General features: G+C 72.2%; 164 protein-coding genes, 1 tRNA gene and 6 pseudogenes (1 of these 171 cut by a window edge). 110 read left to right on the top strand and 61 right to left on the bottom strand.

From position 1 onward, the window contains the following. The 5 genes from ACH4DX_RS19555 to ACH4DX_RS19575 all read left to right on the top strand — a co-directional run. Positions 1–27: the final stretch of a response regulator transcription factor gene (locus ACH4DX_RS19555; RefSeq protein ID WP_398156224.1), read on the top strand. 807 nt of this gene lie to the left of the window's left edge; 27 of the gene's 834 nt are visible here — the last part of the coding sequence; the start codon falls outside the window, past its left edge; the stop codon is at positions 25–27. 1 nt (position 28) lies between these two features. Then, positions 29–1,264, top strand: coding sequence for an ATP-binding protein (locus ACH4DX_RS19560; RefSeq protein WP_398122380.1), 1,236 nt, complete (start codon positions 29–31; stop codon positions 1,262–1,264). A gap of 491 nt (positions 1,265–1,755) precedes the next feature. After that, positions 1,756–2,478: a D-alanyl-D-alanine carboxypeptidase family protein gene (locus ACH4DX_RS19565; protein ID WP_398156024.1), complete on the top strand. Its 723-nt coding sequence runs from the start codon at positions 1,756–1,758 to the stop codon at positions 2,476–2,478. Positions 2,479–2,711: 233 nt separating this feature from the next. Beyond that, positions 2,712–3,572: an endonuclease/exonuclease/phosphatase family protein gene (locus ACH4DX_RS19570; RefSeq protein WP_398156225.1), complete on the top strand. Its 861-nt coding sequence runs from the start codon at positions 2,712–2,714 to the stop codon at positions 3,570–3,572. A 267-nt stretch (positions 3,573–3,839) separates the two neighbouring features. Next, a complete protein-coding gene (locus tag ACH4DX_RS19575; protein ID WP_398122377.1) occupies positions 3,840–4,037 on the top strand; it encodes a CsbD family protein in 198 nt (65 codons plus the stop codon). A 137-nt stretch (positions 4,038–4,174) separates the two neighbouring features. Here the strand turns inward: ACH4DX_RS19575 and ACH4DX_RS19580 are convergent, their stop codons facing one another. Next, positions 4,175–5,350, bottom strand: coding sequence for an FAD-dependent oxidoreductase (locus ACH4DX_RS19580; RefSeq protein WP_398156025.1), 1,176 nt, complete (start codon positions 5,348–5,350; stop codon positions 4,175–4,177). Between the two features lie 580 nt (positions 5,351–5,930). Between ACH4DX_RS19580 and ACH4DX_RS19585 the strand changes: the two genes are divergently transcribed. The 8 genes from ACH4DX_RS19585 (at position 5,931) to ACH4DX_RS19620 (ending at position 16,940) form a co-directional block, all read left to right on the top strand. Continuing rightward, positions 5,931–7,421, top strand: coding sequence for an MFS transporter (locus tag ACH4DX_RS19585; protein WP_398156026.1), 1,491 nt, complete (start codon positions 5,931–5,933; stop codon positions 7,419–7,421). A 139-nt stretch (positions 7,422–7,560) separates the two neighbouring features. Further along, positions 7,561–8,331, top strand: a complete 771-nt coding sequence (locus ACH4DX_RS19590) for a phytanoyl-CoA dioxygenase family protein (RefSeq protein ID WP_398156027.1) — start codon at positions 7,561–7,563, stop codon at positions 8,329–8,331. Between the two features lie 15 nt (positions 8,332–8,346). Continuing rightward, entirely contained in the window at positions 8,347–8,931 is a 585-nt protein-coding gene (locus tag ACH4DX_RS19595) for a DUF6309 family protein (protein WP_398122373.1), read from the top strand. After that, on the top strand, positions 8,928–13,166 hold the full coding sequence (locus ACH4DX_RS19600; protein ID WP_398156028.1) for an AMP-binding protein: 4,239 nt from the start codon (positions 8,928–8,930) through the stop codon (positions 13,164–13,166). Before ACH4DX_RS19595 ends, ACH4DX_RS19600 begins: the two co-directional genes overlap by 4 nt. A gap of 101 nt (positions 13,167–13,267) precedes the next feature. Further along, positions 13,268–14,524 (top strand): aspartate aminotransferase family protein, encoded by a 1,257-nt coding sequence (locus ACH4DX_RS19605; RefSeq protein WP_398156029.1) that lies wholly within the window; start codon positions 13,268–13,270, stop codon positions 14,522–14,524. Between the two features lie 58 nt (positions 14,525–14,582). After that, positions 14,583–15,422 (top strand): TauD/TfdA family dioxygenase, encoded by an 840-nt coding sequence (locus ACH4DX_RS19610; RefSeq protein WP_398122370.1) that lies wholly within the window; start codon positions 14,583–14,585, stop codon positions 15,420–15,422. Beyond that, entirely contained in the window at positions 15,419–16,177 is a 759-nt protein-coding gene (locus tag ACH4DX_RS19615) for an SDR family oxidoreductase (protein ID WP_398156030.1), read from the top strand. Before ACH4DX_RS19610 ends, ACH4DX_RS19615 begins: the two co-directional genes overlap by 4 nt. Positions 16,178–16,181: 4 nt before the next feature. Further along, positions 16,182–16,940, top strand: coding sequence for a methyltransferase domain-containing protein (locus ACH4DX_RS19620; protein ID WP_398156031.1), 759 nt, complete (start codon positions 16,182–16,184; stop codon positions 16,938–16,940). Here ACH4DX_RS19620 and ACH4DX_RS19625 read toward each other — a convergent pair. Beyond that, the gene (locus ACH4DX_RS19625; protein WP_398156032.1) at positions 16,927–18,636 is read right to left on the bottom strand and encodes a dihydroxyacetone kinase subunit DhaK; all 1,710 of its coding nucleotides are present in this window, start codon (positions 18,634–18,636) and stop codon (positions 16,927–16,929) included. The genes ACH4DX_RS19620 and ACH4DX_RS19625 overlap by 14 nt on opposite strands. 263 nt (positions 18,637–18,899) lie before the next feature. On the opposite strand from ACH4DX_RS19625, the gene ACH4DX_RS19630 reads away from it, so the two are divergent. From ACH4DX_RS19630 to ACH4DX_RS19640, 3 genes are all read left to right on the top strand, one after another. After that, entirely contained in the window at positions 18,900–19,688 is a 789-nt protein-coding gene (locus ACH4DX_RS19630; protein ID WP_398156033.1) for a helix-turn-helix domain-containing protein, read from the top strand. 248 nt (positions 19,689–19,936) lie between these two features. Next, positions 19,937–20,653: a hypothetical protein gene (locus tag ACH4DX_RS19635; RefSeq protein WP_398156034.1), complete on the top strand. Its 717-nt coding sequence runs from the start codon at positions 19,937–19,939 to the stop codon at positions 20,651–20,653. Beyond that, entirely contained in the window at positions 20,650–21,066 is a 417-nt protein-coding gene (locus ACH4DX_RS19640) for a hypothetical protein (RefSeq protein WP_398156035.1), read from the top strand. The genes ACH4DX_RS19635 and ACH4DX_RS19640 overlap by 4 nt, the downstream gene beginning before the upstream one ends. 138 nt (positions 21,067–21,204) lie before the next feature. On the opposite strand, the gene ACH4DX_RS19645 is transcribed toward ACH4DX_RS19640, so the two are convergent. Beyond that, positions 21,205–22,320: a B12-binding domain-containing protein gene (locus ACH4DX_RS19645; protein ID WP_398156036.1), complete on the bottom strand. Its 1,116-nt coding sequence runs from the start codon at positions 22,318–22,320 to the stop codon at positions 21,205–21,207. Further along, a pseudogene (locus ACH4DX_RS19650) lies at positions 22,317–23,932 on the bottom strand (PP2C family protein-serine/threonine phosphatase). Before ACH4DX_RS19650 ends, ACH4DX_RS19645 begins: the two are co-directional and overlap by 4 nt. 326 nt (positions 23,933–24,258) lie before the next feature. Here ACH4DX_RS19650 and ACH4DX_RS19655 point away from each other — a divergent pair. The 8 genes from ACH4DX_RS19655 to ACH4DX_RS19690 all read left to right on the top strand — a co-directional run bounded on the left by ACH4DX_RS19655 (position 24,259) and on the right by ACH4DX_RS19690 (position 31,373). Beyond that, entirely contained in the window at positions 24,259–24,525 is a 267-nt protein-coding gene (locus tag ACH4DX_RS19655; protein WP_398156037.1) for a hypothetical protein, read from the top strand. A 6-nt stretch (positions 24,526–24,531) separates the two neighbouring features. Next, positions 24,532–24,768 (top strand): darcynin family protein, encoded by a 237-nt coding sequence (locus ACH4DX_RS19660; RefSeq protein ID WP_398156038.1) that lies wholly within the window; start codon positions 24,532–24,534, stop codon positions 24,766–24,768. A 77-nt stretch (positions 24,769–24,845) separates the two neighbouring features. Then, positions 24,846–25,037 carry a hypothetical protein gene (locus ACH4DX_RS19665; protein ID WP_398122361.1) on the top strand — a complete coding sequence of 64 codons (192 nt, stop codon included), beginning with the start codon at positions 24,846–24,848 and terminating at the stop codon, positions 25,035–25,037. Positions 25,038–25,330: 293 nt separating this feature from the next. Next, entirely contained in the window at positions 25,331–25,561 is a 231-nt protein-coding gene (locus ACH4DX_RS19670; protein WP_398122360.1) for a hypothetical protein, read from the top strand. A 294-nt stretch (positions 25,562–25,855) separates the two neighbouring features. Then, entirely contained in the window at positions 25,856–27,322 is a 1,467-nt protein-coding gene (locus ACH4DX_RS19675; protein ID WP_398156039.1) for an aldehyde dehydrogenase family protein, read from the top strand. A gap of 72 nt (positions 27,323–27,394) precedes the next feature. Continuing rightward, a complete protein-coding gene (locus ACH4DX_RS19680; RefSeq protein ID WP_398156040.1) occupies positions 27,395–28,963 on the top strand; it encodes a GMC family oxidoreductase in 1,569 nt (522 codons plus the stop codon). Between the two features lie 71 nt (positions 28,964–29,034). After that, positions 29,035–30,420 carry an APC family permease gene (locus tag ACH4DX_RS19685; protein ID WP_398156226.1) on the top strand — a complete coding sequence of 462 codons (1,386 nt, stop codon included), beginning with the start codon at positions 29,035–29,037 and terminating at the stop codon, positions 30,418–30,420. Positions 30,421–30,455: 35 nt separating this feature from the next. Then, positions 30,456–31,373 carry a methyltransferase domain-containing protein gene (locus tag ACH4DX_RS19690; protein ID WP_398156041.1) on the top strand — a complete coding sequence of 306 codons (918 nt, stop codon included), beginning with the start codon at positions 30,456–30,458 and terminating at the stop codon, positions 31,371–31,373. Positions 31,374–31,483: 110 nt separating this feature from the next. On the opposite strand, the gene ACH4DX_RS19695 is transcribed toward ACH4DX_RS19690, so the two are convergent. Beyond that, positions 31,484–33,127 (bottom strand): FG-GAP-like repeat-containing protein, encoded by a 1,644-nt coding sequence (locus ACH4DX_RS19695; RefSeq protein WP_398156042.1) that lies wholly within the window; start codon positions 33,125–33,127, stop codon positions 31,484–31,486. 471 nt (positions 33,128–33,598) lie between these two features. On the opposite strand from ACH4DX_RS19695, the gene ACH4DX_RS19700 reads away from it, so the two are divergent. Then, positions 33,599–34,957 carry an FG-GAP-like repeat-containing protein gene (locus tag ACH4DX_RS19700; protein ID WP_398156043.1) on the top strand — a complete coding sequence of 453 codons (1,359 nt, stop codon included), beginning with the start codon at positions 33,599–33,601 and terminating at the stop codon, positions 34,955–34,957. Between the two features lie 116 nt (positions 34,958–35,073). Here ACH4DX_RS19700 and ACH4DX_RS19705 read toward each other — a convergent pair whose 3' ends face one another. Next, on the bottom strand, positions 35,074–35,808 hold the full coding sequence (locus ACH4DX_RS19705; protein ID WP_398156044.1) for a DUF6292 family protein: 735 nt from the start codon (positions 35,806–35,808) through the stop codon (positions 35,074–35,076). Between the two features lie 79 nt (positions 35,809–35,887). Then, positions 35,888–36,295 carry a hypothetical protein gene (locus tag ACH4DX_RS19710; protein WP_398156045.1) on the bottom strand — a complete coding sequence of 136 codons (408 nt, stop codon included), beginning with the start codon at positions 36,293–36,295 and terminating at the stop codon, positions 35,888–35,890. A gap of 404 nt (positions 36,296–36,699) precedes the next feature. Here ACH4DX_RS19710 and ACH4DX_RS19715 point away from each other — a divergent pair, with 404 nt between their 5' ends. Next, complete coding sequence (locus tag ACH4DX_RS19715) at positions 36,700–37,287, top strand: DUF2975 domain-containing protein (protein ID WP_398156046.1); 588 nt, start codon at positions 36,700–36,702, stop codon at positions 37,285–37,287. Further along, a complete protein-coding gene (locus tag ACH4DX_RS19720) occupies positions 37,287–37,520 on the top strand; it encodes a helix-turn-helix domain-containing protein (RefSeq protein ID WP_398156047.1) in 234 nt (77 codons plus the stop codon). The genes ACH4DX_RS19715 and ACH4DX_RS19720 overlap by 1 nt, the downstream gene beginning before the upstream one ends. A gap of 44 nt (positions 37,521–37,564) precedes the next feature. Here the strand turns inward: ACH4DX_RS19720 and ACH4DX_RS19725 are convergent, their stop codons facing one another. Further along, a complete protein-coding gene (locus tag ACH4DX_RS19725) occupies positions 37,565–38,701 on the bottom strand; it encodes a PQQ-dependent sugar dehydrogenase (RefSeq protein ID WP_398156048.1) in 1,137 nt (378 codons plus the stop codon). A 332-nt stretch (positions 38,702–39,033) separates the two neighbouring features. Here ACH4DX_RS19725 and ACH4DX_RS19730 point away from each other — a divergent pair, with 332 nt between their 5' ends. The 3 genes from ACH4DX_RS19730 (at position 39,034) to ACH4DX_RS19740 (ending at position 41,318) form a co-directional block, all read left to right on the top strand. Next, complete coding sequence (locus ACH4DX_RS19730; protein WP_398156049.1) at positions 39,034–39,588, top strand: two-component system response regulator; 555 nt, start codon at positions 39,034–39,036, stop codon at positions 39,586–39,588. 515 nt (positions 39,589–40,103) lie between these two features. Continuing rightward, positions 40,104–40,826, top strand: coding sequence for a hypothetical protein (locus ACH4DX_RS19735; RefSeq protein WP_398156050.1), 723 nt, complete (start codon positions 40,104–40,106; stop codon positions 40,824–40,826). 60 nt (positions 40,827–40,886) lie between these two features. Further along, the gene (locus ACH4DX_RS19740; protein WP_398156051.1) at positions 40,887–41,318 is read left to right on the top strand and encodes a PPOX class F420-dependent oxidoreductase; all 432 of its coding nucleotides are present in this window, start codon (positions 40,887–40,889) and stop codon (positions 41,316–41,318) included. A 111-nt stretch (positions 41,319–41,429) separates the two neighbouring features. Here ACH4DX_RS19740 and ACH4DX_RS19745 read toward each other — a convergent pair whose 3' ends face one another. Both ACH4DX_RS19745 and ACH4DX_RS19750 read right to left on the bottom strand, forming a co-directional pair. Next, on the bottom strand, positions 41,430–42,596 hold the full coding sequence (locus tag ACH4DX_RS19745) for an alpha/beta hydrolase (protein WP_398156052.1): 1,167 nt from the start codon (positions 42,594–42,596) through the stop codon (positions 41,430–41,432). A gap of 133 nt (positions 42,597–42,729) precedes the next feature. Beyond that, positions 42,730–43,905, bottom strand: a complete 1,176-nt coding sequence (locus ACH4DX_RS19750; protein ID WP_398156053.1) for an ABC transporter permease — start codon at positions 43,903–43,905, stop codon at positions 42,730–42,732. A 193-nt stretch (positions 43,906–44,098) separates the two neighbouring features. Here ACH4DX_RS19750 and ACH4DX_RS19755 point away from each other — a divergent pair, with 193 nt between their 5' ends. From ACH4DX_RS19755 to htpG, 8 genes and pseudogenes are all read left to right on the top strand, one after another. Then, positions 44,099–44,431: a CU044_2847 family protein gene (locus ACH4DX_RS19755; RefSeq protein WP_398122344.1), complete on the top strand. Its 333-nt coding sequence runs from the start codon at positions 44,099–44,101 to the stop codon at positions 44,429–44,431. A gap of 4 nt (positions 44,432–44,435) precedes the next feature. Further along, positions 44,436–46,214: pseudogene (locus tag ACH4DX_RS19760) on the top strand (AAA family ATPase); the annotation flags it as partial. A gap of 126 nt (positions 46,215–46,340) precedes the next feature. Next, positions 46,341–47,882, top strand: a pseudogene (locus tag ACH4DX_RS19765) (hybrid sensor histidine kinase/response regulator); the annotation flags it as partial. Positions 47,883–47,986: 104 nt separating this feature from the next. Continuing rightward, positions 47,987–48,667, top strand: coding sequence for a response regulator (locus tag ACH4DX_RS19770; RefSeq protein WP_398156227.1), 681 nt, complete (start codon positions 47,987–47,989; stop codon positions 48,665–48,667). After that, positions 48,664–49,764: a sensor histidine kinase gene (locus tag ACH4DX_RS19775; RefSeq protein ID WP_398156054.1), complete on the top strand. Its 1,101-nt coding sequence runs from the start codon at positions 48,664–48,666 to the stop codon at positions 49,762–49,764. Before ACH4DX_RS19770 ends, ACH4DX_RS19775 begins: the two co-directional genes overlap by 4 nt. Before the next feature lie 119 nt (positions 49,765–49,883). Next, a complete protein-coding gene (locus ACH4DX_RS19780; RefSeq protein WP_398156055.1) occupies positions 49,884–50,507 on the top strand; it encodes a hypothetical protein in 624 nt (207 codons plus the stop codon). A gap of 38 nt (positions 50,508–50,545) precedes the next feature. Then, entirely contained in the window at positions 50,546–50,899 is a 354-nt protein-coding gene (locus ACH4DX_RS19785) for a hypothetical protein (protein WP_398156056.1), read from the top strand. A 264-nt stretch (positions 50,900–51,163) separates the two neighbouring features. Continuing rightward, positions 51,164–53,122 carry a molecular chaperone HtpG gene (htpG, locus tag ACH4DX_RS19790; protein ID WP_398122340.1) on the top strand — a complete coding sequence of 653 codons (1,959 nt, stop codon included), beginning with the start codon at positions 51,164–51,166 and terminating at the stop codon, positions 53,120–53,122. A 93-nt stretch (positions 53,123–53,215) separates the two neighbouring features. Here the strand turns inward: htpG and ACH4DX_RS19795 are convergent, their stop codons facing one another. Then, entirely contained in the window at positions 53,216–53,674 is a 459-nt protein-coding gene (locus tag ACH4DX_RS19795; RefSeq protein ID WP_398156057.1) for a 2'-5' RNA ligase family protein, read from the bottom strand. A 208-nt stretch (positions 53,675–53,882) separates the two neighbouring features. Here ACH4DX_RS19795 and ACH4DX_RS19800 point away from each other — a divergent pair, with 208 nt between their 5' ends. Further along, positions 53,883–55,673: a thiamine pyrophosphate-requiring protein gene (locus ACH4DX_RS19800; RefSeq protein WP_398122338.1), complete on the top strand. Its 1,791-nt coding sequence runs from the start codon at positions 53,883–53,885 to the stop codon at positions 55,671–55,673. Here the strand turns inward: ACH4DX_RS19800 and ACH4DX_RS19805 are convergent. The 8 genes from ACH4DX_RS19805 to ACH4DX_RS19840 all read right to left on the bottom strand — a co-directional run bounded on the left by ACH4DX_RS19805 (position 55,630) and on the right by ACH4DX_RS19840 (position 62,804). Then, positions 55,630–56,574 carry a cytochrome c oxidase assembly protein gene (locus ACH4DX_RS19805; RefSeq protein ID WP_398156058.1) on the bottom strand — a complete coding sequence of 315 codons (945 nt, stop codon included), beginning with the start codon at positions 56,572–56,574 and terminating at the stop codon, positions 55,630–55,632. The genes ACH4DX_RS19800 and ACH4DX_RS19805 overlap by 44 nt on opposite strands. Next, on the bottom strand, positions 56,571–56,975 hold the full coding sequence (locus tag ACH4DX_RS19810; protein WP_398122429.1) for a DUF2243 domain-containing protein: 405 nt from the start codon (positions 56,973–56,975) through the stop codon (positions 56,571–56,573). The genes ACH4DX_RS19805 and ACH4DX_RS19810 overlap by 4 nt, the downstream gene beginning before the upstream one ends. 276 nt (positions 56,976–57,251) lie before the next feature. Further along, the gene (locus ACH4DX_RS19815; protein ID WP_398122336.1) at positions 57,252–57,485 is read right to left on the bottom strand and encodes a hypothetical protein; all 234 of its coding nucleotides are present in this window, start codon (positions 57,483–57,485) and stop codon (positions 57,252–57,254) included. A gap of 257 nt (positions 57,486–57,742) precedes the next feature. Then, a complete protein-coding gene (locus ACH4DX_RS19820; protein WP_398156059.1) occupies positions 57,743–59,155 on the bottom strand; it encodes a condensation domain-containing protein in 1,413 nt (470 codons plus the stop codon). Between the two features lie 314 nt (positions 59,156–59,469). After that, positions 59,470–60,000: a DoxX family protein gene (locus tag ACH4DX_RS19825; protein ID WP_398156060.1), complete on the bottom strand. Its 531-nt coding sequence runs from the start codon at positions 59,998–60,000 to the stop codon at positions 59,470–59,472. Positions 60,001–60,182: 182 nt separating this feature from the next. Continuing rightward, on the bottom strand, positions 60,183–60,764 hold the full coding sequence (locus tag ACH4DX_RS19830) for a snapalysin family zinc-dependent metalloprotease (RefSeq protein ID WP_398122333.1): 582 nt from the start codon (positions 60,762–60,764) through the stop codon (positions 60,183–60,185). Between the two features lie 88 nt (positions 60,765–60,852). After that, positions 60,853–61,653: an SAM-dependent methyltransferase gene (locus tag ACH4DX_RS19835; protein ID WP_398122332.1), complete on the bottom strand. Its 801-nt coding sequence runs from the start codon at positions 61,651–61,653 to the stop codon at positions 60,853–60,855. A gap of 233 nt (positions 61,654–61,886) precedes the next feature. After that, on the bottom strand, positions 61,887–62,804 hold the full coding sequence (locus ACH4DX_RS19840; RefSeq protein ID WP_398122428.1) for a glycoside hydrolase family 19 protein: 918 nt from the start codon (positions 62,802–62,804) through the stop codon (positions 61,887–61,889). A gap of 356 nt (positions 62,805–63,160) precedes the next feature. Here ACH4DX_RS19840 and ACH4DX_RS19845 point away from each other — a divergent pair, with 356 nt between their 5' ends. Then, positions 63,161–63,868, top strand: a complete 708-nt coding sequence (locus tag ACH4DX_RS19845; protein ID WP_398122331.1) for a ribonuclease H — start codon at positions 63,161–63,163, stop codon at positions 63,866–63,868. A gap of 119 nt (positions 63,869–63,987) precedes the next feature. Here ACH4DX_RS19845 and ACH4DX_RS19850 read toward each other — a convergent pair whose 3' ends face one another. Next, positions 63,988–64,971, bottom strand: coding sequence for a GlxA family transcriptional regulator (locus ACH4DX_RS19850; protein WP_398156061.1), 984 nt, complete (start codon positions 64,969–64,971; stop codon positions 63,988–63,990). A gap of 98 nt (positions 64,972–65,069) precedes the next feature. On the opposite strand from ACH4DX_RS19850, the gene ACH4DX_RS19855 reads away from it, so the two are divergent. Together ACH4DX_RS19855 and ACH4DX_RS19860 are read left to right on the top strand one after the other, a co-directional pair. Further along, positions 65,070–65,984 (top strand): dienelactone hydrolase family protein, encoded by a 915-nt coding sequence (locus ACH4DX_RS19855; protein WP_398156062.1) that lies wholly within the window; start codon positions 65,070–65,072, stop codon positions 65,982–65,984. A 188-nt stretch (positions 65,985–66,172) separates the two neighbouring features. Continuing rightward, a complete protein-coding gene (locus ACH4DX_RS19860; RefSeq protein ID WP_398156063.1) occupies positions 66,173–67,234 on the top strand; it encodes a S1 family peptidase in 1,062 nt (353 codons plus the stop codon). Positions 67,235–67,320: 86 nt separating this feature from the next. On the opposite strand, the gene ACH4DX_RS19865 is transcribed toward ACH4DX_RS19860, so the two are convergent. From ACH4DX_RS19865 to ACH4DX_RS19895, 7 genes are all read right to left on the bottom strand, one after another. Beyond that, positions 67,321–69,048 (bottom strand): acyl-CoA dehydrogenase family protein, encoded by a 1,728-nt coding sequence (locus ACH4DX_RS19865; RefSeq protein ID WP_398156064.1) that lies wholly within the window; start codon positions 69,046–69,048, stop codon positions 67,321–67,323. A gap of 127 nt (positions 69,049–69,175) precedes the next feature. After that, positions 69,176–69,733 (bottom strand): PadR family transcriptional regulator, encoded by a 558-nt coding sequence (locus ACH4DX_RS19870; RefSeq protein ID WP_398156065.1) that lies wholly within the window; start codon positions 69,731–69,733, stop codon positions 69,176–69,178. A 268-nt stretch (positions 69,734–70,001) separates the two neighbouring features. After that, entirely contained in the window at positions 70,002–70,253 is a 252-nt protein-coding gene (locus ACH4DX_RS19875; RefSeq protein ID WP_398156066.1) for a chaplin, read from the bottom strand. 195 nt (positions 70,254–70,448) lie between these two features. Beyond that, complete coding sequence (locus ACH4DX_RS19880) at positions 70,449–71,570, bottom strand: hypothetical protein (RefSeq protein WP_398156067.1); 1,122 nt, start codon at positions 71,568–71,570, stop codon at positions 70,449–70,451. A gap of 102 nt (positions 71,571–71,672) precedes the next feature. Continuing rightward, positions 71,673–72,854: an ATP-binding protein gene (locus ACH4DX_RS19885; RefSeq protein WP_398156068.1), complete on the bottom strand. Its 1,182-nt coding sequence runs from the start codon at positions 72,852–72,854 to the stop codon at positions 71,673–71,675. Beyond that, complete coding sequence (locus ACH4DX_RS19890; protein WP_398156069.1) at positions 72,851–73,522, bottom strand: response regulator transcription factor; 672 nt, start codon at positions 73,520–73,522, stop codon at positions 72,851–72,853. Before ACH4DX_RS19890 ends, ACH4DX_RS19885 begins: the two co-directional genes overlap by 4 nt. Positions 73,523–73,537: 15 nt before the next feature. Beyond that, positions 73,538–75,280, bottom strand: coding sequence for a serine hydrolase domain-containing protein (locus tag ACH4DX_RS19895; protein WP_398156070.1), 1,743 nt, complete (start codon positions 75,278–75,280; stop codon positions 73,538–73,540). Positions 75,281–75,498: 218 nt separating this feature from the next. On the opposite strand from ACH4DX_RS19895, the gene ACH4DX_RS19900 reads away from it, so the two are divergent. After that, positions 75,499–76,134 (top strand): hypothetical protein, encoded by a 636-nt coding sequence (locus tag ACH4DX_RS19900; RefSeq protein ID WP_398156071.1) that lies wholly within the window; start codon positions 75,499–75,501, stop codon positions 76,132–76,134. 48 nt (positions 76,135–76,182) lie between these two features. On the opposite strand, the gene ACH4DX_RS19905 is transcribed toward ACH4DX_RS19900, so the two are convergent. The 3 genes from ACH4DX_RS19905 to ACH4DX_RS19915 all read right to left on the bottom strand — a co-directional run bounded on the left by ACH4DX_RS19905 (position 76,183) and on the right by ACH4DX_RS19915 (position 78,953). Then, positions 76,183–76,329: a hypothetical protein gene (locus ACH4DX_RS19905; RefSeq protein ID WP_398156072.1), complete on the bottom strand. Its 147-nt coding sequence runs from the start codon at positions 76,327–76,329 to the stop codon at positions 76,183–76,185. 180 nt (positions 76,330–76,509) lie between these two features. Next, complete coding sequence (locus ACH4DX_RS19910) at positions 76,510–78,135, bottom strand: amidohydrolase (protein ID WP_398156073.1); 1,626 nt, start codon at positions 78,133–78,135, stop codon at positions 76,510–76,512. 134 nt (positions 78,136–78,269) lie between these two features. Further along, positions 78,270–78,953, bottom strand: coding sequence for a TetR/AcrR family transcriptional regulator (locus ACH4DX_RS19915; RefSeq protein WP_398156074.1), 684 nt, complete (start codon positions 78,951–78,953; stop codon positions 78,270–78,272). Positions 78,954–79,021: 68 nt separating this feature from the next. Here ACH4DX_RS19915 and ACH4DX_RS19920 point away from each other — a divergent pair, with 68 nt between their 5' ends. Beyond that, a complete protein-coding gene (locus tag ACH4DX_RS19920) occupies positions 79,022–80,464 on the top strand; it encodes a purine-cytosine permease family protein (RefSeq protein ID WP_398156075.1) in 1,443 nt (480 codons plus the stop codon). On the opposite strand, the gene ACH4DX_RS19925 is transcribed toward ACH4DX_RS19920, so the two are convergent. Then, positions 80,461–82,731 (bottom strand): catalase, encoded by a 2,271-nt coding sequence (locus ACH4DX_RS19925; RefSeq protein WP_398156076.1) that lies wholly within the window; start codon positions 82,729–82,731, stop codon positions 80,461–80,463. The genes ACH4DX_RS19920 and ACH4DX_RS19925 overlap by 4 nt on opposite strands. A gap of 353 nt (positions 82,732–83,084) precedes the next feature. Between ACH4DX_RS19925 and ACH4DX_RS19930 the strand changes: the two genes are divergently transcribed. The 3 genes from ACH4DX_RS19930 (at position 83,085) to ACH4DX_RS19940 (ending at position 85,071) form a co-directional block, all read left to right on the top strand. Then, positions 83,085–83,438 carry a DUF6479 family protein gene (locus tag ACH4DX_RS19930; RefSeq protein ID WP_398122315.1) on the top strand — a complete coding sequence of 118 codons (354 nt, stop codon included), beginning with the start codon at positions 83,085–83,087 and terminating at the stop codon, positions 83,436–83,438. Between the two features lie 16 nt (positions 83,439–83,454). Beyond that, entirely contained in the window at positions 83,455–83,868 is a 414-nt protein-coding gene (locus tag ACH4DX_RS19935; protein ID WP_398122314.1) for an SRPBCC family protein, read from the top strand. A 171-nt stretch (positions 83,869–84,039) separates the two neighbouring features. Next, positions 84,040–85,071, top strand: a complete 1,032-nt coding sequence (locus tag ACH4DX_RS19940) for a DNA topoisomerase IB (RefSeq protein WP_398156077.1) — start codon at positions 84,040–84,042, stop codon at positions 85,069–85,071. Positions 85,072–85,111: 40 nt separating this feature from the next. Here ACH4DX_RS19940 and ACH4DX_RS19945 read toward each other — a convergent pair whose 3' ends face one another. Next, on the bottom strand, positions 85,112–85,528 hold the full coding sequence (locus ACH4DX_RS19945) for a hypothetical protein (RefSeq protein ID WP_398122312.1): 417 nt from the start codon (positions 85,526–85,528) through the stop codon (positions 85,112–85,114). 162 nt (positions 85,529–85,690) lie between these two features. Here ACH4DX_RS19945 and ACH4DX_RS19950 point away from each other — a divergent pair, with 162 nt between their 5' ends. Then, positions 85,691–85,861: a hypothetical protein gene (locus ACH4DX_RS19950; RefSeq protein WP_398156078.1), complete on the top strand. Its 171-nt coding sequence runs from the start codon at positions 85,691–85,693 to the stop codon at positions 85,859–85,861. A gap of 245 nt (positions 85,862–86,106) precedes the next feature. Here ACH4DX_RS19950 and ACH4DX_RS19955 read toward each other — a convergent pair whose 3' ends face one another. After that, the gene (locus ACH4DX_RS19955) at positions 86,107–87,144 is read right to left on the bottom strand and encodes a YihY/virulence factor BrkB family protein (protein WP_398156079.1); all 1,038 of its coding nucleotides are present in this window, start codon (positions 87,142–87,144) and stop codon (positions 86,107–86,109) included. A 166-nt stretch (positions 87,145–87,310) separates the two neighbouring features. Here ACH4DX_RS19955 and ACH4DX_RS19960 point away from each other — a divergent pair, with 166 nt between their 5' ends. Genes ACH4DX_RS19960 through ACH4DX_RS19990 form a run of 7 tightly spaced genes read left to right on the top strand, consistent with a single transcriptional unit; the run spans position 87,311 to position 94,578 of the window. Beyond that, positions 87,311–88,429: a glycosyltransferase gene (locus tag ACH4DX_RS19960; RefSeq protein WP_398156080.1), complete on the top strand. Its 1,119-nt coding sequence runs from the start codon at positions 87,311–87,313 to the stop codon at positions 88,427–88,429. Further along, positions 88,426–89,499 (top strand): glycosyltransferase, encoded by a 1,074-nt coding sequence (locus tag ACH4DX_RS19965; RefSeq protein ID WP_398156081.1) that lies wholly within the window; start codon positions 88,426–88,428, stop codon positions 89,497–89,499. Before ACH4DX_RS19960 ends, ACH4DX_RS19965 begins: the two co-directional genes overlap by 4 nt. Then, positions 89,496–90,599, top strand: a complete 1,104-nt coding sequence (locus ACH4DX_RS19970; RefSeq protein ID WP_398156082.1) for a glycosyltransferase — start codon at positions 89,496–89,498, stop codon at positions 90,597–90,599. Before ACH4DX_RS19965 ends, ACH4DX_RS19970 begins: the two co-directional genes overlap by 4 nt. Beyond that, complete coding sequence (locus ACH4DX_RS19975) at positions 90,584–91,516, top strand: glycosyltransferase family 2 protein (RefSeq protein ID WP_398156083.1); 933 nt, start codon at positions 90,584–90,586, stop codon at positions 91,514–91,516. Before ACH4DX_RS19970 ends, ACH4DX_RS19975 begins: the two co-directional genes overlap by 16 nt. Before the next feature lie 2 nt (positions 91,517–91,518). Beyond that, entirely contained in the window at positions 91,519–92,028 is a 510-nt protein-coding gene (locus tag ACH4DX_RS19980) for an SRPBCC family protein (RefSeq protein WP_398122305.1), read from the top strand. Then, the gene (locus ACH4DX_RS19985; RefSeq protein WP_398122304.1) at positions 92,021–93,640 is read left to right on the top strand and encodes a phytoene desaturase family protein; all 1,620 of its coding nucleotides are present in this window, start codon (positions 92,021–92,023) and stop codon (positions 93,638–93,640) included. The genes ACH4DX_RS19980 and ACH4DX_RS19985 overlap by 8 nt, the downstream gene beginning before the upstream one ends. 53 nt (positions 93,641–93,693) lie before the next feature. After that, positions 93,694–94,578, top strand: coding sequence for an SDR family oxidoreductase (locus ACH4DX_RS19990; protein ID WP_398156228.1), 885 nt, complete (start codon positions 93,694–93,696; stop codon positions 94,576–94,578). A 241-nt stretch (positions 94,579–94,819) separates the two neighbouring features. Here ACH4DX_RS19990 and ACH4DX_RS19995 read toward each other — a convergent pair whose 3' ends face one another. Both ACH4DX_RS19995 and ACH4DX_RS20000 read right to left on the bottom strand, forming a co-directional pair. Next, on the bottom strand, positions 94,820–95,884 hold the full coding sequence (locus ACH4DX_RS19995) for a Ku protein (protein WP_398156084.1): 1,065 nt from the start codon (positions 95,882–95,884) through the stop codon (positions 94,820–94,822). Between the two features lie 123 nt (positions 95,885–96,007). After that, on the bottom strand, positions 96,008–97,276 hold the full coding sequence (locus ACH4DX_RS20000) for a phosphatase PAP2 family protein (protein ID WP_398122302.1): 1,269 nt from the start codon (positions 97,274–97,276) through the stop codon (positions 96,008–96,010). Between the two features lie 275 nt (positions 97,277–97,551). Here ACH4DX_RS20000 and ACH4DX_RS20005 point away from each other — a divergent pair, with 275 nt between their 5' ends. After that, a complete protein-coding gene (locus ACH4DX_RS20005; protein ID WP_398122301.1) occupies positions 97,552–97,746 on the top strand; it encodes a hypothetical protein in 195 nt (64 codons plus the stop codon). A 21-nt stretch (positions 97,747–97,767) separates the two neighbouring features. Here ACH4DX_RS20005 and ACH4DX_RS20010 read toward each other — a convergent pair whose 3' ends face one another. Further along, entirely contained in the window at positions 97,768–99,264 is a 1,497-nt protein-coding gene (locus tag ACH4DX_RS20010) for an MFS transporter (protein WP_398156085.1), read from the bottom strand. A 491-nt stretch (positions 99,265–99,755) separates the two neighbouring features. After that, positions 99,756–99,842: transfer RNA gene (locus tag ACH4DX_RS20015), tRNA-OTHER, on the bottom strand. 257 nt (positions 99,843–100,099) lie between these two features. Here ACH4DX_RS20015 and ACH4DX_RS20020 point away from each other — a divergent pair. The 10 genes from ACH4DX_RS20020 (at position 100,100) to ACH4DX_RS20065 (ending at position 111,020) form a co-directional block, all read left to right on the top strand. Continuing rightward, positions 100,100–100,642 carry an MOSC domain-containing protein gene (locus ACH4DX_RS20020; RefSeq protein WP_398156086.1) on the top strand — a complete coding sequence of 181 codons (543 nt, stop codon included), beginning with the start codon at positions 100,100–100,102 and terminating at the stop codon, positions 100,640–100,642. Positions 100,643–100,817: 175 nt separating this feature from the next. Continuing rightward, positions 100,818–101,246 (top strand): DUF4440 domain-containing protein, encoded by a 429-nt coding sequence (locus ACH4DX_RS20025; RefSeq protein WP_398122298.1) that lies wholly within the window; start codon positions 100,818–100,820, stop codon positions 101,244–101,246. 121 nt (positions 101,247–101,367) lie between these two features. Further along, entirely contained in the window at positions 101,368–101,835 is a 468-nt protein-coding gene (locus ACH4DX_RS20030; RefSeq protein WP_398122297.1) for a DUF5709 domain-containing protein, read from the top strand. A 672-nt stretch (positions 101,836–102,507) separates the two neighbouring features. After that, positions 102,508–103,233 carry a hypothetical protein gene (locus tag ACH4DX_RS20035; RefSeq protein ID WP_398156087.1) on the top strand — a complete coding sequence of 242 codons (726 nt, stop codon included), beginning with the start codon at positions 102,508–102,510 and terminating at the stop codon, positions 103,231–103,233. Next, on the top strand, positions 103,230–103,481 hold the full coding sequence (locus ACH4DX_RS20040) for a hypothetical protein (RefSeq protein WP_398122295.1): 252 nt from the start codon (positions 103,230–103,232) through the stop codon (positions 103,479–103,481). The genes ACH4DX_RS20035 and ACH4DX_RS20040 overlap by 4 nt, the downstream gene beginning before the upstream one ends. Then, complete coding sequence (locus ACH4DX_RS20045; protein WP_398156088.1) at positions 103,478–104,245, top strand: metallophosphoesterase; 768 nt, start codon at positions 103,478–103,480, stop codon at positions 104,243–104,245. Before ACH4DX_RS20040 ends, ACH4DX_RS20045 begins: the two co-directional genes overlap by 4 nt. Positions 104,246–104,328: 83 nt before the next feature. After that, complete coding sequence (locus ACH4DX_RS20050; protein ID WP_398156089.1) at positions 104,329–105,633, top strand: acetyl-CoA carboxylase biotin carboxylase subunit family protein; 1,305 nt, start codon at positions 104,329–104,331, stop codon at positions 105,631–105,633. 48 nt (positions 105,634–105,681) lie between these two features. Further along, complete coding sequence (locus ACH4DX_RS20055; protein ID WP_398156090.1) at positions 105,682–107,808, top strand: CocE/NonD family hydrolase; 2,127 nt, start codon at positions 105,682–105,684, stop codon at positions 107,806–107,808. Positions 107,809–107,907: 99 nt separating this feature from the next. Then, positions 107,908–108,678, top strand: coding sequence for an HAD family hydrolase (locus ACH4DX_RS20060; RefSeq protein WP_398156091.1), 771 nt, complete (start codon positions 107,908–107,910; stop codon positions 108,676–108,678). Next, a complete protein-coding gene (locus ACH4DX_RS20065) occupies positions 108,675–111,020 on the top strand; it encodes a glycoside hydrolase family 65 protein (protein ID WP_398156092.1) in 2,346 nt (781 codons plus the stop codon). Before ACH4DX_RS20060 ends, ACH4DX_RS20065 begins: the two co-directional genes overlap by 4 nt. Before the next feature lie 78 nt (positions 111,021–111,098). Here the strand turns inward: ACH4DX_RS20065 and ACH4DX_RS20070 are convergent, their stop codons facing one another. The 4 genes from ACH4DX_RS20070 to ACH4DX_RS20085 form a co-directional block, all read right to left on the bottom strand. Then, on the bottom strand, positions 111,099–111,428 hold the full coding sequence (locus ACH4DX_RS20070) for an STAS domain-containing protein (RefSeq protein ID WP_398122289.1): 330 nt from the start codon (positions 111,426–111,428) through the stop codon (positions 111,099–111,101). After that, the gene (locus ACH4DX_RS20075) at positions 111,425–112,765 is read right to left on the bottom strand and encodes a PP2C family protein-serine/threonine phosphatase (RefSeq protein WP_398156093.1); all 1,341 of its coding nucleotides are present in this window, start codon (positions 112,763–112,765) and stop codon (positions 111,425–111,427) included. Before ACH4DX_RS20075 ends, ACH4DX_RS20070 begins: the two co-directional genes overlap by 4 nt. Continuing rightward, a complete protein-coding gene (locus ACH4DX_RS20080; RefSeq protein ID WP_398156094.1) occupies positions 112,765–113,568 on the bottom strand; it encodes an alpha/beta fold hydrolase in 804 nt (267 codons plus the stop codon). Before ACH4DX_RS20080 ends, ACH4DX_RS20075 begins: the two co-directional genes overlap by 1 nt. A 110-nt stretch (positions 113,569–113,678) precedes the next feature. Continuing rightward, positions 113,679–114,860 carry a GDSL-type esterase/lipase family protein gene (locus tag ACH4DX_RS20085; protein ID WP_398156229.1) on the bottom strand — a complete coding sequence of 394 codons (1,182 nt, stop codon included), beginning with the start codon at positions 114,858–114,860 and terminating at the stop codon, positions 113,679–113,681. 186 nt (positions 114,861–115,046) lie between these two features. Between ACH4DX_RS20085 and ACH4DX_RS20090 the strand changes: the two genes are divergently transcribed. Next, entirely contained in the window at positions 115,047–115,541 is a 495-nt protein-coding gene (locus ACH4DX_RS20090; protein WP_398122286.1) for a peptidylprolyl isomerase, read from the top strand. Positions 115,542–116,056: 515 nt separating this feature from the next. Then, the gene (locus ACH4DX_RS20095; protein ID WP_398156095.1) at positions 116,057–116,857 is read left to right on the top strand and encodes a VOC family protein; all 801 of its coding nucleotides are present in this window, start codon (positions 116,057–116,059) and stop codon (positions 116,855–116,857) included. 105 nt (positions 116,858–116,962) lie between these two features. On the opposite strand, the gene ACH4DX_RS20100 is transcribed toward ACH4DX_RS20095, so the two are convergent. Then, positions 116,963–117,154, bottom strand: coding sequence for a CsbD family protein (locus ACH4DX_RS20100; protein ID WP_398156096.1), 192 nt, complete (start codon positions 117,152–117,154; stop codon positions 116,963–116,965). Between the two features lie 152 nt (positions 117,155–117,306). Here ACH4DX_RS20100 and ACH4DX_RS20105 point away from each other — a divergent pair, with 152 nt between their 5' ends. Next, positions 117,307–118,860, top strand: a complete 1,554-nt coding sequence (locus ACH4DX_RS20105; RefSeq protein WP_398156097.1) for an FAD-dependent oxidoreductase — start codon at positions 117,307–117,309, stop codon at positions 118,858–118,860. Positions 118,861–118,879: 19 nt separating this feature from the next. On the opposite strand, the gene ACH4DX_RS20110 is transcribed toward ACH4DX_RS20105, so the two are convergent. The 3 genes from ACH4DX_RS20110 to ACH4DX_RS20120 form a co-directional block, all read right to left on the bottom strand. Next, positions 118,880–119,527 carry an endonuclease gene (locus ACH4DX_RS20110; protein ID WP_398122282.1) on the bottom strand — a complete coding sequence of 216 codons (648 nt, stop codon included), beginning with the start codon at positions 119,525–119,527 and terminating at the stop codon, positions 118,880–118,882. Continuing rightward, positions 119,524–121,641 carry a glycogen debranching protein GlgX gene (gene glgX, locus ACH4DX_RS20115; RefSeq protein WP_398122281.1) on the bottom strand — a complete coding sequence of 706 codons (2,118 nt, stop codon included), beginning with the start codon at positions 121,639–121,641 and terminating at the stop codon, positions 119,524–119,526. The genes ACH4DX_RS20110 and glgX overlap by 4 nt, the downstream gene beginning before the upstream one ends. Before the next feature lie 79 nt (positions 121,642–121,720). Beyond that, entirely contained in the window at positions 121,721–122,206 is a 486-nt protein-coding gene (locus ACH4DX_RS20120) for a pep a2 (RefSeq protein WP_398156098.1), read from the bottom strand. 325 nt (positions 122,207–122,531) lie between these two features. Between ACH4DX_RS20120 and ACH4DX_RS20125 the strand changes: the two genes are divergently transcribed. The 8 genes from ACH4DX_RS20125 (at position 122,532) to ACH4DX_RS20160 (ending at position 132,331) form a co-directional block, all read left to right on the top strand. Next, positions 122,532–122,771 carry a DUF5133 domain-containing protein gene (locus ACH4DX_RS20125; protein WP_398156099.1) on the top strand — a complete coding sequence of 80 codons (240 nt, stop codon included), beginning with the start codon at positions 122,532–122,534 and terminating at the stop codon, positions 122,769–122,771. 82 nt (positions 122,772–122,853) lie between these two features. Then, complete coding sequence (locus ACH4DX_RS20130) at positions 122,854–124,929, top strand: alpha-1,4-glucan--maltose-1-phosphate maltosyltransferase (protein ID WP_398156100.1); 2,076 nt, start codon at positions 122,854–122,856, stop codon at positions 124,927–124,929. Beyond that, on the top strand, positions 124,926–126,659 hold the full coding sequence (treS, locus tag ACH4DX_RS20135; RefSeq protein WP_398156101.1) for a maltose alpha-D-glucosyltransferase: 1,734 nt from the start codon (positions 124,926–124,928) through the stop codon (positions 126,657–126,659). The genes ACH4DX_RS20130 and treS overlap by 4 nt, the downstream gene beginning before the upstream one ends. A 17-nt stretch (positions 126,660–126,676) precedes the next feature. Then, positions 126,677–128,023, top strand: a complete 1,347-nt coding sequence (locus tag ACH4DX_RS20140; protein WP_398156102.1) for a maltokinase — start codon at positions 126,677–126,679, stop codon at positions 128,021–128,023. 224 nt (positions 128,024–128,247) lie between these two features. Further along, complete coding sequence (glgB, locus tag ACH4DX_RS20145; protein WP_398156103.1) at positions 128,248–130,539, top strand: 1,4-alpha-glucan branching enzyme; 2,292 nt, start codon at positions 128,248–128,250, stop codon at positions 130,537–130,539. Between the two features lie 85 nt (positions 130,540–130,624). Continuing rightward, positions 130,625–130,846 carry a hypothetical protein gene (locus ACH4DX_RS20150; protein ID WP_398156104.1) on the top strand — a complete coding sequence of 74 codons (222 nt, stop codon included), beginning with the start codon at positions 130,625–130,627 and terminating at the stop codon, positions 130,844–130,846. A gap of 251 nt (positions 130,847–131,097) precedes the next feature. Further along, positions 131,098–131,898: a SigB/SigF/SigG family RNA polymerase sigma factor gene (locus tag ACH4DX_RS20155; protein WP_398122897.1), complete on the top strand. Its 801-nt coding sequence runs from the start codon at positions 131,098–131,100 to the stop codon at positions 131,896–131,898. Positions 131,899–132,004: 106 nt separating this feature from the next. Continuing rightward, positions 132,005–132,331 carry a plasmid stabilization protein gene (locus tag ACH4DX_RS20160; protein ID WP_398122898.1) on the top strand — a complete coding sequence of 109 codons (327 nt, stop codon included), beginning with the start codon at positions 132,005–132,007 and terminating at the stop codon, positions 132,329–132,331. Between the two features lie 243 nt (positions 132,332–132,574). On the opposite strand, the gene ACH4DX_RS20165 is transcribed toward ACH4DX_RS20160, so the two are convergent. Genes ACH4DX_RS20165 through ACH4DX_RS20175 form a run of 3 tightly spaced genes read right to left on the bottom strand, consistent with a single transcriptional unit; the run spans position 132,575 to position 134,770 of the window. After that, positions 132,575–133,633: an iron-containing redox enzyme family protein gene (locus tag ACH4DX_RS20165; protein WP_398122899.1), complete on the bottom strand. Its 1,059-nt coding sequence runs from the start codon at positions 133,631–133,633 to the stop codon at positions 132,575–132,577. After that, positions 133,630–134,034, bottom strand: a complete 405-nt coding sequence (locus tag ACH4DX_RS20170; RefSeq protein WP_398156105.1) for a CDGSH iron-sulfur domain-containing protein — start codon at positions 134,032–134,034, stop codon at positions 133,630–133,632. The genes ACH4DX_RS20165 and ACH4DX_RS20170 overlap by 4 nt, the downstream gene beginning before the upstream one ends. Continuing rightward, positions 134,018–134,770 carry a HemK2/MTQ2 family protein methyltransferase gene (locus tag ACH4DX_RS20175; RefSeq protein WP_398156106.1) on the bottom strand — a complete coding sequence of 251 codons (753 nt, stop codon included), beginning with the start codon at positions 134,768–134,770 and terminating at the stop codon, positions 134,018–134,020. The genes ACH4DX_RS20170 and ACH4DX_RS20175 overlap by 17 nt, the downstream gene beginning before the upstream one ends. A 284-nt stretch (positions 134,771–135,054) precedes the next feature. Between ACH4DX_RS20175 and ACH4DX_RS20180 the strand changes: the two are divergent. The 4 genes and pseudogenes from ACH4DX_RS20180 to ACH4DX_RS20195 form a co-directional block, all read left to right on the top strand. Beyond that, a pseudogene (locus ACH4DX_RS20180) lies at positions 135,055–135,382 on the top strand (dihydrodipicolinate reductase); the annotation flags it as partial. Positions 135,383–135,446: 64 nt separating this feature from the next. Next, a pseudogene (locus tag ACH4DX_RS20185) lies at positions 135,447–135,847 on the top strand (carboxymuconolactone decarboxylase family protein). Positions 135,848–136,054: 207 nt separating this feature from the next. Then, entirely contained in the window at positions 136,055–136,714 is a 660-nt protein-coding gene (locus tag ACH4DX_RS20190) for a hypothetical protein (RefSeq protein ID WP_398156107.1), read from the top strand. Positions 136,715–136,976: 262 nt separating this feature from the next. Continuing rightward, positions 136,977–137,351: a VOC family protein gene (locus tag ACH4DX_RS20195; RefSeq protein WP_398122903.1), complete on the top strand. Its 375-nt coding sequence runs from the start codon at positions 136,977–136,979 to the stop codon at positions 137,349–137,351. Between the two features lie 190 nt (positions 137,352–137,541). On the opposite strand, the gene ACH4DX_RS20200 is transcribed toward ACH4DX_RS20195, so the two are convergent. The 3 genes from ACH4DX_RS20200 to ACH4DX_RS20210 all read right to left on the bottom strand — a co-directional run bounded on the left by ACH4DX_RS20200 (position 137,542) and on the right by ACH4DX_RS20210 (position 140,273). Beyond that, positions 137,542–137,805, bottom strand: a complete 264-nt coding sequence (locus ACH4DX_RS20200; RefSeq protein WP_398122904.1) for a GlsB/YeaQ/YmgE family stress response membrane protein — start codon at positions 137,803–137,805, stop codon at positions 137,542–137,544. Positions 137,806–137,946: 141 nt separating this feature from the next. Continuing rightward, positions 137,947–139,113: a hypothetical protein gene (locus ACH4DX_RS20205; RefSeq protein WP_398156108.1), complete on the bottom strand. Its 1,167-nt coding sequence runs from the start codon at positions 139,111–139,113 to the stop codon at positions 137,947–137,949. Positions 139,114–139,181: 68 nt separating this feature from the next. Further along, a complete protein-coding gene (locus ACH4DX_RS20210; protein ID WP_398156109.1) occupies positions 139,182–140,273 on the bottom strand; it encodes a GNAT family N-acetyltransferase in 1,092 nt (363 codons plus the stop codon). Positions 140,274–140,465: 192 nt separating this feature from the next. Here ACH4DX_RS20210 and ACH4DX_RS20215 point away from each other — a divergent pair, with 192 nt between their 5' ends. From ACH4DX_RS20215 to ACH4DX_RS20245, 7 genes are all read left to right on the top strand, one after another. Continuing rightward, on the top strand, positions 140,466–141,044 hold the full coding sequence (locus ACH4DX_RS20215) for a 2Fe-2S iron-sulfur cluster-binding protein (protein WP_398122907.1): 579 nt from the start codon (positions 140,466–140,468) through the stop codon (positions 141,042–141,044). Further along, entirely contained in the window at positions 141,041–142,033 is a 993-nt protein-coding gene (locus ACH4DX_RS20220) for an FAD binding domain-containing protein (RefSeq protein ID WP_398156110.1), read from the top strand. The genes ACH4DX_RS20215 and ACH4DX_RS20220 overlap by 4 nt, the downstream gene beginning before the upstream one ends. 120 nt (positions 142,034–142,153) lie before the next feature. After that, positions 142,154–144,268 (top strand): xanthine dehydrogenase family protein molybdopterin-binding subunit, encoded by a 2,115-nt coding sequence (locus tag ACH4DX_RS20225; protein WP_398156111.1) that lies wholly within the window; start codon positions 142,154–142,156, stop codon positions 144,266–144,268. A 121-nt stretch (positions 144,269–144,389) separates the two neighbouring features. Next, complete coding sequence (locus ACH4DX_RS20230) at positions 144,390–144,974, top strand: sigma-70 family RNA polymerase sigma factor (RefSeq protein WP_398156112.1); 585 nt, start codon at positions 144,390–144,392, stop codon at positions 144,972–144,974. Continuing rightward, a complete protein-coding gene (locus tag ACH4DX_RS20235) occupies positions 144,971–145,741 on the top strand; it encodes an anti-sigma factor domain-containing protein (RefSeq protein ID WP_398122911.1) in 771 nt (256 codons plus the stop codon). The genes ACH4DX_RS20230 and ACH4DX_RS20235 overlap by 4 nt, the downstream gene beginning before the upstream one ends. Positions 145,742–145,894: 153 nt before the next feature. Further along, entirely contained in the window at positions 145,895–147,520 is a 1,626-nt protein-coding gene (locus tag ACH4DX_RS20240; protein WP_398156230.1) for a molybdopterin-dependent oxidoreductase, read from the top strand. Between the two features lie 151 nt (positions 147,521–147,671). Next, complete coding sequence (locus ACH4DX_RS20245) at positions 147,672–148,340, top strand: fasciclin domain-containing protein (RefSeq protein ID WP_398156113.1); 669 nt, start codon at positions 147,672–147,674, stop codon at positions 148,338–148,340. Positions 148,341–148,421: 81 nt separating this feature from the next. On the opposite strand, the gene ACH4DX_RS20250 is transcribed toward ACH4DX_RS20245, so the two are convergent. Further along, positions 148,422–148,832: a Fur family transcriptional regulator gene (locus ACH4DX_RS20250; protein ID WP_398122913.1), complete on the bottom strand. Its 411-nt coding sequence runs from the start codon at positions 148,830–148,832 to the stop codon at positions 148,422–148,424. Positions 148,833–149,016: 184 nt separating this feature from the next. Between ACH4DX_RS20250 and katG the strand changes: the two genes are divergently transcribed. The 12 genes from katG (at position 149,017) to ACH4DX_RS20310 (ending at position 163,411) form a co-directional block, all read left to right on the top strand. Beyond that, positions 149,017–151,245, top strand: a complete 2,229-nt coding sequence (gene katG, locus ACH4DX_RS20255; RefSeq protein ID WP_398156114.1) for a catalase/peroxidase HPI — start codon at positions 149,017–149,019, stop codon at positions 151,243–151,245. A gap of 202 nt (positions 151,246–151,447) precedes the next feature. Continuing rightward, on the top strand, positions 151,448–151,927 hold the full coding sequence (locus tag ACH4DX_RS20260) for an SsgA family sporulation/cell division regulator (protein ID WP_398156115.1): 480 nt from the start codon (positions 151,448–151,450) through the stop codon (positions 151,925–151,927). A gap of 178 nt (positions 151,928–152,105) precedes the next feature. Then, positions 152,106–152,816, top strand: coding sequence for a site-2 protease family protein (locus tag ACH4DX_RS20265; protein ID WP_398156116.1), 711 nt, complete (start codon positions 152,106–152,108; stop codon positions 152,814–152,816). A 132-nt stretch (positions 152,817–152,948) separates the two neighbouring features. Further along, complete coding sequence (locus ACH4DX_RS20270) at positions 152,949–154,058, top strand: amidinotransferase (protein ID WP_398156117.1); 1,110 nt, start codon at positions 152,949–152,951, stop codon at positions 154,056–154,058. Positions 154,059–154,154: 96 nt separating this feature from the next. Continuing rightward, positions 154,155–154,391, top strand: a complete 237-nt coding sequence (locus ACH4DX_RS20275; protein WP_398122918.1) for a DUF6480 family protein — start codon at positions 154,155–154,157, stop codon at positions 154,389–154,391. A gap of 231 nt (positions 154,392–154,622) precedes the next feature. Next, entirely contained in the window at positions 154,623–158,282 is a 3,660-nt protein-coding gene (locus tag ACH4DX_RS20280) for a nitrate reductase subunit alpha (RefSeq protein ID WP_398156118.1), read from the top strand. Further along, positions 158,282–159,922, top strand: a complete 1,641-nt coding sequence (gene narH / locus ACH4DX_RS20285; protein ID WP_398156119.1) for a nitrate reductase subunit beta — start codon at positions 158,282–158,284, stop codon at positions 159,920–159,922. The genes ACH4DX_RS20280 and narH overlap by 1 nt, the downstream gene beginning before the upstream one ends. Then, on the top strand, positions 159,919–160,617 hold the full coding sequence (gene narJ / locus ACH4DX_RS20290) for a nitrate reductase molybdenum cofactor assembly chaperone (protein WP_398156120.1): 699 nt from the start codon (positions 159,919–159,921) through the stop codon (positions 160,615–160,617). Before narH ends, narJ begins: the two co-directional genes overlap by 4 nt. After that, positions 160,614–161,381, top strand: a complete 768-nt coding sequence (gene narI, locus ACH4DX_RS20295) for a respiratory nitrate reductase subunit gamma (protein ID WP_398156121.1) — start codon at positions 160,614–160,616, stop codon at positions 161,379–161,381. Before narJ ends, narI begins: the two co-directional genes overlap by 4 nt. Positions 161,382–161,400: 19 nt before the next feature. Further along, a complete protein-coding gene (locus ACH4DX_RS20300; protein WP_398156122.1) occupies positions 161,401–162,426 on the top strand; it encodes a tellurite resistance/C4-dicarboxylate transporter family protein in 1,026 nt (341 codons plus the stop codon). A gap of 45 nt (positions 162,427–162,471) precedes the next feature. After that, a complete protein-coding gene (locus ACH4DX_RS20305) occupies positions 162,472–163,092 on the top strand; it encodes an L-threonylcarbamoyladenylate synthase (RefSeq protein WP_398122924.1) in 621 nt (206 codons plus the stop codon). A gap of 118 nt (positions 163,093–163,210) precedes the next feature. Next, positions 163,211–163,411, top strand: coding sequence for a hypothetical protein (locus tag ACH4DX_RS20310; RefSeq protein WP_398156123.1), 201 nt, complete (start codon positions 163,211–163,213; stop codon positions 163,409–163,411). 109 nt (positions 163,412–163,520) lie between these two features. On the opposite strand, the gene ACH4DX_RS20315 is transcribed toward ACH4DX_RS20310, so the two are convergent. Further along, on the bottom strand, positions 163,521–165,032 hold the full coding sequence (locus ACH4DX_RS20315; protein ID WP_398156124.1) for a glycerophosphodiester phosphodiesterase family protein: 1,512 nt from the start codon (positions 165,030–165,032) through the stop codon (positions 163,521–163,523). A 292-nt stretch (positions 165,033–165,324) separates the two neighbouring features. Between ACH4DX_RS20315 and ACH4DX_RS20320 the strand changes: the two genes are divergently transcribed. Then, complete coding sequence (locus tag ACH4DX_RS20320) at positions 165,325–166,290, top strand: glutaminase (RefSeq protein ID WP_398156125.1); 966 nt, start codon at positions 165,325–165,327, stop codon at positions 166,288–166,290. Positions 166,291–166,308: 18 nt separating this feature from the next. On the opposite strand, the gene ACH4DX_RS20325 is transcribed toward ACH4DX_RS20320, so the two are convergent. From ACH4DX_RS20325 to ACH4DX_RS20340, 4 genes are all read right to left on the bottom strand, one after another. Continuing rightward, a complete protein-coding gene (locus ACH4DX_RS20325) occupies positions 166,309–167,940 on the bottom strand; it encodes an amidase (protein ID WP_398156126.1) in 1,632 nt (543 codons plus the stop codon). 91 nt (positions 167,941–168,031) lie between these two features. Next, complete coding sequence (locus ACH4DX_RS20330; RefSeq protein WP_398156127.1) at positions 168,032–169,018, bottom strand: helix-turn-helix transcriptional regulator; 987 nt, start codon at positions 169,016–169,018, stop codon at positions 168,032–168,034. A gap of 139 nt (positions 169,019–169,157) precedes the next feature. Further along, a complete protein-coding gene (locus ACH4DX_RS20335; protein ID WP_398156128.1) occupies positions 169,158–170,891 on the bottom strand; it encodes an FAD-binding oxidoreductase in 1,734 nt (577 codons plus the stop codon). Between the two features lie 222 nt (positions 170,892–171,113). Next, complete coding sequence (locus ACH4DX_RS20340) at positions 171,114–172,208, bottom strand: M20 family metallopeptidase (protein WP_398156231.1); 1,095 nt, start codon at positions 172,206–172,208, stop codon at positions 171,114–171,116. Positions 172,209–172,441: 233 nt separating this feature from the next. Here ACH4DX_RS20340 and ACH4DX_RS20345 point away from each other — a divergent pair, with 233 nt between their 5' ends. The 4 genes and pseudogenes from ACH4DX_RS20345 (at position 172,442) to ACH4DX_RS20360 (ending at position 174,790) form a co-directional block, all read left to right on the top strand. Continuing rightward, positions 172,442–173,578, top strand: coding sequence for a PhlD (locus ACH4DX_RS20345; RefSeq protein ID WP_398122931.1), 1,137 nt, complete (start codon positions 172,442–172,444; stop codon positions 173,576–173,578). A 66-nt stretch (positions 173,579–173,644) separates the two neighbouring features. Beyond that, positions 173,645–173,770: pseudogene (locus ACH4DX_RS20350) on the top strand (phosphopantetheine-binding protein); the annotation flags it as partial. Positions 173,771–173,912: 142 nt separating this feature from the next. Continuing rightward, positions 173,913–174,302: a metalloregulator ArsR/SmtB family transcription factor gene (locus tag ACH4DX_RS20355; protein WP_398156129.1), complete on the top strand. Its 390-nt coding sequence runs from the start codon at positions 173,913–173,915 to the stop codon at positions 174,300–174,302. Next, entirely contained in the window at positions 174,299–174,790 is a 492-nt protein-coding gene (locus ACH4DX_RS20360) for an SRPBCC family protein (RefSeq protein ID WP_398122934.1), read from the top strand. The genes ACH4DX_RS20355 and ACH4DX_RS20360 overlap by 4 nt, the downstream gene beginning before the upstream one ends. A gap of 131 nt (positions 174,791–174,921) precedes the next feature. Here the strand turns inward: ACH4DX_RS20360 and ACH4DX_RS20365 are convergent, their stop codons facing one another. Then, positions 174,922–175,638 (bottom strand): hypothetical protein, encoded by a 717-nt coding sequence (locus ACH4DX_RS20365; RefSeq protein WP_398156130.1) that lies wholly within the window; start codon positions 175,636–175,638, stop codon positions 174,922–174,924. Between the two features lie 188 nt (positions 175,639–175,826). Beyond that, entirely contained in the window at positions 175,827–176,234 is a 408-nt protein-coding gene (locus ACH4DX_RS20370; RefSeq protein ID WP_398122936.1) for a RidA family protein, read from the bottom strand. A 102-nt stretch (positions 176,235–176,336) separates the two neighbouring features. On the opposite strand from ACH4DX_RS20370, the gene ACH4DX_RS20375 reads away from it, so the two are divergent. Then, the gene (locus ACH4DX_RS20375; RefSeq protein WP_398122937.1) at positions 176,337–176,726 is read left to right on the top strand and encodes a winged helix-turn-helix transcriptional regulator; all 390 of its coding nucleotides are present in this window, start codon (positions 176,337–176,339) and stop codon (positions 176,724–176,726) included. A gap of 31 nt (positions 176,727–176,757) precedes the next feature. Here the strand turns inward: ACH4DX_RS20375 and ACH4DX_RS20380 are convergent, their stop codons facing one another. Then, the gene (locus ACH4DX_RS20380) at positions 176,758–177,948 is read right to left on the bottom strand and encodes a glutamate--cysteine ligase (RefSeq protein ID WP_398156131.1); all 1,191 of its coding nucleotides are present in this window, start codon (positions 177,946–177,948) and stop codon (positions 176,758–176,760) included. Positions 177,949–178,282: 334 nt separating this feature from the next. Between ACH4DX_RS20380 and ACH4DX_RS20385 the strand changes: the two genes are divergently transcribed. Then, on the top strand, positions 178,283–179,425 hold the full coding sequence (locus ACH4DX_RS20385) for a glutamate--cysteine ligase (protein WP_398156132.1): 1,143 nt from the start codon (positions 178,283–178,285) through the stop codon (positions 179,423–179,425). 227 nt (positions 179,426–179,652) lie between these two features. Continuing rightward, the gene (locus ACH4DX_RS20390; protein WP_398156133.1) at positions 179,653–180,462 is read left to right on the top strand and encodes an acyl carrier protein; all 810 of its coding nucleotides are present in this window, start codon (positions 179,653–179,655) and stop codon (positions 180,460–180,462) included. A 27-nt stretch (positions 180,463–180,489) separates the two neighbouring features. Here the strand turns inward: ACH4DX_RS20390 and ACH4DX_RS20395 are convergent, their stop codons facing one another. Further along, positions 180,490–181,332: a DUF1206 domain-containing protein gene (locus tag ACH4DX_RS20395; protein WP_398156134.1), complete on the bottom strand. Its 843-nt coding sequence runs from the start codon at positions 181,330–181,332 to the stop codon at positions 180,490–180,492. Positions 181,333–181,502: 170 nt separating this feature from the next. Here ACH4DX_RS20395 and ACH4DX_RS20400 point away from each other — a divergent pair, with 170 nt between their 5' ends. Continuing rightward, on the top strand, positions 181,503–181,934 hold the full coding sequence (locus ACH4DX_RS20400; protein WP_398122941.1) for an ATP-binding protein: 432 nt from the start codon (positions 181,503–181,505) through the stop codon (positions 181,932–181,934). Positions 181,935–182,223: 289 nt separating this feature from the next. Continuing rightward, positions 182,224–183,372, top strand: coding sequence for a S1 family peptidase (locus tag ACH4DX_RS20405; protein WP_398156135.1), 1,149 nt, complete (start codon positions 182,224–182,226; stop codon positions 183,370–183,372). The last annotated feature ends 149 nt before the right edge of the window (positions 183,373–183,521 follow it).

Genomic DNA, 183,521 nt, shown 5'->3' on the forward strand with positions numbered 1-183,521 from the left:
GGCTTCGGCTACAAGCTGCGCCGCTGACGTGGCATCCGTACGAGGTCTGCTCCACTGGCGTTCGCTGCGCTGGCGGATCGCCCTGCTCGTCGCCGTCGCGTGCGGCGCCATCGCGCTGACCGTAGGTCTCCTGGTGCACCGCAGCACGTACGAGCGGTCCGTGAACGACGGCGCGGCCAAGGCGTACTCCGCCCTGGAGACCGCCCTCGCCCCGACCGGCCCCGACGACGTGAGCGGCCTCGCCCACACCCCCGAGGAGATGCCGCCGGACCTGGTGCGGGAGCTGCGCGCCCGCGGGGAGGCCCATGTCTTCGACGAGAGCAACCACTATCGGCCGAGGATGTGGGCCGGGCGGAAGCTGCCCGACGGTCGCCTTGTGGCGGTGTCCGTCGACATGACTCCCGACCAGCTCAGCCGCGCCGCCCTCGACCGGCACATGTGGAAGTACTCCCTGCTCGTCCTCGCCTTCGTCGTACCCCTGTCGGCCCTGGCCGCCGAACTGCCCAACCGGCGGCTGCGGCGCGTGGCACGCACCGCCCGGCGCATCGAGGCGGGCGACCTGGCCGCCAGGACGGGGATGCGCGGCCGGGCGGGCGACGAGATCGCCGAGATCTCGCGCACCGTGGACTCGATGGCCGACAGCCTGCGGGACCGCCTCGTGAACGAACAGCGGTTCACCGCCGATGTCGCGCACGAGCTGCGCACGCCGCTCATGGGCCTGGTGACCTCCGCCGAACTGCTCCCGGAGAGCGAGGCCACCGACCTGGTCAGGGACCGGGTGCGGGTCCTTCGTACCCTCGTCGAGGACCTCCTCGAGATCTCCCGCCTCGACGCGGGCGTGGAACACGCGGAGCTGCGGCCCGTGCCCCTCGCGGACTTCGTCGCGGAGTCGGTCGCCCGTACCGGTCTGGAAGCACGGCTGACGGTCCGCGGCGCGCCCGTCGACGTCGACACCGACCCGCGCCGGCTCGACCGGATCCTCGCCAACCTCGTCGTCAACGCCCATCGGCACGGCCGCCCTCCGGTCGACGTCGGCGTCGACGGCACGACGGTCGTCGTACGCGACCACGGCCCCGGCTTCCCGGACAGCCTCCTGACGGACGGGCCGCAGCGCTTCCGCACGGGTTCGGCCGAGCGCGGCCACGGCCACGGCCTGGGGCTCACCGTCGCCGCGGGGCAGGCGCGCGTCATCGGCGCGTCGCTGAGCTTCGCCAACGCCACGGACGGCGGCGCCGTCGCCACGCTCCGGTTGCGTTCGGGCTGAGGGCAGCGGCTCGCGGCTCGCGGCTCGCGGCTCGCGTCGAAGGCTGCCCTTCAGCCGGTGGCTGCCCTCGAACCGACGGCCGCCCTCGAACCGACGGCCGCCCTCGAACCGATACACGGCGGATGACGGCCCGAGCGGTGCCTGACCCACGGCGACGGGCTCGCGGAGATCTTTCCCGGCCAAGGTGGTCGACGTACGAACGCCGCACGTCGACCACCTTGGAAGTGCCGCCCCATGTGCCTTGTCCGTGTTCCTGGCTCGCGTGGTCCCCGCCACATGAGACCAGCCCTCCTCGCCGCCTGCGCCATGGTCGTGATCCTCGTGGCCGTCCTCGGCGCCTCTCTCGTGCCCGGAGGCGAGGGCTCGACGACCGCCCGCTCGGTGCACTCTTCCGCCCGGTCGCTGCCCTGGCCGCGACACGGCCAGACCAGCGTCCTGGTCGAAGCCTCGGCGCCCGTGGTGACCTGGGTACGAGGGGCGCGCAGACGCCGGTGCCCATCGCCAGCGTCACCAAGGTGATGACGGCGTACGTCATCCTGCGCGGCCACCCCCTGCGGGCGGGCGAGCACGGCCCCGACATCACCGTCGACCAGCAGGCGGCCGACGAGTCCGTGTCGGGCGTGGAGTCGAGTGTGCCCGTCAGGGAGGGGCAGCGGCTGAGCGAGCGGCGGTTGCTCGAACTCCTGCTGATCCCTTCGGGGAACAACATCGCCCGCCTGCTGGCCCGCTGGGACGCGGGCTCGCAGGAAGCGTTCGCCGACAAGATGAACCGGGCCGCCCGCTCCCTCGGCATGCGCCGCACCACGTACACCGGCGCGAGCGGCCTGGAACCCACGACCACCAGCACGTCCGCCGACCAGCTCACATTGGCACGGCAGGTCATGCGGGACCCGACGTTCCGCTCCATCGTCGCGATGCCGGACACCGTCGCTCCCGACCGGTCCGGCCGTATCCCCAACTCCAACGCGCTCCTGGGCACGGACGGCGTCATCGGTGTCAAGACCGGCTCCAGCACCCCCGCGGGCGGCAACCTGATGTGGGCGGCCACCGCGCCCGACGGCGGCGGACGTGACCGTCTTGTCCTCGGCGTCGTGCTCCGCCAGGAGCCGGACACCAGCCCCCGACAGGGCCTCGAAGCCGCCTTCACCCACAGCAGCGCGCTGATCAAGGGCGTGCGGCAATGGCTGGGGGCCACCGGGCCCGGGGGGCGGTGAACACGATGGCGACGACGCTCGGTACTCCTCCCGTGCCACCGCCGCACTCCTCTGCACCGGGGCTCGTACCCGTAGCCGAGCCAGGGGCCGGTCCTGAGGACGAGCCCGGCAGCGGCACTGGTACCACTGGCTCCGGCGACGGCAGCGGCAGCGGCGCCGGCGCCGGTCCCGGCAGGGGCGTCTGGCGACGCGGCCGGATCGTCGCCGCTCTCGCGCTGTCCGCCGCCTCGGTGATGTGGGCGCACCCCCACATCCCCAACCGGGCAGGTCACCTAGGCAGCCTCGTCGAGACCTTCCTGCCCTGGACGGGTCTCGCCGTGCCGCTCCTGCTGCTGTGCGCGCTGCTCCGACGGTCGGCGACGGCCGCCGTGGCCGTCCTGCTGCCCGCGGTCACCTGGTGCGCACTGTTCGGCGGGACGCTCGTCGACAAGCGGACCGGCGGCGGGGACCTCACCGTCGTGACGCACAACGTCAACGAGCACAACGCGCGCCCGGCGCACACGGCGCGCGCCCTCGCCGTCTCCGGTGCCGACGTGGTGGCGCTCGAGGAGCTGGGCGACACGGCGATACCGGAGTACGTCAGGACGCTGACCCGCACCCACCCCCACCACTCGGTGCAGGGCACGGTCGGCGTGTGGAGCAAGTACCCGATCGCCGACGCCCGACCGGTCGACATATCGCCCTGGGTGCGCGCCATGCGCACCACCGTCCGCACCCCGAAGGGTCCGGTCGCCGTTCTCGTCGCGCACCTGATGTCGGTCCGCTTCACCGTCGCGTCCGGTTTCACCACGGACGCCCGTGACGCGGCGGCGCGTCGCCTCGGCGCCGCGCTGAGTGCCGAGACGCTTCCCCGCACCGTGCTCATGGGGGACTTCAACGGCGTCTTCGAGGACCGGGCGCTGTCCGCCGTCACCTCGCGGCTGCGCTCGGCCCAGGCCGAGGCGGGCGCCGGGTTCGGCTTCACCTGGCCCGCGTCGTTCCCCGTAGCGAGGATCGACCAGATCCTGGTGCGCGGCGTGGACCCGCGCTCGTCCTGGACGCTGCCCGCCACCGACAGCGACCACCTGCCGGTGGCGGCCAGGCTGAAGCTGTGAATCCACGGGGCCGCCGGGTCCGAGGACGCCGAACGGAATCCGTACGCGGACGCAAATGCCACGTTTGACAGCGGATGTCGGGGCAAGCCGTACCGAAGAGAGCGCTGAACGGAATCGCTGAACGGTCGGAGCGACCGGAGGGGAGTGGAGCGTGGGGCATCGAGGGTCCGGGCCGCCCCCGGGCGGGCACGGCAGCACCCGAGATGCGCCCCGAGCGCACCACCCCTAGCGTGACAAACAGCTGTAAACCGCATCAAAGGAGTTACCGTGGGCGACAACGCTATGGACAAGGCCAAGGGCAAGGCCAAGGAGATGGTCGGCAAGGCCACCGGGAACGACCGGATGAAGACCGAGGGCAAGACGGACCAGGCCAAGGGCAAGGTGCGCGACGCCACCGACAACGCGCGCGCAAAGGCGGAAGGCGTCCGCGACTCCCTGAGTGACCGCGACGACGACAACCGCTGACGTACGCCACAGGTGCCGCTCCACCCGACGCGGGTGGGGCGGCACCTGCGTGCGCACCGGCGCCGTAGCGGCGCCCGTCCCGCTCCGGCGCCGCGCCCGCTCAGTGACTGAGCAAAGACCCCCTGTCCGCGTCCGCTTCAGCGCCCCGCGGCCACCGCAGCGGCGAGCCTCGGCGCCGCGAACCGGGTGCCGGCGGTGAACCGCATCAGGGGGCCGAAGGTCGCGGCCGCCGTGACACCGATGAAGTACAGCCCGGGCACCGACGACTGGAAGCCCTCGTCCAGCTCGGGGTAGCCACCGACGCGGGCCAGGACCGCCCGCAGATGAGGGGCCAGGAAGTCCAGCGCGTCGACCCGGACGCGGTAGCCGGTGGCCGCCATGACGTGTCCGGCCGTCAGAGTCCGGGTCTCCCCGGCGGTGTCCCTGAGCGTGAGGACCAGGCTCCCGCCGTCCTGCCTGGCGGCCGTCACGCGTTGGCCGAGGAAGACCGGGACCGCGCGTTCGAGGCGCTGTTGGAGCCACCAGGCGCCGAAGGGGCCGACGGCACGCCTCGCCAGGTGAAGCCGGGCCGCCGCCGGCAGCAGGCGGAAGGCGGCGGCGTGCCGCGGCAGCGCGTAGAGACCCCACGAGCGCCCCAGCGGACCTGTCGGCCGCCAGTGCGGCGGAGGCGACGGGGCCCGGCCGAAGACGAGGTGGGGCGCTCGCACCAGGAGCCGGACCCGCGCACCCGCCTCGTGCAGCAGCACGGCGCCTTCCTGCCCTGACTGGCCGCCGCCGACGACGACCACGTCCTGCCCGGCGAACTTCGCCGGGTCGGCATGGCGCGAACTGTGCGACACGAGCCCCTCGCCCACCCATGACGCGAGCGGCGCGGGCACGTACGCGAACCCGTGCGTCCCGGCGGCGACCACCACGGCGTCGGCCGACACCTCCTCCTGCGAGCTGAGCCCCAGGCGGTAGCCCCCGGGCCGCCGGTCCACCCGCAGGACCCGCACGTTCTCGACCCCGGGCACCGCTTCCTCCGCGAACCAGCGCCCGTACCGCACGAACACCTCGACGGGCACGCGGTCGTCACCGTCGAGGCGGGTCTCCCCCGCCTCGCGGCAGTAGTCGGACAGGGTGAAGCCGGGTTCCGGAGCGGAGAGCACCGACGCGCCCGGCGGGGATTTCAGCAGCATGCCCGCAGGCATGTTCTCGACCCAGCTCGCCATCGGCGAGCCGAAGATCCTGACGTGCAGACCATGCCCCCTGAGGTGTGCGGCGGTCGACAGGCCGTAAGGGCCCGCCCCGATCACAGCGACGGTCTTGGTCATGCGCCCCTCCCCCGTCAGTCTCACGCCTGCCGCGCCGGGACGGCCGCCGCTTCCCCGTGGATATGGGACGGTCATGACGGATTCATGGGAGAGGCATGACCACGGCGGGCGCCGCGGAGCCGAGAGCCGTACGGCTCGCGGAGCCGAGAACCGTACGGCTCGACGGCCTCGGGCGAAGCTCATGGAGGGCCGTTCCTGACCCCGCGGTAAAACCCGCGAGTAATGTTCGGGGCACACCGGCATTCGCACGCTCGGACGGGCAGCACTTCGCGGCACATTCCCCGTGGAAGTGCTTTGGACCGTACTCCTCGTTCGGTGCACGGTCAACATCTTGCCTACCTTTCGGGGCGAGAGTAGATTCCCCCGCCAAGCACCAACCGGAATACCCGTCGTTGCACATGCTGAAATGCCTCCGTTGCGCATGGCGAAATCTCGGCGTTGCACATGATGAAATCGTCTCAGATGGCAGGACGAGGATGGCGAGCAGCTGGCCGTCTGTGCTTCTCTGAGCCGAGCCGAAGCAAGGATTCCGCTACGGTTTTCTAGCGGTTTCTTTGTGTTTCCTTGCAAGGGAGGACATGTGATTGCCGTTCGCAGGAACGGGCGACATTTATGCATCACGCGCTCCTCCCGCGCCGCCTGTGCGAAGTGTCGGCAATCCGCATCGGAGCTTGATGTCCGACGCCGGGACGAGAGGCTGTTACGGGCGGCGTTCATCATTTCGAGCAGTGGGGACTGGATATTCCGGTTCGCGTTACCCGTCCTCGTTCTCCAGCTGACCGGCTCGGCCGCGTCGGCCGCTTTGACCTATGCGGTCGAGTTCGTGCCGTTCGTGGTCATCGGCCTGTTCAGCGGAGTCGTCGCCGACCGGGCCGACCGGCGGAAGCTGATGATGGCGTGCGATGTGGTCTCCGCGGCGATCGTCGCCGGGATCGGCGTGCTGTGCCTCGTCGATCCGCCCGCGGTCCTGGTGATGGTGGCCGCTTTCCTGCTGGGGTGTGTGCGGCCGTTCTCGTTCCCCGCGTTCCAGGGGTTCATCACCGAGCGCGTCGCCAAGGAGCGGCGGGCCGCGATGAACGCCTGGGTGCAGGGCGCGGACGGCACCCTCGGCATGCTGGGCCCGGTCGCCGGTGTCGCGGTCGTCACGCTCCTCGGGCCGACCGCGGCGAGCTTCGTGAACGCGGCGTCGTTCACCGTGTCCGCCCTGCTCATCGGGGCCACCGCCGTCCTCGGGGCGGGGCCGCGGCTGCTCGCGTCGATCCGCGCCGCGTGCCGCTCCCTCCTCCCGGACTCCGTCGCGGCGCTGCGCATGGTGCGGGCCGAGCGCGCCCTGTGGTGGGCCACGGTCCTGCTGACCCTGGCCAACTTCACCTTTCCCGCCGCGGCGGCCAATCTCGTCTACATCGTGGCCGGGCCCGACGGGCACGTTCCGGCCTCGCTCGCGGTCATAGCCGCCGCCCAGGGACTCGGCGCGGCGCTCGGCGCCGCCGTCTCGCCCGTGCTGTTGCGGAGGTTCGCCCCGGGCACACTGATGGTGGCGGCCATGGGCGTGAAGGCGCTGGCCCTCACGCTGCCCGCGCTCCGGCCTGGCGTCGGATCGCTGACCCTGTGCTGGTTCGTCGTCGGGGTGACGACCTCCACGTTCATCGTGCCCTGGCGGACCTATCGGCAGGGAGCGGTCGATCCGGAATTCCTCGGCCGGGTGGTGGGCTTGCAGCGCGCCATCCCTTTTTCAGCCGTTCCGGTGAGTTCTCTGCTCGGCAGCTGGCTGGTCGTCGAATTCGGGGTCACCGCGCTGTTCACGGCCATCGCGGCCGTCCAGGCGCTCGTCTGGCTCGGCACCCGCCTCTCACCGCTGGGGAGAGCCGACGACGCCGCCACATCCGGATACGGAGCAGCGGGATCCAGAGCCACGGGTTCCGGTGTGCCGGAGGGGGCGCCGGAATCCGGGACGGTCGAATCCGCCGCGATCGAGTCCCACGCGGGGGAATCCGGCGCGGCGCGATCCAGGGCACCGGGTTCCGGTGCGGCCCGGCCACCGGAAACGCCGACTGCGCAGCATGTCGCATAAGCAGCCCTGAGGTCCGGTCCGCACTCCGTACGGGCGGCTCGCGCCGATATCATGGGCACGTCAAGTCCGCCATTGTTCGCCGTTATCGGTCACGGAAAGGTGTGAGTTGATGCCATTATTTTTCGAGGGAAGCGGAACGGTGTCCGCACAGCGGGAGCACTTCGCGGAGGCCGGCTATCTCGTCCTGCCGGGTCTGCTCCCCGCAGCACTGCTCGACCGGCTCGTGCCGGAGGTGGACCTGTGGGTGGACGACGGACTGCGGTCCCGGTCGATCGCCGCCTGCCTGGAGCCCGGCCCCGACGACGACCCGCCCCCCGTGATGGAGCTCGAGCTGCCCGCACACGGCGAACTCCTCACCCACGAACCGCTGCTCCAGGTCATCGCGGACCTCATGGACGCCCCCTTCGTCTTCCACCACCTGCACAGCGACCGGCACAACCCCGGAGCCCCCGGCAAGCCGTGGCACCACGACCACGAGCCCAACGACCGCGACGACCCCGGCCTGGTGATGGTGCACGCCCTGCACTACCTCGGCGGTCTGGACGGCACCATCGGCAGCCTCACCGTGGTGCCGGGCTCCCACCGCAGCCCCTGGAGCAAGTCCGCGCTCGCCCACCTCGACACCTGCGAACTGCCCGGCGAAGTGGTCATCGACGCGCTGCCGCCCGGCTCCACGGTGCTCATCAACTCCGCGCTGCTGCACGCCCGCAGACCCACCACGAGCCCGCCGGGCGCCCAGCCGCGCTACTTCGTCGACGCGTCGTACTGCCAGACGGGGGCACGCTGGCGGCCCGTGAAACCGTACTGGCGGCACATGCTCGCCGCCGCCCGCGACCGCGACCTCGACGGCGGGCGCTGGCCCGAGCTCTTCGCGGAACGGCACTTCACCGAGTACGCCCGGCCGGCGTGAGAAAGGACAGCGCGCATGCAGATCATCGGACCCGTCACCTTCGACGAGGTACAAGCCCACTTCCACCGGGACCACCCCGTCGCACGCGAGCACGACGTCAACACCAACGCGGACGCGGACAGCGCGCTGCTCCTGGCCGACACCACCTTCCGTACCTGGTCGGCGGTACGGCTGTCCCGCGACGACGTCCGCTCGGTGCTGCTGCCCTGGCACATCGGCTGCGGCGGCGGACGCGAACTCGTGCCGCCCACCGGCCTCACGGTCGGTGAGACGGCGGGCCTGCTGCGCGCGCACGAAACCGAGTTCGCGGCGGCCAACCCGGTGTGCACGGCCAAGCTCACCCTGTTCCGCACCCACCCGCTCTCCTCCATCTACCTCACCACCCGTCCCATCCCCCACGACCACTACGCGGGCCTGCCCACCGACGAAGGCCTGGTCCACCTCGACGGCCTGCACCGCCTGCTCGCCTGGGAGCTGGCCGGACGCCTGTCGCCACGCGAGGAACTCACCGCCTACATCGCCGGCGACCTCACCCGCCTCGCCCCGGCCACCACGAGTGACAGCGCACCGAACGCCACCACCGGAGGTCCACGCCCATGACGCGAGCGATGCGCTCCACCGCCTCGCCGTCCGACACCCCGCTGCCGGGACCCCTTTGGGCCACACCTCCCGGACAACCCCTGACCACCCTGCCCGACCTGCTCGCGCGCAACGCCCGCGACCACCCGGACCGGCCCGCCGTCGGCGACGGGACCCGCACCCTCGACCACCGCGGGCTCGACGGCGCCGCCACGCACATCGCGGCCCGCCTCGCCCGCCTCGGCGCCGCGCGCGGCGACCGGGTGGCGCTGCTCGGCCCCCGGGACGCCCGCATGTGCGCGCTGCTGCACGGCGTGCTCCGCGCGGGAGCCACCGCCGTCCTGGTCGACCCGGAGTGGAGCCCGCGCGATGTGCACCGGCGCCTGGACGCCGTCAAGGTGCGCCACGTCCTCAGCACCGCCGTGCACCTGCGGGCCCCCGAGCCGTACGGCACCGAGTACGTGGACGTCGACGCGCTGCCCGCGAGCGCCGAGGACGAAGCGGCCCCCGCGCACCCCTGCGCACCGGACGACCTCGCGTATCTGTCCTTCACCTCCGGGTCGAGCGGGGAGCCCAAGGCCGTCGCGGTCACCCACGCCAACGCGGTGCACTACGCGCTCGCCCTGCGCGGGCGGCTCGGCCTCACCGACGCCGACGCGCCGTGCGTCGCCCACGTCACCACCCTGGCCGCCGACCTCGGGCACACCGCGTGGCTGCTCGCCCTCGCGACCGCGGGCTCGGTGCACGTCGTGCCCGACGCGCGCACGCGCGACCCCGAGGCGTTCTGGGCGTCGCTGCGCGACGCCGGGGTCGACGTGCTGAAGACGACGCCCTCACATCTGACGGCCCTGCTCGCGGGACGGCCGTCGGACGCGCCCGCCCTGCACACCGTCCTGCTCGGCGGGGAGGCGCTGCCCCGGTCGCTGGCCGCGGGTCTGCTCACGGACGGGGTGGCCGCCCGGGTCGCCAACCACTACGGGCCGACGGAGACCACCGTCGGCGCCACCTGCTTCCTCGCCGCCACCGTCGCGGAGCTGCCCGCCGACGAGCCCACCGTGCCCATCGGAACCGCGATCGGCGACGTCGAACTGCGGCTCGTGCCCGACGCCGGTGAGGGCGAGCTGTACATCGGCGGCCAGGGCGTCAGCGCCGGGTACTACGGCCGCCCGTACGAGACCGCGCGCCGCTTCGTCGCCCACGAGGGGCGGCGGATGTACCGCACGGGTGACGTGTGCCGGCGCAGGCCCGACGGCAGCCTCGTGTTCGTCGGCCGCTCGGACCGCCAGGTCAAGGTCCGGGGCTTCCGCGTCGACCCCGCCGAGATCGAGCGGGCCATCGAGGAGTTCCCCGGCGTCGGCCAGGGCGCGGTGATCGTGCGCTCCACCCCGGCGGGCAGCCAGCTCCTGGCCGCCGTGCGCCTCGCCGCCGGGTGCGAGGAGCAGGAGACGCTGGCCGCGCTCCGCACCCATCTGCACGACCGGTTACCCGGTTACTCGGTGCCCCAGCCGGTCCTCGCCCTAGCGGAGTTCCCCTTCGGCGCCAACGGCAAGCTCGACCGCGTGCGCCTGAGCGGCATCGTGTCCGGTCTCATCGAGTCCAGGGCCCGCACCGCGCGGCGCGAGCCGTCCACACCGCTCTCGCCCGCCGACCGCACCGCCGCCTCCCTCGCGCACGCCGTGTGCGAGCTGTGGGCGGACGCCCTCGGACTGCCCGTGGTGGACCCGCACGCCGACGTGCTGAGCCTCGGCGGCGACTCGATCCTCGCCATGCGCACCGTCGCCTTCCTGCGCCGCCGCGGTCACCGTGTCGCGTTCGAGGACTTCTACGAGCATCCGACGCCCACGCGCCTCGCGGCGGTCGCCGCGTCGTCCGGGCGGCGCCCCCAGCCGCGCACGGGAACGACGGCCGCCGCACCGCACCATCCGGCCCCCGCCCAGCGGTGGTTGTTCCGGCAGCCCGTCGACGAGCCGCGGCACTGGAACCAGTCGGTGCTCCTCCGGTGCCGTGCGCGCGTGGACGCCGGTGCCCTGGCACGGGCGGTCGAGGCCGTGCTGCACCGGCACACCGCGCTGCGCAGACCGGTCGGTCCCGGCGGTCTCGGTCCGCTGCGGGCCGCGGGCGACCTGGACGCGGTGAGCCACTCGCGGGTGCGTGCGCAGGAGCCGCCGTCCGAGGCGGTCGGCGCGGTCTGTACCGAGCTGCACCGCTCCCTGGACCCGGAGGCCGGGCGGCTGCTGCGGGTGCACCTGTTCGCGGGCGGGCCGGGTGTCGACGACCGGATCGCGCTGATCGCCCATCACCTCGTGGTGGACGGGTTGTCCTGGCGCATCCTTCTCGACGACCTCGCCGCCGCCTACCGCGCCGAGTCGGCGGGGCGGCGGGCCGAACTCCCGCCGACCGCCGACTTCTACGCCTGGGCCGCGACCGCGCCCCGGTCCGGCGCCGCGCAGTCCGCGGTCGCGCCCCGGCTCCCGGTGGACGACGCCACGTCGGGCACCGAACCCGCCACCCTCGTCTGGAGCCTCGACGAACGGGCCACGAGCCGCCTCACCGAGCGCCACGGCCGCGCACAGGGCCTGGAGGCCCTGCTGCTCGGCGCGTTCGCCGACGCCACCCTCGCCTGGAGCGGCGGACGCGGCCTCGGCGTGGAGGTGGAGACCCACGGCCGCGGGACCGACGGCGCGGACGGGCAGTACCTGGACACGGTGGGCTGGTTCACCGCCGTCAAGTGGCTGGCCGTCCCGGCCGCCGACGGCAGCCGGGACGTGGCGGCCGTCGAGGACCTCGTACGCCGTGCCCCGCAGTTGCCCATGGACGTCGAAGGGGCGCGCCCCGAAGCGGCGTTCAACTTCCTGGGCACCTTCCGGCTGCCCGACGAGCCGTCCCTGGACTGGACGGTGGCCGACGAGCAGGCGGGGGCGGCCCGCTGCCACACCGGTGACTCCCTCTACCGGCTGCGGCTGACCGCCCGGATCGTCGAGGGCCGCCTCGTGACCGACCTGGTGTACGCCTGGCCCCGGCTCTCGCACGACAGCGCGGAGCGGATCGTCGGCGCGTTCTCCCGCGCGGTCGCCGCCGCCGCGGACGCCGAACCGGCCCCGTACGTTCGGGTGCCGGTGTCCACGTCGGGGCAGTTGCTGCACACCGGAGCCACGCCCTCGCGGGGCCGCTGGAGCGTGGTGCGCGAGCCGGTCTCGGTGCTCCTGACCGGGGCGACCGGCTACCTGGGCGGGCATGTGCTCGACGCACTGGCCGGGCGGGGCGCGCACGTGACGTGCCTGGTGCGCGGGTCCGGTGACGCCGAGGCCGCCCGGCGCATCGGGGGCGCGGACGCGGTGGCCGGAGACATCACCGCGGAGGGCCTCGGCCTGACCCCCGAGGGGCTCGCCCGGGCCCGCGGGGCGCAGGTCGTCGTGCACGCCGCCGCCGACGTACGCCTCGTCGCCTCGCCCGCCGAACTGGAGGACACCAACCACACCGCGGTGCGGCGGCTGCTCCACTGGGTCGACACCCACACCCCAGGCGCCCGCTTCCACCACATCTCCACGCTGGCCGTGTCGGGGGAGGTGGAGGGGCCCGCGCGCCGCTTCAGCGAGGCCGACCTGCGCATCGGACAGGGCTTCCGCACCCCGTACGAGAGGGCGAAGTTCCACGCCGAGGAGACCGTGCGCGCCTGGGCCGCCGCGGGACGGCACGCCTGTGTGCACCGCAGCGGCCACATCGCGGCGCACAGCCTGACCGGGGCGTTCCAGCGCAACGTAGCGGACAACCGGATCTACCAGACCGTGCGCGGCTACGTCCTCGCCGGGGCCGCGCCGAGCCGGCCCTCGACCACGTTCGAGTTCTCCCACGTCGACACGGTGGCGGCGGGGATCGCGGCGCTCGCGGTCCATCCGTACGCGGCGCCGGGCGTCTACCACGTCGAGTCGCCGCACACCGTCGCCCACGACGATCTCGTGGCGTGGATGGTCCGGCACGGCTACCCGGTCCGGCTCACGGACGACGCCACGTTCGCCGCGGCCCTCGCCCGCGCGGAGCGGCACCATCCGACCGTGGCCCGGCTCGCCTCGACCTGGTCGCAGCTCGGCGACCGCAATGTCGTCGTCGACAGCGCGTGGACCCAGTCGGTGCTCGACCGGCTCGGGGTGCGGTTCGCCGAACCGACCGCCGAGTGGTGGTCGGCCGCGCTGTCCTGGGCCGCCGACCAGGGCTTCCTGCCGCACAGATGCCCGGTGCCCGCCGACCCCGCCCTGTGACCGCTCCCCCGGCCCGCGGTGTCCGCCGACCCGGACGCCACCCGTTCAGACCCGGCCCCGCCCCCGCGCGGACAGCCGACGACTCCCTAGGAAGTGACGCGATGCCCCAGCTTTCCCCGGTGCTCAAGCAGGCCACACCCGTGGTCGCCACCCGCGGCGAGGGGATGTACCTGTACGACGCCGACGACCGGCGCTACCTCGACTTCACCGCCGGCGTCGGCGTGACCAACACCGGCCACTGCCATCCCCGGGTGGTCGAGGCGGTGCGGCAGCAGGCGGGGCAGCTGATCCACGGCCAGTACACGACCGTGCTGCACGACCGGCTGCTCACCCTCACCGAGCGCCTGGGCGAGGTGCTTCCGGAGAACCTCGACGCGCTGTTCTACCTCAACTCCGGCAGCGAGGCGGTGGAGGCCGCCCTGCGGCTCGCCCGGCAGGCCACCGGACGGCAGAACGTCATCGTCTTCGACGGCTCCTTCCACGGGCGCACCATGGGAGCGGCGGCGCTGAGCACGGCGGGCATCCGGTTCCGCGCCGGGATCGGCCCGCTGATGCCGGGCGTCGCGGTGGCGCCGTTCCCGCACGCCTTCGCTCTCGGGCTGAGCGAGGAGGCGGCCGTCGAGCACGCGCTGCGCGGGCTCGACCACGTCCTCGCCACAGTGAGCGCGCCCGCCGAGACCGCGGCGATGTTCGTCGAACCCGTCCTGGGCGAGGGCGGTTACGTGCCCGCGCCGCCAGGGTTCCTCGCGGGGCTGCGGGAGCGCGCGGACCGGCACGGCATCCTCCTCGTGCTCGACGAGATCCAGACCGGCTTCGGCCGCACCGGGCGGTTCTGGGCCCACCAGCACTCCCCCGGTGTCGCACCGGACGTGCTGATCACCGCCAAGGGCCTGGCCAGCGGCTTCCCGCTGTCGGCGATCGCCGCGCCCACCGAGCTGATGGGCCGCGCCTGGCCGGGCTCGCAGGGCGGGACCTACGGCGGCAACGCCGTGGCGTGCGCCGCGGCCCTCGCCACCCTCGACGTCATCCGGGACGAGGGCCTGGTGGACAACGCCGCCGAGCAGGGCCGCCGCCTCGCGGACGGCCTGCGCAAGACCGCCGCCGACGTCCCGGCCGTCGCCGACGTACGCGGTACGGGCCTGATGCTGGCCTGCGAGTTCCGCAGCCCCGACGGCTCCCCGGACGCCGAACTCGCCCGGGAGGCGCAGCGCGCCGCAGCCGAGCGGGGACTGCTGCTCCTGACCTGCGGGGTGCACGGCAACGTCGTGCGGATGATCCCGGCGCTCGTCGTCACCGCCGAGCAGATCGACGAGGCCCTCTCGCTGTGGTCCGCCGCCCTCGCCTCGGCGGTCCGGTGAGGGAGTCGCGCGGGACCGCCCCCATCTCCGTACGCCTTCAGAAGGGACCGAACACGCCATGACGGGAACCACGATCGACGACATCGGCTGGACCAGCGAGTACCTGGAGTCCGCGCGCGACGTCTGGTCGCTGTCGGTCGCCGACGACGACCGGCGGCTGCTGTGGACGGACGCCCTCGCCGGGCGGTGGGGCGCGGGCGGGGCCGCGTACACGGCCGTGCGCTCCTTCATCGGTGACAGCCTCGACGCCGTCGGGTTCGTGAACGTACGCAACGTCATGTCCCCCGACGCCTCCGACGCCGACCTCATCACCGGTCTTTCCTTCGTCCTCGACGAGATCGGCGGTGCCATCCCGCAGAACGCGCAGGGCGACCTGTGGACCATCCTGCGCGACCGCGACGGCGACGGCGCGACCGAGCTCGGCTTCCACTGCGACACCTGTGACCTGCTCGTCCTGCTGTGTCTGCGGCCCGCGGCCGACGGCGGCGGCATGACCAAGCTGGCCAGCGCGCGGCACGTGCACGACATCATCGAACGGGAACGCCCGGACGTCCTCGCCCTGTTGCAGGAGGAGTGGCGGTTCGACCGCACCGGCCGCGCGGGCCAGCAGATCGTCACCACCCCCATCCTGTTCACCCAGGACGACGGGACGGTCGGCTGCTACTACCAGACCCGTACGGTACGGGCGTCCGCGCAGCTCGACGCGCGGCGCCTCGACGCCCTCGACTACCTGGACGAGGTCCTCTACCGGCCGGAGATCGCCTTCGGGCTCCAGCTCGGCGCCGGGGATCTGCTGATGATCCGCAACAGCCGTGTGCTGCACGGGCGCTCCCCCTACGTGGACGTGCCCGGGCCGGGGGCCCGCCGGATCCTGCGCGCCTGGATGAACGAGCGGTGAGCGCCGACCACGGCAGGATCGGCGTCGTCACCGGTGGGGGCAGCGGCCTCGGCCGCGCCGCCGCGCTCGCCCTGCTCGACCGGGGCTGGTCGCTCGCGCTCGCCGGGCGGCGCAAGCAGACGCTGGAGGAGACCGCGGCGCTCTCGGGCGCCGCCGCGGACCGGGTGATCGCGGTGCCTACCGACATCGGCGACCCCGACCAGGTCGCGGCGCTGTTCCGCGCGGTCGGCGACCACTTCGGCCGGCTCGACCTCCTGTTCAACAACGCGGGCGCGGCCGTCCCGCGCAGACCGGTCCCCGACGTGGCCCTCGAGGACTGGAACCGCATCATCGCCACCACCGTCACCGGGACGTTCCTCTGCTCCCGGGAGGCGTTCCGCATGATGCGCGACCAGTCCCCGCGGGGCGGGCGCATCATCAACAACGGCGCGCCGTCCGCCCACGCGCCCCGTCCCCACGCCATCGCCTACACCGCGGCCAAGCACGCCGTGCTCGGCATCACGCGGGGCCTGTCCCTGGACGGCCGCCCCTACGACATCGCCTGCGGACAGATCGACGTGGGCAACGTGACCCCGCTGGACGGAAGCCCGCAGCCGCCCTCGATGCAGGGCGACGGCACGAGCGCCGTCGAGGCGACCATCCCGGTGGAGCGCTTCACCGACGCCCTGTTGCTGATGGCGTCGATGCCGCCGGGCACCAACGTGCAGTCCCTGACGGTGCTCCCCACGACCATGCCCTACATCGGAAGGGGGTGAGGCGATGCTGGTCAGCTCCCGGTCCTTCGACGAGTACCGGGCCATGTTCGCGCTCTCGGACGACGACCTCGCACAGCGTGTCCTCGACTGCCCCGGCGGGGCCGCGAGCTTCGTGGCACAGGCCGGGGCCCGGGGCGTCGACGCGGTCGCCGTCGACCCGCTGTACGGTCAGGAACGAGACGTGCTCGGCGCCCTCGCCCAGCGCGAGATCGAGCACAAGCACGCGGACGTGGCCGCCGGCGCGCGGGACTTCGTCTGGGACTGGTTCGGCACCCCCGAGCGCTACACCCGGCTGCGGGCGGAGTCGGCGCGCGCCTTCACCGCCGACATCGCGGCCCGCCCGGACCGCTATGTCGCGGGCGCGCTGCCGCACCTGCCCTTCCCCGACCGCTCCTTCGACCTCGTCCTCAGCTCGCACCTGCTGTTCTCCTACGGGGCGCAGCTCGGCGAGGACTTCCATCTGAGCGCACTGATCGAGCTGGTGCGGGTGGCACGCCGTGAGGTGCGGCTCTTCCCGGTCGTGCTGCACACGAGCGATGAGCGCTATCCGGCCCTGGACCGGCTGCGCAACGCGCTGGACGCCCTGGGCGTGCCGTCGCGTCTGGACCGGGTCGGCTACGCGTTCCAGCCCGGCGGCGACGAGGTCCTCGTCCTCGACACCGCCGCCCCCGGGCCGCTGCCCGCCACACGACCGGGCGCGGACGCGCGTGATCCGGTGCGGTGGCGGCATCTGCGGGCGCCGTCCGGGTTCAGTGCGCGGTGATGTGCCCGGGTGCCGGAAGCCGCGTGGCCGTGGCCGGTTCGTGGACGTCGGCCAGCACGGTGTAGAGAAGCGCCACCGCCAGGGCGCCGGGGTCGGGGACGCCGACGGCGTGGTCTCCGACGTAGCTCGCCCGGCCCCGGCGGGCCCGCAGCGTGGCGGTGGCCAGGGCACCGCGGACGGCGGCCTCCGCGGCGCAGGTGAGGGGCGCGTCGGCGGCCTCCGGCGGCGGGGACGCGAGGGTGTCGGCGGCGGAGGCGAGGGCGTCGACGAGGGTGCAGTCGCCGGGGGCGGCGCCACCGACCCGGCGGATCGCGGCGAGCGCGGCGGAGGTCGCGTCGGCGAGGGCGGGCAGGGCCGGCGCCCGGCCGTCGGCGGGCGAGACGGCCGCCAGGTGCTGGAAGAGCAGCCCGAACAGCGGCCCGCTGGTGCCGCCCACCTCGTCGAGGAAGACATGGGCGAGCGCGGCCGTCCCCTCGACGCCGGTCTCGTCGGCGCGACGGACGGCGCGGCGCACACCGCCCGCGAGGTTGTCGCCGAAGTCGCCGTCCCCGACGAGCTGGTCGAGCCTGGTGAGGTTGTCGCGGACCTGCGTGACGATCAGCGCGTACCGGTCGAGCACCGCACGGCTGCCGTGCCCCTGCTCGGCGGCGGCCGGGGCGGCGGTCGGCGGCTGCACGGCGGGGCCGGGGTCCGCGGCGCCGACGCACTTGGGGAAGGTGAGGGGGGTGCCCGTGTCGGCGTCCCACAGATCCGTCCAGCCCTCTTCGAGCCGCGTCAGGGTGAGCGAGAAGCCGGCCATGTCCAGGGCGGAGGTGTAGGTGCCGGGGACCACGAGGGCGGTCCGTACACCGCGTTCGGCGAGCAGGTCCACAAGGAGGGCGCTGACGGAGTGCAGCTCCAGGCCGGTGGTGGCGCCCAGGCCGTTGACGAGGGCGAGCACCTCGTCGCGACCGGGCGGGAGCGCGGCGAGGAGTTCGTCCGTCATCTGGCGTACGAGGGTGTCGACGGGCGGGCGGGCCATGGTGCGGACACCGCGTTCGCCGTGGATGCCGACGCCGTACTCGAGGATGCCGGCGGGCAGGTCGAAGGCGGGTACGCCGGTGGTCGGGGAGGTCTGTGCGCGGGCGGCGACGGCCAGGCTGCGTGAGCGGGACACGATCCGGGAACCGAGCGCGGCGAGTTCCTCCAGGGCGGCGCCGCGGTCCGCGGCGGCACCGAGCAGCTTCTCCACCACCACGGTGGCGGCGGTGCCGCGGCGGCCGGTCGCGCTGTCCGCGATGTCGGTGGCCAGGTCGTCGTCGACCAGGACCGATGCCACGGGGATGCCGTCGTGACGCAGGCGTTCCGCCGCGATCCGGAAGTTGATGACGTCGCCGGTGTAGTTCTTCACGATGAGCAGGACGCCGTCCCGCTTCGCCATCGCCCGGCTCGCCTCGTAGATCTGCCGGTTGTGCGGGGAGGCGAAGACCTGTCCCGGGCACACCGCGTCGAGGCCGCCACGCCCGAGCAGGCCGGTGTGCAGCGGCTCGTGACCCGACCCGCCGCCCGACACCAGGGCCACGCGCCGGTCGGGGTGGGGCGAGCGCGCGGTGAGGTGGAGCGGAGCGTCGTGCACCGCGATCGTGTCCGGGTGGGTCAGGGCGAGGCCGCGGGCCGCGGTCGACACCGCGTCCGTCTCCGGCAGGAAGTACGTCATGGCAGGAACCTCCAAGGGCGTGCGGGCAGGCACATGCGGTGCGCCCGGGCGGTGGGGTGACCGCTCGGCCCGGCACCGCTGCGGCCCCACCATGACCGCCGACGACGGGCCGCCACCGGAACCCTACAGTTCCGGTACTCTCCAGTTCCGGTTGTACCGCGTCGGTTCACCGGCGCCACCCGTGTGCTTTCCACGCCCGCGACCAGCACACTCCTCCGCTCCTCCGCCCGGGCGCACCGCTGAATTTACTGGAGTTTTGCCTTATGGACGCCCGTCGTCAGGATCTCGGACGGATGGTGCGCGCCTGGCGTGCGGCCCGGCCACCGGAGGCGGTCACGGGCCTGGTGCCGGGCCGCGGCCGGCGCGCCCGCCTCACGCAGCTCGATGTGGCGCTGCTCCTGGGCGTCTCGGAGCGCTGGTACCGCGCCCTGGAGAGCGGCGAGGACCGGCCCTACAGCCGGGAGTTCATCGACGGTGTCGTACGCGTCCTGGGACTCGGCCCCGCTCAGGCCGCCGCGCTGCACCGGGGCACCGGCCACTCGCCGCCGCGGCCGGGGCCCACGCGTCCGGCGCCCGGGCTGCTCGACCTGGTGCGCAGGCAGCACTGCATCAGCTTTCTGTGCGACGCGGCCTGGGACGTCGTCCACGCGAACGACATCGCGGCCCGCCACTGTCCCTGGCTCGTGCGACCGGGGGCCAACGTCATGGTCTGGGCGTTCTCCGACGCGTCCCGCTACCAGCTCCGCGAGTGGCAGAGCCACTGGGCGGGGCCACTCCTCGGGCAGCTCCGCCTCTCCTGGCAGGGCGGCGGCCCGAACCCCCGCCTGGACGAGGTCGTCCGCACCGTCCGCCGGGCACCGGACACCGAACGCCTGTGGCAGTCCCACACCCCCACGGGCACCTTCCCCCTCGGGACCCCGCACCCCATGTACCTCCCCCTGTTCTCGCCGCGCCCGACGGAGGTGCGCGTCGCCGCCTGCGTCCCGTGCGACGCACCGGACACCCGCTGGATCATGCTCACTCCGGCGGACGGCACGGCCGCCTTCCCGTGACACGGGAGTCGGAGCGGGGCCGGGGCCCGGGCCAGGCCGTCCCCGAACAGCTGGAGAAGGACCACGGCGTCGCCAACACGGTGCCGCACGACGCCCGCCGGGTCCCTCGGCCTCACATCCTCCTGACAACTCACGGGACAACCGGGCGATGCGCCGTTCCGTCCTCCCGGGCGCGGCGGGAGACGCCCCGCCGCGGCGTCCGCAAACACGACGGCCGTCGAGCGGCGGCCGAGGACTGGAGAGCCAGGATGAGACGACGGGTACACCCGCACACGAGAGCCCGGGGCACCGCGGCCGGAGCACTGCTCGCCGCGCTGCTGCTGGTCGCGAGCCCGACGGGCACGCACGGGGCGGCTGCCACGGCCGGAGACGTCGACGGGGGTGCGGCCGGTACCCGTGCCGCGGGGCGGACCGGGGTCGTGACGGAGTCCTACGACCTGGGGGACACCGCGTTCACCCACCCCGCGAGCGGGACGGTCAGTGAGATCCGCGCGGTGGTGCACCGCCCGAGCCGGGTGCGCGGCAAACTGCCCCTGGTGGTGCTCTCGCACGGCGCCTGGTACGCGTGCACCGACCCCGAGGCGCAGGCGTGGCCGTGCGACCGGGGCCGCCCGTACCCCAGTCACCGGGGCTACGACTACCTCGGCCGGGCCCTCGCGGCGCGTGGGTTCGCCGTCGTCTCGCTCAGCGCCGACGGCATCAACATGACGTCCTTCGACTACGGGGACCGCGCCGGACTCGTCAACGAGCACCTGCGGCTCCTGAGCCAACTCTCCTCCGGGGGCGGTGTGCTGGCCCGGCGACTGCCCGCGCTGCGCGGGCACCTGGACATGCGGCGCGTCGGGACCGTCGGACACTCCCGGGGCGGCAAGGGTGTGATGTGGCAGGCGTCGGACAAGCACCGGGCCGAGGCTCCCGACGGTGTCAGGGTGCTCGAAAGGCCGTCCTCGCCCTCGCACCGGTGAAGTTCGACTGGCCCGACGGCGACAACAGCGACGCCCTCGTCACGCGGTCGTCCGTGGCCGTCGTGACCTCCGGCTGTGACGGGGCCGTGGAGGAGGCGGGCCAGGAGTACCTGGACGACGTGGAGGGGCGCACCCGGGAGCCCGCGTACTCGGTGTCGCTGCGCGACGGCAACCACAACTTCTACAACACGCAGTGGACGCCTCCCGCCCAGCTCGGTGAGGACGACAGCACCTGTCCCGACCGCGGCCTCCGCCCCGCCCCGCAGCAGAACGCCCTGACGGCCTACGCCACCGCCTTCTTCGACAAGCAGCTCAAGGGCGACGCCACGAACGAGGGGCTGCTGACGGGTGAGCGTGCCCTGCCCGGGGTGACCTCGAAGACCCGCACGGTCCGCACGGTGGACGGCCACTGACGTAACGGGCGTCGGGCGCGCACGCGCGCGTCGCACGCGCAGCGGGAGTTGCGGTGACCCCGGGCCGGGATGCAGGTGGCTCGCCACTGCCCCGAGGTGTCGCGGCCCCGAAGGTGCCGCTGCCCCGAGGTGCCGCGGTCAGGGGCAGGAGGCCAGTGCGGCGCGTCCGGCGTCCAGGAGGCGGCGGGCGCGCGGGAAGTCGCGCAGCTGCTCCTCCAGCAGGTCGAGGCCCGAGAGCAGGAAGCGGGCCGGGACGGCGCGTGCGGTGAGGACTTCGGCGGTCCAGGTGAGGAACGCGGTGAAGACGTCGTCGGAGTCGACATACAGGGCCGCGGTCAGGAAGTCGACGATGTGGGCGAGGTCCTCCGCGGTGCGCTCACGCTGCTCGTCGGTGTAGTCCTGCATGGCGGGGAAGCGCTGCTCCATGCTCCGGAAGCTGTCGCGCACCAGACGCGTCGTGGACTTGGCGACCATGGTGTACTCCTGGTCGGCCAGGTGCCGCAGGTCGTCGGCCTTCTGGTGGGCGGGCGTCGGCTGGGGCAGCGGTCCCGCGGCGAGCCGGTCGGCGGCGGCGCGCGCGTCGGGCGCCCAGGCGTCGGCGCCCAGCATGCGGGCGTAGCGGCCGTCGGCGCCGAAGGCGAGGCCACCGACCATGACCGGGGTGCCCGCGGCCTGGACGGCGGTGATCGCGGTGTGGGCCAGGGGCAGCCGGGTGGGCAGCGAGCTGGAGAGGCACGCCGCGTCGGGGCCGGTGCGGTGGATGTGGCTGATCAGGTGGGCGGTGGGGACCTGCGCGCCGAGGTAGTCCACGCGCCAGCCGCGCAGCCGCAGCGTCTCGGCGACCAGGCGTGCGGGCAGGGCGTGCCACTCCTGGTCCACGCAGGCGACCGTGATCCGGCCGCGGTCGGCCGCGGGGCTGGGTCTGGGCAGGGTGGCGATGACGCGGTCGTTGATGGCGGTGGCTGCGTGTTCGTCGGACACGCTGATGCGGTTGGCGGCCCACTCGACGCCGACCTTGCGCTGCACGGCACCGATGACGTCGAGGAGTACCGCTTCGGGCGCGAGGCCCGTGTCCAGCGCGGCCGTGACGGTGTCGACGGCCGCGTACTCGTCTCCCGCCCGTACCGCGGTCCACAGCCTGTCCGCCCAGGGGCCGGCCGTGCCGTCGTCGCGCCGCGGGGCGGTGCGGGTGCCGGTGGCGCGGCGGTCCGGCGCCGCGTGGTCGTCGGTGTCATCGATGAGGGGTCCGGTCATCCCGTACACCTGCCCCGGGTCGGCCCGTTCACGACGCCGGGTGGGGACCGCGGGGCGCGGTGATGGCCATGACGGCGATGTCGTCGTGGTGTCCGTCGCCGATCCACTGCGAGGTGACCATCTGTACGCGCTCCACGACGGCCTCGGCGGGCAGGCCGACGCACTCGGCTGCGGCGCGCTTGAGGCGCTGCTCACCGAACATGGTGTCGCCCAGCGGGCCGCCCTTGGCCTCGGTGACGCCGTCGGTGAACAGCAGGCACGTCTCCCCCGGTGCGAGCCGTACCTGCGTGGTCCTGGAGGTGACGGCGGGCAGGACGCCGAGCAGGGAGCCGTGGGTGTCGGCCTCCTCGACGGTGCCGTCCGCGCGCACGATCAGCGGGGCGGGGTGCCCGGCGCACGTCAGCCGTAGCAGCACGTCGCGTTCCGCGCGGCGGACGGAGGCGAGGACGAGCGTCGCGAAGCGCGTGTGGCGGCTGCCGCGCATGGCGTTGTTCAGCAGGCGCAGCATCTTGGCGTGGTCGTCGGCCATGGGCAGCAGGGCGTGCAGCGTGGTGCGGATCCTGCCGGTGAGGACCGCGGCTTCCAGGCCCTTGCCCGCCACGTCACCGAGGACGGCGAGGGTCTCGGGGCAGTCCTCGCCGGGCGGGTGGACGTCGTAGAAGTCGCCGCCGACGCGTTCCGTGTCCGCGCTCGCCCGGTACCCGCCCGCGAACTCGACCCCTTCCACCTGCCGCAGGGTGGGCGGCAGGAGCTCACGCATCAGGGTGTCGGAGATGGTGTTCTGCTCCGCGTACAGGCGGGCCGCGGACATGGCCGCCCCGGCCCGGGCGGCGAAGAGGCCGGCCAGTGACTCCTCCGCCTCGCTGAAGGCGGCCTGCTGGGCCCGGCGCAGCAGGATCAGTGCCCCCGCGGGGACGCCGTGGCCAGGGAGCGGTGTGATCGCCAGCGAGCCGACCTCGCCGAACCCGGCCGGGACCAGCCAGTCCGGAGCCGATGCGGGGTCTATCCACCGCGAGGGCACCGGCGGGAAGCCCCGGAGGGCTTCCGCCAGACCCGGCACGGCGTCCGGTGCCTCGAAGGCCTCGCCGCGGGTGATGACGCCCTGGTGGTCGCAGCCCACCATCGGCAGACTCCTGGCCGCGGTGGGCGCGATGACCACGGCGGCGTCGGCCAGGTGTTCCGTGGCCAGACGCGCGGTGACCTCCATGCACCGGTCCAGGTTCAGCGAGGCGAGCAGGGCGCTGGAGGCCTCGGTGAGGAATCGGGTGCGCCCGCGCTCGGCCTCCAGGTCGGCGACCGCCGCGTGGTAGGCGGTCTCCTCCGTCAGCCACCACGCTGTGCCGCCGTCCCCCAGGGCCACCGGACACGCCGAGAACACCCGGTCCCCCACGGCGCCGCGCACCGGCGCCGGGTGCGTGCCGTCCGCGTCCGCGAGCCAGGCGGGCGTCGTCAGGAACTGTCCGATGCGGGCGGCCGGAAGGAGGGCACCGGCGGCGTCGTTGAGTTCCACGACACGGCCGTCCGCCTCCGTGACCAGCACCGGGTACGGGGCGGAGGTGACGCTCACCGTGCGCACGGCTTTGGTGCGGGGCCCGGCCGGGGTAGAAGTCATGTAAGGGGCCCCTACGCGTGGACCCACACCTCACTCAGCGAAGACAGCAGAGAACCGATCTTCGAGTACGGTCCCGCATGCCGGGTGTGTCGTGCAACCACCGAATCGACCGACGGCTCCGGACATAACGCACGGAACGGGTTTCTTCCCTGGAACTAGGGAGCCTTTCCCGCCTCCGTGGCCATGAAACCGAGGGACATCTCACACTCCCGACCGCGCGATGCCAGGGACCCGTCCACACGGTGCCTTGCCTTGGGTCCTGCCTGGAGTTCGACGACGATCGTCGACTTGTGCGTCGAGGGACTGCGCACCCGGGAGGCGGGGTGATGGCCGGGGCCGTCCAGGGGGTGGACGAGCGACCGATCGGGCCGGGGGCGCGACCCGCCGAGCGGTTGGCCGGGTACGCGACCGCCGTGCTCGGCGGTGTCCTCGCCGGGGCGGGAGCGGTCGGCGCGGGCTGGTCCGCGCTCGGGGTGGACGCCTTCGACCTGTTCGGCGGGGCCGCGGTGAACGCCACCTCCGCTGCCAAGCGTCCTTTGCATCCTGCTGGCACTGGAGGCGGCGGTAGAGCCCCGCGAGCGTACGGTTCCTGACTGCCGGTGAAATGTGCGGGCGGGCGGCGGCGCGGGGGACGCTCCCCGCTCCTCATCGGCGCGCCGCGCGAAACCCCGTTCCGGGACCGCCACTTGCCGGTCGTCGACCCCCTCGTCGGCACCGAGAACGGCTGCGCCCGCGCCTACGGCAGCGAGCCGTCACCACCATCCCCACCCGACCGCCACCGCGCACGGCGCCCGCGCGTTCGCACCGTCGGAGCAGCGGTCGCACCGTCGGAGTAGCCGTGGATGCGGAGTGCGGACAGCTGGGGTGCAATCGGTGGTGACCAGCCGTACTCACTCCACCTGGGAGAAACTCCATGCGTATTCGCACGCTGACCGCGGCCGCCGCCCTCGCCTGTGTCGCCATCCTCGGCGGCGCCACCAGCGCCTCCGCCGCCCCGACTTCCGCACCCGTGGACGTGGACGACGAGCAGCTCTCGCACTACGGCCTCGTCGGCAGCAACGGGTCGGGGATGGGCGCGACCGTCGCGGACAACTTCCACCTCTGACCGATCCGCGTCGGAGCGAGGACCCGCGTCCACGAACGGGTTCCAAGAGAAACGGCCCCTCGCCCGAGGGGCCGTTTCTCGTTGCGTTCCCCACCGTGCCCGCGTCGCGGTGAGCCGCGAAGACGGGGCCGCGGGGACAAGCGGAACCCGCTGCGCTCCGCGGCGGCATCCGCTCATAGAGCTGTCGTCTGCGTCTGTTCGAGTGGAGAGCGCGCGCTGTCACGTTACGCGGCCCGGCTGTCGCGGCAGGTGATACAGCGACAGTAGCTGCATATTCCAGGAGGAATATCCTCATGCGTGTTCGTTCCACCATCCTCGCCGCCGCTCTCACCGTGTCCGTCCTGGCTGTCGGGGCCGGCGCGGCCGTCGCCGACGACCACGACCGCTACAACCCGCCCGTCGGGCAGAGCTACCACCACCAGGGAGTCGACCGCACCTACGACAGCGTGGGCGGTCAGCTCGGCATCGTCTGGTCGACGCTCAAGGGTCACGACAAGAAGGGCCACGGTCACCAGCCCCGCTGACGACCGCGCTCGCAGAGCAGGCAGCACCACGCCCCGAGCGGGCGTGGACACGCAGTCCCCTCCCGGGGCAGGGCCGGCGCAAGGGTCCCTGCCCCGGGAGGTGCAGTTCTGGGGCACTGCGGCTTCACCGCCTCGCGGAACTCCCTAGCCCAACCAGGTCACATCGGCGCCCAACCCTCCCCCGGCCGGTGCGTCCCCTTGGCCGGTGCTTGCCGTCCGGACGATGTTGGTGCCCGGTGTGCGTGCCGGTGGGTGACCTCGGCAGGCACAGGTACGAGAGCGAGGGAGCCCGCGATGCCGGAACTGTTCGTCGACGGCGAGTGGACCGGGGCCGTCCACGCTGCGCGGCGGGATGTGGTCAACCCGTTCGACGCGTCGGTGGTCCAGCAGGTCGACGACGCCGACGAGGCGGACGTCGACCTCGCGGTCAGGGCCGCGCGGCGCGCCTTCGACCGCGGCGACTGGTCGTCGGCGCCCACCCGGGAACGGGCCGATGTCCTGCTCAGGGTGGCGCGTTTCCTGCTGCGGGACCAGGAGGAGATCGCCCACGTCGAAACGCTCGACACGGGCAAGACGCTCGCCGAGGCCCGGATCGACGTCGAGGACGTCTCGAACGCGTTCCGCTACTTCGGTGAGATCGCCGACAAGGACGGCGGCCGGGTCGTGGACGTCGGCCCCGATGTGCTCAGCCGGGTCACCTACCACCCCATCGGTGTCTGCGCGCTCATCGCGCCGTGGAACTACCCGTTGCTCCAGGCCTCCTGGAAGGTCGCACCGGCGCTGGCAGCGGGCAACGCCTTCGTGCTGAAGCCCAGTGAGACGACGCCGCTGTCCACGGTCCACATGATGCGGCTGATCGCCGAGGCTGGCGCTCCCGCCGGGGTGGCGAACCTGGTGCTCGGCCCGGGTGCGACCGTCGGCGCCGCCATGGCGTCCCACCCCGAGGTGGACCTGGTCTCCTTCACCGGCGGTCTGGCCACCGGGCGTCGGATCATGGAGGCGTGCGCGCCGGGTGTGAAGAACCTCGCCCTCGAACTCGGCGGCAAGAACCCCAACGTGGTCTTCGCCGACTGCGACTTCGACGCCGCGGTCGACCACGCCCTCGAAGCGTCGTTCCTACACTCGGGTCAGGTCTGCTCGGCCGGGTCCCGGCTCCTGGTGGAGGACTCGCTGCACGACCGGTTCGTGGAGCGGCTCGCCGCCCGCGCGGGAGCGATCCGGCTCGGCGACGGGCTCGACCCGCGGACCGAGAGCGGGCCGCTCAGCTCGGCGGAGCACCGGGAGAAGGTCGAGGGCTATCTGGAGATCGCCCGTGGCGACGGCGCCCGCCTGGTGTGCGGCGGCCGGCGCCCGGACGACCCCGAACTGTCGCGCGGCTTCTTCCTGCTTCCCACCGTCTACGCCGACTGCGACCGCTCCATGCGCATCGTGCAGGAGGAGGTGTTCGGGCCCGTGGTGACGGTGGAGCGGTTCCGCTCCGAGGACGAGGCCGTGGAACTGGCCAACGACACCCGCTACGGCCTGGCGGGCGGCGTCTGGACGAACGACGCGAGCCGCGCCCAGCGGGTCGCCGCCCGGCTGCGGCACGGCACCGTCTGGATCAACGACTTCCACCCCTATGTGCCGCAGGCGGAGTGGGGCGGCTTCGGCCGTTCCGGCTTCGGCCGCGAACTGGGGCCCACGGGCCTGCGCGAGTACCAGGAGGCCAAGCACATCTACCAGAACCTGCGGCCGGCCCCCGGCGGCTGGTTCAAGGGCTGACGGAACAGGCCGACGGGACAGGGCCGACAGGACAAGGGCTGACAGGGCCGGGTGCGAGGCGAGGGCGACAGCATGGACGACGAGACGACGACCTACGACTACCTGATCATCGGCGGTGGTACGGCGGGCTCCGTACTGGCCGCGCGGCTCAGCGAGGATCCCGCCTGCCGGGTGTGCGTGGTGGAGGGCGGGCCGAGCGACGTCGGTGACGAGCGCATCCTGAAGCTCCGCAACTGGATCAATCTGCTCGGCTCCGAGTTCGACTACGGCTACACCACCGAGGAGCAGGCGCGCGGCAACTCCCACATCCTGCACTCCCGGGCCCGGGTGCTCGGCGGCTGCTCCTCGCACAACACCCTGATCAGCTTCCTGCCCTTCCCGCAGGACCTGGACGAGTGGGTGCGCAGCGGCTGCGAGGGCTGGGGTCCCGAGACGATCCTGCCGTACCGGTCGAGGCTCCAGAACACGATCGTGCCCGTCGGCGCGGCCGACCGCAACGCCATCGCGCAGGACTTCGTCACGGCGGCGAGCACCGGGCTCGGCGTGCCCGTCGTCGAGGACTTCAACGCCCGCCCGTTCACCGACGGCGCCGGGTTCTTCTCCCTCGCCTACGACCCGGCGACCAACAACCGTTCCTCCGCCTCGGTCGCGTATCTGCATCCCGTCATGGACCGCCCGAATCTGACGCTGCGTCTGGAGACGTGGGCCTACCGGCTCCTGCGCGACAGCGAGGGCCGCTTCACCCGCGTACAGGTCCGCAACCCCGACGGCTCGGTGTCGACGCTCGAGGCCGAGGCGGAGGTGCTGCTGTGCGCCGGTGCCATCGACACTCCCCGGCTGCTGCTGCTCTCCGGCATCGGGCCCGCCGACCAGCTGCGCGACCTGGGCATCGAGGTCCGCGCGGACCTGCCGGGGGTCGGGGAGAACCTCCTGGACCACCCCGAGTCGGTGATGGTGTGGGAGACCCGCGGGCCGCTGCCGCCCAACTCGGCGATGGACTCCGACGCCGGTCTCTTCCTGCGCCGCGACGCGGCGGGCGACCCGCGTCCCGACCTGATGTTCCACTTCTACCAGGTGCCGTTCACCACCAACACCGAACGCCTCGGCTACCCCGTTCCCGAGCACGGCGTCTGCATGACCCCCAATGTGCCCCGCGCCCGCTCCGTGGGCCGCATGTGGCTGCGCAGCGCGGACCCGACTGTCAAACCCGCCCTGGACTTCCGCTACTTCACCGATCCGGAGGGGTACGACGAGCGCACGATCGTCGACGGCCTGCGCATCGCCCGCGAGGTGGCGTCCACCGCGCCGCTCAGCGACTGGCTGCTGCGCGAGGTGGCGCCGGGCCCCGACGTGCGTTCGGACGCGGACCTGTCCGAGTACGGGCGCCGGGCCGCGCACACCGTCTACCACCCGGCGGGGACCTGCCGGATGGGCGCGGAGGACGACCCCCTCGCGGTGGTCGATCCCCAGCTGCGGCTGCGCGGGCACGACGGCCTTCGCATCGTGGACGCGTCCGTCTTCCCCACCATGCCGACCATCAACCCCATGGTCACCGTGCTGCTCGCCGCCGAGCGCGCCGCGGACCTCATCAGCGCCAGGCCCGCTCCCGTGCCGCTGGGCACGGAGGGAACGGGCCGGTGACCGCTTCCGGGACACCGGACGACACCGCGGCCGCGGCCCCCGGGGAGGAGAAGTCGGAGTTCCGCAAGGAGATGGGTCCGTGGGCGAACTTCGCCCTCGGATTCACCTACCTCTCGCCGGTGGTGAGCACCTACACCCTCTTCGGCACGGCCCTCGCCGACGGCGGCCCGCCCATGATCTGGGCCTTCGTCATGGCGGGCTGCGGACAGTTCCTCGTCGCGCTCGTCTTCGGCGAGGTCGTCGCGCAGTACCCGGTCGCGGGCGGGGTCTATCCGTGGGCGCGGCGGCTGTGGGGCAAGCGCTGGGCGTGGATGACCGGGTGGGTCTACATGTGGGCGCTGCTCGTCACGATCACCAGCGTCGCGTACGGCGCGGGGCCCTACATCGCGATCCTGCTCGGCTTCCGCCCCACCGTGCACACCACCGTCCTGTGCACGGTCGCGTTGATCCTCATCTCCGTACTCATCAACTACGCGGGTACGAAGGCCCTGTCGACGGCGGCGCTCATCGGGTTCAGCGCGGAGCTGCTCGGCGCGCTCGTCGTCGGAGTCATCCTCCTGACCACCCACCGCTTCCACGGCCTCGGCGTCCTCTTCGACGACTTCGGCGCCGCCGGTGACGGTTCCTATCTGCCCGTCTTCCTCGGCGCGGCGATCATCGGCTTCTACCAGTACTACGGTTTCGAGGCCTGCGGGGACGTCGCCGAGGAGGTCAAGGACCCCGGCAAGGTGATCCCCAAGGCGATGCGCCGCACCATCTACGTCGGCGGGGCGGCGGCGACGTTCACCTGCCTGACGCTGCTGCTCGCCGTCGTCGACTACCGGGCGGTGATCTCGGGCAAGGACAGCGACCCGGTGGTCGGGGTCCTCTTCGACGCCCTCGGCGAGGCGGGCGCACGGACCGTGATGGCCGTGGTCCTCATCTCCTTCCTGTCCTGCACGATCAGTCTGCAAGCCGCGGCCGGGCGGCTGATCTACTCCTACGCCCGCGACGAGATGATCATCGGGCACCGGCTGCTGCGGAAGTTCTCCGCGGCGCGCGCGGTCCCCCCGTACGCCCTGCTCATCGCGGCGGTCGTGCCCGCGCTCATCGCCGTCGGCTCGCTGATCTCCACAGACGCCCTGACCAAGATCGTGTCGTTTGCGATCCTCGGCATCTACGCCGCCTTCCAGATGGTCGTTCTCGCGGCGCTGCGGGCCCGCCTCAAGGGCTGGAAGCCGAGCGGCGCGTACCGGCTCGGCCGCTGGGGCATCCTGGTCAACGTCGGGGCACTCGCGTACGGGGTCTTCGCCGTCGTCAACATCGCCTGGCCCCGCACCCCCGAAGCCCCCTGGTACGACAATTGGATCGTGCTGCTCAGCGGCGGCGTCGTGGTGTTCGCGGGACTGGTGTACATGTTCACCACGCACCACTACGGACGCGGTGACGCTCCCTCGGGGAACGCCGTGCCCGACTAGGGCCGGGACTGGGGCTTGGGGAAAGGGCGGTGGAGATGGAGGAGGACAGGCTGGCGGCCTCCTACAGTGACGCCAACGCGTTCTTCCGGTTGTTCCGGCACTTGGGCTGGGGCGACCTGGTGAACCTCGGGTACTACACCCTTCCGACCCTGCCCGCGCTCATCGGCGGCCTCGCCTTCTTCCAGCGCCGCCTGGAGACGCACAGCCTGGCGCTCCTCGGAGCCAGGCCGGGGCACCGGGTCCTCGACGCCTGCTGCGGCCGCGGGCACACCACCGCCCGGCTGGGTGCGGCGGGCTGTGAGGCGGTCGGCGTGGACATCAGCGACCGGCAGATCGCCCAGGCCCGCGCCCGCTACGCACACGCCGCGAACACCGATTTCGCCGTGGCCGACGTCACCCGCCTCCCCCGGCGGGCCGACGGGGACGCGGTGGCGGAGACGCCGTTCGACCGGGTGCACTGCCTGGAGGCGGCCTTCCACCTGTCCCCCGAAGGGCGCCGGGCTCTGCACACCGAGGCCTACCGGGTGCTGCGGCCCGGTGGCCGTCTCGTCCTGGTCGACTTCACCTGGGCCACCGCGGACCCGGAGGAGATCCGGCGGCTCGATCCGCGGGGCCTTGCACGCGCCTCCTGGCAGATCGAGGGGTTCGAGCCCCTGGAGCGCCACCTGACGAACGCCGCCCGTGCCGGGTTCCTCGTCCGGCGTTCGCTGGACTGGACCCGGCCGGTCGTCGAACGTTCGCTGCGCCTGGGCACCGTCCTCACCCACCTCGCGGGCTCCCGCACCGGGCGCGGGCTGCTGTGCTTGGCCCGGCCCGGTCTGCGGGAGTTCACCGCGGCGGACTGGAGTCACACCGTCGACGTCCTGGCCGCCCACCGGTCCGTGGGACGGAGCGTGCGCTACTCCGCCCTGGTGCTCGACAAGCCGGGCGGCGCCGGAACCGGCACGCCGTAGCCTCGTCACCCCCGGTCGCAGGAGCCGCCGCCAGCGCCCCGTCAGGAACCGGGGATCAGGAACGGGGATCAGGAACGGGGGGTCAGGGACCCGAAGTCAGCAACCGGGAGTCAGGAACCGGGGAACTTCACGTGGTCGCCGTACCAGGAACCCGGAGGCCGTTCCCAGGACTTCAACGGGTTCCCGAAGCCGCCCTCGGCCTTGCCGTGGAGTGTGAGCAGGGCCGCCACCCCGTCGTTCTCCCCCTTGAAGAGGCCGATGTCCTGCCGCCCGTCGCCGTCGTAGTCGCCGGAGACGATGTGGCTGTGCCGGAAGGTCCAGGTGCCGGCGGGTGCCTTCCAGACCACGGCCGGGACCTCGAAGCCGCCCTGCGCGTTCGCCGCGAAGCGCCACAGGGACACCGACCCGTCCCCGTAGCCGTAGAAGGCGACGACCTCGTCACGCCCGTCGCCGTCGTAGTCCCCCGCCGTCAGCTTCGCCTCGTGGCCCCACCAGTTGCCCGGCGGCCTGGACCAGGAGGTGTGCGGCGCCGAGAAGCCGCTGCCGTCCGTGCCGAGGAGGGTGGAGAAGGTCACCGAGCCGTCCCGTGTGCCCTTGAAGAGCAGGACGTCCTGCCGTCCGTCGGCGTTGTAGTCGCCCGAGACGAAGTGGCTCTCGTCGAAGTGCCAGGTGTTCTTCGGCGCGCTCCACTGGACGGTGGGCGACAGGAAGCCGCCCTGCGCCGTGGTCTCGAAGCGCCACAGGGACACCGACCCGTCGGAGTAGCCGTAGAACGCGGCCAGTTCGTCGCGCCCGTCCCCGTCGTAGTCCCCTGCCGTCAGCTTCGTCTGGCTGCCCCACCAGTTGCCCGGCGGACGCTCCCACGTCTTGACCGGCGCCGCGTACCCGCCGTCCTTCTGCCCGAGCAGGGTGAGCAGCGCGGCCGAGCCGTCCGCGGCGCCCTTGAACAGGGCGGTGTCGCGGTAGCCGTCACCGTTGAAGTCACCCGTGGTGAGGCCGCTCTCCCGCAGGTCCCAGGTACCGGTGGGCGAGAGGTACGGGGTGCCCGACACCTCGAAGCCGCCCGCCTGGTTCGCCGCGAACCTGAAGAGCGTCACGGCGCCGTCGTCGTATCCGTACAGCGCGTTCAGGTCGTCCTGCCGGACCTCGTTGCCGGCGCGGTCCGGACGCTGCCGGAAGGCGATGCCCTTCTGCTCCTCGCAGGCGGCGAGGACGATCGGGGCACCGCTGCGGGTGGCGGCGTTCTCCACCTCCAGGCAGGGGGCGGCCGCCAGCGGCAGGGTGGTCCGGATCCACGCGTGCTCCTCCCTGCTGTCCAGCAGGAAGTTCACCCCGGGGTGGCCCGCGCAGCCCCACTGCTCGACCCGTGGACCCGCGGGCCTGCCCGGCACCGTCCGCGTCTCCACCGCCAGGCACTTGCCGCTGTGGGCGTTCACCAGCAGGACCGCGCCGCCGCCCGCGGACGAGGGCCGGATGAGCCAGCGCGCTCCGGGGTGACCCGCGCAGTCGCCCTGCTGGGCGGGTGCTCCGTCGACCGTCGAGGATGCCGCGACCTCCACGCACCTGCCGCTGCCCACGTTGAGGATGTTGATCGGGGTGTCCACGCCGCGCGGGCCGGCCGCCGAGGTGCGGAGGGCGGCGGCTCCCGCCGAGGCGGCCCTCGTGGACGCGGCTCCCAGGGGCGCGGTCCTCGTGGACGCGGTCCTCGCGGACGCGGTCCCTGTGGCGGCGGTCCCCGTGACGGCAGTCCCCATGGCCGCGGTCCCCGTAGTCGCGGTCCCCCTGGCCGCACCCCCTCCGGCCGTAACGCCTGTGCCCGGGGCGGCCGGTGCCGGAACCGCGGCCAACATCGGCAGCACGCCCAGCGCCAGGACCACACACCAGCGCCCCGGGGCCTTCCCTCCGTAGGCACGCCCGGCTCCCGTTGCCGACCCTCTTCGACCACCGACCCTCATGACGACCAGCCCCCTCTTCCCCGCTCCGGCTGCACAGCGAGGGCCGACCCTGGCACTCGTCACTGATACGCGGCTGACACGTCGGGCTGCCCCCTGGTTCCCGGTGATGCTCCCGGCGTCGAGCGACGTACCCATCTGGCGGCTCCGGCTCGCCGGAGGGGCACTCGAAGCCGTCCTGAGGCCGGGCGCCGTCCACCTCGTGGGGTGCTTCAATTCCCCCGGCCCCGCCAGCAGGGGCGGGGTTGGTTCGGGTGGCTTCGGAGGTGCTTCATGGCGGTGTGCGGGCCGTTACGGCGGTACGGGAGATGGCTGGGGCTGCTGGCGGCCTCGGCGGTGGGGGTGGGCGTGGTGGCGGTGGCGCCGGTGGGCCGGGCGGTGGCCGCGGCGCCCTCCGCCATCAACATCATCGCCGTGCACAGCGGCAAGTGCGTGGCGGTCGACGGCTCGTCGCAGCTTCCCGGTGCCCCGGTCGTCCAGGCCGAGTGTGCCGGGCAGGCGGGCGCCCTGTGGACGTTGCGCCCTGCCGCTTCGGGCGGCGGGGCCGTGAACGTGGTGAACGCGCTGAGCGGCCTGTGCCTGGAGCTGGGGGACGTTTCCGGGGTGGTGCGGGCGCGGCAGGCCGAGTGCGGCGGGCAGGAGGGCGCGGACTTCCGCTTCGAGGACCGGGGCACGTACGCGTGGGTCCAGCCGTCGGTGGGTACGCCTGCCAAGTGCCTGGAGGTGGCCGGGGCTTCGCACGCGCACGGGGCGCCGCTCGGGCTGACCGACTGCCACGGCCGCACGGGCACCGCCTTCCGCCAGCGTCAGCCGCAGACGGGCAACGATCCGGCGGAGGGCCCGCGGGCGCCGGTGGTGACGGCTGCCGATGTCGACGGCGACGCCAGGGCCGACCTCGTCGTCCTGGGGACCGAGGGCGTCGTCTCCGTCCAGCGGAATCTCGGCAGCCGTTTCGACAGCGGGACGCCGTGGAGCAGGAGTTGGTCCAACTACCTCGGCATGCCGGGGCAGGGGCGCCTGTACTTCGCCGACGTGACCGGCGACGGCAGGGCCGACCTCATCGTCCACGGCACCGACGGCGAAGTCAGCGTCCGCACCAACAAGGGCAACCACTTCGACGGCGGAACACCCTGGAGCAGGAGCTGGTCCAACTACCTCGGCCACCCAGGACAAGGACGCCTCTACTTCGCCGACATGAACGGCGACGCCAAAGCCGACCTCATCGTCCACGGCACCGACGGCGAAGTCAGCGTCCGCACCAACAAAGGCAACCACTTCGACGGCGGAACACCGTGGAGCAGGAGCTGGTCCAACTACCTCGGCCACCCAGGACAAGGACGCCTCTACTTCGCCGACATGAACGGCGACGCCAAAGCCGACCTCATCGTCCACGGCACCGACGGCGAAGTCAGCGTCCGCACCAACAAAGGCAACCACTTCGACGGCGGAACACCCTGGAGCAACAACTGGTCCGACTACCTCGGCATGCCGGGGCAAGGACGGCTGCACTTCGCCCAGGTGCTGGGGGACGTGAAGGCCGACCTCGTCGTCCAGGGCGCCGACGGCGCGATCAGCGGCCGCACGAACCTGGGCGACCGCTTCGACGGCGGGACCCCGATGGGCACCATCTGACCGAGCCCGCGGCACGGGACGGGAGGGGGAGCCCGAGCAGATCGCGGCACTGCGTGACCGGCTGGCACCGCGCGCCCTCGGCCTGCTCGTCGTCGACGCCGCCGCGGCCGTCCCGCTCAGCCGAACCGGCCCGCGGAGCTCGGGTGCAGGGTCCTGGGCTGCCGGGAACCCCGTCTGCGGTCGGTGAGGGCGGCGAGCAGTTCGGCGGGGTCGGGGCGCCGGTCCTCGCTGAGGTAGCGGATGCCGTCGCCCGTCGGCGGGGTGCCGGTCTCCGCGCCGATCGGATGCCGCTCGCTGACGGCCGTCCGCCATCCGTAGCGTTCGTCCCACACCAGGGCGGGCGTGCCGGAGCCGTCCAGGAGGACGGCCGCGGCGAGCACGTCGCCGTCCAGGCGCTGTACGCGGATGTCCTGTTCCACGGCGAGGCCGGCGTCCACCAGGACGTCGGTGACGCGCCGCAGGTACGGCCGGATCCGCCGGGTGCGCACCTCGGTCGCCGCGCTGACCAGGGCCGTGCGCCGCGCCGCCGCCGGGTAGCCGAGGCGCGTGGCCGCCTCCTGCGGGCTCAGGGTGGGTTCCGTCTGGAGCAGGTCGGCGATGTGCTCGCCGCGCAGCCGCGCCAGGACCCTTGCGGCAGCGTCGCGGGAGACGCCGATGCGCTCCCGGACCGCCTCGGGTGTCACCGCCGGATCGTCGTCGAGCAGTGCGGCCACCTGTACGGGCCCGTCCCAAGGGCGGCTGTCACGGCAGGCGTCGGCGTCCGCGCCGATAACAGTGTCCTCGCCGGTGTCCGTGGCGGGGGTCGGCTCGTCGCTGTTCCTGGTGTGCTTGCGGCGTTCGGCGCAGATCATCCCTTGCTCCCGGTCGGTGGTGGGTGCGGCCCGGGGCCGCGCCGGGCGCCGCCGGTGGTCCTGCGGCGCCCGGCCGTGATCAGGAGCAGGGCTTGTAGAAGTGCTTCCACCCGCTGGTGGGCATCGACGGCGGCTGGGCGGGGGTGCCGCTCGCGCCGTACCGCTGCTGCACCTCGTAGCTGTACTTCCCGGAGCCGCTGCCCGGCTCGGTCGGGCGCACGGCCCGTTCCCACACGCCGTCACCGTCGTTGTTGAGGATCGCGAGGTCGGGGTTCGTGATCTTGTCCGGGCGGCCGTCACCGTCGAGGTCGCCGACCAGCGTGGTCGCACCGGCCAGGCACGGGGTCACCGCGGCTGCCTTGCCGAACCGCTCCCCGCCGTCCGCGGCCGGCGAGCCGGACGCGCTTGCCTGGTATCCGGCGGCGGTCAGGGGCAGGGCGACGGCCGCGACCGGCGCCGCGATCAGACGTGAACGCTTGCGAAGCATCTGCGAACTCCTTGTCTCCTTGCTGCTCGGCCGTGCTTCAAGTCCGGCCCTCTCGCCGCGCCGCATCAAGTGGCGTTCTGGGTACGGGGCGTGGGGATCTCTCGGACGAGCACGGTTCCAGCCTGCGGCGCGCCCCCTCCCAGCCGCCAAGAAAGCCGGGCAGTTCGGGACGCTGGAACGACAAGGCACCACTTGAGCAGGGGAAATGGCAGCAATCTGGAACGACCGGGTGGAACGCGGCAGCACCCAGGAAGCACCCAGAAACCAGCCGACAGGGCCGGGAACCCGTGCGGTCGCGCCACCGGACACCTTCCGCGACGGCCGCGCCGACAGCTGCGGAATTGTCGATTATCGATAGGGCGCACTACGCTCGGACATATCGAAAAACGATAGGAAGGCGCGCGGTGAACACACGTCTCATACGGATCCTGGCCTCGGTCACCTTTGCATTGGCGATGGTCTGTGGCCTCGCGTTCCTCGGCAAGGGGGCCATGCGTGTGCTCGACGACGGGGCGATCTGCGCGCGGACGGGCTTCTGGGCGAACGCCGCACTGGCCCCCGACAGCCTGCCGGTCGCCGCGGGCGTGCAGGCATCGAGCAGCACCACCCGCCTCTGCCGGGACGATCCCTCGATGGGGCAGCGGGCAGCCGACCTCGGCGGCGAACTGCCCTGGCTCCTCTTCGCCTGCCTCGCCCTGCTGCTGTTCTCCCGGCTGCTCGACACCGTCCTGCTGCGGGGTCCGTTCACCGACGCGGTGTCTCAGCGGCTGACGGTGCTCGGCTGGTTCGTCGCCGTGGGCACCCCGCTGGCCGGCCTCGCGGCCGGCTGGTCGCACTCCTGGCTCGTCGACAGCATGGCGCCCACCGTGGGGTCCGGGCCGACGTTCACCGGGCCGCAGGTGCTCATCCTCGCCGGTCTCGCCGCCGTGGTCATGGGGAAGATCATGCGTCAGGGCGTACGCATGCGAGAGGACCTCGAAGGGACCATCTGATGCCCGACGAGGAACTCCACTCGATCCGGATCCACCTCGACCGGGTCCTCGCGGAGCGCGGCATGACGCTCACCGAACTGTCCGAGCGGGTGGGCATCACCGTGGTCAACCTGTCCGTGCTGAAGAACGGGCGAGCCAGGGCCATCCGGTTCTCCACCCTGTCGAGGATCTGTGACGTCCTCCGGTGCCAGCCGGGAGACCTCATCACCCACGACCCCGCCGACCCCGCCTGACCGGCCGGTCCGGCGGGGCGGCGGGCCGCGTCAGCCGACCGGCGTCACGCCGGGTCGATGCGGTGGACGCTGCCGCCTATGTCGAGGACGTACAGCTCGTTCCGCGGGCCCTGGATGAACGAGACGACCTCGCCGCCGTTGACCTGGAGGTCGCTGACGCCCGTCACCTTGCCGTCCTTCATCCGCAGGGCGCGGACGGTGCCGTCGCAGTAGTCGCTGTACACGTACTGGCCCCGCAGGGCCGGGACGGCCTTGCCCCGGTAGACGTATCCGCCGGTCACCGAGCAGCCGAGGCCGTTGCGGTCGTACTCGTACACCGGCGGCACATGGTTCGCGGGTTCCGTGCCGCCACGGAAGGGATGGGTGCCCTCCATCTGGGACCAGCCGTAGTTCTCACCGCCCTTGCTCCTGGCCGGGGCCCAGTCGATCTCCTCCCACGCGCTCTGGCCGACGTCCCCGAGCAGCAGGTCGCCGGTGCCCGCGTCGAACGAGAACCGCCACGGATTGCGCAGCCCGTACGACCAGATCTCGTCCCTGGCCTTCGGGTCGCCCACGAACGGGTTGTCCTTCGGGATCGCGTACGGCTTGCCGCCCCTCGGGTCGATCCGCAGCAGTTTGCCCAGCAGCGTGTCGAGGTTCTGCCCATAGCCGTGCGGGTCACCGCCCGCGCCGCCGTCGCCGAACGCGATGTAGAGGTAGCCGTCGGGGCCGAACTTGATGTCGCCGCCGTTGTGGTTCGAGTAGGGCTGCGTCTGGGTGAGCACGGTGCGCCGGCTCTCCGGCCGGATTCTGCCGTGCCGTACGGCGAACTCGTCGATGGTGCTGGTGCCCTCGAGGTCGGTGAAGGAGAGGTACACGTGCGCGAACTTCTTGTCGAACGCGAGGCCCAGCAGGCCGCGCTCGCCGTCGGTGGTGGTCTCGGCGGAGATGTCGATGACGGGATCACTGAGGCCGCGCGGGCTCAACACGCGTACGGTGCCCGCGCGTTCGGCGATCCAGACGGTGCCGCCGGGGCCCGCGGTGCCCGCGATGGGGTTCTTGGCCGTGGCCACCTTCGTCAGCTGGACCTTCGGAGTCTGCCGTGGGGCGGCGGACTCGTCGGCCGACGCCGTGGTCAGGGCGAGGGAAGCAGTGAGGCACAGGGCGCCTATGATCGCCGAGCTTCTGGTGCGAACGTTCACCGTGATCCTCCTGGAGGCGGCGAAGGGGAAGGTCACCCGGCTGCTCGGGACAGAGGTGAAGGGGGTGTCGTCCGTGCCGGCACGCAACCTGGGTGGGGGGACGGTGTGCTACTGGCTGCGGATGAGAATACTGGGACACACATGCCTGGTATAGACCATGACTTCAACCAACCACCCGGGCAGGTACGCCCCGTGCGGGCACTTCCAGCCACCGGATGCCCTTCGGCACCCGCGCCTCCCGGCCACTCTGTCGTGGCGCGTCGGTGACCGATAGACTGGACGCGCACGGTCAGGCAGGCGGCCGCAGTGAACCATCGAGTCCGAGGGGTTCCATGAGTGAGCCGCTGAACGTCGCCTGGCCCGCCGAACCGCCCTCCGCGCGGGTGCTACCGGCAGCGCGCCCCGCGTCCCCGCCCGAACCCGTCGCACCGGGCGCCGACGGGGACTACGGCCTGCTGCTCGTGGACGACCACGAGGACAACCTGTTCGCCCTGGAGCAGGCCCTGACCCCGCTGGGGCGGCGGATGTTCCGGGCGGGCAGCGGCGAGCAGGCACTGCGCTGCGTGCTGCGCGAGAAGATCGCCGTGGTGGTGATGGACCTGCTCCTGCCCGGCATGGACGGGCTGGAGACCGTGACGTATCTGCGCCGCCTCGAGCACACGCGGCTGCTGCCCGTGGTCCTGGTCACCGGAGTCGGGCGTGACGACGCCGTGGCCGAGCGGGCCTACCGCCTCGGCGTGGGCGGGTTCCTCCTCAAGCCCATAGACCCGTGGTCACTGCGCACCCATGTCCGCGCTCTGGCCGAGCTCTACGTCCACGCCCGCCACTCCGGCACCGCGGGCCCCTCCGGCGCCGGAGCCCTGCCGGGTGGTCAGGGTCGCGGTTGAGTGCTCCCCGGTGCCTGCCGCGAAGGGCTGCCCGGGGATTGTGCTCCCACGGGGTTTTCCTGTGAAGGTCTTCCGTGCGGGCGTGAAGGCAGCGAGTCATAGTCACCTTCCGTCTTTGCGCCCAATGCCTCTCCACCATGAGGCGGTTCGCCGTGAACGGGGCCGAAGTTCACTCTCGTGAGTGCTCCTCGGTCTCAAGAACCTTTCCCTCCTGACGAGTTCACACCTCCGCTTCCCACGACGTCGGGGTCGGCATTCGACGGTCTCCGGTGACTCCCGCACATCACTCACCTGTGCCAAGGTGGGTACTTCCATGAGTGCAGCCGCTGTTGCCGACCGTCTGGCTCACCGTCCGGGCAAGGCCACCTCATACGGTCAATCGGTACGCCAGGGTGTTGAGCAAGAGCTATTCTCGGCCACACGTACCAGTTATGCGAAACATGAACATGGTGCGTCGCGGGCGTTCCCCCTGTCCGCCGCCAAGGCCGAAGAAGAACCGAGAAAGGGCCGACCTTATGACTGAATCCACGACCACCGCCACGGCACTGGCATCACAGTACGCCGCGCAGGTCACCAGCGACCTCGAACGCAACATCAAGGAGCAGGAACGTATCCGTACGGAGATCGACACGCTCCAGGAGCAGCTGAGCGCCCTGCTGCACGACCACACGGTGCTGACCAACATCGGCCAGGCGCTGGACACCCCGTCCGCGCCCGCCGGGTCGGAGCAGGCACCTCAGGACGCCGTGATCCCCGCCCCCCGCGGCAAGGGATCCACCACGTCCGGCAAGGCCAAGAAGCAGCCCGCGGCCAAGAAGACACCGGCCGCGCGGCGCCCGGCGGGCAAGAAGCAGACCCGCAAGACCGCGCCCGCCAAGACGGCCCCAGCCGACGCCGCGCCCGCCAAGGCCGCTGCCAAGCCCGCCACCGCCAAGGCCGCGCCCGCCAAGGCCGCCGAGCCCACCCTGGTGGACCTCGTGCGCGGTCACCTCGCCGCGCAGTCCGAACCGCGCTCCGCGGCCGAGGTCGCCACCGACCTCGGCAAGGCGCACCCCGAGCGTGGCATCAAGACCACGGTCGTGCGCACCACGCTCGAGAACCTGGTGGCCAAGAACCGGGCCCAGCGCACCAAGCAGGGCACGTCGGTCTTCTACACGGCACCGGACGAGGCCGCCGCCCCCGAGGCCAAGGACAAGGACAAGGTCCAGCCCAAGTCCGAGGCCGGCCAGGGCGAGTGACGTCCCGCCGAGGGTGACACCTGCGGAATAGGGGGCGTCCGTCGAGCATTGGCTTCAGACATGACTGACACACCCTTCGACCCACGCGCCCTGCTCGCCGAAAGCCGGCTCGGTGTGCTCGCGACGATCAAGGCGGACGGCCGCCCCCAGCTCTCCCCCGTCACCCCCTTCTACGACCGCGGGGCCGATGTCATCCAGGTGTCGATGACCGAGGGGCGGGCCAAGACGGTGAACCTCCGCCGGGACCCGCGGGCCACCCTCGAAGTCACCAGGCCCGACGGCTGGGCCTGGGCCACGGCCGAGGGCACGGCGACCCTCACCGGCCCCGGCAGCGACCCGCACGGCCCCGAGGTCGAGGCCCTGGTGCGCTACTACCGCGCCGCCGCCGGGGAGCACCCCGACTGGGACGAGTACCGCGCGGTGATGGTCGCCGACCGCAGGGTGCTCATGACGATGGCGGTCACCCACGTATACGGCGGCAAGGTCCGCTGACCCAGCCCGTATGTGTGTACGGGTACGCGGTGCGAGACATGTACGGGTAGGCGTGTGAGACATGTACGGGTACGCGTACGGCGCATGCGGGGAGGGCCGGAGCCCGTGGGTTCAGCTGCCGGCCCTCCACCCGATGGTGACCTCGGGGTAGGCGGCGTCCGCGGTGTCGAGCGACGGTGACGTCGTGGTGCGGCCGCGCAGCCAGTGGTCGAAGAAGGCGCGCACGTAGTCACCCGTGACCGCGTGCGCGCGTCGCCCCTCGGCCGTGCCGAAGAACTTGGCGAAGCGCTCCGCGGTCCACACCTCGTCGAGCCTCAGCTCGACGCCGAGGGTCGCCAGGTCGTTGAAGCTGTAGTGCCGTGCGCCCGCCAGGACCATACGGCGCCCCCAGGCCGTGTGGTGGGTCATGAAGTCGGTCCACGTCGGCAGTTCCATGGGCTCGGTGAACAGCAGGAAGGGCTGCCGCAGGCCGCTGAGCACCGCGTCCGTCTGTAGCGCGCCGTCCAGACACACGCCCGCGGTGAACCGGGCATCGGTGCGCAGCGCCTCGGCGGCCGCGGAACCGCCGAGCGAGTGGCCGAACACTCCGGCACCACCACGCCGTACCGACCTCATGATGTCCGCGGGAAGCCGCGTCGCGCGCTTCCCCGTCAGTACGTCGAGCACGAAGCTGAGGTCCGCGGCACGCACGTCGGAGTACTTGCGGAGCACCGCCGGATCGCCGGTGCCGGGGTTCTGCGGGACGACCCGCCCGTCGGGGAACTCGGTCGGGCCGTCATAGGTGTGGTTCACGGCGACGACGACGTAGCCGTGGCTCGCGAGGTCCTGGGCGAAGGTCGTGCCGGTGGCCGCCGGGTCCTGGCGGCCCGGGCCGAAGAACACCACGGGCGCCGCACGCAGGCGGGGGTGCACCGGGGCGTCCCGCCAGGCGTCGGTGCGCACCCGGCCGAGGGAGCCCGGGGGCAGTTCGAAGCGCTGCTCGACGACCGGTTCGAGGCCGGGCGTGAGGTACGGGGCGCGCTCACCGCGGGGCGCGGCGGTCGCGTACCAGACCTGGACCATCAGTTCGCGCGGTGTCCTGGTGGGCGCGAACGGGTCGTCACGGCGGTCGTCGACGAGGTGGCAGGCCCGGGTGCCGACCGCGTACGGGCCCGTGGGCGCGGGCAGCGCCACGGGGGCTTTGGCGGGCGCGGCGGGGGCACCTGCGGGGGAAGCGGCGGCCGGTGCGGCCCCGGTCCCCGCGGTGACACCGGCGGCGACCGCCGTCGCCCCGACCACGGATGCGCGAAGTATGGAACGGCGCGGGAGCCTTCCCGACGGCTGGTCAGTCATGTGCTGTGCTCTCCTCGACGGCTCGGGCACGGGCGGGTCGCCCGGTGGGTCACCTGCCTCGTGACCCTATGCCGGTCCGTCAGGTCGCCGCGTGGGCAGGGCGGCTCGGGCGGCTCTCCCGCCCTCCCGGGTGGCGGTGGCGCCACACCCAGAACACCGTGCTCGCCACCAGGGCCCAGCCGCCGAGCACGAGGTAGGGGAAGAGGTGCTGGTGGCCGTTGAAGTACACGGCCGTGTGCTGGGCGTTGACCGAGGCTCCCGGAGGCAGCCAGCGGCCGATGTGTCCGAGCGCGGACGGCAGCAGCGGCCAGGACACGGCGCCGCCCGACGACGGGTTGCCAAGGAGCACCATCAGGCCCCATGTCGGGATCATCGACCAGCGCCCGACCAGGGTGTTGAACATGGTGAAGACCATGCCGGAGGTGAACAGGGTGAGGGCCAGGACGAGCCAGGACTGGACGAACGGCAGATCGAGGGCGCCCAGCCACCAGTCGACCACGGCCGCGATGGCGAAGGCCCCGAGGAGGGCGTAGGCGAGGGTGAACGCGATGCGCTCGGCGGGGTTGAGCCCGCGGGCGTGCACACTGAGCTGGATGGCGCCCACGAAGCCGATGATCACCGCGGCCAGTGAGATGTAGAAGATCGCCAGGCCCCGCGGGTCCCCGGGTTGCAGGGGGTTGAGGTCGGTGACGGTCACCGGGACCTTCAGGGTCCGGCCCACCTTCGCCGCGGTCTCGGCGAGCAGGTCGGCCACCGAGGCGCCGGAAGCGGCGGAGACGTCGAAGCGGATGCGTTCGCCCTCGCGGGCGTCGAGGATCGCGAAGACCTCCTGCTGCTCGACGGCCTCGCGTGCGGCGCCCACCGTGTCGTAGCGGTGGACCTCCACCGAGGCGTCGAGCGCCTTCTCCATGCCGGTCAGGAAGGCCTCGCCCCGCGTGCCGTGCCCCGCTCCGACGACCGCTGTGGGCACCTGGCGCGGGGTGGGGTTGGCCATGGCGTACGTATAGGAGCCCGCGAAGAGACCGGCGGCCGCGGCCAGGATGAACAGCAGCACGGTGGCCGGCAGGAACGGTGACTCCTTGAAGGCCGCCCAGCGCTGGGGCCAGCCGGGCTTCCGGCCGTGTTCTCCGTGCGGGGGTCGTTCTCCGTGCGGGGGCCGCGGGTGGGCCCCGCCGGACGACGCGCCGGGTGGCACATCCGGCGCCGCGCCGGACGAAGCGTCAGACGAGGGCGAACTTCCGGGAATATCAGACATAACGCAACGCTAGATCATCCCGGTGCGGGAACCGCCGGGGCAGGCGTCGGTGGCCAGGTGATTCTTCCCCGCGATTCCTCCGCCGCCACGGTGGATCCCTCCATGTGGCTGCGGGGCGCGGGCACGTTCCCCGAGGATGGACGGCGTCGGCAGTCGTCGTTCGGGCGTACGGCCCTGGGTGGGGGGATGAGCTGTGCCACAGCAGTTGACCATGCGGCTCGGTGACGGCACGGAGGAGGTCGCCGTGTTCGAGGTCGACGTCGACGGCGGTGTCGACACCGGCGCCACCGACCTCGATCTGGCGGCCGGTGGCGGGGTGGTCGCGCGGGCACGCGTGTCGCTGGAGGAGGCTCTCGGCCGGATCGAGCCGACGCTGGCCAAGGTCGCCGGCACCCTGCGCGAGCTGGGACCCGACTCCGCGGAGCTGGAGTTCGGTCTGAAGATGGGCGGTGAGACGGGTGTGATCATCGCCAAGGGGACGGCCGAAGTGAACTTCTCCGTCCGGCTGACGTGGAACCGCCCCTGACCCGATGGGAGCGCAGCGCGAGGGATTCGTCGTCAAGGTCCGCGACACGGCGACGGGTGCGCCGGTCGGCGTCGGTTTCGTCGTCGGTGACAAGGAGATCGTGACCTGCGCCCATGTGGTCAATGTGGCCATCGGGCGACAGAAGGGCTGCGTGGAGCGGCCTGCGGGCGACGCCCGGGTGCAGGTGGAGTTCGTGCTGCTCGGCGACGCGGAGGGAGCACCGCTGCGGCACTGCCGCATCGGCTCCTGGGACCCGCCGCCCGGCGACGGCGCCCTGGGCAGGGACGTGGCGGGGCTCGTGCTCGTCGGCGGTGACACGCTGCCCGTCAGCGCGGGCGCGGCCCGGCTCATCGACGCCCGCACGGGCCTGGTCGGCGACACCCGGGTCAAGGCCTTCGGCTACCCGGGCAATCCCCCCAGGAAGGCCAACGGTGCCTGGAGCACCTGTGTGCTGCGCGGCGCGGTCGGCGGTGGCCTCGTGCAGCTCGACGCGGAGAGCGAGTCCGCGCTGCGGGCCCAGCCGGGGTACAGCGGATCGCCCGTGATCATCACGGACCGGTGGGGTGACGCCGTCGTCGGCATGCTCGCTCTCGCCAGCCGTGAGGGCGCCGCCCATGACGCGTACGCCGTACCGCTGTCGGAGGTCTCCGCCGCCTGGCCCGAGGCCCTGGGGCGGGGTGTGCTGCCGCCGTGCCCCTACCGGGGGTTGCAGGCGTTCAGCGCCGAGGACGCGCTCGCGGGGGTGTTCGTCGGCCGGGAGCGCGAGGTGGAGCGGCTGCGGACGATGGTCAAGACCCAGCCGCTCGTGATGGTGACGGGGCCCTCGGGGGTGGGCAAGTCGTCCCTCGTGGCCGCGGGCCTGCAACCCCAGCTCGCGACGGAGGGGTGGGCGGTCGCCTCGTTCCGGCCCGGGATGTCCCCCTTCGACGCCGTGGCCCGCGCCCTCCTCGAACTGGAGCACCCGCGGCGGACCCCCAGCCTGGAGGAGCTGGAGCACCGGGCCCGCGCCCTGCGGGAGGAGGGTTTCTGGACGGTCGCCTCCCGGCTGCGGGTGCTCACGGGGCGCCGCCTCGCGCTGATCGCCGACCAGTTCGAGGAGGTCCTGAGCGGCAGCGCCGACCGGGCGCAGCAGCTGGAGTTCCTGGAGCGGCTGCTCCCGCCGGCGGACGTCGCACAGGACCCCGGGGTCCGCCTCGTCGCGACCCTGCGGGCGGACTTCCTGCCCGACCTGCTCGAACTGCCGGACATCGGGCCCCGCCTCCAGGACCGGCAGCTGAACGTGTCCCCGCTGGACGAGGCGGCCCTCATCCGGGTGATCGTCGAACCGGCGTCGGTGGCCGGGGTCACCTTCACGCCCGGGCTCGCCGAGGCCATTGCCGCCGAGGCGAGCAGGGCCGCGGGCAGCCTGCCGCTCCTGGAGTTCACCTTGACGGAGCTGTGGGCCCTCCAGCACGACCGGCGGCTCAGCTTCGACAGCTACCAAAGCCTCGGCGGTGTCTCGGGAGCGCTGAACCAGCACGCGGAGAAGGCCTACAGCCTGCTGGCGCAGCACCTGGACGAGCCCCGGATCCGCCGGGTCCTGCTGTCCATGGTCCGTGCCCGCGGCGGAGCCACCAGCGCCGTCCGTGTCACCGTCCACCGCGCGCACCTCGGCAAGGACTGGTACATCGCACAGCTCCTCGCCGATCCCGAACAGCGCCTCGTGGTCCTCGGCAGCGGCGGGCCCGACACCGCTGAGATCGCGCACGAGGCGCTGATCCGGGAGTGGGCGAGGCTCGCCGCCTGGGTGGAGGAGGACGCCGACTTCCAGCAGTGGCTCGCCGTGGTCGAGGAGCGCGCGACGGAGGCGGACCTGCTGTCCGCGACGCGCCTGGCGGAGGCCGACCGCTGGCTGGGCGAGCGCGCGGCCGACATCCCCGAAGCCGTCGTCCGCCTCATCGAGTTCAGCCGCGACGAGATCACCGCGCAGCAGCGTACGGAGCAGATGCTGAGCGCGTCCCAGGAGCTGACCGCTCAACTCCAGCAGCGTTCGGCCGAACTGGAGGCCTCGCAGCAGGCGCTACAGGCGTCCAACACCGAGCTGGAGCACAAGGCGGAGCTGCTCGCGCGGCAGAACCGCGACATCGAGATCAAGAACACCGAGATCGAGGAGGCCCGGCAGGTCCTTGAGGAACGCGCCGAGCAGCTGGTGGTCTCGATGCGCTACAAGTCCGAGTTCTTCGGGAACATGTCGTACGAGTTGCGTTCGCCCCTGAACTCGCTGCTGATCCTCGCCAAGCTCCTCGCCGACAACGCCGAGGGCAATCTGACGCCCCGGCAGGTGGAGTTCGCCGAGACGATCCACGGCGCGGGCTCGGACCTGCTCCAGCTCATCAGTGACATCCTCGATCTGTCGCGGGTCGAGGCGGGCAAGATGGACGTCAGCGCCACCCGGATCGCGCTCGTGCGACTCGTGGACTACGTGGAGGCCACCTTCCGGCCGCTGACCGAGGAGAAGGGGCTCGGCTTCTCCGTACGCCTGTCCTCGGAGCTGCCCGCCACGCTGCACACCGACGAGAGCCGGGTGTTGCAGGTGCTGCGCAACCTCCTGTCCAACGCGGTGAAGTTCACCGACAGCGGGGCGGTGCGGCTCTCCGTCCTGCCCGGCGGGGCCGATGTGCCCGACGCGATCCGGGAGCAGCTGCGGGAGGCCGGTTCGCTGCACTCCCCGCAGGACGGCCTGATCGCGTTCTCGGTGTCCGACAGCGGCATCGGCATCCCCGCCGACAAGATGCGGTCGATCTTCGAGGCGTTCCAGCAGCTGGACGGCACGACGAGCCGCAAGTACGGCGGTACGGGCCTCGGGCTCGCGATCAGCCGGGAGGTCGCGCGCGTGCTCGGCGGCGAGATCCACGCGGTGAGCGAACCAGGGCACGGCTCCACGTTCACGCTGTATCTGCCGCTGCACTCGCTCGATCAGCCGCCGCACGTGTCGGTGCCGTCGTTCGACGGTCCTTCGGAGTTCCTTCCCCCGCTGTCCGCGGCGCCCGCGGCGACGGCCCGCGCGGGGCGGACGCCGCCCCGCTTCGACGGGGAGAAGGTACTGATCGTCGACGACGACATCCGCACCGTCTTCGCCCTGACGGTGAGCCTGGAACAGCACGGCCTCACGGTGCTCTACGGGGAGAACGGTCAGGAGGGCCTCGAGATCCTCGGCAGGCACGAGGATGTCGCGATCGTCCTCATGGAGATCATGATTCCGGAGATGGACGGCTACGCGACCATGTCGGCGATCCGCGCGATGCCGCAGTACGCGCGGCTGCCCATCATCGCCCTGACCGCCAAGGCTCTGAAGGGCGACCGGGAGAAGGCGATGACCGCGGGAGCCTCGGACTACGTCACGAAACCGGTCGACCCCGACCATCTGCTGGCGCGGATCAAGTACTGGACCGGGATGCCGAAGGACACCTGACCCGGCGGCCACCCTAAAATCCGCGTAAAAACGTACCGTTATGCTGGGGTTTCTTGTACGTGAACAAGGGGGCCGAGCAAGTGCAGCGAGCAGTCGTGCGGGTGATGGTGGTGGACGACGAGAACCTGGTCCGGGAGGGGCTGCGGCGCATTTTGCAGACCTTCGACGGCGTCGAGGCGGTCGCCGGCTGCTCGGGGGCGGCGGCCGCGGACCAGGCTCTGCTGCACCGCCCCGACGTGGTGCTGCTCGACCTGCGGATGCCGGACCGGGACGGCCTGACGGTCCTCGCCGACCTGCGGGCGCTGCCCACGCCGCCCGCCGTCGCCCTCCTGACCACCTTCGACGCCGAGGAGCACCTGTCCGCCGCCCTGCGCGGCGGGGCGGCGGGCTTCCTGCTCAAGGACACTCCCCCGGCGCAACTGGATTACGCGATCAAGGAGTTGGCGCGGGGCGGCAGCGTGCTCGCGCCCCGCCTCGCCCGCACGGTCGTACGCCACTACGCGGGCACCGGCGCACCGGGCCCGGCGACGGCCGCGTCCCGAGCGGGCTCCCCCGCTCCCGAGCTGACCGGCCGTGAGCAGGACGTGCTCGAACTGCTCACCGCCGGCCTCTCCAACGCGGAGATCGGGCACCGCCTCTTCATCGGCACCACCACCGTCAAGGACCACGTCAGTGCCCTCCTGGTGAAACTGGGGGTCAGCAACCGCGTGCAGGCCGCCGTGCACGCCCACCGCCTCGGGCTTGTGCCTGCGGACCCGCTCGCCGGGGACGCCGCCGACCGATGAGGTTCGACCGCCGCACCGCCGAACGTGGCGTGGCACTGCTCGCCTGTGCCGAGCTCCTGACCGTCGCCGGGACCTTCGGTCCCCTCGGCCTCGCCGTCTGCTCGGTCGCTCTGCTCGCCCTACCCCTGCGCCGCCGCTTCCCGCTGAGCACCCTCGCGGCGACGCTGCCCGCCACCGTCACCGAATACCTGTGGCTCCCCGCCATGCTCGCCATGTTCGTGGTGGCCTGCCGGGCGTCGCACCGGGTGATCGCGGGCTGCGGGGCGCTGCTGTTCGTCGCCGCGCTCGTTCCGTGGCCGCCGGCCGCGCTCCTCGACCACTCACGGCCCGAGGTCCTCACCATGATCGAGGGCGCGGGGCTGCTGAGCCTCGGACCGATCGTCCTCGGCCGCCTCCTGGCCACGCGCGACGAGCTCAAGGACCGCCTGGCGGACCTGGCGGCCTCCCAGGACAGGGAGCGGCGTCTTGAGGCCCAGCGGGCGGTGGCACGGGAGCGATCCCGCCTGGCGCGCGACATGCACGACACCGTCTCGCACCACGTCGGCATCATCGCCGTGCAGTCCGGGGTGCTCAGCGCCACCGAGTCCGACGCGGAGCGACGGGCGGACATCGAGGTGGTGCGCGAGCACAGCGTGCGGGCCCTGGAGGAACTCCGGGACATGGTGGGCGTCCTGCGCGGCGCCGATCCCGCGGCGGCGGCCGCGGCAGGCCGGACCCGCCTCACCGACCTGCACGGGCTCACCGCCGAGAGCCTGCTCGACGTCAGCGTGCACATCGCCGTGGCGCCCGGGTCCGGCTGGGACCCCGCCCTGGAGGCGTGTGCCTTCCGCGTCGTGCAGGAAGCCCTCAACAACGTACGCAAGCACGCGCCCGGGGCACCGGTGCAGGTCTCCGTCCTCGCGCCGGAAGGGGAGCGCGCGCTCGTCGTCGAGGTCAGCAACGGGCCGCCGACCGCCGACCGGTCCGCGCCCGCCCTGCCCGCCGGGGGCCACGGCCTCGCCGGACTGCACGAACGCGTGGCCCTGGTGGGCGGCAGCGTCACCGCACGCCCGACCGCGGACGGCGGCTTCTCGGTACGGGCGGTGCTGCCGCGGTGAGGCCCGGTCCGGCGCCGGAGACGCCCGGGGCCCTCCACCCGGAGGGGGCCGGTGGACGGTTACGGGCAGGGGGGCGTCCCGGCCAGCATGGTTCCCGGCCACGACGCCAGGACCAGGCGGTGGCCGCCGCCGGCGAGCACATCCCGCCCGCCGTGACGACCGTGACGACGCCGCCCGTACCGACGGTGCGGCAGGGGGAGACCCAAGTGATGACGACACAGCAGCGCCACCCCGCGATCCGCCGTGCCTCGCTGGTGGGCGTGGCCGCACTCACCGCCAGTGCCCTGTTCGCGGGCGCCGCCCCGGCCCTGGCCGCCCACGCCGCCGAGTCCCGCGCCGCGAGGACGGTGGCCTCGGCCGCCGAGGGGATGCCCGAGCTGACCGCGGAGCAGCGGCGCTTCATCGAGGACGGCATGGGTCCCGAGGCGATGGCCGAGCTGACCCGCGCCATGAACGAGGGCGGCGCCGACGGCGAGATCCGACCGCGGGCCTTCCCGATCGCCGCCGTGGCCATCGGCGCCGCCGCCTGGTGCGCCAAGGGCGCCGTGGCGAGCATTCCCACCTCGGTGCTCAGCGACGTCGCCGACGGCAAGTTCTCCGGCAGGGGCACCTACGTCAAGAACGCCATCATCGGCTGCCTGGGCGGCGAGATCGGCGGTGTGGTCTGGAAGTTCCTGCCGGGCTGGGTCAAGAACAAGGCCGTCGCCATGGTGGCCGCGTTCATCATCAAGTACATCCGCTAGGCGTCGCACGCACATCGACATCCGGGGTCCGCGCTCTCATGGCTTATGTCTTCATCATCTGCTGCTTCGTCCTCCTCTCGGTGGTCACCCTGCTCGCCGCCCGCGTCGGCCGTCGCGGTCAGGTCTGCGACCGCAGCATCGGGTACGACGTACCGGACGAGGTCAAGCGCGACCCCGCGCTGCGGGCGAGGGCCAACCAGCTCGTCGCGCACTGGTGCACCGGCGCGGCGATCCTCAGCCTCGCGCCGCTGGTGCCGATCGTCAGGGTCCTGCTCGCCGACGGCGACCGGGCGATCGGCACCGCCGAGCTGCTCGTCGTCGCGGCGTACGGTCTGGTCGTGGTGGTCGTGGCCGGTTATCCGTTCGAGAAGATCAAGCACCTGGCGCGCTGAGCGCACGGCCGCCGCCTCCGGCCGACCGGATCCGTCCGGTCGGCCGGAGGCATGTCGGTCTTCCGGACGGCGCTTCCGTCGGCCGGAGGCCTTTCGGTCTCCCGTCGCGGCCGGAGCGGCCGAGGGCGTCGGCGGTGTCAGCGGTGTCGGCGGGCTGCGCGGGGCGGTGACATCGTCCAGTGCCTTCCCCACAGCCCGACCAGCTCATCTAAAGTTTCTTCGAGTAGTTGCCGCCATTGGTGATCTGAGAAGGATTCACGGACTATGCCGACTGAGACGACCGAGACGTTCGAGTTTCAGGTGGAGGCCCGCCAGCTTCTGCACTTGATGATTCACTCGATCTACTCGAACAAGGACGTCTTCCTCCGCGAGCTCATCTCCAATGCCTCCGACGCACTGGACAAGATCCGGCTCGCGGCCCTCCGCGACAGCTCCCTCGACGCGGACATCTCCGACCTGCACATCGACATCGAGGCCGACAGCGCGGCCCGCACGCTGACCGTGCGCGACAACGGCATCGGCATGTCGCGCGAGGAGGTGGTCCAGCTCATCGGGACCATCGCCAACTCCGGTACGGCGCAGTTCCTGAAGGAACTCAAGGAGGCCGAGGACGCCTCGTCGGCCGAAGGGCTCATCGGCCAGTTCGGCGTCGGGTTCTACGCGAGCTTCATGGTCGCCGACGAGGTCACGCTGGTGACCCGGCGCGCGGGCGAGAGCCAGGGCACCCGCTGGACCTCCACCGGCGAGGGCACGTACACCATCGAGACGGTCGACGACGCGCCGCAGGGCACCGCGGTCACCCTGCACCTCAAGCCGGAGGACGCCGAGGACCGGCTCTACGACTACGCCGCGCCCTGGAAGATCAGGGAGATCGTCAAGCGGTACTCGGACTTCATCACCTGGCCCGTCCGCATGGCCCCCGAGCCCCGCGCCGACGCGGACACCGACGGCACCGGCGAGGAGGGCACCACCGCCGAGGAGGCGGAGGCTCCCGCCGCCCCCGAGACCCTCAACTCGATGAAGGCGCTGTGGGCGCGGTCGCGCGACGAGGTGACCGACGAGGAGTACCACGAGCTGTACAAGCACATCAGCCACGACTGGCACGACCCCCTGGAGACCATCCGCCTCCAGGCCGAAGGCACCTTCGAGTACCAGGCGCTGCTCTTCCTGCCCTCCCACGCTCCGCACGACCTGTTCAACCAGGGCTACAAGCGCGGCGTACAGCTGTATGTGAAGCGGGTCTTCATCATGGAGGACTGCGACGCGCTGATGCCGTCCTACCTCCGCTTCGTCAAGGGCGTCGTGGACGCCCAGGACCTGTCGCTCAACGTGTCCCGCGAGATGCTCCAGCAGGACCGGCAGATCCAGCTGATGAACCGCCGCCTGGCGAAAAAGGTCCTGGCCACCGTCAAGGACCTGCGGACCAAGGACCCGGAGCGGTACGCCACCTTCTGGCGGGAGTTCGGCGCCGTCGTCAAGGAAGGTCTGATCGGCGACTACGAGAACCGCGACACACTCCTTGAGGTGTCGTCCTTCGCCACCACGCACGACGAGGACGCGCCCACCACGCTGCGCCAGTACGTGGAGCGCATGCCGGAGGGGCAGGAGCACATCTTCTACCTCACCGGTGAGTCGCGGCAGGCCCTGGAGAACTCTCCGCACATGGAGACGTTCCGGGCCAAGGGCATCGAGGTGCTGCTGCTCACCGACCCCGTCGACGAGGTGTGGGTGGACTCCGTGCCCGCGTACGACGGCAAGCAGCTGCGCTCCGTCGCCAAGGGCGAGGTGGACCTCGGCACGGAGGAGGAGAAGCAGGAGGCGGAGAAGGAGCGCAAGCAGCACCAGGAGCAGTTCGCGGACCTGTTGACCTGGATGACGGAGCACCTGAAGGAGAACGTCAAGGAGGTGCGCCTGTCCTCGCGCCTCACGGTGTCCCCCGCCTGCCTGGTCTCCGACACCCATGACGTGACGCCTGCCCTGGAGAGCATGTACCGCGCCATGGGCCAGTCCTTGCCGCACACCAAGCGCATCCTGGAACTCAACCCGTCGCACGCTCTGGTCGGCGGGCTCAACACGGCACGCGCCGAGCGCCCCGACGACGACGGCCTCGCGGAGACCGCCGAACTCCTCTACGACATGGCCCTGCTCGCCGAGGGCGGCACGCCGGGCGACCCCGCCCGGTTCGTGAAGCTCATGGCCGACCGCATCGAACGCACCTTGTGACCGGGTGACCTGCCCGGTGGAGCGGGTACGCGGTCCGCTCCTGCCACCGCGTACCGTCCCGGGCGACGAGGTGGACCGCATCCACCGGGCAGGTCAGCGGCAGCAGGGGGGGGCGAGTTCGGCCTCGAGGGCGTCGTACGCGGCGTCCTGGGTCGTGGGGCCCTCGCTGTTCGCGACCGTCACATGGGGGTCGAGTCCCGCGCCGAAGATCCCCCGGTAGGGCAGCGCGTCGGGCCAGCGCCGCGCGAGGTCCTTCTGGAGGGCCTTGACCGGATCGTGCGGCCACGGGTCCAGGTACAGCACGCCGGGATAGCGGCCGAACGCGCCGAGCGTGAGCGTGAAGGCGTCGTGGCCGCCGAACAGGTCGGTGAGCTCACGGTGGACGCCGTCGTCGATACGGCTCTCGTGCAGGAAGGGGTAGAGCACGGTCACATGGGCGGGAGACCCGGCACGGACCAGCGGGTCGGCCTCCGGGAGCCTGATGGTGAGCGCCGTGTCACCGGACACGTCCGGCCAGCCGTCCTCGTCCACGGTCAGCGTGTCCTTTGACATGTGGCTACTTTACGTAACCCCTTAGCCAGCACTTGCGCGGGCTCCGGCTCCCCCGCCCCACCGCCGGGCCCTGGCCCCCGTACCCCGAACGCCAGGTACCGGGCACCGGGTCCCCCGAAAGGAGCCCCCTTGGACGCCACGAGCACGGGTACTCGGGTGGCCGGGCCCCCGACCGACGGCCCGCGTACGACCCGAAGGAGCTCAGCACATGTCGATGAAGGTCTCCGACCACGTCCTTGAACGTCTGCGCGCGTGGGAGGTGGAGTACGTCTTCGCCTATCCCGGTGACGGCATCAACGGACTGCTCGCCGCGTGGGGCCGGGCCGACAACAAGCCGCGGTTCGTCCAGTCCCGGCACGAGGAGATGTCCGCCTTCGAGGCCGTGGGCTACGCCAAGTTCTCCGGGAAGGTCGGCGTGTGCGCGGCCACATCGGGCCCGGGGGCCATCCATCTCCTGAACGGCCTGTACGACGCGAAGCTCGACCACGTGCCGGTCGTCGCCATCGTCGGGCAGACCGCCCGCAGCGCCATGGGCGGCTCGTACCAGCAGGAGGTCGACCTGGTGAGCCTGTACAAGGACGTCGCGTCCGACTTCTGCGAGATGGTCACGGTCCCCGAGCAACTGCCGAACGTGCTCGACCGGGCCATGCGCACCGCCATGGCCCGCCGCACGGTGACGGCCGTGATCATCCCCGGTGATGTGCAGGAACTCGACTACTCCGCCCCCGAGCACGCGTTCAAGATGGTCCCGTCCAGCCTGGGCATGTCCCGGTACGCGCCGGTGCCGGCCGACCCCGACATCGAGCGCGCCGCCGACCTCCTCAACTCCGGTGAGAAGGTGGCCGTCCTCGTCGGGCAGGGGGCGCGCGGTGCCCGTGCGGAAGTCATGGAGCTCGCCGAGCTGCTCGGCGCGGGTGTGGCCAAGGCACTGCTCGGCAAGGACGTGCTCGACGACGACCTGCCCTATGTCACCGGGTCCATCGGCCTCCTCGGCACCCGGCCGTCGTACGAGCTGATGCGGGACTGCGACACCCTGCTGGTGGTCGGGTCCAGCTTCCCGTACACCCAGTTCCTGCCCGAGTTCGACCAGGCGCGTGCGGTGCAGATCGACATCGATCCGCACATGGTGGGGCTGCGCTACCCCTTCGAGATCAATCTGGTCGGCGACGCGCGCGAGACGCTGCGTCGGCTGCTGCCGCAGCTGCGTCCGGCCAAGGACGACAGCTGGCGCAGGACGATCGAGAAGAACACGGCCCGCTGGTGGCAGGTCATGGAGCGGCGTGCCGCCGTGGACGCCGACCCGGTCAACCCCGAGCACGTCGTCCACGCCCTGAACGACCTGCTCCCCGACGATGTGATCCTGGCCGCGGACTCCGGTTCGGCCGCCAACTGGTACGCGCGCCATCTGCGGTTGCGGGGTGCGATGCGCGGCTCGCTCTCCGGCACGCTCGCCACCATGGGGCCGGGTGTGCCGTACGTGATCGGCGCCAAGTTCGCGCACGGCGACCGTCCGGCCATCGCACTCGTCGGTGACGGCGCGATGCAGATGAACGGCATGGCCGAACTGATCACGGTGGCGAAGTACTGGAAGGAGTGGGCCGATCCGCGTCTGGTGGTGGCGGTCCTCAACAACCAGGACCTCAACCAGGTCACCTGGGAGATGCGCGCGATGTCGGGCGCCCCGCAGTTCCTGCCCTCGCAGGCGCTGCCGGACGTGGCCTACGCGGAGTTCGCGCGCTCGCTCGGCCTGGATGGCATGCGGGTGGAGACACCGGAGGCCGTCCGGGGCGCCTGGGAGGCGGCGCTGACCGCCGACCGGCCCTTCGTCCTCGACTTCCGCACCGACCCGGCCGTGCCGCCCATTCCCCCGCACGCCTCACTCGACCAGATCGAGGCCGCGGCGGCAGCCGTCCTCAAGGGCGACAGCGACCGCGCGGCCATGGTGCGCCAGGGCATCAAGGCCAAGGTCCAGGAGTTCCTTCCGGGGCACGGTCGGTGAACCCAGCGGGCCGCGGGCCCGATCCCGCGGGGCGGCCCCCGTGCGTGGCCGGTACGCGGGCGAGCGCGGAGGGGTCGCGCTCGCCCGCACCTCGTCGGTCGTGGCCACCTGGCACGGCGCGGGGTCGCCCCGCCGGGCGGCTTCCCGCGACGTACCAGCGCACGGCCAGGGTGACGGCGAGGCCGACCTCCACGAGGTCGCCGCCGTAGTACATGAGTTGGGCGCCGGTGCGCAGGTCGGCCGTGGTGAAGGCGGTGCCGGGCGGCGGGGTGGCGTACAGGCCCTTGGCGAGGACGGCGTGGGCGGCACCCGCGGCGAGCAGGGTCGCTCCGCGCAGGGCCGTTCCCCACCTGTGGCGCACGGGGTCGAGCTGACACACGGCGAAGGTGAACAGGAGACCGGCGGCCAGGGTGTGCACCTGCACCAACGCGTGCGTCACGGGCCTGTCGGCCGCGGCGAACAGCGGTGTGCGGTACAGCGCCCACAGGCCTCCGACGTCGAGGAGCGCCGCGAGCGGAGGGAACAGCAGCCATCGCGCGGGCCGTACGTGCAGCACCGTGAGCAGGGCTCTCCGCGCCCGGCCCGGCGGCAGGGCGCGCAGGGCCAGGGTCAGGGGGCGGGCGAGGACCAGCAGGAGGGGCGCGGCCATGGCGACGGTCAGATGCCGTGCGCTGTGCACGGTGAACGGCCCGCCCGGCAGGGCTCCGAGCACGGCCCACAGGATCGCCGCGCTCCCGGCGGCGAAGGACACGTCCCGCGGCCAGGGCCAGCGGTCCCCCCGGCGCCGCAGCCGGGACGCGGCCAGCAGATAGGCGGCGGCCACGAGGAGCACGGCCACGGTGACGACCGGGCCCGCCGTGCCCGCGCCGGCGGGCGCGGGATGGATGTGCGCCGACGTCACGGGGTCCGCCGCGGTCGCCCCCGGGTACGGCGGTGCGCCCGGAGTGCCAGGACGGTGCCGGTCGCGAGCAGGAGCGCTCCGGCCGCGTTCCATGCCAGGTCGTAGGGGGTGACGTCCACGCCGTAGCGGATCTGGTGCAGGCGGAGGAGCTTGTGGTCCACGAGGCCGTCGAAGAGCTGGAAGGCGCCGAGGCCCAGGAAGAACCCGGCCCACGCGTGCGCGGTGGACAGGGCGCGGCGGCGGCGCAGATCCGCGAGGAGGAAGAAGCCCGCGACGAGGCCGAGGAGTTCGGCGGTGTGCAACAGGCCGTCGGAGAGCAGGCTCACGTCGTTGCTGGAACGGTCGTAGAAGTGGTGCCAGTGCAGGATCTGGTGGAAGACGATCTCGTCGACCGCCGCCATTCCGGCCGCTCCGAGCAGTGCGCACACGAGCAGCGACCTGCGCGTCCGCGGTTGTGGCCGCACTGATTCACCGGGGTCGCGGGCGTCGCCCGACGGTGCGGACCGCGCCCGCCCTGCGGGTCGGCTCATGGTGGATGTGCCCTTCTACGGGGCTGTCGCGGTGGTTGCCGGGGGCCTCTCACGACGTCGGTGCGTCGGTGTCGCGTCGACATCGGGCATCGGCGTCGGCGTCGGCATCGGCGTCGTGAGGGCCTCCGGCTGTCGAGCGTCGACCGGTCAGTCGCTCAGCCGGGCACGCAGCAGCTTCTTGCCCAGGTCGGCGCCCTTGCGGCTGTCGGCTTGCGCCTTGCGGAACAGCTCGACGAGCTCGGTGTCCTTCTCGCGCTCCGCGTCCTGGATGTAGCTCTCCAGTCGCAGCACGTTGCTGAGGCACGACTCGACGTACCAGACCAGGTTGTAGTCCTTGTCCTGCGTACCGGTGACGTCACCGGTTTCGGCATGGGCTGCCATGACCATGTCCTCTCTGTCGCGGTTCTCGCCGAGGGCGTGCCCCGAGTACTCAGGGCGTGCCCCCGTCACTGAAGGGCGTGCCCCGAGTACCCGGCGCGACCCGAGGCACTCTCGCGCGGCCCGCACAATCCCCCGGGGGCCCGCCAGTCGGGCGATCGCCCTTCGGGCCTGGCCTGGAGACCGGCTGCGCTTCCGCGGGGACCTCCGAGCCGACAGCGCCGCGAACGGGCCTCGAACGGACCCCGGACGGAGCAACCTCAGACGGACGACTGCACCGGCACTTTGGCGGCTCCGGCCCGCGCCACCGAGACGATGGTCTCCCGCAGCTGTTCGACGTACAGCCGCATGTTCTTGTACGCGACGTCGGTGTCCGGGTAGCGGCACCCCAGTTGCAGGCCCGCGTGCAGCCGGTTGACCCATACGCACACCTGGTCGCCGTACGACACCCTGATCAGGCCGTACGCCTTCAGTTCGTCCCAGCGTTCGGATCCCACGATGCCGCGGGTGTCGACGTACGAGACGATCGAGCACGGATCCGGTGAGGTCGGACGGAAGTCCGCGCCGAGCAGGCGCAGGACGCGTGCGATGGGCATGCGGGCCAGTGGCCTGTTGGCGCGCAGGGCGGCGCGCACCATCTCCAGGACGCTCTGGAAGTCGGGCGACTGCGCCGTGGGGATCTCGACCGGCGCGCCGCCGACGTACCACCCCACGGAGTCCTGCCACTGCGATTTCGCCCGGGTGTGGAACGGCACGACCGTGCGGTAGACGGGCTGCCCGCCGATCTCGTGGACGATGAGGCTCGTCGCGGCCAGGATGCCGGTCATGCTGCCGCCGTAGGGGCGGCAGTAGGCCTCGAACGCCGCGGCGTCCTCGGCGTCCACGAGCCGTTCCTGCATGAGCTTCTGCGGAGGAAGCTTTCCGCCGGGCTCCAGGCCGAGGTCGACGGGGAACGGCGGCAGCCTGCCGTCGCATCGCCGGATGAATTCCCGCCAGCGGGAGATGATCGCGTGTGTGCCGTCGACCTGGTCGGCGCTCTCCCTCTCGATCTCGCAGAAGTCGATGTAACTGCTGATCGGGGCCTGCTCGACGACGCGGGCCTCGATGCCCGCCGCGTACAGCTCGTGGATCTCCGCGGGGATGCGCAGGATCGAGTACGAGTCGACGTTGCTGTGGTCGAAAGCCATGTACACGCTCGTGCAGTCGTCCCGGACGACCGCGGCGTAGATGAAGTTGGGCCAGGTCAACGCGTCCGCCGCGGCGTCGAAGCGGTCCTGGAGGTACCGCACGAGCGTTTCCGCGTCGGTGAAGTCGCCGATCACCTCGCGCCACAGGGCCACCGCGTCGGCTTCGAGGGTGAACCGGCGGATGTCCTCACCGGCCCAGCGGAAGCCGCTGCGCAGCGTCTCGTGGCGCAGGGTCCAGCTCCGCAGGGCCCCTTGCAGCACGTCGAGGTCGACGAGGCCGGGGATGTCGAACGAGGTTCCGAGCCACGTGGGCACGAACTGGCCGCTCTCGCGTACGGACCGGGCGGTCCTGATGTGCGACTCCTGCAAATACGCGGGTGGTCGGGGATCGTCGGGCAGGTCGGCCGCGGCCTCGACGGTCGCCGGGTGGAGTGTCCACTCGACGAGCAGGCCGGGCCGCACCTCGCAACGCTGGATGTCGGTCATGTGCACAGCGACGTCTCCGTTCGTCTTCCGGGGGCTCCCCTGATCAGCTCAACGAGCCTGGGCGGGGGCGAGCAACGCCACATGTGAACGGCAGGTACCTGCTGGTACCTCACCGCTCCCCCTCCGCACCGCGATATATGACGCATACATGTCAATTTTGCGGACGGTTTTCGCTCCGTGTCCGGCTGCGCACACCGTAGCGACTGGGGCGCGTGGCCGCTTCGGAACCGCCGTCCTCGCGCCGCCACCACCGAAGACGCCGATGGCCCGGCGCGCATGTCGCGCGCCGGGCCACGTGCCGTCGGGTGGTGGGGTCAGGTGGTGGGGAGGTGGTCGCGCACCGACGCGGCCGTCGTGCGGACCGCGGCGGCGGAATCGTGGGCCCGGTGACGGGTGGCGCGGCTCGCGTCGCGGGCGGCGTGCCGGGTGCGGTAGGCAAGGGAGGGCTTGCCGTGCGTGTCGGCCGCGGCGATGAGCAGGCCGCCGACGAGGGAGAGGTTCTTCATGAAGTGGATGCGCTGCGCGGCCCGCTTCTCCTCGTCCTCCTCCTTCCACCACGCGTGCCCGGCCAGCGTGGTCGGTACGAGGGAGCCCGCGAGGGCCAGCGCCGACAGGCGCGGAAAGCGCCCGATGGACAGCAGCAGCCCCGCTCCCACCTGCACCATCGCGTTGATCCGCACCAGCTCCGTGGGATCCTCGGGCAATCCGGGCACCCGTTTGGCCAGCGGCACCGCGACGGACTCGGCGGCGGGCGCGACATGCTCCGGTGCCCGCAGGTGGTTGACACCGCTGGTGACGAATACGGAGGCCAGCATCGGCCGGGCGAATTTCCTGAGAATCGGCATACGGGCCGTGTTCCCCCTGCTCCGCACCGAAACACGGCTCCGTAGGCCACACGGACGCCCGTTCGGGCGCGAGCCACCCCACCGGCTCAGCGCCGCCCGCCTTTCACGCCCCGCGGGCGGGCGTGTGGGTGCCTGACCGCGCGTCACGGTCAGGCACCGTCGCACAGCGGTCGCCCGGCGGACTAGCGGGCGTCCACCAGCACGCGGCCGTCGGCGGGCGTGCGGGACGCGGCGCCACCCGCGTAGGCGCGCTCGACCCGGGCCTGCTCGGCCGCGTTCGGCACCGCGTTCTTGCAGCTGGTGCCGGCGCTCGAACCCGACATCAGCTGGGAGCACGGTCCCGGCTTGGTGTCCGGCAGGCCCAGGTTGTGGCCGATCTCATGGGCGGCGATGCGGGTCTTGTCATGGCCCTGGGTGACCGCCTGGCTGCCGAGTTCGACCCTGGCCTGGCCGCCCGGGCGGACCGGGCCGATCGTGGCCTGCGGCCAGCCGCTGGTGGCCACGATCTGGATCTCGGCGCGGGTACCGGGAGCGGCCTCGACGAGTTTGACGTTGTCGACGTTGTTGTTCCACGAGGCGACACCGGCCGCGATCGCGGACTCCCAGCCGGCGGCCCGGCTGTCGTCGTAGCGGAGCGTCACGGCGGCGGAGGTCTTCTTCTCCACGGCCGACTGCGACGCGGACACGGCGTTCGCCGCAGGTGCCGCGGTCAGGGCGACGGCTACCGCGGTGCCGGCTATTCCCAGCCGTATGTAGTGCACCATTGCTGTCCCTTCACTTGTGGGGGGTCCCCGCTCCGTCCGGAGCGGGGAGTGCGGGGAGGGATGGGGCCTGCCGGGGCGGACGGCGGTGTCAGGGCTTGCGCGCCACCGCCCCGTACATGGCGATGTCCCGGTCGGCGGTCCGGCGCTGGGCCGCGCCGGGCCGCCACTTGTGGACCTGGGTGACGCCGGGCTCGACGAGTTCCAGGCCGTCGAAGAACGAGGTGGTGGTCGGCAGGTCGCGCAGGGCCATCGGCATGTTCTGCCGCGCGTACTCCTGCGCCACCCGTCCGACCTCCTCGGGGGCGAAGTCCGCGGTGCCGATGGTCATCGCGAGATGGCTGCCCGCGGGGAGCGGGTCGAGGAGGCGCTGGACGAGAAGCCGGTCGTCGGGCGGCAGGATGAAGTGCAGAACGCCGATGATCATCAGGCCCACGGGCTCGCCCACGTCGAGGAGCGCTGCGAACTCGGGGCTGTTCAGGATGGCGTCGGGGTCGTGCATGTCGGCGTCCACATAGGCGGTGGCGCCCTGGGGTGTGCTCTGCAACAACGCGCGGGCGTGGGTGAGGACGATGGGGTCGTTGTCGACGTACACCACGCGCGACTCCGGTGCCACCTCCTGCACCACCTCGTGCAGATTGGGGGCGGTGGGCAGACCGGTGCCGATGTCGAGGAACTGCCGGATCCCCCTCTCCTCGGCGAGGAAGCGCCCGGCACGGTGCATGAAGCGCCGGTTCTCCCGCATGTGCACGGGCAGCGAGGGCCAGTGCCTGCACATGGCGTCGCCCGCCTCGACGTCGACGAGGTAGTGGTCCTTGCCGCCCAGGATGTAGTCGTACACCCGCGCGGAGTGCGCCTTCGTCGTGTCGACCCGGTCCAGGGGGCTGGTCATCGCGTCGCTCCATTCCTCGCCGCCGACGGCTCACCGACCGCTGCCCCGTCGGCGGACGTGCCGGGCGGTGCGGTCGTGCCAGACGGTACAGCGATGGACCAGTGCCCGAACAGCTGCCCTACGGCCATGAGTTGTCGGGAGTTCGCCGGTCACCGGGGGTACGGGTCGTGACAGAACGGCCGGGACCGGGGTTTCCCCCGGGCCCGGCCGCCCCCCGTCGCTCGTGCCGGACGTCAGCAGCTCAGCTTGTCGCCCGGCGTGGTGCCGAGTATCTGCACGAACTGCTGGAAGCGGTTGATCCGGCTCTGCACCTGTGCCGGGTTGCCGCCGTTGCACTCCAGGGTGCCGTTGATGCTGCGGATCGACTCGCCGAACCCGTGGCCGTCGACGATCGCCTGGTGGCCCGTCACGGTGCCCGGGCCCTTCTGGGTGTTCCAGTACCAGAGGCCGGTCTGCCAGGCCACGGACGGATCCCGCTCGACCAGCCAGGGGTTGTTCAGGAGGTCGATGCCGAGCGCCTCACCGGCGGCCTTGTAGTTGAAGTTCCAACTCAGCTGGATCGGGCCGCGGCCGTAGTAGGCGGCGTTCCCGGCCGGGCAGCCGTACGGCTGGTTCTTGTCGCAGTAGTGCGGGTAGTTGGCCTGGTTCTGTTCCACGACGTGGACGAGTCCGCCCGTCTCGTGGCTGACGTTGGCGAGGAAGGCGGCGGCCTCGCGCTTGCGCACCTCCTCGGTGCCGGTCTTGGTGAAGCCCGGGTAGGCCTTCAGCGCGTCGACCAGACCCTCGTAGGTGTAGAAGGGCTGCCTGTTCGGGAACATCTGCTCGAACTGCGCCTTGCTCACCACGAAGCCCGAGGGGTCGGGGTTGCCGCTCCCGGTGCCGCACTCGCCCTTGTCGGCCCAGACGCCCCACTGCCCGGTGGAGCCGGGCGTCTCGCCCTTCGTCCACCACTTGGCCTGCCAGTTGTGGTTGCCGTGCGACACGGTGGCGTCCTTGGTGTAGACGGCACCGGAGTTCCAGGCCGTCGCGCAGGCCGGAGCCGCGGACTTGGGCGCGGCGGCGGGCGCGGCACCGGCGGGCGCCGCGGGGACGGCGGCGAAGAGCAGCGCCGCGACTCCCGCGAGCGCGGCTGACGAGAACAACGGCCGCAGGCGTCTGACACCTCGGCGCAGGCGCTGTGCACCGGAGCGCCTCGCCTCCGCGGCGGGAGGCGTGGACGCGTGGTGGACGTCGTGGCGTGGGGAGTACACCGGACGGGCGTGCTTGCGCTCGTTCACTCTCTTCACTCCTCGATGCGGCGGCGAGCCACTTGGGGCGAGTGGGATTGCGCGCAGTCAACCCTCTTGGTCTATACCAGTCAAGGGTGTAGACCAGTTTGCTGATTCTGGGTTCAACAGCCGCGCCGCGCACGCAGACTGAGAGGTCGCCCACGATCCGCCCCCCCCCGGCGATCCTGCCGCCCTGCGCCGGTGACGTACCGCGGAGCGACCGCCTCCGGTCACCTGGCATGATCGGGGACATGACGAAGCAGTTGATCGCGGCATGTGACGGAGCGTCCAAGGGCAACCCCGGCCCCGCGGCCTGGGCCTGGGTCCTTGCCGACACCGACGGCGTCCCCGTGCGCTGGGAGGCCGGACCGCTCGGCGTGGCCACGAACAACGTCGCCGAGCTCACCGCGCTCCACCAGCTCCTCGACGCCGTCGAGCCGGGCGTGCCGGTCCAGGTGCGCATGGACTCGCAGTACGCGATGAAGGCGGTCACCGAATGGCTGCCCGGGTGGAAGCGCAAGGGCTGGAAGACCGCCGCCGGCAAGCCCGTGGCCAACCGGGAGCTCGTCGAGGCCATTGACGAACGGCTCCAGGGCCGCAGCGTCGAATTCGTGTACGTCCCCGCCCACCAGGTCGACGGCGACCCCCTGAACGCGATCGCGGACCACGCCGCGAGCCAGGCCGCGCAGTCCCAGGAACCGGACGGCACGGCCCACGGCGCGAGCGACGTCCCCGAGGTGCCCGCGCAGTCGGCGACCGGGTCCGGCGCGCCGCGGCAGAGCCGCCCCGCCACCCGTTCCGGCCCGGCTCGCGCCCGGTCCGGTTCCCGGACGATCTCCGCGAAGTTCAAGGGCACGTGCGGCGGCTGCGGGCGCACCTACGCGGCCGGTACCAAGATCGCGAAGAACGCCCAGGGCTGGGGCCATCCGGAGTGCGCGAGCGCGTAGCCGAGCCGCAGGCGCTGTCCGTACGCAGCCACGCCGGCCCGGCGCTCCTTTCCGTGCGCGGTGAGGCCCTCAGTGGCTGAGCGCGGTGCGGTCGGAAGCGGGTCGTGCGGAGGGTGGGCTCACCGGTCGTCGGCGGGGCGGAACGCCGCGCGGTACTCGCCCGGCCTGCGGCCGGTGTGCCTGGTGAAGATGCCGCTGAACGTCCCGGCGTCGCGGTACCCGACGTCCGCGGCGATGCTCGCCACGGTCCTGTCGGTCGTCTCCAGCAGACGTCTGGCCCGCCGCACCCGCGCGCCCTGGAGATAGGCGAGCGGTGTCTCGCCCGCCTCGTCCCCGAAGCGGCGGAGCATGGTTCTCGTACTCACCCGGAACTCCCGGGCCAGGGCGGGCAGGTCGTAGCGGTCCCCCAGGTTCTGGTCGAGCCGGCGCTTGACGCCGAGTGAGAACCCCCGGCCCACCGCGGGCAGCAGCCGCGTGTCGACATAGGGTGCCTGGGTGGAGCGCGCGTCGTCCACCAGCGCGATGCGCGCGGTGCTGCGGGCGACGTCGGGGCCGTCGTGCTCACGGACCAGGCGCAGGGCGAAGTCGTACATCGCGCTGAACGCCGCCGTGGTCGTCACGCCGCCGTCGGTCACGACCAGGCTGTCGGCGCGCAGGCGCACATCGGTGTACCTGCGGGCGAACCGGTCCGCGAACAGCCAGGACGTCGTGGCCTCCCGTCCCCCGAGCAGCCCGGCCTCGGCCACGAGGAAGGCTCCCACACAGATCGACACGACGGCTGCCCCGGCGGCGGCCTGCGAGCGGATCACCGCACGTTCCTGCGCGAGGCCCGCGAGTGCCGCGTCCAGGTCCAGTGCGGGGGAGAGTTCGAAGCCCGGCACGATCAGCACGTCCGCCGGGCGGACCGCGCGGACGTCGACGCGGGAGCCGCCGGACGCGGCCACCCGTCGGCGGGGCGAGACGACCGACACCTCGTACGACGGCTGGGGGGAGCCCTGCGCCGCGGTCACGTGCGTGGCCATGGTAAGGAGGTCGGGCACGCCGAACACCTCCGACGCGAAGCAGCCGGGATGGGCGAGGACACTGACGCGCAACGGACTCATACGGCTCCCCCGCCCTGTGGAAGGCTGGCGATATTACCGCCCTACGTGGCGATGTCGACCCTCTTCGGAGGCACTGTCCGGACGTCATCCTCTCGGTCATGACCACCACACGAGAGCCGCGGGACCATCTGCCGGAAGAGCGGGACGACCGGGACGGCCGGGACAATCAGGACGACCGGGACGGCAGGGACGGCCGGGACGACCGGGACGATCCCTTGGACGACTTCGTACGGAGGGTCGTCGACATCGGCGGTGTCACCAAGACCGTGTACGTCGCCGGTTCGGGCCCCGCCGTCGTCCTCATGCCCGAGATGCCCGGGATCAGCCCCGACGTCGCGCGGTTCGGACGCTGGCTGCGCGGAGCGGGGCTCTGCGTCTATCTGCCGTCCCTCTTCGGTGTCGACGGCGCGTACCCCGGCGCCGACGCGGGTGAGCGGGTCGCCCGGCGTGCCTGCGTCAGCGCGGAGTTCCGGGCCTTCGCCGGGGGCGGCACGAGCCCCGTCGTCTCCTGGCTGCGCGGCCTCGCCCGGCTGGCGCACACCGAGTGCGGCGGGCCCGGCGTCGGCGCCGTCGGGCTCTGCTTCACCGGCAACTTCGCCCTGACCATGGCCCTTGAGCCCGCCGTCGTCGCTCCCGTGGTCAACCATCCCTCCCTCCCCCTCGACGACCCCGCCGGTCTGGAGATCGGCGCCGACGACGCCGCGGCCGTGGCCGGACGCGTTGAGCGCGACGGGCTGAAGGTGCTCGCCTACCGCTTCGAGAACGACACCTGGTGCACGGGGCGGCGGTTCGCGGCCTACCGGGCGCTGCTCGGCGACGCCTTCGACGGCCGCGTCCTGGCGGCCGGGACGGCGAACACCGACCCGCCGCCCTTCTTCCGCGACGTCGTCGGCTGCGCCCACAGCGTGGTCACGGCCCATCTCGTCGACCGGGAGGGACATCCCACCGTGCGGGCCCGCGACGAGATCATCGCCTTCCTGACCGAGCGCCTGGGAGTGGAGGCGCCGGGCTGAGCCCCTCCCCCTGCCCTTCCCCCTCCTCAACGAGCGACCCCTGAGGGCGGTTCCCGACCGGAAGATCCCGCGAGAGGAGCCCCGGACCCTTGCGTGATTGTCGCGAGCATGCCACTTTCCTTGCTCGGTACGTCCCCCACGTACCGCGGTACGTCCCACATCACGTCACCGTCAAAGGAGCCCCCCACATGAGACGCACTTTCTGTACGCGTCTGGGTCTTTCCGCCCTGCTCGTCACCGGATCCCTCGCCCTGGGCACCGCCCCCGCCGGGGCGCAGGCCGAACCGACGCCCGCCCCCTCCGCCGCCGATGCCCCCAACGCCCTCGACGCGCGGGTCGAGCGGCAGCTGGGCGACGACAGCGCGGGCACCTACCTCGACCGCAGAACCGGGAAGCTGGTCGTCACCGTCACCAGCGAGTCCGCCGCCGAGCGCGTCCGCGCCGCCGGGGCGACGCCCGAGCGGGTGTCGCGCAGCGCCGCCCAGCTCGCCGCCGCCATGGACACGCTGGAGTCCCGCGCGAAGATAACCGGCACGTCCTGGGGCGTCGACCCGCGCACCAACCAGATAGCCGTGCAGGCCGACCGGTCGGTGTCGGCCCGTGACCTCGCCCGGCTGCACCGCGTCGTCGACTCCCTCGACGGCGCGGCGCGCGTCAGCCGTGTGCCCGGCACCTTCAAGCGCGAGGTGGCGGGCGGCGACGCCATCTACGGCGGCGGTTCACGCTGCTCGGCCGCCTTCAACGTCTCCAAGGGCACCACCCGGTACTTCGTGACGGCCGGGCACTGCACCAACCTCAGCGCCAACTGGTCCGCCACCTCCGGCGGCGCGGCCGTCGGGGTGCGCGAGGGCACCAGCTTCCCCACCAACGACTACGGCATCGTCCGCTACACCAACGGCTCCTCGCCCGCGGGCAACGTCAACCTCTACAACGGCAGCTACCAGGAGATCTCCTCCGCCGCCAACGCCGTCGTGGGCCAGGCGATCAAGAAGAGCGGCTCCACCACCAAGGTGACGAGCGGCTCGGTGACCGCCGTCAACGTCACGGTCAACTACGGTGACGGGCCCGTCCACGGCATGGTCCGCACCACCGCCTGCTCCGCCGGTGGCGACAGCGGCGGCGCCCACTTCGCGGGCACGGTCGCCCTCGGCATCCACTCCGGCAGCTCGGGCTGCACGGGCACCAACGGCTCCGCGATCCACCAGCCGGTGCGCGAGGCCCTGACCGCGTACGGCGTGAACGTGTACTGACCCACCGGCCGGGAGGCCGCCGTGCCCTGACGGTACGGCGGCCTCCCGGCCGGACTCCGGGGCACGGCCCGGGAATCGGGGCGTCGCTACGGAGCCATCTCGTACGTACCGGACAGCGCCTCCACGCGCTCCCAGACACGTGCCGAGCGGGCGTCGTCGACAACCGGGCGGCGGACCGCTCCCAGGGCCCAGCTCTGCTGGTCGGCGGTGGCGGAGTCCTTGCCGTGCAGCTCGACGGCGTGCGCGGAGAAGTCCCGTACGAGGACGGCGAAGAGCTCGTCGAGCACGTCCGCGTCGAGGTCCGTCAGCCGGGCCTGCTCCAGGATCAGCTGGCCGTGCACGACGAGCGCGAACAGCTGGCCGACGGCGAGGAGCAGGTCCAGGTCGCGGCTCTGCTTCTCGTCGGGGGCGGCCGTGGTGACCAGCGTGCACAGCGCGTCGGCCTGTTCGCGGAAGCGCGCCACGTTGGGCACGTCGGCGTACGCGTCGAAGGCGGTGCGCCAGTCGTGGAAGCGGATGGCGCCGAGCCCGCGGGCCGGTCCCTGCCGGAAGAGGAAGTCGTCGTCGGCCGCGTCGAGGCGGGTGGGAACCGGCGCGTACTCGGCCGGGTTCAGGAGGTGGTTGCCCATGAACTTCAGGATCAGGGCGAGGTTGACGTGGACCGTGCCCTCCAGCTTGGGCAGGCCGCGGATCTCGGTGGCGGCCTGGGCGAAGTAGGTGTCCTTCTCGAAGCCCTTGGCCGCGATGACGTCCCACATCAGGTCGATGACCTTCTCGCCCTCCGTGGTCACCTTCATCTTCGTCATCGGGTTGAAGAGGAGGTAGCGGCGGTCGTCGGGGCCCGCCGAGCGGAAGTAGTCCACGGCGCGGTCGCTGAACAGCTTCATCCCGACGAGCCGCACATAGGCGTCGGTCAGCTCCCGGCGCACGTGCGGGAAGGCGGTGACGGGGCGGCCGTAGAGTATGCGGTTGTGGGCGTGGGTGACGGCCTCGTACATCGCGTGCTCGCAGATGCCGATCGAGGCGGTGCAGAGGTTGAACTTGCCGACGTTGACGGTGTTCAGGGCGGCGTCGAACGCGGCACGGCCGGTGTGCAGGACGTCCTCGGACCGGACCGGGTAGTTCTCCAGGCGGAACTCACTGACGTACTTCGACGAGTCGACGACGTTCTTGACCAGGTGGTACGACGCGTGGCGGCTGTCGGCGGCGAAGAAGACATAGCCGTCGGGGCCCTCGACGTCGGTGCGGCGGCCGAAGACGGAGACGAGCCCGGCGGCGTTGCCGTTGCCGATGTAGTACTTGGAGCCCGTGGCCAGGAAGCCGCCGTCGCCGTCGGGCTCGAGGAGCATGTCGGTGGAGTAGATGTCGGCGCCGTGACTCTTCTCGGAGAGGCCGAAGGCGAACACCTCCCCCTGTGCGAGGAGCTCGGCGGCGCGGGCGCGGGCGGCGGCGTTGTCGCTCTGCCACACCGGGCCGAGACCGAGGATCGTGACCTGCCAGGCGTACCAGTAGTCGAGCCCGTAGAAGCCGAAGATCTCGTTGAGGGCGGCGATGCGGGCGGTGTCCCAGCGCTTGTCCGCGCCGCCTTCGCCACCGGTCTCCGCGGACGGGGTGAGGAAGGTCGCGAACAGTCCCTCTTCGGCGGAGAACGCGAGGAAGTCCGCGAGCCAGGCACGCGAACGGTAGTCCTCGATCAGCTTGCGCTTGCCGCGCGCCTCGAACCAGTCCACGGTCGCGCGCAGCAGCCTGCGGGTCTCGGGGTCGAAGTGCGTCGGGTCGTAGGTGGTGGGGTTGAACAGCAACGGGTCGGCCATGGCGATTCGCCTTTCCGGCTCGGGTTCGGGAGGAAGGGAAGTAAGAAAAGAGAGGGAAGAGAGGGAAGAGAGGGGAGGAGAGCGGGGAAGCGAAGGGGAGGGCCGCTCACGGCCGGGCACGGCTTCGTCAGCGCTCGGGGCCAAGGCGCCGGAGGGTGGCGATCACGTCGTCGAGCCAGGCGAGCGTCATGCGCTCGTACGCGATGCCGCCGCGCAGTACGACGTGCTGGAGCTCCTGCCCGGCGTCCAGGGGTGCGGGAGCCTCGGGTCCCGAGAAGTCGCGCAGCTCACCGGCCAGGTAGTGCGCGAGCCGGTCGGCGTGCGTCCGGCGGTGGCGCTCGACCTCCTGGATCAGCGCGGCCGGATCGTCGAAGGCCGCCCCGCGGATCTTCACGGCCAGCTCGTGCCGGACGCTCTCGGGTTCGATCGGCTCGTGCAGCCACTGGGACAGCGCGGCTCTGCCGAGGGGCCCGACGGAGTACTCCTTCTTGTCGGGCCGGTCCTGCTGCACCACCGTGCGGGCGCCTATCAGGCCGTCGCTCTCCATGCGCTTGAGAACGCGGTAGATCTGCTGGTGGGTGGCGGCCCAGAAGTAGCCGATGGACCGGTCGAACCGCCGGGCCAGCTCGTAGCCGGAGCCCGGCTGCTCCAGCAGGGAGACGAGAATCGCGTGCTCAAGCGCCATACCCGAATCCTTCTATGCAACGAGTTGCATAGACAAGCGGCGCCGGGCAGGTGAGACGCGGCTCACCCGACAGCTCCCCCGCGTGCGCGGACCTCGCCTCGGGAGGGGCGGAACTCGTCCGGTGGGCGGCACGCCCGGTCGTGGCTCGAACCCGCCGGCCGGGCGTGGACGCGATGTGCCTCGCCTCCGCGGCTGCGCGCAGGCGAGGCACATGATGTGCGTCAGGCGGTGGGGCGTGGCCTGACGGTGGACGCCGGAGCGGTGGTGATCACTTGTTCTTGCACTTGTTGCCGGCCGCGGGGTTGAGCAGACCGATGACGTCGATGGTGTTGCCGCAGACGTTGAGACCGACGTTGACGGGGACCTGGACGGCGTTGCCGCTCAGGACTCCGGGAGAGTTCGCCACCTTGGCAACCGCACTCGCGCCACCCGGGCCGGGGGTGGCCACGGCCGCGCTGGTGCCGCCTGCGACGGTGACGGCCGCGAGGGCGGCTGCGGCGAGGATCGTGTGCTTACGCATGGGCTTGCCTCCAGAGGAGCAGAAGTCGACCGATGAGGGGAAGTCGTCCGTCCGAGCCTCACCGCGTGACCGCACCGGGGAAACAGCACATGATCTGTTTGGCCTACCGCTCCCCCTCGTACAGGTGGCCGCTCGGGCCGAAGAAGCTTTCGGCGGGGCCTGTCTGACGGGGCTTCAGCTCACTGCGCCGGGCGGTCAGCCGCTGGGGGCCGGGGCGATCCTCGCGAGGCGGCGCCGCACGTCCTCGCGGGCGCCGTTCTTGCCCGCGACCTGCGAACGCAGGGCCGCCAGCTCCGCGCCCAGGTCGTGCACCGTGCGCGGGTCGGTGACGCGGTGCCAGCAGTGGTGGGCGCGGTCGACGGCGGCTGCCACGTCGGGGTGTGCGGGGCTCTGGCCGGATGTCAGGCGCAGGACGGCGGACCGCATCCACAGCTGGCTCGCCCGAGCCGGGTCCTCGGCCTGGCGTGCCAGTTCGGCCTGCACCTCGATCCAGTGGACGGTCTGGGGCGAGGCCGGGCCGTGGGCGCGCAGCGCCTGCTGTTCGTGGGCCGCGGCCAGACCGGCCGCCTCGGTGTGCCGTCCGGCGGCCGCCGCGGCGAACACCTCGGTGTGCGGGTCACCTGCGGGCACCGGGGCCGTAGGGCCCGGCACGTACCCCGTGGTGTCGAGCGCCCGCGCGGGCCCGAGAACCAGGGCGGCGCTCGTGTCCACCTGCTGCAACGCCTCCTGGTGGAGCCGCTCGGGGGCGAGCCGCAGACCGCTGCGCAGGATCTGCGCCAGGGCGAGCGTGTAGGCGGGCTGTACGGTCCTGCGCGGTTTCGGCGGGGCGGCGACGAGTCCGTACGTGCGCGTGCCCCGGCCCGGGTCCAGGGGCGTGGTGTGCAGGTGCTGCCAGGTCTCGGCGTCGGCCACCAGGTCCGCGTACACGGTGGTCGTCCCCGGTCGGCGCTGCTGGAGTTCGTGCACGAACCAGGCCCAGGGCAGCGCGGTGTAGCGGACGGTCGCCGGAGTGGTCCTGGCGAGGGCGAGGTGGATGTGGTGCTGGCGGCGGTCTCTGTGCAACTGCCCGGAGAGGACGACGGTGAGCGGGCCGGGGGTGGCCGCCACACCTCTGACGCGGGTCAGTACCGTCTGCGGGTCCACGGGGTCGGCGAGTTCGACCAGGCTCGCCGCCGCGGTGCCCGTCCAGGCACCGGGCGCCACGGCGGCCAGCACGTTGGTCACGTTGCCCGTGTCCACCAGGCAGTTCCTGCCCGTGGGCGCGGCCGTCACCAGCAGCACGGTTCCCGGCGCCGCGTCCTCCCCTGTGATCTCCACAGCAGCACCGTAGCCGCTGATCACGGCTTTGCGGGAGTCAAGTGCTGCTGCCGACGCCGTACTCGGCGCCCCCCGCGTCCGCGCGCTCCCCGGAACGGCAGTTCAGCGGCGTACCGTGAAGCGGAATTCGCAGCCGTCGCCCGCGGGGCCGGGAGAGGTCAGGGTGAGGGCGCCGCCGTGGGCCGCGGCGACCTGGCGGGCGATGGCCAGGCCGAGGCCGGTGCCGGGGGCCTCGGAGCGCCCGCGCCAGAAGCGTTGGAAGACGCGGGCCTGGTCGTCGGCGGGGATGCCGGGGCCGTGATCGGTCACCACGACCGCCGCTTCGGGTCCGGTGGTCTCCACGCGGACGTGCACCGCGGTGCCTCCCGGCGCGTGCCGGACGGCGTTGTCGACGAGGTTGCCGATCGCCCGGCGCACGGTGGGCTCGTCGACCGGGCAGACGGCGGCCTGCGGCCCGGACACCGAGAGCCGGGTCCCCTTCGCCGCCGCGTGCACGTCGGTGTCCTCGACCACGGCGGTGACGACAGCCATCAGGTCGACCGGTCGCCGGTCGAGCGTGCGGGCCCGCCCGCGGGCGTCGACGAGGAGTTCGTCCATGACCGCTCGGAGCCGTACGGCCGCCGACCGGGAGCGCTCCAGGCCCTGCCGGTAGACGTCGAGGGTGGGCTCGGGGTGCGCGAGGAGCACCTCCGCGTTGGTCACCAGGACGGCCAGGGGCATGCGCAGTTCGTGGCTGGTCTCCTCGACGAGGCGTCGCTGGGTCTCGGCGGCCTGCTCCAGGCGGTCGAGCATCCCGTCGAAGCTCGCCGCGAGGGTGACGACCTCGGTCGGGCCGTGCCGCAGGGCGATGCGGCGGCCGAGGTCGGCGCCCTGGATGTCGTCGGCGACCGCGCGCACCCGGTCGATCGGCCGCACGGCACGGCCCGCCCACCACCAGGCGAGCCCGCCCGCGACGGGGGCGAGCGCGACGACGGTCCAGATCGCGGCGGCGGACCGGTGGGTGCCGGTGTCCGTCGTAGTGCCCGTGGCGGTGTCCGTCGCGGTGCCCGTGGCGGTGTCCGTGACCGTCCGTTCCACGGCCGGAGCACCCGTCGGCTCGTCCCTCGTCGTCTCGGTGTCGGTGGCGAGGACCACCCCGAACAGCAGCAGCGCCGGGGTGTAGCTGGCGAGGAATCCGAGCAGGGCGAGGCGCACGCGCAGCGAACCCCACCGCGGAGCGGTCCGCGCCCGCGCGCCCCACGGCGGCGCCCCACGGAAGGGCGCCACGCCCGACGTGCGCCTCATGGCCGCTCCTTGAGCTGGTAGCCGACGTTGGTGATCGTCACGATGAGGGGTGGCTCGCCGAGCTTCCTGCGGAGTCGGCTGAGGATGACCCGTACCGAGGCGGTAAAGGGGTTGGCGTGCGCGTCCCAGACGTGTTCGAGCAGGTCCTCGGCGGAGAGGACTGCTCCCGGGTGGTGCATGAAGTACCGCAGGAGCGAGAATTCCCGGGCGGTGAGCCGGAGTTCGGTGTCTCCGCGCCGGGCCGTGTGCGCCACGAGGTCGAGGGTCAGCTCACCGACGCGCAGCGTCGAGCCGTGCTCCTCGCCGCGTCGGCCGAGGGCCCGCACCCTGGCCACGAGTTCGGCGAAGTGGAACGGCTTGACCAGGTAGTCGTCGGCTCCGGCGTCGAGCCCGGCGACCCGGTCCGCCACGGCGTCGCGGGCGGTCAGCACCAGGGACCGGCGCGGCCTGCGCAGCTCCGGTTCCCGTGCGAGGCGGCGGATGAGCTCCAGGCCGTCGCCGTCGGGCAGCCCCAGGTCGAAACAGGCGACGTCGTACGTGGTGAGACGCAGGAGTTCCTCGGCGTGGGCGCAGGTGGGGGCGACGTCGACGGCGTAGGACTCGTTGCGCAGGCCGAGCGCGACGACGTCGGCGAGGTCGGGGTCGTCCTCGGTCAGCAGGATCCGCATGATCCCAGTCAACCCTCAGTCGGCGCGGGCCGCGACGGTCGTCCCGCGCGGACCCGTGACGCTCATGCGTCCCGCGCGGAACGTGACGCTCACCCCGGGCCCCGTGCCCGCCGGGTCGTCCGGGCGGTACCGGTCCTGGCCCGCGGGGACGAGGGCCAGGGAGAGCGGCTTGGTGGGGACTTCGGCCGCTGCGATGCCGCCGACGGCGTCCAGCGAGTACCAGCCGGTGATCGTCCGAGTCCGGGTCGTCAGGGTGACATAGGTGCGGATGTCTCCCCCGTGGAACAGGGTGGCGCCCAGTTCGAAGCCGCGCAGGGGGCCGAAGTCGCTTTCAAGGGCGGCGCGTTCCGTGCGGCCCTCGCGGCTCTTCCCGTCGAGCAGGTCCCGGACGCGCCGCTCGTTCGCCCGGAAGTCGGCGGCCGTGGCACCGGCGCTGCCGCCCGGTTCCTTTCCCGTACCCGCCTTCGGCTCGGGCTTCGGCGGGAAGAGTGCGGTGAGGGCGTCGGTGCCGGTGGCGGAGACCGTGATCCCGCCCCGGGCGGACCTCACGTCGAAGGAACCGCCGGAGCGCAGCTCGTACTTCCCGACGGCGGCGGCGGACCCGGGGTCGGGGGCCTTCGGCGCCCTGGGGGTGGGAAGCGGTCTCCCTGCGATCAGCGCGGGGCCCACCTTCTTCAGCAGGTCCTCGGCTGACATCTTGGGCTTGTTGGAGGTGATCGCGATCGCCCGCCGGTCCTCGGGGATCCACAGGACGACGGCGTCGTGCCCCACCTGGCCGCCGCCCCCGGAGCTGGCGAGGAACGGCTTGCCGTACACGGACGCGTCGAAAGCGACCCAGCCGGGTGTCTCCGCGCGGCCGTCCCCCAGGTCGTGCCCCGGCTTGCTGATGACCTTCACCGACTCGGCCGAGACCACTTTGGCGGTGAACAGCGCCCGGGCCCAGGCCGCCAGGTCACCGGCGGTCATCGCCAGGCTGCCGTTGCCCTCGAGCGCCCAGTGCGGGCCTGCGAAGTCGCCCCGTTCGCCGGTACGCCCGCCCTCCAGGTACCCGGTGGCCCGGGGCCCGGCCGGGGCCGGCTTCCCGTCCCAGAAGCCCCCCGCGACGCGTCCGCCCGGCAGCCGCAGCGTCTTCGACGCCGTGTGCTCGCGGTACGTCGTACCGGACACCTTCTCGATGATCAGCGCGAGCAGGGTGTACCCGGCGTTGGAGTACGCGTACCCGTTGCCCGGCCGGAACGCCACCTCCAGACGGCTGATCGCCTTCAGCGCCGCCTCGCGGCCCAGCGGTTCGTGGTCCTCGCCGTGCGATCCCTTCAGGCCACCGGTGTGCAACAGGAGCTGCCGCACCGTGACCTCGGCCACCGGTCCCGTCAGCCGCCCCGGCAGCAGGTCGCCCGCCCGGTCGTCGAGCCGCAGCCTGCCGTCGTCGACGAGGCCGAGGACGGTCGCGGCGGTGACGGCCTTGGTGACCGAACCGATGCTGAACACGGTGTCCGTGGTGTTCGGTGTCCTGGCGGCGTCGTCCGCCGAGCCGTACGCCGCCAGGCAGTCGACCCGCCCCCCGGTCGTCACCGCGATCGAGCCGCTGAACCCGGCCCGCTCCCACCGCTCGAACGCCGCGTCCATCCGGGGGTCGCACGTGGCCCGCGCACTGCCGCCGCCCGCTTGCGGTGCCGGTGCGTCGGCGCTCTTGGTACAGGAGGCCAGCGCGGCCACCGCCGCCATCGCGGCTGCCACCGCCAGGTACTTGTTGGTCATGTGCGGCACCGTACGAAGAGGGGTGCGAACCGGATGTGAACGAGCTTCCCCCTCTCGGGGCCCCGAGTTCCGCCGGGGGCGGGCGAGTTCGGTGCCGGAGGGACGCACGCCCCACCCCCCGGATGTTCTACATTGCTGTAGATTCTGATGCTCGGGGCTGTGCCCAGCGCGTCTCGGGCGCCGGACCACTGTGACAACTGCGATCAACGGAGACGGGTGTGACCGCGCGACTGCGTCCGGAGGACCGGGCCGACTTCGAGTGGGTGCTGACGCTGGCACTGGACGTCACGGACATCCGTACCGCCCTGGACCGGGGCCCGGTCGCCTCCCGCACGGCCGCCCTGCGGGCCCGGGCGCTGGCCGACGCCGACGCGATCGCCGCTCCGGCAGCCGAGGAGTACCGGGCCTATCTGCGGGCCCGTGCCGCCGTGCTGCCCGTGTCCGGGCCCTCGGCTCCGTCCCGCGGGGCGCCGAGTACCGGCCCGGTGGCCGAGTCCCTCCTCCCCGCTCTCGGGGTGCTCGCACCGGTCGTCTCCGCCGTCGCGGCCACCGTCTTCCTGCTGTTCGGGTACGGGATCCGGCTCGCCACACCCGAGAGCGGCATGGCGTCCGCCCTCGTCACCGCCGGGTGGACAAGCTCCCTGGTGACGGCGGTCAGCACCGGCGTCGGCCTCGGCGCGCTCCTGGTCACGGCGGCACGCCCGCACGCCTCGCGCCGTCCCGCCCACCGCCTCACCGTGCACCACCCGGAAGCCGAACAGGCCCGCGCCGCCTGGCACCAGGCACTCCTCGACCGCGGCCTCCTGCCCTACCTGCGCGGCCGTCTCACCGTCGCCCCGCCCTCGGCCGACTGACGCTCCGGGCGCCTCCCGGGTCAGCTGCTCCGGAGCCGCGGGCCCTCGTCACCGCCAGGCCTCGGCACCACCAAGGCTCCCGAGTCGGCTTCTCCCGAGCCGCAGGCTTTCCGCACCGGCAGGCCTCGGCACCACCAGCACATCCACCACGTACGCCTCCTCCACCGTCCCGTCCAGGAAGAGTTCCCCGAGCACCTCCCGCTCCTCTGCCAGGAACTCCGCCGTCCTCGCGGCGTCGAGGACGAGGAAGGGAGAGTGGCTGGTGATGTTGGCGAGGTGGGTGTCGAGCGGGACGGTGCGGTCCCACCGGAGTTTCCGGCGGGTGAACGGGAGGTCGCCGAGGCCCGCGGCGCGGCCTGCCCACCGGCCGCCCGCTCACAGACCCGGGTCCCGGTGGACGGGTTCGCCGTCGACGACGGTGAGCAGGACGGGGAGGTCCGGGAGTTCCGTGGCCGCGGTGGTGAGCGGGTTGTCGCCGAGGGCGGTCAGGTCGGCGCGGTGGCCGACGGCGATGCGGCCCGCCTCGTGCTCCTCGCCCGCCGCGTACGCGGCGTTGACGGTCATCCCCTGGAGGGCTTCCAGGGGAGTGAGCGCCTGCTGCGGGCCGTGCGGCGGGAGGGTGAGGTCACGGCTCGGCCGGCGGTGGCGGGCTCCCGCCATGACGCCGAGCGGCGGGTGGGGTGCGATGGGCCAGTCGGAGCCGAGGACGACGACGGCACCGGAGTCGTGCAGGTCGCGGCAGCGCCACGCGCGGGAGGCCCGCTCCTCGCCGAGGCGGCGCGACCAGTTGTCGGTGTGGTCGGCCCGGGTGAAGTCGCAGCAGTGGGTCGGCTGCATGGAGGCGACGACACCCAACTCGGCGAACCGGCGCAGGGTGTCGTCGGGGACGGTCTCGATGTGCTCGACCCGGTGCCGCACCGGCCTGCTGTCCTCGGCCCTGGCCCTCTGGACGGCGTCGAGGACGTGGCGTACGGCCGCGTCCCCGATGGCGTGGGTGGCGGAGGGCACCCCGGCGCGGTGGAGTTCACCGATGACGCGGGTGTACTCCTTCGGGTCGGGCCAGAAGGCGTGCCGGGACTCACCGTGGCAGTCCGGGTGTTCGAGCCACGCCGTGCCGTTGTCGATGGTGCCGTCCATGAAGATCTTCACGCCACGGGTCTCCCACAGCCTGCCGCCCGTGCCCTGTTGCCCAATGAGCGCGCGCACGCCGTCCACGCCGGTGCCGGGCTGGCACCAGGGGGCCACCCGCAGCCGCAGGGACAGTCGCCCGGTGTCGTCCAGCTCCCCGTAGAAGGCGAGGCTGTCGCCGTTCGCGTCCATGACGTGGCCGCCGGTGAGGCCCGAGGCGGCCATGGCACGCAGTGCGGCGGCGAGGCGCTCGCGGCGCTCCTCGCGGGTGGGCTGCGGGGCGGCGCGCTCCACGAGCGCGCAGGCGGCGTCCTCAAGGAGCAGGCCGGTGGGGCGGCCGCGGGCGTCGCACACCACCTCGGCGGTGGCCTGGTCGAAGGTGCGCGGCCCGGTGACTCCGGCCAGTTCGAGGGCGCGGCGGCTCGCCAGCATGGAGTGCGCGTCGAAGAGCAGCAGCAGGGCGGGCACGCCGTCGAGGACGGCGTCGAAGGGGGCGGTCTCGATGGGGCCCCCGGCGAAGACGTTGGGGTCGAGGCCCCACCCCTGGAGCCAGGCGCCGGGAGCGAGGTCGCGCACCGCGCGGGCGAGTGCCGAGCGCACCTGCTCCACGTCGGCGCAGGCCGTCAGGTCGAGGCCGTGTGTCAGCTCGGCGCCGGACACGGGGTGGATGTGGCCGTCGACCAGGCCCGGGGTCACCACCGCACCGCCCAGGTCGAGCACCGTGGTCGACGTGTCCGCGAGCGCGCGGACCTCCGCGTCGTCGCCGAGAGCGGTGATGCGTCCGTCGGCAGCAGCGAGGGCGGTGTGGGGCAGCAGCTCGCCGGTGACCGGGTCGAGCAGGCGGGCCGAGAGGAGGACGAGGGAGGTGCGCACGGGGGCTCCTTTGGGCGGCTCGGTGCGGGGTGGGTGCCGAGATGGGGCGGTTCGACGGGGCGGGGCGGTGTCGGGGCCCCGGGGCCGTGGGGTCAGTCGTCGACCGTTGGTCGGCCGACGCGCTCGGGGGGCTTTCAGCCGGTGCGGCTCCCGGACGGCGACCGCTCCTCGGCCAGGACAGTGGCCGGGGCGGCGTCCAACGTACCGGCGGCGAGCCCCAGTTCGCGCTCCGCCGTGGCGACGGGCAACCGCCGCACCGCCGGCGGGTCCTCCTCCCTGGCGGTGCCGTTGACGAGCATGCCGAGTCCGTCGATGACGACGAGGATCTGTACGGCCGTCACCAACGGGTCGCCGGTGCGGAACTCACCGGCGTCGACGCCGTCGCGGATGAGCGCTTCGAGGCGGTCGCGCCAGGCGTTCTCCTGGATGCCGACGCGTTCGCGCAGAGCGGGGCGGTAGCGGCTGAGGTGCCGCGCGTTGAGCCACAGGCGGCTGATGTCGTCGTACGCCTCCCCCGTCGCGCGGGCGAAGAACCGCGCCAGATGCCGGGTGGGCGAGGCGCCGGACCGGTCGGCCGGGAGGAGTTCGTCGAGTTCGGAGGCGACGGCGTCGCCGTAGGCCTCGGCCACGAGGTCGTCGGCGGCGGGGAAGTAGTGGCTGATGAGCCCCGGGCGGACGCCGAGCTCGTCGGCGACGCGTCGCAGGGTGATGCACTCAAGCCCCTCGGTCAGCGCGACGGAAGCGGCAGCGGCAACGATTTCCGCACGTCTGGTGGCCGGAGATTTACGGATTCGCTTGTTCGGAGCGCTTGACGGCATGGAATCAATGCTATTGAGTGTGCGACCAATAAGCAAGCAGGTGGCTTACGAGCATCCGGAGGGGCCGCATGGCGTCCACGATTCCCGATCCGCACCAGGGCACCTGCACCGACGGCCGGGGAGCCCCGGCCACAGGACGGGCGGGGCGCGTCGAGGCCCACGGCATCGACCACATCCCCGAACAGGAACGCCACGGCCACCCGCGGCAGTTGTTCGCCGTCTGGGCGGCGGCGAACGTGAACTATCTGAACCTCGTGGTCGGCGGCACCCTCGTCCTCATGGGCCTGACCCTGGCGCAGGCCTTCGCGGTGATCGTGGCGGGCAACCTGTTCTGGATCCTCACGGGCCTGCTGGCCGTGCCCGGCCCCGCGGCGGGCGCACCCAGCGAAGTGATCACCCGCGCGATCTACGGAATCCGCGGCAACCGCGTGAACAACGCGGTCGTCGGCTGGATGATCTCCGTCTGCTACTTCGCCCTGAACCTGGCCGCTGCCGCGACCGCCGCCTTCTCCCTCGTCGAGAAGGCCGGTCTCTCCGCGAGCACCGGCGTCAAGGTCGTCGTCGTACTGGTCATCGCCGCGCTCACCCTCACCATCGGCGTCTACGGCCACGGCATGATCATGAAGTTGTATCTGCCGATCACTCTGACCCTCACCGCCGTGTTCGCCGTCGTCGCGTTCGGCGTGCTGCGGCACACCGACTTCGCGTACGCGCCCGCCACCGCGCCGACCGGCGCCGAGCTGTGGACGGTGCTCCTGGCCGGAGTCACCCTCATGGGTGCCGGGCCGCTCTCGTACACCACCAGCGCGGACTTCGCCCGCTACCTGCCGCACACCGCGTCCCCGCGGGCGGTCATGGGCTGGACGGCGCTCGGCGGCTTCGTGCCCAGTGTCGTGGTGGGCGCACTGGGGGCCTGCGCCGCGACCGCGGTCGACATGACGGACCCGCAGTCGGGGCTCCAAGGGATCCTGCCGGGCTGGTTCGGACCGGTCTTCCTGCTCGGCCTGGTCCTCGGCACCGTCGCCCTCAACGCCCTGACCGCCTACAGCGCGGGGCTCGCCCTCCAGGCCGTGGGCATCCGCGTCCGCCGTTCCCTGAGCGTGCTCGCCGACGGGACCGCGGCCGTCTCCCTGACTCTGTACGGGCTCCTCGTCTCCGACTTCCTCGACACCGTGAGCAACGTCCTGAGCCTCACGGTCGTCCTGCTCGGCCCCGCCACGGCCGTGTACGCCACGGACATCCTGCTGCGCCGCAACCGCTACGACGGGCCCGCCCTGGTGGACGAGACACCCGGCGGGCCCTGCTGGTACACCGCCGGTGTCAACATGGCGGGCGCGCTCGCCCTCACCGGCGGTGTCACCGTCTCCGCCCTGTGCGTCGACACCCTCTACACCGGGCCGATCGCCCACGCCCTGGGCGGCACCGACCTCGCCCTGCCCGCCGGCATCGTCGTCTCATCGGGCCTCTACGCCCTTCTGACGCGCGCGGCGGGCGGGCTTCGGCGGCTCTAGGACAGCGGCGCGAACCGCTCCCACACCCGGTGCTCCCCGAGCATCCCGGTGACCTGGTCCAGGGCCTCGGTCGCGGCGGCGGTGACCACCACGCCGGGGTCGTCCACGGGCACACCGGCGGCGGCGAGGGCGGCCTCGGCGTCGCCCCAGCCGCCGATCGCCTTGCCGTGCCGGTAGGCCTCACCGATCATCAGGAGCACCCGCGGGTCCACCACGCCCGTCGCGTCCGGCTCCCCCGCCTTGGCGTCCCTGGCTCCGTACGCGTCACTGCCCGGGCCGGGCGCGCCCGCCAGGAGCACGGCGTCGAACTCGACCGAGCGCGCGGTCGTGTAGCTCCGCTGCACGGTGACCGGGTCGCCGCCCTCGTCGAGCTTGCCGCCCGTGGGGGCGACCACGAGCGGCACGAGGCCCGCCGCCGACAGGGCGTCACGAGCGGCCCGCACGCCGTCCAGGTCGCCGACGCCGTCGGTGACGATGGCGACCACACGGCCCTCCGTCGGCCAGACCCGGCCCAGCTGGGAGAGCGCGGGACTGGTACCGACGGACTCGATCGCCACCGTGGGTTCCGGAGCGGGCAGGCCGAGGCCGGCCGCGACCGGGCGGCACAGCTCCGGGTCGATGTTGGCCAGGATCTGAAGGCCCCGTTCCTTGATGGCCTGCTCGTAGCACTTGCCCAGCTCGAAGGTGTAGGCGGCGATGATGTGCTCGCGCTCCACCGCGCTCATGCTCTGCCAGAAGAGCCGCGGCTGGCTGAAGTGGTCGGAGAAGGACTCGGGGGCCTTGCGGACCTTCGTGGCCTCGGGCACCGTCACCGGCGTCTCGATGTAGGCGCCCGTGTCCGCGCCGGCGAGGAACGGGCAGCCGCCGTCGAGGGAGTTGGGGCGGTAGGGGGCGACGCCCGAGTGCACGGCCGTCTGGTGCATGCCGTCACGCAGCATGTCGTTCACGGGCGCGTGCGGGCGGTTGATCGGGAGCTGGCCGAAGTTCGGGCCGCCGAGCCTGCTGATCTGGGTGTCCAGATAGGAGAAGAGGCGTCCGGCGAGGAGCGGGTCGTCGGTGACGTCGATGCCGGGGACGAGGTGGCCCGGGTGGAACGCGACCTGCTCGGTCTCGGCGAAGTAGTTGGTGGGGTTGGCGTTCAGCGTCATCAGCCCGATGGGCTGCACCGGTGCCAGCTCCTCCGGGACGATGTTGGTGGGGTCGAGCAGGTCGATGCCCTCGAAGGTCTGCTCGGGGTTGTCGGGGAACGTCTGGATGCCGAGCTCCCACTGCGGGTAGGCACCGGACTCGATGGCGTCGGCCAGGTCGCGCCGGTGGAAGTCGGGGTCGATGCCGTTGACGAGCTGCGCCTCCTCCCACACCAGCGAGTGGACGCCGAGCTTCGGCTTCCAGTGGAACTTCACCAGGGTGGTGGCTCCCTCGGCGTTCACCAGGCGGAAGGTGTGGACGCCGAAGCCCTCCATCATGCGGTACGAGCGGGGGATGCCCCGGTCGGACATGTTCCACAGGGTGTGGTGGGTGGCCTCGCTGTGCAGCGTGACGAAGTCCCAGAAGGTGTCGTGGGCGCTCTGCGCCTGCGGGATCTCCCGGTCCGGGTGCGGCTTCCCGGCGTGGATGATGTCCGGGAACTTGATCGAGTCCTGGATGAAGAAGACCGGGATGTTGTTGCCCACCAGGTCGAAGGTGCCTTCGCCGGTGTAGAACTTCGTCGCGAAACCACGGGTGTCACGCACCGTGTCGGACGAACCGCGGGAACCGAGGACCGTGGAGAAGCGGACGAAGACCGGGGTCTCCACGTCCTTGGCGAGGAAGGCCGCCTTGCTCACGGAGGCGGCGGTGCCATAGCCCTGGAAGATTCCGTGGGCGGCCGCGCCCCGGGCGTGGACGACGCGCTCCGGGATCCGTTCGTGGTCGAAGTGGGTGATCTTCTCCCGCAGGTGGTGGTCCTGGAGCAGCACGGGGCCCCGCGGCCCGGCCTTCAGGGAGTGGTCCGTCTCGTAGAGGCGGTTGCCCTGGGCGGTCGTCAGGCGTTCCCCGCCCTGTGCCCGGACGTGCTCGTCGGCGCCGGTGGGGCGACCCGTGGGGCTCACCGGTGCGGGGGCGCGCTGGTCGGGCTTCGGCGGCAGGGGTTCCCTCGGCTCGACCGGTTCGGCGAAGGGTGCCGGTTCCGGTCCGGGCCTGCCGGGGATGTCGGGTGGTGCCTGCCTCCCGGCCAAGGCGTCCGTGGCCTTCTGCGCCACCTTCTCGATCGGGTTCTTCTCGCTCATCACTTTCCCAACGGTCGAGTGTGGCGTGGGGCCGCGGCCCCCGCCTCTGCGTCGCATGAGTACCCGAACATCTGTCGGTAAACCTGGGGAACACCTGGTGGGAGTAAAAGCTGTCCCAGGACGACGAGGACGACCGCCCACGGTGCGGTTCCGCCTGTTTGCCCGGACAGTGGAAGGGCACGCGTCCGCACAAGCACGCAGGCGCTGCACAGCACACGGCACAGCACACAGCTGTACAGCACACAGACGCTGGAGCCGAATGGCGCCGAATTCCCTCCGGTGGGATATCTGGATGAACTCGGGAGGCGTACATGACCGGCTATCTTTCGACCGGAGGCGGGTACACCAGTCCTATGAACACCATGGAAATCGCAGCCTCGTCAGGGACGCATCTGCTGATGTGGATTGCCGGTCTCGCTGTGGTCGGCGTTCTTCTCGGTGCATTCTTCTGGGGCCGCCGCGCGCAGGCCAGGGAAACCAGTAAGCCGCGACCGGAGGACCAGCCCCACATGCCGGAGGGCGGTCCCGTGCGGGAAGAGCGGGAGTATCGCGACCCGGACGAGATGCCGCAGGACGGCCGTCGCCGCCTGCCGCACGAACTCCACGGGGGGTACGGCAGTTCCCGTACGCACCCCAGCCCCTCGCAGGACCCCGACGACCACAAGAAGGGCCGCGGCGGCAGTTTCGGGAGCGGCGGCCTCGGATGACGGAGGACGGAGCCCGATGACCGAGTACGAACGTTCGCGCACCATGCCCGCGCAGCCCGAGCACGTCTTCGACCAGGCCGCCAACGTCGACCAGCTGGAGACCTGGCTGCCGGAGGCCCTGCACGTGCGGCCCGGCGACCTGCCCGCGGTCACGGTGCACGAGGACCGGACCGACGAGGACCTGTCCGCCGTGCTGCGCGCCCGACCCGAGCAGATGCGGCTCGAATGGGGCACCCGCGACCAGGGCAACTACACCGGCTGGCTCCAGGTCGCGGGGACGGACGGCGGCGTCAGCGAGGTGACCGTGCACCTGTCGTTCTTCGACGACAGCCACGACCCGGGCGAGAAGGCCGTGCACGACGCCCTGGACACGAGTCTCCAGCGCCTCGAGGAGCAGGTGCGGCTACGCGTCGACAACGCGGCCGGCTGAAGCACCGGCCGCGGGGCTCCGTCGGCTGCGCGTCGACAGCGCGGCCGGCCGAGCACCGGCCGCGGGGCCCAGCACACCGGTCCGGTGTGCTGGGCTCCATTCCGGGTACTGGGCACCACCACGTGCGTCACACACCGGCACACGCACCGATCCGCGCCCCAGGGGGTCCGCTTGCGCCTCTATCACAGCCGCCCCACCGAGCCGGGATATCTGCGCAAGCGGCACGGGCGCGGCTTCCGCTACTTCGACCCGCACGGCCGTCCCCTGCGCGACCCCGACGAGCTGGAGCGCGTCAGGGCGCTGGTGATCCCGCCCGCCTGGCAGGAGGTCTGGATCTGCCGCAGGGCGAACGGCCATCTCCAGGCCGTCGGCACCGACGACGCGGGCCGCCGCCAGTACCTGTACCACCCGCAGTTCCGCGCCGAGCAGGAGCAGGCCAAGCACGAGCACGTCCTGGACGTGGCGGAACGCCTGCCCCAGGTGCGCACGGCGGTGGAGGCCCACCTGGGTGAGCGCGGACTCACCAGGCAACGGGTGCTCGCGACCGCCGTCCGCCTCCTGGACCTGGGGTTCTTCCGGGTCGGCAGCGACCGCTACGCCGATCTCAACAACACCTACGGCCTCACCACCCTGCTGCGTGAGCACACCCGCTGCCAGGGCGACGAGGTGGTGTTCTCCTATCCCGCCAAAGGCGGCATCGACCGGGTCCAGGCGACCGTCGACGCCCCGACGTGCCGCAACATCACCGCGCTTCTGCGGCGCCGCAACGAGGGCGACCGGCTGTTCGCCTACTGGGAGCGCAGGGAGTGGCACGAGCTGGGCAGCGCGGACGTCAACGCCTATCTGCAAGAGCTCGCCGGACTCCGGATCACCGCCAAGGACTTCCGTACCTGGCACGCCACGGTCATGGCCGCCGTGGCACTCGCCGTGTCGCAGGGCGCCGGGCACAGCAAGACGTCCCGGCGCCGCGCCGTCGGCCGCGCGGTCCGCGAGGTCGCCTCCTACCTCGGCAACACTCCCCCGGTCTGCCGCGCCTCGTACATCAACCCCAAGGTCATCGAGCTGTACGACGAGGGCGTCACCGTGGCGGCGGTCCTGCCGCGCCTCGGCACCGAGGGAACGTATGGCACCCCGGCGACGCAGGGGCCCGCCGAGGAGGCGGTTCTGCACATGCTGCGTACGGGGCGGGCGCCGACGGAGTAGGTGGACTGCCCGACCGCGCCGTCCGGGCCGTCCCCGCGGCCTACTTGCCGATCGGTGAGATCGCGATGCAACCCGCGACGACATTCTCGCCGGAGGCCTCCTTGATGACCTTGCCCTTGTGGATCACCTTGCAGGTGAGGTCGGCGCCGGTGGGGTCCGTCGAGATCGGGACGACGGTGGGCGGCATGATGCCGCGCAGCGTCACCGTCTTCTTCCACGGCAGCTTCGGGTCGGTCTCCCGCTCCAGCTTCGGCTCGGTCGCGGACCCCTCGCCGGCGGAGAACTCGATCTCGTCGACATTCTTGCCGGAGACCTCGTAGGTCACCTCGTACTTCTCGTTGACGGCCTTGTCGACCGCGTCGACAGCCTTCTTCTCGGCCTCGGAGCACGCGCCGAGGGTCAGCGCGAGTCCGGCGGCGGCGAGGGTGCACACGGCGGTGCGGATGCGTCTGTTCATGGCGGCAGACAACAGTAAAGGTCACGTAAAGTCAATTTGCCGCGTGCCATCGTCGCAGATCAGAGGGGCGTCAAGGGGGCGTATCGACAGGGTCGTTGACCGCCGGGACTGCGCCCGGTCGATCCGCGGGTGCCGCGAGGCGCCCCTTGCCGTACTCCTTTCATGGCGAGCGGTGTGGAGCGGGCCGTCAGCGGGATCGAAGGAGTGGGCGGCGAGGCCGTCGACGTGGGGGAGCTGGGGCGTGAGCTCTCCCGCGCGCTGAGCGGACTGGTGCCGCACGACGGCTTCATGCTCTCCGGACTCGACCCCTCTCCCGGGTCTGCTGCTTCCTGAGCGGCGAACACACCTACAGCTACCCGTTGTTGCGCCATGTCCTGCTCGGCGAGTGCGAGGTGAGCGAACGGCACTCGTTCAGGGATCTGTGGCGCGGCGCCTCGCAAGTGGGGGTGCTCGGCTCCGGCGTACGGGAGGAGCGGGACAGTCTGCGGCTCAACGAGGTCATGGTGCCGCAGGGCTTCGGCAGCGAGATGCGGCTCGCGCTGGTCGGCGGCGGGCTGATGTGTGCGGGGGCGTGGAACTCAACCGGTCTCTTCCTGGGGCCAGGTGCGGGTGTCGCGCGGCTCCACGTAGGGCTCCTCCCCCTCGGGCAGGCCGCCCTCGATGGACCGTTCGCGGGCCAGCTCGGCGTCGAACTCCAGGCCGAGGAGGATCGACAGGTTCGACACCCACAGCCAGACCAGGAAGACGATGGCACCCGCCAGGGCGCCGTACGTCTTGTTGTACGAGGCGAAGTTCGCCACGTACAGCGCGAACCCCGCCGACGCGACCAGCCACAGCAGCACCGCGAGGACACTCCCGGGACTCACCCAGCGAAAGCCACGGCCGCGCACGTTCGGGGCGGCCCAGAACAGCAGGGCGATCATCAGGATGACCAGGAGCACGAGCACCGGCCACTTGGCGACGGCCCACACGGTCAGTGCCGCGTCGCCCACGCCAAGGACGTCGCCCGCCCGTTTCGCCACCGGCCCGGTGAACACCACGATCACCGCGCTGGCCGCCACGAGCAGCATCAGCACGACGGTCAGGCCGAGCCGCAGCGGGGTCAGCTTCCACACCGGCCGCCCCTCGCGGAGGTCGTACACGGCGTTGGCGCTGCGGGTGAACGCGGCGACGTACCCCGAAGCGGACCACAGCGCCCCGACGAGGCCGACGACGGCGAGCACTCCGCCGGTGGTGCTGTTGCGCTGGAGCTGTGTCACCGAGTCCTTGATGATGTCGCGCACGGCGCCGGGGGCGAGTTGCTGGAGGTTGTCCACGATGGAGCGGGTCGCCTCCTGCCCGGCCACCCCGAGGAGCGAGACCAGGACGAGGAGGGCGGGGAAGAGGGAGAGCACCCCGTAGTACGTCAGTGCCGCCGCCCGGTCGGGGAGATCGTCCTCGAGGAACTCCTTGCCGGTGCGCCGCAGCACCTGCCCCCAGGCGCGGGCGGGCACATGCGTGGGGCCCTTCGGCGCGTTCCGCTCCACCTCGGACCCCGGCCCGACGGCCGTCTCCGGCTCCCCGCGGGACGTCTGCGACTCTTCGGAAGCGTGTTCCTGCTTGTCTGTGCTCGCCATACCCAGCGAGTAGCCCGTGTGGGCGTACCCAACCCCTCGGATCTCCGCCATGCGAGTTCACGATTAGGAACACATACTCGGGGTGACACGGGAGGGGCCAGAGAGGCGCCGTCAGGTCAGGAGCGGCACCTGTAGCCACGCGCAGCGACACGGGAGCACCACGGCCATGGATGATCCGACGACCCTGTCAACACCGCTGCCCCGGGCCGCGCCCGCCTCCGTCGTGCCCCTGCGGGTCGCGTCCGTCCCCGCCGGACACGTCTACGTACGGCACTGCGCCGACGAGCAGCAGGCGGACGGCGTCGTCCGGCTGGCGGACCCCCGCCCGAACGGGGCGCCGAGCACCTCCCAGCGGTGGTGGCCGCCGGTCATGCTCGACCCCGGCTGGGTGCACGCGCACCACCAGGACTTCGACGTGTTCCATCTGCACTTCGGCTTCGACGCCCAGTCGCCCGAGGAACTGTCGTCGCTGGTGGCCGCCCTGCGGCGGTACGGCAAACCGTTCGTCCAGACCGTGCACGACCTCCGCAACCCCCACCAGCCCGACCCCCGGCCCCACGCCGCCGCCCTGGACGTGCTGATACCGGCGGCCGACCACCTCATCACGCTCACCCCCGGCGCCGCCCGGGAGATCCTGCGGCGCTGGAACCGCACGGCCACGGTCCTGCCCCACCCCCACGTCGTCGACCTTCCCCGCCTCTCGCGGCCCCGCCCCGGACGCACGGCCTTCCGCGTCGGCGTGCACGCCAAGAGCCTGCGGCCCAACATGTCCCTGCTGCCGGTGGTGCGCACCCTCGCCGGGACCACCGCGGAACTCCCGGACGCGGAGCTGCACGTGAACATCCACCACGAGGTGGGCGACCCGCAGGCGCACGCCTACGCCCCGGACGTCCTCAGCGAGCTGCGGTCCCTCGCCGACAGCGGCGCGCTGCGGCTGCACGAGCACGACTACTTCGACGACGACCAGCTGTGGGACTACCTCACCGGGCTCGACCTGTCCGTCCTGCCGTACACCTTCGGCACGCACTCCGGCTGGCTGGAGGCGTGCCACGACCTCGGCACCGCCGTCGCGGCACCGTCGTGCGGCTTCTACGCCGAGCAGCGCCCGTGCCTGTCGTACGGCCACACCGAGCAGGACGGCCTCGACGAGGCGTCCCTGGCATCGGCCGTGCGGGAGGCGTACCGCACCCGCCCGCACTGGCGCGCGTCCGCCGCCGAGCGCACCGCCGAACGCGCCCGCGTGGCCGCGGCGCACCGGGCTGTCTACCGCGGGCTCCTCGCATGAGCGCGCCCCTGCGCATCGCGCTCATCGCCTCCGCCCGCTTCCCGGTCAGGGAGCCGTTCACCGGCGGCCTGGAGGCGCACACCTGGTCGCTCGCCCGCGCGCTGCGGGCGCGGGGCCATCACGTGGAGCTCTTCGCGGCCCCGGGTTCCGACCCCGCCCTCGACGTCGTGGAGCTGCCGGTTCACCGGGCGTCGCTGAGCGGGGCCGCCCGGTCGGACGTCAGCATGCCGCTGGACGCGGCCTGGATGCAGGAGCACCACGCGTACCTGCGGCTCATGCTCGACCTGTCGGGCAAGGACGGGAACCGCTTCGACGTGGTCCACAACAACAGCCTGCACTACCTGCCGATCGCCATGGCCCCGGCCGTCCGCGCGCCGGTCGTGACGACCCTGCACACGCCTCCCACCCCCTGGCTGGAGTCGGCCATCCAGACCGGCGAGCGCTGCCCGGTGACGTTCACCGCCGTCAGTGCGCACACCGCGGCCGCCTGGCGTCCCCTCGTCCCCGCCGCCCGGGTGATCCACAACGGCGTGGACACCGACCGGTGGCCCGTCGGCCCCGGTGGCCGGCACCTGGTGTGGTTCGGCCGCATCGTGGCGGAGAAGGGGCCGCACCTGGCGATCGAGGCGGCGCGCGAGGCGGGCCGGCCGCTGCGCCTTGCCGGTCCGGTCGGCGACGAGCGCTACTTCGCGGAGCGCGTGGCGCCGCTGCTCGGCGGGGACATCACCTACGTCGGCCACCTGGGCTGCCGCGACCTCGCGGCTCTCGTCGGCAGCGCGGCGGCCGCCCTGGTCACCCCCTGCTGGGACGAACCGTACGGCCTGGTGGTGGCGGAGGCGTTGTCCTGCGGCACACCCGTGTGCGGCCTGGACCGCGGCGCCCTCAGCGAGATACTCACCCCGGAGTGCGGCGCCCTCGCCCCACCGGACGACGTCGGCGCACTCGCCGATCTCATCGAACCGGTCACCCGCCTCGACCGCCGCGCCGCCCGGGAACGGGCCGAACGCTTCTGCTCCCTGGACGCCATGGCCGACAGCTACGCCTCCCTGCACCGGGAGGTGGCCGCGTGATCGGCTACTACGTGCACCACCAGGGGCGCGGACACCTCCACCGGGCCGTGTGCGTGGCCCGCCACCTCCGCGTCCCCGTCGTGGGTTTCTCCTCCCTGCCGAGGCCGACCGGCTGGAGGGGCACCTGGATCCGGCTTCCGCTCGACGCGGACGAGGGCACCGGCGGGCCGCGGGACGACCGTGCCGCGCGCACGGACGGGCCGCGGGACACCGGTGATCCGACCGCGGGCGGCGCACTGCACTGGGCGCCCCGGCACCACGAGGGGCTGCGCCACCGCATGGACGCGATCACGAGTTGGATCGCCCGGGCCAGGCCCCGCCTGTTCGTCAGCGACGTCTCCGTCGAAGTGGCGCTCCTCGTCCGCCTCACGGGCACCCCCGTGGTCGTCGCCGCGATGCGCGGCGACCGCTTCGACCGCGCCCACCGCCTGGGGTACGACATCGCCGACGCGCTGCTCGCGCCCTGGCCCGCGGTGGTCCCCGAGCCGGACTGGCCGCGGCACTGGCGGGCCAAGACCGTGCACACCGGCGCCTTCTCGCGTTACGACGGCCGGTCCCGCGTTCCCGCGGGCGACCCCGCTCCCGGCCCGCGGAAGGTCGTGGTCCTGCTGGGTGCGGGCGGCACCGATGTCGACGCCGCGGCACTCCGCGCGGCCGAAGCGAGCACCACCGGCTGGACCTGGACGTTCCTCGGCGGCCCGCACGGGCAGTGGGCCGAGGATCCGTGGCCGCTGCTGTGCGGCGCCGACGCCGTCGTCACGCACGCCGGCCAGAACGCCGTCGCCGAGTGCGCCGCGGCCCGCACCCCCGCCCTCGTCATCCCGCAGGACCGGCCCCACGGCGAACAGCGGGCGACCGCGCAGGCGCTGGCCGCGGCGGACCTCGCGACCGTACGGATGTCCTGGCCCGCGCCGCGGGAGTGGCAGGGCCTCCTCGACCGGACGGCGCGCCGCCCCGGCGGTCGCTGGGCCGCCTGGGCCCCGGGGGACGGCGCCCGGCGAGCCGCGAGGCTCCTGGAGCACCTGTCGGCACCGCCCCCGCACACGACGACCCGGCAGGGCCCCCTGCGGACCGAGGGGGCGTCGTGCGGATCGCAGTGATCACCCTGGTCGCGGGCCGCCACCGCCACCTGCGGCTCCAGCAGGACGGCTTGGCGGGCAACACGCGGCAGCCGGACCACTACGTGGTGGTGACCATGGCCGACCCGGCCGCGCGGACCGTGCTCGGCGGCAGGCGCCCCACCGCCGAGACCGTGCCCGTCCCGGTGGCCGCCACCGGCGCTCTGCCCCTGGCGGCGGCCCGCAACGCGGGAGCGGCGAGGGCGCTCGCCGCCGGGGCCGACCTGCTCGTGTTCCTGGACGTCGACTGCGTGCCCGGCCCGGACCTGCTCGCCCGCTACGCCACGACGGCGACCGACGGCACGCTGCTGTGCGGCACGGTCGCCTACCTGCCGCCCCCACCGGAAGGCGGTTACCGCCTGAGCGCCCTTCCGGACCTCGCGCCGCCCCACCCCGGCCGTCCCGTCCCCGGCGACTCGCAGGTCCTGCGGGACGGGGACCACGACCTCTTCTGGTCGCTCTCCTTCGCCCTGACCGCGCCCGCCTGGCGCGCCGTCGGCGGCTTCTGCGAGGACTACACCGGGTACGGCGGCGAGGACACCGACTTCGCCCGCACGGCGGCCGCCCGCGGCGTCGGACTGTGGTGGGTCGGGGGTGCGCCCGCCTACCACCAGCACCACCCGGTGAGCAGGCCGCCGGTCGAGCACCTCGACGACATCCTGCGCAACGGCGCGGTCTTCAAGAGGCGCTGGGGCGACTGGCCGATGAAGGGGTGGCTCGCGGACTTCGCCCGGCTCGGCCTGGTCGCGCACGACCCCCGTACCGACACCTGGCGGAAGATCCGGGACGGCTGCGAGCCGGTCCCCGCCGGACGCGGCCCCGGCCGGGCGGGGGTTGGTCCCGTTCACCAGGGGCACACGGCGGAATATCCACCAAGCGGGGGACGACACAGGAGGTAGTCGTGGCTGTTCGTCACCGACTGATCAAACGGCGGCCGGACGACGTCTGGGCCGTCCTCGCCGACGGCAACAAGTATGCCGAGTGGGTCGTGGGGACCTCGGAGTCCCACGAGATGGAGGGCCGCTGGCCGCAGCGGGGCGCGGTCATCTCCTACGAGATCCGTCTCGGGCCGGTCCGGCTGCACAACAAGACGGTCGTACGCCGCTGCGAGGAGGGCTCCGTCCTGGAGCTCGAGGCGCACGCAGGACCGCTCGGCACGGCACGCATCGCCATCGAGCTGCGCACCTGGGGCGAGCACTGTCTGGTGATACTCGACGAGCACCCGTTGCAGGGCGCCGGTGGGCGGCTGCACAACGTGGGGTTCGACGCGCTGATCCAGCTGCGGCACCGCGCCATGCTCAGCCGCCTCGCCCGGCTCTGCGAGGACGGCGGGCACAGCGAGCAGCCGGCCGGCGCCCGCGCCGGGACCGCGACCTCGCCGAACGGCGGAAGGGGCGCCGCCCATGCCTGACGCCGTGGTGATCGGGGCCGGCCCCAACGGGCTCGTCGCCGCCAACCTCCTGGCCGACGCCGGGTGGAGCGTGCAGGTGCTCGAGGCCCAGCCGGAGCCGGGGGGCGCGGTGCGCCACGACCACGGCGTCGACCCCGACTTCGTGAACGACCTGTTCAGCTCCTTCTATCCGCTGGCGGCCGCCTCGCCGGTGCTCGCCGGTCTGCGTCTTGAGGACCACGGGCTCCGCTGGGCCCACGCCCCTGCCGTGCTCGCCCACCCGCGCACCGACGGAAGCTGCGCCGTGCTCGACCGGCACGTCGACGGGACCGCCGCGTCCCTCGACGCCTTCGCGCCGGGTGACGGCGCCGCGTGGACCCGGCTGCACGGCGTGTGGGACGAACTGCGGCCCGCGCTCATCGACGCCCTCTTCACTCCCTTCCCACCCGTACGGGCCGGAGCGCGGCTCGCCCTGCGGCTGCGGGCCGGCGGCGGCCTGCGCATGGCGCGATCCCTGGTACTTCCCGTGCGCCGCCTCGGCGAGGAGGAGTTCCGGGGTGAGGGCGGGCGGCTGCTCCTCGCGGGCAACGCCCTGCACGCCGACCTCGCCCCCGAGGCGGCGGGCAGCGGCGGCTTCGGCTGGCTCATGTCGATGCTCGGGCAGACCTACGGCTTCCCGGTGCCGGTCGGCGGGTCCGGCGCCCTGACCCGGGCACTGGTCGGGCGGCTGCACGCCCGCGGCGGAAGCGTGCACTGCGGGCAGCGCGTGGACCGGATCGTCGTACGGGGCGGGCGGGCCGTCGGGGTGCGCACGACCGCGGGCGACACGGTGACCGCGAACCGGGCGGTGCTCGCGGACGTGTCCGTGCCCGCCCTGTACGGCGAACTCGTCGAAGCGGAGCATCTGCCCAGCCAGCTCCTCGAGGACCTGCGCCGCTTCCAGTGGGACTTCGCCACCTTCAAGGTGGACTGGGCGCTGGACGGCCCCGTGCCCTGGGAGGCGGAGCAGGCCTCCCGGGCGGGGACCGTCCACCTGGCCGACGGCATGGACGAGCTGACGCGCTTCGCCGCCCAGATCGCCATGGGCCTGGTCCCCGACCGGCCCTTCCTGCTGTTCGGCCAGATGAGCACCGCCGACCCGACCCGCTCCCCCGTGGGCACCGAGTCCGCCTGGGCCTACACCCACGTGCCGCAGGAAATCCGCGCGGACGCCGCCGACGAGGGCGTCACCGGAGCGTGGGACGCCAAGGAACAGGAGCTGATGGCCGAACGCGTCGAGCGTCAGGTCGAGCGTTTCGCACCGGGGTTCCGCTCCCTGATCCGCGCCCGGCGCGTCCTCGCGCCGCCCACCTTGCAGTCCATGGACGCCAACCTCGTCGGTGGCGCCATCAACGGCGGTACCACGGCCCTGCACCAGCAGCTCTTCTTCCGCCCCGTGCCGGGCACCGGGCGCCCGGAGACCGCCGTGCCCGGCCTGTACCTGGCGTCGTCGGGCGCCCACCCCGGGGGTGGTGTGCACGGTGCGCCCGGCGCCAACGCCGCACGGGCCGCGCTGCGCCGTCACCGGGTCCTTGCCATGAGCCGTACGCAGCGCCTGCTCGCCCGCCGGGACCGCACGGGACGCAAACGATGAGGGTGGGGGCTGCCGAGCGGGCCGACAAGAGCCTCGGCGGGAGGGGGCCGCTCGTGGGCACCGGACCGCTCAGGGACCGGACGGTCGTGGTGACCGGCGCCGCCCGCGGGATCGGCGAGGCCCTCGCGCACGAACTGGCGCGGCGGGGAGCCAAGGTCGCGCTGCTCGGTCACGAGAAGAAGGCCCTGGAGGCCGTCGCCGCGGCGCTGCCGACCGCCACCCTGGTCCGCGAGGTCGACGTCACCGACCTCGCCGCGCTCGACGCCGCGGCCCACGACGTCCGTACGCGGTTGGCGCCCCCGTCCGCGGTGATCGCCAACGCCGGTGTCGCGCAGGGCGGGCCCTTCCTCGCGTCGGACCCGGACGACTGGCGGCGCGTGATCGACGTGAACGTCGTCGGCAGCGCCCACACGGCCCGCGCCTTCCTGCCCGACCTGCTCGCCACTTCGGGCTACTACCTCCAGGTCGCCTCCCTGGCGGCGATCGGGGCGGCCCCGCTGCTCAGCGCCTACTGCGCCTCCAAGGCGGGAGTGGAGGCGCTGGCGCACACCTTGCAGGCCGAGACGGCGCACCGGGGTGTCGCCGTGGGCGTCGCCTACCTCAACTGGGTGGACACCGGCATGGTGCGCGAGCTCGATCGGCACGGCCTCCTGCACGGCCTGCGCACGAGCATGCCGCCGCCCGCCCGCGGTGTCTCGGACCCCGACACGGTGGCCGCACGCCTCGTACGGGCCGTGGAACGCCGCCGCACCGCCGTGTACGCCCCCGCCTGGCTCCGTCTCGTCCAGCCGCTGCGCGCCGCCCTGCCTCCGGTCGTGCTGCGCGTGGCCCGCCATCGGCTTGCCCGCCTGGAGGCCGCCGCGCCCCGCCGGAGCAGCGGTCCGCTGGGCCCGGGAGGCCGCGTGGACCGGCTGGCGGACGGACGCCGTGGGTCGTAACGCCGAAGCTGATGCGGGCCGGGGGGCCTGGCCCTACGGCGGCGGTACCGATGTTGTGTGTGTGGGGGGGCTTCGGGTGCACGCTGCCTAGGAAACAGCGCGTACGCACGGCGCGGTGGCCGCCCGGCTCAGGCGCTCGGCCGCCGCCAGCTCCGCTCCGCCGCTGCCCACCGCCCCGCTCAGCCACTCTGCCGCTGCCCACCGTCCCGCTTAGGCGCTCTGCCGCTGGCCACAGCCCTGCTCAGGCGCTCCGCCGCTGCCCGCCGGACGTGGACTTTCTCGCCGTGGACTTCTTGGCCGGGGACTTCCTGGCCGTGGACTTCTTCGCCGGGGACTTCTTCGCCGTGCTCCTACCGGCTGTGGACTTCTTGGCCGCGGACGACTCAGCTGTAGACGACTTGGCCGCGGACGACTTGGGCTTCGCCGTCGCGGACTTCTTCGCCGACGTCTGCTTCCGGGCCACCGCGGCCTTCTTCGGCTTCAGCTCGTGCACATCCGCGTCGGCACCTGTCTCGCCGCGGGTCCTGCGCGCCCGCTGCACGGACTGTTCGAGGGCGGCCATGAGGTCCACGACCTCTCCGGACGGCGCCTCCTCCGTCTCCGCGCGGGGCGGCCTCCTGCCTTCCGCCTTGGCGTGGATGACGTCCTCCAGCGCCTCCGTGTACCGGTCCGCGGCCCACTCCGCGCCCTCGATGCCTTCCTCGCGCGTCATGGAGTCGATGAGCTGTACGGCCTGGTCGATCTCGCTGTCGTCGATGTCGACGTCCTTGGGGGCGAGGCTCTCCGGGGAGCGGATCTCGTCGGGCCAGCGCATCGCGTGCAGGACGATGGCGTCGTCACGGATGCGCAGGAGTCCGAGGCGCTCGCGGCCGTGCCAGGCGAACTTGGCGACGGCCGCCTTCGCGTTCCGCTCCAGGGCCTTCCGCAGCAGTGTGTACGGCTTCGCTGCGACGCCACCGTCGGGCTCCAGGTAATAGCCCTCCCGGATCCGTATCGGATCGATGCTCTCGTAGGGGACGAACGCGGCGATCTCGATCGCTCTGGCCGTCGGCAGCGGGATCTCGCGCAGCTCCTCGTCGGAGACGGCGACGAGGGTGTCCTTGGACACCTCGTACCCCTTGCCGATCTCGTCCTGGCCGACCTCCCTGTCCTCGATCTCGCACACCTTGCGGGTGCGGATCCGCCCCATGTCCTCCAGGTGGTACTGGTGGAAGTGGATGGAGTGGTCCTCCGTGGCGGCGATCACCTTGATCGGGATCGTGACGAGGCCGAAACTGATGGCGCCGGACCACACGGGGCGGGGCATGGCGAACCTCCGGACTGCCTCGAGGTCTTCGGATGCAGAGGGCGTAAGGGGGCGCGCACCCAGTGGATGCACGCCCCTTCCCTGCTTCCTCTCACGGTAGGGCGCCCCTTGGCCCCTCACCACTCAGACGAGTTCGGGCTGTGGTTCCGGCTTCGGCACCGGCACCGCCTTCGGCTCCCACTGCCGGGTGGTCCGTACGTAGCCGTGTATCACGGAAGCCATGGCCAGAATGAGCAGGGGCCCGAACGCCCACGGATATCTGGCCATTTCCATCGGCAGATAGCGATAGGACACCAGAAGCGCCGCGAAAACCACCGTGCCGTGCACGACCAGCTGAATTCCCGACCGGTCCCAGCCGCGGTCCAGCGAGCGCATCGCGGCTTCGATCGTGACCGCGAACACCACCCCGGCGACAATGTCCACGCCGTAGTGATAACCGAATCCCAGCGTCGCGCCGAGCGTGGCGAGGAGCCAGAAAGCACCCGCGTACTGAAGGAGCCGCGGCCCCCTGCGGGAATGGATGAAGATGACGGTGGCCCATGCCGTGTGCAGGCTGGGCATGCAGTTGCGCGGGGTGATCTCGTCGAACGGCATCGGGTTCGGGGCGTGGGCCGGCAGCGTGTCCGGCCAGAGGTCGGCGATCGCCCACTGCCCCCCGTCGGAGCCGAAGGCGAAGATCGGCCCGACCACCGGGAAGATCATGTAGATGCCCGGTCCGAGGAGGCCGATCACCAGGAACGTGCGCACCAGGTGATGACCGGGGAAGCGGCGCTCGACCGCCACGTTGCGCAGCTGGTACAGGGCGACGAGGACCGCCGCGACCGCCAGCTGGACGTAGACGAAGTCGAGGAAGTGGGAGCCGGCCGGGCCGGTGGCCCTGACCAGTCGCCCCACCACCCACGAGGGGTTGCCGAGTGCGTGGTCGGCGGTGGCCAGGTAGGGGTCGAGCACCGTCGGGCGGGTCTTGGAGGTGATGAGCAGCCAGGCGTCACCGGTCTTGCGGCCCGCCACGAGGAGCAGGCCGAGGCCGACGCCCTTCAGGAGCAGGACGCGTTCCGCGCCGGTGCGGCGCGTGACGGCAATGACCGCACAGCCCAGGATCACCCAGAGCGCGCCGTTGCCGAACATCATCTTCGCGTCGAGCGGCCACCGCACCAGAGCGAAGACGACATCGATTCCGACCGCGGTACCAAAAGCGATGTACCGCTGTCGCCACGTGAGCACCACCATCATCAACGCCATACCGGCATACAGCAGCGGCCCCGAGGCGGGGGCGAAAATCACCTCACGTGCCTGATTGGCGATCGGCCCCGGGAGGCCGTAATGACGCGCGGCGATCTCCAGGGCGATGAGAAAGCCGAGGGCCACCACGGTCGCCGCTGTCCACAGCATCGCCCGTGGTTGACGCCACGCGGCGAACACAGATGCACATTTTTCTCTGGAAAACATTTGCGATGCTATAGATATCAATGGTTTGGCCGTTTTGTTAGATATGGGCTATATATCGTCTATGTATTGGCTATATGTCTCACTTTGCGCTAGATAGCATGGTTTTCCGGTGGAGGACCAGCGATCAGGGCGATCGTTGTGAGGCGGATCATGTTAGCGGGGAGCCGTTCAGGTGACTAACAGTAGCGATGCGCGGAAGGTCGTCGTAGACCTGAGTCATGAGCGATGAACAGACGTCATGGCATCCCGGTGAGATCGTCCCCGACAGCGGGATCTACGAGTGCGACTGCGGCGGCGAGCACCACTGGAGCACCGACGTACGAGGCCACCGGTTCCCGCCGCTGCCCGAGATCTGCCTGGGCGAGTACTGGCAGCTGCGGACGCAGGCCCACCCCGAGGACTCGCAGCGCTGACCAGGGGCGGACCGGCGGACTCTACCCCTTGCTCCCCGCGGGCGCCGCAGGCGCCGAGACCGACAGCGGTGTGGCGATGTCCTCCAGCGAGCGCCGCTCCGCGGGCACGGCGAGCACGGCGGCCACCAGGCCCGCGAGCGACATCAGGCCGGCGCCGATCTGGAAGGCGAGCACCGTGTCGGACACCACACCCGTCTCCGTGAGTTCGGAGAAGAGCAGCGGGCCGCTGATGCCTCCGGCCGCCGTACCGATGGCGTAGAAGAAGGCGATGGCCATCGCCCGGGTCTCCATCGGGAAGATCTCGCTGACCGTCAGATACGCGGAGCTCGCGCCGGCGGATGCGAAGAAGAGCACCGCGCACCAGCAGGCCGTCAGGGTCTTCGCCGTCAGGTGCCCGCCGTCGAAGAGCCAGGCGGTGCCGAACAGGAGCAGGCCGGACAGGATGTACGTACCGGAGATCATGATGCGCCTGCCTACCGTGTCGAAGAGGCGGCCGAGCAGCAGCGGTCCGAGGAAGTTGCCGACGGCCATCACCGCGAAGTAGTAGCCCGTCGATCCGCTGGGGACGTCGAAGAACGTGGTGAGGATGGCACCGAAGCCGAAGGTGATCGCGTTGTAGAGGAACGACTGCCCGATGAACAGCGAGAAGGCGAGCACCGAGCGTTTGCGGTAGGTTGAAAGGACGGTCTTCGCCACCGTGCCGAAGCCGATGCTCCTGCGCGCGTGGATGGTGATCTCACCCGCGGGCTCGGGCAGCGCCTCGCCCCTCTCCTCGGTGACCTTCTCCTCTACCCCCCGCACGAGATCCTCCGCCTCGTCCCCGCGCCCGTGGATGAACAGCCAGCGCGGGCTCTCCGGGACGTTGCGGCGTACGAGCAGGATGACGAGGCCGAGCACCACGCCGAGGGCGAACGTCAGCCGCCAGCCCACGTCGGGCGCGAAGACGTCCGTGTTCAGCGCGAGCACGGAGAGCAGGGCGCCGCCGACCGCACCGAGCCAGAAGCTGCCGTTGATGATGAGATCGACGCGGCCGCGGTACCGGGACGGGATGAGCTCGTCGATGGCCGAGTTGATGGCCGCGTACTCACCGCCGATACCGAAGCCGGTCAGGAAGCGGAACGCGAAGAACCACCAGCTGGAGAAGGACACCGCGGTGAGCGCCGTGGCCGCGAGATAGACGGCCAGCGTGATCAGGAAGAGCTTCTTGCGCCCGTAGCGGTCGGTCAGCCAGCCGAAGAACAGGGCTCCGGCGCACGCGCCCGCCACATAGAGCGCGGCGGCCACACCGGTCACCTGCGACGCGGTGATGGGCAGTCCGCTGCCCTCCTCCGAGAGCCGGCCGGCGATGCTGCCGACGACCGTGACCTCGAGTCCGTCCAGGATCCAGACGGTGCCGAGCCCGATGACGACGGTCCAGTGCCAGCGGGACCACGGCAGGCGGTCGAGCCGTGCCGGTACGGAGGTCGTGAGCGTGCCGGTCGCGGCATCCGCGCTCCCGTTGCGGTCTCCCCTTGCCATGCCAGCCTCCTTCGCGCGCCTGCGAGGGCCCACGCCGTCCGCCCCGCGGAACCGGCCTGCGCTGAGGCACCTTGTTCCCACGGCTCCCCGACGCACACGCCGTCCGCGTCGCTCGCGCCGTCAGCGCCCTCTACGAAGCATCACCGCCCGCGTCCCGGGCCGCAGCCCGTCAGGGGCCGGGAGGGCTACCGCTCAGGGGCCGGGAGGGCTACCGCGCCGCCGGTTCTTCCGGGAAGGTCTGATTTCCTGAGCCAGGGCGGGGACGGCAGCGCGTTCTCGGTAGTGACCTCGAACTGGGGCTGCGGGCCCGCGCCAGCGACCGGGACCACGGGCTCACCGCCCTCGCCGACGCCTGCCGCGTCATCGACGTCGCCCCCGAGGCGCTCGGGTTGCACGGGTTTTTCGTCGGAACCCTGTTCCCGCGGTCGGTGGGCGCCGTCTCCGTGGCGGTCCGGGTGGAGTCCCTCGGCGGGACGCGCTGTGTTTCGTTGCGGAGAGGGCAGGATTCGAACCTGCGTGGGCTTGCGCCCGACTGAAGCGAACTCCGGTCCCCGATAAACCACTCCGGGCACCTCTCCCGGTCTCGGGGGCGGTCCGGGTGTGCTCCGGGCCGTTCCCCTTGACGCACATCAGGTTGCCCCGGCGCACTGACGCGGCGCTGACGGGCGGCTCGACCGCGGCGGGTCCGTCCCGGGGTTGGGTCCGTCGCGAGGTCAGGTCCGTCCCGAGGTCGGGTCCGTCTTGAGGTGCTGCCCCCGTGACCGGCACGACCCGTGCCCCGGACCCCAGGTCTAGAGTGGTGGTTGATCTTTGTCACCGAGGAGGGGGTCCACGGATGAGCGGAACAGTGACCGCGGTCAGCAGCAACGGCACGTACTCCTTCACGAAGCCGAACCGCGACAGCGTCACGCTGCTTGCCGGGCTCGGGGTGGCGGGCGACGTCCACGCCGGTGTGACCGTCAAGCACCGCTCACGGGTCGCGCACGACCCCACCCAGCCGAACCTGCGCCAGGTCCACCTCATCCATGAGGAGCTCTTCGCGGAGGTAGGCGCCGACGGGTTCACCGTGACGCCCGGTGATCTCGGCGAGAACATCACCACGCGCGGCATCGACCTGCTCGGCCTGCCGACCGGCACCCTGCTGCACATCGGCGACGAGGCCGTCGTCGAAGTGACGGGGCTGCGCAACCCGTGCCGGCAGATCGACGCCTTCCAGGGCGGTCTGCTGAAGCGGGTCGTCGGGCGCGACGCGGACGGCAACCTCGTACGCAAGACCGGCATCATGAGCGTGGTGCGGACGGGCGGCGTGGTGCGCCCCGGCGACAGGATCGAGGCACTGCTCCCCGACGAGCCGCACCGGCCCCTCGAAAAGGTCTGACCTCTCCTCCGGACCGTCACCACTCCTCCCCCGTGCCCGTCGGCGACGGCGCCATGGAACGTGTGAGCGGCATCACAGCTAATCAAGTTTGACTATTGGGTGAGGGCGGGCATAGAGTCCTCGTCGTAATCAACTTTGACTACTTTCACTTTCTTCTTCTGCGACAGGAGTCCGCGTGACCTTCCTCCCCGAGACCGGATACGTCCCGACCGACGAGGACCGCTCGAGCCTGGACGCCTGGTTCGCCGCATACGACGCGCACAGCGCCAAGCGCGACGTCCAGGCCATGGCGGACCTCGCCGTCTTCCCGCTCAACCTGGTCAGTGACGACTCCGCGGGCAACGGCCGGTCGGCACAGTGGGACCGCGAGCAGTTCGTGGGCACCATGACCCACGTGATGGGCGAGGGCTCCCAGGACATCACCTTCGAATCCGTGCGCACCCCGGTGTTCCTCTCCCCCGCGATGGCGGTGGTCTTCACCGACTCGACGATGACGGCGAACGGCGAGAGCCAGCAGCTCCGTTACGCCGACATCCTCGTCCGGCGCGACGGGCAGTGGGCCTTCCAGACCATGATCCAGGGAGGCTGGGGCGACAACCTGTGAGTCGCCGGGCCCTCCGCCCCGCTCCCCGCACCGCGTTTGACGCCGGGCGCCGAGCGGGGCGCACGGGCCGGTGCCCGGGCACCATGTTTTGAACATGTTTGTCCGGGCACTGCGACATGTCATGAGCGACCAGAACATGGCAGACGACGCCTACCAGCCCACCGGGACCAACGAGGAGCAGGAGGACGCCGCACCGCTGGACCTCCAGGACGCGGTGGACGAGCGTACGTACGACGACATGCTCGACGAGGGGTATTCGCCCCCGGAGAAGCCCCTCGGTGTCACCAAGACCGGCACCACGGCAGCGGAACAGCACGAGGGCGAGAGCCTCGACGAACGGCTCCGCCAGGAGGTGCCCGACACGGAACCGCTCCCGGGCGACGGCATCGGCGATCTGCCCGGCGGCGAGGGGGAACCGCTCGACCCGGAGACCGGGGCGAAGCGCTCCGGCCGCCTGGTGGCACCGGACGAGGGCGCGCACCCGGACACCACGAAGGAACTCATCGCCGACGACGCGGGCATCGACGGCGGGGCGGCGGGCGCCGAGGAGGCGGCCATGCACGAGGTGCGTGACGACGAGCTGCCGTAGCGGGCGGGCACGGGGGTGAGGCCCCGGGGCAGCCGTCGTCGGCCCACTCGCCGGAAGCCGCCGCACACCCCTCACCCCTCACCCCTCACCCCGCACCCCTCACCCCGAGCCGTGCGTACCCGGGTGACCCGGCGCTCCAGCGGCGAAAGGGTGCGGAGGCACACCCTCGCTCCCCAGCGCCGGTGTCACCCGTTCGGCCCAGCGGGCCACGAGAGGGCCCGCCCGGGGCCCGGCACGCCGCAGCGGCGGGACGGGCCCCCGCGAGCAGGCCCGGCCTGCCCCACCTCCGCGCGGCGGCACCGTGCGGTCGTGATTGGGACGCCCCGCACGGGAAACTCGTCACACCGTCAGCCCGTCTCGAAGACACCCAGACACCAGCGACTCCCGAGGCTCGGAGAACCCGTCCCGTCCGTTCTCGCAGGCCCAGGAGTCCGTTCCGGAAAGGGGCCCGATGAGTACGCCACCGAACGACCCGACGCCGCCCCGTCCCACCCCGGCGCCGGGGCCGACGGACCCGCAGCCCGGGCCCGCCCCGGGGCCGGTCCCCGCTCCCGGGCCCGACCCGGTCCCCCCGGCGCCGCCCCGCCCCGAGCCCGACCCCGTGCCGCCGACCCCCCGGCCGAACCCCTATCCCGCACCCGGCCCCGTTCCCTCCCCGGCGGAGCAGCGGTGATGCCCGCCGCGGACGACGCCGCACGCGACGAAGCCGGCCACACCCCCGACCTGCGCGCGGTCGCGGGGCAGGCCGAGCGGCACCGGCGGCACGACGTGCTAGCGGAACCGCTGCCGCCCGACCGCAACCAAGCGATCCTGGAGGCGACCAAGCAGGTCGGCGCCCTCCTCAAGAAGCACGGTCACCACTTCGCGCTCGCGGGCAGCGTGGCCGTCTACGCCCACGGCGGCACGGGCAACTTCCAGCACGACGCCGACTTCTGCGTCAGGCCCGACGACGCCGACGCCGTCGCCCTCACGCTGCGGGAGTCGGGCCTGAAGGTGTACGCGCCGCCGGAGGACTGGCTCCTGAAGGCCAAGTGCCTCGGGCAGGACATCGACCTCATCTTCCGCCTCGGCGGCGAACCCGTCACCGCGGAACTCCTGGACAGGGCGGCGGAGCTGCCCGTGGACTCCGTGTTCATGCCTGTCCTCGCGCCGACCGATCTGCTGCGGAGCCTCATCGGCGCCTTCTCCGAGCACCACTGCGACTTCGGTGCCGTCCTGCCGATCGCCCGGCTCCTGCGGGAGAGGGTCGACTGGGAGCAGATCCGCAGCGAGCGGGGCGAAGAGCCGATGCCCGCCGCCTTCCTCTACCTCCTCGAGCGCCTCGACGTCATCGAGCCCCAGGAGGACCCCTCGGCGCAGCGGGCAGGCCGCCCGGCACCCCAGGGAGGACACTCATGACCGCCCCGAACACCGACTACCGCATCGCCCACCTCCAGGACCGTCTCGCGGCGGAGGAACTCGGCGAACTGGGGGTGCGCATAGAGGCACGCGGTCCGGGGGTGACGGTCACAGGGACCGTCCCGACCGCCCAGTGCCGCGAGCAGCTCCTGCGCACCATCGACGAGGAACTCACCGGACTGACCGTCCGGTACGACGTCATCGTGGCCGAGACAGCGGCCCCGGACCGTCCGGAGGAAGTGACATGATCCGCGTCGCGGCTGTGGGAGACATCCACCTCGGGCTCGACAGCGAGGGCCTGCTCAGGCCGGCCCTGGAGACCCTGCCCGAATGCGCCGACCTGCTGCTCCTGGCCGGTGACCTGACGAGGCACGGCACCCCGGAGGAAGCGCGGGTGGTCGCCCGCGAGATGTCCGGCCTGCGCGTGCCCGTGGTCGCCGTCCTCGGCAACCACGACCACCACGACGAGCAGCCGGAGCAGGTCACCGACGTGCTCCGGGACGCCGGCGTACAGGTCCTGGAAGGGCAGGGGACGATCCTCGACATCGACGGGACGCGAGTCGGCGTCGCCGGCACCAAGGGCTTCGGCGGCGGGTTCGTCGGGCGCTGCGGCAGCGAGTTCGGGGAACCGATGATGAAGGAGTTCATCCGGTACACCCGCCGGTGCGCCGACGGGCTGCGGACGGCTCTCGACGATCTCGCGGGGGCGGGCTGCGGGACGCGCATCGCACTCACCCACTTCTCCCCCGTACCCGACACACTGGCCGGGGAGCCGCTGGAGATCTACCCGTTCCTCGGCAGCTATCTGCTGGCCGAGGCCATGGACACCGCGGGCGCCGACCTCGCCGTGCACGGCCACGCGCACGCGGGCACGGAACACGGCATGACCAGCGGTGGCGTGCCGGTGCGCAATGTGGCGCAGCCGGTCATCCGGCGGGCGTTCAACGTGTACCACCTGCACGCCCAGGAGGACGGCGCGCGGTCCGCGGCCCCGGCCGACGTGGCCGGCTGAGCGGGGTTCGGGCCCCGCGGCCCGGGTACCCAGCCACCTCGATCCATTTTTTTCCGTACGCTTTCGAGCTGTTGGGACCCCACGTGACAGAGAACATTTTTGTCTGCGGCCTGGACGAGGCCAATCTGCCGACCCTGTCGGCCGTGCCGGACGCGGACCGCTACCGCTTCCACCAGCTGCTCACCATCGAGGAGTTGCAGCACGGCGAGGTCTCGATGCCCGACCTGATCGCCAAGGCCCAGAAGATCCTCGACGGCTTCGACGGGTCCGTCGACGCGATCGTCGGCTACTGGGACTTCCCCGTCAGCACGCTCGTCCCGATCCTGGGCGAGCGCTACGGCACCCGCACCACCAGCCTGGAATCCATCGTCAAGTGCGAGCACAAGTACTGGAGCCGGCTGGAACAGCAGAAGGTGACCGACGCCCATCCCCGCTTCGGACGGGTGGACCTGGACGCGGCCGACCCGCGGCCCCCGGAGGGCGTGCGCTTCCCGATGTGGCTCAAGCCCGCCCTCTCGTACTCGTCCGAACTCGCCTACGGAGTGAAGGACCAGGCGGAGTTCGCCGATGCCGTCGCCCGGATCCGTGCGGGCATCGACCGCGTGGGCAAGCCCTTCGAGTACGTCCTCGAACGGCTCGACCTGCCGCCGGAGATGGCCGACGTCGGCGGCGCCGTGTGCCTGGCCGAGGAAGCCCTCGCCGGTGTGCAGGCCGCGGTGGAGGGCTATGCCCGCGACGGCGAGGTGACGGTGTACGGCATCCTCGACTCCATCAACTACCCCGGCTCGCCCTGCTTCCTGCGCCACCAGTACCCCTCGGCCCTGCCGGAGCCGGTGCAGCGGCGGATGCGGGACATATCGGAGCGGGTGATACGCCAGATCGGCATGGACTCGGCGACGTTCAGCATCGAGTTCTTCTACGACCCCGGCACCGACGCCGTGAACATCCTGGAGATCAACCCCCGCCACTCCCAGTCCCACGCGGAGATGTTCGAGTACGTCGACGGCGTGCCCAACCACCACTGCATGCTGCGCCTCGCCCGCGGCGAGGACCCGGGGCTCCCCCACCACCAGGGCCGGTACCGCATGGCGGCCAAGTGGTACCACCGCTGGTTCGCGGACGCCACCGTGCACGACGTCCCCAGCCGCGAGGACCTCGACCGGATCGAGGAGAGCATCCCCGGCGTCCGCATCGACGTCTCGCCCCACGAGGGGCAGCGCCTGTCCGACCTGCCCCAGCAGGACAGCTACAGCTACGAGCTCGCGCACATCTTCACCGGCGGCGACAGCGAGGACGACCTGCGGGAGAAGTACGACAAGTGTGTGGCCGCCCTCGGCCTGACCTTCGACGAGACCCGGCCGGGCAGCCGCGACACGAAGAACCCGTGATCCGCGGCAGGCACCACCAGCAAGGCCAGTAAGGAGCGACAGCGCCCGATGCGTCATGTGAGCAACCTCCCGTACGACATCAAGACCGAAGACCACGTCACCATCCCCGCCTCCGACGGCACCCTGCTGTCCGCCCGCATCTGGCGGCCCACCTCATCCGACAGTGATCCCGTACCGGCGATCCTGGAGTACATCCCGTACCGCAAACGCGATTTGACGGCGGAGCGCGACGCGATCCACCACCCCTACATGGCCGGTCACGGGTACGCCTGCGTGCGGGTCGACGTGCGGGGCACCGGGGACTCCGGGGGCGTGCTGCGCGACGAGTACCTGGAGCAGGAGCAGACGGACGCCGAGGACGTGCTCGCCTGGCTGGCCGCACAACCCTGGTGCGACGGCACCACCGGCATGATGGGGCTCTCCTGGGGCGCGTTCGCGGCCCTCCAGGTCTCCGCGCGCCGGCCGCCGAGCCTCGGCGCCATCGTCATCTCGTCCTTCACCGACGACCGGTACGCCGACGACATGCACTACATGGGCGGAGCCCTCCTCTCGGACAACCTCGGCGAGGCGGGCACCATGTTCGCCTACGGCACCTGCCCGCCCGACCCCGCGGTCGTGGGCCCACAATGGCGCGAGATGTGGCACGAACGCCTCGAAGGGACCCGGCCCTGGGTCCTCGAATGGCTGCGCCACCAGCGCCGCGACGACTACTGGCGGCACGCGTCGGTCTGCGAGGACTACCGGGCCGTGGGCTGCCCCGTCCTGGCCTCCAGCGGCTGGGCGGACGGCTACTCCAACGCCGTGACCCGGCTCCTCGGCCGTCTCGACGTGCCCCGCAAGGGACTCATCGGGCCCTGGTCGCACAAGTTCCCGCACCTGGGCGAGCCGGGGCCCGCCATCGGCTACCTCCAGGAGGTCGTCCGCTGGTGGGACCACTGGCTGAAGGGCGTCGACAACGGCGTGATGGACGGGCCCATGCTGTGGGCGTGGATGCAGGACAGCGTGCCGCCCTCCACCTCGTACGAGGAACGCCCCGGCCGGTGGGTCGCCGAACCCGACTGGCCCTCCTCGCGGATCACCCCGGTCGACTACCGCATGTCCGGTGGCGGTCTGAAGGCGGAGGCCACCGGGTCCGGCACGGGGAGCGACGAGGGCGCCGGGAGTGACGAGGGCGCCGGGAGTGACGAGGGCGCCGGGAGCGGCGGGAACGGCAAGGGTGCCGGGGACGGCAGGGGTGACGGCGGCATGGCCGTCCAGTCGCCGCTGTCCGTGGGGCAGTTCGCCGGCAAATGGGCCTCCTACAACGCCCCGCCGGACCTGCCCTACGACCAGCGCGAGGAGGACGGCGGCTCCCTGGTCTTCGAGACCGAACCGCTCACCGAACGCGTGGAGATCCTCGGCTCACCGACGGTCGAACTCGACGTCTCGGTCAGTGAGCCGGTCGCCATGGTCGCGGCCCGCCTGTCCGACGTGGCACCGCGCGGATCCGCGACGCGGGTCACCTACGGCCTGCTGAACCTCACCCGCCGGGACGGCGGCGAGGACGCGCCCGAGCCCCTCGAACCCGGCCGCCGCTACCGCGTCACCGTCCGGCTCAACGGCGTCGCGCAGTCCTTCCCCGCAGGTCACCGCATCCGTCTCTCCCTGTCCACGTCCTACTGGCCGCTGGCCTGGCCGCCGCCCGAGCCGGTGCTCCTGACCGTGCACGACACCTCAAGCGTCCTGACGCTGCCGGTGCGGCCGACGGCCGGGAACGACGAGTCGCCGCAGGACCCCTTCGGCGATCCCGAGGGGACCGAGCCCCCGCCGAGCACCCAGGTCACCGCCCCCGAGCAGCGCTGGCGGGTCACCCGTGACCTCGTGGACTACGCGGCCGAACTGGAGATCGTGAAGGACCGCGGTGTCGTCCACATCGATGACATCGACCTCGACGTCGGCCGCCGCGCCTACGAGCGCTACACCTCCGTGGCCGACGACTTCACCTCCGCGAGCGGCGAATCCGCCTGGACGATGAGCTTCCACCGCGACGACTGGGATGTGCGCGTGGAGACCCGCACCGTGCTCACCTGCGACAGGACCGACTTCCGTGTCGATGCCACGCTGGACGGCTACGAGGACGGCAAGCGGGTGTTCTCGCGCACCTGGAACGAGACGGTGCCGCGGGACCTCTTGTAGCGGCGGTCGGCCCCGTGACCGGCGCGCCGGGGCGTGCCCGCCGGTCACGGGGGCGGGCTGTGGGTTGTTGATCAGCGCCTGACGGGGAAGGTGCCTTTTATGGCCAAACATGACCCGCACCGCACCGAGCGCGCCGATCTCGGCCTCCCCGACACCATCAGGGCCTGCCTCTTCGATCTGGACGGGGTGATCACCAAGACGGCCGTCGTCCACGCGGCCGCCTGGAAGGAGGCCTTCGACGCGTTCCTGCGCGAGCGCGAGGGAGACGGCTTCCAGCCGTTCGACCGGGTCGGCGAGTACGACGAGTACGTGGACGGCAAGCCGCGCGCGGACGGAGTGCGCTCCTTCCTGGCCTCGCGCGGCATCGAGCTGCCCGAGGGAAGCCCGGACGACCCGCCGGACCGGCTGACGGTCCAGGGGCTCGGCAACCGCAAGAACGAACTGCTCCTGGAGAAGATCCGCTCCGGCGGCGTGGAGGCCTACGACGGGACCCTGCGCTACGTCCGGGCGGCGCGGGCCGCGGGTCTGGGCACGGCGGTGGTCTCCTCCAGCGCCAACTGCCGTGACGTCCTGCGCGCGATCGACGCGGAACCCCTCTTCGACGTACGGATCGACGGGGTCGTCGCCGTCGAGCGGAAGCTGCCGGGCAAACCGCGGCCCGACACGTTCCTCGCGGCGGCGGCCGACCTGGGCGTCGAGGCCGCGCAGGCCGCGGTGTTCGAGGACGCGCTCGCGGGCATGGACGCGGGGCGCTCGGGCCACTTCGGCTATGTCGTCGGCGTGGACCGCGTCGGCCAGGCGGACGCCCTGCGCGCCCACGGCGCGGACCGCGTCGTACAGGACCTCGCGGACCTCGGGGGGCAGGCATGATCACGCACGCGTCCTACGGGGTCGAGCCCTGGTGCCTGCGCGAGAACGTCCTGAACCTCGACGTCCTTCCGCAGAGCGAGTCGGTGTTCGCCCTGTCCAACGGCCACGTCGGCTGGCGCGGCAACCTGGACGAGGGCGAACCGCACGGCCTGCCGGGCTCCTACCTCAACGGCGTCCACGAGATCCACCCCCTCCCCTACGCGGAGGCCGGCTACGGCTATCCGGAGTCCGGCCAGACCGTCATCAACGTGACCAACGGCAAGGTCATCCGGCTCCTGGTGGACGACGAGCCCTTCGACCTGCGCTACGGCCGCCTCGTCTCCCACGAACGGGTCCTCGACCTGCGCGAGGGCGTGCTGCGCCGGACCTGCGAGTGGACGTCGCCGGCCGGGCGCACCGTGCGGGTGCGCTCCACCCGGCTCGTGTCCTTCACCCACCGGTCGGTGGCCGCCGTCGCCTGGGAGGTCGAGGCCGTCGACAGCGAGGTCCGCGTCGTGGTCCAGTCGGAGCTCGTGGCCAACGAGCAGCTGCCGGGATCGCCGGAGGACCCCCGCGCCGCCGCCGTCCTCGACTGCCCCCTGGCCCCGGAGGAGCACCACGCCGGGAACAAGCGGCTGCGGCTCGTGCACCGCACCCGGCGCAGCGGCCTGCGGGTCGCCGCGGCAGCCGACCACACCGTCGACGGGCCCGACAGGACCCGGGTGAGCGGCGAGTCCGGGGACGACGTCGCCCGGCTCACCGTCACCTCCGTCCTGGAGCCCGGGCAGCGGCTCCGCCTGGAGAAGTTCGTGGCCTACGGCTGGTCGGGCACGCGCTCCCTGCCCGCCGTGAGCGACCAGGTGGACGCGGCCCTCGCGGCGGCCACCGACACCGGCTGGGCGGGTCTCCTGCGTGACCAGCGGGCCTACCTGGACGCGTTCTGGGGGCACGCGGACGTCGAGGTGGATGGGGACGAGGAGATCCAGCAGGCCGTCCGCTTCGCGCTGTTCCACGTCCTTCAGGCGGGGGCCCGGGCGGAGCGGCGGGCCATCCCGGCGAAGGGGCTGACCGGCTCCGGCTACGACGGCCACGCCTTCTGGGACACCGAGACCTTCGTCCTGCCGCTGCTCACGTACACCGCGCCGGACGCCGTCGCCGAGGCGCTGCGCTGGCGCCACGCCACGCTGCCCGCGGCGCGCGAGCGGGCCACGCAGCTGGGCCTGCGGGGAGCGGCGTTCCCCTGGCGCACCATCGAGGGCTCGGAGGGGTCGGCGTACTGGCCCGCGGGCACCGCCGCCTTCCACGTCAACGCCGACATCGCGGACGCCGTGGTGCGCTACGTCCGTGCCACCGGCGACGAGCGGTTCGCCCGGGACGCGGGCGTCGAGCTGCTCGTGGAGACGGCCCGGCTGTGGCGGTCGCTCGGCCATCACGACGCGCACGGCGCGTTCCACATCGACGGCGTCACCGGACCCGACGAGTACAGCGCCGTCGCCGACGACAACACGTACACCAACCTGATGGCCCGCACCAATCTGCTCGCGGCGGCCGACTTCGTCGAGCGCCATCCCGAGCAGGCCGCCGCGCTCGGCGTCGACGACGAGGAGAGCGCGGCCTGGCGGGACGCCGCGGAGGCCGTGCACATCCCGTACAACAGCGAGCTCCAGGTGCACGAGCAGCACGCCGGCTTCACCCGGCACCAGCGCTGGGACTTCGCGGCGACACGGCCCGACCAGTATCCGCTGATGCTGCACTTCCCCTACTTCGACCTCTACCGCAAGCAGGTCGTCAAACAGGCGGACCTGGTGCTCGCCATGTACACCTGCTCCGAGTTCTTCGACGAGGAGCACCTGGCGCGCAACTTCGCCTACTACGAGCCGCTGACCGTCCGCGACTCGTCCCTCTCCGCGTGCAGCCAGGCCGTGATCGCGGCGCGCACCGGCCATCTGGGCCTCGCCTACGACTACTTGGTCGAGGCGGCCCTGATGGATCTGAACGACCTGGAGAACAACACCCGCGACGGGCTGCACATCGCCTCGCTCGCCGGGACGTGGACGGCGCTGGTCGCCGGCTTCGGCGGCATGCGGCGGCGCGGGGAGACCCTGGAGTTCACGCCGCGCCTGCCGGAGCGGCTGAGCCGCGTCTCCTTCAAGCTCCAGGTGCTCGGGCGGTGTCTGAAGGTGGAGGTCCACGCGACGGCGGCCACCTACACCTTGCTGGCAGGCCAGGAGCTGACGATCCACCACTACGGCGAGCCGCTCACCCTCGCCGCCGAGGAGTCGCGCAGCCGGGAGATCCCGGAGCTCAAGCCGCGCCCCGCGTTGGACCAGCCGCCGCACCGGCGTCCGAACGCGCACCGCTGAACGTCACCGGTCTCGACGCCGGGGATGTCACGCGGCGTCGGCACCGGGAGCGTCACTCGGTGTTCGGCACCGGTGACGTCACTCGGTGTCGGCGTCGGGGCGGATGGTAAAGACCCGGTCTAGGCCGACGATGGTCAGGACCCGCATCGTCTTGGCGGGGACCGCCGCCAGAGCGATGTCGGCGCCCGCGGCGTGCGCGTGCTGGCGGGCCGCGAGGAGGGCCGTGATGCCGCTGGAGTCGCAGAACTCCAGGCCGGACAGGTCGATGACGAGCCATTGGCCCGGCTCGAGCACGAGTCGGTCGACCTGGTGGCGGAGGGCGGCGGCCTGGTCGTAGTCGAGTTCGCCGACCACGTGCAGGACGGGTCCGGCGGCGGTGTCGCTGCGGGTGATGTTCAACGGGTTCATGAGGGTGGGTCCGTTGCGGGGCGGGGGTGCGGACGGGCGGCGGGGACGCCGAGGGCGAGCAGTGCGGTGTCGTCGTCCAGGCCGTCGCCGAAGCCCCGCAGCAGCGTGGTCAGCGCGGTGACCGTGTCCTGCGGCGCGGCCGGGGCCTGACCGGCGCCGAAGGCCAGCAGCGCGTCCTCGCCGAACAGCTGGTCGCGCCCCGGTCCCGTGCGGGCCTCGGTGAGGCCGTCGGTGTAGAGCAGCAGCGTCTCACCGGGGGCCAGGGTGGTCTCGACGGTACCGATGGGGGCGGTGGGGAGTATCCCTATGAGCAGTCCGCCCGGCGTCGGCAGGTAGTGGGCGCTGCCGTCGGCGCGCAGCACCAGGGCAGGGGGGTGTCCGCCGGAGGCAAGGCGCACGGTGGCCCCGCCGTCGGCTCCGGGTTCGACGATGCCGAAGATGGCCGTGCAGTAGCGGGGGTCGCCGCCTGCCGCGTACCGCTCGTGCAGGACGGCGTTCAGGGTGGTGAGCGCCGCCGTGGGTTCGGGGTCGTGCAGGGCCGCGGCCCGCAGGGTGTAGCGGGTCAGCGAGGTCAGGGAGGCGGCCTGGGGCCCCTTGCCGCACACGTCGCCGAGGAAGAACGCCCAGCGGGTGCCGTCGAGGGGGAACAGGTCGTAGAAGTCGCCGCCGAGCCGGTCGGCGGAGGCGGTGTGGTAGTAGACGGCCGTCTCCAGACCCGGCACCGGCGGCAGCGAGGCGGGCACGAGGGACTGCTGGAGCACGGCGAGGGCGTCGGCGAGGCGGGCCCGGTCGGCCTCCGCCTGCCGCCGGGCCTCCTCGGCCTCGGCGCGTGCCCGCTCGGCCTCCGCGCGCGCCTGCTCGGCGTCCCGGCGGCGGCGCAGCAGTTCCTCTTCGTAGGAGCGGCGGTCGGAGGCGTCGAAGACGGTGGTGCGGATCAGCATCGGCTCGCCCTCGGTGCCGTGCTTGACCACCGAGGAGACGAGAACCGGCAGCCTGCCGCCCGCCGCGGTCCGCATCTCCAGGGCGACGCCCCGCAGTTCGCCCTGCATCCGCAGCAGCGGAGCGAAGTGTGTCTCGTGGTAGAGCTTCCCGCCGACGGTGAGCAGGTCGGCGAAGTGCTTGCGCCCCACGACGCCCGCACGGTCGAGGCCGAGCCAGCCGAGCAGGGTGGCGTTGATCCTGGCGATCGTGCCGTCCATCATCGTGGAGAGGTAACCGCAGGGAGCCGACTCGTACAGCTCCTCGGCGCTGTCCTCAAGGAGCGCGGTGAACGTGACGTCCACGCCCGCGTCGTCCCCGGTGCCCGACGGCTCCGCTCCTTGGCCCCTTCGGCCCATCACCGCACTGTGCGCAGAAAGTCGAGGATCGCTTCCGCGGTGGCTTCGGGGGCGCTCAGCTGCGGGCAGTGCCCGGTGGCCTTCAGCGTGACCAGGCGGGACGCGGGCACGGCGGCCTGCACATAGGCGCCGACGGCACGGGGCGCGATCATGTCCTCGGTGCAGTCGAGCACCAGCGTGGGCACGGACACGCCGGGCAGGTCCTCGCGGCTGTCGGACAGGAACGTCGTGCGGGCGAAGACGCGGGCGATGTCGGGGTCGGTCGCACAGAAGCTGTTGGTCAGCTCCTGCCCCAGCTCGGGCCGCTCCGGATTGCCCATGATCAACGGCGCCATGGTTGAGGACCAGCCGAGGTAGTTCGCCTCCAGGGACTCCAGGAGCTCCTCGATGTCCTCGGCGCTGAAGCCGCCCCGGTAGCCGTCGTCGTCGATGTAGCGGGGCGAGGGGGCCACCATCACCAGGGCCCCGATCCGCTCGGGCGCCGTGCGGGCGGCGAGCACACCGACCATGGCGCTGACCGAGTGCCCCACGAACGCCGCGCGTTCGAGGCCGAGTTCCTCGCACACCTCGACGACGTCACGGGCGTAGCCGTCGAGCGAGGCGTACCGCTCCGGGTCCCAGGCGGACAGGTCGGAGCCGCCGGACCCGACGTAGTCGAAAAGGACCACGCGGTACCGCTCCGCGAGCGCGGGCACGATCAGGCGCCACATGTTCTGGTCGCAGCCGAAGCCGTGCGCGAGCACCACCACCGGCCCGTCGACGGGGCCGGACACCGTCACGTTGTTCCTGCGGAGGATGCTCATGACAGCCATCCTCGCACGGCGCGGACGGTGCGGGGGACGCGCCCTCCGTCGCCTTGGAGGCCACCGCGACCTGCGCGGACGCGTGACGGCCGCTGAGGCCGCCGGGACGCTCACGCGGAGCGGCGTGCGGTGGGGCGGCGCGGGGCGGCCCCGCGTCCGAAAGGTCCGCCGTCCGCGAAGGCGACGGCGGCGAAGCGCTTGCCCATCCGCCGGTACGCGGCGGCGTCCGGATGCAGGCCGTCCGTCAGGCCGCCCACGTCGTCCGGGCCGAGCAGCTCGCGTCCGTCGAGGTGGCGCAAATGCGGGTCGTGCGCCCCGCGGGCGGCCACGAGGCGCGCCAGCTCGTCCCGCACCACCGCCAGCGTCAGGGCCCCGGTGTCCACGTCGTCCGGGTCCCCCAGGGCCACGATCCCGCCGTCCCGGCCCGTCGTGGCCGGTCCCGGGGTGTGTTCGAGGGCCGGGCAGCTCACCGGTGACACCACGAGGAGCGGGGTGTCGGGGTGCCCGTCCCTGATCGTGTCGAGGAATCCGTGCACGGCGGGCGCGAACGTCCGCAGCCGGAAGGCGGCGAGGGCCACGATGTTGATGCCCACCTTGAGGCTGATCAGGTCGGCGGGCAGATCGCGGATCGTCCTCGCCACATACGGGTCGAGGACGGAGTTGCCCGCCAGGCTGAGGTTGATCGTCTCCACTCCCCCGAGCGCGGCGGCCACGGCGGGCCAGGTGCCGGTCGGTCCTTCGGCCTCGACGCAGTGGCTGATGGAGCTGCCGTGGTGCACCCAGCGGCGGCGGCCGTCCGGCAGGGGCGCCCGCACCTCGCCGTCGACGCGCAGCGCCACCAGTTCCGTGGGGGTCTGCTGCGGGAGCCACAGCTCGACGTGCTTCATGCCGGGCCGCAGCCCCGTGAACCGCACGACGCCCGGTTCGCCGGGGACCAGGCGCTGTTCGCCCCCGGGCCCCGCCCTCCGCATCACATGGCCCACGGGCGCCTGCCGGCGGCCGGCCAGGACGCCGTCGACGAGCAGTTCGAGCATCCCGGTGGGACGCGGCGCCTCATCGCTCTCGAGCTGTCCGGTGCAGGTGAGGACCTCCAGCTCCAGCTCGCACGCGTCGGTGCGGAACACCAGGCGTACGCCCCCGGGCATCATGGTCACGCCGTCCATCGAGGGGTCCTGGTACTGCTCCTTGGTCCACGCGGGCAGTCGGCGGGGCAGCACTCCTGTCGGTGTCCGCTCCAGATCCAGCGCCCCGCGCAGCTCCACGGGTCCGTCCACCAGCGGAATGGTCCGCATCGTCACCGTCACCGCTCCCGTCCCGGGCGTGTGCCGGCCCGACGTCGACTCGAACATGTCACAGGGCCGAGGTACCCCGTCGGACCTGAAGGAAAAGGGGGGCGGGACGGGCTGATCCGCGGCACGGAGGGGTTCGCGGGCGACGCTGTTTCGACGCACGCGGACGCGTCATGGAGAATCAGGGCCATGAGTGAGAACGTCTACTTCAATGTGTCGGCCAACGGCGAGAACCTCGGCCGCATCGTCTTCCGCCTTTTCGACGACGTCGTCCCCCAGACGGCCCGCAACTTCCGCGAGCTGGCCACCGGCCAGAACGGCTACGGCTACAAGGGTTCCCCCTTCCACCGCGTCATCCCCGAGTTCATGCTCCAGGGCGGTGACTTCACCAACGGCAACGGCACCGGTGGCAAGAGCATCTACGGCGAGACGTTCGCCGACGAGAACTTCCAGCTCAAGCACGACAGGCCGTTCCTCCTGAGCATGGCCAACGCGGGCCCCGGCACCAACGGCTCGCAGTTCTTCGTCACGACCGTCGTCACCCCGTGGCTGGACAACAAGCACGTCGTCTTCGGCGAGGTCGTCGAGGGCGAGGACGTCGTCAAGGCTATCGAGGCCCTCGGCAGCCGCTCCGGCACCACCGCCAAGAAGATCGTCATCGACGACAGCGGCATCGTCGCCTGACCGGCCCCGCTCCCACGGTGACGTGATCACGGCGCCCGCCCTCCCCCTTCGCCCGCGTACGTACTACCGCGTACGCGGACGAGCTCGCAGGTCGAGCACGGGGAGGGCGGCCGCCGTCCGCGTCCCGGTGGACGTCGATGACGCCCCGACGGCGTCGTGGGAGGTCACGGTGCCGGTGGCGGGCTGGCGGTACCGGTGACGGGCTGGCGGCGGTGACGGCGGCGCACGGCGTGGAACTGGGCCGCCCGGGTGACGCCCTTGGACGCCCCCGGCCGCCCGGTGACAGGCGCCTGCGTAAGGGGATCGGCGCGCCAGCGGGTTCTGCGGAGCGCGGGGCGCGACGGGAGGGGATGATGGGTGTCGAGGGGCCACGGGCCCACGGTGCCGGCCGGCCCCGGAAGCCTGGCGCGCACCATCCGCGTGGCGACCGCGTGTGACCACAGGGGCGGCGGCGTCGCGCGGGTTCGCGACCTCCGCCCGGCCGCCAGACATCGACCGCAGAACGGGTACTGCGCATGAACAGCCACGGAACAACCGCAAGCGAGGTCGTCGCCAGCCACTCGGTGTTCGGCGCACCCTGCTGGGTCACTCTGACCACACGTGATCTGGCGGCCGCCGAGGCGTTCTACCACGCCGTGCTCGGCTGGGAGTGGCGCACGGGCAGGCTCGGCGAGCAGTACCGGTTCGCGAGCGTGAACGGAGTGCCGGTGGCCGGGGTCGCGGCGGTGGAGAGCGTCGGGCGGATGGCCGTGGCCTGGACCCCGTACTTCGCCGTGTGCAGCGCGGACGACACCGTGGCCCGCAGCCAGGAGCGCGGCGGGACGACCGCCGTGGGACCGCTCTCGTTCCCCCCGGGCCGCGCCGCCCTCCTCGCCGACCGGGACGGTGCCGTCTTCGGCATCTGGGAGGGCGAGCTGGTGTCGGGCTGGGAGGACTGGCGCCGGGCGGCGCCGGTGTTCGTCAAGCTGCACACCCGGGACGCCTTCGACGCGGCCATCTTCTACGCGGAGGTCCTCGGCTGGGAGTCCGCCGAGACCGGCTGCTGCGAAGTGCGCTACGAGGACAACGAGGTCGTGCTGCGCAGTCAGGGCGACGTCGTGGCCCGCATCCACTCGGGCGCCGTGGAGGCCGCGCCCGACCCCACGGTCCGGCCGCGGTGGGAGATCCATTTCGCGGTCGCCGACGTCGCCGCCTGCGTCCGGGCCGCGCAGGCCAACGGCGGCAGCGCCGTGTACGAGGGGACCGGCATGGAAGAGGCGATCCTGCGGGATCCGGACGGGGCCCGCTTCATCGTGAGTGCCCGGCCGCGGCGGTGAGGTTCCGGTGCGGTTCCCGGCCGCAGTGGTGAGGCTTGGGGGCGGCGGGCTCCCCCGGCGGGGCGGGGCGGGGGCGGAAGCCGTGCCCGCCCGGCTTCGGCGGCGTCAGCCCTGGTCACGTCCCAGGGAGGGATCGGCCTTGCGGGCGCGTTCCCGCGCGTCGTGCATGGCCCTCTTGGCGTCGCCGCGGGCCTGGTCCACCTTGCCCTGGACCTGCCGTTCGCGATTGCCGGTGATCTTTCCCGCCATCTCCTTGGCCTTGCCCTTGGCCTTGTCCACGCTGCCCTTGCCCGCCATGGCTCCTCCTCGCCGAAAGGGGAATGTTCCGGCTTCAACGTAAGTCGGCCCTCAAGGACTCGCACGCCGGGACGTGTGGCTTCGAAGGTTTCCCGGGTACCCGGCACCGCATCCGGCGCCGGCCGGGCGGACAGCGGAATGCAGAGGAAGACATGACCGAACAGCCCCGCTCGAGCATCGACGAGTCGTACTGGATGGCCACCACCCCGGCCACGCACTACCCGGCCCTCGACACCGATCTCACCGCGGACGTCGTGGTCGTCGGCGGCGGCATCGCCGGCCTGTGCACCGCCTGGGACCTGGTGCGCGCCGGTGTCGACGTCGTGGTCCTCGAGGCGGACCGGATCGCCGCCGGCGTGAGCGGCTACACCACGGCGAAGATGAGCGCCGCCCACGGCCTGATGTACGCGCAGCTGGAGGCCAAGAAGGGCGGCGACGACGCCCGGCTCTACGCGCTCTCGCAGCAGGACGCCGTGGAGCGTACCGCCTCGCTGTGCGCGGAGCTCGGCATCGACGCGGATCTGGAACGCGCCGCGGCCTTCACCTACGTACAGGACCCCGACCGGGTCGACGAGGTCCGCGAGGAGGCGGCGGCGGCGCGGCGTGCCGGGCTCGACGCCTCCTTCGTGACCAGCACCGAACTGCCCTTCGACATCGCGGGCGCGGTGCGCGTCGCCGATCAGTTGCAGTTCCATCCGCGGAAGTTCCTGCTGGCCCTCGCCGAGCACATCACCAGGGCCGGGGGACGCATCTTCGAGCGGAGCAGGGTCACCGATCTGCACGACGGCAAGCGCTGCCGGTTGACGACCGAGTCCGGGGACACGGTCGAAGCGGGTGACGTGGTGGTCGCCACCCACTACCCGATCTTCGACAGGACTCTGCTCTTCACGCAGCTCAAACCGCACCGCGAACTCGTGGTCGCCGCACCGGTGCCGTCGGCCGCCGCCCCCACGGGCATGTACATCACGCCGGAGGGCGGAAAGCGTTCGCTGCGCAGCGCGCCCTACGACGACGAGCACCGGCTGCTCGTCGTCACCGGCGAGTCGTTCGAGCCGGGCACGGGAGACGTGCGCGAACGGCTCCAGCGGCTCGAGGACTGGGCGCGGACGCACCTGCCGCACTTCGCCGAGGCGCACGACGTCTACCGGTGGGGCGCCCAGGACAACGACTCCGTCGACGGCGTGCCGTACGTGGGGCACGCGCACCCGCGCACACAGCACCTCTACGTGGCCACCGGCTTCGGCGGCTGGGGCATGAGCAACGGCGTCATGGCGGGCAGCCTGCTCACCGCCCACATCGTCGGCGGTCCCCGGCCTGCCTGGACCGAGCTGTACGACCCGCGCCGCCTGCCGCCGGTCCGTAATGTGGGCACCCTCGCCTCCCAGCAGGTCACCGTGGCCAAACACTTTGTCGGCGACCGGCTGCGCACCAGTCACGTCGACTCCGTGGCCGACATCGCGCCCGGCAGCGGCGCCGTCGTGCGCCTGGACGGCCAGCGGTGCGCGGTGTACCGCGATGAGTCCGGGAAGGTCAGCGCGGTCTCCGCCCGCTGCACCCACCTCGGCTGCCTGGTGCACTTCAACAACGCGGAGCGGGCCTGGGAGTGCCCCTGTCACGGCTCCCGCTTCGCGACGGACGGAACGGTCCTGCACGGCCCCGCCACCCACCCCCTGGAACCCCGCGAGTCCCCGGAGGCCAAGCCCTAGCCGCCCGGGAGGCCACGCCCTAGCCGCCCGCCCGCTCCAGGCAGCGCTCCGCCAGCTTCCGGTCCAGGGCGGCTCGGACCAGCGCGGCGGCCACCACGCCCGGCCGCCGGTCGCTCAGCCTCAGCAGCGCGGACGTGCTCTGCGGCAGCCCGAGGCGCTCCGCGCCCTGCATCGCCTTGCTGTCGACGTAGGGCGCGTACTCGGGCCAGACGTCCTGTACCTCGCGCAGGAAGATGTTCGCTCCGGTGGGGCCGAGTCCCGGCACCCGTTGCAGCAGTTTCTTCGCGGCGGCCGCGTCGCCGTCTGCTTCCTCGCGGAGTTCGCGCAGATCGCCGTGCCAGGTGTCGAGCACGAGGTGGGCCGCGTCGCCGAGGCGGGTCGCGGTCTGTTCGTCGTAGCGCCGGTAGCCGCCGCGTCCCAGGGCGTCGACCCGCTGCTGCCAGGTGGCGTCGGCCATGTCACGGGGGCCGCGCAGGCCCGCCTCGTACAGCGCGCGCGAGGTCGACACCGCGACGGAGGCCCGGATGCGGGCGCTCAGCAGCGTGGCGAGGACGAGCGTGCGGTAGAGCGGCTGGGGGGTGTCGGCCGCCCGGATGCCGGCTTCCGCGGCGTAGGTCTGCCCGGCGGTCCCGAGCAGTTCGCGCAGCACGGCTTCGTGGGCGGTCATGGCGTCACCTCCGAGGGGCGGGACAGCAGGAGCAGACTGCGCGGTCCGACGGGGACCTCGCTGCCGGCCTTGTGTTCCGTCTCGTCCCACAGGCCCCGCGGGTCCGCGGTGTCGAGCCGGGTCTGCCAGCACTCACCGTACGTGGTGTCCGGGAGGCGGAAGACGACTTGGTCGCCGCAGCTGTTCAACAGCAGCAGAAAGGAGTCGTCCACCACGGCCCTGCCCTGGTAGTCGGGTTCCGCGATGGCGTCACCGTTGAGGAAGACACCGATGGCGTGGGCGTCGGGGCGCTGCCAGTCCTCGTCCGTCATCTCGTGGGCGTCGGGCCGCAGCCACACCAGGTCGGGCAGTGGCCTGCTGTCGCGCGCAGGGGCCTCACCGCGGAAGAAGCGGCGTCTGCGCAGCACCGGGTGCGCGGCGCGCAGGGCGATGGCGCGCCGGGTGAAGTCGATCAGCTCGCGCCGCTCGGTGTCGAGGTCCCAGTCGACCCAGGAGACCTCGTTGTCCTGGCAGTAGGCGTTGTTGTTGCCGTGCTGCGTGCGGCCCAGCTCGTCGCCGTGGGCGAGCATCGGGATGCCCTGCGAGAGCATGAGGGTGGCGAGGAAATTCCGATGCTGTCGTGCGCGCAGCTCCAGGATCCACGGGTCGCTGGTGGGGCCCTCCACACCGCAGTTCCAGGAGCGGTTGTCGCTCTCGCCGTCCTGGTTGTCCTCTCCGTTGGCCTCGTTGTGCTTCTCGTCGAACGACACCAGGTCGCGCAGGGTGAAGCCGTCGTGGGCGGTGACGAAGTTGACGCTGGCGCGCGGCCGGCGGCGGTCGTGCTGGTAGAGGTCGGACGAGCCGGTCAGACGGGAGGCGAACTCGGCGAGCGTGCCGTCCTCGCTGCGCCAGAAGTCCCGTACGGCGTCCCGGTACTTGCCGTTCCACTCCGACCACAGCGGCGGGAAGTTGCCGACCTGGTAGCCGCCGTCGCCGACGTCCCACGGCTCGGCGATGAGTTTGACGCGGCCCACCACCGGATCCTGCTGGACCAGGTCGAAGAACGCCGAGAGCCGGTCCACGTCGTGGAACTGCCGCGCGAGCGTGGCCGCGAGGTCGAAGCGGAACCCGTCGACGTGCATCTCGGTGACCCAGTACCGCAGTGAGTCCATCACCAGTTGCAGGACGTTGGGGTGCCGCATGAGCAGGCTGTTGCCCGTGCCGGTGGTGTCGAAGTAGTGGGCCGGATCGTCTTCGGCGAGCCGGTAGTAGGAGGCGTTGTCCAGGCCGCGGAACGCGAGGGTGGGGCCGTTCTCGTTGCCCTCGGCGGTGTGGTTGTAGACCACGTCGAGAATCACTTCGAGCCCGGCCGCGTGCAGCCGCTTGACCATCGACTTGAACTCGGTGACCTGCTCGCCGCGGGTGCCGTGCGCGGCATAGCCGTTGTGGGGGGCGAAGAAGCCGATGGACGCGTAGCCCCAGTAGTTGGACAGGCCCCGGTCGCGCAGAAAGCCGTCCTGCACGTACTGGTGCACGGGCATCAGCTCGACAGCTGTCACCCCGAGGGAGGTGAGGTGGCCGATGACCGCGTCGGTCGCGAGGCCCGCGTAGGTGCCGCGCAGCTCCGGAGGGACTTCGGGGTGCCTGCGGGTGAGGCCGCGGACATGGGTTTCGTACACGACGGTCTCGGCGTAGGGCCGCCGCAGCGGCTGGTCGTCCCCCCAGGAGAAGGACGGGTCGGTGACCACCGAGAGCGGGGTGTGCCCGGCGCTGTCGGTGCGGTCGGGCCCTTGCGCCGCGCGCTCGTACAGCGCGGCGTCGTTGTCGATCTGCCCCTCGACGGCGGTGGCGTAGGGGTCGAGGAGCAGCTTCGCGGGGTTGCAGCGGTGGCCCGCGGCGGGGTCCCAGGGTCCGTGCACGCGGTAGGCGTAGCGCTGTCCCGGTCCGACTCCGGGCAGATAGCAGTGCCACACGAAGCCGTCGACCTCGGTGAGGGTGACGTCGTCGTGGGTGCCGCCGTCGTGGCAGAGGACGAGGACGACTCGCTCGGCGGCCTCGCTGAACAGGGCGAAGTTCGTGCCTTCGCCGTCGAACGTGGCGCCGAGGGGGGACGGGGATCCGGTCCAGGTGCGCAAGCGTCTGCCTTCCTCGCGAGGAGTCGTGGGGGGGCGGGGCGGCCGTGGTTCTCGGCGCGACGGCCGCCCCGGCGTGCCGTCACCCGTCCGTCGAACCCGCCAGTGCGGCCACGCTCTCCTCGCGCGGCAGCTGGAGCGCGGTGGGCTCGCCGGGCACCGGGAGGAGGGAGGCGAGCGGGATGTGCTCGGGGGCCCTGGCCCGGCACGAAAACCAGATGATCTTCCCGTCGGTCGCCGGGCAGCTGCCCCAGCCGTCGCTCAGGGCGGCGATCTGCGCCAGGCAGCCCTGCGGCCCGTAGTGGGGTTGTGGCAGGTCGCGGTCGTTGTCGGACACACCCGTGATGAGGTGCTGTCCGTTCCACCACATCTCGATGGCCGTCTTCTTGTCCGTGCCGTGCTCCTCGATGGCCCGCAGCAGCACCCGGGTGCAGTGGCTGACGGGCTCGACGAGGATCTCCAGACCCCAGTGCCGGAGGTGGGCGGCCAGGATGCGGCCGACCTGGTCGATCTTCTCCGGGCTGATCACCACATCCACGTGGTAGTAGCGGGGGATTGCCGACTTCATCGTGCTTGGCTCCTCTCGGCGAAGCTCCCGCTCCCTCTCGGCCGCACGGCCGGGCCCCGAACACGAAGCGTGAGCATTGATCGCTCCTGAGTCAGTACCAGCGTGGGAGCACTACTCCATTCGCGCAACAGGAGCACCCCGAACGCCACACAGCGGCATCCCGACCTGGTGGTTGAATACCCAACAAGACGCTGCGTGTCCGACCGTGCACCATGAGTCGGGAAGCCCGGCGGCGCGAGCCGACGGTCCCTCGAGGTGCGGAACCGGTTTCGCCACACCAGTCGCCCCGGCCGCGCCCTTGGCACACAAGAAGGTGACGAGTGTGGTGCTGCTGCCCGCAAAAGCCGAGGTCGCGCGGCATCTGAAGCTCTATCGGTCGTGGGAGAGGCTGTTGATCGCCCACCCCTGCGACCGCGCCGTACGGACGCAGTTCGAGAACACCGCGTACACCCTGTGCGTGTTGATGGGCGAGTGCACGGCCCGCGTCGCCGCCGACGCGGCCGAGGAGTACCTGCACCCGCGCGCGTCGCGCCGGCCACGGCCGGCCCCCGAGGTCCGGGGGTGACCGCCCCCGGTCGGCGGGGGTGAGGGCGAAGCGCGGCTCCAGCAGGGGCCGCACGCATCCGAGCGCTGTGGAGGAGGAACCGATGGCTTCGGTACCGGAGACGGGTTCCGGCATGCCACTGCCGGGAACAGGAGGCGCCGCGCCTCTGCCGGTGACGCCCCCTGCCACCGCGCTGCCCCTTCCCCTCATGGACGTCCGCCCCGCCGTCGACGGCGGCCGCCGTCCCGCGAAGGCGGTGCCAGGCGAGACCTTCGAGGTCACGGCGACCCTCTTCGGAGAGGGACACGAAGCGGTCGGCGCCAATGTCGTGCTGCTCGACCCGGAGGGTCGGCCCGGCCCCTGGACGCCCATGCGTGAGCTGTCCCCGGGAAGCGACCGCTGGGGGGCCGATGTCACACCGGACGCGGAGGGCTCGTGGACGTACGCCGTGGAGGCCTGGGCGGACCCGGTGGCGGCGTGGCGGCGTGCGGCGGGGGCGAAGATCCCGGCGGGCGTCGACGTCGGCCTGATGCTCGAAGAGGGCGCATCGCTGTACGAGCGGGCCGCCCACGGGGTGCCCGAGGGGGCGGAGCGCCGCGTCCTGCTGGCCGCCGCGGACGCCTTGCAGGACGATCTGCGGTCTCCGGCCGCACGTCTCGAAGCCGCGCTGACGCCACGGGTGACCGCGGTGCTCGACCGCTTCCCGCTGCGTGAGCGGGTCACCCGTTCGGCCGCCTTCCCGCTGCGCGTGGACCGCGGGCGGGCGTTGTTCGGTTCCTGGTACGAGTTCTTCCCGCGCTCGGAGGGCGCGGTGGTGCGGGAGGGGCAGGCGCCGGTCTCGGGCACGTTCCGCACCGCCGCCCGGCGGCTGCCCGCCATCGCCGCGATGGGCTTCGACATCGTGTATCTGCCGCCCGTGCACCCGATCGGCACCACCTTCCGCAAGGGCGCCAACAACACCCTGTCCGCGGGCCCGGACGATGTAGGCGTGCCCTGGGCCATCGGCTCCCCCGAGGGCGGCCACGATGCCGTCCACCCCGACCTGGGCACTCTGGCGGACTTCGACGCCTTCGTCGCCGAGGCCGGGCGCCTCGGTCTGGAAGTGGCCCTGGACTTCGCCCTCCAGTGCTCGCCCGACCACCCCTGGGTGGACAAGCACCCCCACTGGTTCGCCCACCGCGCCGACGGCACCATCGCCCACGCCGAGAACCCGCCCAAGAAGTACCAGGACATCTACCCCCTGGCCTTCGACCGCGACCTGCCGGGGCTGGTCACCGAGACCGTCCGCCTGCTGCGGTTCTGGATGGGCCACGGCGTCCGCGTCTTCCGCGTCGACAACCCCCACACCAAACCCGTCGTCTTCTGGGAACAGGTCCTCACCGACATCCACCGCACCGACCCCGACGTCCTCTTCCTCGCCGAAGCCTTCACCCGGCCACCGGTCGTACGGGCGCTGGCACAGGCCGGTTTCCAGCAGTCGTACACGTACTTCACCTGGAAGAACACGAAGGCTGAGCTGACCGAGTACCTGACGGAGCTGTCGACGCAGACGGCGCACTTCCTGCGGCCGAACTTCTTCGTGAACACCCCCGACATCCTGCACGCCTACCTCCAGGACGGCGGGCGCCCCGCCTTCGAGGCACGCACGGTCCTGGCCGCCACGCTCTCGCCGACCTGGGGGGTGTACGCGGGCTTCGAGCTGTGCGAGAACACACCGGTACGGCCCGGCAGCGAGGAGTACCTGAACTCCGAGAAGTACCAGCTGCGCCCCCGCGACTGGGCGGCCGCCGAGCGCGAAGGCCGCACCATCACCCCCCTGATCACCACGCTCAACCGCGTCCGGCGCGCGAACCCCGCCCTTCAGCAGCTCAGGAACCTGCACTTCCATCAGGCCGACAACGACGCGGTCCTCATCTACAGCAAGCGCGCCGGTGACAACACGGTCCTAGTGGTGGTCAACCTCGACCCGCACCACGTGCGCGAGACCACGGTGTCCCTGGACATGCCACGGCTCGGCCTCGGCTGGCACGAGTCGGTGCCGGTGCGCGACGAGCTCACCGGCGAGACCTACCACTGGGGCAGGACCAACTACGTGCGCCTTGAACCGGGCCGGCGCCCCGCGCACGTACTCGTCCTGCGACCGTCCTCACCGCAGATCGGAGGGTCACCCACACCATGACCGTCAACGAGCCCGTCCAGGACACCTTCGAGGACACGCCCGCCAAGGACCTGGACCCGGAATGGTTCAAACGCGCCGTCTTCTACGAAGTCCTGGTACGCACCTTCCAGGACAGCGACGGCGACGGCGTGGGCGACCTCAAGGGCCTCACCGCGCGACTCGACTATCTGCAATGGCTCGGCGTGGACTGCCTGTGGCTGCCCCCGTTCTTCGCCTCCCCGCTGCGCGACGGCGGTTACGACGTCTCCGACTACACCGCGGTCCTGCCGGAGTTCGGGGACCTCGCCGACTTCGTGGAGTTCGTCGACAGCGCCCACCAGCGGGGCATGCGCGTCATCATCGACTTCGTCATGAACCACACCAGCGACCAGCACCCGTGGTTCACGGAGTCCAGAAAGGATCCCGAAGGCCCGTACGGCGACTACTACGTGTGGGCGGACGACGAAGAACAGTTCCAGGACGCCCGGATCATCTTCGTCGACACCGAGGCCTCCAACTGGACCTTCGACCCGGTCCGCAAGCAGTACTACTGGCACCGCTTCTTCTCCCACCAGCCGGACCTCAACTACGAGAACCGAGCCGTCCAGGAGGAGGTGATCGCAGCGTTGCGCTTCTGGCTCGACCTGGGCATCGATGGCTTCCGCCTGGACGCCGTGCCCTACCTCTACCAGGAGGAGGGCACCAACTGCGAGAACCTGCCGACGACGCACGCGTTCCTGAAGCGGGTCCGCAAGGAGATCGACGCGCACTATCCCGACACGGTTCTGCTGGCGGAGGCGAACCAGTGGCCCGAGGACGTCGTCGACTACTTCGGCTCCTTCCAGGACGGCGGCGACGAATGCCACATGGCGTTCCACTTCCCCGTCATGCCCCGCATCTTCATGGCCGTACGCCGCGAGTCCCGCTACCCCGTCTCGGAGATCCTCGCCAAGACCCCCGCCATCCCCAGGAACTGCCAGTGGGGCATCTTCCTGCGCAACCACGACGAACTCACCCTGGAGATGGTCACCGACGAAGAACGCGACTACATGTACGCCGAGTACGCCAAAGACCCCCGCATGCGCGCCAACATCGGCATCCGCCGCCGCCTGGCGCCCCTCCTGGACAACGACCGCAACCAGATCGAGCTGTTCACCGCCCTGCTGCTGTCCCTGCCCGGATCACCGATCCTGTACTACGGCGACGAGATCGGCATGGGCGACAACATCTGGCTCGGCGACCGCGACGCGGTACGCACCCCCATGCAGTGGACCCCCGACCGCAACGCGGGCTTCTCCTCCTGCGACCCCGGCCGCCTCTACCTCCCCACGATCATGGACCCCGTCCACGGCTACCAGGTCACCAACGTCGAAGCCGCCATGAGCAGCCCCTCCAGCCTGCTCCACTGGACCCGGCGCATGATCGAGATCCGCAAGCAGAACCCCGCCTTCGGACTCGGCTCCTACACCGAACTCCCCTCCTCCAACCCCGCCGTCCTCGCCTTCCTGCGCGAGTACCGGGACGACCTGGTCCTGTGCGTCCACAACTTCTCCCGCTTCGCCCAGCCCACCGAGCTGGACCTGCGGGTCTTCGAGGGCTGCCACCCCGTGGAGCTGACCGGCGGCGTCCGTTTCCCCGCCGTCGGCGCACTCCCCTATCTGCTGACCCTCGCGGGGCACGGCTTCTACTGGTTCCGGCTGCGCGACGACCTCCACCTCCCCCGCCCGGCGGAAACCGCCGTCCGCCTCTGAAGGGACGTGCCGCAGACATGCTGAAGACCGCACCGCACACGGACGCCGACGTCAGCCCTCCGCTGCTCCTCGCGTCGCTCGCCGGACCGCTCCGGGAGTGGCTGCCGAGGCAGCGGTGGTTCGCGGCGAAGGGCTGGCCCATCGCGGACCTCTCCGTGGTGTCGATGACCGAACTCCACCCGGGCTGCCTGCATCTGCTGATCAGGACCAGTCACAGCGCGACGTCCGCGCACTGCTACCAACTCGTCGTCGGCATCCGCGAGGAACTGCCACCGCGGCTGCGGCACGCCCTGATCGGCCGCCCCCGCACCGGCCCCCTCGCGGGACTGAGCGTGTACGACGCGCTTGTGGACCCCCGGTCGGCGGGACTGCTCCTGGAACGGCTCCGTACGCCGGGCGAGGCGGGGCCGCTGCGCTTCGAGGGTGACGGGCGCACCGCCGTGCCCTCCGGGCTCGCCCCCCGGCTCCTGGAAGGCGAGCAGTCCAACACCTCGCTGGTGTACGGCGACCGCTACATCCTCAAACTGTTCCGCCGCATCCAGTACGGCACCAACCCGGACCTGGAGGTGCCGTGGGCGCTCGCCGGTGCGGGCTGTGCGCGCGTGCCCGCACCCGTGGCCTGGTTCTGGACCACGCAGCCGCGCAGGACGACACTCGGCGTGCTGCAACCCTTCCTGCGCGGGGCGACGGACGGCTGGACGCTGGCGCTGCGGTCCCTCGCCTCCGGCGAGGACTTCACCGCCGAGTCGTACGAACTGGGGCGGGCCACCGCGGAGGTGCACCTGGCCCTGGCGCAGGTCTTCCCGCCGACGGCACTGGAGCACAGCGGCCGGAGCCGGCTCGCCGCCGCTATGACCGGGCGTCTGGAGGCCGCCGCACAGCAGGTGCCCGCGCTCGTCCCGTACGTGTCCCGGCTGCGGGCCGCCTACGACGCCTTCGCCGCGGGCGCAGGCGACCGGCCGGACCAGCGCGTCCACGGCGACCTGCACCTGGGCCAGGTCCTTCGCGCCGGGGACCTGGAGCGGTGGTTCGTCATCGACTTCGAGGGCGAACCGGCCCGGCCGCTCGTCGAACGCAAGCGGGTCGAGGCTCCCGTACGCGATGTGGCGGGCATGCTCCGCTCGTTCGACTACGCGGCGCACTCCGAACGCCCCTGGCAGCCGCAGTGGGCGCGGCGCTGCCGGGACGCGTACTGCGCGGGTTACGCCGCGGTGGCCGCATGGGACCCGCGCGAGGAGGCCGCGCTGCTGCGCGCCCACGAGACCGACCGCGCGGTGTACGAGGCGCTGTACGAGGCCAGGCACCGCCCCGACTGGCTGCCGGTGCCGTTGGCGGCCCTCGCCCGGCTCGCGGAGGACGGCTGACCCGGCCCCTCCCCCGCCCCCGCCGTCCCCTTCGGCGCCCCGCACGGCCCCGCCGTCCCCTTCGGCGCCCCGCACGGCCCCGCCGTCCCCCTTCGTCGTCCGCCCCCACCGTCAGCCGTTCCGCACCGTCGACCGTTCCCACCGTCAGCCGCCCGCACCGTCGACCGTTCCCACGGTCAGCCCCACCGTCAGCCGTCCCCGTCCAGCAGAGGAGAGCCCACCCCGTGGCCAGCATCGACACGTCCGCTCCCGACCCCGCGGCAGCCCTCCTCGAACGTCCCCCCGACGCGGCGCCCGACGCACCGCTCGACGCGGCGGAGCGCGGGCGTCTCCTGTCCGGGGCGCACCACGACCCGCACGCGCTGCTCGGTGCGCATCCGGTGCCCGGGGGTGTCGCCTTCCGGGTCCTGCGGCCGTACGCGCGGGCGGTCGCCCTCGTCGTCGACGGGCGGACCACGCGCCTGCACCACACGGGCGACGGCCTGTTCTCGGGAGTGCTGCCGCTCGCCGCGGTGCCCGAGTACGAGCTGCGGGTGACCTACGACGGCGAGGAGAGCGCGGTCCAGGACCCCTACCGCTTCCTGCCCGCCCTCGGCGAACTCGACCTGCACCTCATCGGCGAGGGTCGGCACGAGCAGCTGTGGCAGGCACTGGGGGCGCACCCCATGACCCATCAGAGCACGCAGGGCGTCCGCTTCACCGTGTGGGCGCCGAACGCCCGAGGGGTGCGGGTGTGCGGGGACTTCTGCCACTGGGACGGCGCCGCGTACCCGATGCGGTCCCTCGGCTCGACCGGCGTGTGGGAGCTGTTCGTCCCCGGCCTTCGCGAGGGCGTCCGCTACAAGTTCGACATCACCCGCCCCGACGGCACGCACACCCTGCGCGCGGACCCGCTGGCGCGCCGCGCGGAGGTCCCCCCGGCGACCGCTTCGATCGTGGACGTGTCGCGGCACGAGTGGCGGGACGAGGAGTGGCTGCGCAGGCGCGGTGACATACCCGTGCACGAGGCACCGTTCTCCGTCTACGAGGTCCACCTCCCCTCCTGGCGCCCCGGCCTCACCTACCGCCAGCTCGCCGAGCAGCTCCCCGCCTACGTCGCCGACCTGGGCTTCACGCACGTAGAGCTGATGCCCGTCGCCGAGCACCCCTTCGGCGGCTCCTGGGGCTACCAGGTCACCGGCTTCTACGCGCCCACCGCACGCCTTGGCACCCCCGACGACTTCAAGCACCTCGTCGACGCACTCCACCAGGCAGGCATCGGCGTCCTCATGGACTGGGTACCCGCCCACTTCCCCCGCGACGACTGGGCACTCGCGCAGTTCGACGGGGAGCATCTCTACGAACCCGGGGACCGGCTGCGTGCGGAGCACCCCGACTGGGGCACCCTCACCTTCGACTACGGCCGCAAGGAGGTGCGCAACTTCCTGGTCGCCAACGCCACCTACTGGTGCGAGGAGTTCCACATCGACGGCCTGCGCGTGGACGCCGTCGCCTCCATGCTCTACCTCGACTACTCCCGCGAACACGGCCAGTGGACACCCAACGAACACGGCGGCCGGGAGAACCTGGACGCCGTCGCCTTCCTCCAGGAGATGAACGCCACCGTGTACCGCCGCTGCCCCGGGGTGGTCACCATCGCCGAGGAGTCCACCGCGTGGGACGGCGTCACCCGCGCCACCCACCACACGGGACCCGGCGGCTTCGGGGGGCTCGGCTTCGGCCTGAAGTGGAACATGGGCTGGTCGCACGACTCGCTCGCATACCTCGCGCACGAGCCGGTGCACCGCGCCTACCACCACGGCGAGCTGACCTTCTCGATGGTGTACGCCTACAGCGAGAACTACCTGCTGCCCCTCTCGCACGACGAGGTGGTGCACGGCAAGCGCTCCCTGGTGTCGAAGATGCCCGGCGACTGGTGGCAGCAGCGCGCCAACCACCGCGCCTACCTGGCCTACATGTGGGCCCACCCCGGCAAGCAGCTCCTCTTCATGGGCCAGGAGTTCGCCCAGGGCGCCGAGTGGTCACAGGAGCACGGCCTGGACTGGGGGCTCCTGGACGCGGCCTACCCGGCGTGGACGGAGCACCAGGGCGTGCAGCAGCTGGTGCGGGACCTCAACGACCGGTACCGGTGCGCGCCCGCCCTCTGGGAGCAGGACACGGTGCCGCAGGGTTTCACCTGGGTGACGGTGGACGCGGCGCAGGACAACGTCGTGGCGTTCCTGCGCCACGCCAAGGACGGCACCGCGCTGCTCGCCGTGTGCAACTTCTCCCCCGTGGTCCGGCACGGCTACCCGCTGCGGGTGCCGGGCGCGGTCGCCGCCTGGGAGGAGGTCCTCAACACCGACGCCGCCCGCTACGGCGGCAGCGACGTCCGCAACACCGGGGCCCTGAAGCCCGAACCGGACGCCCACGGGGACGGCGACAGGGACGGCGGCAGCAGCGGCGAGGGCGATGGGCAGGGCTGTCTCCGGGTGACTCTGCCGCCGTTGGCGACCGTGTGGCTGCGGCCGCTGTGACCCAGGACGACACGAGTCGGCCGATTCCATGCATGACGCGCGCCGTACAAGGCACCCGGTACCCAACGACGCCTGAGGAGGCCGCATGTCCGCCACGGAACCCGCCGCACCGTCACTGCCGCGCACCACGCTCCTTGAACCGCCCAGCGGCCTCGGGGAGGCAAGGAGCGCCGTCACCGGCCCGGTGTCCCCCGCGAAGGACGCGGGAGCCGTGCGCACATGCGTGCCCGCCCTGCCCTCCGCCATGGAACCCGCCGACCGGGACGACTACATATTCGAGGTCAACATCGTGCGTGGCCTGGACTGACACCGCGCGGGGGACCCGCAGGACCGGGTCGCCGGTGACGACGTGAGCCGTACGGACCCGTGCGGCTCCTCCCGAGCTGCGGACCCGTGTCTTTGCGAGGAAAGTGGAAGGGCAGGCGATACACCGTGCTTCGGACAGGAGGCGCGGCAGCGGAGCGGCAGGGCCGCTTGGCGTGCGGCCCCCTGTCCGGCCGGGCGCGAGGCCGTGCCGCGACATCACACACACGTCGTCACGGCCCAGGAGCGATCCCCATGCCGAGCACCACCTCCTCCGGCGCGTCCCGGCGCGCTCACCACGACCGCCCGGAGACGGAGAAGGCCTTCAAGCACCTCGCCGGGCTGCCCGAGGGGCGCGAACGCGAGCTGCTGTGCGAAGAACTCGTCGCCGCCTGGCTGCCGATGGCCCACCGCATCGCCCACACCTTCCGCAACCGCGGCGAGAACCTCGACGACCTGCGCCAGGTCGCCGCGATGGGCCTGGTCAAGGCGGTCAACCGCTACGAGCCGGGGCGCGGCGCCTTCGAGAGCTACGCCGTGCCCACCATCACCGGTGAACTGCGCCGCCACTTCCGCGACCACACCTGGGACGTCCGCGTCCCCCGCCGCGTCCAGGACCTGCGCAACCGCATCCGCTACGCGCGCCGCGAGCTCACCCAGACACCGGGCAGCCCCGAACCCACCGTCACCCAGCTCGCCGAACACACCGGACTGACGGCGCAGGAGGTGCACGACGGCCTCGAAGCCCTCGAGGCCTACCAGTCCCTGTCCCTGGACGCCGACATGCGCACCGTGTCGGACGACGGCTATCACCTCGCCGACACCCTCGGCGCCCCCGACCCCGGCTACGACCTGGTCATCGACCGCCAGACCGCCAGGGCGGGCCTGCGTCATCTGCCCGAGCGCGAGCAGACCATCCTCTACCTGCGGTTCTTCCGCGGGATGACACAGAGCGGCATCGCCGAGCAGCTGGGCCTCTCACAGATGCACGTCTCGCGCCTCATCACCAAGTCGTGCAGTCAGGTACGCGCCGAGGCGATGGGCGTCACCCCGTAGCCCGCGAGGGCACGCGGTGGCAGGCGGTGGTCGACTGAAACACGGACACACGGACACACGGAAAAGCAAGGACTCACAGAGCGACTGATCGGAAAGGTTCTGCTCCATGCCCGCTGGATCCAGCAAGAAGCGTGAACGACAGTACGAGCACATCAAGGACAGCGCCGAGGACCGGGGCGCCTCCACCAAGCGTGCCAAGGAGATCGCCGCCCGCACCGTCAACAAGGAACGCGCGCGTGCCGGCGAGTCCAAGACCGCGAGCAAGACCTCCACGCGCGACAAGAAGTCCGCGCCCCAGCGCGGTGGCGAGCGCTCCCACAGCGGTGCCGAGGGTCCGACCCGCGACCAGCTGTACGAGGAGGCCAAGAAGAAGAACATCGAGGGCCGCTCGTCGATGAACAAGAAGGAACTCAAGCAGGCCCTCGGCCGCTGAACCGGTCCTGTGCCGCGAGGACCGCGTCCGCGTGGAGTGCCGCGCCGCCGTCGCGTCGCCGTGCCCGCGGACGCGGTCCTCGCCGTTGTCCGGGGAACCGGCCGCGGACCTGGACACCTCCCGCAGCCAACACCTCCCCATAGCCGTACTGCTCAGGGCGCGCTCGACGACGCGCCCTGAGCAGCGCCCGTCGGGGGCGCCCCCGGCGGGTGGGACTATCGGGGGCGCCCCCGACGGGTGGGACTATGCCGCCGGGGCGGTCAGAGCGCTGCGTCCCGCACGCCAGGCGTCGAGGAGGTGCGCAGCCAGGCGGTCCTCGACGAGACCGGTGGCGTGCACGCCGAAGGCGATGTCGGCGTCGAGCGCGGGCTCGGCGGCCAGCAGCCCCCCGACGACGTCGCGGCGGACCACCTGTTCGTGGACGGCGTCCGCCTCCACGTGCTCGTCGTAGAACCGCTGTGCCGCGGGGCCCGCCCCGACCCGCCGCAGGGCGGCCGCGAGGCGTCGGGAACCGGGCGACGAGGTGATCTCCACGGCGGCGAAGTGCCCGACGAGCGCCCCGCGCAGGGCCCGGTGCAGCCCGAACAGGGACATCAGGTTGACGACCGCGAGGGCCTCGGCCGGAGCGGCGTCCAGATGGTGTCCGTACGAGGTGTCGAGGCCCAGGTCCGCCATGAGGTCCGCGAACAGCCGTGCGTGGATGTCCTCGGGGCGCCCCGCACCGAACTCGTCGAACTCCACGGCCACCATGGCGGCCTTGGCCCTCCCGTGCAGCCGCGGTATGACCCAGGCGTGCGGATCGGCCTCCTTGAGGTGGTACAGGGACCGCAGGGCCGCGTACTCCCGCACCTGCCACAGCTCGCCGTCGCGTTGCAGGTGATGGCTGACGCTCGCCTCGTCGTACCCGACGGGCTCGGTCAGGAGCCCGGCGATCGCCTCCTCGGCGCTTTCCGGGCCCTTCGCGTCGGCACGCAGTGCCGTGAGGAAGCGCTGCTCCAGTGAGCGGCGCAGGGCCAGCAGCTCCGGGTCCCACTCCCGGTCCTCGTCCACACCGGCGAAGCCCTGGTAGTGCAGTTCGTACAGGACGTAGAGGGCCAGCTGGAGGTCGTCGCCGTACGGATCGGTGTGCTCGGGCGCCGACTGCGGCAAGGGGCCGCCCCCGTGCCGCAGGGACTCGATGACGGCGCCGGACAGCTCGCCGCGGGGAGCGGGGAGCTCGGGGCTGCGCAGGCGGGACTCGGGGGTGTCGCCGGGGGCTCCGGGGCCGCGGTGGGGTGACGGCTCGGCGTGGACGGTGGTCATGACGGCGGCTCCTCCTTGGTCTGCCGGTCAGTGGAGGTGTCTCCGGCGTGGTCGGCGTCTTCGGTGTTCTTGGTGTTCTTGGTGTCTACAGGGCCCTCATGGCCGGGGCCCGTGTCGGCGCCCTCGCCGGGGCCCGGGCCGGTGCCGGAGCCGGAAGCGTCCGCCGTGTTCTGTCGGGTCCTGCGGCGGTGGCTGGTGTCGCACCATGGGTAGGTGCGGCTACGGCGGCAGGTGCAGATCGCGACCGTGAAGCGGTCCGACACGGCGACGCTGCCGTCGTCGCAGACCACTTCGACCGGCCCCTCCACCAGAAGCGGCCCCTCACGGTCGACCGTGACCCGGCGGGGGCGTTCACGGGGGCGCTCGGCGGAGCCCGGCACGGATTCAGCGGAGCTGGGCACGGATCACCACCAGCTCTTCCTGGGTCTCGGCGTCGTCGATGAGCCCCGCAGCGCGCAGCCAGGCCCTGCGGGACTTCAGGACGGGGCCGAAGGGGACGTACGCCCGCTCCACGACGTGGGCCGTCATTCCGAGCCGGGTGAGCCGGTCGAGCGTCGCACGGACGCCGCACAGCCCGGAGTGCACCATCAGCAGCGTGCCGCCGGGACGCAGCACGCGGGGCGCCGCGTCGCACACGCGGTCCACGATCACCCGGCCCTCCGTGCCCGCGTCCCACGCGCGCGCCGCGCCGCGCCGCGGCAGCCGCGCGGAGGGACTGGGTACGTACGGCGGGTTGCTGACCACGAGGTCGCAGCAGTCGTCCGGGAGCACCTCGGTCAGATCGCCGCGGCGCACCCTGACGGGCAGCCCGTTGCGCAGGGCGTTCAGCCGGGTGGTGAGCACCGCGCGCCGGGATATGTCCACGGCGGTCACCTCGGCCCCCAGCGAGGCCGCGGCGACGGCGAGCGCCCCGGAGCCGGTGCCGAGGTCCACGACGGTGGTGTTCTCGTCGATGGCCTCGCGCCGCAGGCAGCGGGTGAGGAGGTCCGTGTCGTGCTGCGGTGCGTAGACACCGGGCAGCGTGAGGAGGCGCGCGAGGCGCACGGCTCCGGACGGCGCGCACGTGTGTGTCAGCGGCTGCGGATGCGTCTCCGCACCTATCTCCGGACTCATCTCCGCACTCGTCTCCGCGCTCATTAGGCATCTCCCGTCGCTCGGAGCCCACGAGAGGGCGCCTGTTTTTACCCTCCGCCGGTTCGCCGCCGACCACCACCAGAACCCTCACGGATAGTGACTTAGCAGGAACTATGCGGATTTTTTCCTTGGCTCGATTCAGTCACTGAGTGCCCGCGTCTTCGTTTCTGACACCTGAATGGCCCTGTACTGCTCAGTACGAAGCTCAATACCGCCGTTTGAACTGCTGACGCACCGTCAGAGAAAGTGCGTCGCACCCCTGGGAAGTGCGAGGTATCGCCGTCACGGACTCGGTCCGTCATCTGGTCGGCATGGGCCATCCCCTGGACTACCGTCCGCGAGACGGTGGACCGGCGCCCGCTCACGGCGAGGGTGAGCACCAGGACCATGGGGAGCTTCGACGCCGGGACCCAGGGCGCGGTGCGGTTCGAGGTGCGGGGCATCGTCGCGGGCGAGCCCCGCATCGTGAGCGAACACATCACCCGCATCCACGCGTCCTGCGCCCCCGAGTGGCCCGCTCCCCCCGACGGCGACGGCGCGCACCGGGTGGTGATCGAGGGCCGCCCGCGCATCGAGGTCACGATCGAGGCGTCCGACGAGGGCGAGAACCGCTCGTAGAGCCCGGGCTCCGCGGCGGCGTCCGGAAGGCCAGGAACCCCTCGGACATGTGTGGGGCGACATGGTCCCCGGCATCGGTGCCGCCGCCGCGAACCTCTCGCTGGCCGTCTACGAGCACAGCACGCTCGGTCTGCGCGAGTTCGAGGCCGCACGCCTGCGGACCGCGCGGCTCAACGGCTGCGCCCTCTGCCTCGACTGGCGCACCGAACGCGAGGGACCCGGTGGCGCACCACCGAGGTCTTCGACGACCGCACCCGCCTCGCCGCCGAGTACGCCGAGCGGTACGCCCTCGACCACCACGGACTCGACGAGACGTTCTGGGCGCGGATGGCGGCGCACTACAGCCAGACCGAGATCGTGGAACTCACCATGAGCATCGGCTCCTGGCTCGCGTTCGGCAGGCTCAACCACGTACTGGGCATCGACAGCGCCTGTGCGCTCCCCACCCATGGAACCCGCTGAACGGCGCCCACCTGCTCGAACTCCCCTCCCCGAAGCGGCCGTTGCCATTCCGCGACATGCAGGACGAAGCCGTGACACGCGTGCGGACAACGGGTCCGCCGTGTCGGGGGTCGTAAGGAGCGTGAGTCGCCGCTTGGGGGCGATTCGATCCGCCCGGACGGACACGCGCCGCGGGCGGAGCGAACCGGACATGGGGAGATGAGACGTATGACTGCACGGGTGACCACATCTGTGACCGGGCGCACGGCTTCGCGCACGAGCGGTCGTCGGCTGGTGAAGCTGCTGGCGCTGACCGCCGCGGTGGCCGCGTCGGGTGTCGCGCTCGGCGCCGTTCCTGCGGCCGCCGCCGCCACCGGCACCCCGCGTTTCCTGGCGCCGTCCGAACTTCCGCCGCACGCGTCCTCGGCCTGGTCCGCGGGGCCGGTGACGCCGGGGCAGCCGGACCCGCTGCCGATGTGCGGGGGCGCGGCGCTGCCGTCGATCTCCGTGCACCGGGCCTACCGCACCGACCTGGACGCCGGGGCCCTCCAGGTGACCGTCGTCGAGCGCAGCGCACAGCGGGCGAAGGACTTCGCCGAGCTGCTCCGCAAGGACCTCGCGACCTGCGCGGAGAAGGTGATGCAGCAGTACCCCGACGTCACCGCGGCACAGAAGTACTACGGCAAGGTCGACGCCGAGGAGGGCGCCCACGTCTACGGAGTCCACACCGAGGCCTCCTGGGGAGCCTCCGACATCAACCTGTACTCGGTCGGACGTGACGGCAACACCGTGACGCTCGTCCACTGGGGCCAGATGGGCGGCTTCGCCGACGCGCAGGTCGCCGACTTCAAGAAGACGACCGCCACGGCCGTCAACAAGCTGTACTGACGCACTCCCCCGGTCCCGGGCGCGCCGCCGTCCGGGACCGGGACCGCGCACGCTCCGCCCCCGGGCGTCCCCGCTGCCGACGGAGGCGCCCGACCGACCGGGCTTTGGGCGGCCGTTCGGCGCTGCGGCGGCTGTGCACGTCGAGACGGGACGCGCGGGCTACCGAGGGTTCGGGCGGCTCAAGAGCGGCAGGCGGGGTACACGACCCGAACCCGGTTCACGGAGCCGGAGGATGTGGCACCACGACGGAAGGAGGGCGACCATGACCATCGTCGAAGCCGGCATCGTGGTTCTCGACTGTGGAGAACCCGAGAAACTGGCCGAGTTCTACCGCGCGTTGCTGGGCGGGCAGAGCGAGTTCAATCCGCGGTCGGACCGGTTCGAGGTCATCAGTGAGTCCGGTACGCGGATGGGCTTCCGCCAGGACACGGGCTTCACACCACCGAGTTGGCCCCGGCCCGACGACGCGCACCAGACGCACCTTGAACTTCTCGTGTCCAAGGAGAACATGGACGCCGCCGAGCGCGAGATCATCACGCGTGGCGCCCGCCCCGTTGACAACAACCCGCACGGCAGTCAGGACAAACGCCTGTACTCCGACCCCGCCGGACACACGTTCGCGCTGCGCAGCCACTGACGCCTCCGTCGACGCACCGCCTCAAGCACCGTTGCCCGCGCCCGCCTCCTGCGAGGCGGGCGCGGGCGCGCGCGGGGCCGGGCCACGGGGCGCGAGTGCGCCTTCCGGAGCCCGGCCCGAACATCGGCGACACCGAACATCGGCGGCATCGAACATCGGCGGCATCGGCGGTGAAGCGTCAGGAACCGGCTCAGCGGCGCACCTTGACCCGCGACAGCGCGGCCACCCCGAGTGCGGCCAGGGCGATCTGGATGAGCCACTCCCCCCAGTCCACGCCGTCGGTGTCGGCGACGCCGAGACCGGCGGCGATGGCCGTACCGATCAGAGCCGCCACGATGCCGACAGCGATGGTCCACAGGACGCCGATGCGCTGACGCCCGGGGACGGCAAGCCGTCCGAGTATCCCGATGACGGCGCCGATCAGGATCGCACTGATGAGGCCCGAGATCTCCATGAGTTCCCCTAGATTGGCGGTTTGTGCTGACCCCCGTCCTCGTCCGGGTGCCCTGGGTCGTGCGGAATACTCCCCACCGGTCAACGGGGGCACCGTGACCGGTGGGTGGCGGACGGGGCGACGACCTGCGGCGCAGGTGGTTCAGGCGTCCAGGTGTTCGACGTAGGCCTCGGACGGTGGTGTCGGGTTGAAGTGCGTCATGCCCACCGACCAGAATGTGGAGGTTCCGGGGACGCGTGTGACGTCGTTGAGGTACGGCGCGGGCGCGGGTCCCGCCGGGCCGCGTACGACCGTCCAGGTGCCGCCGTCCCTGCGCAGATAGGTGCTGCGGCTCTGGTCCCGGTAGTCCCAGCCCGTGATCCAGGCGGCGCGGCCCCGCGCGTCGGCGGCGATGCCGCTGAGCGCGCCGAGGGAGAAGCCCGGCGGCACCCGCGTCCAGGCCGTGCCGTCCCAGTGGCTCAGGACGGCCGAGCCCGGGCGCCCCGGCGGGCCGCCGACACCGAAGTCGGAGCCCACCACCCACACGTCGTCCACGGCGTCCGGGTGCACGTCGCTGACGGCCAGGCGGACTCCCTGGACGTTGGGGAGCACCGTCCAGGAGCCGTTCCAGCGCGCCACGAATCCCGCCCAGCCACCGCCGGCCCCCTGGTCCCCCGCCACCCAGACCTCACCCGAGGGGCGCGGCAGGATCCGGTAGATGTTGACGCCCGTGACGGGCAGCGGATCGAGCCACCGCCAGTTCCCGCCGTCGCCGCTCAGCAGCGCGAACGAACCGTCACGGTTGCCGCCGACCCACACCCGCCGACCGGGTCCGACGCCCACCGCGGTCAGCCGGACGTCCTGCTGCCTACTGCCGGAGGGCGCCGGGAAACCGGGGAACACGGTCTCGCGCCAGGTGGAGCCGTCCCAGCGGAGGAGCGGGCTCGCCTTGTCGTTGGGCATGCCGACGCTCCAGGCCGCCGTGGCGCAGGTGCCCGCCACGTCCAGCAACCGCGAGTGGTTCAGATGCGCGAGGTCGGTCTTGGCCCAGGCGCTGCCGTTCCACAGCATGCCGAGGGCGCGTCCGTCCCTCGACCCGTAGCGGTTCTCCTCACCGACGGCCCAGGCGAGGCCCGGTCCGGCGGCGGCGATGCGGCGCAGCTGCGCGGCCGGTGTGCTGCCGGGCGCGGGCACCGGCTGCCAGCCCTCGGCGCGGGTGGTCGGCGTGGTGCCGCGGGGGGTCGGTGTGGCGCCGCGGGCCACTCCCGCGCCGACGGCGATCCCCGAGAGCGCGCCGAACGTCCCTGCGACAAATCGTCTTCGTCTCACTGCTGGGTCCCTTCCGCGACGGACAGGAGGAACCACGGTGAACCGGTGCGGCCCGCCGGTCTAGCCACTCACGTGACAATGCCGTCCGTTCCTGCGGGCCGGGATGCGCGGGCCGTGCGCAACGGCCGGGCGTAGGTGACGGATTCGCGGCTCACCACGAACCCCGCCCCTTCGTAGAACCCGAGGGCGCCGGAGGGGTTGGCGGTGTCCACGGTCAGCGACGCCGTGTCGTACCCGGACTCGCGTGCCGCGCGCAGCAGTTCCGTCAGGAGGGCGGGAGCGGCGCCCCGGCCGCGGTGGGCCCGGCGGGTGCCGAGGTAGCCGACGTGGCAGTCCCTGCGGCCCGTCGCGGCGGTCTCCGCATCGCTCTCCTCCGCGAGGAGGTACGCCACCACCTCGCCGCCCGGCACCTGACCGCCCGCCTCACCGCCCGCCGCCGCGTCACCCGGCCCCCCGGAGTCCGTCACGAGCAGCCGTGACATCGCGGGCCGGAACGACGCGGGGCCGGTGACCCAGGTGTTCCAGTCCGTCCTGTCGAACGGGGTGAAGTTCCAGTGGTCGCGGAACGCGTCGTTGTGCGCGAGGCGGGTGGCCTCGTCGTACGTCGCGTCGAAGGGGACCGGACGGGTGCCTTCAGGCGCGGGGCGGGCCGGCGGTGCGTCACCGGTGAGCGGGTGTTTCATCTCGAACCACCAGCGGCACGGCGTGTAGCCGCTCCGCTCGGCCAGGTGCCGCAGGCCCTCGTCCTTCGCCTGTCCGTCGAGCAGCAACTCACCCGGCAGGGCGGAGAGCTTCGGGTGCGCGGCGTGCAGGGCGGCCGCGCGGTCCTCCATCCAGGTGACGAGCCGGGAGCCGACGCCGCGGCGCCGCCACTCGGGGCGCACCGCCGCGGCGCCCTGGAAGCGCGCCACGTCGAGGGCGCCGTACGGGGTGTACACGACGGCGTACGCGACGAGGCGCGGGCCGTCCCACAGGCCCAGGGTGTCGTGCTCCAGGTCCAGTTTGGGGTCGCTCAGCGCCTCGTGGAGCTCCTCGGCGCCGATGTGCTCACCGGCGCGATCGGCGCGCTCCACTGCTTCGAGGAGTTCCAGCCAGGCAGGGACGCAGTCCTTGCCCAGGGGCCTTGCCCCAAGGCCCGCGTCGGCATCGGGTCCCGTCATGTCCGCCCTTCCCTCCACCGTCGGCCACGGGGTCACGGCTGCCCGCGGATCTCTCCTGCGAGGCAACTCTGCCAAGCACCGTGCCCTCGCGCGACGCCGGGAACGCTCGGCATGCCGGGAGGTGTCACCTGTGTCAGCCTGGGCACGCGGCCTGCACACAGCACCACAGCCCGACCGGAAGGCCTCCCACGCATGGGCAGCGAGAACGACGACGGCGCAGCACACGGCGGTGCCTCGGCGCCGCCCGCCGAGCAGCGCACCGCGACCACGCTCCGGATCAACGCGGAGCGCCACACCCTCGACCTCGACCACCGGCGGGTGCTCCTCGACGTGCTGCGGGAGGACCTCGACCTCACCGGCGCCAAGAAGGGCTGTGACCACGGCCAGTGCGGCGCCTGCACAGTGCTCGTGGACGGGCGCCGCGTCAACAGCTGTCTACAGCTCGCGGTCGCCCTCGACGGCTGCGAGGTGACCACGGTCGAAGGGCTCGCCGGTGAGGGCGGGGAACTGCACCCCTTGCAGCGGGCGTTCCTCGACCGCGACGCGTTCCAGTGCGGATACTGCACGCCGGGGCAGATCTGCTCGGCCGTCGGCGCGCTGGCCGAGGCGGCCGCGGGGCACCCCTCGCACGTCACCGCGCCCACCACGCCGTCGGGACGCCCCGTGCCGCTGGATCCGGACGAGATCCGCGAGCGGCTGAGCGGCAACCTGTGCCGCTGCGGCGCCTACCCGCACATCGTCGAGGCCGTTCAGGACGTGATGGCGCCGTGAAGCCCTTCGGATACGTGCGGGTGGCGAGCGTGGAGGAGGCCACCGAGGCGTTCGCCGCGCATCCCGGCGCCCGCTACCTCGGCGGCGGCACCAACCTCGTGGACCTCATGAAGCTCGGTGTGGAGTGCCCCGCCGTCCTCGTCGACGTCAGCAGGCTGCCCCTGGACGCGGTGGAGGAGCTCGACGACGGCTCGCTGCGCGTCGGAGCGGCCGTCCGCAACAGTGACCTCGCGGCGCACCCCCTGGTCCGCGACCGCTATCCGGTGCTGTCCCAGGCGCTCCTCGCGGGCGCCTCCGGACAGTTGCGCAACGCGGCCACCACGGGCGGCAATCTGTTGCAGCGCACCAGGTGCCCGTACTTCCAGGACACGGCCAAGCCGTGCAACAAGCGGGAACCCGGGCAGGGCTGCGGAGCGCGCGACGGCGTGCACAGGGACCACGCGGTCCTCGGGCACTCCGAGCAGTGCATCGCCACGCACCCCTCCGACATGGCCGTGGCGCTCGCCGCACTCGACGCCCGCGTGGAGCTGCTGGACGAGCAGGGTGCCCGGAGCGTCCCCGCCGCCGAGTTCCACCGGCTGCCCGGGGACCACCCCGAGCGGGACACGATGATCCGCCCCGGTGAGCTGATCACCTCGGTGGTGCTGCCCGCGGCGACGGCCGGGCTGCCCTCGGCCTACCGCAAGGCCCGCGACCGGGCGTCGTACGCCTTCGCCCTCGCGTCCGTCGCCGTGGTCCTGCGGGTCGCGGACGGGCGCGTCGCGCACGCGGGCATCGCCTTCGGCGCCCTGGCCCACCGGCCCTGGCGGGCGACCAGGGCCGAGGAGGCGCTCCTCGGCGGCCCCGCCACGCCGGACGCGTTCGCGCACGCCGTCGGCCTCGAACTCGCAGCGGCCAGGCCGCTGCGGGACAACGGCTACAAGGTGCCGCTCGCCCGCAACATCGCCGTCGACGTCCTGACCCGGCTCGCGGCGGCCGAAGCGCCCTGACCGCGGCTCCCGCCAGGGTGCGACCCGAGGGCAGGAACCGTCGGGACCCGGAGCGTCGGGACAGGAACCGTCAGCGCGCGAACCCGCAGGGCTCGAACCGTCACGTCACAGGAGGACTTCATGGCCGGCACCGGTACCGCACCCGGGGCTACGCACTCCGCCCTGGGAGCTTCCGCCGAGCGGCGCGAGGGGCGGCTCAAGGTCACCGGCGGCGCCCGCTACGCCGCCGAGCACCCGCGGCCCGGCCGGGCCCAGGCCTGGCCGGTGCCCTCCACCGTCGCCAGGGGCCGGGTCACGGCCGTCGACGCGGCGGCCGCCCTGCGGATGCCCGGTGTCCTCGCCGTGCTCACCCACGAGAACGCCCCCCGGGTCGCCGAGCCCGACGACCACACCCTGCTCGTGCTCCAGGACGCGTCGGTGCCGCACCGCGGCTGGTTCGTCGCCCTCGTCGTGGCCGAGACCCTGGAGGCGGCCCGCGCCGCCGCCGCCGCGGTCCGCGTCGACTACGCCGTGGAGGAGCACGACGTCACCCTGACGACGGACCACCCCGACGCGTACGAACCCGAGACCGTCAACGGCGACTTCCCCGGCCGCCGCGAGATCGGCGGCCCCGACGGCACCCCCGCCGCCGTGCGCGTCGACGTCGCGTACGAGGTGACGCCGCTGCACAACCACCCGATGGAACCGCACGCGAGCACCGCGCACTGGGACCAGGACCGGCTGACCGTGTACACCTCGAGCCAGGGAAGCACCACGGTGCGCGACACGCTCGCCACGATGTTCGAGACGTCCGCCGAGCACATCACCGTCGTGTCCGACCACGTCGGCGGCGGCTTCGGCTCCAAGGGCACGCCCCGGCCCGACGTGGTGCTCGCGGTGATGGCCGCGCGGGCCACCGGGCGTCCCGTCACGGTCTCGCTGCCCCGCCGCTTCCTGCCCGCCGTCGTGGGCCACCGGGCCCCCACCCTGCACCGGGTACGCCTCGGCGCGGGACGCGACGGGCGTCTGGTGTCGCTGGCCCACGAGGTCACGACGTACACCTCGCACGTCAGGGAGTTCGTGGAGCAGGCGGCGGTGTCGGCGCGCGTCATGTACGCCGCGCCGCACCACTTCACCACCCACCACGTGGTGCGCCTCGACGTACCGAGCCCGTCGTGGATGCGGGCCCCCGGCGAGGCGCCCGGCATGTACGCCCTCGAGTCCGCCATGGACGAGCTCGCCTCCGAGCTGGGCATGGACCCGGTGGAGCTGCGGGCCGTCAACGACCCCGAGCGGGAGCCGGACAGCGGCAAGCCGTTCAGCAGCAGGCATCTCTTGGACTGCCTGCGGGAGGGCGCCCGGCGCTTCGGCTGGTCCGGGCGTGACCCCCGCCCCGGGGCCCGGGCGGAAGGCCCCTTCCTGATCGGTACGGGCGTGGCCGCCGCCACCTACCCGGTCCTCGTATCGCCGTCGACCGCGGAGGCGGAGGCACGGCCCGACGGCACCTTCGTGGTACGGATCAACGCCACCGACATCGGCACCGGCGCCCGTACCGTGCTCGCGCAGGTGGCGGCGGACGCCCTCGGGGTCGCCCTGGAACGGGTACGCACCGAGGTGGGCAGCACCACCCTGCCCGCGGCTCCGCTGGCGGGCGGCTCGTCGGGGACGTCGTCCTGGGGCTGGGCGGTCCACGAGGCGTGCGCGCGCCTGGCGGAGCGGCTCGCCGACCACGGCGGCTCACCGCCCGTGGACGGGCTCACCGCCCGTGCGGACACCGAGGGCCGGGCCGACGCCGAGAGCGCCTACGCCCGCCATGCCTTCGGCGCGCACTTCGCCGAGGTCGCCGTCGACACCGTGACCGGCGAGGTCCGGGTCCGCAGGCTGCTCGGCGTGTACGCGGCAGGCCGCATCCTCAACGCCCGCACCGCGCGCTCCCAGTTCATCGGCGGCATGACCATGGGGCTCGGCATGGCGCTCACCGAGACCAGCACGATGGACCCGGCGTTCGGTGACTTCGCGGAGTCCGACCTCGCCTCGTACCACGTACCCGCGCACGCGGACGTGCCCGCACTCGAAGCGCACTGGATCGACGAGAGCGACCCCCATCTCAACCCGATGGGGAGCAAGGGGATCGGTGAGATCGGCATCGTCGGGACCGCCGCCGCCATCGGCAACGCCGCCCACCACGCCACGGGGGTCCGCTTCCGTGAGCTGCCGCTGACGCCGGACAAGGTGCTGCGGGGCCTCGGCGGCTGACTCCCCCGGTTCCCCGGCCACGTCGGTGGCCGCACACTTCTTTTCGGCTCGGACCAATCCCCGACCGGTTCGGCTACGGATGAAGGGTGTATCCGGACCGCTGCCCCGAAGGGCCACCGCGTTGAAAGAAGTAGTGCACATCGGTTCCCGTGCGACGCCCGGGCCCGATCTCCAAGAGCTGCTCGCCCGGGTGGCGCGCGGCGACCAGGAAGCGTTCGCGTCCGTCTACGACGTCGTGGCCGGCCCCGTTCTCGGTGTCGTACGCCGGGTGCTGCGCGACCACGCCCAGTCCGAGGAGGTCGCCCAGGAGGTCCTCGTCGAGGTGTGGCGCACCGCGCCGCGCTACCGCAAGGCCCTCGGTACGGCCATGAACTGGGTGCTCACGCTGGCGCACCGGCGTGCCGTGGACCGGGTCCGCTCGGTGGAGGCCGCCGCCGCGCGTGACCACAAGGCGGCGCTCCTCGCGCAGACACCCGAGTTCGACGAGGTCAGCGAGCAGGTCGAGGCCCGCTTCGAGCGCGAGCAGGTGCGCCGGTGCCTGCGCGGGCTCACCGAGACGCAGCGGCAGTCGGTGACGCTCGCCTACTACCGCGGGCTGACCCACCGACAGGTCGCCGAGCTGCTCGCACTGCCGCTCGGCACCGTCAAGACCCGCCTGCGCGACGGACTGATCCGACTGCGCGACTGCATGGGAGTGAGCGCATGACGAACCGGGCGGACCTGCACACCCTCACCGGCGCGTACGCCACCGACTCCCTCGAGGACGAGGAGCGCGCCGAGTTCGAGGAACACCTCGGCCAGTGCCCGGCCTGCGCCCAGGAGGTGCGGGAGCTGTCGGCCACCGCGGCCCGCCTCGGCCTCGCCGCGGCCGTGGCGCCCCGGCCCGCCATGAAGGACCAGGTGCTGCGCAGCATCGCCACGGTCCGCCAGGAGGCACCGCGCACCGAACCCGAGCCGGCCGACCGCGCCGGAGCCCGGCACCCGCTGCGCCGCGCGTCCCGGTGGGCCCTCGCCGCCTGCCTCGCGGCGGCCACCGCGCTCGGCGCCACCACGATCTGGCAGCACCGGGAGGCCGGCGACGCGCGTGACCGGGCCAGGGAGGTGCAGCGGAGCGCCGAGGAACGGACCGCGGAGCTCGCGTCGCTGCTCGCCGCCCCCGACGCCCGGACGCGTACGGCAGGCCTGGCCGGCGGTGCCCGCGCCACGGTCGTGGTGTCCGAAGGCCGCGACCAAGCCGCCTTCCTCGCGACCGGCATGGCCGAGCCGCCCCGCGGCAAGGTCTACCAACTCTGGTTCAACGACAAGGGGACCATGCGTTCCGCGGGCCTGATGGACCCCGGTCGCACCGCATCGGCCCTCGTGCTGCGGGGACGCGTCGGCGAAGCCACCGGCATGGGCGTCACGGTGGAGCCCGCGGGCGGCTCGCCCGAGCCCACGACGGAGCCCGTGGCGCTCCTGGACTTCCCGGCCTGACCTGGTCGGCCCGCAGCGAAATCGTCCTGCGGTCGACCGGTGCGGGAAAAGACCAATCCGCCGGGCCCTCGGCACCGAATCCCTCATGTGAGGACTTCGGAGAACAGCACGGGCACGAGCGGCGCCGTACGAGGTACCGCCCGGCGGGCGGCCCTGAGGGGCAGCCTGACAGGCGGCCTGAGCGGACTGGTCGCCGGGTTCGCCGCGCTGGCCGTCGCCGAGTTGGTCTCCGCGGCGGTGCGGCCCGAGGCCGGTCCGGTGGTGGCGGTGGGCGGCGCGGCGATCGACCGTACGCCGCCCGCGGTCAAGGACTGGGCGATCCGCGAGTTCGGCACCAACGACAAGCTCGTCCTCCAGTGGGGCATCCTCGCCGTCCTCGCCCTGTTCGCGGTGGCGCTCGGCGTCCTCGCCGTTCGCCACCGCGCCGTCGGCTCGGCGGGGGTACTGCTCTTCGGCGTCGTCGGGGCGTGGGCGGCGACGGGCAGGCCGGACTCGACCGGCTTCACCGACGCGCTGCCGTCCGTCGTGGGAGCCGTGGCCGGGGCGGTGCTCCTGTACGGGCTCGTGGGCCGCGCCGCCCGGCCCGTGCGGCGCGGCCCCGCCCGGGGCGGTGAAGCTGACGTGGCAGGGGAGCCGCAGGCCCTCGGCACGAGCGGTGAGCAACCGGGGGACGACGGCCGGAACCCGGGATGGAACCGGCGCGGGTTCGTCGTGGCGACGGGCGCCGCGGCCGCCGCCTCCGCCGGAGCGGGGGTCCTCGGCAGGGTGCTGAACGACGTGCGGGGCAAGGACGCCGTCGCCTCACGCCGGCGGATCAGGCTGCCAGCCCCCGCGTCGGCGGCGGCACCCGTGCCCGCGGGAGCCGGCCTCCGTGTGCCCGGCGTCAGTGCGTTCCGCACAGCCAACAAGGACTTCTACCGGGTCGACACCGCGCTCGTGGTGCCGAAGGTCGACGCGGACACCTGGCGCCTGCGGATCCACGGCGAGGGCGTGGACCGCCCCGTGACCGTGTCCTTCGACGATCTGCTGCGCCGACGGCTGATCGAGCGGGACATCACGTTGACCTGCGTGTCCAACGAGGTGGGCGGGCCGTACGTGGGCAACGCCCGCTGGCTCGGGGTCCCGCTGGCCGCGCTGCTCGCCGAGTGCGGTGTCGAGCCCCCGGCCCGTGGCGGCCCCGCGGACCAGTTGGTGGCACGGTCGGTGGACGGCATGACCATCGGCACGCCCGTGGACGACGTCATGGACGGACGCGACGCGATGCTCGCCCTCGGCATGAACGGCGAACCGCTGTCGTTCGCGCACGGCTTCCCCGTACGCATGGTCGTTCCCGGTCTGTACGGCTATGTGTCCGCCTGCAAGTGGATCGAGGACATCGAGCTGACGACGTTCGACGCCTACGACCCTTACTGGGTCAAGCGCGACTGGGCCCGCAAGGCGCCGATCAAGACCCAGTCCCGTATCGACACCCCCAAGCCCTTCGCCAGGCCGAAGGCGGGCACGGTGACGGTCGCCGGTGTCGCCTGGGCGCAGCACCGCGGCATCGACAGGGTCGAGCTGCGGGTGGACGACGGGCCCTGGCAGCGGGCCGAACTCGCCGCCGAGGACACCCGGGACACCTGGCGGCAGTGGTCCTTCCGCTGGCGGGCGGCCCCGGGCAACCACACCCTCACCGTCCGCGCCACCGACCGGACGGGCCGGACCCAGACCGCGAGACGGACCCGGACCGTCCCCGACGGCGCGAGCGGCCGCCACTCGGTGGTGGTCACCGTGACTTGACCCGCGGCACCGAACCGCTCCCCCCTCCCGCCTCCCCCACTTCCCTACAAGACCAGCCTCCCCCTCCCTCCACACCCCGTTCCCTGCAAACCACCTGTTTCCTACAAGACCCGTTCCCTACAAGCCCCCCGCTCTCTATCAGGAGAAGACCATGAACACGCAGACCCTCCGTTTCCGTCGTACCGTCATCGCCGCGACCGCGGCTCTCGCCCTGCCCCTGACGCTGGCGGCCTGTTCCGACGGCGACGGCGACAGCAAGGACAAGGCCGCGTCCGCGTCCGAGAAGTCGACGGACTCCGGGACCTCCGCCGAGGAGACCCCCGCGGACGACACGGCGAGCATGACGGAGCCGTTCGGTCCCGGCTGCGCGTCGGTGCCCAAGGACGGCAAGGGCAGCTTCGACGGCATGGCGGCGGACCCCGTCGCCACCGCCGCGTCGAACAACCCGGCGCTCTCCACGCTCGTCACCGCCGTCAAGAAGGCGGGCCTGGTCGACACCCTCAACAACGCCCAGGACGTCACGGTGTTCGCGCCCACCAACGACGCCTTCGCCAAGATCCCCAAGGCCGACCTGGACAAGGTCCTCAGCGACAAGGCCCAGCTCACCAAGATCCTCACGTATCACGTCGTGGGCAAGAAGCTGACGCCCGAGGACCTGGAGAAGGGCTCGTACGCGACCCTGGAGAAGTCGAAGCTCACGACCGCGGGCTCCGGCGAGGACTACAAGGTCAACGACAGCGCGAAGGTGGTCTGCGGCAACGTGAGGACCGCCAACGCGAACGTCTACATCATCGACACGGTCCTGATGCCCAAGGCGTGACCGTGGAGGAAGCGCTCAGGGGCGGCCGGGTGACCGGCCGCCCCTCGGCGTGTGATCAGACGCCGCCGACGCATCGAACGATCAGGCGCAGGACGCGCACACCCCGCGGTAGGTGACCTCCACCTGGGACACGGTGAAGCCGAACCGCTGCGCAGGGGGGAGGTCGGCGAGGGGGTCGCCGCTGGGGTGGACGTCGCGGATGATGCCGCAGGCGGAGCACACCAAGTGCTGGTGCGGCTGGTGGGCGTTGGGGTCGTAGCGCTTGGCGCGGCCGTCGGTGGACACTTCCATGACCTCGCCGAGGGAGACCATCTCGCCCAGCGTGTTGTAGACGGTCGCCCGGGAGATCTCGGGCAGTCTCTCCGCGGCGCGCGCGTGCACTTCCTCGGCGGTGAGGTGCACGTGATCGCCGTCGAGTACCTCCGCGACGACGCGTCGCTGGGAGGTCACGCGCCAGCCCCGTCCCCGCAGCCGCTCCAGCAGGTCACTCATGTCGGTTCACCCATCCAGGATCGGTTGACTGAACCAAGGTTACCGGTAGATGTACGAATTCCGATTCCCTACGGACCAGTTGAGCTTCTTGACCTGGACTCTGTCCATCGTAGGATCGGTTCCCCGACGGTGGCCGAGGGTTGGACAGGTCGGCGTCGGCCGTCACCAGTTCGAAAGGTTTCCCATGGCTGAGAACCCGGACGCAATCGTCACCGACCCGAAGTTCGAGGAGACGTCGGAGGGCACCGGTGGCTGCCCGGTCGCCCACGGCCGCGCCGCGCACCCCACGCAGGGCGGCGGAAACCGCCAGTGGTGGCCGGAGCGCCTGAACCTGAAGATCCTTGCCAAGAACCCCGCCGTGGCGAACCCGTTGGGCGAGGAGTTCGACTACGCCGCGGCGTTCCGCTCCCTCGACCTGCCGGCCGTGAAACGGGACATCGCCGAGGTCCTCACCACCTCGCAGGACTGGTGGCCCGCCGACTTCGGGCACTACGGCCCGCTCATGATCCGTATGGCCTGGCACAGCGCGGGCACGTACCGGATCAGCGACGGCCGCGGCGGCGCCGGCGCCGGTCAGCAGCGCTTCGCGCCGCTCAACAGCTGGCCGGACAACGTGAGCCTCGACAAGGCCCGCCGACTCCTGTGGCCGGTCAAGAAGAAGTACGGCCAGAGCATCTCCTGGGCCGACCTCCTGATCCTCACCGGCAATGTGGCCCTGGAGAGCATGGGCCTGGAGACCTTCGGCTTCGCCGGTGGCCGTGAGGACGTGTGGGAGCCGGAGGAGGACGTCTACTGGGGTCCCGAGACCAACTGGCTCGACGACAAGCGCTACACCGGCGACCGCGAGCTGGAAAGCCCCCTCGGCGCCGTCCAGATGGGCCTCATCTACGTCAACCCCGAGGGCCCCAACGGCAACCCGGACCCGATCGCTGCGGCCCGCGACATCCGCGAGACGTTCCGCCGCATGGCGATGAACGACGAGGAGACCGTGGCCCTCATCGCCGGTGGCCACACCTTCGGCAAGACCCACGGCGCGGGCCCCGCGGACAACGTCGGCCCGGACCCCGAGGCCGCGTCCCTGGAGCAGATGGGCCTCGGCTGGCACAACACGTACGGCACCGGCAAGGGCGCCGACACCATCACCAGCGGCCTCGAGGTCACCTGGACCACCACCCCCACCCAGTGGGGCATGGGATTCTTCAAGAACCTCTTCGAGTACGAGTACGAGCTCACCCAGAGCCCGGCGGGCGCCAACCAGTGGGTGGCGAAGAACGCCCCGGAGATCATCCCCGACGCGCACGACCCGTCGCGCAAGCACCGCCCGACGATGCTGACCACCGACCTGTCGCTGCGCTACGACCCGGTCTACGAGCCGATCTCGCGCCGCTTCTACCAGAACCCGCAGGAGTTCGCGGACGCGTTCGCCCGCGCCTGGTACAAGCTGACGCACCGCGACATGGGCCCGGTCGTCCGCTACCTCGGCCCCGAGGTCCCCTCCGAGGTGCTGCTGTGGCAGGACCCGCTGCCTGAGCGCACCGGCGAGGTCGTCGACGCCGCGGACATCGCCTCCCTCAAGGAGCAGGTGCTCCGCTCGGGCCTCACGGTCTCCCAGCTGGTCTCCACCGCCTGGGCCTCGGCGTCCTCCTTCCGCGGCAGCGACAAGCGCGGCGGGGCCAACGGCGCCCGCGTCCGCCTGGAGCCGCAGCGCAACTGGGAGGTCAACAACCCCGAGGAGCTCGCGCAGGTGCTGCGCACGCTGGAGGGCGTCAAGGAGTCCTTCGACGCCGCGGGCGGCAAGCAGGTCTCCCTCGCCGACCTGATCGTCCTCGCGGGTGGCGCGGCCGTGGAGAAGGCGGCCAAGGACGCGGGCCACGACGTCCAGGTGCCCTTCATCCCGGGCCGCGTCGACGCCTCCCAGGAGCAGACGGACGTCGAGTCCTTCGCCGCGATCGAGCCCGCGTCCGACGGCTTCCGCAACTTCGTCGGCAAGGGCAACCGGCTGCCCGCCGAGTTCCTGCTGCTCGACAAGGCGAACCTGCTGACCCTGAGCGCGCCCGAGATGACCGCCCTGGTCGGCGGTCTGCGCGTCCTCGGTGCCACGCACGGCCAGTCCAGGCACGGTGTCCTCACCGACAGGCCGGGCACGCTGACGAACGACTTCTTCGTCAACCTGCTCGACCTGGACACGACGTGGAAGTCGACGTCCGAGGCGCAGGACGAGTTCGAGGGCCGCGACGCCACCGGCGCGGTGAAGTGGACCGGCACCCGTGCCGACCTCGTCTTCGGCTCGAACTCCGAGCTGCGCGCACTCGCCGAGGTGTACGCGAGCGACGACGCGAAGGAGAAGTTCGTGCACGACTTCGTCGCGGCGTGGAGCAAGGTGATGGACCTCGACCGGTTCGACGTCGCCTGATCGCCCGACACAGCCGACGTCCACGTCCGGGCCGGTCCCTTCGGGGCCGGCCCGGACGTACGTGTTTCCCGCTTCCGGCAGGTTTGGCACGGGCCCTCGCGGAGACTCGTCGCGCCGGAGGTTGTTCGAGAACCCGGCGCAGCAGGCACCTGCCGCTGCCCGGCGGCTCCATGGTGTCCCTCCCGACCGCGGGCGGCACATCATGGCCACGGGAAAGCTGCGGCACCTGATGTCGACCCCTGTCACGCTCGTCGAAACCGATCCGTGGCCGTTCACGGTCCTGCGCTGCACCGCCCACCTCGTACGGGACCGGCAGCCTCCTGCCCCCTTCGCACTGAGCCTGCGGTACTCGCTGCACGACCCCTTCGCCGTGCACGTGCTCCTCGAGGCCGGTACGGCGTCCGTGGCGTGGACCCTGTCCCGGGACCTCCTCCTCTGCTCGCTGCTCGGCCGCGACGGGATGGGCGACGTCGCCGCCTGGCCGGTGTCCCGCGCGCTCGGGGCCGACGTCGTGCGGGTGCGTCTCGGTCCCCCGGGAGTCGGCGCGGTGATCGAGATCGCGCACGCCGTCCTGAGCCGGTGGCTGGAGGTCACCCGGCGGCTCAGCCCCGTCGGGGAGGAATCGCGCCACATCGACTGGGACGTGGTGACCCGCATACTGCTCGACGCGGACACCGGGTGACCTCCGGGCGGCTCCTGCCCCGGATGGCGGCTCCCGCGTTTGGCGGCCCCGCACGCGGGTCACTCGTTCCAGGCCCCCTCGCTGTCGCACCGCCCCCGGGCGGAGCCGGTACCGCTGCTCGCAGAGGGGCACCGCAGCAGACCCACGCTGGAGAACGGGCCGCGAGGAGGCGCCATCCATGACGAAGAGCCTGCCCTTGAGGCACCCGCTCGGCATGCGGGTGGACGTCCACCGGGCCGTGCCCGTCGCCTTCGCCCTTGCCGTGGTGGGCCTCGCCGAGGCACGGCTGCCCGCCGTCCATCCGGGGCGCTCCCCGTGGGTGTACTGGGCGGTGGGCCTGATGGCCGCCGTGGCCTGTTTCGTGTCGCTGCTCGCGCGTGACGGGGCCCGGGCAGCCGTGGCCGGGCGGCAGGGTGTGGCCGTCGGCTCGTTCCTGCTGCGCTCCTCGTCCGGCGGCACCGCGCGCTCGTGGAACACGGCGCCGACTCCGGGGGCGGAGTTGCGGACGGCCGTCGTGGGCCCGCTGGTCAGCCTGGGCCTCGCCCTGGTGGCGGCGCTGTCCGCGTTGCTGGTCGATGCGGCGGGGCTCTCCGAACTGACGGCGGAGACGCTCGCGTGGCTGGCGGCGGTCAATGTGCTCCTGTTCGTGGGCCAGTTGCTGCCCGGCGCGCCGCTCGACGGCGCCCGGTTGCTGCACGCCCTGGTGTGGCGGCGTACGGGAGACCGGTCGCGCGCCACGGCGGTGGCGGGTGCGGCCGGGCGTCACGTGGGGTGGCCGCTGCTGCTGCTCGGCCTCGCACAGGTGGTGTTCGCCGACGACCTGGGGGGCCTCTGGCTGGCCCTGACCGGGATATTCCTGGTGGCGACGGCGGAACACCGGCACCCCTGAGACGCGAGGTGGAACGCACACATGACAGCACCGTCACCGGCCGTGCCGCCCGACGCCGACACCGATTCCCACACCGGTGCTGACACCGGCACCGGAACTCGAACAGGCACAGGCACCAGGACCGGACCTGCCGTGTCCGCGGAAGCGGCCGTCGCGGGCCCGCTCGTCTCGCCGGTCAACTCGCACAACGAGTGGGACCCCCTGGAAGAGATCATCGTCGGGCGGCTCGACGGCGCGACGTTCCCTTCGGACCACCCGGTCGTGTCCTGCAACGTGCCGCCGTGGGCGGGCAGGATGCAGGGAGTGGTCTCCGGGTTCTCCTATCCGCGGGTGATGGTCGAGCGGGCGCGGCGTGAGCTCGACCAGTTCGTCGTTCTGCTCCAGTCCCTGGGCGTCACGGTCACCCGGCCGGACGCGATCGACGGCAGGAAGCGTTTCGGCACGCCGGAGTGGTCCTCCCGCGGCTTCTGCAACGCCTGTCCGCGCGACAGCATGCTGGTGGTCGGCGACGAGATCATCGAGACGCCGATGGCCTGGCCGTGCCGGTACTTCGAGACGCACTCCTACCGCACGCTCCTCAAGGACTACTTCCGGCGCGGCGCCCGCTGGACGGCCGCGCCGAAACCGCAGCTCTCCGAGGCCTTGTACCGGCCCGGCTTCCGGCCGCCCGCCGCGGACGAGCCCATGCGCTACCTCCTGACCGAGTTCGAGCCGGTGTTCGACGCGGCGGACTTCGTGCGTGCGGGCCGGGACCTGTTCGTCCTGCGGAGCAACGTCACCAACGGGATGGGCATCGAGTGGATGCGCCGCCATCTGGGACCGGGCTACCGCATCCACGAGATCGAGAGCCGCTGCCGCACGCCCATGCACATCGACACCACGCTCATGCTGCTCGCCCCCGGCAAGGTGCTCGTCAACCCGGAGTACATCGACGTGGACCGGCTGCCGGACGCCCTCAAGTCCTGGGACGTCCTGGTCGCCCCGGAACCCGATCCGATCGACGAGCGGCTGCTCAAGCTGACGTCGATGTGCGGCAAGTGGCTCAGCATGAATCTGCTGATGATCGACGAGAAGCGGGTGATCGCGGAGCGGCACCACACCGGCACCCTGCGGGCGCTCGAGAGCTGGGGGTTCGAGCCGATCCCCTGCGACCTGCTGCACTACGCGCCGTTCGGGGGTTCGTTCCACTGCGCCACTCTCGACGTCCGGCGCCGCGGCGGGCTTGAATCGTACGTCGACTGACCGGCGCGCCGGTGCCGCCTGTCGCGGGCGTCCCCCGGCCGTGCCCCGATCGGGGGATCGGCGTGTCGATCACCGCGATCGGGGCACCCGGCGGCCATGAGTGAGACAAACGGGAGGAATCCCGACCCTGACCCCTTCCGCACGACGGGCCTCGAACCGGGCGGCGGCGTGCCACCGGGCGAGACCCCACCTGCGGAGGGAAGCACACCGGGCGCGGGCCCCGACGAGTCCCACAACCCGACGACCGGCTGGGCCAAGGCCCCGCTGATCATCATCCTCGCGCTCGTCGTCCTGATCGCCGTCGGCCTCATCGGTTACGCGGTGTCGCTGTGAGCACACCCGTGCCGTGTGCGCGCCTCGCAAACCTCCGCACATGGCACTTGGCCGGAATCTCTCATCGCAAAGGGTGGTGAGTGCAAAGGGCGGGAAAAGAAAGTTCTGAATACAACCAACTGGCGAAAAAGTGATTCCTTTCACTAGCTCCGCGAGAGGAATCTGTCCCCGTCGTGGTGAGAGGCGCCGGACGCGATCCGTCCGGTGCTCGTCCCCGAGGGGAGTCCGTGCATGGGGCGTGGCAGAGCGAGGGCGGAACGTGCCGCGGCGGAGGCCGCCGAACGACTGCTGGAAGCCGGGCGGCTGCTGCGCAGGGCGCCGACGACGCCCGAGGGAAGAGCCGTCTTCCGCGCCGATCAGTCGGTCAACGACCAGCCGTACCGGGACCGTTGGGCCCATGACAAGGTGGTGCGCTCCACTCACGGGGTGAACTGCACGGGCTCGTGTTCGTGGCAGGTGTACGTCAAGGACGGTCTGATCGCGTGGGAGACCCAGGCGACCGACTACCCCTCGACGGGACCCGACCGTCCCGACTACGAACCACGGGGCTGCCCGCGCGGCGCCTCCTTCTCCTGGTACACCTATTCACCCACGCGTGTGCGCTACCCCCACGCCCGCGGCGTGCTCGTGGAAATGTTCCGGGAAGCAAAGCGCCGTCATGGCGGTGACCCGGTGGCGGCATGGGCCGAGGTCACTGGAGACCCCGACCGGCGTCGCCGCTACCAGTCGGCGCGCGGCAGGGGCGGCCTGGTGCGCATCGGCTGGGACGAGGCCCTGGAGATCGCCGCTGCCGCGCATGTGCACACCCTCAAGGAGTACGGGCCCGACCGCATCGCCGGTTTCTCGCCCATCCCGGCGATGTCGATGGCCTCGCACGCGGCGGGCGCCCGCTTCCACGCGCTGATCGGCGCGCCGATGCTGTCGTTCTACGACTGGTACGCCGACCTCCCGATCGCCTCGCCGCAGGTCTTCGGCGACCAGACCGACGTACCGGAGTCGGGCGACTGGTGGGACGCGGCGTATCTGATGCTGTGGGGCTCGAACGTCCCCGTCACCCGCACACCGGACGCGCACTGGATGGCGGAGGCCCGCTACCGCGGCCAGAAGGTCGTCGTGGTCTCCCCCGACTACGCCGACGCCACGAAGTTCGCCGACGAGTGGCTGCACCCCCACCCCGGCACCGACGGGGCGCTCGCCATGGCGATGGGGCACGTGATCCTGCGCGAGTGCTTCGTCGAGCGCCGGGTGCCCTACTTCGACGACTACGTACGCCAGTTCACCGACCTGCCCTTCCTCGTCGCCCTGGACGAGCGCGACGACGGCACGTACACGCCCGGCGCCTTCGTCACCGCCGAGGACCTCGATCTGGCACCCGACGCCGCCGCGCGGACGCGCCGGTGGATGCCGGTGCTCTACGACGAGAGCACCGACACCGTGGTCGTGCCCCACGGCACCCTGGGCGACCGCTGGACGAAGGAGGGCGAGGGCCGCTGGAACCTCGACCTCGGGGACACCGTGCCCCTTCTGAGCCTGTACGGCAGGCCGGGGACGCGGTCGGCGCCGGTGACGCTGCCGCGCTTCGACGAGGAGGGCGCCACGGTGGGCCGCGCGGTCCCGGTGCGCCGCGTCGGCGGACGCCTGGTGACCACGGTGTTCGACCTGATGCTGACCCAGTACGGGGTGGCGCGCCCCGGCCTCGGGGGGCAGTGGCCCCGCTCGTACGAGGACGCGTCCACACCGTGCACGCCCGCGTGGCAGGAGGCGATCACGTCCGTCCCCGCCGGGGCGGTGGTGCGGGCCGCGCGCGAGTTCGCGAGGACCGCGGAGCAGACCCGGGGCCGCTGCATGATCGTGATGGGGGCCGGCACCAACCACTGGTTCCACTCCGACACGATCTACCGCTCGTTCCTCTCGCTGCTGCTCCTCACCGGCTGCCAGGGCGTCAACGGCGGCGGCTGGGCGCACTACGTGGGGCAGGAGAAGGTCCGTCCCTATGCCGGCTGGCAGCAACTGGCGACGGCCTCGGACTGGGGCCGCCCCTCACGGCAGATGCCGGGGACCCCGTACTGGTACCTGCACACCGGCCAGTGGCGCTACGAGAAGTTCACCGCCGACCTGCTCGCGTCGCCGACCGCGCCCGGTGGCATCGGCGGCATGCACACCGCGGACCTGGTGGCGCACTCCGCCCGCAAGGGGTGGATGCCGTCGTACCCGACGTTCTCCGCCAACCCCCTCGACCTCGGGCGGCGGGTGCGCGAGACGGGAGCGGACCCCGCGCGCTGGATCGCCGAGGAGCGTGCGGCCAAACGCCTCGGGTACGCCTGCGACGACCCGGACGACCCCGCCAACTGGCCGCGCGTGCTCACGGTGTGGCGGGCCAACCTGATCGGCTCCTCGGCCAAGGGCAACGAGTTCTTCCTGCGGCACCTCCTCGGCGCGACCGACAACGCGAGCGCCGACGAGGCACCGCCCGAGGCCAGGCCCCGCGACGTGACCTGGCGCGCGGAGGCCCCGCGCGGCAAGCTCGACCTGCTGCTCGCCCTCGACTTCCGGATGACGTCGACCACCCTGTACGCCGACCTGGTCCTGCCCGCGGCGACCTGGTACGAGAAGCACGACCTGTCCAGCACGGACATGCACCCCTACGTCCACGCCTTCTCACCGGCGATCGTGCCGCCGTGGCAGGCCCGCACCGACTTCGAGATCTTCCACGGCCTCGCCGCCGAGGTCAGCCGCCTCGCCGCGGGACGCCTGGAGACGGCGTACGACCTCGTCGCCACCGCCCTGCAACACGACACCCCGGGCGAGGCACCGCCGGACGACGCCACCGGACCGCAGTTCCACCTGGTGGAGCGGGACTTCACCGCGGTCGCCGACAAGATGGCCGCCCTCGGACCGCTGCCGGACACGGCAGGTCTCACGGCCAAGGGCATCACCGTACGCGCCGAGCCGGAGAGCCGCTGGCTCGCCGCCCGCTGCGGCACGGCCCCGCGGGGCCCGGCGGCCGGGCGGCCGCTCCTGGACACCGACGTCAAGATGTGCGAGGCGATCCTGGCCCTGTCAGGCACCACCAACGGGCGGGTCGCCGCCGAGGGCTTCCGGCAGCTCGCCGAGCGCTGCGGACCCGCGTCCGCACTCGATGACCTCGGTGCGTCCGTGGCCGAGCGGCGCATCGTCTTCTCCGACACCCAGGCGCGGCCCGTGCAGGTGGGGGCGAGCTTCGAATGGTCCGGGAAGGAGGCCCCCGACCGCCGCTACGCCCCGTTCACCATCAACACCGAGCACCGCAAGCCCTGGCACACCCTCACCGGACGCCAGCACTTCTATCTCGACCACGCCTGGATCGCGGAGTACGGCGAGCAACTGCCCGTCTACCGGCCGCCCCTAGACCAGGCCGTCCTCGGCGAGCAGCCGCAGGTGAGCGGCGAGGGGAAGTCGGTGACGGTGCGCTATCTGACGCCGCACTCGAAGTGGTCCATCCACTCCGAGTACCAGGAGAACCTCCTGATGCAGACCCTGGCGCGCGGCGGGCCCGTCATCTGGATCGGCGTGGCCGACGCCGAGTCGATCGGGGTGGCCGACAACGACTGGATCGAGGCGGTCAACGCCAACGGCGTCGTGGTGGCGCGCGCGATCGTCTCGCACCGGATGCCGACCGGCACGGTGTTCATGTACCACGTCCAGGAACGCCTGGTGAACGTGCCCAAGTCCGAGGCCACCGGGCGGCGCGGCGGCGTCCACAACGCCCTCACGCGGCTGCTCATCAAGCCCACCCATCTGATCGGGGGCCACGCCCAGCTCTCCTTCGCCCCGAACTACTACGGCCCCACCGGCAATCAGCGCGACGCGGTCACCGTCATCCGCCGTCGCTCCCAGGAGGTCACGTACTGATGCGAGTCATGGCACAGGTCGCCATGGTCATGAATCTCGACAAGTGCATCGGCTGCCACACGTGCTCGGTCACCTGCAAGCAGACCTGGACCAACCGGTCCGGCACCGAGTACGCCTGGTTCAACAACGTCGAGACCCGCCCCGGCCAGGGCTACCCCCGCACCTACGAGGACCAGGACCGCTGGAAGGGCGGCTGGACCCTCAAGCACGGCAGGGTCGTGCCCCGCAGCGGCGGCCGGGCGCGCCGCCTGGCCCGCCTCTTCGCCAACCCCGAACTGCCCTCGCTCGACGACTACTACGAGCCGTGGACGTACGACTACGAGAACCTGATCTCCGCGCCCCTCGGCGACGACGTGCCCACCGCGCCGCCCCGCTCCCTGATCGACGGCAGGCCCACCGCGGTCACCTGGGGGCCGAACTGGGACGACGACCTGGGCGGCGGCCCCGAACACCTCGCCGCCGACCCGGTGCTCCGCAAGATGAACGCCGATGTGCGCCTGGAGTACGAGCAGGCCTTCATGTTCTATCTGCCGCGGATCTGCGAACACTGCCTGAACCCGTCGTGCGTGGCCGTGTGCCCGTCGGGGGCCCTCTACAAGCGCATCGAGGACGGCATCGTCCTCGTCGACCAGGACCGCTGCCGCGGCTGGCGCATGTGCGTCACCGGCTGCCCGTACAAGAAGGTCTACTTCAACCACTCCTCCGGCAAGGCCGAGAAGTGCACCTTCTGCTATCCGCGCATCGAGGCCGGCGAGCCCACCGTCTGCTCCGAGACCTGCGTGGGCAGGCTGCGCTACCTCGGCGTGGTCCTCTACGACGCCGACCGCGTCGGCGCGGCCGCCGCCACGCCCGACGAACAGGCCCTGTACGAGGCGCAGCTCGACTGCTTCCTGGACCCGGACGACCCCGAAGTGGCGCGCGCCGCCGAGGCCTCGGGCATCCCGCACGACTGGATCACCGCCGCCCGCCGCTCCCCCGTGCACGCCCTGATCTCCCGCTACCGCGTGGCGCTCCCGCTGCATCCGGAGTACCGCACGATGCCCATGGTCTGGTACATCCCGCCGCTGTCCCCGGTCGTGGAGTCCCTCACCGCGACGGGACACGACGGGGAGGACCCCGCCAAGCTCTTCGCCGCCATCGACTCCCTGCGCATCCCCGTGGAGTACCTGGCGGAGCTGTTCACGGCGGGCGACCCCGCGCCCGTCGAGGCCTCCCTGTGCCGTCTGGCCGCGATGCGCAGCCACATGCGGCGGGTGAACCTCGGCGAGGAGCGCGACCCGGCCATCGCCGCCGCCGTGGGCATGGACACCGACAGCATCGAGGCCATGTACCGCCTGCTCGCCCTGGCGAAGTACGAGGAGCGCTACGTCATCCCCACCAGCTACACGGCCCCCACGCCGGGCGCCGACGACGGCGGCGGTTGCAGCCTCGACCACGACGGCGGTCCCGGCATGTACGACGCGGACGCCTTCCACGCCCCCCTGGTCGACGCGCCCGCGGGCGGCCCCTCCGTGCCGCCCGGCGGCCCCGAGCCCGAGCACGCGGGGACGTCGCTGCGCGGCCGGGTCAACCTCCTCGGCTGGAACGGTCGCGGGCGTCCCGCCGGTCTCTTCCCGCGCCGGGGGGAGAAGACCGAATGAACGCCTCCGCCGTCCACGCGCCTTCCCCGCTCGTCCACCAGGCCGCCTCGCTCCTGCTGCTCCACCCCGACGACCGGTGGCCCGACAGGATCCGCCTCGTCAGGGACTGCCTGGCCGCGGCGCCCGGGCCCGCGGCGCGGTCGCTGCGGCGCTGCTGCGACGCCCTCGCCGGTGTCCCCGTCCTCGATCTGTCGGCCCGCTACGTCGTCACCTTCGACCGCAGCCGGCGCCGCACCCTGCATCTGACCTACTACACCGACGGCGACACCCGCCGTCGCGGGCAGTCCCTGCTGTCCTGGCAGGACCTGTACCGCACCCACGGCTGGCAGCCGCCCCCCGACGAACTGCCCGACTTCCTGCCCCTGGCGCTGGAGTTCGCCGCGCGCTGCCCGGAACCGGGGGTGCGCGCGCTCCAGGAGCACCGCGCGGGCCTGGAACTCCTCCGCCTCGCCCTCGGCGACCACCGCAGCCCCTACGTCCACGTCCTGGAAGCCGTCTGCCACACACTCCCCGGAGCCTCGCCCGCGGACCGCGCCGCCGCGCTGCGCCTGGCCCGCACCGGACCGCCCACGGAGACCGTCGGCCTGCTGCCGTTCACCGGGCAGGCCCCGCGAGGACCGGTGGACCCGCCTCTCCTTCCCGTCCCGCACGTCCCGGGCCCGCACCCCCCACACCCCGCGGAGGCCGCACGGTGAACCACTTGCACACCGCCCTGTGGGGCGTGCTGCCCTACCTCTGCGTCGCCCTCCTGGTCTCCGGTACCGCCTGGCGGTACCGCTACGACCGGTTCGGGTTCACCACCCGCTCCAGCCAGCTGCACGAACACCGGCTGCTGAGCGTGGGCGGCCCGCTGTTCCACTTCGGGCTGCTCTTCGTCGTCGCCGGGCACGTCATCGGCCTGGCCGTCCCCGAGTCGTTCACCGAACGCGCCCACGTCCACGAGCGCGTCTACCACGCCAACGCGCTCCTGGTGGGCGGCACCGCGGGCCTCGCCACCCTCGCGGGGCTCGTGATCCTGCTCCACCGGCGGCTGCGGGTGCCCGCCGTCCGCGCGGCCACCAGCCGCAGCGACCGCGTCGTCTACCCCGTACTCCTCACGGTGATCCTGGCGGGGCTCGCCGCCACGGCCACCACCCTGCGACCCCATCCCTACGACTACCGCGTCGGCGTCTCGGTGTGGTTCCGGTCGCTCTTCGGCCTGGACCCCGACGTGTCCGCCATGTCGGACGCCCCGCTCGTCTATCAGCTCCACGCGCTGCTCGGGATGGCCCTGTTCGCCCTGTGGCCCTTCAGCCGCCTGGTGCACGCCTTCACCGCGCCCCTCGGCTATCCGGCCCGGCCCTACGTCGTCTACCGCTCCCGCGGCACCCGGCACGCCCCGGCTTCGCGGCCCGCGTCGCGCCCCGCGCCTCCCCCGGGCCCGCACGCGCCGCCGCCGGACGCCGCCGCACGGCGGTGACGCACCAGGCCCGCGGGTGGTGACCGAGCAGGGGCGCACGGGGCGGCGCGGCGCGGCGGTGCCGCGCTGGTGCCGCGAGCCGGCACCGGCCTGCTTCGCCCCCGTCATGGCCACCGGCATCGTCTCGCGCGCCCTGGCCCGCCCCGACACCCGCGGCGTCTCGCAGCTGCTCTTCGGCGTCGCCTGCGCCCTCTACTGCGTCCTTCTCACCGCCACCGTCGCCAAGTACACCCACTGCCCCGACCGCCTCAGGTCCGAACTCCGCGACCCCGCCCGCGTCTTCGGCCACTTCACCTTCGTCGCAGCCTGCGGCGTGCTGGCGGCCCGGCTGACCCAGGGCCCGGCGCGCTGCGCGGGATGGATGCTCCTGGCGCTCGCCGGTGCGCTGTGGCCGGTGCTCGCCCTGTGCGTCCTGCGGATCCTGCGTACGAGCCGGTGGGAGGCGGCCGAGCAGGCGGACGGCACGTGGTTCCTGCTCACCGTCGGGCTCCAGTCCCTCGTGGTCGCCCTCACCGGACTGCACCCCGGCGGCGCCGTCACGCTCGTCGGTCTCCCTTTGTGGTGTACGGGCGTACTGCTCTACACGGCCACGTTCACGGCGGTCGTCCGCCGACTCCTGCGCAACCCGCCGGGACCCGCCCGGTTCACGCCCGTCTACTGGGTCGCCATGGGGGCCGCCGCCATCAGCATCCTGGCGGGTGCCCGGCTCCTCGCCCCCGCGGACGTCCTGCCGGGTCCGGTGCGCGCCCTGCTCGGCGGCGCGGTCGTCGCCCTCTGGGGGTGGGCCACCGCCCTGATCCCCGTCCTGCTGGCCGCCGGGGCCTGGCGACATCTGCGCCACCGGGTGCCGCTCGCGTACGAGCCCGCCCTGTGGTGCGTCGTCTTCCCCGCCGGCATGTACGCCACCGCGACCGCGCAGCTTGCCGGGGTCCGGCACATCCCCGCACTGGCCGCCGCCGGCGGCCCGCTGGCCTGGGCGGCGACGGCGGCATGGCTCGCGGTGCAGATCCGCTGCGTCACTGCCCGGGTACGGCGCGGCGGCTGAGCGGCGCATCGCGCCGGCCCGCTGGAGAGGCCCTAAACTCACCGGATGGCGAAGTACTTCGACGTGCACCCCGAGAACCCGCAGCGACGCACCATCAGCACGGTGGCGGACAGCATCCGGTCAGGAGCGCTCATCGCGTATCCGACGGACTCCTGCTACGCGCTCGGCTGCCAGCTGGGCAACCGCGACGGCATCGGCCGGATCCGCTCGATCCGCAACCTCGACGACCGTCACCACTTCACCCTGGTGTGCCAGACCTTCGCGCAGTTGGGGCAGTTCGTGTACCTCGACAACGATGTGTTCCGCACCATCAAGGCGGCGACGCCGGGCAGCTACACGTTCATCCTCCCGGCGACGAAGGAGGTGCCGCGCCAGCTCCTGCACCCGAAGAAGAAGACGGTCGGGGTCAGGATCCCCGACCACGCCATCGCCCAGGCCCTGCTCGCCGAGCTCGGGGAGCCGCTCCTGTCCAGCACGCTCCTGCTGCCGGGCGAGGAGGCCCCGCTGACCCAGGGCTGGGAGATCAAGGAGCGCCTCGACCACGTGGTGGACGCGGTCATCGACTCCGGCGACTGCGGCACGGAGCCCACCACCGTCATCGACTTCTCCGGCGGCGACGTCGAGATCGTCCGGCGGGGCGCCGGGGACACCTCGCGGTTCGAGTAGGTTACGGCCCGCTCCGGTGCTTCACCCTGACGCACCATTCCGCTTCCTGGCAGTGGGCGGCCGAGTCCTATCGAATGGAGAACGTCAGCTCCCTCCCTCCCCACAGGAGAGCAATTCCATGCGTATTCGTACCGCCTTCTCCGCCGTCGTCCTGGCGGCCGCCGCCACCGTCGCCGCCGCCGGCACCGCCGCCGCCGACGACGCTCCCGAGCGGGTCACCAACGTCCACGTCGTCCCGGGCCACGACGTGAACGCCCACGCCAACGTCCACGCCATCGGCAACTCCTCGCCCACCTTCGGCGAGATGGACCTGGACTGACGTCCCGTTCCCCCAGGCGGCCCCGGTACCTCCCGGTACCGGGGCCGCCCGCTGTCCGTCGGCCGCTGTCCGTCGGCCGCTGTCCGCTGTCCGCTGTCCGCGGCGGGACTCAGCGGCGCACCGGCTCCAGCTGGAGGTAGTCCAGGTTCCAGTTCTGCGGCACCTTGTCGTCAAGGGAGAGCCGCAGGGTGTGCCTGCCGCTGTTCAGGCGGCGCGTGACACCGCTGCCCTGCACGGCGAAGGCGTGGTGCGCCGTCGTGTTCGCCACCTGGACGGGGCCGCTCGCCGGGCCGCCGTCGAAGGCGACGCGGTAGGTCCCTGCCGGTGAGTAGGGCGACGACACCCGGGCCTTGAAGGTGTAGTCGCCGGTCCGCGGCACGTCCACGGTGTACGTCAGCCACTCCGTGCCGCGCATCCAGCACACCACCACCGCGCCGTCGTGGTCGCAGATGTCGACGCCGTCGCCGGGCCGCCCGGGTCCGTCGCCCCGGTTCCCGGGATCGGTGTCGTGGTAGGAGACCCCCTCCTTTCCGGGTGTGTACGCCTCCCCCTGGACCCGCACCGCGCCGGGTGGCACCTGGTTCACCGGGCCTTTGGCCAGGTACGACTTCAGCTCCTCGACGTTGTCGGTCTGGATGACCGTGGCCAGGTAGGTGTCGATGAGCCTGCCCCAGCCGCGCGCGGGGTCGATCAGGGAGGCTTCGTCGGTGTGCCCCGCGGCGAACTCGTCGCGCATGCTGTTGATCCATACGCGGCCGGCGCCCCGTACCCCCTTCAGGAAGGCGGCGTCGGCCACCGCGTCCTTGACGTCGTCGAAGACGATCTCGAACGCGGGCGGGGCGGCGTCCCCGAACTCCTTGACCGAACCGGCGTTGTCGTCGTCGACGAGGTGCATGTAGAGCGCGTCCGGGTGGCGGGTGCGGAACGCCCGTACCTCGGGCACGGCCGCCCGGGACTTGAACAGGCCGTTGCGCACGGTGCCGGTCTGCTCCAGGACGCCCATGACGGCCTCCCGGTCCCGCCATGCCTGGTCGAGGTTGACGAGCCCACGGGTTTTCGCCGCCTTCATGGCGTCGGCGAGCGTGGGCACACGGTGCGTGGTGAGCGCCGCCTGGCGGCCGCCGAGTCCCACGCGCAGGCGCAGCCCCCGCAGCTCGGCGTAGGTGACGTCGGCGACGCGTCCCGTGCCGTCGGTGGTGCGCTCCAGGGTGTCGTCGTGCATCAGGACCGGGACGCCGTCCTTGGTCAGCTGGACGTCGACCTCGACGATCTCGGCTCCGTCGGCGAAGGCCGCCTCGATCGCGGGCAGGCTGTTCTCGGGTGCCTTTCGCCACTGGCCGCGGTGGGCGGCGGTCAGCACAGCGGCCTTGGGCCCGTGGTCGAGGAAGGCGCGGAGCGCCCGGTCGGCGGCGGTCTCCGTCGGCGCTTCGCGGGCCGCGGCGGTCGTCGTTCCCGGGGTGGTGAGCGCCAGCGTGCAGACGGCGGTGAGGGTGGTGACGAGTACGCCTCGGCGGCTGCGGGGCGTGGTGCCGTCAGTCGAAGAGGACGCGGATGAGGACGCGGATGAGAACGCGGATGAGGACGAGGGCCGGGGCGCGGGCATGGGCTTGTGCTGGGGCATGGGCGTGAGCATCGGTCAGCGGAGGCCGTCCGTCCACGACCGCGCACGGCCTGTCGCGCCGAGCACGCGCACGTGCCCGTCCGCCCGGCTCCGTCGGCGGTACGCGCCGACCGCCCCGATCGTCCGACGCCGGTGGTCTCCGGGCCACCGGCTCCCCTGTCGGGGGCGGGGCCACGGCAGCGGACTCCCCCGGCGCAGCACGGCTACGGACCCCGCCGGCACGACGCGCGGCCACGGGACCCCGGCACGAGGCACAGGCGGTCCCGTCCCGGGGGGTCCGCCACCGTAAGGTATGGCGGACACCCCACCGCATTGCCGTACGAAAACGGAGCAAGTTCCCGTGCCGTCCACCCTCCAGCCGGTCCTTGACCGCATCGCCGCCGAGATCGATGCCCTGCCGGGGCGCGGCAGCCCCGCCGACTACATCCCGGCGCTCGCCTGCGCCGACCCCCGGCGCTTCGGCATGGCGGTCGCCGAGCTCGACGGCACGGTCTACGGAGTGGGCGACTGGCAGCGCCCCTTCTCCTCGCAGTCCATCACCAAGGTCTTCACGCTCGCCCTCGACCTCTCCCTGGAGGGCGACGAACTGTGGGAACACGTCGGCCGTGAGCCTTCGGGCAACCCCTTCAACTCCCTGGTCCAGCTGGAGTACGAGAACGGCATCCCCCGCAACCCCTTCATCAACGCGGGCGCCCTCGTCGTCACCGACCGCCTCCAGACCCTGACCGGCGACGCGTCCGGCACGCTCCTGTCCTTCCTGCGCGCCGAGTCCGGCAACGACGGGCTGGGCTTCGACGCGAAGGTCGCCGCCTCCGAGACCGCGCACGGCGACCGCAATGCCGCCCTCGCCCACTTCATGGCGTCGTACGGCAACATCGCCAATTCCGTGCCCGCCCTCCTCGACGAGTACTTCCGCCAGTGCTCCGTCGAGGCCTCCTGCGCCGACCTCGCCCTGGCCGCAGGCTTCCTCGCCCGGCACGGCATACGGGCCGACGGCTCGACGCTGCTCACGCGCAGCCGGGCCAAGCAGGTCAACGCGGTCATGCTGACCTGCGGGACCTACGACGCGGCCGGGGACTTCGCGCACCGCGTGGGCCTGCCCGGCAAGAGCGGCGTGGGCGGCGGCATCATCGCGGTCGTCCCCGGCCGCTGCACCGTGTGCGTGTGGAGCCCCGGCCTCGATCGGCGCGGCAACTCGGTGGCGGGCGTCGCCGCCCTCGACCGCTTCACCACGCTGACCGGGCTCTCCGTCTTCTGAGGGTCCCGCGCCGGACTGTCAGGGGGTCGCCGGGCCCACCGACGGCAGGTAGCGGGGTGCGCGCCAGGCATGGAGCCGCTGCTCCACCGCGGCTCCCAGCGACAGGAGTGCGGCGTCCTGGTGGTCACCGGCCATCAGCAGGACCCCGACCGGGAGTTCGCCCACGGACCCGGCGGGCACCGAGAGGGACGGGTAGCCGGAGACGGCCGCGGGCGTCGAGGACGGGATCACGTCGTTGTCGCCGCGCGCGCAGTCCGTCGTCCAGGCGGGCGGGTTCGTCGGCGAGGCGATGGCGTCCAGGTCGTGGGCGGCCATCGTCTCGTCGATCGAGCGCCGCGACAGGTCGGCGAGTTCCGCGCGCATGGCGCGGTACTTCGGGTCGGTGGTGGGCGGTGCGGCCAGGGCCTGCTCGAACAGTTCCTGGCCGGCGAAGCAGGTCTGCTCCTGCGGGTGGGTGCGGTTGAACTCGATCAGCTCGGCGAGGTCGCGGGGGCCCTTGCGGGTGCCGAGGTAGGCGTCGATGTCCCGGTGGAACTCGCTGAGCAGCGCCGGGAACTCCAGTTCGGCGAGGCGCGCCTGGTACGGGGGCGTCACCTCGACGACCTCGGCACCGGCGCCCCGCAGCTTCTGTGCCGTACGGGTCATCACGGCGTCGACGTCGGGGCCGAGGGACGGCAGCCGCCACAGCCCTATCCGCTTGCCGCGCAGTCCGCCCTCGCGCAGCTGCTGCGGGTCGAGCGGCCCGCCGGGCGCGAGGTGCTCGGCGCGGCCCTTGGCGCGGTCGCCGCCCGGTCGGCCGGAGTCGTCGCCGATCACGGACAGGGTGAGGGCGGTGTCGATCACATTGCGGGCCATGGGACCCGCGGTGTCCTGCTCGGAGGAGATCGGCACCACGCCGGTTCCGCTCACCAGGCCGAGGCTCGGCTTGTGGCCGACCACGCCGTTCATCCCGGCCGGGCACACGATGGACCCGTCCGTCTCGGTGCCGATCGCCACCTGGGACAAGGACGCGGCGAGGGCGGCGCCCGAACCGGACGAGGACCCGCACGGGTTGCGGTCGAGCACGAACGGGTTGTTGGTCTGCCCGGCCACGGCCGACCAGCCCGACGTCGGCTTGGCCGCCCGGAAGTTCGCCCACTCCGACAGATTGGTCTTGCCGAGGATCACCGCGCCCGCCCGCTTCAGCCGGGTCACCAGGACGGCGTCCTTGGCGGGGGGTTCACCGGCGAGCGCGAGCGACCCCGCCGTGGTCGGCATGTCCCGGGTGTCGACATTGTCCTTGAGCAGTACGGGGATGCCGTCGAGCGGCCCGCGTGCCTCGCCGCGCCGGTGCCTGGCGTCGCTGGCCGCGGCCTGGCGGAGCGCCGTCGGGCTGGTGCGCAGCACGGCGTTGATCTTCGGGTCGACGGTCTGGATCCGCCGCAGATAGGCGCGGGTCAGCGCCGACGACGTCAGGGATCCCTTGTGCATGCGTGCCTGCAACTCGGGGATCGTCACGGTGTCCAGGTCGATCCCCTTCAGGGCGGACGATCCGGTGGGCCGGTTCTCGGCGTCCGGAACGGCCGCCGTCGCGTTCGGGCCTGTCGTGCCCGCAAGCAGGGACCCGGCCGCCAGGGCGGCGGTCAGTACACCAACTCTCGTTTTCCTCATGGGTGTCAGCGCACTACACCCACCTCGTCCGGCGCAAGCACCCGGGGGCAGCGGACCGGGCAGCCGGCCGAAGTCGGCCGAACCCGGCCGCTCATCCATGGCCGACCGAACCCGGCCACTCATCCCAGGGCGCGCAGCACGCGGTCGGCGGTGGTGCGGAGGTGGTCGAGGACGGCGGGGTCCGCGTCGAGCGTGTAGTCGGCGTCCAGTGCCGCCAGGATCTGTGCGACACGGGTGAGGGCGTCGGCGGAGGCGTCGACGCGGCAGGTGCGCTCGTCCAGGGCGCCGATGCGGGCGCCGAGGCCGTGGGTGCGGGCGCGGACGTGCTCGGCGGGGGCGTCGACGGTGGCGACGGCGCGGTGGCGGGTGGGCGCGGCGGTGAGCTGCTCCGCCACGAACGCCGCGGGGTCGCCGCCGGGGACGGGGCGGGGCGGGACGCGGCGGCCTGTCGGGGCGGGGCAGCCATGCGGTCGAGGCGGAAGAGGCGCCAGTCGTCCCGGTCGGTGTCGTGGGCCAGCAGGTACCACAGGTCGCCGGAGGCGATCAGGTGGCAGGGCTCGGCACGGCGCGGGGCGGCGGCGCCGTCCCGGGTGGTGTAGTCGAAGGTGACGATCTCGTGGTCGCGGCAGGCACCGGCCAGGGTGGCGAGGAGAGCGGGGTCGGCGCGCGGTCCGCGGTCCTCCCAGGAGATGCCGGTGAGGGTGGTCTGGAGGGCGGCGACCTGCCCGCGCAGGCGGCGGGGCAGGACCTGTTCGAGCTTGGCCAGGGCCTGGAGGGCGGAGTCCTCCATGCCGGTGAGCCCGCCGGCCGCGGTGCGCAGGGCGACGGCGACGACCACGGCCTCGTCGTCACCGAGGACGAGGGGCGGCAGCGCCGTGCCCGAGGCCAGGCGGTAGCCGCCGCCGTGACCGCGGGTGCTGTGCACCGGGTATCCCATGTCCCGCAGCCGGTCGATGTCCCGGCGCAGGGTGCGCGTGGTCACGTGCAGCCGGTCGGCCAGCTCCTCGCCCGCCCACTCCCGCCGGTCCTGGAGCAGGGACAGCAGCCGCAGGACGCGTGCGGTCATGTCACTCGTCATGGATTCCACTGTGCACGTGTCAAAGGACAGGGTCTGTCCACAAAGCCGCCTGCCGTGGGCGCCGATCGCATAATGCCCTCCGGACCGGGCGGGCGGGCCGCTCGGTCCGGAGGGTTCGGTGCTTCAGCGGTGTACGGGGTTACGGCAGGCGGACGGACTGTGCGTGCCGGAAGATGTTCTTCGGGTCCCAGGCCGCCTTCGTCTTCTGCAAACGGGCGTAGTTGCCCTTGTAGTACAGGCTGTTCCACGCCGTCGACGAGGTGTTCCAGGCGGCGTCGCCGAGGTCCTTGTCGGGGTAGTTGACGTAGCAGCCGTCGTTGATCTCGTTCGGTACGGGAACGCCGCCGGTCTCCGCGTACACGTCCCGGTAGAATTCCCGGATCCACGCCAGGTGGCGGGCCTCGTCGGCCGGGTCGGTCCAGTAGGTCTGGTACTGGAGCTTGAGCACCGAGTCGCGCTGCGGCACGGCGGTGTCGCCGGGCCTGACCGCGTTGATGCGGCCGCCGTACGAGTCGACCTGGACCAGGGCGTCGCCGTTGCTGTAGTCGGTCCGGGACAGGTGCTTGTACATCGCCTTGATCTGCGTGGCCGAGAAGCCCTTGCGGGCGTAGGCCGACTTGTACTTGCCGTACAGGGTGGGGTTGCCGCCGCTGAGGTAGTCGGTGGCGATGTACCAGGGGAGCTTGCGCGGGGCGGCGAACTGCGGCATGGCGGCGTGCTCGCCCATGCGGTTCGTCATCGCCTGTCGTGTGATGCCCACGCCCTCGGTGACCGCTGCCAGGTAGTCGTTGAGCAGTGCCTGGGCGTTCGGGATCGTGGCGTCCATCTGCGTGAGCAGACCGATCTGGCCGTTGGAGATGTGGTTCAGCTTCAGGAGGCCGAACAGCGAGTTGTACGGGGAGTCCGGGGCGCTGTTCTTCTCGTGCCAGGCGCCCCAGTTCTGTAGCAGCCGGGTGAAGGACGCCTCCGTCACGTCCTTCCAGGGGAACGACGTGGCGTGCACGAAGACCTCGGACGGCGGCTTGGGCAGCAGCTTGGACGGGTCGGTGCCGGTGGCGCCGGGAGAGCGCAGCCAGTAGCGGGTGATCAGGCCGAAGTTGCCGCCGCCACCGCCGGTGTGGGCCCACCAGAGGTCCTTCAGGGCGGCGTCGCTGGAGTCGCGGGTGGCGACGACCGCCTTGGCGGTGCCGTTCCTGTCGACCGTGACGACCTCGACCGCGTAGAGGTGGTCGACGGTCAGGCCCTGGAGGCGGGACAACAGGCCGTAGCCGCCGCCCGATATGTGGCCGCCGACACCGACGGACGCGCAGGACCCGGCCGGGAGCGTGACGCCGTACAGCTTGTAGAGGGTCTCGTACACCTGGAGGTTGGAGGCGCCGCCCTCGACGGCGAAGGCGTTCCTGCCGCTGTCGTAGTAGACCTGCGTCATCCCGGACATGTCGATGACGACCTGGACGTCCTTGTTGAAGACGAAGTCCTCGTAGCAGTGGCCGCCGCTGCGCACGGTGAGCCGCTTGCCCGCGGAGACGGCCTCCTGCACGGCCCGCACCGCCTGCCCGGTGGTCGTGACCAGACGGACGTAGTCGGGGCTCGCGACCCAGCGCTGGTTGATGCCGCGCACCAGGTCGGGGAAGCGTGAGTCGTTCGGGGCGACGGTGATGTAGTCGTTCGTGGCGACGGTGGTCCCCGCCTCGGCGACGGTGGTCGCGGCCGCGGCGCCCGAGCGCGGCGCGGCTTCGGCGGCCGCGGGCAGCGCGGTGGACAGGGCCGCCCCGCCGGCGACCGCTGCGGCGCCGGAGAGAAGGGATCTACGGCCCAGCCGTCTGTCCTGCTTCGCTATATCCGACTCGTTTGCCTTGTTTGTCTTTCGCACGGACACACTCCCCCAACGGGTTTGCGCACACAGGAAGTTGAAGATGCATCGAACGATGATCGATCATGAGATTGCCCCATGGGGTAGGCGTGACGCAATAGCTCCATTGAGAAAACTGTCCGAACTACCGTTCAAGACAGGGTTTGTTGCAGCATGTGCAACTAGTCCGATTGCCCGAGGGCCGGGAACGGCTTCGGACGCCCCGGTCCGAAGCCCGGTCCCTCAGGCCTGCTGACGCGCGTGGACGAGGCCGGCGATCAGGTCCGCGCGCTCGGTCATGGCGTCGATCACCACGTACTCGTGATCGGCGTGGGCGCCGCCGCCGACGGCGCCGAGGCCGTCCAGGGTGGGCACACCGATGGCCGCCGTGAAGTTCCCGTCGCTGCCGCCGCCGACCGACCTGCCCTCGATGCCGGGGAGCAACGCCTGCGCCAGGGCGAACAGTTCGACCGACGCCGACTCGGGCATCGGTGGCCGCCCGATGCCTCCGCGCACGGTGAGGCCGGCCCCGGCGAGATGCGGTTCGAGGACGGCGAACGCGGACTCGACGCGCTTCTTCTCGTCGACGGACTCCACCCGCACGTCGACGACGACGGTCGCCTCCGCCGGTACGGTGTTGGCCACCGTGCCCGCGGACGCGACGGTCGGGGTGACCGTCGTGCCGAGGGCGGGGCGGCTGAGGCTCGCGATGTCGAGCACCTGGTGCGCGGCCTCGATCAGGGCGTTCACACCGGCGGCGGGTTCGAGGCCCGCGTGCGAGGCCCGGCCGCGGATGGCGACCCGGAACGTGCCGCAGCCCTTGCGGCCCGTCTTCAGGGCGCCGCCGTCGGCGGCGCCCTCCACCACCAGGACGGCGCCGCAGGCACGGGCCCGTTCCTCGATGAGGGCTCGTGAGCAGGGGGAGCCCACCTCTTCGTCGGCGGTCACGAGCAGTTCGACGCCGGACAGGTCGTCGAGCGACGCGAGCCCGTGCACGGCCTGCACCAGGCCGCCGAGCATGTCGAACACACCGGGGCCCGTGGCGTACCCGCCCTCGGCCCGGAACGGACGGCGTCGCAGGGTGCCCAGCGGGAACACCGTGTCGTGGTGGCCGAGCACGAGGACCCTCGGCCGGCCGCCGCCCGACCAGTGGACGTGCGGCCCGACCTCGCTGTCCACGAGCACCGCCCGCCCGCCCAGACGCCTCTCGACCACCGCGGCGACGACATGGGCCGACGCCGTCAGGGCCTCGATGTCGTGCGAGGGCGACTCGACCTCGACGAGCGCCCTGAGGTCCTCGATCATTGCGTCAACACTCACGTCCACGGCCCTGTTCATCGTCACGCGGCAAGGCTACGGGGTGGATCGCGGCACGTTGTCTCAGGTCAGGCCGCCGGGCACAGCCCGGTGCCCGCGCCGCCGACTCCTCCGGGACCGGTGTGTCCGCCTGGCCCTCGCCCCCTCCGCCTTGCAGGTGGTCCATGCTTCGAAGATCCACACTGTGGCCGAAGTGTGTGCCTCGCCCCGGCGTAGATTTGCTCCCCCGCCCGCCGTCCGAAGGAGCGCCACCCATGTCCCCCGCTTTGATCGCCAGACCCCACGTCGAACTCGGCAGACACGCTGTTTCCCTGGAAGACCTCATGGCGGACATGGCCCGGCAGCACGCGGATCTGCCCCGGCTCGCCGCCTATCTGCGGACGGCGCGGTCCACCGGCGTGCTCACGCGGTACTTCACCAGGCCGCTGGATTCGGCCACCGTGGCCGGTAATGCGTCGTTCGAGGAGCGCAATCGCGCCGCCTACGACGACGCGCTCGACCTGTCCCTGCGCGCGGTGCCCCGAGCCCTGGAGAACGCGGGGCTCGCACTCGCGGACATCGACTGCGTCATCACCAGCCACACCACCTCCTGGACCGCCCCGAGCCTCGACGTCGACCTGGTGCAGGCGCTCGGCCGGGGCGGGCTCCGTCCCGACATATCCCGCATACCTCTGGGCTCGCAGGGGTGCGCGGGCGGGGCACAGGCGCTCGCCCTCGCCCATGACCACATCGCGGCCCACCCGGACGCCCGCGTCCTGATCGTCGTCGCCGAATGCCTGAGCGCCGCGACCTACAACCCGGTCGACACCAGCCGCGAAAGCATGATCTACAAGGTCCTCTTCGGCGACAGCGCCGCGGCCTGCGTGGTCTCCGGCCGCGAGGCCGACGGGGTCGGCGGCGGGCCCCGGTTCCGGATCGACGACACCTGGCAGTACGCCCTGCCCGGCAGCCTCAGCGTCTACGAAGGGCGCCTCGACGCCTACGGGCTGCACTTCGACTCCACCCGGGACGCGACCCGTGCCATCGGCCGCACGGCTCCCGCCCTGCGCGAGTGGCTGAGCGAAGCGGGCGCGTTCGCACCCGACTTCTGCGTGGTGCACGCGGGCGGGCCCGCCATCCTCAACAGCGCGGAGGAAGTCCTGCGGGGCGACCTCGGCGCGGACGGCGGCGCGGACGGCGACGAGCGCGATCCGGACGGCGGCGCGCGTGGGCGCACGGGGCCGCTGCGTCACTCCTGGGACAGCCTGGAGCAGTACGGCAACCTCGGCGGGGCCTCCGTCCTGGATGTGCTGCGCCGCTCCTTCGACGACTCCGAGCCGGGTCGCCGCGGGGTGCTCCTCGGCTTCGGTCCTGGCTTCGCGATCTCCGCGTGCAGGCTCAGCAGCGTGTGACAGGACCACCGAGCGCTCCCGGAGCCGGAGTTCGGCGGCGGCACCTACCGTGCGCCGCGTACGGCCGTGGAGGAGGCGCTCGCCGCCGTCTACTCCGAGGTGCTGGGCGTGGACCGGGTGGGTGTCGACGACGACTTCTTCGCGGTCGGCGGCGACAGCATCCGCTCCATCCAGGTCGTCTCCCGTGCCCGCGCGCACGGCGTCCGCCGTCGAGCGGCTGCGCAGATGGGGCCACGCCGCGGTGTGCGGCGTGGCCCCCGGCGTCGTTCCGTGCGTCGGGAGGCATCTTCGCCAAGTGCATCCTCAACGCGTAACCGATGGGTTACGCTTCAGTGTGGACGAACTGAGCGAGGTGGCCTACGCCATCGCCGACCCCGTGCGCCGGGAGATCCTGATGATGCTGCGCAGCACACCGCTGACGGCAGGCGACATCGCCGCCCGGTTCACCATCAGCAGGCCCGCGGTCAGCCGTCACCTGCGCGTACTGCGGGAGAGCGGCCTGGTGCAGGACCAGCAGACCGGTCGCCACCGGCACTACTCGCTCGTCCGCCCGCGCCTCGGTGACCTGGCCGCCTGGCTCACCCGGTTCGACACCCTGCACACCGACTGGACCCAGTGCCTGGCCGCGCTGGACACCGAGGTCCACCGCACCCGGCGGGACCGCGCCCGGACCGAACCCGCCCACGACCGACACCCCGCGCACCCCAGGGAGGACACCGCATGACCCCCGAGCCCACCGCACGACTTGTCGCCACCCCGACGGGGCACGACCTGATCCTCACCCGCACCTACCGCGCCTCGGCCGACGACGTCTGGGCGAGCGTCACCGAACCGGAGCGCACCGCCCGCTGGTTCGGCCCGTGGCGCGGCCGGGCGGCACCCGGCCGCACCATCGAGGTGCAGTTGCTGTTCGAGGACTCGGCGCCCTGGTGCCCTCTGCGGATCGAAGCCTGCGAACCACCGCGCCGGCTCGCCGTCTCGATGGAGGACGACGCCGGATCATGGAACTTGGAACTGCTGCTGACCGAGACCGAGAGCACCACCGAACTCCGGCTCGTCCACCACCTCGTCTCCCCCGACCAGCTCGCCGAGACCGGCCCCGGCTGGGAGTACTACCTGGACATGCTCACCGCCGCACGCGACCACGGACCACAGCCCGACTTCCAGGACTACTACCCCGCGCAGAAGGCCTACTTCGAGTCCCTGGCCTGACCACGGCACGGGGGGCGTCCCCACCGAGCACCACGTCATCCACGCCACTGCGCCGGAGAACCCGCGAAGACACCCCGACACGACCTTCGTTGACACGACCTTCGTTCCGCGTGTCGAGCACCCCGGCGGCCCTAGTTGGCGAACGCCGCGTACTTCCCCGGCTTCCAGCCGTACGTACGTCCCTTGACCCGCCCGGAGCCCGAGCCGGACCTGCGCTCGGCGCCCTGCCCGGTCGCCCAGGAGTACGCCCACGTCACGCCCTGCTCCGACACGTCGAAGGTGACCTCGACGGTGACACCGGGGTGCGCCGCCTCGCCGGAGCGCGGCGCGGGCGTCGCGAGGGCCAGCTTCCGCCTCTCGCCCGAGAAGACGAAGAGGCGCAGCACCACGAAGCGCGCCACCCCGGCGAGCGCCGAAGCGGAGAGGTAGACGACCTGCTCGTACACCGCGCCGGGCGAGCTCTGCACCATGTGCAGGGCGATCATCGCGGCGGTGGTCACCACGTAGGCGCCCGCCGCTGTGCCCGCGGACTGGAGGTGGCCGCGCAGTCCGCACCGGCCGCCCCTGCCGAAGGTGAAGCGCGCGTGCAGTTCGGAGGCGAGGACGGTGGACACGACCGTGATCACCGCGTTCGCCACCGCCCACGGCATCGAGCCCGCCAACAGGACCACCGCGAAGCTGGACGCGAGGCCGATGCCGCCGCCGCAGAGCACGAAGCGCGCGAAGGCCGCGAGCGGGCCGGGCGCAGCCTTGGCGGCAGGCTGCGCGGATCCGGCCGCGAGCTCCGCGGGGGCCGGGACGGCCGAACCCCAGGCGAGGTCACGGGAGGGTCGTACGAGACATTCCATCGGGGCTCCTCTTCCCTCCCGTTCGGCGAGCCTGATGCGACTGGCCCGAACAGTGTGCGTCTTCTAGGAACACCGTACGGAACCCGTACAGCGTGCGCAAGTCGCCCAGCGTACGGCTGGTGCGTACGGTGTTCGCGCGGGCGCCGGGGAAGAAAGGAAGGAGAGAGGAGAGGCGACGAGGGCCCGGTCTAGGCGAGGACCGCGGTGGCCTCCAGCTCGACCAAGTGGTCGGGTACGTCCAGGGCCGCGACCCCCACCAGGGTGCCGGGCGGCACCGGGGCGCCGCCGAGCCGCTCGGCCGCGCGGGCCGCGCCCTCCAGGAACAGCGGCATCTTCTCGGGGGTCCAGTCGACGACGTAGACGGTCAGCTTCGCCACGTCGTCGAAGGTGCCGCCCGCCGCGGCCAGGGCGGTCGCGACGTTCAGGTAGCACTGCTCGACCTGAGCGGCGAGGTCGCCCGCACCGACCGTGACGCCGTCCGCGTCCCAGGAGACCTGTCCTGCGACGAAGACGAGCCTGGTCCCGGTCGCGATCGCCACCTGCCGATACGCGTCGATCTTCGGCAGCCCTTCGGGGTTCACCAGGGTGATGGCCATGCCGTCCGCCTCCTTTGTCACGCTCTCTTGTGGTTACTTGGGAACTGTAGGAGAGTGTTCGCCGACAGGGAAGAAAGCACTTTTAGGTGACTGGGGAACCCCATGGTGACCAAGCAGTTCACGGGCGTGGCGGGCGCACCCGAAGAGGCGGATCTGCGACGCGCGGACTCCCTCGCGCGGGAGATCTTCTCCGACGTCGCCAACAAATGGGCCCTCCTGATCATCGAGGCCCTCGGCGACCGCACCCTGCGCTTCGGCGAGGTGCGCGACGAGGTCGAGGGCATCAGCCACAAGATGCTCACCCAGAACCTGCGCATGCTGGAGCGCTACGGCCTGGTCGAGCGGACCGTGCACCCCACGGTGCCGCCGCGGGTCGAGTACACCCTCACCGAGCCGGGCCGGGCCCTGCGCACGACGGTGGACCACATGTGCGACTGGACGCACAGGTACCTCGGCCACATCGAGGCCTCGCGCAGCCGTTTCGACGGCTGACGGCCGTCCCCCCGCCCCTTCCGGCCCCGGGTCAGCCCGGGCTCGTGGCCGAGACCACGTAGTCGACGACGTCGTGGAGGCTGGAGCGCCGCCGGAAGGCGGCGCGTTGGCGTTCGGCGCCGTTCCCCTCGGTGCGCAGACGCGCCCACTGCGCACGCGTCAGATCGAGGTCCCCGTGCTGGCGCAGCGCCGGGGCGACGCGGGTCAGCAGCCGCTCCACCAGGTCGGTCTGGGGCACCAGGCGGCCGCTGACCGGGTCGATGCCGTCGCCCGCCAGGCCGTCGCGGGCCGCGCGCCAGCAGGCGGCGCGCAGCATCTCGGGCGCCGGGCGCGGGGCGGGTTCACCGGTCCGCAGTGCTTGCAGGGCGGAGGTGGTCAGCGCGCGGACCAGGGCGGCGAGCAGGACGGTGTCCCCGGCGGTGAGGGCCGCGTCGGCGACGCGCACCTCCAGGGTGGGGACGTGGTGGGAGGGGCGGATGTCCCAGTACAGGCCGGAGCGGTCCATGACCGCCCCTGCCTCGACGAGCCCCTGCACGAGGTCGTCGAAGTGGGCGGTCGACTCGAAGTACGGCGGTGGCCCCGCCACCGGCCACCGGCCCCAGCACGTGGCGCGCCAGCTGTCGTACCCGGTGTCCTGACCGGCCCAGTACGGGGAGTTCGCGGCGAGCGCGGTCAGCGTCGGCAGCCAGGGCCGCAGGTGGTTGCTCACCCGGACCGCGTCCCGGGTGTCGGGGAGGCCGACGTGGATGTGGCACGCGCAGGTGCTCTGCTCGTCGTCGAGGGCACGGAAGGTGGCGACGCTCCGCGCGTAGCGGGGGTCCGGCGTGACCGGCAGCGGTGAGGCCTGGCCGAACACCGGCGTGCCGGAGGAGGCGACGCGCAGGCCGTGGCGGGCGGCCGTGCGCGCGAGGGCGGCCCGTGACGCGCGGATCTGATCGCCCGCCGCCGCCAGGCAGGTGTGCGGGTCGGTCCGCAGCTCCACCTGGTAGCGGGACAGCTCGGTGCCGACCCGTCCGCCGAGTTCACCGGCGACGCCGAGCGCCACCTCCGGTCCCTGCGGGCTCACCGCCCTGGACACGGGGTCGACGAGGAGGAGCTCCTCCTCGATCCCCACGGTGAGCGGGGCGCCGTCGCGCACGGCACCGGCGCTTCGGCTCGCGGGTTCGGCACCGGCGGCGGGGAGGTGGTTCGGCGACGCCTCATCAGGGGGTTGGTAGACCATGGTGATTGCATGGTCGCAGACAGTGGCGGCCATGGCAGGGGCTGAACCGCGCCAGGAATGGTGACGGGAACGAGCCGCGCGGTCACGGGGAGGGACGGATCGGAGTCGGGCCGGACCCCGGGTCGCCGTCCGTCCGGCGACGGCGGACGGGGCGTCCGACGAGGGTGGACGGGGCGGGGAACGCCGCCGGAGCGGGGTCCGCACCCGCTCCAGTAGCGCCAGGCGCATCCGACCTGCGAAGAAATCGGGAATGCGCCCGCCACACGGGGTACACGTGCACCCGGGCGGATGCCCGAACCGCCGAAGAGGGCGGCAAGTAGAAAGGCGGTAGCGGATGCGTACCGTGGGAGTGGAAGAGGAACTCCTCCTGTTCGACCGGCAGAGCGGGGAGCCGCGGGCCCTGTCCTCCGCCGTCCTGGCCCGGGCGGCCAAGGACAGCGCCGAGGACTCCGGATCCGGCAGCCGTCCCAGCCGCCCCACGGACTACCGCGAGCCCGAGGACGAGGCCTTCGAGAGGGAGCTGCACCAGCAGCAGATCGAGTTCGCGACCCAGCCGCACACGGACATGGGCGACCTCGCCGACGAGATCCGCCGGTGGCGTGCCGAGGCCGCCCAGCACGCCGACGACGTGGGCGGGGCGGTCGCCGCGCTCGCCACCTCACCCCTGCCGGCCAGCCCATCGGTCAATGTGGGCCCCCGCTTCCAGTGGCTCGAGCAGCAGTTCGGGCTCACCACCCAGGAGCAGCTGACCTGCGGATGCCATGTACACGTGGAGGTCGAGTCGCGGGAGGAGGGCGTGGCGGTCGTGGACCGCATCCGCCCCTGGCTCGCGGTCCTGGTCGCGCTCAGTTCCAACTCGCCGTTCTGGCAGGGCAGGGACAGCAAGTACGCCAGCTACCGCAGCCGGGTGTGGGGACGCTGGCCCATGGCGGGCCCCGCCGAGATCTTCGGCTCCGCGGAACGCTACGACGAGCAGGTGGAGGCCATGATCGCCACCGGCGTGCTGCGCGACGCGGGCATGGTGTACTTCGACGCCAGGCTCTCCCACCGCTATCCCACCGTGGAGATCCGCGTCGCGGACGTCTGCCTGGAGGCCAACACGACCGTCCTCGTCGCCGCGCTCGCCCGTGCCCTCGTGGAGACGGCCGTGGCGCAGTGGCGCGCGGGGACGCCTCCGCTCGGGCACGGCGTCAGCGTGCTGCGGCTCGCCGCGTGGCGCGCCGCGCGCTCGGGTCTCGACGACGTCCTGCTGCATCCCGTCACGATGCGGCCCGCGCCCGCCGAGGAAGTGGTCGCGGCACTGCTCGACCACGTGCGTGACGCCCTGGGCGAGAACGGCGACCTCGGCATGGTCCGCAAGTACGCGGCGGAGCTGTTCGAGCACGGCACGGGTGCCCGCGTACAGCGTGACCTGCTCGAGCGGACGGGCAGTCTCGGCACGGTGATCACGGAGTGCGTGCGGCGCACGCAGGCGTGAGTGCGCCGGGGTGACGCCGAGGACGTCCTGCGGACGACGGGACGTCGAACGTGCGCTGTACGGGACATGCACACTTGGCGCCGCCTACAACCTCGGCCGTCGCTCCGTGCGTCGAACCCTGCGCCGGTACCTCCGGCAGGCAGCACAGGTACCGCCGCGGGCCGTGTGAGGGCCCGCGGCGGTACCGGCCTCGACAGCACCGCGACCCCGACGGAGTTCACGTGCCCATGCGTCCGCGTTTCCCGGTTGCGCGACTGACCGCGACCGCAGTCCTCGCCCTAGCCACCGTCGGCCTCGGCCCGGCGTCCGCCCACGGGGCGGACCCCGCGGCCGCGCCGGGCGGGCCCGCGTACACGGTGTCCGTCTCCGCCGATCCCGCGGCGACCGACTTCGACAACCGCACGGTCGACATCACCGGCACCGTGTCCCGTGCCGACGGCTCCCCCGTGGCCGACGCCCCTGTCGAACTCGGCAAGGCCGTCCTGTACACCACCTGGAATCCGTGGGGCGACCCCATCGACCCGATCGAGCGCGAGTACCTGAAGCTGGGCACCGTCCGCACGGACGCCGACGGGCGGTTCACGCTGCCGGGGGTGACGGCGGACCGCTGGGAGGACACGCCCAGCGTCCACCTGTTCCCCAGGCACCAGGTGGAGTTCCAGGCCTCGTACGACCCGGGCCCTCCCGACGACAACGAGATCTACTTCGGCGACACCACGGTGCGCGCCTCGGCCGTGGCGAGCGACATCAGCTACAAGGTGAACCGCACCAAGGTGCGTGCCGGTGACACGCTCGTCGTCAGGGGCAGGGTGACCTGGCCCGCGGGGCACGGCCCGGTCGCGGGCACCCGGGTCCTGCTGCGCACGTACTACGAGTCCGCCTACGACGCGCGGACCACGACGGACGCACGGGGCAACTTCACCGTTCGCGCCAGGATCCGCGGCTACGACCGCGACTTCGTGCTCTTCTCCGCCCCCCGGGACTACTACCTCGCGGGTGCGAGCAAGGACCTGCCCGTCAAGAACGTCACCCCCTGAGCGCGACGCCGCCCGCCGGGCCCGCGCTCAGACCTTGCGCCAGCGTGCGCAGGCCCACGAGAAGACGCCGAACGCCACGAGTGCGAGCGCCATCACGACGAGCAGCCAGGGGCCCGCGGGGGTCTCGCGGAAGGAGCGCAGGACGTCGTCCATGCCCTTGGCCTCGCCGGCCTTGTGCCGCACGGCGGCCACGAGCACGAACGCGCCGACGGCGGCGAAGAGGCAGCCGCGGCCGCTGCCGCCCGTCACACCGAGCACGTCCACGACCCGGCGCACCGGCACCGGCATCTCGCTCATCCGCAGGCGCTTGTGGAACTTGCGGAGCATGGCGCGGACGGCGATCACCACACCGGTCACCACCACGGCGGCGCCCGCGGCGCCGACGATCCACTGCCCCGCGGGCCAGCCGAGGGCGGTCGCCGTGACGTCGTCGCTCTGCCGGTCGGTGGAACCGCTGCCGCTGCCCTTGTCCCCGGTGACATAGGCAAGGACCGTGTAGCTGACCACGCCGTAGAAGACGCACCTGGCCGCCGAGGAGAGCCGTTTGGTCGCTTTGTCGCCGTCCGGGCCCGCCTGGCCGAACAGCGTCTCCGAGAGCCGCCACAGCGCCATGCCCGCGAGCGCGAGACCGAGGAGCCACAGCAGGACGTTCCCGAACGGCTTGTCGGCGAGTTCCGTGAGCGCGCCGCCGCGGTCGGCCTGCTTGCCGTCGTCGTCGGAGAACGCGACGCGCAGAGCGATGATCCCGACGAGCACATAGAGGACCCCGCGGGCCACGAACCCCGCACGTGCCGCCGTTTCGATCGCGGGCCCCCTGGCCACCCGCCGAGCCCGTCTCGTGCCGTTGCGCATCGCGCCGTCGAATCTCATGCATCGGCGGATGCCCCTCTTCGGCCGCAGGATGCGCGTGGCACCGGGAGTTAATTCCTCCGCCACGGCTCCGACCTGGACCGTTCGCAAGGAGCCTGTTGGAGCACGCCCGTGCGGGGTAACCGGACGGCAGACAGCCGCGCAGTCGATTCGGACGAGGAAGGGTGATCATGTCGGAAGCTTCGGTACGGGCCGTCGGCTGGGCCCAGTCCTTTCCCGTGGCCCGTGGGGTCAGGGCGGGACGGGAATGGGCTCGGGCCCACATGGACTCCTTGGGCTGGACGCACACGGACCCCGACGCGGTCGACTCCGTCGTCCTCGCGGTCTCCGAACTCGTCACCAACGCCCACCACCACGCGCGCACCGGGGCGCAGGTGGTACTGACCTGGGACGGGCAGGCACTGCATCTGAGCGTCCACGACTCGGGCCCCGGAGCGCCCGAGCCGCGCAAGGCGGACGAGGGCAGCCTCGGTGGCCGTGGCCTGGCCATAGTCGACGCCCTCGCGGACACGTGGAGCATCCACCCCACGGCGGACGGCAAGACCATCACGGCCTGCTTCAGGGGGCCCGGAGAGCCCGGCTGCGGGAAGGACGAGGCCTGAGGGCGGACCGTCCCGGCCTGCCGGACCCGCCTCCACAGGTGTCGTCGGCACAGGCACCGTGCCCACCAGAAGTGCCATGTTCCAGGGGTACCGCGTCCAGGGGGATATCGCGGACGCCGTACCCCGGCTCGTCACGACGGGCCGTCGCGCCCTGGTCGCCTCGTCGACTACGGGGACAGGTATGGACTTGACCGCAGGGTCTCTCTACTCTCTGCCGCACCGCGATGAGAGCGCTCTCAGCAACTCTGGTCCACCTCATTCCCGTTGGCACGACGAGAGGTCCCCCACTGTGAGACGCACAACTGGAGCACGCCTCGGCCTGTCCGCCCTGTTACTGACGGCCACCTGCGCAGGCACCGGGCTCGCCCCCACCGCTGCCGCCGCCGACCGCACGCCCCGAACGCCCGCCTCCCCCGCGCTGCTCGACGCCATGCGGCGCGACCTCGGACTGAGCCCCGCCGCCGCGCTTGAGCGGCTCGCCGACGAACGACAGGCCGCAAGGACCGAGCGCGCGGCCCGCAAGGCCGCGGGTGCCGCGTACGGCGGATCCTGGTTCGACGCCGAACGCGGCCGGCTGACCGTGGCCGTCACCGGACGGAAGGCCGCGGCGGAGGTGCGCGGGACCGGTGCCGCCGTGCGCCTGGTGGAGCGCGGCGCCGCCGAGCTCGACGCGGCGAAGGCACGCATCGACAAGTTCGACGCCCCGGCCGGGGTGGCGAGTTGGCGCGTCGATCCCGAGACGAACGGCATCGTCGTGAGCGTGGTCGCGCGCCATCGATCCGACAACGATGTCAGCGCCTTCCTGGAGCGGGCCCGCGCGACCGCGCCCGTCCGCGTGGCAACCGTCCCCGAAGGCCCGCGCACCTTCGCCGCAGGAACCGTGGGCGGCGACCCGTACTACACCGGCAACGTCCGCTGCTCCATCGGCTTCTCGGTGCACGGCGGCTTCGTGACGGCCGGGCACTGCGGGCGGGCGGGTGCGTCCGTGCGCGGCTGGGACGGGTCCGCCATGGGCACGTTCCAGGGCTCGTCGTTCCCCGGCGACGACTACGCGTACGTGTCCATCGGGCACGGCTGGTGGACCGTGCCGGTCGTCCTCGGCTGGGGCACCGTCCCCGACCAGCTGGTGCGCGGCTCCGCCGAGGCGCCGGTCGGCTCATCGATCTGCCGTTCCGGCTCCACCACCAAGTGGCACTGCGGCCGGGTGCTCGCCAAGAACGAGACCGTGAACTACTCGGACGGCGCCGTGGTGCACCAGTTGACCAAGACCAGCGTGTGCGCCCAGGGCGGCGACTCGGGCGGCTCGTTCCTCAGCGGCGACCAGGCGCAGGGCGTCACCTCCGGCGGCTGGGGCAATTGCAGCAGCGGAGGCGAGACGTGGTACCAGCCCGTCAACGAGATCCTGAACCGGTACGGGTTGAGGCTGCACACCGCCTGATCCCGCCGGGCACGGCCCGATTCCGCCGGGCGCCGGCGGCCCCCCCCCCCCGGGGGGCGCCCGCGCCCCCCACCCCCGGGGCGGGGCGGGGGCCGCCCCCGCCAAAGAGGGGCGCGGCGAGGCCCGCGGGGACCCCCCCCCCCCAGAAG

The sequence above is a fragment of the Streptomyces sp. NPDC017940 genome, from assembly GCF_044328435.1.
Taxonomy (GTDB): Bacteria; Actinomycetota; Actinomycetes; order Streptomycetales; family Streptomycetaceae; genus Streptomyces.

What these genes read in the sequence shown, in the direction of transcription:
- ACH4DX_RS20005 (WP_398122301.1), top strand. Translation starts at nt 97,552, where the DNA reads ATGAGCGATGAACAGACGTCATGGCATCCCGGTGAGATCGTCCCCGAC.
- ACH4DX_RS20320 (WP_398156125.1), top strand. Translation starts at nt 165,325, where the DNA reads ATGGCGGACACCCCACCGCATTGCCGTACGAAAACGGAGCAAGTTCCC.
- ACH4DX_RS19955 (WP_398156079.1), bottom strand. Translation starts at nt 87,144, where the DNA reads ATGGCGAGCACAGACAAGCAGGAACACGCTTCCGAAGAGTCGCAGACG.
- ACH4DX_RS20090 (WP_398122286.1), top strand. Translation starts at nt 115,047, where the DNA reads ATGAGTGAGAACGTCTACTTCAATGTGTCGGCCAACGGCGAGAACCTC.
- ACH4DX_RS20060 (WP_398156091.1), top strand. Translation starts at nt 107,908, where the DNA reads ATGGCCAAACATGACCCGCACCGCACCGAGCGCGCCGATCTCGGCCTC.
- ACH4DX_RS19825 (WP_398156060.1), bottom strand. Translation starts at nt 60,000, where the DNA reads ATGCCGATTCTCAGGAAATTCGCCCGGCCGATGCTGGCCTCCGTATTC.
- ACH4DX_RS19680 (WP_398156040.1), top strand. Translation starts at nt 27,395, where the DNA reads ATGGACGACGAGACGACGACCTACGACTACCTGATCATCGGCGGTGGT.
- ACH4DX_RS19830 (WP_398122333.1), bottom strand. Translation starts at nt 60,764, where the DNA reads ATGGTGCACTACATACGGCTGGGAATAGCCGGCACCGCGGTAGCCGTC.
- ACH4DX_RS20195 (WP_398122903.1), top strand. Translation starts at nt 136,977, where the DNA reads ATGACCATCGTCGAAGCCGGCATCGTGGTTCTCGACTGTGGAGAACCC.
- ACH4DX_RS20065 (WP_398156092.1), top strand. Translation starts at nt 108,675, where the DNA reads ATGATCACGCACGCGTCCTACGGGGTCGAGCCCTGGTGCCTGCGCGAG.
- ACH4DX_RS20095 (WP_398156095.1), top strand. Translation starts at nt 116,057, where the DNA reads ATGAACAGCCACGGAACAACCGCAAGCGAGGTCGTCGCCAGCCACTCG.
- katG (WP_398156114.1), top strand. Translation starts at nt 149,017, where the DNA reads ATGGCTGAGAACCCGGACGCAATCGTCACCGACCCGAAGTTCGAGGAG.
- ACH4DX_RS19730 (WP_398156049.1), top strand. Translation starts at nt 39,034, where the DNA reads ATGAGTGAGCCGCTGAACGTCGCCTGGCCCGCCGAACCGCCCTCCGCG.
- ACH4DX_RS20200 (WP_398122904.1), bottom strand. Translation starts at nt 137,805, where the DNA reads ATGGAGATCTCGGGCCTCATCAGTGCGATCCTGATCGGCGCCGTCATC.
- ACH4DX_RS20030 (WP_398122297.1), top strand. Translation starts at nt 101,368, where the DNA reads ATGAGCGACCAGAACATGGCAGACGACGCCTACCAGCCCACCGGGACC.
- ACH4DX_RS20345 (WP_398122931.1), top strand. Translation starts at nt 172,442, where the DNA reads ATGTCCCCCGCTTTGATCGCCAGACCCCACGTCGAACTCGGCAGACAC.
- ACH4DX_RS20340 (WP_398156231.1), bottom strand. Translation starts at nt 172,208, where the DNA reads ATGAACAGGGCCGTGGACGTGAGTGTTGACGCAATGATCGAGGACCTC.
- ACH4DX_RS19735 (WP_398156050.1), top strand. Translation starts at nt 40,104, where the DNA reads ATGACTGAATCCACGACCACCGCCACGGCACTGGCATCACAGTACGCC.
- ACH4DX_RS19670 (WP_398122360.1), top strand. Translation starts at nt 25,331, where the DNA reads ATGCGTGTTCGTTCCACCATCCTCGCCGCCGCTCTCACCGTGTCCGTC.
- ACH4DX_RS19875 (WP_398156066.1), bottom strand. Translation starts at nt 70,253, where the DNA reads ATGCGTAAGCACACGATCCTCGCCGCAGCCGCCCTCGCGGCCGTCACC.
- ACH4DX_RS19645 (WP_398156036.1), bottom strand. Translation starts at nt 22,320, where the DNA reads ATGACCGGACCCCTCATCGATGACACCGACGACCACGCGGCGCCGGAC.
- ACH4DX_RS20130 (WP_398156100.1), top strand. Translation starts at nt 122,854, where the DNA reads ATGGCTTCGGTACCGGAGACGGGTTCCGGCATGCCACTGCCGGGAACA.
- ACH4DX_RS20190 (WP_398156107.1), top strand. Translation starts at nt 136,055, where the DNA reads ATGACTGCACGGGTGACCACATCTGTGACCGGGCGCACGGCTTCGCGC.
- ACH4DX_RS19750 (WP_398156053.1), bottom strand. Translation starts at nt 43,905, where the DNA reads ATGTCTGATATTCCCGGAAGTTCGCCCTCGTCTGACGCTTCGTCCGGC.
- ACH4DX_RS20000 (WP_398122302.1), bottom strand. Translation starts at nt 97,276, where the DNA reads ATGCTGTGGACAGCGGCGACCGTGGTGGCCCTCGGCTTTCTCATCGCC.
- ACH4DX_RS19820 (WP_398156059.1), bottom strand. Translation starts at nt 59,155, where the DNA reads ATGACCGACATCCAGCGTTGCGAGGTGCGGCCCGGCCTGCTCGTCGAG.
- ACH4DX_RS20305 (WP_398122924.1), top strand. Translation starts at nt 162,472, where the DNA reads ATGGCGAAGTACTTCGACGTGCACCCCGAGAACCCGCAGCGACGCACC.
- ACH4DX_RS20395 (WP_398156134.1), bottom strand. Translation starts at nt 181,332, where the DNA reads ATGAGATTCGACGGCGCGATGCGCAACGGCACGAGACGGGCTCGGCGG.
- ACH4DX_RS19860 (WP_398156063.1), top strand. Translation starts at nt 66,173, where the DNA reads ATGAGACGCACTTTCTGTACGCGTCTGGGTCTTTCCGCCCTGCTCGTC.
- ACH4DX_RS19845 (WP_398122331.1), top strand. Translation starts at nt 63,161, where the DNA reads ATGATCGGGGACATGACGAAGCAGTTGATCGCGGCATGTGACGGAGCG.
- narH (WP_398156119.1), top strand. Translation starts at nt 158,282, where the DNA reads ATGCGAGTCATGGCACAGGTCGCCATGGTCATGAATCTCGACAAGTGC.
- ACH4DX_RS20235 (WP_398122911.1), top strand. Translation starts at nt 144,971, where the DNA reads ATGACGAACCGGGCGGACCTGCACACCCTCACCGGCGCGTACGCCACC.
- ACH4DX_RS19775 (WP_398156054.1), top strand. Translation starts at nt 48,664, where the DNA reads ATGAGGTTCGACCGCCGCACCGCCGAACGTGGCGTGGCACTGCTCGCC.
- ACH4DX_RS20165 (WP_398122899.1), bottom strand. Translation starts at nt 133,633, where the DNA reads ATGACCACCGTCCACGCCGAGCCGTCACCCCACCGCGGCCCCGGAGCC.
- ACH4DX_RS19935 (WP_398122314.1), top strand. Translation starts at nt 83,455, where the DNA reads ATGACCGAGTACGAACGTTCGCGCACCATGCCCGCGCAGCCCGAGCAC.
- ACH4DX_RS20325 (WP_398156126.1), bottom strand. Translation starts at nt 167,940, where the DNA reads ATGAGGAAAACGAGAGTTGGTGTACTGACCGCCGCCCTGGCGGCCGGG.
- ACH4DX_RS19885 (WP_398156068.1), bottom strand. Translation starts at nt 72,854, where the DNA reads ATGAGGCGCACGTCGGGCGTGGCGCCCTTCCGTGGGGCGCCGCCGTGG.
- ACH4DX_RS20120 (WP_398156098.1), bottom strand. Translation starts at nt 122,206, where the DNA reads ATGAAGTCGGCAATCCCCCGCTACTACCACGTGGATGTGGTGATCAGC.
- ACH4DX_RS19630 (WP_398156033.1), top strand. Translation starts at nt 18,900, where the DNA reads ATGGACGCCCGTCGTCAGGATCTCGGACGGATGGTGCGCGCCTGGCGT.
- ACH4DX_RS20105 (WP_398156097.1), top strand. Translation starts at nt 117,307, where the DNA reads ATGACCGAACAGCCCCGCTCGAGCATCGACGAGTCGTACTGGATGGCC.
- ACH4DX_RS20250 (WP_398122913.1), bottom strand. Translation starts at nt 148,832, where the DNA reads ATGAGTGACCTGCTGGAGCGGCTGCGGGGACGGGGCTGGCGCGTGACC.
- ACH4DX_RS20380 (WP_398156131.1), bottom strand. Translation starts at nt 177,948, where the DNA reads ATGGTCTACCAACCCCCTGATGAGGCGTCGCCGAACCACCTCCCCGCC.
- ACH4DX_RS19795 (WP_398156057.1), bottom strand. Translation starts at nt 53,674, where the DNA reads ATGTCAAAGGACACGCTGACCGTGGACGAGGACGGCTGGCCGGACGTG.
- ACH4DX_RS20075 (WP_398156093.1), bottom strand. Translation starts at nt 112,765, where the DNA reads ATGGGCCGAAGGGGCCAAGGAGCGGAGCCGTCGGGCACCGGGGACGAC.
- ACH4DX_RS20085 (WP_398156229.1), bottom strand. Translation starts at nt 114,860, where the DNA reads ATGCGGACCATTCCGCTGGTGGACGGACCCGTGGAGCTGCGCGGGGCG.
- ACH4DX_RS19815 (WP_398122336.1), bottom strand. Translation starts at nt 57,485, where the DNA reads ATGGCAGCCCATGCCGAAACCGGTGACGTCACCGGTACGCAGGACAAG.
- ACH4DX_RS20280 (WP_398156118.1), top strand. Translation starts at nt 154,623, where the DNA reads ATGGGGCGTGGCAGAGCGAGGGCGGAACGTGCCGCGGCGGAGGCCGCC.
- ACH4DX_RS19635 (WP_398156034.1), top strand. Translation starts at nt 19,937, where the DNA reads ATGAGACGACGGGTACACCCGCACACGAGAGCCCGGGGCACCGCGGCC.
- ACH4DX_RS20045 (WP_398156088.1), top strand. Translation starts at nt 103,478, where the DNA reads ATGATCCGCGTCGCGGCTGTGGGAGACATCCACCTCGGGCTCGACAGC.
- ACH4DX_RS20020 (WP_398156086.1), top strand. Translation starts at nt 100,100, where the DNA reads ATGAGCGGAACAGTGACCGCGGTCAGCAGCAACGGCACGTACTCCTTC.
- ACH4DX_RS19695 (WP_398156042.1), bottom strand. Translation starts at nt 33,127, where the DNA reads ATGGGGACTGCCGTCACGGGGACCGCCGCCACAGGGACCGCGTCCGCG.
- ACH4DX_RS19705 (WP_398156044.1), bottom strand. Translation starts at nt 35,808, where the DNA reads ATGATCTGCGCCGAACGCCGCAAGCACACCAGGAACAGCGACGAGCCG.
- ACH4DX_RS20390 (WP_398156133.1), top strand. Translation starts at nt 179,653, where the DNA reads ATGCGTCCGCGTTTCCCGGTTGCGCGACTGACCGCGACCGCAGTCCTC.
- ACH4DX_RS20315 (WP_398156124.1), bottom strand. Translation starts at nt 165,032, where the DNA reads ATGCCCCAGCACAAGCCCATGCCCGCGCCCCGGCCCTCGTCCTCATCC.
- ACH4DX_RS19740 (WP_398156051.1), top strand. Translation starts at nt 40,887, where the DNA reads ATGACTGACACACCCTTCGACCCACGCGCCCTGCTCGCCGAAAGCCGG.
- ACH4DX_RS19895 (WP_398156070.1), bottom strand. Translation starts at nt 75,280, where the DNA reads ATGACCAACAAGTACCTGGCGGTGGCAGCCGCGATGGCGGCGGTGGCC.
- ACH4DX_RS19835 (WP_398122332.1), bottom strand. Translation starts at nt 61,653, where the DNA reads ATGACCAGCCCCCTGGACCGGGTCGACACGACGAAGGCGCACTCCGCG.
- treS (WP_398156101.1), top strand. Translation starts at nt 124,926, where the DNA reads ATGACCGTCAACGAGCCCGTCCAGGACACCTTCGAGGACACGCCCGCC.
- ACH4DX_RS20010 (WP_398156085.1), bottom strand. Translation starts at nt 99,264, where the DNA reads ATGGCAAGGGGAGACCGCAACGGGAGCGCGGATGCCGCGACCGGCACG.
- ACH4DX_RS20275 (WP_398122918.1), top strand. Translation starts at nt 154,155, where the DNA reads ATGAGTGAGACAAACGGGAGGAATCCCGACCCTGACCCCTTCCGCACG.
- ACH4DX_RS20245 (WP_398156113.1), top strand. Translation starts at nt 147,672, where the DNA reads ATGAACACGCAGACCCTCCGTTTCCGTCGTACCGTCATCGCCGCGACC.
- ACH4DX_RS20385 (WP_398156132.1), top strand. Translation starts at nt 178,283, where the DNA reads ATGCGTACCGTGGGAGTGGAAGAGGAACTCCTCCTGTTCGACCGGCAG.
- ACH4DX_RS20160 (WP_398122898.1), top strand. Translation starts at nt 132,005, where the DNA reads ATGCCCGCTGGATCCAGCAAGAAGCGTGAACGACAGTACGAGCACATC.
- ACH4DX_RS19930 (WP_398122315.1), top strand. Translation starts at nt 83,085, where the DNA reads ATGAACACCATGGAAATCGCAGCCTCGTCAGGGACGCATCTGCTGATG.
- ACH4DX_RS20155 (WP_398122897.1), top strand. Translation starts at nt 131,098, where the DNA reads ATGCCGAGCACCACCTCCTCCGGCGCGTCCCGGCGCGCTCACCACGAC.
- ACH4DX_RS19960 (WP_398156080.1), top strand. Translation starts at nt 87,311, where the DNA reads ATGGATGATCCGACGACCCTGTCAACACCGCTGCCCCGGGCCGCGCCC.
- ACH4DX_RS19810 (WP_398122429.1), bottom strand. Translation starts at nt 56,975, where the DNA reads ATGGCGGCGGTCGACGAGATCGTCTTCCACCAGATCCTGCACTGGCAC.
- ACH4DX_RS19610 (WP_398122370.1), top strand. Translation starts at nt 14,583, where the DNA reads ATGACGGGAACCACGATCGACGACATCGGCTGGACCAGCGAGTACCTG.
- ACH4DX_RS19785 (WP_398156056.1), top strand. Translation starts at nt 50,546, where the DNA reads ATGGCTTATGTCTTCATCATCTGCTGCTTCGTCCTCCTCTCGGTGGTC.
- ACH4DX_RS20055 (WP_398156090.1), top strand. Translation starts at nt 105,682, where the DNA reads ATGCGTCATGTGAGCAACCTCCCGTACGACATCAAGACCGAAGACCAC.
- ACH4DX_RS19995 (WP_398156084.1), bottom strand. Translation starts at nt 95,884, where the DNA reads ATGCCCCGCCCCGTGTGGTCCGGCGCCATCAGTTTCGGCCTCGTCACG.
- ACH4DX_RS19600 (WP_398156028.1), top strand. Translation starts at nt 8,928, where the DNA reads ATGACGCGAGCGATGCGCTCCACCGCCTCGCCGTCCGACACCCCGCTG.
- ACH4DX_RS19965 (WP_398156081.1), top strand. Translation starts at nt 88,426, where the DNA reads ATGAGCGCGCCCCTGCGCATCGCGCTCATCGCCTCCGCCCGCTTCCCG.
- htpG (WP_398122340.1), top strand. Translation starts at nt 51,164, where the DNA reads ATGCCGACTGAGACGACCGAGACGTTCGAGTTTCAGGTGGAGGCCCGC.
- ACH4DX_RS19655 (WP_398156037.1), top strand. Translation starts at nt 24,259, where the DNA reads ATGGCCGGGGCCGTCCAGGGGGTGGACGAGCGACCGATCGGGCCGGGG.
- ACH4DX_RS19595 (WP_398122373.1), top strand. Translation starts at nt 8,347, where the DNA reads ATGCAGATCATCGGACCCGTCACCTTCGACGAGGTACAAGCCCACTTC.
- ACH4DX_RS19855 (WP_398156062.1), top strand. Translation starts at nt 65,070, where the DNA reads ATGACCACCACACGAGAGCCGCGGGACCATCTGCCGGAAGAGCGGGAC.
- ACH4DX_RS20225 (WP_398156111.1), top strand. Translation starts at nt 142,154, where the DNA reads ATGGCCGGCACCGGTACCGCACCCGGGGCTACGCACTCCGCCCTGGGA.
- ACH4DX_RS20310 (WP_398156123.1), top strand. Translation starts at nt 163,211, where the DNA reads ATGCGTATTCGTACCGCCTTCTCCGCCGTCGTCCTGGCGGCCGCCGCC.
- ACH4DX_RS19685 (WP_398156226.1), top strand. Translation starts at nt 29,035, where the DNA reads ATGGGTCCGTGGGCGAACTTCGCCCTCGGATTCACCTACCTCTCGCCG.
- ACH4DX_RS19710 (WP_398156045.1), bottom strand. Translation starts at nt 36,295, where the DNA reads ATGCTTCGCAAGCGTTCACGTCTGATCGCGGCGCCGGTCGCGGCCGTC.
- ACH4DX_RS19570 (WP_398156225.1), top strand. Translation starts at nt 2,712, where the DNA reads ATGTGGGCGCACCCCCACATCCCCAACCGGGCAGGTCACCTAGGCAGC.
- ACH4DX_RS19890 (WP_398156069.1), bottom strand. Translation starts at nt 73,522, where the DNA reads ATGCGGATCCTGCTGACCGAGGACGACCCCGACCTCGCCGACGTCGTC.
- ACH4DX_RS20035 (WP_398156087.1), top strand. Translation starts at nt 102,508, where the DNA reads ATGCCCGCCGCGGACGACGCCGCACGCGACGAAGCCGGCCACACCCCC.
- ACH4DX_RS19605 (WP_398156029.1), top strand. Translation starts at nt 13,268, where the DNA reads ATGCCCCAGCTTTCCCCGGTGCTCAAGCAGGCCACACCCGTGGTCGCC.
- ACH4DX_RS19720 (WP_398156047.1), top strand. Translation starts at nt 37,287, where the DNA reads ATGCCCGACGAGGAACTCCACTCGATCCGGATCCACCTCGACCGGGTC.
- ACH4DX_RS20040 (WP_398122295.1), top strand. Translation starts at nt 103,230, where the DNA reads ATGACCGCCCCGAACACCGACTACCGCATCGCCCACCTCCAGGACCGT.
- ACH4DX_RS19985 (WP_398122304.1), top strand. Translation starts at nt 92,021, where the DNA reads ATGCCTGACGCCGTGGTGATCGGGGCCGGCCCCAACGGGCTCGTCGCC.
- ACH4DX_RS19665 (WP_398122361.1), top strand. Translation starts at nt 24,846, where the DNA reads ATGCGTATTCGCACGCTGACCGCGGCCGCCGCCCTCGCCTGTGTCGCC.
- ACH4DX_RS19925 (WP_398156076.1), bottom strand. Translation starts at nt 82,731, where the DNA reads ATGAGCGAGAAGAACCCGATCGAGAAGGTGGCGCAGAAGGCCACGGAC.
- ACH4DX_RS20110 (WP_398122282.1), bottom strand. Translation starts at nt 119,527, where the DNA reads ATGACCGCCCACGAAGCCGTGCTGCGCGAACTGCTCGGGACCGCCGGG.
- ACH4DX_RS19770 (WP_398156227.1), top strand. Translation starts at nt 47,987, where the DNA reads ATGGTGGTGGACGACGAGAACCTGGTCCGGGAGGGGCTGCGGCGCATT.
- ACH4DX_RS20150 (WP_398156104.1), top strand. Translation starts at nt 130,625, where the DNA reads ATGTCCGCCACGGAACCCGCCGCACCGTCACTGCCGCGCACCACGCTC.
- ACH4DX_RS20070 (WP_398122289.1), bottom strand. Translation starts at nt 111,428, where the DNA reads ATGAACCCGTTGAACATCACCCGCAGCGACACCGCCGCCGGACCCGTC.
- ACH4DX_RS20360 (WP_398122934.1), top strand. Translation starts at nt 174,299, where the DNA reads ATGACCCCCGAGCCCACCGCACGACTTGTCGCCACCCCGACGGGGCAC.
- ACH4DX_RS19945 (WP_398122312.1), bottom strand. Translation starts at nt 85,528, where the DNA reads ATGAACAGACGCATCCGCACCGCCGTGTGCACCCTCGCCGCCGCCGGA.
- ACH4DX_RS19870 (WP_398156065.1), bottom strand. Translation starts at nt 69,733, where the DNA reads ATGGCGCTTGAGCACGCGATTCTCGTCTCCCTGCTGGAGCAGCCGGGC.
- ACH4DX_RS19920 (WP_398156075.1), top strand. Translation starts at nt 79,022, where the DNA reads ATGGCGTCCACGATTCCCGATCCGCACCAGGGCACCTGCACCGACGGC.
- ACH4DX_RS19675 (WP_398156039.1), top strand. Translation starts at nt 25,856, where the DNA reads ATGCCGGAACTGTTCGTCGACGGCGAGTGGACCGGGGCCGTCCACGCT.
- ACH4DX_RS20370 (WP_398122936.1), bottom strand. Translation starts at nt 176,234, where the DNA reads ATGGCCATCACCCTGGTGAACCCCGAAGGGCTGCCGAAGATCGACGCG.
- ACH4DX_RS19580 (WP_398156025.1), bottom strand. Translation starts at nt 5,350, where the DNA reads ATGACCAAGACCGTCGCTGTGATCGGGGCGGGCCCTTACGGCCTGTCG.
- ACH4DX_RS20375 (WP_398122937.1), top strand. Translation starts at nt 176,337, where the DNA reads ATGGTGACCAAGCAGTTCACGGGCGTGGCGGGCGCACCCGAAGAGGCG.
- ACH4DX_RS20265 (WP_398156116.1), top strand. Translation starts at nt 152,106, where the DNA reads ATGACGAAGAGCCTGCCCTTGAGGCACCCGCTCGGCATGCGGGTGGAC.
- ACH4DX_RS20210 (WP_398156109.1), bottom strand. Translation starts at nt 140,273, where the DNA reads ATGACGGGACCCGATGCCGACGCGGGCCTTGGGGCAAGGCCCCTGGGC.
- ACH4DX_RS19915 (WP_398156074.1), bottom strand. Translation starts at nt 78,953, where the DNA reads ATGCCGTCAAGCGCTCCGAACAAGCGAATCCGTAAATCTCCGGCCACC.
- ACH4DX_RS20365 (WP_398156130.1), bottom strand. Translation starts at nt 175,638, where the DNA reads ATGGAATGTCTCGTACGACCCTCCCGTGACCTCGCCTGGGGTTCGGCC.
- ACH4DX_RS19950 (WP_398156078.1), top strand. Translation starts at nt 85,691, where the DNA reads ATGGCGAGCGGTGTGGAGCGGGCCGTCAGCGGGATCGAAGGAGTGGGC.
- ACH4DX_RS20175 (WP_398156106.1), bottom strand. Translation starts at nt 134,770, where the DNA reads ATGAGCGCGGAGACGAGTGCGGAGATGAGTCCGGAGATAGGTGCGGAG.
- ACH4DX_RS19800 (WP_398122338.1), top strand. Translation starts at nt 53,883, where the DNA reads ATGTCGATGAAGGTCTCCGACCACGTCCTTGAACGTCTGCGCGCGTGG.
- ACH4DX_RS19865 (WP_398156064.1), bottom strand. Translation starts at nt 69,048, where the DNA reads ATGGCCGACCCGTTGCTGTTCAACCCCACCACCTACGACCCGACGCAC.
- ACH4DX_RS20080 (WP_398156094.1), bottom strand. Translation starts at nt 113,568, where the DNA reads ATGAGCATCCTCCGCAGGAACAACGTGACGGTGTCCGGCCCCGTCGAC.
- ACH4DX_RS19620 (WP_398156031.1), top strand. Translation starts at nt 16,182, where the DNA reads ATGCTGGTCAGCTCCCGGTCCTTCGACGAGTACCGGGCCATGTTCGCG.
- ACH4DX_RS20215 (WP_398122907.1), top strand. Translation starts at nt 140,466, where the DNA reads ATGGGCAGCGAGAACGACGACGGCGCAGCACACGGCGGTGCCTCGGCG.
- ACH4DX_RS19690 (WP_398156041.1), top strand. Translation starts at nt 30,456, where the DNA reads ATGGAGGAGGACAGGCTGGCGGCCTCCTACAGTGACGCCAACGCGTTC.
- ACH4DX_RS20140 (WP_398156102.1), top strand. Translation starts at nt 126,677, where the DNA reads ATGCTGAAGACCGCACCGCACACGGACGCCGACGTCAGCCCTCCGCTG.
- ACH4DX_RS20400 (WP_398122941.1), top strand. Translation starts at nt 181,503, where the DNA reads ATGTCGGAAGCTTCGGTACGGGCCGTCGGCTGGGCCCAGTCCTTTCCC.
- ACH4DX_RS20330 (WP_398156127.1), bottom strand. Translation starts at nt 169,018, where the DNA reads ATGACGAGTGACATGACCGCACGCGTCCTGCGGCTGCTGTCCCTGCTC.
- ACH4DX_RS19700 (WP_398156043.1), top strand. Translation starts at nt 33,599, where the DNA reads ATGGCGGTGTGCGGGCCGTTACGGCGGTACGGGAGATGGCTGGGGCTG.
- ACH4DX_RS20100 (WP_398156096.1), bottom strand. Translation starts at nt 117,154, where the DNA reads ATGGCGGGCAAGGGCAGCGTGGACAAGGCCAAGGGCAAGGCCAAGGAG.
- ACH4DX_RS20260 (WP_398156115.1), top strand. Translation starts at nt 151,448, where the DNA reads ATGGCCACGGGAAAGCTGCGGCACCTGATGTCGACCCCTGTCACGCTC.
- narJ (WP_398156120.1), top strand. Translation starts at nt 159,919, where the DNA reads ATGAACGCCTCCGCCGTCCACGCGCCTTCCCCGCTCGTCCACCAGGCC.
- ACH4DX_RS19850 (WP_398156061.1), bottom strand. Translation starts at nt 64,971, where the DNA reads ATGAGTCCGTTGCGCGTCAGTGTCCTCGCCCATCCCGGCTGCTTCGCG.
- ACH4DX_RS19625 (WP_398156032.1), bottom strand. Translation starts at nt 18,636, where the DNA reads ATGACGTACTTCCTGCCGGAGACGGACGCGGTGTCGACCGCGGCCCGC.